General features: G+C 44.0%; 173 protein-coding genes and 3 tRNA genes (2 of these 176 cut by a window edge). 109 read left to right on the top strand and 67 right to left on the bottom strand.

Translation table 11 applies throughout. From position 1 onward, the window contains the following. A protein-coding gene (locus ZOBGAL_RS10970; RefSeq protein WP_013993677.1) for a DegT/DnrJ/EryC1/StrS family aminotransferase crosses the window boundary here: on the bottom strand, window positions 1-1,095 show its 5' portion. Its footprint begins 60 nt before the window's first position; the window shows 1,095 of its 1,155 coding nt (coding positions 1-1,095); the start codon lies at window positions 1,093-1,095; its stop codon lies off the left edge, out of view. A 91-nt stretch (window positions 1,096-1,186) separates the two neighbouring features. Here ZOBGAL_RS10970 and ZOBGAL_RS10965 point away from each other — a divergent pair, with 91 nt between their 5' ends. After that, on the top strand, window positions 1,187-2,422 hold the full coding sequence (locus ZOBGAL_RS10965) for a 3-deoxy-D-manno-octulosonic acid transferase (protein WP_013993676.1): 1,236 nt from the start codon (window positions 1,187-1,189) through the stop codon (window positions 2,420-2,422). 224 nt (window positions 2,423-2,646) lie between these two features. Then, the gene (locus ZOBGAL_RS23920; protein WP_262507931.1) at window positions 2,647-2,775 is read left to right on the top strand and encodes a hypothetical protein; all 129 of its coding nucleotides are present in this window, start codon (window positions 2,647-2,649) and stop codon (window positions 2,773-2,775) included. Window positions 2,776-2,844: 69 nt separating this feature from the next. On the opposite strand, the gene ZOBGAL_RS10960 is transcribed toward ZOBGAL_RS23920, so the two are convergent. Beyond that, window positions 2,845-4,188, bottom strand: a complete 1,344-nt coding sequence (locus ZOBGAL_RS10960; RefSeq protein ID WP_013993675.1) for a Gfo/Idh/MocA family protein — start codon at window positions 4,186-4,188, stop codon at window positions 2,845-2,847. A gap of 9 nt (window positions 4,189-4,197) precedes the next feature. Further along, the gene (locus ZOBGAL_RS10955) at window positions 4,198-5,049 is read right to left on the bottom strand and encodes a sugar phosphate isomerase/epimerase family protein (protein WP_013993674.1); all 852 of its coding nucleotides are present in this window, start codon (window positions 5,047-5,049) and stop codon (window positions 4,198-4,200) included. A 447-nt stretch (window positions 5,050-5,496) separates the two neighbouring features. On the opposite strand from ZOBGAL_RS10955, the gene ZOBGAL_RS10950 reads away from it, so the two are divergent. After that, window positions 5,497-6,690 carry a fumarylacetoacetate hydrolase family protein gene (locus tag ZOBGAL_RS10950; RefSeq protein ID WP_013993673.1) on the top strand — a complete coding sequence of 398 codons (1,194 nt, stop codon included), beginning with the start codon at window positions 5,497-5,499 and terminating at the stop codon, window positions 6,688-6,690. Window positions 6,691-6,716: 26 nt separating this feature from the next. On the opposite strand, the gene ZOBGAL_RS10945 is transcribed toward ZOBGAL_RS10950, so the two are convergent. Then, window positions 6,717-7,271, bottom strand: a complete 555-nt coding sequence (locus tag ZOBGAL_RS10945) for an RNA polymerase sigma factor (protein WP_013993672.1) — start codon at window positions 7,269-7,271, stop codon at window positions 6,717-6,719. A gap of 95 nt (window positions 7,272-7,366) precedes the next feature. On the opposite strand from ZOBGAL_RS10945, the gene ZOBGAL_RS10940 reads away from it, so the two are divergent. Continuing rightward, a complete protein-coding gene (locus tag ZOBGAL_RS10940) occupies window positions 7,367-8,533 on the top strand; it encodes a FecR family protein (RefSeq protein ID WP_013993671.1) in 1,167 nt (388 codons plus the stop codon). Between the two features lie 46 nt (window positions 8,534-8,579). Then, window positions 8,580-11,537, top strand: a complete 2,958-nt coding sequence (locus ZOBGAL_RS10935) for a TonB-dependent receptor (protein ID WP_231854809.1) — start codon at window positions 8,580-8,582, stop codon at window positions 11,535-11,537. A 160-nt stretch (window positions 11,538-11,697) separates the two neighbouring features. Here ZOBGAL_RS10935 and ZOBGAL_RS10930 read toward each other — a convergent pair whose 3' ends face one another. The 4 genes from ZOBGAL_RS10930 to ZOBGAL_RS10915 form a co-directional block, all read right to left on the bottom strand. Then, a complete protein-coding gene (locus ZOBGAL_RS10930; protein ID WP_013993669.1) occupies window positions 11,698-12,171 on the bottom strand; it encodes a DUF4625 domain-containing protein in 474 nt (157 codons plus the stop codon). 60 nt (window positions 12,172-12,231) lie between these two features. Continuing rightward, complete coding sequence (locus ZOBGAL_RS10925; RefSeq protein WP_046287885.1) at window positions 12,232-13,008, bottom strand: DUF4625 domain-containing protein; 777 nt, start codon at window positions 13,006-13,008, stop codon at window positions 12,232-12,234. A gap of 41 nt (window positions 13,009-13,049) precedes the next feature. Then, window positions 13,050-15,419, bottom strand: a complete 2,370-nt coding sequence (locus tag ZOBGAL_RS10920) for a TonB-dependent receptor (protein WP_013993667.1) — start codon at window positions 15,417-15,419, stop codon at window positions 13,050-13,052. A 230-nt stretch (window positions 15,420-15,649) separates the two neighbouring features. Next, a complete protein-coding gene (locus tag ZOBGAL_RS10915; RefSeq protein WP_013993666.1) occupies window positions 15,650-15,958 on the bottom strand; it encodes a hypothetical protein in 309 nt (102 codons plus the stop codon). 395 nt (window positions 15,959-16,353) lie between these two features. Between ZOBGAL_RS10915 and ZOBGAL_RS10910 the strand changes: the two genes are divergently transcribed. Continuing rightward, window positions 16,354-19,437 (top strand): glycoside hydrolase family 2 TIM barrel-domain containing protein, encoded by a 3,084-nt coding sequence (locus ZOBGAL_RS10910; RefSeq protein WP_013993665.1) that lies wholly within the window; start codon window positions 16,354-16,356, stop codon window positions 19,435-19,437. A 511-nt stretch (window positions 19,438-19,948) separates the two neighbouring features. On the opposite strand, the gene ZOBGAL_RS10905 is transcribed toward ZOBGAL_RS10910, so the two are convergent. The 4 genes from ZOBGAL_RS10905 to ZOBGAL_RS10890 all read right to left on the bottom strand — a co-directional run bounded on the left by ZOBGAL_RS10905 (window position 19,949) and on the right by ZOBGAL_RS10890 (window position 29,781). Beyond that, window positions 19,949-22,969, bottom strand: coding sequence for a beta-galactosidase (locus tag ZOBGAL_RS10905; protein WP_013993663.1), 3,021 nt, complete (start codon window positions 22,967-22,969; stop codon window positions 19,949-19,951). A 265-nt stretch (window positions 22,970-23,234) separates the two neighbouring features. Further along, a complete protein-coding gene (locus ZOBGAL_RS10900) occupies window positions 23,235-24,908 on the bottom strand; it encodes a lipoprotein (RefSeq protein ID WP_013993662.1) in 1,674 nt (557 codons plus the stop codon). Between the two features lie 16 nt (window positions 24,909-24,924). Further along, window positions 24,925-26,670: a RagB/SusD family nutrient uptake outer membrane protein gene (locus ZOBGAL_RS10895; RefSeq protein WP_013993661.1), complete on the bottom strand. Its 1,746-nt coding sequence runs from the start codon at window positions 26,668-26,670 to the stop codon at window positions 24,925-24,927. A gap of 12 nt (window positions 26,671-26,682) precedes the next feature. After that, on the bottom strand, window positions 26,683-29,781 hold the full coding sequence (locus tag ZOBGAL_RS10890; RefSeq protein WP_013993660.1) for a SusC/RagA family TonB-linked outer membrane protein: 3,099 nt from the start codon (window positions 29,779-29,781) through the stop codon (window positions 26,683-26,685). A 920-nt stretch (window positions 29,782-30,701) separates the two neighbouring features. Here ZOBGAL_RS10890 and ZOBGAL_RS10885 point away from each other — a divergent pair. The 11 genes from ZOBGAL_RS10885 (at window position 30,702) to ZOBGAL_RS10830 (ending at window position 52,656) form a co-directional block, all read left to right on the top strand. After that, a complete protein-coding gene (locus tag ZOBGAL_RS10885) occupies window positions 30,702-34,805 on the top strand; it encodes a hybrid sensor histidine kinase/response regulator transcription factor (RefSeq protein WP_013993658.1) in 4,104 nt (1,367 codons plus the stop codon). A gap of 393 nt (window positions 34,806-35,198) precedes the next feature. Further along, on the top strand, window positions 35,199-36,014 hold the full coding sequence (locus tag ZOBGAL_RS10880) for a universal stress protein (RefSeq protein WP_013993657.1): 816 nt from the start codon (window positions 35,199-35,201) through the stop codon (window positions 36,012-36,014). 540 nt (window positions 36,015-36,554) lie between these two features. Next, a complete protein-coding gene (locus ZOBGAL_RS10875) occupies window positions 36,555-36,851 on the top strand; it encodes a hypothetical protein (protein ID WP_013993655.1) in 297 nt (98 codons plus the stop codon). A 543-nt stretch (window positions 36,852-37,394) separates the two neighbouring features. Continuing rightward, window positions 37,395-40,478: a SusC/RagA family TonB-linked outer membrane protein gene (locus ZOBGAL_RS10865; protein WP_013993653.1), complete on the top strand. Its 3,084-nt coding sequence runs from the start codon at window positions 37,395-37,397 to the stop codon at window positions 40,476-40,478. A 17-nt stretch (window positions 40,479-40,495) separates the two neighbouring features. Next, window positions 40,496-42,208, top strand: coding sequence for a RagB/SusD family nutrient uptake outer membrane protein (locus ZOBGAL_RS10860; protein WP_013993652.1), 1,713 nt, complete (start codon window positions 40,496-40,498; stop codon window positions 42,206-42,208). Between the two features lie 17 nt (window positions 42,209-42,225). Further along, window positions 42,226-43,815: a hypothetical protein gene (locus tag ZOBGAL_RS10855; RefSeq protein WP_013993651.1), complete on the top strand. Its 1,590-nt coding sequence runs from the start codon at window positions 42,226-42,228 to the stop codon at window positions 43,813-43,815. 662 nt (window positions 43,816-44,477) lie between these two features. Then, complete coding sequence (locus tag ZOBGAL_RS10850; RefSeq protein WP_316932908.1) at window positions 44,478-45,080, top strand: RNA polymerase sigma-70 factor; 603 nt, start codon at window positions 44,478-44,480, stop codon at window positions 45,078-45,080. A 63-nt stretch (window positions 45,081-45,143) separates the two neighbouring features. Continuing rightward, window positions 45,144-46,313: a FecR family protein gene (locus tag ZOBGAL_RS10845; protein ID WP_013993648.1), complete on the top strand. Its 1,170-nt coding sequence runs from the start codon at window positions 45,144-45,146 to the stop codon at window positions 46,311-46,313. Window positions 46,314-46,466: 153 nt separating this feature from the next. Next, window positions 46,467-49,997, top strand: coding sequence for a TonB-dependent receptor (locus ZOBGAL_RS10840; RefSeq protein ID WP_197541285.1), 3,531 nt, complete (start codon window positions 46,467-46,469; stop codon window positions 49,995-49,997). 9 nt (window positions 49,998-50,006) lie between these two features. Further along, window positions 50,007-51,767 carry a RagB/SusD family nutrient uptake outer membrane protein gene (locus ZOBGAL_RS10835; RefSeq protein ID WP_013993646.1) on the top strand — a complete coding sequence of 587 codons (1,761 nt, stop codon included), beginning with the start codon at window positions 50,007-50,009 and terminating at the stop codon, window positions 51,765-51,767. Between the two features lie 91 nt (window positions 51,768-51,858). Beyond that, on the top strand, window positions 51,859-52,656 hold the full coding sequence (locus ZOBGAL_RS10830; RefSeq protein ID WP_013993645.1) for a 3-keto-disaccharide hydrolase: 798 nt from the start codon (window positions 51,859-51,861) through the stop codon (window positions 52,654-52,656). 444 nt (window positions 52,657-53,100) lie between these two features. On the opposite strand, the gene ZOBGAL_RS10825 is transcribed toward ZOBGAL_RS10830, so the two are convergent. After that, window positions 53,101-53,182: transfer RNA gene (locus tag ZOBGAL_RS10825), tRNA-Leu, on the bottom strand. A gap of 114 nt (window positions 53,183-53,296) precedes the next feature. Here ZOBGAL_RS10825 and ZOBGAL_RS10820 point away from each other — a divergent pair. Next, complete coding sequence (locus ZOBGAL_RS10820; protein WP_013993644.1) at window positions 53,297-54,685, top strand: dipeptidase; 1,389 nt, start codon at window positions 53,297-53,299, stop codon at window positions 54,683-54,685. Between the two features lie 40 nt (window positions 54,686-54,725). On the opposite strand, the gene ZOBGAL_RS10815 is transcribed toward ZOBGAL_RS10820, so the two are convergent. Further along, window positions 54,726-55,304: a PhnA domain-containing protein gene (locus tag ZOBGAL_RS10815; protein ID WP_013993643.1), complete on the bottom strand. Its 579-nt coding sequence runs from the start codon at window positions 55,302-55,304 to the stop codon at window positions 54,726-54,728. Between the two features lie 293 nt (window positions 55,305-55,597). On the opposite strand from ZOBGAL_RS10815, the gene ZOBGAL_RS10810 reads away from it, so the two are divergent. The 3 genes from ZOBGAL_RS10810 (at window position 55,598) to ZOBGAL_RS10800 (ending at window position 58,878) form a co-directional block, all read left to right on the top strand. Further along, complete coding sequence (locus ZOBGAL_RS10810; RefSeq protein ID WP_046287453.1) at window positions 55,598-55,963, top strand: BlaI/MecI/CopY family transcriptional regulator; 366 nt, start codon at window positions 55,598-55,600, stop codon at window positions 55,961-55,963. Window positions 55,964-55,965: 2 nt separating this feature from the next. Then, window positions 55,966-57,651, top strand: a complete 1,686-nt coding sequence (locus ZOBGAL_RS10805) for a M56 family metallopeptidase (protein WP_013993641.1) — start codon at window positions 55,966-55,968, stop codon at window positions 57,649-57,651. 126 nt (window positions 57,652-57,777) lie between these two features. Next, complete coding sequence (locus tag ZOBGAL_RS10800; protein ID WP_013993640.1) at window positions 57,778-58,878, top strand: DUF4407 domain-containing protein; 1,101 nt, start codon at window positions 57,778-57,780, stop codon at window positions 58,876-58,878. Window positions 58,879-58,889: 11 nt separating this feature from the next. On the opposite strand, the gene ZOBGAL_RS10795 is transcribed toward ZOBGAL_RS10800, so the two are convergent. The 15 genes from ZOBGAL_RS10795 to ZOBGAL_RS10725 form a co-directional block, all read right to left on the bottom strand. After that, a complete protein-coding gene (locus ZOBGAL_RS10795) occupies window positions 58,890-59,234 on the bottom strand; it encodes a hypothetical protein (protein ID WP_013993639.1) in 345 nt (114 codons plus the stop codon). Between the two features lie 248 nt (window positions 59,235-59,482). Further along, window positions 59,483-60,484: a metal-dependent hydrolase gene (locus ZOBGAL_RS10790; RefSeq protein ID WP_013993638.1), complete on the bottom strand. Its 1,002-nt coding sequence runs from the start codon at window positions 60,482-60,484 to the stop codon at window positions 59,483-59,485. Between the two features lie 24 nt (window positions 60,485-60,508). Further along, window positions 60,509-62,281, bottom strand: a complete 1,773-nt coding sequence (locus ZOBGAL_RS10785; protein ID WP_013993637.1) for a MutS-related protein — start codon at window positions 62,279-62,281, stop codon at window positions 60,509-60,511. 46 nt (window positions 62,282-62,327) lie between these two features. Continuing rightward, on the bottom strand, window positions 62,328-62,684 hold the full coding sequence (locus tag ZOBGAL_RS10780) for an MmcQ/YjbR family DNA-binding protein (RefSeq protein ID WP_013993636.1): 357 nt from the start codon (window positions 62,682-62,684) through the stop codon (window positions 62,328-62,330). Next, window positions 62,681-63,232: a GNAT family N-acetyltransferase gene (locus tag ZOBGAL_RS10775; protein WP_046287452.1), complete on the bottom strand. Its 552-nt coding sequence runs from the start codon at window positions 63,230-63,232 to the stop codon at window positions 62,681-62,683. Before ZOBGAL_RS10775 ends, ZOBGAL_RS10780 begins: the two co-directional genes overlap by 4 nt. Before the next feature lie 4 nt (window positions 63,233-63,236). Then, complete coding sequence (locus tag ZOBGAL_RS10770; protein ID WP_316932906.1) at window positions 63,237-63,563, bottom strand: Dabb family protein; 327 nt, start codon at window positions 63,561-63,563, stop codon at window positions 63,237-63,239. 101 nt (window positions 63,564-63,664) lie between these two features. Beyond that, on the bottom strand, window positions 63,665-64,288 hold the full coding sequence (locus tag ZOBGAL_RS10765) for a DUF4230 domain-containing protein (RefSeq protein WP_013993633.1): 624 nt from the start codon (window positions 64,286-64,288) through the stop codon (window positions 63,665-63,667). A gap of 1 nt (window position 64,289) precedes the next feature. Next, complete coding sequence (locus tag ZOBGAL_RS10760; protein ID WP_013993632.1) at window positions 64,290-64,640, bottom strand: DUF4260 domain-containing protein; 351 nt, start codon at window positions 64,638-64,640, stop codon at window positions 64,290-64,292. Beyond that, the gene (locus ZOBGAL_RS10755; protein ID WP_013993631.1) at window positions 64,637-65,389 is read right to left on the bottom strand and encodes a cyclase family protein; all 753 of its coding nucleotides are present in this window, start codon (window positions 65,387-65,389) and stop codon (window positions 64,637-64,639) included. Before ZOBGAL_RS10755 ends, ZOBGAL_RS10760 begins: the two co-directional genes overlap by 4 nt. An 84-nt stretch (window positions 65,390-65,473) precedes the next feature. Next, the gene (hemW, locus tag ZOBGAL_RS10750; protein ID WP_013993630.1) at window positions 65,474-66,607 is read right to left on the bottom strand and encodes a radical SAM family heme chaperone HemW; all 1,134 of its coding nucleotides are present in this window, start codon (window positions 66,605-66,607) and stop codon (window positions 65,474-65,476) included. 214 nt (window positions 66,608-66,821) lie between these two features. Next, window positions 66,822-67,376 (bottom strand): crossover junction endodeoxyribonuclease RuvC, encoded by a 555-nt coding sequence (gene ruvC, locus ZOBGAL_RS10745; protein WP_013993629.1) that lies wholly within the window; start codon window positions 67,374-67,376, stop codon window positions 66,822-66,824. Window positions 67,377-67,386: 10 nt separating this feature from the next. Continuing rightward, entirely contained in the window at window positions 67,387-67,857 is a 471-nt protein-coding gene (locus ZOBGAL_RS10740) for a hypothetical protein (protein ID WP_046287450.1), read from the bottom strand. A 128-nt stretch (window positions 67,858-67,985) separates the two neighbouring features. Further along, window positions 67,986-69,125, bottom strand: a complete 1,140-nt coding sequence (locus ZOBGAL_RS10735) for a tetratricopeptide repeat protein (RefSeq protein WP_013993627.1) — start codon at window positions 69,123-69,125, stop codon at window positions 67,986-67,988. Window positions 69,126-69,128: 3 nt separating this feature from the next. Next, complete coding sequence (locus ZOBGAL_RS10730; RefSeq protein ID WP_013993626.1) at window positions 69,129-71,093, bottom strand: M56 family metallopeptidase; 1,965 nt, start codon at window positions 71,091-71,093, stop codon at window positions 69,129-69,131. Window positions 71,094-71,104: 11 nt separating this feature from the next. Then, entirely contained in the window at window positions 71,105-71,494 is a 390-nt protein-coding gene (locus tag ZOBGAL_RS10725; protein ID WP_013993625.1) for a BlaI/MecI/CopY family transcriptional regulator, read from the bottom strand. A 209-nt stretch (window positions 71,495-71,703) separates the two neighbouring features. Between ZOBGAL_RS10725 and ZOBGAL_RS10720 the strand changes: the two genes are divergently transcribed. Together ZOBGAL_RS10720 and ZOBGAL_RS10715 are read left to right on the top strand one after the other, a co-directional pair. Further along, the gene (locus ZOBGAL_RS10720; protein ID WP_046287449.1) at window positions 71,704-72,219 is read left to right on the top strand and encodes a DUF456 domain-containing protein; all 516 of its coding nucleotides are present in this window, start codon (window positions 71,704-71,706) and stop codon (window positions 72,217-72,219) included. A 13-nt stretch (window positions 72,220-72,232) separates the two neighbouring features. Continuing rightward, window positions 72,233-73,552 (top strand): serine hydrolase domain-containing protein, encoded by a 1,320-nt coding sequence (locus tag ZOBGAL_RS10715; RefSeq protein ID WP_013993623.1) that lies wholly within the window; start codon window positions 72,233-72,235, stop codon window positions 73,550-73,552. A 14-nt stretch (window positions 73,553-73,566) separates the two neighbouring features. On the opposite strand, the gene ZOBGAL_RS10710 is transcribed toward ZOBGAL_RS10715, so the two are convergent. Both ZOBGAL_RS10710 and ZOBGAL_RS10705 read right to left on the bottom strand, forming a co-directional pair. Next, window positions 73,567-74,121: a nitroreductase family protein gene (locus ZOBGAL_RS10710; protein WP_046287881.1), complete on the bottom strand. Its 555-nt coding sequence runs from the start codon at window positions 74,119-74,121 to the stop codon at window positions 73,567-73,569. Between the two features lie 88 nt (window positions 74,122-74,209). Next, window positions 74,210-75,367, bottom strand: a complete 1,158-nt coding sequence (locus tag ZOBGAL_RS10705; protein ID WP_013993621.1) for a homogentisate 1,2-dioxygenase — start codon at window positions 75,365-75,367, stop codon at window positions 74,210-74,212. 281 nt (window positions 75,368-75,648) lie between these two features. On the opposite strand from ZOBGAL_RS10705, the gene ZOBGAL_RS23915 reads away from it, so the two are divergent. Beyond that, entirely contained in the window at window positions 75,649-75,774 is a 126-nt protein-coding gene (locus tag ZOBGAL_RS23915) for a hypothetical protein (protein WP_262507930.1), read from the top strand. Between the two features lie 208 nt (window positions 75,775-75,982). On the opposite strand, the gene ZOBGAL_RS10695 is transcribed toward ZOBGAL_RS23915, so the two are convergent. The 3 genes from ZOBGAL_RS10695 to ZOBGAL_RS10685 form a co-directional block, all read right to left on the bottom strand. Further along, a complete protein-coding gene (locus ZOBGAL_RS10695; protein WP_013993619.1) occupies window positions 75,983-77,260 on the bottom strand; it encodes an NAD(P)/FAD-dependent oxidoreductase in 1,278 nt (425 codons plus the stop codon). A gap of 155 nt (window positions 77,261-77,415) precedes the next feature. Continuing rightward, window positions 77,416-78,321: a universal stress protein gene (locus ZOBGAL_RS10690; RefSeq protein ID WP_013993618.1), complete on the bottom strand. Its 906-nt coding sequence runs from the start codon at window positions 78,319-78,321 to the stop codon at window positions 77,416-77,418. Between the two features lie 87 nt (window positions 78,322-78,408). Then, window positions 78,409-79,044 (bottom strand): Crp/Fnr family transcriptional regulator, encoded by a 636-nt coding sequence (locus ZOBGAL_RS10685; RefSeq protein WP_084724347.1) that lies wholly within the window; start codon window positions 79,042-79,044, stop codon window positions 78,409-78,411. Between the two features lie 201 nt (window positions 79,045-79,245). Here ZOBGAL_RS10685 and ZOBGAL_RS10680 point away from each other — a divergent pair, with 201 nt between their 5' ends. The 17 genes from ZOBGAL_RS10680 (at window position 79,246) to ZOBGAL_RS22685 (ending at window position 94,519) form a co-directional block, all read left to right on the top strand. Continuing rightward, entirely contained in the window at window positions 79,246-81,642 is a 2,397-nt protein-coding gene (locus ZOBGAL_RS10680; RefSeq protein ID WP_013993616.1) for a heavy metal translocating P-type ATPase, read from the top strand. A gap of 113 nt (window positions 81,643-81,755) precedes the next feature. Beyond that, window positions 81,756-82,190 carry a DoxX family membrane protein gene (locus ZOBGAL_RS10675; protein WP_013993615.1) on the top strand — a complete coding sequence of 145 codons (435 nt, stop codon included), beginning with the start codon at window positions 81,756-81,758 and terminating at the stop codon, window positions 82,188-82,190. 199 nt (window positions 82,191-82,389) lie between these two features. Then, window positions 82,390-82,599 carry a cbb3-type cytochrome oxidase assembly protein CcoS gene (ccoS, locus tag ZOBGAL_RS10670; RefSeq protein ID WP_013993614.1) on the top strand — a complete coding sequence of 70 codons (210 nt, stop codon included), beginning with the start codon at window positions 82,390-82,392 and terminating at the stop codon, window positions 82,597-82,599. Window positions 82,600-82,601: 2 nt separating this feature from the next. Further along, window positions 82,602-84,806 (top strand): cytochrome-c oxidase, cbb3-type subunit I, encoded by a 2,205-nt coding sequence (ccoN, locus tag ZOBGAL_RS10665; protein WP_013993613.1) that lies wholly within the window; start codon window positions 82,602-82,604, stop codon window positions 84,804-84,806. Window positions 84,807-84,811: 5 nt separating this feature from the next. Continuing rightward, entirely contained in the window at window positions 84,812-85,003 is a 192-nt protein-coding gene (locus tag ZOBGAL_RS10660; RefSeq protein ID WP_013993612.1) for a cytochrome cbb3 oxidase subunit CcoQ, read from the top strand. Then, entirely contained in the window at window positions 85,000-85,953 is a 954-nt protein-coding gene (locus ZOBGAL_RS10655) for a cbb3-type cytochrome c oxidase N-terminal domain-containing protein (protein ID WP_013993611.1), read from the top strand. Before ZOBGAL_RS10660 ends, ZOBGAL_RS10655 begins: the two co-directional genes overlap by 4 nt. Before the next feature lie 45 nt (window positions 85,954-85,998). Beyond that, a complete protein-coding gene (gene ccoG / locus ZOBGAL_RS10650; RefSeq protein ID WP_013993610.1) occupies window positions 85,999-87,417 on the top strand; it encodes a cytochrome c oxidase accessory protein CcoG in 1,419 nt (472 codons plus the stop codon). 18 nt (window positions 87,418-87,435) lie between these two features. Next, on the top strand, window positions 87,436-87,882 hold the full coding sequence (locus tag ZOBGAL_RS10645; protein ID WP_013993609.1) for a FixH family protein: 447 nt from the start codon (window positions 87,436-87,438) through the stop codon (window positions 87,880-87,882). A 7-nt stretch (window positions 87,883-87,889) separates the two neighbouring features. Next, complete coding sequence (locus ZOBGAL_RS10640; RefSeq protein WP_013993608.1) at window positions 87,890-88,594, top strand: sulfite exporter TauE/SafE family protein; 705 nt, start codon at window positions 87,890-87,892, stop codon at window positions 88,592-88,594. A gap of 27 nt (window positions 88,595-88,621) precedes the next feature. After that, window positions 88,622-89,119, top strand: coding sequence for a hypothetical protein (locus ZOBGAL_RS10635; RefSeq protein WP_013993607.1), 498 nt, complete (start codon window positions 88,622-88,624; stop codon window positions 89,117-89,119). A 56-nt stretch (window positions 89,120-89,175) separates the two neighbouring features. Further along, window positions 89,176-90,630, top strand: a complete 1,455-nt coding sequence (locus ZOBGAL_RS10630) for a vanadium-dependent haloperoxidase (protein WP_013993606.1) — start codon at window positions 89,176-89,178, stop codon at window positions 90,628-90,630. 133 nt (window positions 90,631-90,763) lie between these two features. Beyond that, entirely contained in the window at window positions 90,764-92,032 is a 1,269-nt protein-coding gene (locus ZOBGAL_RS10625; RefSeq protein ID WP_013993605.1) for an acetyl-CoA hydrolase/transferase family protein, read from the top strand. Between the two features lie 24 nt (window positions 92,033-92,056). Then, window positions 92,057-92,449, top strand: a complete 393-nt coding sequence (locus tag ZOBGAL_RS10620) for a group III truncated hemoglobin (RefSeq protein ID WP_013993604.1) — start codon at window positions 92,057-92,059, stop codon at window positions 92,447-92,449. 84 nt (window positions 92,450-92,533) lie between these two features. Then, window positions 92,534-92,968, top strand: coding sequence for an RrF2 family transcriptional regulator (locus tag ZOBGAL_RS10615; RefSeq protein ID WP_013993603.1), 435 nt, complete (start codon window positions 92,534-92,536; stop codon window positions 92,966-92,968). A 68-nt stretch (window positions 92,969-93,036) separates the two neighbouring features. Further along, complete coding sequence (gene ric / locus ZOBGAL_RS10610) at window positions 93,037-93,756, top strand: iron-sulfur cluster repair di-iron protein (RefSeq protein ID WP_013993602.1); 720 nt, start codon at window positions 93,037-93,039, stop codon at window positions 93,754-93,756. Window positions 93,757-93,815: 59 nt separating this feature from the next. After that, complete coding sequence (locus ZOBGAL_RS10605) at window positions 93,816-94,163, top strand: hypothetical protein (protein ID WP_013993601.1); 348 nt, start codon at window positions 93,816-93,818, stop codon at window positions 94,161-94,163. Window positions 94,164-94,186: 23 nt separating this feature from the next. Then, window positions 94,187-94,519, top strand: coding sequence for a 2Fe-2S iron-sulfur cluster-binding family protein (locus ZOBGAL_RS22685; RefSeq protein WP_013993600.1), 333 nt, complete (start codon window positions 94,187-94,189; stop codon window positions 94,517-94,519). Between the two features lie 4 nt (window positions 94,520-94,523). Here the strand turns inward: ZOBGAL_RS22685 and ZOBGAL_RS10595 are convergent, their stop codons facing one another. From ZOBGAL_RS10595 to ZOBGAL_RS10555, 9 genes are all read right to left on the bottom strand, one after another. Next, window positions 94,524-95,732 (bottom strand): hypothetical protein, encoded by a 1,209-nt coding sequence (locus ZOBGAL_RS10595; protein ID WP_046287878.1) that lies wholly within the window; start codon window positions 95,730-95,732, stop codon window positions 94,524-94,526. A gap of 27 nt (window positions 95,733-95,759) precedes the next feature. Next, window positions 95,760-96,542: an ABC transporter permease gene (locus ZOBGAL_RS10590; protein ID WP_013993598.1), complete on the bottom strand. Its 783-nt coding sequence runs from the start codon at window positions 96,540-96,542 to the stop codon at window positions 95,760-95,762. After that, window positions 96,535-97,245: an ABC transporter ATP-binding protein gene (locus ZOBGAL_RS10585; protein WP_013993597.1), complete on the bottom strand. Its 711-nt coding sequence runs from the start codon at window positions 97,243-97,245 to the stop codon at window positions 96,535-96,537. Before ZOBGAL_RS10585 ends, ZOBGAL_RS10590 begins: the two co-directional genes overlap by 8 nt. Next, on the bottom strand, window positions 97,242-98,480 hold the full coding sequence (locus ZOBGAL_RS10580; RefSeq protein ID WP_046287877.1) for a nitrous oxide reductase family maturation protein NosD: 1,239 nt from the start codon (window positions 98,478-98,480) through the stop codon (window positions 97,242-97,244). Before ZOBGAL_RS10580 ends, ZOBGAL_RS10585 begins: the two co-directional genes overlap by 4 nt. Window positions 98,481-98,729: 249 nt before the next feature. Then, the gene (locus tag ZOBGAL_RS10575) at window positions 98,730-99,191 is read right to left on the bottom strand and encodes a pyridoxamine 5'-phosphate oxidase family protein (protein ID WP_013993595.1); all 462 of its coding nucleotides are present in this window, start codon (window positions 99,189-99,191) and stop codon (window positions 98,730-98,732) included. Window positions 99,192-99,204: 13 nt separating this feature from the next. Continuing rightward, complete coding sequence (locus ZOBGAL_RS10570) at window positions 99,205-99,651, bottom strand: nitrous oxide reductase accessory protein NosL (protein ID WP_013993594.1); 447 nt, start codon at window positions 99,649-99,651, stop codon at window positions 99,205-99,207. Further along, the gene (locus ZOBGAL_RS10565; RefSeq protein ID WP_013993593.1) at window positions 99,648-100,292 is read right to left on the bottom strand and encodes a hypothetical protein; all 645 of its coding nucleotides are present in this window, start codon (window positions 100,290-100,292) and stop codon (window positions 99,648-99,650) included. The genes ZOBGAL_RS10570 and ZOBGAL_RS10565 overlap by 4 nt, the downstream gene beginning before the upstream one ends. Before the next feature lie 114 nt (window positions 100,293-100,406). Continuing rightward, entirely contained in the window at window positions 100,407-102,368 is a 1,962-nt protein-coding gene (nosZ, locus tag ZOBGAL_RS10560; RefSeq protein WP_013993592.1) for a Sec-dependent nitrous-oxide reductase, read from the bottom strand. 65 nt (window positions 102,369-102,433) lie between these two features. Then, window positions 102,434-102,946 carry a c-type cytochrome gene (locus ZOBGAL_RS10555; RefSeq protein ID WP_013993591.1) on the bottom strand — a complete coding sequence of 171 codons (513 nt, stop codon included), beginning with the start codon at window positions 102,944-102,946 and terminating at the stop codon, window positions 102,434-102,436. A gap of 176 nt (window positions 102,947-103,122) precedes the next feature. Here ZOBGAL_RS10555 and ZOBGAL_RS10550 point away from each other — a divergent pair, with 176 nt between their 5' ends. Further along, window positions 103,123-104,514, top strand: a complete 1,392-nt coding sequence (locus ZOBGAL_RS10550) for a Gfo/Idh/MocA family protein (protein WP_013993590.1) — start codon at window positions 103,123-103,125, stop codon at window positions 104,512-104,514. A gap of 73 nt (window positions 104,515-104,587) precedes the next feature. Here the strand turns inward: ZOBGAL_RS10550 and ZOBGAL_RS10545 are convergent, their stop codons facing one another. The 8 genes from ZOBGAL_RS10545 to ZOBGAL_RS10510 all read right to left on the bottom strand — a co-directional run bounded on the left by ZOBGAL_RS10545 (window position 104,588) and on the right by ZOBGAL_RS10510 (window position 114,900). Then, window positions 104,588-105,409: a universal stress protein gene (locus tag ZOBGAL_RS10545; protein ID WP_013993589.1), complete on the bottom strand. Its 822-nt coding sequence runs from the start codon at window positions 105,407-105,409 to the stop codon at window positions 104,588-104,590. A gap of 30 nt (window positions 105,410-105,439) precedes the next feature. After that, the gene (gene hemN, locus ZOBGAL_RS10540) at window positions 105,440-106,801 is read right to left on the bottom strand and encodes an oxygen-independent coproporphyrinogen III oxidase (protein ID WP_013993588.1); all 1,362 of its coding nucleotides are present in this window, start codon (window positions 106,799-106,801) and stop codon (window positions 105,440-105,442) included. Window positions 106,802-106,896: 95 nt separating this feature from the next. Continuing rightward, window positions 106,897-107,106, bottom strand: coding sequence for a hypothetical protein (locus tag ZOBGAL_RS10535; RefSeq protein ID WP_013993587.1), 210 nt, complete (start codon window positions 107,104-107,106; stop codon window positions 106,897-106,899). A gap of 18 nt (window positions 107,107-107,124) precedes the next feature. Beyond that, complete coding sequence (locus ZOBGAL_RS10530; RefSeq protein WP_013993586.1) at window positions 107,125-107,625, bottom strand: DinB family protein; 501 nt, start codon at window positions 107,623-107,625, stop codon at window positions 107,125-107,127. 153 nt (window positions 107,626-107,778) lie between these two features. Next, window positions 107,779-108,903, bottom strand: a complete 1,125-nt coding sequence (locus ZOBGAL_RS10525) for a glycerate kinase (protein ID WP_013993585.1) — start codon at window positions 108,901-108,903, stop codon at window positions 107,779-107,781. A 10-nt stretch (window positions 108,904-108,913) separates the two neighbouring features. After that, entirely contained in the window at window positions 108,914-110,518 is a 1,605-nt protein-coding gene (locus ZOBGAL_RS10520) for a sodium:solute symporter (RefSeq protein WP_013993584.1), read from the bottom strand. A 297-nt stretch (window positions 110,519-110,815) separates the two neighbouring features. Next, complete coding sequence (locus tag ZOBGAL_RS10515) at window positions 110,816-112,126, bottom strand: amylo-alpha-1,6-glucosidase (protein WP_013993582.1); 1,311 nt, start codon at window positions 112,124-112,126, stop codon at window positions 110,816-110,818. A gap of 95 nt (window positions 112,127-112,221) precedes the next feature. After that, on the bottom strand, window positions 112,222-114,900 hold the full coding sequence (locus ZOBGAL_RS10510) for a TonB-dependent receptor (RefSeq protein WP_013993581.1): 2,679 nt from the start codon (window positions 114,898-114,900) through the stop codon (window positions 112,222-112,224). Window positions 114,901-115,096: 196 nt separating this feature from the next. Here ZOBGAL_RS10510 and ZOBGAL_RS10505 point away from each other — a divergent pair, with 196 nt between their 5' ends. From ZOBGAL_RS10505 to ZOBGAL_RS10370, 28 genes are all read left to right on the top strand, one after another. Continuing rightward, window positions 115,097-116,122: a LacI family DNA-binding transcriptional regulator gene (locus tag ZOBGAL_RS10505; RefSeq protein ID WP_013993580.1), complete on the top strand. Its 1,026-nt coding sequence runs from the start codon at window positions 115,097-115,099 to the stop codon at window positions 116,120-116,122. 147 nt (window positions 116,123-116,269) lie between these two features. Continuing rightward, window positions 116,270-117,232 (top strand): helix-turn-helix transcriptional regulator, encoded by a 963-nt coding sequence (locus ZOBGAL_RS10500; protein WP_046287448.1) that lies wholly within the window; start codon window positions 116,270-116,272, stop codon window positions 117,230-117,232. Between the two features lie 204 nt (window positions 117,233-117,436). Next, on the top strand, window positions 117,437-118,327 hold the full coding sequence (locus ZOBGAL_RS10495; RefSeq protein WP_013993578.1) for a nucleotidyltransferase family protein: 891 nt from the start codon (window positions 117,437-117,439) through the stop codon (window positions 118,325-118,327). Continuing rightward, window positions 118,312-119,394, top strand: a complete 1,083-nt coding sequence (locus ZOBGAL_RS10490) for a phosphotransferase enzyme family protein (RefSeq protein WP_231854808.1) — start codon at window positions 118,312-118,314, stop codon at window positions 119,392-119,394. Before ZOBGAL_RS10495 ends, ZOBGAL_RS10490 begins: the two co-directional genes overlap by 16 nt. A 145-nt stretch (window positions 119,395-119,539) precedes the next feature. After that, complete coding sequence (locus ZOBGAL_RS10485) at window positions 119,540-123,655, top strand: hybrid sensor histidine kinase/response regulator transcription factor (protein WP_013993576.1); 4,116 nt, start codon at window positions 119,540-119,542, stop codon at window positions 123,653-123,655. Between the two features lie 367 nt (window positions 123,656-124,022). Beyond that, entirely contained in the window at window positions 124,023-127,118 is a 3,096-nt protein-coding gene (locus ZOBGAL_RS10480; protein ID WP_013993575.1) for a SusC/RagA family TonB-linked outer membrane protein, read from the top strand. An 18-nt stretch (window positions 127,119-127,136) separates the two neighbouring features. Continuing rightward, window positions 127,137-128,939 (top strand): RagB/SusD family nutrient uptake outer membrane protein, encoded by a 1,803-nt coding sequence (locus ZOBGAL_RS10475; protein ID WP_013993574.1) that lies wholly within the window; start codon window positions 127,137-127,139, stop codon window positions 128,937-128,939. A gap of 28 nt (window positions 128,940-128,967) precedes the next feature. Beyond that, a complete protein-coding gene (locus ZOBGAL_RS10470) occupies window positions 128,968-129,432 on the top strand; it encodes a DUF5018-related domain-containing protein (RefSeq protein ID WP_013993573.1) in 465 nt (154 codons plus the stop codon). 60 nt (window positions 129,433-129,492) lie between these two features. Beyond that, a complete protein-coding gene (locus ZOBGAL_RS10465; RefSeq protein ID WP_013993572.1) occupies window positions 129,493-131,037 on the top strand; it encodes a sulfatase family protein in 1,545 nt (514 codons plus the stop codon). Between the two features lie 12 nt (window positions 131,038-131,049). Next, the gene (locus ZOBGAL_RS10460) at window positions 131,050-132,558 is read left to right on the top strand and encodes a sulfatase (RefSeq protein WP_148560704.1); all 1,509 of its coding nucleotides are present in this window, start codon (window positions 131,050-131,052) and stop codon (window positions 132,556-132,558) included. Between the two features lie 18 nt (window positions 132,559-132,576). Continuing rightward, window positions 132,577-134,160, top strand: coding sequence for a sulfatase-like hydrolase/transferase (locus ZOBGAL_RS10455; RefSeq protein ID WP_013993570.1), 1,584 nt, complete (start codon window positions 132,577-132,579; stop codon window positions 134,158-134,160). A 17-nt stretch (window positions 134,161-134,177) separates the two neighbouring features. Next, window positions 134,178-134,927: a GDSL-type esterase/lipase family protein gene (locus ZOBGAL_RS10450; RefSeq protein ID WP_013993569.1), complete on the top strand. Its 750-nt coding sequence runs from the start codon at window positions 134,178-134,180 to the stop codon at window positions 134,925-134,927. A 14-nt stretch (window positions 134,928-134,941) separates the two neighbouring features. Beyond that, complete coding sequence (locus ZOBGAL_RS10445) at window positions 134,942-136,654, top strand: glycoside hydrolase family protein (RefSeq protein WP_013993568.1); 1,713 nt, start codon at window positions 134,942-134,944, stop codon at window positions 136,652-136,654. Window positions 136,655-136,661: 7 nt separating this feature from the next. Then, window positions 136,662-138,104, top strand: a complete 1,443-nt coding sequence (locus tag ZOBGAL_RS10440; RefSeq protein WP_013993567.1) for a twin-arginine translocation signal domain-containing protein — start codon at window positions 136,662-136,664, stop codon at window positions 138,102-138,104. Between the two features lie 129 nt (window positions 138,105-138,233). Next, the gene (locus tag ZOBGAL_RS10435) at window positions 138,234-139,787 is read left to right on the top strand and encodes a sulfatase family protein (RefSeq protein WP_197541284.1); all 1,554 of its coding nucleotides are present in this window, start codon (window positions 138,234-138,236) and stop codon (window positions 139,785-139,787) included. A gap of 14 nt (window positions 139,788-139,801) precedes the next feature. Beyond that, entirely contained in the window at window positions 139,802-141,304 is a 1,503-nt protein-coding gene (locus tag ZOBGAL_RS10430; protein ID WP_013993565.1) for an alpha-L-fucosidase, read from the top strand. Between the two features lie 35 nt (window positions 141,305-141,339). After that, window positions 141,340-143,052, top strand: a complete 1,713-nt coding sequence (locus tag ZOBGAL_RS10425; protein ID WP_013993564.1) for a GMC oxidoreductase — start codon at window positions 141,340-141,342, stop codon at window positions 143,050-143,052. After that, the gene (locus ZOBGAL_RS10420) at window positions 143,052-143,615 is read left to right on the top strand and encodes a gluconate 2-dehydrogenase subunit 3 family protein (RefSeq protein WP_013993563.1); all 564 of its coding nucleotides are present in this window, start codon (window positions 143,052-143,054) and stop codon (window positions 143,613-143,615) included. The genes ZOBGAL_RS10425 and ZOBGAL_RS10420 overlap by 1 nt, the downstream gene beginning before the upstream one ends. Window positions 143,616-143,665: 50 nt before the next feature. Then, window positions 143,666-144,586, top strand: a complete 921-nt coding sequence (locus ZOBGAL_RS10415) for a hydroxypyruvate isomerase family protein (RefSeq protein ID WP_046287869.1) — start codon at window positions 143,666-143,668, stop codon at window positions 144,584-144,586. Between the two features lie 209 nt (window positions 144,587-144,795). Continuing rightward, window positions 144,796-146,310: a sulfatase family protein gene (locus ZOBGAL_RS10410; RefSeq protein WP_013993561.1), complete on the top strand. Its 1,515-nt coding sequence runs from the start codon at window positions 144,796-144,798 to the stop codon at window positions 146,308-146,310. Window positions 146,311-146,898: 588 nt separating this feature from the next. Then, window positions 146,899-150,018: a SusC/RagA family TonB-linked outer membrane protein gene (locus tag ZOBGAL_RS10405; RefSeq protein WP_013993559.1), complete on the top strand. Its 3,120-nt coding sequence runs from the start codon at window positions 146,899-146,901 to the stop codon at window positions 150,016-150,018. A gap of 16 nt (window positions 150,019-150,034) precedes the next feature. Then, window positions 150,035-151,573 (top strand): RagB/SusD family nutrient uptake outer membrane protein, encoded by a 1,539-nt coding sequence (locus ZOBGAL_RS10400; protein ID WP_013993558.1) that lies wholly within the window; start codon window positions 150,035-150,037, stop codon window positions 151,571-151,573. Window positions 151,574-151,751: 178 nt separating this feature from the next. Next, the gene (locus ZOBGAL_RS10395; RefSeq protein WP_046287867.1) at window positions 151,752-153,227 is read left to right on the top strand and encodes a sulfatase family protein; all 1,476 of its coding nucleotides are present in this window, start codon (window positions 151,752-151,754) and stop codon (window positions 153,225-153,227) included. A gap of 27 nt (window positions 153,228-153,254) precedes the next feature. Further along, entirely contained in the window at window positions 153,255-155,060 is a 1,806-nt protein-coding gene (locus ZOBGAL_RS10390) for an alpha-1,3-galactosidase-related protein (RefSeq protein WP_013993556.1), read from the top strand. Beyond that, window positions 155,057-156,949 (top strand): right-handed parallel beta-helix repeat-containing protein, encoded by a 1,893-nt coding sequence (locus tag ZOBGAL_RS10385; RefSeq protein ID WP_013993555.1) that lies wholly within the window; start codon window positions 155,057-155,059, stop codon window positions 156,947-156,949. The genes ZOBGAL_RS10390 and ZOBGAL_RS10385 overlap by 4 nt, the downstream gene beginning before the upstream one ends. A gap of 31 nt (window positions 156,950-156,980) precedes the next feature. Continuing rightward, complete coding sequence (locus ZOBGAL_RS10380; protein ID WP_013993554.1) at window positions 156,981-159,107, top strand: sulfatase-like hydrolase/transferase; 2,127 nt, start codon at window positions 156,981-156,983, stop codon at window positions 159,105-159,107. 16 nt (window positions 159,108-159,123) lie between these two features. Beyond that, on the top strand, window positions 159,124-160,464 hold the full coding sequence (locus ZOBGAL_RS10375) for a sulfatase (protein WP_013993553.1): 1,341 nt from the start codon (window positions 159,124-159,126) through the stop codon (window positions 160,462-160,464). A 19-nt stretch (window positions 160,465-160,483) separates the two neighbouring features. Continuing rightward, window positions 160,484-161,974 carry a sulfatase-like hydrolase/transferase gene (locus ZOBGAL_RS10370; RefSeq protein WP_013993552.1) on the top strand — a complete coding sequence of 497 codons (1,491 nt, stop codon included), beginning with the start codon at window positions 160,484-160,486 and terminating at the stop codon, window positions 161,972-161,974. A 34-nt stretch (window positions 161,975-162,008) separates the two neighbouring features. Here the strand turns inward: ZOBGAL_RS10370 and ZOBGAL_RS10365 are convergent, their stop codons facing one another. Continuing rightward, entirely contained in the window at window positions 162,009-164,738 is a 2,730-nt protein-coding gene (locus ZOBGAL_RS10365) for an outer membrane beta-barrel protein (RefSeq protein ID WP_013993551.1), read from the bottom strand. Window positions 164,739-165,037: 299 nt separating this feature from the next. Here ZOBGAL_RS10365 and ZOBGAL_RS10360 point away from each other — a divergent pair, with 299 nt between their 5' ends. From ZOBGAL_RS10360 to ZOBGAL_RS10350, 3 genes are read left to right on the top strand one after another with little or no spacing between them, the layout of a single operon-like run. Then, complete coding sequence (locus ZOBGAL_RS10360; RefSeq protein ID WP_046287446.1) at window positions 165,038-166,510, top strand: arylsulfatase; 1,473 nt, start codon at window positions 165,038-165,040, stop codon at window positions 166,508-166,510. Window positions 166,511-166,549: 39 nt separating this feature from the next. Then, window positions 166,550-168,823, top strand: coding sequence for a sulfatase-like hydrolase/transferase (locus ZOBGAL_RS23045; protein WP_013993549.1), 2,274 nt, complete (start codon window positions 166,550-166,552; stop codon window positions 168,821-168,823). 7 nt (window positions 168,824-168,830) lie between these two features. Beyond that, the gene (locus ZOBGAL_RS10350; protein ID WP_013993548.1) at window positions 168,831-170,336 is read left to right on the top strand and encodes a sulfatase family protein; all 1,506 of its coding nucleotides are present in this window, start codon (window positions 168,831-168,833) and stop codon (window positions 170,334-170,336) included. Between the two features lie 24 nt (window positions 170,337-170,360). Here ZOBGAL_RS10350 and ZOBGAL_RS10345 read toward each other — a convergent pair whose 3' ends face one another. Further along, window positions 170,361-171,119: a hypothetical protein gene (locus ZOBGAL_RS10345; protein ID WP_013993547.1), complete on the bottom strand. Its 759-nt coding sequence runs from the start codon at window positions 171,117-171,119 to the stop codon at window positions 170,361-170,363. A gap of 382 nt (window positions 171,120-171,501) precedes the next feature. On the opposite strand from ZOBGAL_RS10345, the gene ZOBGAL_RS23565 reads away from it, so the two are divergent. The 7 genes from ZOBGAL_RS23565 to ZOBGAL_RS10315 all read left to right on the top strand — a co-directional run bounded on the left by ZOBGAL_RS23565 (window position 171,502) and on the right by ZOBGAL_RS10315 (window position 176,393). After that, window positions 171,502-171,657: a hypothetical protein gene (locus ZOBGAL_RS23565; RefSeq protein ID WP_013993545.1), complete on the top strand. Its 156-nt coding sequence runs from the start codon at window positions 171,502-171,504 to the stop codon at window positions 171,655-171,657. 84 nt (window positions 171,658-171,741) lie between these two features. Further along, a complete protein-coding gene (locus ZOBGAL_RS10335) occupies window positions 171,742-173,673 on the top strand; it encodes a sensor histidine kinase (protein WP_148560703.1) in 1,932 nt (643 codons plus the stop codon). Window positions 173,674-173,685: 12 nt separating this feature from the next. Continuing rightward, complete coding sequence (locus ZOBGAL_RS10330; RefSeq protein ID WP_013993543.1) at window positions 173,686-174,351, top strand: helix-turn-helix domain-containing protein; 666 nt, start codon at window positions 173,686-173,688, stop codon at window positions 174,349-174,351. Between the two features lie 107 nt (window positions 174,352-174,458). After that, complete coding sequence (locus ZOBGAL_RS10325; protein ID WP_046287444.1) at window positions 174,459-174,662, top strand: hypothetical protein; 204 nt, start codon at window positions 174,459-174,461, stop codon at window positions 174,660-174,662. A 262-nt stretch (window positions 174,663-174,924) separates the two neighbouring features. Beyond that, window positions 174,925-175,074, top strand: a complete 150-nt coding sequence (locus ZOBGAL_RS23685; RefSeq protein ID WP_088696398.1) for a hypothetical protein — start codon at window positions 174,925-174,927, stop codon at window positions 175,072-175,074. Between the two features lie 61 nt (window positions 175,075-175,135). Next, window positions 175,136-176,188: a type I restriction endonuclease gene (locus ZOBGAL_RS10320; RefSeq protein ID WP_013993540.1), complete on the top strand. Its 1,053-nt coding sequence runs from the start codon at window positions 175,136-175,138 to the stop codon at window positions 176,186-176,188. Continuing rightward, window positions 176,175-176,393 (top strand): hypothetical protein, encoded by a 219-nt coding sequence (locus ZOBGAL_RS10315; protein ID WP_013993539.1) that lies wholly within the window; start codon window positions 176,175-176,177, stop codon window positions 176,391-176,393. The genes ZOBGAL_RS10320 and ZOBGAL_RS10315 overlap by 14 nt, the downstream gene beginning before the upstream one ends. A gap of 109 nt (window positions 176,394-176,502) precedes the next feature. Here ZOBGAL_RS10315 and ZOBGAL_RS10310 read toward each other — a convergent pair whose 3' ends face one another. The 5 genes from ZOBGAL_RS10310 to dnaE all read right to left on the bottom strand — a co-directional run bounded on the left by ZOBGAL_RS10310 (window position 176,503) and on the right by dnaE (window position 183,753). Continuing rightward, window positions 176,503-177,315, bottom strand: coding sequence for an endonuclease/exonuclease/phosphatase family protein (locus ZOBGAL_RS10310; RefSeq protein WP_013993538.1), 813 nt, complete (start codon window positions 177,313-177,315; stop codon window positions 176,503-176,505). Between the two features lie 364 nt (window positions 177,316-177,679). Further along, window positions 177,680-177,753: transfer RNA gene (locus ZOBGAL_RS10305), tRNA-Asp, on the bottom strand. Window positions 177,754-177,826: 73 nt separating this feature from the next. After that, window positions 177,827-178,756, bottom strand: a complete 930-nt coding sequence (locus ZOBGAL_RS10300; RefSeq protein ID WP_013993537.1) for a DUF58 domain-containing protein — start codon at window positions 178,754-178,756, stop codon at window positions 177,827-177,829. A gap of 113 nt (window positions 178,757-178,869) precedes the next feature. Further along, window positions 178,870-179,187 (bottom strand): thioredoxin, encoded by a 318-nt coding sequence (trxA, locus tag ZOBGAL_RS10295; protein ID WP_013993536.1) that lies wholly within the window; start codon window positions 179,185-179,187, stop codon window positions 178,870-178,872. Window positions 179,188-179,316: 129 nt separating this feature from the next. Continuing rightward, window positions 179,317-183,753: a DNA polymerase III subunit alpha gene (dnaE, locus tag ZOBGAL_RS10290; RefSeq protein WP_013993535.1), complete on the bottom strand. Its 4,437-nt coding sequence runs from the start codon at window positions 183,751-183,753 to the stop codon at window positions 179,317-179,319. 307 nt (window positions 183,754-184,060) lie between these two features. Here dnaE and ZOBGAL_RS10285 point away from each other — a divergent pair, with 307 nt between their 5' ends. Beyond that, the gene (locus ZOBGAL_RS10285) at window positions 184,061-184,612 is read left to right on the top strand and encodes a 30S ribosomal protein S16 (RefSeq protein ID WP_013993534.1); all 552 of its coding nucleotides are present in this window, start codon (window positions 184,061-184,063) and stop codon (window positions 184,610-184,612) included. Window positions 184,613-184,628: 16 nt separating this feature from the next. Then, window positions 184,629-185,159 carry a ribosome maturation factor RimM gene (rimM, locus tag ZOBGAL_RS10280; RefSeq protein WP_013993533.1) on the top strand — a complete coding sequence of 177 codons (531 nt, stop codon included), beginning with the start codon at window positions 184,629-184,631 and terminating at the stop codon, window positions 185,157-185,159. 37 nt (window positions 185,160-185,196) lie between these two features. Here rimM and ZOBGAL_RS10275 read toward each other — a convergent pair whose 3' ends face one another. Next, window positions 185,197-186,243 (bottom strand): sugar phosphate isomerase/epimerase family protein, encoded by a 1,047-nt coding sequence (locus ZOBGAL_RS10275; RefSeq protein ID WP_013993532.1) that lies wholly within the window; start codon window positions 186,241-186,243, stop codon window positions 185,197-185,199. 286 nt (window positions 186,244-186,529) lie between these two features. Here ZOBGAL_RS10275 and ZOBGAL_RS10270 point away from each other — a divergent pair, with 286 nt between their 5' ends. Further along, complete coding sequence (locus ZOBGAL_RS10270; protein WP_046287443.1) at window positions 186,530-187,240, top strand: tRNA1(Val) (adenine(37)-N6)-methyltransferase; 711 nt, start codon at window positions 186,530-186,532, stop codon at window positions 187,238-187,240. A gap of 55 nt (window positions 187,241-187,295) precedes the next feature. Continuing rightward, window positions 187,296-188,474 carry an acyl-CoA dehydrogenase family protein gene (locus ZOBGAL_RS10265; RefSeq protein WP_013993530.1) on the top strand — a complete coding sequence of 393 codons (1,179 nt, stop codon included), beginning with the start codon at window positions 187,296-187,298 and terminating at the stop codon, window positions 188,472-188,474. A gap of 337 nt (window positions 188,475-188,811) precedes the next feature. Here ZOBGAL_RS10265 and ZOBGAL_RS10260 read toward each other — a convergent pair whose 3' ends face one another. Then, a complete protein-coding gene (locus ZOBGAL_RS10260) occupies window positions 188,812-190,626 on the bottom strand; it encodes a hypothetical protein (RefSeq protein WP_013993528.1) in 1,815 nt (604 codons plus the stop codon). A 372-nt stretch (window positions 190,627-190,998) separates the two neighbouring features. On the opposite strand from ZOBGAL_RS10260, the gene ZOBGAL_RS10255 reads away from it, so the two are divergent. From ZOBGAL_RS10255 to ZOBGAL_RS10190, 14 genes are all read left to right on the top strand, one after another. Continuing rightward, window positions 190,999-191,958, top strand: coding sequence for an NADH-quinone oxidoreductase subunit B family protein (locus ZOBGAL_RS10255; RefSeq protein ID WP_046287861.1), 960 nt, complete (start codon window positions 190,999-191,001; stop codon window positions 191,956-191,958). Between the two features lie 21 nt (window positions 191,959-191,979). After that, window positions 191,980-193,572, top strand: coding sequence for a nickel-dependent hydrogenase large subunit (locus ZOBGAL_RS10250; protein WP_013993526.1), 1,593 nt, complete (start codon window positions 191,980-191,982; stop codon window positions 193,570-193,572). An 82-nt stretch (window positions 193,573-193,654) separates the two neighbouring features. Next, entirely contained in the window at window positions 193,655-194,134 is a 480-nt protein-coding gene (locus ZOBGAL_RS10245) for a hydrogenase maturation protease (protein WP_013993525.1), read from the top strand. Next, window positions 194,131-194,451, top strand: coding sequence for a hypothetical protein (locus ZOBGAL_RS10240; RefSeq protein WP_013993524.1), 321 nt, complete (start codon window positions 194,131-194,133; stop codon window positions 194,449-194,451). The genes ZOBGAL_RS10245 and ZOBGAL_RS10240 overlap by 4 nt, the downstream gene beginning before the upstream one ends. Then, window positions 194,448-194,705, top strand: coding sequence for a hypothetical protein (locus ZOBGAL_RS10235; RefSeq protein WP_013993523.1), 258 nt, complete (start codon window positions 194,448-194,450; stop codon window positions 194,703-194,705). Before ZOBGAL_RS10240 ends, ZOBGAL_RS10235 begins: the two co-directional genes overlap by 4 nt. Next, window positions 194,680-196,161 carry a hypothetical protein gene (locus ZOBGAL_RS10230; RefSeq protein WP_013993522.1) on the top strand — a complete coding sequence of 494 codons (1,482 nt, stop codon included), beginning with the start codon at window positions 194,680-194,682 and terminating at the stop codon, window positions 196,159-196,161. The genes ZOBGAL_RS10235 and ZOBGAL_RS10230 overlap by 26 nt, the downstream gene beginning before the upstream one ends. Beyond that, on the top strand, window positions 196,161-196,508 hold the full coding sequence (locus ZOBGAL_RS10225) for a hydrogenase maturation nickel metallochaperone HypA/HybF (RefSeq protein WP_013993521.1): 348 nt from the start codon (window positions 196,161-196,163) through the stop codon (window positions 196,506-196,508). The genes ZOBGAL_RS10230 and ZOBGAL_RS10225 overlap by 1 nt, the downstream gene beginning before the upstream one ends. Window positions 196,509-196,575: 67 nt before the next feature. Further along, entirely contained in the window at window positions 196,576-197,271 is a 696-nt protein-coding gene (gene hypB / locus ZOBGAL_RS10220; RefSeq protein WP_013993520.1) for a hydrogenase nickel incorporation protein HypB, read from the top strand. 87 nt (window positions 197,272-197,358) lie between these two features. After that, window positions 197,359-199,620, top strand: coding sequence for a carbamoyltransferase HypF (gene hypF / locus ZOBGAL_RS10215; RefSeq protein WP_013993519.1), 2,262 nt, complete (start codon window positions 197,359-197,361; stop codon window positions 199,618-199,620). A gap of 3 nt (window positions 199,621-199,623) precedes the next feature. Further along, complete coding sequence (locus tag ZOBGAL_RS10210; protein WP_013993518.1) at window positions 199,624-199,902, top strand: HypC/HybG/HupF family hydrogenase formation chaperone; 279 nt, start codon at window positions 199,624-199,626, stop codon at window positions 199,900-199,902. Between the two features lie 6 nt (window positions 199,903-199,908). After that, on the top strand, window positions 199,909-201,003 hold the full coding sequence (gene hypD, locus ZOBGAL_RS10205) for a hydrogenase formation protein HypD (RefSeq protein WP_013993517.1): 1,095 nt from the start codon (window positions 199,909-199,911) through the stop codon (window positions 201,001-201,003). A gap of 49 nt (window positions 201,004-201,052) precedes the next feature. Beyond that, the gene (locus ZOBGAL_RS10200; protein WP_013993516.1) at window positions 201,053-201,613 is read left to right on the top strand and encodes a transposase; all 561 of its coding nucleotides are present in this window, start codon (window positions 201,053-201,055) and stop codon (window positions 201,611-201,613) included. Window positions 201,614-201,746: 133 nt separating this feature from the next. Then, complete coding sequence (gene hypE, locus ZOBGAL_RS10195) at window positions 201,747-202,808, top strand: hydrogenase expression/formation protein HypE (protein WP_013993515.1); 1,062 nt, start codon at window positions 201,747-201,749, stop codon at window positions 202,806-202,808. 58 nt (window positions 202,809-202,866) lie between these two features. Beyond that, window positions 202,867-203,961 carry an NHL repeat-containing protein gene (locus tag ZOBGAL_RS10190; protein WP_013993514.1) on the top strand — a complete coding sequence of 365 codons (1,095 nt, stop codon included), beginning with the start codon at window positions 202,867-202,869 and terminating at the stop codon, window positions 203,959-203,961. On the opposite strand, the gene ZOBGAL_RS10185 is transcribed toward ZOBGAL_RS10190, so the two are convergent. Next, window positions 203,958-204,662, bottom strand: a complete 705-nt coding sequence (locus ZOBGAL_RS10185; protein ID WP_013993513.1) for an urease accessory protein UreH domain-containing protein — start codon at window positions 204,660-204,662, stop codon at window positions 203,958-203,960. The two genes, ZOBGAL_RS10190 and ZOBGAL_RS10185, sit on opposite strands and share 4 nt — an antisense overlap. A gap of 291 nt (window positions 204,663-204,953) precedes the next feature. Here ZOBGAL_RS10185 and ZOBGAL_RS10180 point away from each other — a divergent pair, with 291 nt between their 5' ends. Further along, window positions 204,954-206,228: a glycosyl hydrolase family 28-related protein gene (locus tag ZOBGAL_RS10180; RefSeq protein ID WP_013993512.1), complete on the top strand. Its 1,275-nt coding sequence runs from the start codon at window positions 204,954-204,956 to the stop codon at window positions 206,226-206,228. Between the two features lie 138 nt (window positions 206,229-206,366). Here ZOBGAL_RS10180 and mnmE read toward each other — a convergent pair whose 3' ends face one another. Next, a complete protein-coding gene (gene mnmE / locus ZOBGAL_RS10175; protein ID WP_013993511.1) occupies window positions 206,367-207,764 on the bottom strand; it encodes a tRNA uridine-5-carboxymethylaminomethyl(34) synthesis GTPase MnmE in 1,398 nt (465 codons plus the stop codon). A 144-nt stretch (window positions 207,765-207,908) separates the two neighbouring features. Here mnmE and ZOBGAL_RS10170 point away from each other — a divergent pair, with 144 nt between their 5' ends. The 7 genes from ZOBGAL_RS10170 to ZOBGAL_RS10140 all read left to right on the top strand — a co-directional run bounded on the left by ZOBGAL_RS10170 (window position 207,909) and on the right by ZOBGAL_RS10140 (window position 220,649). Next, window positions 207,909-208,364 carry a hypothetical protein gene (locus tag ZOBGAL_RS10170; RefSeq protein ID WP_013993509.1) on the top strand — a complete coding sequence of 152 codons (456 nt, stop codon included), beginning with the start codon at window positions 207,909-207,911 and terminating at the stop codon, window positions 208,362-208,364. A gap of 140 nt (window positions 208,365-208,504) precedes the next feature. Further along, on the top strand, window positions 208,505-208,870 hold the full coding sequence (locus tag ZOBGAL_RS10165) for a DUF4870 domain-containing protein (RefSeq protein ID WP_013993508.1): 366 nt from the start codon (window positions 208,505-208,507) through the stop codon (window positions 208,868-208,870). A gap of 187 nt (window positions 208,871-209,057) precedes the next feature. Then, complete coding sequence (locus tag ZOBGAL_RS10160; RefSeq protein ID WP_013993507.1) at window positions 209,058-212,789, top strand: AraC family transcriptional regulator; 3,732 nt, start codon at window positions 209,058-209,060, stop codon at window positions 212,787-212,789. A gap of 178 nt (window positions 212,790-212,967) precedes the next feature. Further along, a complete protein-coding gene (locus ZOBGAL_RS10155) occupies window positions 212,968-216,033 on the top strand; it encodes a SusC/RagA family TonB-linked outer membrane protein (RefSeq protein WP_013993506.1) in 3,066 nt (1,021 codons plus the stop codon). A 21-nt stretch (window positions 216,034-216,054) separates the two neighbouring features. After that, window positions 216,055-217,644: a RagB/SusD family nutrient uptake outer membrane protein gene (locus ZOBGAL_RS10150; RefSeq protein ID WP_013993505.1), complete on the top strand. Its 1,590-nt coding sequence runs from the start codon at window positions 216,055-216,057 to the stop codon at window positions 217,642-217,644. Window positions 217,645-217,723: 79 nt separating this feature from the next. Then, window positions 217,724-219,532, top strand: coding sequence for an alkaline phosphatase (locus tag ZOBGAL_RS10145; protein WP_013993504.1), 1,809 nt, complete (start codon window positions 217,724-217,726; stop codon window positions 219,530-219,532). Window positions 219,533-219,545: 13 nt separating this feature from the next. Continuing rightward, window positions 219,546-220,649 (top strand): acyltransferase family protein, encoded by a 1,104-nt coding sequence (locus ZOBGAL_RS10140; protein WP_013993503.1) that lies wholly within the window; start codon window positions 219,546-219,548, stop codon window positions 220,647-220,649. 80 nt (window positions 220,650-220,729) lie between these two features. On the opposite strand, the gene ZOBGAL_RS10135 is transcribed toward ZOBGAL_RS10140, so the two are convergent. The 3 genes from ZOBGAL_RS10135 to ZOBGAL_RS10125 all read right to left on the bottom strand — a co-directional run bounded on the left by ZOBGAL_RS10135 (window position 220,730) and on the right by ZOBGAL_RS10125 (window position 226,016). Continuing rightward, complete coding sequence (locus ZOBGAL_RS10135) at window positions 220,730-222,184, bottom strand: RagB/SusD family nutrient uptake outer membrane protein (RefSeq protein WP_013993502.1); 1,455 nt, start codon at window positions 222,182-222,184, stop codon at window positions 220,730-220,732. A 3-nt stretch (window positions 222,185-222,187) separates the two neighbouring features. Beyond that, a complete protein-coding gene (locus ZOBGAL_RS10130) occupies window positions 222,188-225,301 on the bottom strand; it encodes a SusC/RagA family TonB-linked outer membrane protein (protein WP_084724345.1) in 3,114 nt (1,037 codons plus the stop codon). 634 nt (window positions 225,302-225,935) lie between these two features. After that, a tRNA-Leu gene (locus ZOBGAL_RS10125) sits at window positions 225,936-226,016 on the bottom strand. 152 nt (window positions 226,017-226,168) lie between these two features. Here ZOBGAL_RS10125 and ZOBGAL_RS10120 point away from each other — a divergent pair. The 3 genes from ZOBGAL_RS10120 to pth all read left to right on the top strand — a co-directional run bounded on the left by ZOBGAL_RS10120 (window position 226,169) and on the right by pth (window position 228,536). Then, window positions 226,169-227,110, top strand: coding sequence for a ribose-phosphate pyrophosphokinase (locus tag ZOBGAL_RS10120; protein ID WP_013993499.1), 942 nt, complete (start codon window positions 226,169-226,171; stop codon window positions 227,108-227,110). 46 nt (window positions 227,111-227,156) lie between these two features. Further along, a complete protein-coding gene (locus ZOBGAL_RS10115) occupies window positions 227,157-227,786 on the top strand; it encodes a 50S ribosomal protein L25/general stress protein Ctc (RefSeq protein WP_013993498.1) in 630 nt (209 codons plus the stop codon). Window positions 227,787-227,906: 120 nt separating this feature from the next. Next, entirely contained in the window at window positions 227,907-228,536 is a 630-nt protein-coding gene (gene pth, locus ZOBGAL_RS10110; RefSeq protein ID WP_013993497.1) for an aminoacyl-tRNA hydrolase, read from the top strand. Here pth and ZOBGAL_RS10105 read toward each other — a convergent pair. Both ZOBGAL_RS10105 and ZOBGAL_RS10100 read right to left on the bottom strand, forming a co-directional pair. Then, window positions 228,523-229,203 (bottom strand): hypothetical protein, encoded by a 681-nt coding sequence (locus ZOBGAL_RS10105; RefSeq protein ID WP_013993496.1) that lies wholly within the window; start codon window positions 229,201-229,203, stop codon window positions 228,523-228,525. The genes pth and ZOBGAL_RS10105 overlap by 14 nt on opposite strands. Then, window positions 229,200-230,686, bottom strand: the end of a protein-coding gene (locus ZOBGAL_RS10100) for a reprolysin-like metallopeptidase (protein ID WP_013993495.1). 2,299 nt of this gene lie beyond the right edge of the window; only the last 1,487 of its 3,786 coding nucleotides appear in the window; its start codon lies off the right edge, out of view; the stop codon is at window positions 229,200-229,202. The genes ZOBGAL_RS10105 and ZOBGAL_RS10100 overlap by 4 nt, the downstream gene beginning before the upstream one ends.

Genomic DNA, 230,686 nt, shown 5'->3' with positions numbered 1-230,686 from the left:
CTCGGTATGCATCGGCAACGAAATGACCTCTTTTACCAACTGATTGGTTACCGGAAAATCGGCTTCGTCATAACGCTCATCCACATAGGCTTTTTGTAGGTGTAACGGAATAGGGTAATACACGCCACAAGGAATATCGTTCTCCGCCAAATGCTTCACAAGTCCGTCGCGTTTGCCATTGGTGATCCGTAAGGTATACTGATGGAAGACGTGACAACTACAATCATCACATATTTCCTTTTCACACTTGACCGTTTGGGGCGTTACTATATTCGACTGTCCCTTAAAGGCCTGGTTATAACTTCGGGCCGCGGCCCTCCTTCGATCGCAATACCCATCCAATTTTGGCAATTTCGCCCTTAAGACAGCTGCCTGAATGGAATCTAATCTCGAATTAACGCCTACTACATCGTGATGGTACCTTTCGTACATGCCGTGATTTACGATACCCCTTAGGGTATGCGCAAGTTTATCATCATTGGTAAAAATGGCACCGCCATCACCATAGGCCCCTAGATTCTTTGAAGGAAAAAAGGAGGTAGCCCCTACATGGCCAATCGTACCGGCCTTTTGTTTTCTACCGTCGTCAAAAGTATAATCGGCCCCTATAGCCTGTGCGTTATCCTCTATAACAAAAAGGTTATGTTTCTCGGCCAATTGCATAATGGCATCCATATTGGCGCATTGCCCGAATAGATGTACCGGCACTATAGCCTTCGTTTTTGGGGTAATTGCCTTTTCTACGGCCTCTATATTGATATTGAACGAATCCATATCGACATCGACCAAGACCGGGGTCAATTGCAAAAGTGCGATGACCTCTACCGTTGCCGCAAATGTAAAATCTGCCGTAATTACCTCATCGCCCGGTTTCAGACCTAGGCCCATCATCGCTATTTGTAAGGCATCGGTACCGTTGGCACAAGGGATAACGTGTTTTACCCCAAGGTAGTCCTCCAACTCTTTTTGAAAGGACCGTACTTCCGGACCGTTTATAAAAGCGGAAGTTTCCATAATGGTGGCAATGGCCGAATTAACTTGTTCCTTTATCCCCTCGTATTGGCCGCCCAAGTCGACCATTTGAATTTTTCTCATCGTGATGAATTAAATAGATCACAGCAAAAATACGAAACCAAGCAGTACTATTTTCTGTAAAGAAGCGTAATTTAGCCCAAAATATCGATCAGTGCGCGGCATCTATAATGTGATTGTTCAGATTTCTTGGTATATCTTGAAAGTCTTGTCCCTTTTCAGTTCAAAGCTCAAGCTGTTCGTTGACGGCCGAAAGCAATCTTTTGAGGTGCTCGGCAATGCCATTTCGAAGGAAGACAACACCCTCTGGGTTCATGCCGCCTCCTTGGGCGAGTACGAACAAGGGCTTCCTATTATCGAAAGACTCAAAACCGAATATCCATCGCACAAAATCGTACTTACGTTTTTCTCTCCCTCGGGATACGAGGTAAAAAAGAACACAACAGCGGCCGATGTCGTAGCCTACCTTCCCATGGATACGGCAAAAAATGCCGCACGTTTTATAAAAATGGTACATCCTGACCTGGCCATTTTTATCAAGTACGAGGTTTGGCCCAATTATATGCGTGCCTTGGACACCAAAAAGGTTCCATCAATATTGATTTCCGCCCTATTCAAAAAGAACCAAGCCTATTTTAAGGCCTACGGTGGATTCATGAGAAATACGCTCAAAAAATTCTCGTATTATTTTGTTCAGGACGAAAATTCAAAAACACTACTAGAATCCATCGGGATCACTAATGTAACCATTAGCGGGGATACCCGTCTAGACCGCGTTTCTGAAATATTAGACCGAGATAACAGCTTAGACTTTATGGCGGCCTTCAAAAGCGATAAGCTTTGTTTTGTAGCCGGAAGCACATGGCCCGAAGACGAAGCCATATTGATCGACCACATCAACAACGCCCCAAAAAACCTCAAATACGTTTTGGCACCCCATACCATTAAAAAGGACAAGATCTTAGGACTGGCCGGAGCGTTCACAAAAAAGACCACGCTCTACTCCAACATCGCCAACAACCACTTACGCGATTACGATGTATTGATCATTGACCACATCGGATTGTTGACCAAAATATACAGTTACGCCGACATCGCATATGTCGGGGGCGGTTTTTCCACCGGATTGCACAACACCTTGGAACCTGCCGTTTTCGGCATTCCCGTCATCATCGGCCCAAACTATGAAGGGTTCAAGGAAGCCGAAGACTTGGTAAGGCAAAAAGGCATCTACCCCATAAAAGACCAATGGACCTTCGGCGAATTGCTAAAAAAGCTTCTCGACAATACTGACCTACGCAAACAAACGGGACAGATAAACGCCTCTTATATCTCGAAGAACAAAGGAGCCAGCGTAGAGATTATGGACCATATCCGCAAATTATTATAAAAAAGAGCTTTCTAAATCGACCCTACCGATGCTATAGCCCTTCAACTAAAAAACGGCAACCACCAACAATTGAACAACACCCCACCCAACAGCCCTGTTCTTCGTCGAATTTTTTAACACTTCAACTGATGAACATACTAAAATACAGCCATTTAAATCAAATATTTCGCAATAAACGGGCTTTATATATATAAATTTCTTAATTTTAAGAAAACCTATTACAAATGGAACGAGAACTAACAACCGGGGTAAAATTGCTCAATGGATTTCTCCGCATCATGATTGCCTGCTTGGTGTTTATCCTTTTAGCCATACCTGTGGCCTTTATTTTAGATTTGATAGGAATTCTATAGTATTAAAGAATCTTTCATCATAAAACATAAAAAAGCCCCTTGATAGGGGCCTTTTGTCTTTTGTGAACCTTAGAGCGTGGGTTCCCAGCCTTCTTCATATTCGCGTTTCCACCAATCTTTCATGACTTTCTCATTGTTGAGGACCTTTCCGGTAGCCGGATCGATTTTTAAGGTTTCCCCAGCGTCTTGGGCCATATTGCCCAAATGACAAAGCATAGTCGATACGCTAGCATCCTTTATATCGGAATGCAAGGATTTATCTTGACGAATCGCCTCGAAGAAGTTACCGATATGGTTGGCATCAAGATCACCGGCACCTTGGGTATTTACCGTAGTACTTTGTTTGCCCGCTTCCTTTTCCTCTTTAATAAGCTCTCCGTTCAAATCGAACAATTTATACCCACCACGGCTAAGGGTTATAATACCTTTACTTCCGTAGATAGTAGCTCCCCTACCCGGTTGGTTCGGCACGATCTTACCACGGCTATGTCCCGTCCAGGTTATGAACTTATCCCCGGAATACTTATAGGTGACCTGTTGGTTGTCTACAAATTCCCAATCATCGTCGTAAGCGTATTTCCCCCCAAAGGAAGTTACGCTATCAGGAAGGTCTACCCCAAGTGCCCATCGGCAGATGTCAATTTCATGTGTACCATTATTATGGACCTCACCAGTACCCCATGTCTTGAACCAATGCCAGTTGTAGGGATGGATATTATCCCTGTAATTTTCCCTAGGCGCAGGCCCCTGCCATAAGTCCCAATCCAATGTTTTGGGCACCGCGATCTGGTTGCCCTTTCCGATAGAGCCCCTATTGTTCGAATAATAGGCCTCTCCTTTGAACACCTCTCCGATAATACCTTCGCGGATTTCCTTTACGGCCAATATAGACGTTTGGGCAGAACGCTGCTGGTTGCCCATCTGTACTTTTTTCCCATATTTCTTTTGAGCGGCGACCAACAATTGGTTCTCATAGGGGTTGTGGCTACACGGTTTTTCGACATACACATGTTTACCCGCCTGCAAGGCCATAATAGCCATGGGTGCATGCCAATGTTCCGGAGTCGCGATAAAAACCGCATCGACCTTTTTTTTGTTTAAGACCTTTCTAAAATCTTTTTCGACCTTTGGCACATAGCCAATATTTTCCTTACACCATATATTATGCTCCTCTAAAATAACATCGTCAACATCACAACTATAGAGCACCTTGGCATTGGGATCCTTATTGATGGCCATAAAATGTGCCTTGGCCCTACTACGCACCCCTATGACCGCACAATTGATACGATCGTTGGCACCCAAAATTCTTGAATAACTTTCCGCCGACATGGCATTTATGCTTCCCCCAAAGGCCAAGCCTGCTGCACCCACAGATGCTTTTTTAATAAAATTTCTTCTGTCTGAACTCATTTCTATATATTATAATGTTGATAATATTCCTTTTACATAGCCTATAGACTCCATCATACCGGGCAATGGATCATTCCCTTCGGCCTCATATTCAAGCGCCAAGGTTCCTTGATACCCTAATTTTAAAACCGTCTTTAAAAATGCAGGAAAATCGATAACCCCACGACCAATAATACAGGTTTGCCCATCATGTTCGGAGGCCGTTACATCCTTTAAATGGATATCAAAGACCCGATCGAAAAACTGGGTAAGGTCTTGGGAGGGATCACGCTTTATGCGTTGGGTATGTCCGATATCTATACAAAGCCCCATACGTTTGTCCCTATCCTTAATTTTAACATAGGCACTTTCGGCGCTTGGATACACTTTATCGCCCGGGCCGTGATTATGGATGGCAAGTTTAATATTGTAAGACTTCACCTTTTCTTCTACGTAATCCAATAAATCATGGCTCGGCACCCCGACAATCATATCCAACTCGGCCGTTTTAGCATATTCGAAGGCTTGATCCACTTCCGCCTTGGTCTTCATATAAACGACCCCGGCCCCGTATAAAACAACGCCTTTCTTTTTACACTGGGCCACGGCTTCCTTTATCGTGTGCGCACCCGAATCTAGCGGAAGATGCATACTCTTAAAGGTAATTCGATTCAAACCGCACCGCAAAGTCATATCCAAAGCCTTTTCCCTTGTAAATTCCCTGAGGGTATATGAAGCCACCCCTAATTTGAGCTCGGCCATCATATTTTCCATAGTTTCTTCCGCCATGGCCGCACGGGACATTTCAGGAAAGGACAAGGCTCCAATACCCAAAACCCCGGCCGAAGTACGTTTTAAAAAATTTCTTCTGTTCGCTTTCATTTCTCTATATAATCAAATGTCTTTTCCTTTACTTTTTAAACTAACCAGGACCATCTCTTTACGGTCGCGACATCTATTCCCTTGATCATCATAGACCGGCTTTAATTCGTTTCAATACATAAAACAAAAAAGTGCCTCTTGGACTTAAACCCTTATACCCGTATTGACCTCATTGAAATTTAAGGGCGCATGCCCTTAAAAAACACCAGTAAATAAAAAGCAACCAAGGCCTTCGGTTCCAATCTATTTTTTTGACTCGATTCTATTTTTTCAATGACCGAAACCTAAAATTGCGATAACCGTATAAATCTAACAAAATATATACTGTTTTTACCCCTATTCCTGAAAATAAGTGTAACCTTAACACAGAAAAGAGTCAGATACTGATACCATTAACATCTAAACCCCCTTCGAATACGTATTTTAAATGACCTCCAATATTGCAAAATGAATTATATCGATTTAAACCGCCTCATACCGGAATTAGCGGAAACAGGCACATGGATAGGCAGGTGCATGGTACCGGCACAAAAAGCGTACAATGGTATAGCTGGGCCCCACGTGGTGATGGCCCGCAAAGGAAAAATCTACGACCTATCGGCCCACTTCAACTCCACAAGTGAGCTATTCAACTGTAAGAACCCGGTTTCCCGCTTAAAAGCCTTAAACGATTTACCGGAACTAGGCAGCCTGAAAGATGCCTTGAAAAACGCCCTATACTTCAATCAGAATCCACTACTCCCCTACATCATAGCGCCAAACGATATACAAGCCGTAAAAGCCTGTGGTGTAACTTTTATCAAAAGCTTGCTCGAGAGGGTCATTGAAGAAAAAGCAAAAGGCGATGCCCTAGTAGCGAACGACATACGTCAAACCATTTACGATACCTTAGGCAACGACTTGAGCAAGGTTACCCCCGGTTCACCGGAAACCGAAAAGCTCAAGGAGGAATTACAGAAAAAAGGCCTATGGTCGCAATACCTCGAAGTGGGCATTGGCAAGGATGCCGAGGTTTTCACCAAGGCCCAACCCTTGTCTGCCGTTGGTTTCGGAGCGGAGATAGGCGTTCTAAAGAGTTCCAAATGGAACAATCCGGAACCTGAAATCGTGCTCGCCGTATCCTCCTCGGGAAAAATCGTCGGGGCCACACTCGGCAACGACGTAAACCTTCGCGATTACGAAGGTCGCAGCGCCCTATTGCTCGGTGAGGCGAAAGACCAAAACGGATCTTGTGCCATTGGCCCCTTGTTTCGCTTGTTCGATGAGACTTTTTCCCTAGATGACGTAAAGGATTGCGATGTAATGTTTTCTATGAAGGGGAAGGACAATTTCGCCACTTCCGGAAGCAATAAGATGAAAGAGATTAGCCGTAGTCCTGAAAATTTAGTGGCCCAGGTCATAGGAAAAAACCATCAATACCCAGACGGGCTCGTGCTTTTCTTAGGTACTATGTTCGCCCCTACGGAAGACCGCAATGGAAAAGGTTTGGGTTTCACCCACAAAAAGGGAGATCAAGTCAACATCTCTTCTTCGCATTTGGGCACACTCATCAATTGGGTGAACACTTGTGACCAAATACCAAAGTGGGAATTCGGCATTGGTGCTTTTACGAACTATATTGTAAAACGGAATTTAAAATAGTACCAGGTTGACCAACCGTATAATTTTCACCCGAAAAAGCTTGACATCCACAACAATACGATCGTGGCATGTTCCCTTATAAAGTGAAGGGCCTTAGACATTTGATTTTCAACCGTTTTCACGGAAATACCCATATCTAAGGCTATTTCTTTGTACTTCTTTTGCTCTATTTTGTTCTGCACGAACACTTCCTTACACCGTGGCGGCAACTTAGAAATGACAACGTTTAAATTTTCGATTTTCACATCGACCTTCTCGCGCTCAAAAGCAGTGTCGGATATAACTTCCCATTTGACCTTATCCAAGGCATCAAAATCTATTTTCTGCACACGTAGATGCTGCAAAAACTGATGATAACAACATTTGAACAAATAGTTCTTGACCGATCCCGAAATGTATAGTTTGGCCCTTTTCTCCCAAAGATTAACGAAAGTATCTTGAACAATATCTTCTGCCAAGTGTCGGTTGTTACACATTTTAAAAATGTAATTACACAACCATTCATAGTATTCCAAAAACAAATACCGATATGCTTCGGCATTGCCGTTCCGCATTTTTTTTACCAGTTTTCGCTCATTCATTTTCAATGGTATTCATTCAAATTTAAATAAAAATCATACATCCATAGGGTTTTTTTATCAATTATGCATCTTTAAGTTAAAAGGTGTAAATATTCATGAATTACCACAAATTAATTTCTAAATGGCTAAAAGGAAGCATCTCTACCGATGAGCGCCAACACTTACAAGCTTGGGTTCATAAGAGTGATGCCAACATGGACCTGTTTAAAAAGTGTATTCGAGAGTGGCAGCATCAACAAAGTCCGAATTTTGACCCACAAACCGGCTTTGCCGGTTTCAAGGCAAAAATTTCCGCTAAAAAACGAAAAATAAAACGCCTAGTTTCCGCCATACCTTATGCCCTTGCATTGCTTATCCTTATAGTTTTAGGAATACAAATAACAGGTACACAATCGAACAAAACCAAACCAACACCTTCGCAAATATCAACAAGAGACACCCCAAAAGAAAAGATAACCCTCACCTTGGCCGACGGAAGTACGCAAATCCTTAGCGGCCACGGCAATGAAATATTGACCGACGCCCAAGGAAATATAATAGCCGATAAGGACACCGACGTATTAAGCTTCAATGCCTCTCAAGATCAAGACCAAAATTCCAATGCGTACAATGAAATCTACATTCCACATGGCCAAACATTTAAACTGCGGTTGTCCGATGGCACCAAAGTGTGGCTGAACGCCGGCACAAAATTAAAGTTCCCATCCAACCTCAACAGCGAAGCCCTGACCGCAAGAACCGTCTTTCTAGATGGTGAAGCTTATTTTGATGTGACCAAGAACGAGAAAAAACCATTTTTGGTCGTCACCCAAAATGTAGCCGTAAAAGTGTTGGGCACACAATTCAACCTTTCTTCTTACGATACTGATGAAAATATAGCCACTACACTAATCGAGGGCAAGGTCAGTATGTTTGAGTCTGACAGTCCTGATAACGAAATAGAACTGAGCCCTAGTTTTCAGGCGAAATACAAAAAAACCGAAAGCAGCTTTAGTAAGGTGAAAGTCGACACCGAACAGTTTACCGCATGGATGCATAACAAACTGATAATCGACAACCTTAAATTTTCGGAAATCTTGACCAAGCTTGAAAGGCTTCATCAGGTAAAATTCCTGAACAAGGCGGAACATTTGAACAACGAGGTGTTTAAGGGGGAATTCGAGAACGAAACCATAGAGGCCGTACTTAACACCATTTCGCTAAGCACACCTTTTAATTACACTAGAAACCAAAACCTTATAACAATAGAGAGCAAAAGCTAACAGGCTTTAAAAACAACTATTACTAACAATCAAATACTTTATGATCATGAAAAAAGACCTTGAACACAGCGCCTTGGCCACAAGGCGGCTTAAACAGATTAACCTAAAAATAATGTTGAACCTGCTTTCCGTCTTTTTTATCGCCTTTCAAGCGAGTGCCCGTACGGGCTCGTCCACGACGATAGAGCTCGACTACGAAAATGTACCGCTCAAACGTATCTTAAAAGACATAAAGGCACAAACAAATTACAGCTTCTTTTACAACGTAAAGGAAATAGACGACACCAAGAAAATTTCGTTTCGCGCCAATAACGAGGCCATAGACCAAGTACTGAAAAAACTGGCCCAAAAAGCCGCTTTCAACTTTGAAATAAACGGAAAACAGATTGTTTTGACCAAAATATCACAGCGTACCGACACTCTACAAGAAAGAGAGGTTAAGGGTAGCGTAAAAGACATAGAAGGCAATCCGCTCTCGGGCGCCAGTGTCGTCATCAAAGGCACCACCACAGGCGCCCAAACCGATTTTGACGGGAACTTTACCCTGACCCTAGCCGATGAATCGGCCATTATAATCGTTTCGTATATAGGATTTGAAACAAAGGAAATCAGCGTTGGCAACCAAAGTTCACTAGATGTAATTCTAAAGGAAGCTGCCGCACAATTAGACAACGTAGTCATTGTGGGCTCAAGAAACCCCAATAGAACTTCTACGGAAACCGCAACGGCAGTGGATGTCATTCCCATGGCAGACGTGGTTTCAAAAACCGGTAAAATAGAAGTTAACCAATTGCTACAGTATGCCGCGCCATCGTTCAATGCCAACAAGCAATCAGGTTCCGATGGGGCCGACCATATTGACCCCGCTTCCTTACGCGGACTTGGCCCAGACCAGACCTTGGTCTTGATCAACGGAAAAAGAAGGCACCAATCTTCATTGATCAATGTATTCGGCACACGCGGTAGAGGCAACACAGGCACCGACCTTAATGCCATTCCCGCTTCGGCCATCAAAAGAATCGAAATATTAAGGGACGGAGCCTCGGCACAATACGGTTCCGATGCCATTGCCGGCGTAATTAATATCGTATTAAAAGACCGAACCGACGAACTTTCGGGCTCCATCAGTTACGGCGCTTACAACACCAATGCCCAAGGCGATTTTCCCGATGGAACACCTAATACCGACGGCAACCGCCTAGACACGGAAAGAGATGGAAACGCGATTGGCGAAGACCAGAGCTTTGACGGGGGCTCCATCAAATTCGCCGCCAACTACGGGGTCAAGATAGGTGAAGAAGGTTATGCCAACTTTACTACCGAATACATCGCCAAAAACAAAATACTAAGACCTGGTTTTGATTTTAGGAGAGGATTTGGAGAAGCTGCCATAGATGGATTTAATTTCTTTGGAAACGTAAATATTCCTGTTTCGGAAAACACCGAATTTTACGCTTTTGGTGGTCGAAACTATAGAGACACCGATGCCTTTGCCTTTACCCGTAACAACCCTACGGAACGAAACGTGGTCAGTATTTACCCTAATGGCTTTACCCCACGTATCACATCTAATATTATTGACAACTCCGTGTCGGCCGGAATACGTACAGAGATGGAAAACGGCTGGAACGTAGATATAAGCAACACTTTTGGAAAAAACTTGTTCCATTACTTCATTAAAGGTTCGTTGAACGCCTCCCTTGAAGAAACATCACCTGTCGATTTCGACGCAGGCGGACATAGCCTTAGCCAAAACGTTACGAATTTGGACATCTCTAAATTCTACGAAGATATCATGGAAGGCATGAACCTAGCCTTTGGTGCGGAGTACAAGACTGAAAATTTTGAAATTTTTGCCGGCGAGGCATCGTCATACGGCACTTTTGATATAGACAGGGCCCTGATTACCAATCCCGCTACGCAAACCATCCCTACGGACCCAATAACAGGTGAACAAAGACCTGGAGGCTCACAAGGATTCCCTGGCTATAGCCCGGCCAATGAAATAGACCGAAGCAGAAGTAACGTTTCCTTGTACGGGGATTTGGAACTTGATATAACCGAAAAGTTCTTGGTCAGCGGTGCTGCCCGTTTTGAATATTTTAGTGATTTTGGAAGCACTACCAATGGTAAGTTAGCCGCTAGGTACAAAGCGACCGAGAACATCAACATAAGGGGTTCCGTAAGTTCTGGGTTCAGGGCCCCATCATTGGCACAGATTTATTACAACCTTAAATACACCGACTTTGTCAGTGGGCAAGCGTCCGAATCCCTGTTATCACCCAACAACAGTCCGGTAACGGCTTCTTTTGGCATAGGCCCCTTAAAGGAAGAAAAAGCATTTAACGCCGCACTTGGCTTTACGGCCAAAGCGGGTAACTTTACCGCAACGGTAGATGGTTACTACATTGATATTAAAGACCGTATTGTTCTAACCGGAGCTTTTCCCGCACCACAGATACCTAACGTTAACTCCGCCCAGTTCTTCGTAAATGGAGTGGATACAAAAACAACCGGTTTAGATGTTATTCTGTCCTACAAGAACACCCTTTCCGAAGACAGTTCGTTTGGAGCAACCTTCTTGGCTAACTTCAACAACATGAAAATCGAAAACATACACAACGGCAGCCTTGACGAGAGCACGTATTTTGGTCCAAGGGACAAGGCTTTTTTGCTAGCCTCTGCACCTGACAGCAAATTAAACCTAAACCTTACTTACGATAAAAGTTGGTTTGACACCTCCTTAAGCTTCACTCATTTCAGTGAAATAGAATTGATCGATTATGGATTAGTACCGGATTATTATGGAGCTAAAACAGTTACCGACCTTAATTTTGGTTTCCAGCTTTCAGAGAGCTTAAAATTAAATGTTGGCAGCAACAACCTTTTCAATGTTTACCCTGACCAACAAGATGCAGATTCAGATTCAGGCGGATATTGGGATGCCGTTCAAATGGGTTTTGCCGGGGCTTTCTATTATGCCAGACTTGGTTTTACCTTCTAAGGCAAGTTCTTATTTATTCGTTTTAGCCATATAGCAAAGGCTACTCAACAAAAAGTTGGGTAGCCTTTTTTTTCTACCGTTGTTTTATATTTTAAACGGCCAGTCCGCACTTACACTTTCAAAATAATTTTTACCGGTAAAAGGCGGAAATCAAAAAAAATCACTCTACAATCTTGACATCTACCGAGGTCCTGCCCTGCCAACCCGTAACATCGGTAACCGAGTAGGCACAATGGTAATCTCCGGTATCCACATCTTGGGGTATGGTCAATTCAATAGTGATCTCATAGGAGGTTTTACCCGGTTCAAGGGTATAGTTTTCCATAAAAATCAAGGGATTGTCAGGAGTTTTCTTTGCACTAAGCTCGCATTTACTACCTTGATCGTCGTGGGTATGATGGTCAAAATTATGGTGTAAATCTAAACTGTAGGCAGAAAGCCCGACGTTGTCACTAACGTTTGCCTTAAAAATATAGGTCTCTCCCCGCTTAAGCTCGGTGCATGATTGTGGAAACCCTCCGGCCAAACTAATAGATGGCTTTTCGTCGTCTACATCGGTGTCATCCCCGTTTGAGCACGAAGCCAAAAACAAGAGGCACAGGGTAGACAGAAAAACATATTTTATTGATTTCATAAAATGATTTTTGAATTAAAAATTGGCCACCAAGGGATAACCGCTTGATGGCCTTAAGTACTAGGGGGCGACTACATCAATATGCGCTTCGTAATCAAAAGTGTTTCCCTCTTCATCGGTAATGGTAAACTTAATATGGTATTCGCCTACGGGAGCGCTTACCGGCACGTCGATATGCTCATGGAATTCCGCTTCGGTGGCTTCGTGGTATTTTTCACCGTAATTGAATTCACCGTCCCACTCTACTTCCCCTTCGCCTACGGTGAGTCCGTGGGCATGCACATCGACCATAAGTTCGTGAATCCCGTGAATTGCACTTATCTGAAATTCAACATGGAAATCTTCCCCTCGCACTACGGACTCATCCATGGAAAAATCGCTTACTGCGATCACATCCAAAATTTGCAAATGGGCTTCCGTCTCGGTACTGTTCCCCATTTCGTCGGTAACGGTTAAGACTATATGGTATTCACCGGCAGGAATATCTGAAGGAACATCAATATGCTCATGAAAAGTTGGGTTTTTAACGAGATACGTGGCATCGGTATAGCTTTGTTCAAAATGCCACTCCACTTCGCCCTCTGCAGGCGTCACATCATCGGAATGAATATCGACCGAGATACTCTTCACCACAGCCTCGGCCGTTATAGCGGCCTCCAAATGTATATCGGAGCCCTTATACGCTACGCGGTCGGTCGAGTGTTCGCTTCCTGCGCCGTATTCAAAATCGGAAATTACGGGAGCTGTCACACTAGGATTTTCATCGTCACTGCTACAAGCGCTAAAAAATAGGATCAAGGATGCGAAAAAGATTGATAATTTAAAATTTGCTTTCATTTTACTTTTGTTTTGGGTGTTATACTTCATTTGATTAATTATTAAAAAGGAATTGTTATTGATAGCGATATATTTCTACCGGCCTCCGGCACATCTATAAGCCTGTAAAAGCTGGTATGGTCGTAGTATTCGGTATGGAATACATTGTTGAGTTTTACCCGTAATCGGGTAGGCCTCTCGAAGCCGGGCAAGTTCAACTTGGCCGTGGCGGAAAGGTTCAAAACCTGGTAGCCATCGGTGCGTTCTTCGGGAGGGACAATTTTATTTTGTTCGGCCGTAACCCGCAGATCCGCATTGAGGGAGGGCTCGGTCAGAAAGCCCAAATCGTTAAACCGATAATTGATAGAGAACAAGGCGGATAGCGGTGGGGAAAAAGGGAGGGTAAAATTCTTCTTCGGTCCACTGGTCTGCCTCGAATAGACGTACTCCAGCGAAGCATCGGCACTTAAGGAAGCATTAAGGTCTACCCCTGCACTAAGCTCGCCCCCATAGCGGACCACCTTACTTTGCACATATTCATAAACCTGTAGCGACTCGTTGTAACCCGAAGTAGGATTGAGATAAATAAAATTTCCGAAAAAATTCAAGAAGGGACTTACACCTATGCGATACCTGCTTCCCTTATGTTCAATATCCGCATCGATTTGGTAGGATCGCTCGGGGTCGAGGTCTATATTCCCCCTTTCATAGCGGTACATGTGATAATTGACACCATCTGAAGCCAGTTCGTTCGGCAAGGGCATTCTAAAACTCTTGCCCAGGTTCAACTTGTAGATAGTCTTGTTGCTATGATAGCTCAGGCCCACCGAACCATTGACACTGTTAAAGTCTAGGCTCCTTTCCTGTGACCGTTGCATGTATACATAAGACGTGGTACCGTCGGCATTATTGACCGTAGACGGAAACCAATCGCGATACCCTTGGGTGGACATATGCCCCCAATCGTAGCGTATCCCTCCCTGTAAATGAAAATTCGCGTTAAGCTTATAATGGTCAAATACATATGCCCCAACATTGTAGCGCTCGTACTCGGGTATCAAAAACCCCCAGCCGCCAATATTGTTATTTTGCATCTCACCGTTGAGTCCGAACACGAAACTATGTGCTTCATTGGGCTTATAAGTGGTTTTTGCGTTCAAGGAAAGGGTATTTTTGCTAAATATCCGCTCCCTACTGTCGGCAGGCTTGGGCATATAACCATGGGGCACCGGCTCGGAGTGCTCTTCCCTTTGGTTGTTCTGAAAGCCGAAATCGAGCTGTACGATATGCTTATCCTTAAAAAAAGTGGTGTTGTTAACCACCTTGAAATGGTTCACTTGGTGAAAGGGCAAATCGACATCGCGGCTCGACCCGTCGTAATCGATGGCGGAAGTTCTCACCTCAAGGCCATGGGCATTGGCGAAGAATCCATTCTTGGCAAAAACATTGCTAAAAAAGGTTTCCGACTTAATGCCATCCCCCAGATAGCCCAGGCTGAAACTTACATTGGCCTCTTGCCCCGCCGTATTCCTCAAGTGATTGTCATGCAGGTCAAAAATATAGCTCTCATACCGAATTTTATCGGTTGGCACCTTGTAATCCCCGTAGTCCCTCAAGGTGAGTCTCCCGCGGTAAAACCAAGTCTCTTTTCGCCCTTGAACTCCCGTTGAGACCCCCAAGAGGGCGTTATTGGTTTCACCCAGTAGGTTCACTTCGCCTTCAAAAGTGTGAGGTATTGGCGCACTAGGCGGCTCGATATCCACCACTCCCGAAATAGCATCAGATCCATACAGAAGGGAGGCCGGCCCCTTTATGATCTGAACGTTCTCTATACCGTACTGGTCGATTTCAAGTCCGTGATCATTACCCCACTGTTGGGCCTCGTGTTTTACCCCGTTCTGAACCACGCTTACGCGATTAAAACCGAGCCCCCTGATAACGGGTTTTGATTGTCCAGAACCGATGGAAATAGTGCTTACCCCGGGGATTTTCTTAAGGGTCTGCATAAGGCTGTTCTCCCTGTTCCCCTCCAAAAACGCCTTTGAAACCGCCACGGAAATCGTCGCCAACTCCTGTGCCTTACGCCCATCCGTTGTTGCGGAAAGCTCTATCCCCTCCAAGTTCGTCACGGCTTCCTGAAGCCTTATTACCCAGGGTTTATGGTTGCTATCTACCTCGATTTCAAGGTGCTGTAACCCATAAGCGATATGGCTTACCGTAAAGGTGTATTTTCCTTTGGGGACATCGGAAATTTTAAACTCGCCGTTGTCGTTGGAAATGGCAAAAAAGGGTTTACTGAGGATGTTTACATCCTTGATCGGTTTTAAGGTATTCCCGTCCAACACCACACCTTCGACATCAAAAGTGCTTTGTGCATGGGCTACCAAGCATAGGCTAAAACACAGCCACATGCCCAATAATCTGTACATCATACTGATTGCTAAAAAACTAGAAAAATTAAGAGAACAAGAACGCGGAAACGCGTCCTTTTACAACTGTACACAACTAGTGTTCAAACAGATACACTCAAAAAAAAAAACGAAGCATACCGACCACGGATTACCGTAGCAAACCACATATAAACTGACTCAGGACGGAGCAAAAACCTACTCAAAACCCATCACCTACGTGGTGTTAGAACTATAGAAATGTACAGGAAAGATTATAGCCTAAACGGAGGAGGCCTAGAAAAGAGTTGATCGGAATCTATTGTACCGCTAACCACAAAGGTATATTCGGCATCGGATTCTTGAAGGGAAATTTCCTCAAAATTGTTTACCGTGAAATCAGGAACATCCGGAGCAATAGCCGGAACTAGATTATGTGCGGTAGTCAGATCACAAACCGTACAATGAACGGCATGGTCTTTATCTTCAGAATGAGACAACACGTGCAGACCTGCCATTTTCACAGAAAGGAAAAGAACAAGTAAGAAATACGAGCTGATATGTTTTAAACGACCCTGAAGCATTTGCGGCAAACTTACTAAAATATTGCCAAGCCCATGTTAATTTCGTCTTAAGGAAATCGTTAAATACAGAAAATGGGTTAATAATTCTAACTGATCTAAGCAAAGCTTCCCTCCTGCCTTCATCTTTTTACAAGCCCGGTATCCCAATAAAAAAGCTATTTAGAGTTATGACGGCTTATATCCCAATACTCCTTTGTACCATTGACGGCTGTAAAATCCACCCTTATAAATTGATGTTTTTAACGGCCAAAATCTCAATTTGGGGCTCAAAATGTTATTTTTTTTCGGTTTTCACTTTTTAATCCGCTGCGTTATATACATTTGGATTTTTCAATCGCTTTATTTATCCAGCGGCACTTATAGTACCCACTCTTCCTTCATCATAAAACACCCGTATGTACAAGAAACATCTTCAAAAGCAATGCATCCCGACCCTAATGCTGTTATTTCTTTTCTGCCTTATTTCCTCAGGATTTGCCAGTCCGCCCAAATCGGACAAGCCCATCGGTGAACGAATCAGTTTTGATGCTAATTGGAAATTTATCCAGCAAGACATCCCCGGTGCAGAACAAGTGGAGTTCAATGATAATTCATGGAGAATATTAGATCTGCCCCATGACTGGAGTATTGAGGGAGAATACGATAAAAACAATCCTATGGGCGACCAGTGCGGTTACCTACCGGCAGGTTTTGGGTGGTACAGAAAAACCATTACCGTTCCAAGGGAATGGAAAGGAAAACATATTGAAATTGCTTTTGACGGCGCATTCATGAACAGCACCGTTTGGGCCAATGGACAAGAGCTCGGTACAAGACCTTACGGATGGATTTCTTTCGCCTATGACATTAGCGAAATGGCACAAACCTCTGACCAGATTACTTTTGCCGTTCGTATTGACAACGACCTACAACCTTCAGCACGTTGGTACACGGGTAGTGGAATTTATGCACATACTTGGATAGATATTAAAAACAACACCCACATTCCCAGAAACGGAATTTTCATTAGAACCGAAGGCGACAAGGTTTTTATAGATACTGAGGTCTTCCATAAAAACAAGTCAGCCAAAAATGTAAGACTGATTACTACCGTGCTTAACAAAGACGGAGAGGTTATTGCTTCCTCTAAAGATCGGTTCGAAAAAGAACTGCGGGTAAAAACAGTATTAAACATCAAAAACGCAATCCGTTGGTCTCCTGAAAACCCATACCTATACACCTTAAAAACCGAATTGCTCTTAGGTAAAAAAGTGGTAGACCTTGTACAAAACAGATTTGGAATTCGTGATATTGAATGGAAGGCGGAAACCGGGATGTGGATGAACGGCAAAAACATCAAACTTCGTGGGGTTTGCAACCATCAGGATGCCGGGGCTTTAGGCGCAGCGGTACCTTATAAAATTCTGCTTTTTCGTATTCAGCAATTAAAAAATATGGGCGTAAATGCCATCAGAACAGCCCATAACCCACAAACCCCCGAGTTTTATGACATCTGTGATGAAATAGGTATTATGGTGATGGACGAAATTTTTGATGGCTGGAAGAAAAAAGCCAAAAACGATTATGGAGCCCATCATTTTGAAAAATGGTGGAAACAAGATATTACCGATTGGATCAAGAGAGACCGGAACCACCCTTCTATTGTTATTTATAGTGTAGGCAACGAAACGCGTGGTGAAGTAGGGAAGGATTTAGTCGAAACCTGTAATCTTTTAGACCCTACACGCCCTGTAACCTCCGGGCATTCCGGCTCGAAATACATGAATGTATTGGGCGTTAACGGTGGCAGCGAAAAGAAAGGCTTCCTAGAAAATCTTAAGGAGAATCAAAGTGGAAAGGTTTTTATCGGCACCGAAAACACCCATACTTGGCAAGTTAGGGGGTATTACCGAACTAAAACTTGGTTTCGAGATGGTTTTCCAAACCCGAAACAACGGCCTTACGACCTTCCTGATTTAACAGAAAAAGAAGTATTTACCCATGATTGGATAGATGGGTCCGAAAGGAAAAACAGAAAACAAATTTTCAACTCTAGTTATGACAACGCAACGGTTCGGGTATCATCGCGTTTAAATATCGCCCAACTGAGGGACATTCCGGCATATGCAGGCTCTTTCCGGTGGACCGGTCACGACTATATCGGAGAAGCAGGTTATGTACACGGGGGCTGGCCGTTCAAAGCTTTTATGGGAGGCGCTATCGATATCGCCAATTTTGAAAAGGATTTATACTACCTATACCAAAGCCAGTGGACGACTGAACCTATGGTTCATATTTTACCACATTGGACGCATCCTAAAGTGAAATTGAATACTAAAATACCGGTTTGGGTATATTCCAATTGTGATGAAGTGGAGTTGTTTTTTAACGGCCTCTCCTTAGGAAAACAAAAACCCGGGAAAGCTTGGGATAAAATGCAGTGCCAATGGCTAGTAAAATGGCAACCCGGAACGTTAAAAGCTATTGGTTATAAAGATGGAAAAGCGATTTCGGAAGAAATGGTAAGCACCGCAAACGAACCTGCTAAGATTCAGTTATCCATTGATGGAGAAACCTTAGGACATAAAACTAACGATATTGTTCAAGTTCGAGTGAGCACGACGGATAACAAGGGAACCTTTTACCCCTACGGAGAAAACAGAACCTACTTTAATGTGTTTGGCGCCGGAAAAATCAAGGCTTTAGATAATGGAAGTCCCGTTGACACCGAACAACATGTAGGGCCAAATCATAGAAAGGCCTTTTACGGATTAATCCGTGCCTACATAGAAAGTACAAATCCAGACGGAGACATCAACGTATTGGCAAGTTCTATCTTGGGAGAGAAAAAATTAATCACTTCCAAATCAGTAAGTATAGATACCGAAATCATCACCTTAAGAGGAAGTCAATTCAACCCTGATATTAAAATTTTCTATACTACAAACGGAGACCGGCCGACAAGCGAATCAACGCCCTATAATCACAGTTTTGAAATAGGTTTAGAGACTACGGTAAAAGCATTAATAGTAGTCGACGGAGAACCTTTTCAAATTCTAGAGGAAACTTTCGGAAAAAACGAAGGTTTTAGCTGGAACAAAACCAATGAAAATAGTCGCCCAATTGGTGAGCAAGCCGAAGACGCCACTTTAAGCAATGCCGAAATTTCATCAAAAGGGACAAATTTTAATGGAAAGGGCTATGTGAATATGAATAATACAGGAGCCATAATCTCATGGTACCAAGAAAATGACGGAGGGGCCGGTAGCGGAAATCTATTTATTAGGTATAGCACGAAGGAAACACAGGGTACAAGCATAAAAATTTCGATCAACGGAAAAACGGTTCGCCCAAAACTTCAATTACCCCATACAGGTAACTTGGGCAATACATGGAAAACGGTAAACATCCCCATTGAAATTGATCGTGGCGCCAACACTATCAATTTGGAAGGGCTAGAGAACAAGTCGCTATTTATTGACGAGATTTCAGTTCGTTAAAGCTATTTTATACTATTCACCAGTACCTGTTCTGAAAGGATAGGCAGGCAAATCGGCCCCGTTGACTAAATTGACATCCGGTTTCCCCGAAAAGGCATAGCGGATATAAATTGGAGCTTCAATTTCCTTTGATTTTAAAACTACGGTCCGTCCTTTGATTTTTGCTGTGGCCGGCTTCAAAAGCTAAACGATGGTCGATAGCGAGTTTATCTTTAGGATGGATTATCTACTCTATAGTATTGATTACACTCACCTTTGGAAAATCCAATGCCTAGAGCTGCGATTCCCCCATCCAAGTCCAAGATCGGGCGGTTGGGTCTACAGCTTTGCTCCATTAAAAATTAACATATGGTCTGCGCACCACTCGTTATCAGCGCGGAATATCGGTTCAGCTACTGCGAATGGCTCCTTATTATCTTTAGGTACGGATGGCGGATCATCACCGCCACCCGAACATAATCCAATAAAAATTGCCGTTACGAACAAACGTACAAGCACTTTTATTGCCTTTTTACTTTTTTATGATTTTTACATTCACCACTTTATCGAGCATAATTTTTGCAAAATAAACACCCGATGGCCGATTTCTTAAATCAACCGTAACCTTGCCCGAGGTTATCGTATAGACTTTTGAGGAAACTAATTGGGACTGAAGGTTCAATAGGTCAATTTGAACCGTGTCCTTATGTGTAGGCAAATGAATCTCAACCAAACCATCCGTAGGGTTCGGGGCAATGGACACATCGTCGTAGGGGCCTACGATTTTTTCAAGCACCCCTTCGCAATCCTTATTGGACCGGACCTGAACTAGGTCGCCATCCTCAACATTTACGGTAAAGGATTTTGAATTGGTTTGATATACTTGATTGTTATTAACCTGCACCCGAAATGGCGGTGTTCCCTTCTCGATATCCAAAGTCATTTTTTTGGATGCAACGGAAGATTTACCCGATATGACGGCAGCCTCTTTTACCTCTAGATGATAACAGGCCTTATCCTCTTGGTTTTTGGTTTCAACACACAATTCATACTTACCCGGTGACACGTTGTCTATGGTCAGGTCTTTTGTAAAATCAAACTTTTCCCCATTAAAGGTTGCCGTGTAGTTTTGTTCTAAATCAGCAACAATATTTACCTCTCCGTTATCTTTATCGTGGCAGGTTTCTTCGGTAGTGGAAACTTCAAACCGGTTGTCATCTGCCGTTCTTTTCCTCACCTCCAACAAATACACGGTTTCCGGTTCCATAACAAAACTAGCATCTAACTTCTCTCCCGTCAACAAATCAACGACGACCAAATCTTCAGAAGTATTCTTCAGTTGTAGTTCTATATTGGCGCTTTCTTTTCCGATGTTTATAATATTGATAATATCTTCTCCCTGTGGACTTCTATAGCCTCTAGAAACACAGCCTTTTAAACCTAAGCCATTGGTTTCCTTTAAAGTTACATTCGGGAACCTTCCTTTTGCCTTGGCAATTCCCAAAGCACTGGAAACCACATCCGATGCCGATGCACTAGAAATTATTTTTCCTCCCTTTCCCGTGTTCAACCCTAGGCCATGACTTCTTCCATATTCATCTTTTTTAAGGCTTTCGGCATCTACAATAATGGTACCTCCCTGGTCCAGGTAAGCCTGTAGTGCTTCCAATTCCCCCTTCGTTACATATTCCGTCTTGTTTACAACAATAACATCCCACAGTGCATTGTTTTGCCCAGTGATTATCCTTTCTGTCGCAAAACCTATGGGCAGGCCTTCAAAATAGAGTGATTCATAGATTTCGAAGAGCTCATCCATATGCTTCTTTTTGTTAATGGCCGATGTTTCCGAGTAAAAAATTCTAATGGGCTGCCTTAAATTCTGCAATGCATCAAGATGTTCCGAATATGAATTTATATCCATCATGGTAGATGTAATCTCATGTATTACCTGCGGTTGGTTAATTGGAGAACCTGCCAATTCTTTTTCAGAATCGTGGCCCAGTCGCAACGACCCATCTTCAAGTCTAGGCCAAAACCAAGTTTGAGCTGAATTCATACCTTGTAGAACAGCCAGCCAATAAACCGACCTTACATATTTTCGGTCTAAAAATAAATCTGTAAAGGCAGGAGCCTGCAAAAAGTGAACTTCGGAATTGTAATTGACCTTATTGGGAGAAACCGACCTAAAAAAATCATAGGACATACTGAGGTCCCTCCAGAAAAAATGGTACCGGTCTTCCCAATCTTGTGGCGCCCCCCACCGAAGTGAGTTTTTTGCCCCGGCATCGTTACCGATATGGTCCGTTATGCTGGTCAACATCTCAAAGTCCAATCCATGATGTCTATCATTTCCCGCCCATTGGGAGGGAATCAGTTTAATATGGGTCTTGGCATCAGGGTCGTATTTTTTCACCTCATCATGCAAAAAAGAAAACCAGTTGTTCACGCGGCTCTGATTGAACTTCATAAGATCGTACCATACGGGCCCACCTCTCTCGGTTTCGGGCATCGGAACGGTTACGGACACCTCATCAAAACTCGAATAATTCTTGCCCCATACTGTGTTCAAATTAGAAATATCGCCGTGTTTGTTTTTTAACCAATCCCTAAGACTATCCTTGGCGTGGTTAGAGAGCTGAACCGTCTCCCAAGTACCCGACAGGTTCCAATGGGGTTCGTTGCTCAACATATAGCCCTGCTCAACATATTTCTTTCCTTTTAGATTGGGAATGGTCCCCTTGAACAATTTTCGCATAACTTCCTTGGCTCCAGGGCTACTAATATCATACTTTGTAAAAAGACCTCCACCTATACGTATATCAGGATATTTTGTTTCCAACCAACTAGGAATACGGGTATGCCCTATAAACAATACCCCAAAATTACCTGAGGGTCTACCGCTTATATCGCCCAAGACCCATGGCGAAATATCTCCTGCTTCATTTTCCACCATGTTTGCATCCATATAAAAACTTCCGTAATTTCCAAAATAAGTAGTTATATCATATGGGCCGGCCTTATCTTTTTGCCAGGTATAATCCGCTAAAAAAATCGGTTTCCCATCAAGTACCTGTTTGTTGTTTTCATAGGATATTCGGGTCCAATCGATACTAGGTATCGGTTTTCGGGTTATCTCTCCGTCGATCAACCGGTTTAAAGTGGCCATAGCGTTATCGAGAACGGTGATTACCTCGCTACGTTCAAAGGAAGGTAAGTGTTCAGCAAGATTTTTAGCCGTAGTTCCATGAAACGTATGTAACCCATCGAACATCTTCTCATAGGCTGTTTTATTTTTCTCGTCCCAGTTGGCATAGAACAAGAATATTTCGGCAAGCCGTACGGCCATTTTCTCTTTTGTAGGGTCTATCCCCAATTCTTCCGCCTCTAAAATACGCTTGTTCAAGGCTTCTATTTTAGTTTCGGCTTCTTCTTCGGTACCCGAAAAATCCTCGATATTTATTTGGGGGGTTCTTGTTCTTTGGGCCACAGAGGTAAAGCCCACAAGACATGCAATAACAAGGTGGGCAAAATGGATTAAAATTCTATTTTTCATAGGTTCTATTATAGGTTATAGTATAACTTCCATAGCCTATCCGCCAACAAAAAGTCAGAGGCGAAAAGACTTAGAAGTCCTTCTAATATTAAGTTTTAAGATATGATTGTAAGGGGCAATCCTTATAATTGTTTTAGGGGCGATCTTTCTTAGTATCTTACATAGTTTATGATTTTAGGTTGAAAAAGTATAGTTTAATTTCCCCTTGGCGCAATTCACGCCAAAGGGAAAAAACTCAACTAACTCAATGCGTTAATAATTATGTTTACGGACGGGCTTCCAGCGGGGTTAACCGTATATCGTCTATATAAAAGGTCTGGGATCCGGAAACACCCGGATTGTCAAACTTTCTTACGCCCACATTTAATCTTTCCATAGCTCCGGTCAACTGAATATCTGCCGAATATTTTATCCATTGTCCATCAGGGCCCTCACTAAAATCAATTACACTTACGACCCAATCGGGGTTAGTGTTGAGCGCCAAGGCCCCGATAGTGGAACCCGATTCCCTAAAAACCTCAATGGAAAGCCTGTAGGTTCCCGCATTGGGCACAAGCGCCGCGGTCTCAGCCGCCGGTAGACCCCACAACCAAGAAACATCGGGTGCGGCCGAAAAATCATCGGCATGATACCTTACCACACGTACTCCATCAGCTGCAGTAATTTCTTGAGTTCCCCAGAAATACCATGGATTGTTATGTTGTGTCCAAAAGCCTGCGGTATTACCGCCATCTCCCCTATCGTCTTCAATTTCGAAGCTATATCTTTCATCGGCTTCAAGGACACTATCCCCTAGGTGCGGGATTACTTTTTTATCATTGAATATTTCCAATGTTCTTTTATCAGTGGATTGGATATCACCCCCGACATATGACACCAAAATCTCATCAGAATTATAAATAGGTTCTGCCAAGGTCAATTCAAGAATCGACCCATCGGTCTCATTTACCCCGATTGATTGTACCGCAATATCTTTATCAAATCCGGCGGCCGCATTTACAACGTTCACGGTGAAATTTCCATTCTCCCCTACCAAGGAAGCTTGATCAATTACACCTGCAACCTGAAATGATAATTTTTCCGTTTCATCTTCGGTGATTTCACTCAAAATCTCAAAGGGTTGAGAGGAAGAAACCACCCTAACCTTTAAAGGAATCGCCCTAAAATTTGAGGTTTGGGGTAAAGGGTCTATTCGAGAAGACCTTATATTACCCACATTCGTGGTGGTCCCAAAATTCAAAAAAGCAACCTCGACAATAGAATCGTTCGATGTTTCGGGCGTTCCGGTTATATTCCAGGTTCTAAAGTTGGGCCGTCCTACAAGGGATAAGTCTACGAAGGTCAAGGTTTTGTTTACTTCAACATCAACAACGGGCCATGTACTCGGATCATCACTTGTTTTATCATCTGCCCCAATATTTAAAATTTCCTCACCATCTTTAAGAACTTTAAAAGCAGGTTTTACATCTTTTGCAAAGACATCCACCTCAAAACACTTTTCAAATACCCACTCATCACCATCTTGAACTGCCGAAATAGGTCCGTCCTCCGTCTGTATCGTAACCTGTTCGCCAAATGTATTTTTTAGGCAAACTGTATTGAGCCCCTCTTTCACGAACATTACGTGAACCGTTTTATCGGTGCTGGTCAAACCTAGTTCTTCGTCAATAAAAGTAGGCAATGAATCACCGGCCGTAAAACCTGGTCTCAAAAAGAAGCTACCCTCTTCAATGACCCATTCATGGGTGATGGCACCTTGTGACGCATCTAAAAAGGATATAAAGTCTTTTTCCGCAGATACGTTAAACGGGGAACCTGGAAACACACTAGTGTACCACGCCATATCGGACAAGGCATCAGGAGCTTCATATTCATCGTCATTCTGGCAGCTCGACAGCAGTGCCAAAAAACATAACATTACTAATTTTATAGTTTTCATAAATGGGCTTTAACGGTTAGTCAATACTTGAATTGCTGGTTACTTCACTCAGAGGAATAGGCAAATAATCGTGTAATTCGGGATTATAATTCTCGGCTGTCAAATCGTATTCAAAATCGACCAACAATTCAAATTCGGCCGGTTCAGGACCCATAATCACAGATGCGTCGTTCCACCCTTTGGTACCGTCCAATCTTGTAAAATTATAAGGCACGGCATAATAGACTTCACTTGCCAATCTATCAAAATTCGATTTTATAATGCCCCACCTTCTTAGGTCGGCCCATCGAATGGAATGCCCCTCATTTGACAATTCCAGGGGTTTTTCCACGTACATTAAATGATCCATTAAGGTTTGTGCGGTGTACATAAGGCCGTCAAAGGTATGACCGCCGTCTTTAACAGGACCTAATAGCTGTAGCCCCCATCTTTTTCTAATTGTGTTTATATCGTTCAAGGCCTCGGAAAGATTACCCATTTGAATATGGCACTCAGCACGCATGAGGTACACTTCCGCCAATCTATTAACAATGACGTTCTTTCCTGAATTCCATGAACCTTTCGGGTTATCATCTTCACTTTTTAGATGATCGTGGTTACTGTATTTTTTAGAATGTCCGAAACCCCAGCCCCTTGCTCCTTTTTTCATGTTTTCGCTAACATTATCGTCTAAATAATACAGGGTTTGCTCATCTTCGACCAAGGTTACCATTTGTGAAGCCCTTAAAGGAACATTGCGTAATTTTCGTCCCTCTATCGCATCGACATAATAATTTCTTTCGTCCAATGGATCCATAGGTTCCGTCTTGTATCGGTATTGGATCCAAGCCGGCATAGACGTGGTAACACCCGAAAAGAGAAAACCATACCTGTTTGTTTGACTCAACTCATCCCATTGGTTCAGCTCTGGCCTATGAATAACATTATAGGGAATCTCGAAAATAGATTCCGAATTAAACTCTCCTTCAATTGTAAAGAGGACTTCCGGATCTACGAGTCTATATCCATACTCGGGATTGTCAATGACATCGTTAAATAAATCAAGTGCCTTTGTATACTCTTCTTCATAGAGAAAACTTGTTCCTAATATAGTAGCGGCCGTTCCTGCGGTTACCCGGCCTTGGTCAGCACTAAGGTTTTCATACTTAGCCGGTAGATTTTTGTATGCATATTCTAAATCGGCCCTAAAAAAGTCTAAGACTTCGCCAGAGGGCGAAACCCCTTTATTGAAATCTTCTTGGGTTACGGGAACCTTGTCCCTTAAAATCACATTCCCTTCATTAAAGGAAGTATGCAAATAGAAATGGAACAAACCTCTAAAGAAACGGGCTTGGGCCATTTGCAATGTCCATTCGTCTTCATTGACCGTTCCCTTTAAACTTTCAAGACCGCTAATTGTCTGGTTCGCCCTAGATATCCCTTGGTACAGTCCCTCCCATTTCTTTTGTATGGAATTATCACTATTGGTATATGTTTTATAATAATAGGTTCTCCCCTGTCCGTCACCTGGTGTTGGCCTCCCAAATCCAGGCCACCCCATATCAGAACGCCATGATTCTTCCACCAAGCAAAGTATATAATGATCGAATAATGTAGCGTACGTGGCGGTTAGCGTACTATTTGTATCGTCTAAATTTTTCCAGAAGCTATCGGTGGAAATTCTATTTGGGTCAGTTTGATTTAAAATATCGTCATCGCACGAACCAAGTGACAATGCCAGAAATAAAATTGAAAAAAAGTATTTTTTAGTAATTCGTATCATAACAATTGCACATTAAAAATTAAATTCCAGTCCAAATAAATATTGGGTTGATATTGGGTAGTTCCCCTTATCCAACCCTCTTGCACTAATCCCGCCTCCTATTTCGGGGTTGTAGCCCTCATACCCAGTGAAAGTCAATAAATTTTGGGCAGTTGTGTAAACCCTTAATTTGCTTACGCCTATTTTTTGTACGATTTTTTTTGGTAGACTATACCCCAAAGTCAAGTTCTTAAGCCTTAAATAATCTCCATCTTCCAGCCATAGATCGTTATACCCCCTAAAGTTGGGATGTGATTTTATATCTCCCCTAAAAGCTGGGATAGGGGTCGACGTATTGGAGTCGGACCAAGCGTAGATCAGGTCTTTATGTCTTCCATAGCCATAGGCCGTAGCTTTAGAACCATTCATGATTTCATGCCCCAAGGCGGCATACCATTGCATGGAAAAATCAAAGCCTTTATAGTCTAAATTAAAGTTATATCCGATTTCATACTCCGGCAAACCACTGCCACTATATACCCTATCTGCATCCGATATAGTTCCATCTTCGTTCGAATCAATATATATAAGGTCTCCCAATTTTGCCGCTGGATCGATTTTTTGGTATTCTTCCAATTTTTCGGGAGTATCGGCAATACCGTTGGTTCTTCGTAAGAAAAAAGCGCCGGCCTCATACCCCTCCGCCAATACGGTAACCTGAGATTCCGGTCTTGCCCCGCTAACCAAACCATAATCGTTGGTAAACAAGAAACCATTGTCGCCATTTATTTGGGTAATCTTGTTTTCATTAGTGGTGAATGTCCCGTTCATATTAAAATTCAAGTGTCCAATTTTACCTCGATACGCCAGGGCCAGTTCCAGTCCTTTATTGGTCATATTACCCACATTCAGCACAATCTGTGAATTGCCACCTCCTCCAGCCGAACCGGGCAAGACAACAGGGAACAACATATCTTCGTTTTCGATATCATATATATCGGCAGAGAGTGTGACCTTGTTTTTAAAGAGCCCTATATCCGCTCCAAAATTGGTTTCTTTTTTCGTTTCCCATTTTACTAGGGCATTGGCAAATTCCGATTGGGCCGAACCGATATTCAATATACCATCGCCCGTACCAAATGGAAAGTCTATTCCGTTTGCAATGGCTGCAGAAAAAGCATAATCCCCAAACCTATTGTTCCCTAAAGACCCTTTATTGGCCCTAAGTTTAAAATTATTGACAACGCCTTTTAAGGGTTTCCAAAAGCCCTCATCCGATACATTCCATGAGGCGGCTATTGAAGGAAAAAGCCCCCAGCGCTTACTCTCTCCGAATTTTGAAGAACCATCTCTACGAACACTGGAGCTAATAAAGTACCTCCCTTTGTAGTTGTACTGTAATCTTCCTAAAATTCCCAGAATGGTGGAAGTATAGTAATTTCCCGATTGTGCGTCAGGGTTTATGGTAGCATTGTCCAAAACCCGAATATCATTGTTCAATACACCGTATTTTTTGGCACTAAAATCCTTACCACCATATTCTTCCCGCGTGTACCCGCCCGTCATGGTCAGGTGATGACCGTCGGCCAGTTCCTTCTTAAAGGTCAGCACCGTCTCCCACACATTGGAGGACCTTTGGAATGCACTACTTTGCGCAAAACTATTGGCGGGATTGGTCAAAAGCTCCCCTTCCTTTGTAAACACCGGTGTATAGCCCAAAAACTTATCTCGATACCCGTTAGTTTCGTTAATTCCGATCCTAGACCAAATATTAAGTCCTTCTACAATTTGATAGTTAATATTAAATGACGCGAAGGTTCTTATGACCCTTTCTTCATCCGTACTGTTCAGACTATTCAAAACCCATCCCAACCTATTGGATTCCGTAGACCTGATTTCCACCAAGGGTTCATCTTGATCCAATGCTTCCAGACCTTGTTGCGTAGGAAGGTATCTAATGACCTGGTTGATGATACCCCCTGGTTCCCTAGACTGATCTTCCCTACTCAACCCCACACTGGCATTGATTCCCCATTTACCATGGTTATAGGTGGTATTTACCCTAGTGTTAAATCTCTTAAAATCTGAATTTATAAGTATTCCTTCCATATCATACAAGCTAGTTGACACATTATACTTTATATCGTTGGCGCCGCCCGATACGTTGACCGCATAATTCTTAAATGGAGTATTATCCCTAATTATGATATCCCTTACGTCCGTATTGTTTTGAAATCCCATAGGGCTTCTGGCCAAGGTCAATACGGTGACATCATCGGTACTACCGGTTTCGTTTCTAGCAGTAACCAAATCGAAATAGGTTTGTTCTTCGGTATTCATCAAATCAATTCCGGAAGCAATTTTTTGGAAACCATAGGATGCATTCAACCTTACGGACAAGGCCCCCTGTTTGCCTTGCTTCGTTGTGATCAAAATTACACCGGCCGCGCCCCTGGTTCCGTAAATAGCCGCAGATGAAGCATCTTTCAAGATATCTATGGATTCAATATCACCGGGAGCTATTCTTGGGTCTCCCTCTTGTGGAATTCCATCAACCACGTACAAGGGGGTATTTGATCCTGAAATACTGGTTATTCCCCTTATCAATATTTCAGATGCGGCCCCGGGTTGCCCAGAACTTACCACATTGACCCCTGAAACCTGCCCTTGTAGCGCCGTACCCAAATCTTGGGTAACTATATTCTCTATATCTTCAGATTTTACACTTGCCACGGCCCCTGTCAATTCTTTTTTCTTAACACTACCATAGCCGATTACCACAACCTCATCAAGGTTTTCAACATCGGTTTCCATTTTCACATTTACAACCGGACTCGAAACGGTAATGGTGCGTGCCTCCATTCCTATATAGCTAAACTCCAAAACATCGCCTGTTTTAGCCTTTATCGAATAGTTCCCGTCAAAGTCGGTCGATACCCCTACGGCGCTTCCTTTTTTTACGACCGACACACCTGGGATCGGCACCCCCTCATCGGCATCTATAACCGTTCCCGTAACCGTATTGGGCTCTTGGGCATGCACGACCATGCCGGTACACAAAAACAATAAAAAGAGCACTAGAGTACCATCTCCCCGCCACTTTTTAAAGCTTGTTCTTTGTTTTAATTTCATAGGTTTAAAATTAGTTAGTTAGTTGCCGACCATCGATAACAAGTCTTACAGTATCGACGACCGGCCAAAGGTTAAATACTCGGTTTTATATTAAAGCCATACCTCGCTCAAGGTAACCGCCGCTTACTTTTCGTTCACTTATACAATCCCATAAATTCTATTTATCGCAAATCGCTTTCAACCGCTACTTCAAGTTGGGCATCACAGGAACGTGTACTCCGGATAAGTTCAAAATTCCCTGATGTTTTTATTTCAATTCCCGGTATCCGATAGTGCAGTCTTAAAAAGCATTGGAATTGATAAAAAAGAATCCTCAAAACACATCAAACCAACAGTAACCATTGGTTTATCAATAACAAAGCCCAGCTGTCGGCAGCAGCCTGTTCGCACACCAATTGCAAATGAATCTATAAGGTCAACAAAGTGGGTTGTGACGGTAGAAACCCCTTACAACTTCACCCTTTTTCATTACTAGAGACACACAACTGACAAGCAAACACAACTATTTTTTAGAGCACTTAACTTTCTAAAAAACATTTTGACATTTTCCATAATCAATGCTTGGTTATCAAATATTTAAATATAAAGGAAGAACAAAATGTTGCACCGTAAATTAAAAATGCTCACCAGTAAATCAATGCAATAACAAATTGAATTACAGTTCTATAAGCCGAATAAACATGTAGTTCAACAACCAGCTCAAAAAATTCGCTGACACCATTTCGTGGTTCTCTTGTTGAAGAGGAAATTAATTTTATTCCATAATATATCTATATTCGGCTATGGTTATGGTTTGTCGCAAATTGTTGTGCTCCACTTGAATGTCATCGAAAATGACCGAGCTTTTTGGAAAAACAAAAGTAGAATTACATATGGAGAGCCGATCCGCTCCCCTCTGAACAAATTAAACACAGTGACATATGAAGTTATTGATGAATTATATATTTCTTCATTTAGTATTGTTCCTGAACAATGCTCCCGTCATGGCCCAAAACCCAATTCCCTCGACACAGTTTACCACCAGTAACGGATTGGCCCATAATGGCATAACATCCGTATTGGAAGATTCAAACGGATATCTTTGGATAGGCACTTACGAAGGCTTAAGTCTTTATGACGGTTATGAATTCAAGACCATTAAAAACACAAATAGTCAGAAGCCTTTGAGCAATAACCGGGTAAGAACATTATTTGAGGATAAAAACAAAAACATTTGGATCGGTACCGATGAAGGTCTTAGCATCTACAATACTTCAAAAGAAGAATTTAAGGAAATCACAATGGATGGCCTTTCTAAAAAAAATGGCGACAGCCCTGTAATACGGAGCTTCTCGGCAAGTAGCGGTTTTGTTCTTTGTGCCACCGAAAATTATGGTATTTTATTGTTCAAGGACGATTATAGTTTTGTGGGGACCTATCCGCTGCCCGTTCAAAAATTAAAATCATCGATAATTTACAATGTAGCTAAGCTTGACCCTTTCAACTATTTATATACCACTTCTGTAGGTTTCTTCATATTCAACTTAAACACCAGAACTTTCAAAAGAATCTTACGTAAACATATTTACGCATGCACCGCTATAGAAAAAATTGATAAAAACACCTTGCTAGTAACACTTAATGAAGGTGGTATAGCCCTTGTCGAATTTGAGCAAAACAATGACTCCTTTCGCTTTAAACTCATCAAGAAAGCCTTCGTTAAAAAAATTTTCAACAGTTGTATGGTCGACAATACCAATCAAGTTTGGCTAGGACTACTCTATAATGGGTTTATGCGGATAAACAATGCATCAGACCTTAAGGCCAGCGCCCCATACGAGACTTCTTACTTTGAGTTTGAAACAGGAAATATAAAAAGCAGTTGCTTTTATCAATCATCATTAGGGGATTGTTGGTTCGGCACTTTCAACAAGGGACTATACCAATTCAAATCAGACACCTCCCCTTTTAAAAAGACCGATACAACTATAGGCGCCCCCCTTGGTTTTGGACATAACAACATTACTAGTATATCCGCAATAGACCCGAAAAGAATCTACCTTAGTTCAGAACTGGAAGGGATTCACTTGTTCAACACCGAAACCCAAAAATTTGAACACACAAATTTCAATTTCACCAAAGAAGAAAGACAAAACTCGGGAACCGTCTTTAACGATTCGCGAAAGAACATATGGTTAAAGATCAAAGACATCGGTTTGTGCAGAATACCCACGGGCCGTAAAAACTACCAAGTCGTAAAAACCGATAAAAAAACCTTACCCACTTACATCCATATCAATTCCTATATCGAAGACAAACAAGGAAACATATGGCTAGCAGGTATGACCGGGGTATATAAAATAACCTTGAACAAGGCCAACGAAGTTATCAATATCGAGGAACTGAACGAAAACGCCCTGTTTAAGGACAGCAAAATAGGACACGTGCGATGCATATACGCAGACCCATTGGATACCAACATCTGGATCGGAACACATAAAAAAGGATTGTTCAGGATAAACTCCGAAGATTCCTTGAAAAATGCCCAGATACAACAATACAAAAACGATGTTTCCAATAGTTTTTCCCTACCCGTAAACTTTGTGAGTTCGATAATACGTCTACCTAACAACGAACTATGGATCGGGACCGAAGGTGGGGGGATATGCAAAATGACAGAAAGTGAAACGGGAACAAAATTCATATCTTTTACCGAAGAGCATGGCCTATCCAATAATGTAGTAAAAAGCATATTACACGATAAAGACCAGAATCTTTGGATTGCGACGAACATTGGCCTGAATAAGCTTGATACCAAAAAAAACACCATTAGAAAGTTCCATTCATCCGACGGGCTGCCTTTTGAAGATTTCTGGTATTCCAGCGCCTATTTAAAAAATGGCTACATGGCTTTCTCAGGCCTAAACGGCATTTGTTATTTTAAACCCGAAGAAATACCGAACTGCGAACCCTTGCCCAAATTTGACTTTGGAAACTTTAAACTGCTCAACACAACCATCAAGGCGGGTGATTCGATAAACGGAAGGGTACTTTTGGATAAACGGCTGTCCGAAACCGAAAACCTCGTATTAAAACACAATGAAAACGTTTTTTCCTTGGAGCTCACAAGCCTCCACTTTGCCAACCCAACAAACCATAGTATAAAATATAGGCTGTCTCCATTGAACAAAGAGTGGATCAGGGTCCCATCACATCAAAAAACTATTTCCTATAGTGGGTTGCCCCCAGGGGAGTATCAATTACAGGCCATGGTTTCCAATTCTCTAAACGAATGGACCAAACCCAAACAAATCAATATATCTATCATTCCTCCATTTTGGAAAACAAATCTAGCCTATGCCACCTATATTCTGCTTATTCTGATAGTTGGTTTCATCGTAAACCGTACCTTAATGAAGATTCAGGATTTAAACCATAAGGTAGAGATCGAACAACTTAAAATCAACAATGTAAAAGACGCCAACGAGGCCAAATTGCGTTTCTTTTCGAATATTTCACATGAGATAAAAACCCCCTTAACTTTAATAGCCGGACCAACCAACGCACTAATAGAAAGGTTTAACGGAAACCCGGAACTTACCGATAAACTGAACCTAATAAAACGCCAACTAAAAAAAATCTATGAACTTATAGAACAAGTACAAGATTTCAAACGGGCCGATGACAATCTTTTAAAAATGACTTATTCCCGCTTTGATTTTAAGGACTTTCTGGAGGAGGTTATAGCAGACTTCAGGTTTATGGCCATGAACGACAAAAAAAGCATAGAGGTGATAGGCGGTAAAGAATCACTTATTGTAGTCGCTGATCGTGACAAACTAGAGAAAATTTTAAACAACCTACTCAACAATGCATTCAAATACACTAAAACCAATGACAAGATTGCGGTCGAATTTACCGATCAAGACAAAGACCTTATCGTATCGGTTACGGACACGGGCATTGGTATTGACAGTGTAGATTTAGATCATATTTTTGAAAGGTTTTACCAATCGCATAAAAAGCAAAACAGTCACTTAAGTGGATCTGGTATAGGCCTGGCCTTTTCTAAACGACTCGTAGAAATGCACTACGGATACATTAAAGCGGAAAGCAAATTGGGCGAAGGCACTAAAATCACGATGAAACTACCTATTGTAAAAAGTCAATCCACCAAAGATAAACTCTCGTTAAAAGAAATAAAACTCCCTGAAGAAAAAGAAATTGCCTTCCACCGTGACCAGGCAAACGAAAATGCTCCCGTTCAAGTAAAAGTAAGCGGAAAGTTCTCCGAGTCCTTAATTTTTTACGTGGAAGACAATCTAGAAATGAGAACCTATGTAACTGAATTGCTATCGCAATATTTTAGGGTAAAGAGTTTTAGAAACGGAAAAGAGTGTTTAGAGGCCCTGAAAGAGCAGTGGCCCGATATTATAATCAGCGACATACAGATGCCGGAAATGAACGGTCTAGACCTTTGCGTGAACATTAAATCCAATTTGCAGACCAGTCACATTCCGGTAATTCTTTTAACTGCGTTGACCAATATAAAAGACCATATACGTGGTATTAAAGATGGAGCCGATGCCTACATAAAAAAACCTTTTGACCCACAAAGGCTGATTACCACAACCGAAGCCCTATTGACCAACCGTAAGCGCTTAAGCGAAAGGTACCAAATAGGCATTCCATTGACCAAAGACAACAAAAACAGTAGAAACGACAATGCCTTTCTTGATAAACTGTATAGTTTAATCGAAGAAAATGTAGACAATCAAAACCTAGATTTAAACAGTCTGGCCAAAAAGCTCTATCTGAACCGCACCCATTTTTATCAAAAAGTAAAGGTTTTAACCGACCAGACCCCCTATGAACTATTAAAGAATTATCGCCTTAAAAAGGCGGCCAACCTATTGATTCACGAAAAGCTCTCCGTTCAGGAAACCTGTGAACTAACAGGATTTAAGAGCACTTCCCATTTCAATAAACTCTTTAAGGAAAAATATGGCGTCACACCTGGAAAATATTCAAAGCAAGCGATTTAATGAACCCTTCGATGCACTTAGCTATCTCCAAAACATAAGCTCTTACTTCATTGCGCCCTTTATCTTTGGGGTTTCGGATTGCAAAAAACAAAAATTCAGATAAGTACCAGAACGTCCCCTGCATAATTAAACGTTTCCTTTTCCTCCTCCCCTATATCTTATATCCCAAAACCTGATATCCGCCTTGGATCGTAACAGGTCTTTCCGTTGAATATTAATAATTCACATTGGGTCTACCGATGACGCCCTTTAAATTTGACCCCTATTTCCGTAAACGGGCGGTCGGCTTTTCTATAACATTCCTAGGCCGGTGCAATATGTTCCCCCTTTCCTGATCCATATCATAGTATTTTGAACGGTACATGAATAATTTTAATCTATAAAAAAGTCATTATGCTAAAAATAGTCTTACCCACCGATTTTTCAGCTAACGCCCAAAATGCAATAGATTATGCCCTTTTTCTTTTTGAAAACGAAGAGTGCACCTTCTATCTGCTTCACGCCTATCACGACGTCCCATCGGCCCCTGGAACAAGGTTGGATGCAATAAAGAACCTAGAACGCTTGACACAACATACGGAAAGGAAAAACAACAATACCAAGCACCGTTTCCAAACCATATTCGAGACCGATTCCGTTTTGAATCTTATCAACCGAACGGCAATAGATAATGCGGTAGATTATATTTTTATGGGAAGCAAGGGATACTCTACATTGCACGAGGTCTTCTTAGGAAGCAATACGGTAGATGTCCTCAAATACCTCGCCCATCCATGTGCCGTCATTGCCGTACCCGAAGATTACGATTATGACCTTCCGGATACAATCACCCTTGCAAGTGATTACAAACATACTTTTACCCCCTCTGAAGTAGCCCCACTTATCGCCATTTCAAAACTTTGGAATACAACGGTTTCCATCGCACATATTCATACCGAAAAGGAACTGAGTGACGAGCAGAAAGCCAATAAAAGTGTTCTAAAACACATTTTAAATGAGGTCGATACTAATTTTATAGAATTGGAAATGAAAAATTCGGTCGCCTCAACCCTACTTTTTCTGGAAAAAGAAAACCCCAATATCGGTATGGTCTCCCTTTTAAATACAAAACACGGCTTCTTTCAAAAGCTACTACGGGAGCCTATACTGCGCAACACATGCTTTCAAACCCGGGTACCGCTGTTGGTTTTGCCCCAAATTGCCCCATAAAGGTTTTTAGAACTATGATGACAGCCTGATCAAAAATAAGGTTCCAGAAAATACGAGATGGCCGTGAATGGTATAAAATTTTGGCTACCATTGAGTTTATTAGCGATTACGAAGAGTTCTCCCCATTACAATTTACTGTAATACTACCTTAAAACCGTACCAGTGGCTTGGTTAAAAACGAAAGTTTAAATTCAACCAAGATCATGAAAGGAAAACGCATAAAATTCAGTCCCCGGTTCAAGGCAAATGTTTCCATTGAGGCCATTAAGATACGTTGCACGCCGGCCGAACCGAGAGGTTCAATGTCAGCGGTGTTATGATATCGAGATGGAAGAAAGAGTTTTTGGAGAACAGTTCCAAGGCATTTGGGGATAGTGCCCAAGAAAGGGGAAAAGAAACCGACAACGAGAAACCCTATGCCAAATTGGCCAGTTGAAAGTCGGGAACGACTATTAAAAAAAAGCTTCAAGAGAACAGGTCTGTTATGGAAAGGAAGCAATTAATAAGGAAAACGCCGAAAGGGATGAGTGCTGGCAGCCAATGTTCCATTTTACAGGTAAACCGTTCAAGCCTTTATTACCGACCGGGGTGTCTCCCAAAACCCTGAAGATTACGGGACCGATAGACAGGCACGCGACCACCTTCCTTGCCGAAGGGCTGCTCTCCTTGCTGAACATGTTGGCAGGAAAAGAATATGTGGTCAACCATAAATGGGTAAGACGTTTGCTCGGAAATATGGGGCACAAGACACTGTTCCCAAAAAAGCACCTGAGCCAATCGGGTCTTGCCGAATATAAACAACCTAGTTATATTGGTCTAATTAATGGCCAGTATTAAAATGTCAAGGGCATACAAACATATGCCTATTGTCTTTGTTTGATCCCTTCTTTGGTCAATGGTGCTGTCTAAACCTCTGTTTGTCGATTCGGAGAACCCAACCTAATTTCAGCTTAGTAAATTGGCTCAATGGGCGCTGCCAAAAGCCTAGACAAAATCTGAACAACTCATTTTTTTTGTGCATTGTGATAATGTCGGGTCCATGTTCCTCAAACGCGCCGAATCCCTCTTTTTTACATGTCTTCACATAGTTTGGGCCTATCTCGATCATTTAAAATGGGGAACAGCTTAGTGAACGCATGTTTCAGATGAGACCAAATGGTTTTATGGCCCTGGTTTTGGGTAGAAAACTACTGATGTTTTTTTTGATCAACCTCCGATCGTTAAATTGATGTCTAGTTTTTATCAAGTTTACATTTGATCAATCCTTTTATCAAATACATATTTTTGGCTACAATAATTCATTTATTCGCAATTATCAACCATAACTATTCTTGTTTTATCAGTTATTGATAATTTTTCTAAACCACTTAACGTAGCATTATGAAAAGAAAAAAACGTAAACTAAATTATTTAGTCGTGATTTTGCTGTTATTTAATTTCCTGGGGCATGGCAATTTACTGGCTCAGGAAACTGTTACCGGAAATGTAAAGGACGACGCAGGGGTTCCCATTCCAGGGGTTACCGTTATGGTACACGGTACGACCAGGGGTGCCGCCACCGATTTTGACGGAAATTTTGAAATCGAGGCAAGTGAAGGAGAGGTACTCGACTTCTCTTATATCGGTTTTAAGAAGGTATCAAAGACCATTACTTCTACTTCAACGCCCATATCGATTGTGATGCAAGAGGACACCCAACAATTGGACGAGGTGGTCATAGTAGGTTATGGTACACAACGAAAAAAGGAAGTGACCGGAGCGGTCGTCGGACTAAAATCCGATATTATCGAAAAGGCGCCGGTTTCCGACCTTGGGGAATCCATTCAAGGGCAGATAGCAGGTGTTAACGTCCAAGCGAGCGATGGTAGGCCCGGTGCTTCCGCAAACATTCAAATCAGGGGGCTAGGTTCACTATTGGGATCCAACACGCCTTTGTATGTTGTTGACGGCATCCCCTTTGAGGGCACCCCGAATATTGCCCCGGAACAGATCCAATCCATAGACGTTCTAAAAGACGGTGCTTCTGCGGCCGTTTATGGAACAAGGGCTTCCAACGGGGTTATCTTGATTACTACAAAAAGAGGGAAAGAGGGAAAGGTAGAAGTAGACTTTAGCACCTATACCGGGATCCAAAATATAACCTCCGGTATCCCTTTGATGAATACTACACAACAAATGTATCACGAAGAAATAATGTTGGAGGCCCTAGGAAGCGACCCGCTAATTTTCTTCTTCAATCCTGATGCGCTAAAATACGACAGTGACTATGTCAGCGCCGTACAGAACGACAATGCCCTTCTTAAGAATTACGTGGTAGGGGTCAATGGAGGAACGAAAGACCTTTCCATGAATTTCAGTGCCAACTACTACGATCAAGATGGTGTAATGATCAACTCTGGTTTTAACCGTTTGAGCACAAGGTTGAACACACAATTCACCAAAGGAAAGTTCAAGCTTTTCGGAAGCTTGGGCCTAACCTACGAAAACACTACCCAAGAACCTTGGGGACTGTATGAATATGCCGTTTGGCAACAACCATGGCAACCTCCTTTGAACGGCCTGACGCAAACAGGGGAAAACGAAGTAGTACTTCCTGTAAGAAACGCCATCGCCTATAGCTATTTGTCAAGTACATTGAAGAATAGCGATAAAAGAAAGGTAAAGAGCAACAATATTGCCATAAACATGGAATATGAGATTCTAGATGGCCTGACCTACAAACTCAACTTGGGCAGAAACAATTGGGACTACCAAAGAAAATTTCTTCAACCCCAATATTTGGTAACCAATCTCGATGGTTCCTTTAACGCTACGGCATCAAGGGAAGATGCCATACTATCTGAAGATTATGTTTGGAACGAGCGAAATACAATGGAGAACATATTGAACTTTAATACCGATTTCGGAAAACATAACTTCAATGCTACCGGGGTTCTCTCTTATGAGAAATTCAAATCGAAAGAAGTAGGTGTTGGGGTGATAGGTCTTTTAAGTAATGAGACCCCTTCCTTGGGTGCCGGACAAAATGGAATAACCCCGACCAGTTACGATTATACCAATACCTTAAGTGGTCTAATGGGAAGATTACAATATAACTATGACGGTAAATACCTATTCTCGGCGAGTATACGAAGGGATGGCTCCTCCAATTTTTCCAAAGAAAACAAGTACGGTGTTTTTCCGGGAGTTTCTATAGGATGGAATATTTCTGACGAAAACTTTTTAAAGAACAGCGACAAAATAAGCAACCTTAAACTAAGGGGTAGCTGGGCCGAAGTCGGAAATCAAAGTATTGCCGCATATTCTACCGCTACCCAAATAGAAACAGGGGTAAATTATCTGTTTGACGATGCCGAAAGCCTAACACCAGGTTATGTTCAAAGAAGAATTTCAAATAGCGACCTGAAATGGGAAACCAAGATTTCAAAAAATATTGGATTGGACCTTTCGATGTTCAATAACCGGTTTACCTTCACTGCAGACGTTTATGAAAACGAAAGAAAAGAGATGCTTCTTCCTTTATCGACACCTCCTTCCGCAGGAACAAGTCAGCCAAGGGACGTAGGCACGTACAACCCCATTTTCGTAAATGCAGGGGATATGACCAACAGGGGCATTGAACTTGCGGCATCGTACAAAGGGGGGCTGGACCACGAGCTTGTTTGGGACGTTTCGGCAACCTTTACGACAAACAAAAATGAAATCACCAACCTTAACGGAATCGAAAGGGGATACGGGGGCGCCCGACCATCCGTCACATTAGGGACGGGGGTGGACTACACCACCTTCAACGCCGTGGGCTACGAGGCCGGTGCCTTTTTCTTGGTAGAGACCGATGGTGTGATCAAGACCCAAGAGGAACTGGATGCCTATAAAACCATTTATTCCGGGGCCAAACTGGGCGATATGCGCTATGTAGACCAGAACGGTGACAATGTAATTGACGATAACGATAGGGTTTATAAAGGATCCGGCCAACCCGAATTCGAGATAGGCCTCAACTTTAACCTTGCCTATAAAGGTTTTGACCTCTTCGTTCAAAATTACTTTTCGGGAGGAGCCGAGATCTTTAACGGTTCAAGATATCTGGCCTATACAAAAGGAAGGCATCTGGAGCAATATAACATGTGGTCTCCACAAAATCCGAATTCGGATATACCGACATTCAGACAAGATTCGTACGGCAATAACGTACGGGCAAGATCAGATTATTGGCTGGAGGACGGAACTTATTTTCGGGTAAGGAATATCACTTTAGGGTATACCATTCCTTCTGAAACTACCTCATCCATCGGATTGAACAAGTTAAGATTGTACCTGTCCGCCATGAACCCTATTACCATAACCGACTATACAGGTTTTGACCCCGAAATTGGAGGTAACGGACTAAGCACCAGAGGCGTAGACATAGGCAACTATCCGGTAGCTAGGAGATTCCTACTCGGTTTACAGGTTAAATTCTAATAAAAAATTGAAACAAGATGAAAACGAAATCATTTAAACTTATTGGGTTGACCCTTCTTTCCATGGCTACCTTGCTTATAGGCTGTAGTGAAGACGAATGGTTGAACGAGGTTAATCCGAACACGATTACAACGGATATTTTCTGGGAAACACCGACACAGTTCAATTCGGCATTGACCACGGTCTATGGAGCAACACAATTTCAGGCTATCAGTGGTGGGGGTTTGCAATTTGAGATGATGTTGGGCGATGAAGCGGGCACCGAATCTTGGTACGGCCCCTTTGCTTTCAGAAATTTAACCTATAATGATGGGGCCAGTCAAATAGAAGACAAGTGGTCGCAACTTTACATCGGTATATTCAGGGCCAATCAGGTCATCAATAATATAGCGAATGCAGATGGCAGTCTGTTTTCCGAAGGGGAAAAAGAAGTAATCGAGGCACAAGCCAGGTTCTTAAGGGCCTTCTTTTACTTTGAAGTGGCACACACTTTCGGAGGTGGAATTATAAGGACGGAAGCGATCGAGGGTGTTGACAACCTACCTGGAAAATTTTCTTCAATAGAGGAAATAACGAACTCCATCATAATTCCTGATCTTGAATTTGCAAAAGCGCATTTGCCCCGCACTTGGGACGCCGCTAACAAGGCTAGGGTAACCTGGGGCACTGCCACTTCTTTATTGGGCAAGGTCTATTTATATGGTAAGGAGTGGTCTACCGCCGCCGGTCTGTTCAAAAGTGTTATCGATTCTGATATTTATGAGCTTACCGACAATGTAAATGACAACTTCAGACATGATACCGAGTTTAATTCAGAGTCTATTTTCGAAGTAGCCTACAGTGCCGATTTAAACCCCGGTGCAGGTGGGGATGCCGTTGACGACAACAGTTTTGAATCGGGTGCCGAAGCAAGTTCATTGGCCCGGGCCACGGGACAATTGAACTACGGTGCGTATAACACGGTATTGCCTACCTATTACATGCACGAATTGTTTCTTAGCGACGAGATAGACCCTAGCAATCCGGTCAACAACGGTTTTATACAGTCTCAAAGAATGTATGGGTCTATTGTTCCAAGTAATGCCGACGGTCTTTATTACGGCGATGAACCTGGGGCAAAAGGATGGGCCTATGGCCAAAGTAGTTATGTAAAAAAACATTCCAATTGGTATCATTTGACCAACGAGGACGGTTTGAGCCGATCAGGAATCAACTTTAGGCATATCCGTTATGCAGATGTGCTTTTAATGTACGCAGAGGCCCTATTGAATTCCGGAGGTTCTGTTGACCAAGCCATCGATTATATCGATATGGTCAGGGCAAGGGCAGGAGTTATTACCCTGAAACAATACCTTGCCGACAATGGCAATACCTTTCCCCAGCTACATATTAGCAAACAGGTACATGGTACCCAGCCCTATGTCGCCCCAACAGCGGAAAACGTTCTCACCCACCTACAACGTGTAGAAAGACCTTTGGAATTATGTTATGAAGGCCATCGATACAAAGATTTGGTACGATGGGGCATTGTTCAAGAGGTCTATGATGAGTTAAGGGCCGATGAAGAGTGGAGAATAAACAACTTTGAAACTATTGAAGAACAAGCGCCATTGTTCATTGTACAACATACAAGACCAGATTTTCTGTTCAGCTCACAGAACTATAATCCAGCCGAATTTGACTATTTCCCCATTCCGGCCGCGGAGCTTCAAACAAACGATGGTTTATAAACAAAAAAATAAAAATTATGAAACTAGGATATAAATTCAAATTGCCGACACTACTGGGCTTAGGCCTAATGATACTAGGGCTGTCCTGTGATGATGACCCTGCAGACGATGTCGCTTTACCAGAAACCAGCCATAGGGTGGTAATGACCTCCGAAATGGATTTTGACAATAAAGTGAACCTGAACGAAGACATCACTTTTGGGGATGTTTCCACAGGTGTGGAGAACAGGACCTGGACCTTTCCCGAAGGTGTTGTCGACATTGCCGGTTCCGACAATGACGCGACCTCTTCCGAAGCCACCGTTAGGGCCTATTTCAAAAAAATAGGTGACCATGAGGTAAAACTTCAACAAACGTTTCAGAGCGATGCCTATGTAGGTACCACCAAAATGGGCAAAGAACTGGACACTACTTTTATTGTTAGGGTTTTAGGAGCGGTAAAAGTTTCCATTTCCGCCAATATCGTAAACAGCGATGGAACTTTAGGAGATGCCCTTACCATAGGCGACAACGCTAAAAATGAAGTTATGGCCGGTTCTACGGTCAGGTACACAGTTGCTACCGAGGGAGAACCTGAAAATTATATTTGGACCGTGAACGGGGGCGACCCGGAATCTTCGGAAGTATTCGAGAATGAATTGGATGTAAAGTACAAAAAGTTGGGATCTTATGATTTTAGCTTTGCCGCGAACAGGGAAAGACCGGAAGGAGGAACCGAGGTCACCTATAAAAATCTAATCACCATCATTCCTTCCACAGAACCCGTAACCTTGGATGCCGTTAACGAAAAAGACGGGAATATAGCCTTGAACTTTAGTCGTGAAATGGAAGAGTCGACACTTAACCCAGAGGACTTTAGCGTAAGCGTCGTAAACGGTGGTGCCGATGTGCCCGTAACCATAGAAAGTGTTACCGTCGATCCTGATGAAGGTAATTTGGTAATCATTAAGTTGGCGGGCAATCAGATTTATAATGATGATACGGTTACCGTTTCCTATACCGCAGGAAGTATGGCTACTACGGATGCATACCCCGCAGAGAGTTTTACAGACCAACAGGTAGTATTCAAGGGAGAGAACATCTTTGAAGGAAGCGCTTTTGATTATAGCTTCGAAAATTACACTGCCGCAAATTGGCCATACCAATGGTGGGGAGCTCCTTATGATGGCTACACCTTTGAAATTTCAACGGCCCAAACCTATGACGGTGCCAAAAGTGCTTATGTAGAAATGCAGCCAAACGGGGGAATGATCATCGCCAATGTAGATTCCGACAATGCAGCCATACCCTTTAGCTTCGAAACCGGACAATGGTACGAAATAGGTATATGGGTATATGTAGAATCTGTCAACCCTCCCGACACAGGTGATATGTTCAATGCGGATGTGCGGTTTTTCTGGTTCCCCGATGTTGATTGGGGGGTAGGGCCAAATCCTGACCTTACAGCCATTCCTGCGGGTGAATGGGTCTATAGTTCACAGCTGGTACAGTTCTCTTCAGAGGCTCCACAAACCTTTTCGATCAGAGGATATAACGCAAGCAACACCACGGCTACCAGATTCTATATGGATAACATAAGTATATCCAAAGCAAGCTTGAGACCATAGAGAAATTGTTGAGTTAGTTTAATTGGAAAAAGGGTGTTTATTTAGTTAGACACCCTTTTTTATTATTAAACGTTTTACTCGCATGTACACCTCTAAACCCTCTTAAAGATTAATTATCAATATAAATGAGAAAGTGTTCGAACTTTCCAAGCGATCGGGAAACGTATATGAGGCCTACAAAGTGAGGGATATAGATAAACATTGGAGCACTTTAGTCATTGAAACTCTTCACAGACGAAAGCTAGCGGGGCCCGAAAGACTAACTTTTGCGTATTTACATCCTCATTTTAATTTTACCGGTTGTGTTCTTCATAGCGCTAAACTTTTAAAAACGACAACTCCCCAATAAAATAAAAGGTTTCTGTATTCATACAGGCGGAGAGACTTCCCGAGACCATGCTCGGGACGGGCTTCTCGCCTCTCCTTATTCTTTCACCCCACAAAACATCACCCACAAAAAAAGCCTCTCAGTTTCCTCAAAGGCTTCCCGAAATGTACTCTACAGGCTCCTCCTTAGCCCTAGCGCTACAAAATCCTAATTTTAGGCTCTTGTTTTGAGCCTTAATAATAAAATAACACAACTCATTTAAAGAAATTCATCAAAACCAAAGTACATCTAGATAATTTATTAAAAAATTAACAATTTATTACTATTTTAGTCGATTATAGACCGCTCCATTCTGAAAGACAATAAGCCAAATACCAACCTTGACTCCTTCTTACACCTATTGCAAAAAGGCGATCAAACTGCTTATGAAGCTCTTTTTCGAATTTATTATGATAAACTCTTACATATTGCCGAAGGTTATCTTGGTTCCGAACAAGAAGCCGAAGACGTAGTTCAAAGCCTATTTTTGAAAGTATGGGAGCGGAAACATAATTTTGGCGAAGTCACCAACCTCAACAATTACCTTTTCACCATGACCAAAAATGCTTGCCTAGACCAACTTAAGCATGAAAAGGTCAAAGATTTGTTTTCCAAAAACTACTCCGAGAAGAAAAGGGCCTTCCAAAATCAGTTCATCATGGATGAAACTGCTTCTTCCATTTTAGAAAAAGACTTGGAGAAGCGAATTAAGCTTGCCATCGAAGCACTTCCCCAAAAGTGTAAAAACGTTTTCTTGAAGAGTAGGGTCGAAGGCATGAATCACTATGAAATAGCTAAGGCCTTAGACATTTCAAAAAGAACGGTAGACAACCACATTTCCAATGCTTTAAAACACATGAGACTTCATCTCAAGGAGTTTTTGACCCTCTTTTTATAATATTTTTCGATTTCATTTAGGTATCCCCCCTTACTTAATCGTCTATATAGTATAATCCATACTATGGAGCACGAAACAATCATAAAATACCTGAACCACACGGCTTCTTCCGAAGAAGTAAAAGATGTGGAAGATTGGATCAATTCTTCCGAAAAAAACAAGGAGGAGTTCAACCGTCTCAAAGCCGAATATATCGTCTCTACTTTTGACGAGACCAAATATACTTCCAAAGTTGAAGAAGGGTACATCCAATATAGGAAAAACATCGCCCAGAGCGCTCTAGGCAAAAGGAAAAAACTTTGGGCCAATTCCCTGAAGTACGCCGCCATGCTCGCTATAGTCTTTGGATGCACCTACTTATATATCGATAGAAACCCATATACCCCTTCGCCAAAAGTTGTCTCGGATTGTAAAAAAGACAAAAAAGCAGATGTCATTACCCTTAAAATGGAAAACGGGACCGTTCAGGTCATCGAAGAAGATGGACTATCAGAGGTAAAGGATTCCAAGGGTAACATGATAGGAACCCAGCAAGGCAATAAATTAAAGTATAGCAACAAAGCCCCCCTAAACGAACTAACATACAACACCCTTACCGTTCCGTACGGTAAACGTTTCGACCTTATCCTTTCCGATGGCAGCCACGTGGTTTTGAATTCGGGAACTTCGCTTAGATATCCCGTAAAATTTATCAAGGATAAAAATCGTGAAGTATTTCTAACAGGCGAAGCCTTCTTTGAAGTAACAAAAAATAAAAAACAGCCCTTTATCGTAAATACAAACGGACTCAACATCAAGGTTCTAGGCACAAAATTCAATGTGTCGGCCTACCCTGAGGACAACTCTACAAACACGGTATTGGTCGAAGGTTCGGTAAAGCTTCGCCATAAGGATGTCAATGATAAGGAAACGTCTACCTTATTGACCCCTGGTCACTTGGCCTCATTGAATAAGGCGGACCGGAAAATAATGGTAGAAAATGCCGAAACTTCCATATACACCGCTTGGATGAACGGCGATGTGATTTTCAGGCATCTTTCCTTTAAAAACATCATAAAGAAGCTTGAAAGACACTATAACGTACACATTACAAACAAGAACCCTGAACTTGACGAAGAATTGTTTACTGCCAGCTTCAACAACAAAACCTTAGACGAGGTCCTCAAAACATTTAAAGACAATTACGGAATCGATTACACCATCGCCAACAACCAAGTAACTATTAACCCTTAAAACCAGAAACCCATATGAAATGACCCTTCTATAGAATTTACAGCTAGTGACACCTGACATTTGTTCATTTCAAATAAAAAATCGGAAAATGCGCTAACATTTCCCGATTAGGGTGTGGATAAATTAATAACCACATAACGAGACACAAAAGTAATGAAAAAACGAACCATCAATAGGAAATCTATTCCTATTAAGCTATGCTATGAAATGAAAATGAAAATAAGCATCATTATTTTGGTATTCTCTCTTTGTCAAATCCATGCAAATTCCACGTATGGACAAAATGAGAAGATTACCTTAAACCTTGAAGATGTTAGTCTGGAAAAAGCTTTGAACCAAATCGAAACTATAACAGATTACAAATTCATATATAAAGATAATGAGGTCAACTACAAGAAAAGAGTGACCATTAGCGTCACCCAAACCCCATTGTTTACCGTATTGGAAAACCTCTTATCTGAAACAGACATCAGTTATAAGATATCCGGAAAACAGATCGTACTTCGCAATAAACGGCTATTACAACCCAAGGTACCGGAAGAAGATACAGGAAGTAACCAACAAAAGTTTCAGGTCAGCGGTACGGTCGTAGACGACCAAGGCGTTCCCTTACCAGGTACTAACATTGTTGAGAAAGGAACCACCAACGGCACCCAGAGTGACTTTGATGGTAATTACGTACTTAATGTAACCGATGAAAACGCCAGCCTTGAATTCTATTATATCGGTTTCGCTACCCAAAACATAGCCATAAACGGGCGAAATGAGATTGACGTTGTCTTGCAGGAAAGTGCTTCTGGGTTAGAGGAAGTAGTCGTTGTAGGTTATGGTACACAGAAGAAAGTGAACCTAACAGGCGCTATAACCACTATCAAAACAGAGGAATTAAATGAGATTCCAACAAACAATCTGTCAAACACACTTGCCGGTCGCGCCCCTGGAGTGAACATCACCAACTCTTCCGGTTTATCGGGAGCCTCTTCAAGTATTCGAATTAGGGGGAGTTTTGGCGAACCCCTGTATGTAATCGATGGTATCGTAAGGGACAAAGAGGCCTTTGACGCCCTTAATGCGAACGAAGTAGACCAATTGAGCTTCTTAAAAGATGCGGCCACCGCTTCTATCTATGGATCTCGGGCCGGTAACGGCGTTGTACTGGTCACCACCAAAAAGGGTGTCGAACAAAAACCGGTTTTCAACTTTCAGACCTCCTATTCGTCTTCACAGCCTACACAGACCCTTCTTTCCGATCTGACTACGGCAACGGATGAACTGATCTATCAAAACCGTGTCGCCGAATTCAACGGAACAACACCTCCCAATGGAGATGTTGAATTTGACTATTTCAAAGATAAGAGCTACAACGTCAACGATTTTATTTGGAGAAACCCCTCAAGTCTTGATTATTCAATGAGTGTAGCCGGTGGAGGTAAGGCGGTAACCTATTACACCCTTGCCAGTTACCGCAGCGAAGAAGGTTCGTTCAAAGGACTTGATTACGACAAGTTCAACCTTAGGTCGAACGTCTCTGCCAAACTTTCAAAAAGTATAACCTTAGATGTAAATATAGCGGCAAGCCAACAAAACCACGATCGTTTTTACTGGCCTTTTTCCCCAGATGACGATTATGATGTCTCCGATTTATACCGGGTTACATTTAACTGGCCTAAGACCTATCCATTTTACACTGAAGCCAATGGCACTCCCAGCAACCAGATTACCGACTACCCAGTACAAACCCCTATGGGAAGCTGGTTGGCATGGAGTGTAATCGACCAAATAGTCGGTGATAGATATATCAAGACCAGAAAGAGACAGCTTAGCTCCATAATTTCCTTGGATATCGATTTAGACGATTTTGTTCCCGGACTATCCACTAAATTCGTAGGAAGCTATTTGGCGGAAGATTACATGCGTAAGCACTTTTTGACCTTCCAAGAAAACTACGTTTTCAACCAAGCCGATCCCGACGGAAACCGATTTATTCCCGCACCTCCAGACCCCAACAAAACCAACACCTTTACTTTCAGCCAAAATCAAGAATTTATAAGTTATAACATAAATACTTCTTGGGAATATCAGGCAGATTGGTTCATTAACTACAAAAATACCTTTGGCAAACACGGAGTGAGTGCCATGGTAGTATTCGAACAGGCAGAAAACGGTCTTTACGGGGCTTATGCCAAGGCAGAAGACCCGGTAACCAATTACGACCAAGACTTTGTATACTCGACCGATGCGGAACGACGATACGGAAGAGGATATGAAGAAATAGGGGCTAGACAATCAATAATAGGCCGGGCCAATTACGATTTTAAGGAACGTTATATCGCCGAATTTTCATTTAGGTACGATGGAAATACCTTGTTTCCCGAAGAAGGACGTTGGGGCTTTTTCCCTTCTTTTTCCGGTGCCTGGAGAATCTCCGAAGAGTCGTTTATACCTGAGACCAATTGGTTGAACGAGCTTAAATTAAGGGTTTCCTACGGTACCACCGGTAATGACTTAGATGTCAACAACAATAGAATATCACCGTTCTCTTTTATGAATACATACCAGAACAACGGCAGTTATATTTTCGGAAACGACCTGTACCGCGGTATAGGCCCCGGATCGACCCCCAACCCCAACCTGACATGGGCCACTTCCACTACATATAATGCAGGTATCGATTTTGAAACCTTTGGAAAGAAACTGGTGGGATCCATCGATGTCTTTAATAAAAAGGAAGTCGATATTTTAGGTTCAAGATTAGTAACCCTTCCTGATAATTACGGTCAGTCTTTAGCACCGGAGAATTACGCGGAAAGATCTTGGCGCGGCGGTGAACTTTCGGTCATGTGGCGTGATTTTTCAGAAGATGGAAAATTTAAATATTCGATATACGGAAATATAGGGTACGCGAAAGATCAATGGGACAAAATTGATCAAGACCCCATTTTCGAACCGGGTGGATTAAGGGAGTCCGAATCACAAATCGGACAACCCATAAACCGCATCTTCGGCTTAAAATCGATGGGTATTGTTCGTACACAAGAGCAATTAGACGGCCTTCTTGCCGATGGCTTTACCCAATTCGGTAGAGATCCTTATTTAGGGGGACTTTATTTTGAGGATATTAGAGGGGATGGCTATTCCAAGGGTCCGGATGGCAAAATTGATGGAAACGATTTTCAATTGCTTTCAGAAAATGCCACCCCTAGGATCAACTATGGCTTTGGCTTTAACTTCGGCCTGGGGAATTTTACACTAGATGCCCACTTTCAAGGTGTCAGCAATTACGATCGTATCATAAGCAACCAAGAAGGGGCCGGAATGCGGCAACACGGAGGTACAGTCCGTCCATACTACCCTATTTGGGCCAGTGATGTCTGGACTCCCGAAAATCCAGATGCCGAATACCCAAGGGTCGTAGGACGAAACTGGTATGAATCCGGTACAGGGGCTACCTCTTTTTGGATACATGACGGCGCTTATGTTAGACTTAAGAACCTAAACTTAGGATACAGCCTTCCAAGAGACATTGTCGAAACCATCGGCATCTCAAGCGCACAAGTCTTCCTCAACGGAACGAACATCTTCTCTATTTCAGACATTACCGAGTTTCATGATCCAGAACAGAAAAATTACGACTCCTACCCCGTAATGAAATCATACTCTATTGGAATGAACTTTAAATTTTAATCGATCGAAATGAAAAAACTTATATACTTATTTGGACTTTTTACTTTTTTGTCGAGCTGCTCAGATGTTCTCGATATAGAGGATATTAACAACTACAGCCCTGAGGCCGTTTGGAACGATGAAAACCTGGCCAATGCCTACATGGTCAATTTATATTCCATGTTCGGCAATTGGAATTCCGGCGCCGATAAATTAAGCCAACAACTGGCGGGCATAGAATGGTATGCCGATAGGATCACCATTTCAAACGGAAATTTCAAAAACTGGGATTACTCTAGGATCCGTCTCATTAACCAAGCCCTTATCGATGTTGAAAGCGGAACACTTCCGCAACCGGTAAAGGACAACATTATCGGTCAGGCACTTTTTATGCGAGCGTACACCTATTTCAACATGGTCAAGTACCATGGGGGCGTACCTTACATAAAAATACCTCAAGACAGGTACGAAGACGAGCTTAATGTTCCTAGAAATTCTACCATGGAATGCTTCGATTTTATTCAAGAAGACATTGATAAGGCGATCGAACTTCTTCCTGAACATATTGTATCTGCATCAAGCGAATACGGAAAGATAGATGGCAATTTCGCCCTAGCTTTCAAAGCAAAAGTGCTGCTTTACAAAGCCTCTCCACAATTCAATCCTTCCCAGCCATGGGACAACGCGTATTGGCAAGAAGCCCATACCGCCAATAAACTGGCCTATGAATCATTGTTGGGACAAGGTTACGGACTCGTTGACGACTACGCTAATATCGCGTTAGAGGAACGTAACAAAGAGGTGGTATTCTCCGTCATAAACACCTACCCGAACAAAACTGCCGCATGGGACCATGGTGTCCGTCCGGGCTCCGAAAGTAGAGGAGCGGCAAGTGCATGCCCTACTTGGGAATTTGTAAAGGAATTTCCAATGAAAGACGGAAGGCTCTACAATGATCCACTCAGTATCTATAACATGTCAGATGAAGAGTTTCTTCAGAATTATTGGAAAAACCGAGATCCTAGATTCGATAAATCTATCGTTTGGAACGGAAAGACCTATGAAGTTTCCGGTAAAACCGGCAGAAGACAGTATACCGCGTTGGGAATTGCCCATGAATTGGATGATTTTGGAATCAACCCCAATGCCAATACAAACTCTACCAACCTAGATCGATATACAGGCTTCTTTATTTTAAAGAACAGCCTTCTTAACCTGACCCAGGCCGAAGTACAACAATACGACCTAGACTATGTGGTCATGCGCTTTGCCGAAGTAATGTTCAATTATGCTGAAACGGCCAATGAAACAGGCGATTCTGGCACCGCTTTGAGTATTCTTAAACAAATTCGTGAAAGAGCCGGCATCGAACCGGGCACCGATGGTAATTATGGAATTACCGCTTCTAGCAGAGAGGAAGTAAGAGAAGCCATATTGGCGGAAAAAAACATCGAATTTTGTTTTGAAGGGTTTCGTTTTTGGGATTTAAGAAGACTCCGGTTATTGGACCGTCTTAACGGCACCACAAAAGAAGGGGTCGAAGCTATTGCCATTGAAGCCGATGAAAGTGAAATGGCCATAGGAAAGGCGCGAGGCTTGGCCGACACCTACGAACTTGAAGAATCGAACTTCAAATACTCCGTACTACAGGTACCGCGCTCGGGAGTGCAAACAAGTACACTTCCTGAAAACTATTACTTTTTCCCAATTCAAAAAGGTGTTTTAGACCGAAACACCGCATTGGAACAGAATATCAATTGGGGAGGAACTTTTGACCCTACCCTTCAGTAAGTGCCCATAACATATCAATTTACGGCAGATGTAAAAGTCTGTCGTAAATTTTAAATGTCAAAACAAACAAAAAACAATAAAACCGAAAACCATGAAAAAGACTATTGTCTTATTTCTATTTACCCTGGTCTTGGCCAGTTGCAAAACCGAGGCAAAAAAAGAGGCAAAAACGGCTGAAAGCACAAATGATGCAGTTGCGGAAACCGATGACTGGATCTATCTTTTTGACGGCAAAACGACCACTGGATGGCGTGCCTATAACGGAGAAACCCTACCTCCAGGCTGGGTCGTAAAAGACGGGGCCCTAACCTTTGATACCGAGTTAGGACTCGAACAGAACTACAAAGGCGGAAAAGATATTATCTATGGAGCCGAAGAGTTCGAAAACTTTGAACTGTATCTTGAATGGAAACTTCCAAAAGGCGGAAATAGCGGTATATTCTACCATTTAAAGGAAGGCTATGACGGTCCTCCCGTAGTATCTCCCGAATACCAACTCATCGATGATGAAAACTATGCGGAAATACACGACCTAACGGCATACAACAAGAGCTTGGGGTATACGGTCAAGCCTGAAGAATTAAAGCCCTTGCAACAGACCGGTGCAGACTATGCCATGCACCCACCCGATGCCTCGCAAAAGGTTTTGCATCCCGTGGGCGAATGGAATTCCTCAAAAATCGTATTTACCCCAGAACGGGTCGAACATTGGCTTAACGGTAAAAAGTTGCTTTCCTTTAAACCATGGTCTAAAGAATGGTATGAAAAGAAGAATTCCGATAAATGGAAAAACAGCAAGGATTACGGAAAATTCAAGACAGGCTATATCGGTCTTCAAGATCATTCGAGCCCTATATGGTTCAGAAATATAAAAATCAGAAAACTATAGTTAGGCATTATCCATAAGCCATACGTTTTAAAAGCAAAAAGCCGACTGTCAAAAGTCGGCTTTTGTATGATGTACATTAAAGGCAGACTCCCCGAGGCCATGCTCGGGACAGGATTCCCGTTGTACAGGCGGAGCAGGCTTCTCGCCTCTCCTTATTCTTTCACACCCCGAAACATCACCCACAAAAAAAGCCCCTCAGTTTCCTGAAAGGCTTCCCGAGACCATGCTCGGGACGGGCTTCTCGCCTCTCCTTATTCTTTCACACCCCGAAACATCACCCACAAAAAAAGCCTCTCAGTTTCCTGAAAGGCTTCCCGAGGCCATGCTCGGGACAGGATTCCCGTTGTACAGGCGGAGCAGGCTTCTCGCCTCTCCTTATTCTTTCACACCCCGAAACATCACCCACAAAAAAAGCCTCTCAGTTTCCTGAAAGGCTTCCCGTTGTACAGGCGGAGAGACTCGAACTCTCACACCTTGCGGCACTAGATCCTAAGTCTAGCGTGTCTACCAATTCCACCACGCCTGCATTTCCAATATCAAATTGGGATGCAAATATAATGCAAAATTTTAATTCTCTAAATTTTCCTTCATATAAAAACGTTCTTTTTCGTATTTTTAAATTACACTCTAAATTTGCTCCATGCAAAACGTACAAGATTACATTCAAAAAAATAAGCAAAGGTTCTTAGATGAACTCATACAACTACTACGCATACCTTCGGTCAGCGCCGACTCCGCCTTCTCCCAAGATGTTATCGACACCTCTGAAGCGGTAAAGACCGCGCTAGAAAATGCAGGTTGCGATACCGTAGAAATTTGTGAAACGGATGGCTACCCTATCGTCTACGGAGAAAAGACGATAGACCCAAACCTTCCCACGGTTTTAGTGTACGGCCATTACGACGTACAACCCCCCGACCCGGTGGAGCTATGGAACTCCCCTCCCTTTGAACCGGTCATCAAAGAAACCGAAATCCATCCCGAAGGGGCCATATTCGCCCGTGGCGCTTGCGATGACAAAGGACAAATGTACATGCACGTAAAGGCATTGGAATTTATGGTCAAGACCGGCCAATTGCCCTGTAACGTAAAATTCATGATCGAAGGCGAAGAAGAGGTAGGCAGTAACAACTTGGGGGTTTTTGTAGCCAATAACCGTGAAAAACTGGCCAACGATATCATCCTGATTTCCGATACCGGAATGATCGCCAACGACGTACCGTCCATCACTACGGGACTGCGGGGCCTTAGCTATGTAGAAGTAGAGGTAACCGGACCCAATCGGGACTTACATTCAGGACTCTACGGTGGTGCCGTGGCAAATCCGATCAATGCACTTACCAAAATGATCGCCTCCCTCCATGACGAGAACAACCATATTACCATTCCCGGATTTTACGACAAGGTAGAAGAACTCTCCCAAGAAGAACGGGCAGAAATGGCCAAGGCCCCGTTTAGCCTTGAAGCCTATCAAAACGCACTCGACATTGCATCCGTTGACGGAGAAAAAGGCTATAGCACCAATGAACGTAACAGCATACGGCCTACATTGGACGTAAACGGAATTTGGGGCGGCTACACCGGCGAAGGTGCAAAAACGGTAATAGCCAGTAAGGCCTACGCCAAGATATCCATGCGTTTGGTACCCCACCAAGATTGGCAAGAAATTACCCAATTGTTCAAGACCCACTTTGAAAGTATCGCCCCCAAAGGCGTTACCGTAAAAGTAACCCCCCATCACGGCGGACAAGGCTATGTAACCCCAATTGACACTATAGCCTATCAAGCGGCATCAAAGGCCTACGAAACTACCTTCGGCAAAAAACCGATTCCACAACGTAGCGGGGGCAGCATTCCCATTGTGGCCCTATTCGAAAAAGAATTGAACAGCAAGACCATTCTTATGGGCTTCGGGCTCGATAGCGACGCTATACACTCGCCCAACGAACATTTCGGGGTTTGGAACTATCTAAAGGGTATTGAGACCATACCCTATTTCTACCATCACTTTACGGAAATGAACCGGTAAAGGAAAAAAGGGAATCGATCCTAGACCGATTCCCTTTTTTTTATGTCTTCTTTACGTATTTCGTAATGATCACTATCTGTTGGCCATCGACCTTGCCTTCAATATATTCGGCATTCTCGCGATCCAATGAAATTCGGCGCACCGCCGTACCTTGCTTGGCTACCATACTCGAGCCTTTTACCTTCAAGTCTTTTACGAGTACCACGTTGTCACCGTTTTCCAAGATAACACCGTTGACATCGCGGTGAATGATTTTCTCGCTTTCCGCAAGACCTTCACCCGTGGCTTTCGCCCACTCCAAGGCTTCGTCTTCCATATACATCATATCGAGCAGGTCTTTGGGCCAGCCCTCTTCCTTCAAACGCGAAAGCATACGCCAAGCCACCACCTTTACGGCATCGTGCTCGCTCCACATGCTATCATTTAAACAACGCCAGTGGTTGGCATCGGTAGTATCGGGATTTTCAATTTGTCCCGTACAGGTCGCACAGGCCAAAATACTGCCATCGATTCCTCCTGTAGAAACCGGAGGCACCTCATACACATTCAGTTCGTCAGTGGCCCCACATAGTTCGCAGGCATTGCCACTCCTCTTTTTCAATTCTTCAAGTACACTCATAATTGTTAAATATTCGCCAAATTTAACGGTTTCAACCTTAACAAGACGTACACGACCTACACTTTTATAACAGAAATTTTAACAAGGGCGTTCCCCGTAACAAAACGGGGCCGGGCTATACGTTTCAAGTACGCTTCGCCAAAAGGCGAATGCGGGCTTTCCACTCCTATCCCTAACGCAGACGAACACCAAATAAGCCCCAATCTCCCAAAAAAATGGGCGGCCCTAATTGCTCTACATTTGTAGAATTTAAATTTTTATTCTATGTTTGTAGAACAAAAAGAAGATGCAGCATGAAATTATCAAAAGCCGAAGAAGAACTAATGAACCTCTTATGGAAGCAAAAAAAAGCCTTCATGAAAGACCTTTTGGAAGCCTACCCAGAACCCAAACCGGCAACAACGACCATTGCCACCCTTCTAAAGCGCATGACGGACAAAGGCTTTGTAGCCTATAAAAGTTTAGGACGCTCTCGCGAATACTATCCGCTGGTCAAGAAAAAGGAGTATTTCTCGAAGCACGTAAACGGACTCATCAAGAATTTTTTCAACGACAGCCCTGGTCAGTTCGCTTCTTTTTTTACCCAAGAAACCGACCTGAGCAAAGAAGAATTGGAAGATCTACGAAAGCTGATAGACAACGAAATCAAAAAGCGATAGCCATGGAAGTGTTCCTTCTAAAATCATCTGCCTGCTTGGCCATTTTTATGGCCTTTTACAAGCTGCTATTAGAAACCCAGCCAATGCACGGCTTTAAACGCCTATACCTTGCAGCGGCCCTCTTGCTATCGTTCACCATTCCCTCTATTACCTTTGTCGAATATGTTGAGGCCGCACCGCTCACGGTGGAGACACCTAAGCTCCAAGCCCACCTTGCCCCGGCAACCCAAACGGCCACCTCCTTTGACGTCGCCCATATACTCTGGGCCCTCTACATTTTAGGGGTGTTGGTTTTTTCTATCCGATTTTTAAAAAATTTGGGCCGAATCCTTATCAATATTCAGAACAACCCAAAACTGAGAATGCAAACCTTCATCAATGTGTTGCTCCAAGATGCCACGACTCCGCATACCTTTTTCAATTATATTTTCTTGAACAAACAAAAATTTGAAGCCCAAGAAATTCCTGAAGAGGTATTACTTCACGAAGCGACACATGCGAAACAAAAACACAGTCTCGATATTCTTTTCGTAGAGGTATTGCAAATCATCCTTTGGTTCAATCCGCTTATATACATCATAAAAAACTGGATCAAACTAAACCATGAATTTCTTGCCGACCGCGCCGTTCTAAACCAAGGAACCCCTACCCCCACATATCAAAATATACTTTTAGCGTTTGCCTCATCAACAAACCTTAAAGATAATCAGTCGAGTTTGGCTAACGCCATCAATTATTCATCAATCAAAAAACGTTTTACAGTCATGAAAAAAACAAGCTCTAGAAAATCGGTGGTCTTAAGAAGTGTCGCCGTGGTGCCCTTAATTACCATGCTTCTATTTGGTTTTAGTGAACAGATAACATTGCCGAAAGAAACATCAGCTGTACAGGCCTATCAAAGCGAAGCCAAAAAGCAAGAAGTGAAACGCTATAATGCACTGGCCAAAAAATACAATGCCATCCCTAAAGAGACAAGAAATATAGCTTTAGAAGATTTAAAGACCCTAGAACTTATCTATGGTAAAATGTCAAAAAAACAGCGGAACGAAGCACAACCCTTTCCTGAATGCCAAAACAACCAAACCCATAACAATGGCGCATGCGCTGAAGAAATAGCCGAATACAATGCATTGGCCAAAAAATACAATAAAATGCTGACCAAGGGGAAAAACATACGTATCCTAAAAACGGATGTGGACCGTATGGCCTATCTATATGCCGAAATGACAACAAAACAACGTGCCAGTGCACAGCCCTTTCCCGAGTTGCCGGAACCACCTAGCCCTCCGGCCCCACCAGAGGAGACCTTCATTATGCCCGTAAACAAAACCGAAGTTGCCGCTTTTGAAAAACGTATAGAGGAGATTATTGAAAATCAAGAAATCTATGATGAAGTCAGTATGATAGAACACCTAAACCTCCACACCGGTAATATCACCCCCAACCTTGTTCCCAATACATTTATACAGGCTCCCCCTAATCCGCCCGAACCACCGTCCCCTTTAGAACATGTTCGGACACTGGCGGACAAAAATGCGGTATTCTACCTAGACGAAAAGGAAATCAGCTATACAAAAGCGATTCAATTGCTTGAGGAAAACAAAAGCATCAATATTGATTTGCGCTACGGTACGGACGGTCGTCCCAAGGTCAAGCTATCGCTAAACCCAATAGAAATTAACCCCTAAACTCAACCAGACCAAGTCTTAAAGCCTTCTAAACAGAAGGCTTTTTTTGTAACAAAAAACGTAACTTACCTACTATTCATCATCAATCAACCCATTTATGGGAATCATCAAAAAAAATCGAACATCATGGTACAACAATTTTTTATCCTCTGCTCGGGGGCCGACACCTCCATTCTAAAAACCTGTTCCAATGGCGAACAGAACAAATACGCCGGTATTGGCGCCACCGTATTCTTTACGGCCCTTATGGCCTTTATTGCCAGCAGTTATGCCCTCTACACCGTTTTTGACAACGTATACACCTCCGTTTTCTTTGGTTTGATATGGGGACTCCTTATTTTCAATCTGGATCGTTTTATTGTATCGACCATCAAAAAGCGGAACAGTTTCGGCAATGAACTTTTACAGGCCACACCACGTATTGCACTGGCCGTTATCATAGCCGTGGTCATCTCAAAGCCCTTGGAAATAAAAATTTTCGAAAAGGAAATCAATCAAGTCTTATTGGAGCAAAAGAACGAAATGACCCTGGCCAACAAAAATCAACTCGCCCTGCAGTATACCCCGGCCATTGAAAAACTGAATGCCGATATCACCCAATTAAAAAACGAAATCACCCGTAAAACCGCAGAAACCGATGCCCTATACAACACCTATATCAGTGAGGCCGAAGGTACCGCCGGCACCTTAAAACTAGGCAAAGGCCCGGTTTACGAAGAAAAACGCCAAAAACACGATGCAGCCTTAGCCGAACTTCAGCAATTAAAAGAGAACAACAAACAGAAAATCATCGCCATCGAAAATCAGATTGAAACTTTAAATGCGGAGTATTCCGATGTGGTCAAAAACTCACAACCCGTAATAGAGGGTTTTGACGGACTCATGGCCCGTATCAATGCCCTGAACGAGCTGCCTTGGTGGCCTTCCTTCTTTATCTTCCTATTGTTTTTGGCCATTGAAACCTCACCCATTATTGCCAAATTATTGGCCCCCAAAGGTCCATACGACATTAAACTGGAAGAAGAGGAACACATGGTCCACACTTGGGCACAACAAAAAATACAGCAGCGCAATGAAATATTGGCTACCGATATTGCCCTAAATGAAAAAATATACAGTGAAATAAAACGCGAAGAAGCCGTATACGCCTACAAAAAGAAGAAAGCGGAAGAGCTATTCATACTTCAGGCGGATGCCTTTAAAGACCTACAGGCAAAACAACTTTGACCCAATTTTATTTACACAAATTCTAAGAAGACGTTTATTTTTTTCAACACTTCCTTAAAGTCTCCATCAAAGATTGTATCCCCTGAGTGCAGCCTTTCTTTATGTTCTTCGGCAAAGAGAAAGGTTTTCTCCATACCCAGAATACTGATCTTGTATTTCAGCTTGTGGACAATCTCGGCAGCGGCCCTAGGCTCGCCTAGCTTAATATGGTACAAATATTTGCCCAGGTCCCATGAAAATTCGGATTTCAATAAGGAAATAAATTTTTGTTCAAAATCTAAATCCCTCGCTCCTATGAGGTTTTCCACATAGTTTAAACTTGGTCTCTCTAACTTATAGCCCTCAAAATGCTCCATAAAATCTACCACGTTTTAGCACAACCATCTTTCTCTCATTGTATTTAAAGGTAAGGATTATACTATCGCCATTTTTTTGTTTGTTGTGAAACCTTAAAAAAATTAAGTTATCGTTTAAAAAAAAGATGTTAACCCAAAAACCTAACATCATTACTGCTATTACGACAGAACCCCCTTTTTATTGTTCAGAAACTACTTTTTAACTCACCTTTATGGTTTCGGTGAAATGAAGCGGGTAGCGCCCCTTACTAATTCCCCCAAATTCGCTGCCATAGCGCGCCCAGCAAACGCTTGGCATCTTTTCTGTATTTGGGTGTTTCATAGATACTTAGTCCGTTATCGCTCGGTCTTAGCGCATAAGTAAAGGCAAACCGACTTTCTTTGGGATCTAGACTAATCAGTCCGAATCGGAGATCGTTAAAATAGAGTCCGTCTTCTTTTTTATTAATGGTGTACCACCCTTCGGTCACCTTAATGAGGCGTTCTATCTTTTCGTCGGAGCTCAAGTCCCCCAAAAGTTGATGGTTCTTAGGATAGGACCTAAAAACGATTTCCTTGGTATCGAAAAAAGAATACTCGCCTATTAAATACACATCACCGGCATCTACATTGGCCGACCATAAGATGGTGTTGAACGGAGTAGGACGGGTATCCAACTTCTCGTAGGCGATGCCCTGTGCCTCCAAACTATAGGAAAACTGCCGATAAGCGACCCATTTCAAGATCAAGGTCGTTACCAAATAGGCCGTACTGACCGTTAGCCCCAACCGGTTATATCTTTTTCTTTTGGGCGATGTTTTTTTCTGACGCATGGCCATAACCAGAAACACGATAAAGGGAAGGGTATACAAGGGGTCGATAACAAATATATTCTGAAAGGCCAATCGCGTCTTAAAGGGCCAAAACAATTGCGTGCCCCAGGTAGTAAACGCATCGAGAACAGGGTGCGTAAACAAGCCCCAGAACATTAACCAGCTCCAATCTTTGAAGCTTGCCCCGCCCTTGCGTTCTATTTTTGAAAGAAGCCAACCGAAAATGGGTGCAAAAAGTATGGCAAAAAATATAGAGTGACTGAAGCCGCGGTGTATTTCGGTAGCGGTAACGGTATCAAAAAGGAAACGCGCCATCACATCCAAATCAGGAATGGTACCCGCAATGGCCCCATAGAGCATGGCCTTATTACCAACTTTCTTGCCTAAAACCGCTTCTCCAACGGCAGCACCCAAAACTATTTGTGTCAACGAATCCATGTACTGGCATCTTTAATAAAATTCCTATTCTACGATCTGCATCTTCTTTAATAAAAAGGAGGCGTTCATGTTCTGGCAGATCCCGTCTTTGAACTTATAATCAAAGTGAAGCTCATCGTCTATGATTTCCGCATCGAAATAATGATTCTCTACCTGTGGCAGCTCATGGGCCACTTCACAAAGGCTTAAATCATGGGTAGCGATTATTCCCGTTGACTTAGAAGCCACCAATCGTTCTACGAACTTACGGCTTCCTTCGGCCTTGTCGGTACTATTGGTTCCTTTTAGAATTTCATCCAAGACAATAAAATAGCGGTCGTTTTGAATTTCGTCAACAATAAATTTCAAGCGTTTCAACTCCGAAAAGAAATACGACTCGTCATCGGTCAACGAATCGGTGGTACGCATACTCGTAATCAATTTTATAGGCGAGTACTCGACCTTTTGGGCACAAAGCGGCAGCCCTACATTGGCCATTACGATTTGCAATGAGACGGTACGCAAAAAGGTACTCTTGCCCGCCATATTGGCACCGGTAACGATAAAGAACTGTTCGCGGTCTATCTTAAAAACGTTCAATACACTTTTCTCCGGGTCCAACAAAGGATGTCCGGCCCCTTCCGACCGTAAGACCACGCCCCCATCATTAATGGTCGGGTAATGGTAGTCCGGATGGTTAAAGGCAAAATTCCCCAGACTGTTATATGCATCGAAATAGGCGATGGCATCAAACCATTTTTCCACAAAATTACCGTGGGCGGCAATCCATTTCTCTATTTCATAACAGTGGGTCAACGTACGCAACATAAAGCCATTGGCCAAAAAGAGGTAGATTACGTTGTTGTTTTTGTCGAGACTATTGAGCTGTTTCGAAAATTGGGCAATGATCAAGGAGGTCTTTTCCCGTTCATGAAGTACATTGCCTTTCAACTCCTTTAAATAATCGGAAGTAAACTCGGTATTTTCAATCAAGGTCAGCAACTTGTTGTATTGCTGAAAAGTGCTCTGCACTTTTGAAGCATCGGAACCGAGTTTCGTAATTTTCTTGGTATATACCCCTGTGATGCCCATACCTACCACTAGCCACAAGATCAAGGCCGACTCAGGAGCCAAATCGGCAAAATACAGTCCGAACAACAACGCCGACCCCCCTGAAAAGACCATAGGCAGGTAACGCATGATTTTCGGTACGAAAGCGGTATAGTCGGCCAGCCATTTGACTATAGAATCGGTCTTTCCCTCTATTCTGGTAAGCGAAGCTATGGCCGAAAAATTCTGTCGCCATTCGGGCATTTGGGCCAATTCTTTAATCGCTTCCTGCTTCTGTTCAATCCCTTCTATTTCATTGGCCTTGAACAAGGCCGCAAAAGTCTCCGCCCCCTGCTTTAGGGCGGTTCGGTTGGCATACTGGAAAAAAGAGCCCCTTCCGAACAGATCAATATCTTGACTGAAATAATGCAAGGGGTCCTTGAACTCTTCTCCTTGTGGCAAATCGTGAAATCGGCGATCCAATACATCGAGTTCCGTTTGGTTGATGCGCAACAAGGCCATCAGCCTATCGCGCTGATATTGGAGTCCCGCATGTCGGGTCACAAGAAAAAGGAAAAGCACGATCGTTACCAAAATCACGCCCATAACCCATTTGGAATCGCCAAAAAACCAATAGATTGCAAAACCTGCCGCTCCAAATATGGCCAGGCGCAACATACTTGAAGCAAAGAGTTGCTTTTTTATTTTCGCCAGTTCTTTGGAGTATTTTTCAATTTCGCCACGATAAAAAGAATTCAATTGCTGCATAGTATCCTACAAGGATTTATATATGATTATTGGGGTAATGTTTTTTTTAAAGGGCATCGTACCCCGCCTTAAGCTTTTTGGTGAATTTGGAAATGACCAATGCATACGAATGGTCTACAAGTTCGGTTATAAGTTGGGGAGGAAGGCTTTCCAACAGAAGCGTATTCCAATGCACCTTGCTCATATGATAGCCCGGTATAATACGACCGTCATATGCTTCTCGCAGGGCAATGGCACGCTCGGGATCACATTTCAGGTTTACCTGAGACGGTATCCGCTCCAATGCACACAGGGCGAACATCTTCCCCATAACCTTGAACACCAAGGTTTTTTCATCAAAAGGAAATGACTCGGTAACGCCTTTTTTGGCTATGCAATAGTCGCGAAACTGTTCTATGTTCATTTTACCCCATTCTTATCCGAAGATCTTACCACCAACGATTTTATCTCCGGCCAATGATACCTGACTTTCATGATGGGCCTATCTCCTATATCGCATCCTTCCACGGTTTCCATTTCCTCGCCTCCACAGGCCTTATAAAAACCATGTGCCGCTTCATTCTGCTGCAACACCCACAGGAAGAGTCCTTGTTTCAGACATTGATCAGAGCAGATTCCGGCCACGCGAGACATCAATTGCCTACCCACGCCCTTGCCCTGTACTTCCCTAGAGACGTGCAGATTGTCAAGCAAGGTTCCGAACAGAGGGTCGTAATCCATAAAGGCACAGGCAAAACCTATTATCTTCCCTTTATACTCCGCTACCAGAACGACCTGGCCCTCAAGAGGGTCGCGAAGTCTATCGGCCCAGACCTCTTGTCGGTCGTTTAAGGCCTCTCCATCCAAATAACGGTCGCTAAATGCACCGCGATAGTTTTCTTGCCAGCTCTTGGCATGCAAATGTGCAATGGCCAAGGCATCATCGGCCACGGCAGGCCTATAGACCATCATACCTTTATTGTACGCCCATTGAATCGTAAACGATTACTTTGGCCCATAGGTGGCTCGACTCTTCAATAAATACCTTGTGAGGGGCTTCGTCTTGGTACTTTTGCTGGGCTTCGGCCGATTCAAAAGTTACGATCAAGGAATAGGTAAAAGATCCATCTACCACATCACGGCTAGCTTTGGGCGGTTTGCCTATAAAGCTGGTTTTCGCATAGGCCGAATTATCCAAAAACTTCTGTAAGGATTTTTCGAATGCGGCACGGTCTTCTTGGTTATCGGGATTTTTGAACCAGAAAAATACGGTATGGGCAAAATGGGGATCAAACTCTCTCATGTCATTCTTTGTTTGGCCATTAGCGGTAATGGCAAGGGTTAAAAATAATATTACTGTAGTAAGCGTTCTCATAATCATTGTATTTATATAAACCATTTATACTAGTCTTCAAGCATTTCCTTTTGCTTCTCGGTGATTTTCAAAGCCGTGTAATCAAGTTTCCAACCAATGGTCTCCACTATATTCTCGATTAACAATACGGCCTGAATGGCCTCCTTTTTGGCCGTTTCCATCAATCCGCTTTGCGGGATTTTCTCCCGGATATGTTGTTTGGCTTCTTTGTTCAACAAGGTGAGGTCTTCCGAAGAAAAGAAATTGAACATCCCGCTCTGAATATCGTAAAACTGGATATCGGGCTCGATCGACAAGATTTCCGGCTCTGGAAAATGGGTCAGTATGATCCGCTTGTTCTCCTCATCGGCCTTGATCTTTATTTTTTTCAGGTCGTATCCGATATGGGCCTTGGCATTGATGACCAGCAGGGCTTTTTTCTTGCTGCTCACCAAGCTCATAAACCGTTCCTTGATATTCTCATAACGGTAGATTTCGGCAAAATCGCCTTCGACCGAAACCAGTTTGCACACACGCTGTATCTTATCGACAAGTACCGTAGATTGGTGCTTGGTGACCTCTTTCTTCTTCTTCTGCCTTAAAAAAGAATATACCCAGTACATGAGAATAGCACCTAGTATCAGGCCTAAGAAGGTATCGAAAATATTATCCATGTTATTTTCCTATTTCCCCCAAATGGGTAAATTTAAATCCTTTGTCATACTTCAGGCCGTACCCGAAAACACGATCCATTGCAGCATGCGAAAATAAGATAATCCCTATCAACTGCAATATCGGTCCTGAAAGATACACCCCAATTACATAGATGACAAGGGCAATGCCCTTATGATGGAACAGATTGTAGGTAAAGGCCCCCGCCTTGTTTCCTAAAAGATAACCGAGCATACCAATATCGGGGGTCAACAATAAAACCAAAAACCACCACCAAGCATAGGGCAAGAGGCTGAACAGATAAATGCCGAAGAGGAACATGAAGAATTCCTCCACCTTCAAGATTCTTTTCATTTTTTAATAATTTCATAGAGTACAGGCCTACTGGGGCTAGCGTCGTTCTCAAAAGGCGCCACCTGTAGGTTTAACATATAAGAGCCATCTCCTACGGAGTTGGGCACATAAACAAATTCCGTTATGGTAGCATTCTTGCGAAGTTTACCATTAAAGTTCCAAAATGCCTTATGGGCGACCAAGGCCCCATTGTCTTTTTCCTTATCCACGGAAGGGAGGTCTACCAATAAATGCCCGACTTCCTTTTCCACCAAAAATTCGGCCGCTTCCTGTGTAAGATAAGGTGGATTCGAATGCGAGTACTGCCTAGATTTTTTCTGACTCAAATTGGGCAAGGTACGGATGACCACGGCTTCCCGCTTTTTATTGCCCAAAGCGTATTTCAGCTGCTTTTTTGAAATCACAAAATCGCCATCAAGCATTTCCGGGGCAATGGTGATCACTTCGGCCAAAAAGAAATATTGCTTTAAGTTCTTATTGACGGAATGAAACTCGTCCGTGATATGCCCGACACATTCGGTATGGGTACCATGGGCATGGGGATTGAAGGCAATATCGTTAAAATTGATCGATGCCCCTTCAGACACCTTACCCACAAAACCATCTTCTTCATGTGCCTTTATTTCAGGGGGATCAACGTACCATGCAGTTACGTTTTCACTCCCCCCTTTTATAGCGATGGAAATATCCAAAGGCTTGCTAAGGTCGATCGGGTAATTCTTTGTTCTATATTTTATTGTGGCAATCATAACATGTGTTGAGTTTTAAGGACATCCATAAGCTACGGAAACTCAAAAGGCTCCATTTTCCTTTTCGATGCCATATGCCCACACCTACCCCAAATTTACCATAAAAAGGTCAGATGCGAGGCCGTCTGCCAAAAAACGCCCTTTTTTGGTAGTCAGCAAGGTGTCTCCCTCAATATGGAGCAATTCGTCCCTCAGGTGTTTTTCGGCCTGTATCAATGCGTACTCACGATAGTTTTTGCCAAAATCAGATGCTATCCTTGAAAGCGACACCCCCCAAATGGTACGTAGGCCGGTCATTACATATTCGTTATAGGTATCGGTAACCGATAGGGTCTCCGTCTCCATAGGAAGCTCCCCTTTTTCGATAGCCCTTAGGTATTTTGGATTATTATTGATGTTCCACCCCCTACGTACACCATCATAAGAATGGGCCGAGGGACCTATTCCCAAGTATTTTTTCTGTTGCCAGTAAGCCGTATTGTTTTTTGAAAAATAGCCCGGCTTCCCGAAATTGGAGATTTCGTAGCTCTCAAACCCGGCAGCTTCCAAGGTCTCCGATAAAATATAAAAATGTGCTTGCGCCACCTCATCATCTACATTTTTGACCAAGCCCTTTTTAATAAAACTAGCAAGGGCCGTTTGCGGCTCAACGGTGAGGGCATAACTCGAAATATGGGGAATACCAAAGGAAAGGGCTTTCTCTATATTATGCTTCCAACGCTCGTTGTCCATATCCGGAATGCCGTAAATCAAATCGATAGAAATATTATCGAAATAGGCGCTTGCTTCCCTTATGCAATTCTCCGCTTCGCTGGCATTATGCGCCCGGTTCATCAGTTTTAAATCTTCTTCAAAAAAGGACTGTATTCCAATACTTAAGCGATTGACAGGACTCTTAAAAAGGGCCATTATCTTCTCCGTCGACAAATCATCGGGGTTGGCCTCCAAGGTGATTTCAGGATTCCCTGCAACTTTATAATTATCGTAAACCGAATCAATAATGAATTGTATTTCCTCGGCATCCAAGACACTGGGCGTTCCTCCTCCAAAATAAATAGTTTCCACCACCTCATCCTTAAACTCCTCTTTCCGCAAGAGCAGTTCCTTCCGCAATGCCGAAACCATCGCCTCTTTCTTTCCCATGGAGGTCGAGAAATGGAAATCGCAATAGTGACAGGCCTGTTTGCAAAAAGGGATATGAATGTAGATTCCGCTCATTTTTTTTTAGTAATTAGTATTAAGTACTAAGTAAACAGTATTAAGTAATTAGTATCAAGTACTAAGTATTAAGTACTAAGTATTAAGTACTAAGTAATTAGTATTAAGTGTTTAGTTCTTAGGGCTTCGGGATATTGGCTTTTTTTGATGTACGGAAATAAGGTCTAACGTTCACCGAGTAATCTTTACCTCATACCCAGCACCATAATTTCGCCTACTTCTTCACCCTAGAACTATTCTGTTTCACAAATGCGTCCCAACCAGAGTAACTTTTACCGACCTCTACCCTGCCCTGGTTATAAAAATGACAAACGGCAGCGGCAAGGCCATCGGTGCTATCCAAATTCTTGGGCAAGGATTTTAATCCCAGTAGACTTTGTAGCATTTTGGCCACTTGTTCCTTACTGGCGTTACCGTTTCCCGTGATGGCCATTTTTATTTTCTTTGGCAAATATTCCGTTATGGGAATTTCACGTGAGAGTCCCGCAGCCATGGCCACACCTTGGGCACGACCCAGCTTGAGCATCGACTGTACGTTCTTTCCAAAAAAAGGTGCCTCAATGGCAATTTCATCAGGGTGATACGTATCTATAAGCTCTATGGTGCGCTCGAAAATGAGCTTTAGTTTTACGTAAGGGTCATTATATTTTTGAAGTAGCAATTCGTTCATTTGAACAAATTCCATTTTTTTTCCTACCACTTTTATAAGACCAAAGCCCATAATGGTAGTACCTGGGTCAATACCGAGTATAATTTTTTCCGTAGCCAAATGATTTGTTTTATTGTAGTACTATAGGAATTCTAAATTTCGCCCTAACGGGAATACCTCTTTTTAATGCGGGCTCAATTTTGGGCAAACGGTTTAAACATTTTGAAATCTGCTCGTCAAAACCCGGAAGCTGGTCGTCGGTAATACCGCCCTTATCGATTTCCAAAAGTGAAATAGTCCCTGAAGCTTCCATTAAAAAATCGACAAAAATAGTATCGTTGAGAGCTTCTTCCACTACAAAATCTGATTCTTCCAAAGTTTCTGAGAAGTGCTTCAACAAGGTTGCCATAAAACATTGCTTCTGCTCTTGTTTAGAAGCCGTTTCGTCACAATCGGCGAAAAGAGGGTATTGGTCCACATCTTCCCAGTCGATACCCAATATCTCTTTGTTTACCAATTCTTGGGTTTTCTTTTCCCTTGAAGCCGACCAATTACACGCGGTCAGCACGAACAGAAAGCATAAAATTGTAAGGTTTCGCATTGCCCTGAATTCTAGGCGAAAATTACGATTTTTTAGGGAGGTTTACGCTATGAATAGCGATTCTCAAAGGGAAAACACCTAAAAAACGGATCTTAGTAGTAAAAAAGCAACCTAGAAAACAAGGTGGATTATTTCACATCATAATGGATTTCCTCTTTTAATTCAGAAATACGCTTGTTTACCATTTTGGACATATAGTCGTTTTTATCACCAAATCGCTCGTCAAATTTTTCGTAATATGTTAATTTGATTTTGGGGTCTTTGTAATACCGATCGGCCACTGTACAGACATTATGATAAACCAGTGCTTCATCCGGGTCTTCTTGATGTGCTAATTTGTAGTATTTCAAAGCCGTTCTCATATCGTCCTTATTCCTTGCGATTCCCGCTAAGGCAACATACTCTCTTAATAAAAAAGGCTTTTGAACCGCTATGGATTCTTTGATATAATATTGGGAACTATCTATCTGTCGGTCTTTCCAAAACACCTGTCCCAGATTGAAATAGGCATCGGCATTTTCATCGTTCAATTCTAAAACCTTTTTATAGTTGGCTTTTGCCTTTTCAAACTCCCAATCCTTAAAGTAACAATAACCTAATTTCTCGTAGATGTACTCTTTGTGCTCGCCCAATTCTAAAAGCCTTTCAAAATAGTGAGATGCCTTGACATACTCATCGTTATTATAATAGGCCAGTGCTTTTAAGTTTATCAGTGCTACATCATTTTCATAGAAGCGAAGTCCTTTGTCAATGAAAGTTAAGGCCGAATCCTTTTCGCGCTGCCCTACATAATATTTTCCTAATTGAAACAGACTTCTTAAATGCGTATTATCAATTACCACTGCCTTTTTGTAAGACGCCAGACCACGCTCCGTCTTTTTTTCTTCTCGAAAGGTCTCTCCCAAGTAAAAATAATACTCAGGGTTGTTACTTGCAGCATGCGTCAGTTCTAAGAATAGGGCCTCCGCATTCGTAAAGTCTTTTGTTTTCAGATAGAGCTTTCCCAGTTCAAATTTTGCAATTTGAAGCGTTGCATCTTGAGACAGCACATTCTGATACTGTGCAATTGCTTTTTCATAATTGCCAATAGCGTTATAGGCCCTTGCAATCTGTAAAGTAGAAGTAATGGAACCATCTTCCGCATAATGGTTAATAGCCTTAATGTAGTTACCTGTAGCGTATAGACTATCGGCTATCTTAGAATTTGATATTTGACCTTCTGCCGTAACACAGGATACAAGTAAAAAAACAGAAATTAAGGTTCTCAAAACTTATTGGAGTTTAAAAGCAATAGGTATAGAATAAGGAACATTTACGGCTACCCCATCGTTCTGTCCAGGAGTCATTTTAGGCAACTTTGAAATAATACGTTCCGCTTCCTTCTCTAAAGATTCATCCGGTCCTCTGGTAGAAATATGAGTAATGTTTCCTGAGGTATCCATTAGGAAAATGACCAGAACCCTGCCTTGAATCCTTCTTTCTTGTGCATCCTGCGGATACCTGAAATTCTCGGAAATATGCCGATATACACTTTTCTGAAAACAGTCTTGTATATTATCCACATTTTCGCAACCCGGAAAAACAGGGGGGATTTCTACTTCTTTAAAAGCCACGGAATTCCCATAAGCTATTTGCGCCTCAGTGGATAATTTAGCTATTTGTTCCTTTTGCATTTGCGCATAAATATCGTCAGTACTAGACGGACTAAACCCTGCCTGTTCCAACTTAAAAGTAATCGGAAGTGAAAATGGAACCTTCACGGTTTTGCCCTCATAAGAACCCGGCGTCATACGTGGCAATTTTTCAATAATACGAACCGCTTCATTTTCTAATAATTCATGGGGACCTCTTTTTCGAATATCTACAATTGAACCATCTTCATCAATAGTAAACATAATACTTACCCTGCCTTGAATTCCCTGTTTCTGAGCTTCTTCGGGATATTTAAAATGTTTACCAATATGTTTCTGGATATTTTGTTGAAAGCAAGCTTTTAAATCATTTTCATTTTCATAACCCGGAAAAACAGGAACTTCGTCGGCATAAGTAAAAGGCACTAGATTTTCTTCCCTATAAATCTTTTTCCAATCGTACGGCTTGCCTGCAGAGGGCATAAAGTTTTTAAAGTACTTTGGCGAGCCATTATTACCAATAGTCATTTTAGCCCGAACTGGCTCATTGTTAATCCCCGAAACAAATACGTCATCCTTTGTACTTTCGAACTTCAACGAATTTTCGGAATCCTCTACCCTCAAGCTCCAGGCTTCTTCGGAATCGGCTAGAGACTTCAATCTTGCATACACCTTAGTCTCCTCTTCTTCTGAGAGATTATCTACGCTACTTACGGTTATGATATTTTCATTATCCTCCAGACTATTTTTATCATCGTTTTCGCACGAAGTATAAAATAACATACCTAAAATCAATGGCACCAAGGCCAAATACTTTAATTTGAAAACCGATTTTGACTGTGATTTTTGTAACATGACGATTCGTTTTTTGATTAATGATGATTTAAAAAAGTGATTGATGAACGATATATTTTGTGTTTGAAATACTTGGGAAAGCAATAATTGGTACTGCTCGTTTTTATTGTTTTTCGCAACTTTTGCATCGGCGATGAACTCGTGCAATTCCGAAATTCTATTTTGGTAGATATAAACCAGCGGATTAAACCAGCCAACAATGCGCATGAGCTCAAAAAAGAGCAAATCCCACGAGTGCCCTTGTTTTATATGAACCAATTCATGGGCTATGATATTGGTGTAATCCGTTTTTGAAACTTTATCCCCAATAAAAATTGATTTAAAGAAGGAGAAAGCCATGTTGCTATTGGGAATCAATATTTGCGTAAACTCCTTGAAACTAATCCTGTCTCCCTTTGTGCCCAAAAGATATAGCTGGCGCAGCTTATACGCCAATAACAACGTAGCTACTAGTGCTCCTGACACAAATAATACCGTTTGCCACGAAATGTCTATTCCCGTAGGCTCTTGAGCTCCAAGTACAAGGGCATTATTTACCCCCCAAAGTTCCTCGCCATATTCAATATAGGGCTGCTCCACTGTGGTTTTAAAAGCTTCAATCTTTACAAAAGGCAGCAAGAGCGATAGCAAAAACGTGCTCAAAAGATAAAACCGGTTCCATTGAAAAAAGGTTTCCCGTTTTAAGAAAAAATCATAAATAACAAGAAAAACCAGTTGAAAGGCGATGCACTCTAAGATATATTGTATCATCAAAACAGATTTTAATTATTCTTTTTATTTATCCCTTCCGGCCCGGAACCCTTTTTAATATCCTGCATTATAGATTCCAATTCAGAAAGGCTCATATCGTTCTTCTTCATAAAGAAAGAGACCATGCTTTTAAAAGAGCCCTGAAAATACCCGTCCACCAGCTTATTGATACTCTGGTTGCTGTAATCCGACTTTTTTACGATAGGAAAGTAGAGATATCCCTTCCCTTCTTTTTCATGACCTACAAAACCTTTACTTTCTAAAATCCTTACAATTGTGGATACGGTGTTGTATGCTGGTTTTGGTTCTGGTAATTGTTCAATAATAGCGGCAACATTGCATTTTTCCAGTTGCCATAATTGCTGCATCACCTCTTCTTCCGCTTTTGTTAATTGCTTCATTTAACTAAGTATTTAGTTCATACACGAAACAAATATAACTAAAAATATAGTTCAAACTAAAATTTTAGTTAAAAAATAAAAATCGGTTTTAAACTTCTATCAAAATCGCTAACATACTAACAGTCAGACCACCCTTAAAAGCAGCAAGAGAACCCACCGGAAAGATGTAACAAAATGTGCTTATCTTCGTCAAACAGCAAATTGATAAAATGGACATTGTACTGCTTGTTTTAGGTTTCGTTTTTATGTTCATGGGAATTTTGGGCAGTTTCTTGCCCGTTCTCCCAGGACCCCCGATCAGTTGGGTGGGGCTACTACTGCTACACCTCACCAAGGCCGTTCCCCAAGACTGGTTGTTTTTAGGTATCACCGCGGCCCTCGCACTGATTGTATTTGCCCTAGACTACGTCATACCCGCCATAGGCACAAAAAAATTCGGAGGAACCAAGGCAGGGGTTATCGGCACTACCTTGGGACTATTGGTCGCCCTATTCTTCCCTGTTTTAGGTCCGTTTGGTATTATTATTTGGCCATTTGTCGGTGCCCTGGTAGGTGAATTATTGAATAAAGCCGATGGAAAAACGGCCACCAAAGCCGCTTTTGGGTCGTTTTTAGGTTTCTTGACCGGTACCTTTATGAAATTCTTGATTGCCATAATCTACTTGGGACTATTTATCTCAAAAGCGTGGGATTATCGCTTAGAACTATTTCCTTTTATAAACTAAACCCGTATTTCCCATGAGAAAATCAGTATTTGTTCCGCTCGTATTTCTACTGATTACCGGATCGATTTTTTCCCAGGAATTTGACACCAAAAAACTTGATAGCCTTTTTGCAACCTTAGAAACCCATGATCGTTTTATGGGCAGTGTTGCCCTATCAAAAAACGGAAAGACCATTTACAGTAAAACCACGGGCTATGCCGATATAGAGACGAAACAAAAGATAAATACAACAACAAAATTCAGGGTGGGGTCCATTTCCAAAATGTTCACCTCAGCCCTTACTTTTATGGCTGTTGAAGAAAATAAAATAACTTTAGACCAACCTCTATCAAACTTCTTCCCCTCAATTAAAAATGCATCCGATATTACTATTGGCCACTTGCTCAGCCACCGCAGTGGAATCATGAACGTAACAAGTCTACCCAGTTATCTTCTATGGAATACACAGCCAAAAACAAGAACACAGCTTTTAGAGTTGATCGAACAAGGGGGAAGCGTTTTTAACCCTGATAGCAAAGCGGAGTACAGCAACTCTAACTATATACTATTGACCTTTATTTTAGAAGATGTCTTCAAAGACAACTATGCCAATCTAATTAAAGACAGAATAGCGGTTCCTCTAAAATTGAGCAATACGTATGTAGGCTCAAGCATAGACCTAACAAACAACGAGGCCCACTCCTATAGCTATGACACCCAGTGGAAGAAATCTTTTGAAACCCACATGTCTATTCCTTTAGGAGCCGGGGCCATAGTCTCTACACCTAACGACCTCAACACTTTTGCAAGGGCTCTTTTTGAGGGCAAACTCATTACGAGCGAAAGCCTGAAGCAAATGAAAACTTTTAAGGACGGTTATGGAATGGGCCTATTTGAGATGCCCTATTTCAGCAAGAAGGGATTTGGCCATAATGGCGGCATAGATGGATTCTCATCTCAATTAGCCATTTTCCCCAAAGACCATATCTCCATAGCACTTACATCGAACGGCACCCGTTATAGCAACAATGACATCTTTATTGCCGTACTAGCGGCATACTATGGCAAATCTTTTGACATACCCGACTTTAGCACCATAGAAATAGCCGCAGAAGACCTAGAAAAATACCTCGGCACCTATGCAAGTCATCAGAAAAAATTAAAGATAAGTATTACTCAAAATAATGGCACCCTTATGGCACAGGCGACCGGACAACCCTCATTTCCGTTGGAGGCCGTAGCAAAGAATGTTTTTGAATTTCACCTAGCGGGAGTACGCCTTGAGTTCGACCCTGAGAACAAAACAATGCTTTTAAAGCAAGGCGGTGGCGTATTTAAATATAAAATGGAATAGACTATAATAGCTTTCTAATCCATCCAAACTACCTTATCCGCAATGGGACTCCGCTGTCCTTCAGGAATTTCCTCATCGGAATAGCCCAAATAGAAAAAGCCCAAACAGGCTTCGCCCTCGTTCATTTCAAAAAAATCGTTCATATGCTTTACGAGTCCCGGAGAACTCCAATAGCAGCCAATACCCATTTCCGTACAGCAGAGCCACATATTTTGAACGGCCATTGCGGTAGCGGCGACTTCTTCCCATTCGGGAATACTTTGGGCGGGGTCCCTTTGCATACAGATAGCGATAATTGCGCCCGCACGCTTCGGGTTTTCAATTAGTTTTTTGGCTTTGAACTCCTTCGGGTTGGGATCGTTTTCCAGATATTTCAAGGAAAGGAAAAGTCCCAATTTCTCTTGAGACTCCCCCTGTAAAACCCGAAACCTCCATGGTTCGGTTTTTTTGTGGGTAGGGGCCCAATTGGCCGCTTCCAATATTTTTTCGATATCGGCCTTGGCAATAGGCTTATTATTATACTGAGCCGGAAATACCGAGCGTCTGTTTCGTATTAAATCTAATATCACTTGTTTCTTTTTTTCTTGTCTCAAAAGTATCCAAAAAGCAAAATGTAAGCATTGGCTTTAGCAAAAAGATAACAAACAGCCCTAAGCGCTACTCCAACCAGCTTTGGTAATACTTGCCATCATCGATATCCAAGGCCTGTTGGGTTAATTTCAACGGCTTGAACGTATCTATCATTACTGCAAGTTCTTCAGTTTTGCTTTTCCCTATACTGCCTTCGTAAGTACCTGGGTGCGGACCATGAGGAATACCCGCCGGGTGTAGGGAAATATACCCTTCATCAATCCCCTTCCTACTCATAAAATCACCATCCACATAATAGAGCACCTCATCCGAATCTATATTGGAATGGTTATACGGTGCCGGTATGGCCTGTGGGTGATAATCGTACAACCTCGGGCAGAAGGAGCACACCACAAAGGCGCTTGTCTCAAAGGTTTGGTGCACTGGGGGCGGTTGGTGAACGCGACCTGTAATGGGTTCGAAATTATGAATGGAAAAGCCGTACGGAAAATTGTACCCGTCCCAACCGACCACATCAAACGGATGGGTGGCATATACCAGATGGTGCAGCTGCCCTTGTTTTTTTACCTTCATCAAAAACTCACCCTTTTCATCAAAGGTCTGCAGGTTCTGTGGCAGCTTAAAATCGCGCTCGCAAAAAGGCGAATGCTCTAAGTGCTGACCGAACCAATTCCGGTATCTTTTAGGGGTATATATGGGGTGATAGCTTTCGGTGATCAATAAACGATTATCCTCTGTATCAAACTCGATTTGATAGATCATACCTCTTGGAATCACAAGGTAGTCTCCATATTCAAAAGGAATTTCCCCCAAAAAGGTCTTTAAAGTACCTGAGCCCCTGTGTACGAACAATAGCTCATCGGCATCGGTATTCTTATAAAAATAATCCGTGACCGACTTTCTGGGCGCAGCGAGCCCTACATGCACATCTGAATTGAAAAGTACGGTCTTTCGGCTCTGTAGATAATCGTCTTGGGGCTTTACCTCAAAGCCCTTTAGCAATCTTGACTTTATATTGTATTCTACGGCGGCCCTCGGAGCAATATCCAAGGTTTTACCGACTTCCTTTACCTGTGTAGGCCTATGCAAATGATATAGTAAAGAGGACATTCCGTCAAACCCAATGGTACCGAACAATTGTTCGTAATGCAAGGTGCCATCGTCTTTTTTGAAGATGGTATGACGTTTTTGCGGAAACTTTCCGAGCTTATGATATAACGGCATATGTTCTGCGTTTATAAATGTACTCCTAAAATTAGTGCTTTTTTAGCGATATCGCATATTTGCCCTTCCATAAAAACGGATGGAATTATTTTTCATATAAGAAATCCTTAAAATGGAAAAAACGTTTTAATAATGTATTTCACCGATAAAAAGAGCGCATTTCGTCGTAAGTTTGACCTGTCGTTAAGCTCATAAAAAATGAGTGGCATAAACTAGGGGCGCTAAAAATTTGAACCTGGTTTAAAGCACACGAAATAGTCGAATCCTTAACACCTCGCATCATGAAAAGAACACATCATCAGATAAAAGCGGAAAGGGCCAAAAAAGCATGGATGCTCATCCAAAACCAGACGACTTCCAAGCAAAACAAACAGGCATCGTTAGAGCGCCAATTGCAAAAAATCTAAAGTTTTCCTTCCAAAAATTCTCCCTTCACCAAATACTGGTCGACAGCCTTGTCCGTCGTGTTTTTAAATTACCGAAGGGGGCAAACAAAAAAAGCCTTCCAACAAGGAAAGCCTTTCATTGGCCCAAACCTATAAAGGTTCTGGGTCACAACACAACAGGGCAAAGATACTAAAGCATTTGAATTAATTGCAATTTGCCGACCACAAACTAAGCCTTAGGCCTGAAGCGTCTCATAATGAGCCGCGCAGCCTTATCGTAGTTAATGTAGTTGTAGGCCCAGTTAAAAAATACTACCACCTTATTTCTAAAACCTACCAAGGCCATTAGGTGAACGAACATCCAAATAAACCATGCAAAGAAGCCAGCGAATTTTAGCTTCTTAATATCGGCCACCGCCTTATTTCGGCCGATGGTGGCCATGGTTCCCTTATCGCGATAAGTAAAAGGCTTCAATTCTTTTCCCTCTAGCATGCGCTCAAGGTTATCGGCCAACAACTCCCCTTGTTGAATGGCGGGTTGTGCCACTTGGGGATGCCCTTTCGGGAAGCCATCGGTTTCCATATAGGCAATATCACCAATGGCAAAAACCGTATCATAGCCCTCAACTTGGTTGAACCGGTTTACCTTATAGCGGTTCAACCGCTCCACAAGAACATGGGTGGCAAAACCTTCAATGGCGGCCCCCGTAACCCCTGCCGTCCAAATAAAATTCTTGGTATTTAAGGTCGTGCCATCCTTTAGGGTCAGTCGCTCCCCATCATAATCACTGGCAATCACGTTCAAATGAACGCGCACACCTAGGGCCTTCAAAAATTCGGTCGCCTTTTTGGAGGCGTTCTCACTCATTGGGGGCAGTACCCTTGGGCCGCCCTCGAATAGGTTGATTTCCATTTCATCTATGTTGAGATGCCGGTAATCTTTAGGAAAAACGTTGTTTTTCAATTCGGCAAAGGCACCGGCCAACTCTACTCCCGTAGGGCCCGCACCCACGATACAAAAATTTAACAACGCCTTGCGTTCAACCGGGTCTAGACAGTCATCGGCCTTTTCAAAATTCTGTAACATAAGGCTCCTGATATCAAGCGCCTGGGGAACGGTCTTCATAGGCATGGCGTACCGGGCAATATTCTGGTTGCCAAAAAAATTGGTCTTTGTGCCTGTGGCCAAGACCAAATAATCGTAACCTAGGTTTCCTATATCGGTAAAAACGGTCTTTCCATCAGGATCGATACGTTGCACCGAAGCCATCCTAAAATAAAAATTATCGAGTTCCTTCAAGACCTTTCGAAGCGGGTATGCAATGGAATCAGGCTCCAAGCCACTGGTAGAAACCTGATATAGAAGTGGCTGAAAGGTATGGTAGTTATGGCGGTCGATCAATACCACCTGTAAATCAACTCCTTTTAGATTTTTTGCCAGTGATATTCCGGCAAAACCGCCACCAATTATCACTATTCGTTTTTGACCAGTATCGGGAAGGTTCATGTCGTAATTTTATACAAAATTAAGAAGAACCGATGCTGCGGGGCGTGCGATTAGGAGAAATATAACAGATAATTTTGACCCAATAAAAAAACTGCCCTTTCAAGCAGTTTTGTGTTTTATTTCAAGATCAAGTCCTACTTGCCCACGTCCCCTATTTACTGGGAAACGGAGAGGCCTTCTTCGTTTTGGTTTTTCGATTTTTTGTTACACATCCCCAGTTCGGGTATGACCAATAGGGGTATCTGTGTATGAAATGCCATTTTCTTTACAACGGGCTCCCTTGTGATTTTTTCCATATAGCTATGCTGATAATTAAGCATGGCCAACAGGTGTATGTCCAGTTCATTGCTAAAGACCTCCAAAGTTTTTGATACCGAGTTCAATTCCGATACGGTATGAACATAATGCTCTACATTTTTCAAATACTTTCTAAGCATGTCTAAATTGAATTTCTGCAGTTCGCTCAAGGCATGTATCCCTTGTTGTACGTGTACGATGCGGATGACCGCACCGAAGGTCCGGCTCATATCGAGCAAGGGCTCTAGTTCAGATTCGGTATAAAACCGATTGAAATCCGTAGCAAAGGCAATTTCATTGGGGCGGACAAAGGGAAAGGATTCAGGCACGGCCAATACTGGGCAATTGTTCACCGATTTTATGATCCGTACGGTATTACTGCCCATAAAGACCTCTTCCAGCCCCGAGGCTCCTTTGGTTCCTGTCACCACCAGATCGATCTGCTTATCTTCTATGGTTTCCTTGACTTCATCGACCAACATGCTAAACGACGATATCGCATAAAAACTATGCCGTGGGTTGTTGAACTGGGCCTTGATGCGCGATATGACCTTGGCCAGGCCCGATTCCGATATTTCCTTGGCCGTATCTTCCAACATATTCCCTTCAAGGGCGGCCGCCATAAAACGACTGTGCGCAATGTGCGGCGTGTAGGTATTCAACACGTAAAAAGTACAGGCCTCGTTGGCAAAAAGCTCTATGGCGTAGCATGCGGCATTCCACGCATTTTCTGAAAAATCGGTTGGCAACAATATATTCTTCATCTACTTTTTTATTGAAATCTTCAAGGGTAAAAGTAGATGCAAAACCATAGGTAAACTATGACATATGTCAGTTTTGGAATGTCCGGTTTAGAATCTTTCGGCGAGTTCCAAGAGTTTGCGCTCGTCGAGCACCCCTATTTTTTTTCCGGAAGTTTTGATCAAGCCTTTCTTCTTGAACTCCGAAATAATCCGGATACAGGATTCGGTAGCGGTTCCTACCACATTTGAATAATCTTCACGAGAGAGTACCAGATTCAAGAAACCATCGGTATCGTCCCCATAGTTTTTTCTCAGGTATAGAAAGGCTTCGGCCATTCGCTGTTTCACCGTTTTTTGAGACATGTTTACGATAACGTCATCTGCTTCCTTTAGGTCGTGGGCCATATGCCGTAAGACCTCAACCGCAAAGTTCGGGTTTTGATCGAGCGTATTGGAAATCACATCCTTTGGAATAAAACAGACTTCCATATCACTTACCGCGATTGCGCTCAAATTGGTAACTTCTTCGGCAATCACGGCACGCTGGCCCATTACCTCGCCCTTGCTGGCCAGTTTTACGATTTGATCCTTTCCGTTCGCACTCAGTTTCGACAGCTTTGAAACCCCGGTCCTTACGCAAAAAACCCCATTAAGTTGCTCACCCTCTTGAAATAGGGCCTCGCCTTTTTTAAGTTTTTTGGAAATCTTGGAATCGGATACTTTCTTTAATTCTTCCTTGCTCATCGCACGTAACGAATTAAATTGTCGTATTATACAATTTTCACATCTGCTGCTCATAACACTATTATTTATACCTGACTATGCAAACTACTTATACCTGACAATGCAAAGATAACCTTCACCGACCGTGTTAAACCTGACAATTGTCATATTTTTTAATACCTACCTTTTGCATCTTTGCAAACAGGTATTAGCAAGTGTAATATGAATTCTAACAACTGTTTCCATTGCGGCGACGACTGTGGCAATAACCCAATCGCACTAGACGATAAAAATTTTTGCTGCCACGGTTGCAAGACCGTGTACGAAATATTATCGGGCCATGACCTCGATTACTATTACGACTTGCAATCTGCGGCCGGGGCATCCCCGAAATCAATTGATGGAAGATACGATTTTTTAGATTCAACTCCAATCGCCGAAAAACTTATTGAGTTCAACGACGGTGACTTACAGATCATAAACCTCTATATTCCGCATATTCACTGTAGCTCGTGTATCTGGGTTCTTGAGAACCTGAACAAGCTAAACCCCTATATTAAGGGCGCCCAAGTAAATTTCCCCAAAAAGACCGTACGGATTACATATAGCAGTTCCGATATTTCACTAAAGGAAGTAGTGGTGTTGCTGGCCCGGATCGGTTATGAACCCTATATCTCCCTTGATGATTTCGACAAAAAGAAGAAAAGTGCCGACCGTAGCCTCATCTATAAACTTGGGGTAGCAGGTTTCGCCTTTGGCAATGTGATGTTCCTGTCGTTTCCCGACTATTTCGACCTATCGTCAAGCAATGCATCCGGCGGCGAATACTGGCTCAACAAATACGAACCGGTCTTTCATTGGCTTATATTCTTGTTTTCACTACCGGTACTTCTTTATGCCGGCAGGGATTATTTTATTTCGGCCTACAAAGGCATCCGTAGTAAAATGTTGAATATTGACGTACCCATTGCCCTTGGGATCTTAGTGCTCTTTGTTCGCAGCACCCTCGACATTGTCTTTGATTGGGGAAGCGGGTTTTTCGATTCGCTTACGGGATTGGTCTTTTTCTTGCTCTTAGGAAAGTTCTTTCAGCAAAAGACCTACTCCTTCCTTTCCTTCGAACGTGACTACAAATCATATTTTCCTATAGCTATAACCCGCATCACTAAAGGCGGCAAGGAAGAAACCGCCCAAGTACACGATATTGAACGCGGCGACCGCCTACTGATCCGAAACGAAGAACTGATTCCCGTTGACGGCATCCTCATCAAGGGGCAGGCCCGTATCGACTATAGCTTTGTTACGGGCGAATCGGAACCGGTAAAAAAAGAATCTGGGGAAAAAGTCTTTGCCGGAGGAAAACAACTCCAAGGAGCCATAGAGATGGAAGCCCTAAAATCGGTCTCTCAAAGTTACCTCACCCAATTGTGGAGCAATTCCGTTTTTCAGGAAGACAAGGCCAGTAAGTTTCAGACCCTGACCGACAGTATCGGCAGAAGGTTTACCATAGCCGTGCTCAGCATTGCTTTTTTATCGGCCATTTTCTGGCTTTATTTTGACCCGAGCAAGGCCTTGAACGTTTTTACCGCAGTCTTGATCATTGCCTGCCCATGCGCCATTGCCCTTTCGTCACCCTTTACCCTGGGCAACATGCTCCGAATCTTCGGACGGAAGAAATTTTATTTAAAAGACACCCAAACCATTGAGCAATTGGCCCAAATAGATACGGCTATTTTTGATAAAACAGGTACGATAACCACTGCTAAAAAGAGCACGGCCACCTATGAGGGCATGCCCCTTACGGAAGCCGAGGCCTCCCTATTGAAGAATACCTTAAGGGGGTCGAACCACCCCTTGAGCCGCTCCCTTTACAACCTGTTGGCCGAAGAGAATATCGTTACCCTTGACGAATACGAAGAACATATCGGCAAAGGCGTAGAAGGGTCTAAGGACAACGAACACATTAAAGCGGGATCGGCCGACTTTGTAGGTAACGGACAAACTACGGATGCCCTTACCACGGCGGTTCATATCAGCAGCAACGACACGTATAAGGGCAAGTACATTTTTCACAATGAATACCGCGAAGGGGTTTCCCAAGTATTCGAAAAAATGTCAAAAGATTTTAATGTAGCCGTACTCTCGGGCGATAACGAAGGTGAAAAGCAGCGCCTTGAAAAATTGTTACCAAAACTTACCCCCCTGTATTTTGGCCAAAAACCACAAGATAAGCTCGAATTTATTAAAACATTACAAGAACAGGGCAAAAAAGTACTGATGGTAGGTGACGGGCTTAACGACGCCGGTGCCTTGGCCCAAGCCGAAGTAGGCCTTGCCATTTCCGAGAACATCAATGTATTTTCACCTGCCAGTGATGGCATTATGGATGCCAGCAAATTCAAACAGCTACATCAGTACATCTGGGCCTCTAAAAAAGCCATGAAGGTCATAAAAATGAGTTTTATCCTATCTTTGGCCTATAACCTAATTGGACTTTATTTTGCGGTTACAGGGCAATTAGAGCCGGTTATTGCGGCCATCTTAATGCCCCTGAGCTCCATTAGTGTGGTAGCGTTTACCACGATAGCCACTAATTTTATAGGCAGGAACATTGACTGATATTGCAAGTTATAGCGTCCACATTTGTAACTTCATAGTAAAAAAACGGGATGGATCCGTTTAAAAAGTTAGGTTTGTAAAACGAACAATCCACCAAACTCGTTTAAGTATAAATGCCAACTTTCAAGACCTCTTCGATTTTAAACCATTTTAAAAACATCTCTTTTCTTCAGATATCGATAGCCATTGTATATCTCTGGTTCGGAGTACTCAAATTTTTCAACGATGTAAGTCCCGCCGAAGAATTGGCCAAAGAAACCATTACATCATTGAGCTTTGGTCTTATCCCCCCGAACGTTTCAATTATACTTCTAGCCCTTTTGGAAGTCGGTATCGGCACATTCCTGCTTTTCGATTTATTTAGGAAGCAAACCGTTATCGTGACCCTATTGCATATGGTCTGTACCTTTTCCACTTTATTGCTTCTGAACGAAGCCTCTTTTACCTTCAGCCCATTCGCCCCTACATTGCTCGGCCAATATATAATCAAGAATTTGATTATCGTTGCCGCATTAATTTCTATCTATCAAGGCGCAAAAAAGGCCTAAGATCTCAAACCGAGGCCTATTTACCCCCTAGGCACCCCATTTTTATATTTTTTTCTAGAAATACGATTATTTTATCTTTTTATAAATCAAATGTTTACATTCGATAATTAAGAAACTTTAAGAGAATCGTCAAAACCTGATATAAGTCATATTTAATCGGGTACACACGCCGTAGTTTTACGGCATAATTCAGGTAGGTATGAGTGTTATTTATGTGTTATTGGCCATCAGCGTTCTAGTTGCGGTCTTATTTTTCATTGCATTTATCGTTTCGGTAAAGAGCGGTCAGTACGATGATTCGTATACCCCATCGGTACGTATGCTTTTTGAAGATGAGCTGGTAAAGAAGCAAAAAGATGTCTCCATCAAGAAAAACAAAGAAAAAATCCAACTAAATAAACAGGTATAATTATGGAAGTACAGCAGTTTTATTACGATAACAAAATCGTGAAAAATTTCCTCTATGCAACCATGTTCTGGGGTATTGTGGGTATGTCCGTAGGCTTATTGCTAGCCTTCATGTTCATGTTTCCCAACTTGACCGACGGAATATCATGGTTAAGTTTTGGCCGTTTGCGCCCATTACACACCAATGCGGTGATTTTCGCATTTGTAGGAAATGCTATTTTCGCGGGGGTCTATTATTCAACGCAACGATTGCTCAAGGCCCGTATGTACAGTGACTTCTTGAGTAAGTTCAATTTTTGGGGCTGGCAGGCCATTATCGTATCGGCGGCCATTACCTTGCCGTTAGGATACACCAGTACCAAAGAATACGCCGAACTTGAATGGCCCATAGATATCGCCATTACCTTGGTATGGGTCGCATTTGGTGCCAACCTTATCGGTACCATGCTTAAAAGGAGACAACGTCACCTTTACGTGGCCATTTGGTTTTATCTGGCAACTTTCGTTACCGTAGCCGTTCTGCATATTTTCAATAACCTGGAACTTCCCGTAAGCGCCCTAAAAAGTTATTCGGTCTATGCGGGCGTTCAAGATGCCTTGGTGCAGTGGTGGTACGGACATAACGCGGTAGCCTTCTTCTTGACCACACCGTTTTTGGGCCTTATGTACTACTACGTTCCAAAAGCCGCGAACAGACCGGTATACTCGTATAGATTGTCTATAGTCCACTTTTGGTCTTTGATCTTTATTTACATCTGGGCCGGACCTCACCATTTATTGTATTCCGCATTACCCGATTGGGCACAAAACCTAGGGGTTGCGTTTTCCATCATGCTTTTGGCCCCTTCTTGGGGAGGTATGATCAACGGACTCTTAACCTTGCGTGGTGCCTGGGACAAGGTTCGTACCGATCCCGTCTTAAAATTTATGGTGGTAGCGATTACCGGTTATGGTATGGCCACTTTTGAAGGCCCTATGCTTTCACTTAAAAACGTAAATGCCATTGCACACTTTAGTGACTGGATCATTGCCCACGTACACGTAGGGGCCTTGGCCTGGAACGGTTTCTTGACCTTTGGTATGATCTATTGGTTGGTACCTAAAATGACCAAGAACAAATTGTTCTCGACCAGTTTGGCAAACTTCCACTTCTGGATCGGTACCTTGGGTATCATTCTATATACCTTGCCTATGTATGTGGCCGGATTTACCCAAGCCTTGATGTGGAAAGACTTCAACCCAGATGGCACCTTGGTTTACGGTAACTTCTTAGAGACCGTACACGAAATCATGCCGATGTACTGGATGCGCGCCATTGGTGGCACCCTATATATCACCGGGGCCTGTGTAATGATCTATAACGTAGTGAGAACTATACGCTCCGGTAGCACTATAGAAGACGAATTGGCCGAAGCCGCTGCCTTGACCCGCGTTTCAAAACACAGAACCGCTGGGGAAACCTTCCATACTTGGTTGGAGCGCAAGCCTATTCAGTTGACCATTTTGGCCACCGTAGCCATTTTGATCGGAGGTATTATCCAGATCGTACCTACACTTTTGGTAAAATCGAACATCCCTACCATAACCAGTGTAAAACCCTATACGCCTTTAGAATTGGAAGGCCGTGACCTCTATATCCGTGAAGGCTGTGTAAGTTGCCACTCACAAATGGTACGCCCCTTCAGAAGCGAGGTAGAGCGTTATGGTGAATATGCAAAGGCAGGTGAATTCGTATACGACCACCCCTTCCTTTGGGGAAGTAAACGTACCGGTCCCGATTTGCTCAGGGTTGGCGGTAAATATTCCGACAACTGGCACTTGAACCACATGTACGACCCACAAAGTACCTCTTCAGGCTCTATCATGCCCTCATATTCATGGCTAGTGCGCAACAAGCACGACCGCAGTGATATACAGAAAAAAATGAAAGCCATGGTCACCTTAGGGGTTCCCTATACCGAAGAGGAGATTGAAAACGCCGATGCCCTTATGGATGCACAGGCAGAAAAAATCGAGAAAAACCTGTATACGGATCCCGATTTTGCAAAGAACTATGAGGCCGATAAAGCCAATGCCGCAGAAAACGGCGAAGAGTTCATAGAAATGAGAGACCGAGAAATCGTAGCCTTAATCGCCTACCTACAAAGGTTAGGAACCGATATCAAGGTCAAGGAAACCGGTGAAATATTATCTGACAACAAAAACTAAAGATCATGCTCAAATTTGTAAAAGGTTACATGGAAAGTATCGATGGCGTAGCAACCTACCCCATGATATCGTTACTTATCTTCTTTGTGTTTTTCACATTGTTGTTCTGGTGGGTCTTCACCGCCTCGAAATCGTACATAAAAGAAGTGAGCGAATTGCCTTTGGAAGAAGATAACCAACAAAACCTAGAATTATGAAAAATACATCGACTTGGTGGATTAAAATACCACTGATTTTCTTTTTAATATTCGGCCTGACGGAATTCTTTGTTGATTCAGGAGAGATTCCGGCCTTTATAAAATACCCGATGGTACAGGTGTTTCTCGTATTCATCCTGTTCTTGCTTATCGTTATAGCGGTAATTACCAGGGCTATTGAAAACGTAATGTTCCAAACGCTTTCCAAAGAAGGCCAAGAGCGCTATATCGCCGCCAAGAGCAAATCGTTCCAATGGGAATGGGGCCAAAAAGTCTACCAAAAACTACTTGGTTCAAAACCCATTGAAAAAGAGGAAGAAATCATCCTTGACCACAATTACGACGGTATTCGCGAACTAGATAACAATCTTCCGCCGTGGTGGGTATATCTTTTCTATGCCTCCATTGTCTTTGCCGTAGTCTATTTGGCACGCTTTCACGTGTTCAACGACTATAACCAAGACCAAGAATACGAACAAGAGGTGGCCGCCGCGCAACTAGAGATCGAGGCCTACAAAAAAACCGCTAAGGGACTTGTGGATGCCAATACGGTAGAACTACTTACCGATGCGGGCGACCTTAAAGCCGGACAGACGATTTTTGAGAGCAACTGTATCGCCTGTCATATGGCCGATGGTGGTGGAGGTATCGGACCGAACCTTACCGATCAACATTGGATTTTGGGTGGAGGCATCAAAAACGTTTTCCATACCATTTCAGAAGGTGGTCGTGATGGCAAAGGTATGATTGCCTGGAAGCAAACCTTAAAACCAGCGGAAATTGCCCAGGTGGCTAGCTACGTACTAAGCTTTCAAGGTACAACACCGGCCAATCCAAAACCCGCCGAAGGTGATTTATGGGTAGACCCGAACGCTACTGAACAGCCAGCACCGGCACAAGAAAACAGTACCGAACAGGTCATCGACTCCACTTCGGTAACCGTGAACTGAATATTGCGGGACCAAGGCCCCGAAAGCTGATAAAGCGAACATAAAATGGCACAAGACCAAGACAATTTCAGAGATTCAATAGGCACCATTAAAGAAGATGGTAAACGCGCATGGGTTTTTCCTAAAAAACCCAGTGGCAAATTTTACCAATATCGTAAATATGTCAGTTATGTTCTTCTGACCTTCTTGATTGCCTCTCCGTTTATAAAGATAAATGGCAACCAATTCTTGATGTTCAACGTACTCGAAAGACGGTTCAACATCTTTGGCTTTCCATTCTACCCCCAAGATTTTCATCTCTTTGTTATTTCGATGATTATCGGGGTGGTCTTTATTGCACTTTTTACCGTGGCCTTCGGTCGTATTTTTTGCGGATGGATGTGCCCACAGACCATTTTCATGGAGATGGTCTTCCGAAGGATCGAGTATTGGATCGATGGGGACAGAGGCGCGCAAATGCGACTCGACCGGCAACCTTGGAATGCCGAAAAAATCAGGAAACGCACGCTCAAATGGTTTATCTTTTTTATCATATCGTTCATTATAGCCAATGTCTTTCTGGCTTACCTTATCGGAAGTGACCGTTTGATACAATACATTACCGATGGCCCGACCGAGCACCTGAGCACCATGTTGTCTTTATTGATATTCACCGCTGTCTTTTACTTTGTATTCGCGTGGTTTAGGGAACAGGTATGTATCATCGCCTGCCCTTACGGCCGTATGCAAGGGGTGTTGCTCGACAACAAATCTATTGTAGTGGCCTATGACCACAAGAGGGGCGAAGGTGAGAACGGAAGAAAAAAATGGCGTAAGAACGAAGACCGAGAGGCCTTGGGCCATGGCGATTGTATCGACTGTTTTCAATGTGTGAACGTATGCCCCACCGGAATAGATATTAGAAATGGAACCCAATTGGAATGTGTCAATTGTACGGCCTGTATCGACGAATGCGATACAATCATGGAAAAGGTAAACCTGCCCAAAGGCTTGATCCGCTATGCCAGTGAAGACGAAATCACAAAAAAGGAAAAGTTCAAATTTACGCCCCGTTTAAAAGGGTATACGGCCGTATTGGTGATTTTAACCGGTGTGCTTATCGGTATGATGTTCTTGAGAAACGACCTTGAAGCCAATATTTTGCGGTTACCAGGTCAACTTTACGAACACAAGGAAGGTAATATTATCAGCAATGTATATACCTATAAACTATTGAACAAGACGACCAAATCGGTCGACAACGTGAATTTTAAATTGATGTCGCACGAAGGCAATATCAAACTGGTCCGTAACGAGAATTTTTCCGTGCCACCAGAAGCCTTGGCAGAAGGCACCTTGTTCATTGAAATCAAGGCCTCGGCCCTGAGCGGTGATAAAAACAACCTAAAAATCGGGGTGTATAGTGACGATAAACTGATAGAAACCACGACGGCCCGCTTTTTGGCTCCGCGTAGTTATAAATAAGATTAAAAAAGGAAAATCATGAAAATAAATTGGGGTACGGGTATCGTAATAGCTTTTGTTGGCTTCATCAGTTTTATACTGTTCTTCGTGATACGAATGACCACGAGCCACAATGCTAACCATGATTTGGTAACCGAAGAATATTACAAGGCCGAACTGGGCTATCAAAAAGAGATCGACGCGGAACAAAATGCCCTTAACGCTAGCGAACAAATAGAATTAAAAAAATCGCCTGACGGATTACTGGTTATTTTCCCCGAAGGATATGACAATACGAACGTATCAGGCAATGTGTCCCTATACAGACCATCCAATAAGCACTTGGATTTCAACTTACCTTTAAGTTTATCCAATTCACATTTGCTCATACCTGACAAACGCCTGTTGGATGGTCGCTGGGACATAACCATATCTTGGAAACACCAAGGCAAGGATTTTATGCACAAGGAAAGTATAACCTTTTAAAAGCACTATGATTTTATCTGCCGTCGTTTTAGGTCTTATGGGAAGCTTGCACTGCGTGGGTATGTGCGGTCCTATAGCCTTTATGCTTCCGGTAGATCGGTCAAATGAGTTTAAAAAATTCGGCCAGATATTCATTTATCACTTGGGCCGGCTCATGGCCTACGGTATTATCGGGGTAGTATTCGGTCTTCTCGGCAAAGGACTTTCCATTTTCGGGATGCAGCAGAAGCTTTCCATCATCATTGGGGTTTTAATGATCCTGGTCATCTTGATTCCCTATAAAACTTTCAACAAATACAATCTATCGAAGCCTATTTACAAAATGGTTTCAAAAGTCAAGAACCGATTGGGAAAGGAGCTCAAGAAAAAATCGCCCGACACCTTCCTGACCATAGGCTTCCTTAACGGCTTTTTACCTTGCGGCCTGGTCTATATGGCACTCTTTGGGGCCATTGCCATGGGGAATGCCGTACAGGGCGGTCTTTATATGATGTTGTTCGGTTTAGGTACCCTGCCCTTAATGACCGTCGCCATATATTTTAGTGGCCTATTGAAAGGCGGTATACGTCAGAAAGTACGCAAGGCCATTCCGGTTTTTGTCGTCATCATCGGTTTACTATTTATTCTTAGGGGCCTAGGCCTGGGCATCCCGTATGTATCGCCAGCACCCATTACGGAAATGGCTTCAAGTGCCATAGAGTGCCAAAACTAACGGCCACGGCCACCAAACATCTCGCTTATGAAACCCTTACCCAACGAAATTGTACTTCGCCCGAGGTTTCAATGGGATGTGTCCGGAGCCAAAGAAGAAATACTTAAAAAATTCGAAACGGCAGGACACCCCCCTTTTTTAGTAAAGCGCCTAGACGAACACGTATTTATTAAGTTTAACGCCCAGAACAATCATTTCTGGTCGCCCCAATTGCACCTCCAAATTGAAGAAATAGACGCCACCAATAGCCAGCTATACGGCATATTCGGCCCTAACCCTACCCTATGGACCTTCTTCATGTTCATACACTTCATCATAGCCTGTCTTTTCATTATTTTTGGCATTTGGGCCTATTCAAGTGCCTCCTTGAACAAACCCTATCACATTCAGATGGGTATTATGGGCTTCTTGGTCATCCTATGGTTCGTACTTTACTTTTTTGGGAGGAGCGGCAAGCAAAAAGGGAAACCGCAAATGCAAGAATTACAAACATTTACAAGAAAAATCCTTGAGCAAAAAGCCTAGAGTTTTTATAGTCTTCCTTATATTTAACGGCTACAAATAACCTAACAACCAATAAAATGAAGCGTATTTTAACCTTGGCCCTTACGTTGGGTCTACTATATTCCGGTGTCATCTTTGCCCAGAAAAACCAAGAAGAACCAAGAGGAACGGAGAATGTTGCCTACCAATGGGGGAAAATGGCCTTAGATGCTACGGCCTCCGATACGGAAAGGTTCAAGCCACGCCCCACCATTACCTCACGCTATCTAGGCTTGATCTTTGTTTCCATTTTTGACGCCTGGTCTCGTTATGACGAAAGTGCCATACCCGTTTATTTGAACGACGTAGACCGCAGGCCCGCCAATGAGCGCAACCTCAAGAACAAAGAAATCGCCATTAGTTATGCCGCTTTCGGGGCAATGAAGGAGTACTACTTTTCAGACACCGAAATGTTCAGAAAGCTCATGGCCGACCTAGGGCTTGACCCCGACAATACCTCAATGGACCCGACCACACCCGAGGGCGTTGGCAATTTGGCCGCCAAGGCCACCATTGAGGCCAGAAAAAATGACGGCAGTAACCAATATGGTGAAGCTAAAGGCGCAAACGGCGAACCCTATTCAGACTACACCAATTACAGCCCCGTAAACACGGCGGACGAGAACACCGATATCAACAGATGGCAACCCAAGTATTTCTCTGATGGAAAAGGTGGACAATATGCCCCTGGCTGCCTTACGCCCTATTGGCAAAAAGTAAAGCCCATTGCATTAACCTCAGCCGACCAATTTAGACCCGGACCACCGCCCTTGGTAGGCTCCAAGCAGTTGAAAAAAGAAGTCAAAGAGGTAGTTGATTTGCAGGCCCATCTTTCCGACGAAGAAAAAGCTTTGGTAGAATTTATGAGAGACGGGCCCCAATCGGTACAACAAGCGGGCCACTGGCTGAAGTTCGCGCAAGATGTTTCCCGAAGAGACAACCATACGCTAGACGAAGATGTAAAAATGTATTTCTTGACCGAGATTACGGCTATGGACGCCTTTATTGCTTCATGGGACTCCAAAATGTTCTATGATTACGCAAGACCCTATGCCTTGGTACACGAATACTACAAAGACAAGACCATAAAAGCCTGGGCCGGCCCCGGCAAAGGCGTTATTAAAATGAAAGGCCAGGAATGGCGTCCCTATTCCCCAGATATCTTTCTATGCCCTCCCTTCCCTAGCTATACTTCCGGACACAGTACCATTAGTGGAGGCTGCGCCGAAGTACTACGCCTTTTTACGGGAAGCGAACATTTTGGCGAATCCGTAAAACTCGTAGCAGGCTCTATGACCGAACTCGACTCCGCCCATTATGGAAAAACCGTAACCATACACTTCCCAACATTTACCGAAACCGCAAATATGGCCGGTATGTCAAGGGTTATGGGAGGCTACCATATACAGGCCGATAATATAGCAGGCTTACAATTGGGGCGTGATGTTGCATCCCAAGCCTGGAAATTCTACAACAAACACCTAGGTCAATAGAAAATTGAACGTATAAAGAAAAAAGGGGAGCCGTACAAGGGTCCCCTTTTTTTATGCTATATTTTAAAACATGATAATGTTCATATTTTAAAGAAGCCCTATTCTTGATATTTGCATAACAAAACCGACCATTATGAAAATTGTTTCAAAGGAAGAAGCCGTATCAACGATAAAATCAGGTGACCGCGTATTTTTACAGGGGGCCGCAATGACACCCAATACGCTCATAGACGCTTTATGCGACAGACATGAAGAATTAAAAAACGTTGAAATCGTTTCGATACACACCGAAGGCGAGGCAAAATACGCTCGTGAACCCTACAACAAGAGCTTTAGAATGAATAGCTGTTTTGTGGGCGGTAATGTAAGAAACGTTGTCAACAGTACCCAAGGTGACTATATTCCAATTTTTTTGAGCGAGATCCACCTTTTGTTCAGACAGGGCATTTTACCCATTGACGTAGCCATAGTACAGGTCTCCCCGCCAGACAGACACGGGTATTGCTCTTTGGGTGTTTCTGTAGATGTAGCCCTTCCGGCCATTCAGGTCGCCAAAAAGGTCATTGCCCAAATCAACCCCTCAGTGCCTAGAACGCATGGTGATGGAATTATCCATATAAAAAATATTGACTGCGCCATTGAGATCGACAGTCCGATCCACGCCCACGATATTGTTTCCATATCTCCCGTAGAGGCGAAAATAGGTAAAAACGTGGCCGGCCTTATCGAAGACGGTGCCACCCTGCAAATGGGCATCGGCAGTATTCCCAATGCCGTATTGAGCAATCTGGGCAACCACAAACGCCTTGGCATCCATACCGAAATGTTTTCCGACGGTATACTGCCCTTGATCGAACAAGGCGTGGTCACCGGGGAAGACAAACAGATCAAGACCGGAAAAATAGTTACTTGCTTTGCCGTGGGATCCCAAAAACTATATGACTTTGTAGATGACAATCCCTCGGTACATTTTAAGGAAGCCGCCTATACCAACGATACGGCCATCATAAGACGAAACCCAAAAGTAACGGCGATAAACAGTGCCATTGAAATAGACCTGACCGGTCAAATCTGCGCCGACACCATCGGCAGTCGCCAATACTCTGGGGTCGGGGGCCAAATGGATTTCATTCGTGGGGCATCGCTTTCAAAAGGCGGCAAACCTATTTTCGCCATGCCCTCACTTACGGCAAAAGGCGTTTCCAAAATTACGCCCTTTCTAAAACAGGGTGCCGGGGTTACTACGACCAGGGCTCACGTACACTATGTTGTAACCGAATACGGTGTGGCCAATCTCTTCGGAAAAAACCTAAAGGAAAGGGCACAGGCCCTAATTGCCATAGCCCATCCCGACTTTAGGGAAGAATTGGAAAAGGCCACGTACGAACGCTTCAAGAACTAAAGTTAATAGTGTATTTTTGATGCGATGGAAAAAAAGGAAATCAAAACCCGGCAAGATGTACGGCTACTGGTCGACACCTTTTATGGAAAAATAAGGGAGGAGGAAACCCTTGGCCCTATTTTTAACGGGATCATTTCCGATTGGGAGGCCCATCTTGAGCTGTTGACCGATTTTTGGGAAACCCAACTCTTTCTCCAACGCAAGTACCATGGCAACCCGGTTACGGCCCATCAGGAAGTAGACGATAAAACAAATCACACCATTACTTCCGAGCATTTCGGGCTTTGGCTCAACCTCTGGTTCGCCACCCTAGATGAACTTTTCGACGGGGAAAGGGTCTGGATCGCCAAAAACAGGGCGCAAAAAATGAGTACCATGCTTTTTATGCAAATGTACCAGCACAGGAAAAAAAACTAAACCATCTATGTGGATATTTTTAATTCGGATATTTTTATCCTAATTAAAAAAACCTATCTTTGTAAAGAAATAAACACCATCTGAATGTTTTCAAAAGCATGTGAATACGGTATAAGGGCATCGACCTACATAGCATTGAAGTCGCTTGAGGGTACTCGTGTGAGCCTAAAGGAAATCGCCGATAAAATCGATTCTCCCGTAGCCTTTACCGCTAAAATATTGCAACAGCTATCTAAAAAACAGATTATAGAATCCGTAAAGGGATCCTTAGGTGGTTTTCAGATTTCACAATCGAACATTCCCAAGATAAAGCTTGCACAGATCGTGTATGCCATAGACGGAAATAACGTATACGAAGGTTGTGGCCTAGGCCTTAAAAGGTGCAATAGTAACGAACCTTGTCCAGTACACGACAAATTTGTTCAAATACGGGCCGACCTCAAAGACATGCTCGAAAGCACGAGCCTTTATGATATGACCATGGGCCTTGAAGAAGGCTTGACCCACCTGAAACGCTAAAAAAAATTTAACTATAAATCGGACAAAAATGTCCTATTTAATATATCTAACTATAAAAACAAGAAATCATGACAAAGACCATAGGTGAAATCGTGGCCAAGGACTACCGCACGGCCCAAGTTTTCAAAAACCACAGCATTGACTTTTGTTGCAAAGGCAATCGAAGCTTGGAAGAGGTGGCGAAGAAAAACAACTTAAACCTTGACCTCCTTTCCGCTGAACTAAATGAAGTACAAGAAGAGGGCAAGGGAGACCGCCTAGGCTATCAATCATGGCCATTGGACCTTCTTATCGACTACATCGAAAAGAAGCATCACAGATACGTTGAAAAGCAAAGTACGGTGTTAAGGCAATATCTCGACAAGTTATGCCGCGTTCATGGCCAAAAACACCCCGAGCTCTATGAAATCAAGGACCTTTTTACTACCTCTGCAGGCGAGTTGGCCATGCATATGAAAAAAGAAGAATTGGTACTCTTTCCCTTTATACGCAAAATGGCAGCGGCAAAGCAATCGGGCAAGACCTTGGGCACCCCACACTTCGGTACCGTGAGCAATCCTATTCAGGCCATGATGCACGACCATGAATACGAAGGAGAGCGTTTTAGAACCATTGCCGCACTCAGCAACAACTATACCCCTCCCGAAGACGCGTGTACGACCTACAAAGTGGCATACGCCCTGTTACAGGAATTTGAAGACGACCTACACCAACACATCCACTTAGAGAACAATATACTTTTTCCGAAGGCCAGTGAACTAGAGTCGCAACTATCGGCATTGGTATAAAAAGCCAGCTCACTCAACGAATTGCTAAAAACAAAATTTTAACCCTAAAATTAATCCCGATGAAAGATTCAACCCTACCTCCCTTAAGCGTTTCAGAAGAACAACACAGAAGCAACCCTATATCAAGACTATATTTTAGCCTATTGAATGAATTCAAACGCGGACAGACCGGATATGCCACCATTGCGATCATCGCCCAAAGCTGTATTGGCTCCGCCGCGGCCATGGTACTGCTCATGGGCAACTTACATGACTTCTCGAAGATGACCTTGGTGTTTTTCGTGACCATACTATGTATGGCCTATAACGCTTCGGTACTGGCCAATTTGAAATCCAAGTTTTCGTTCAACCTGTTATTGGCAAGTCTGCTCTTCAGTTGTTCGGTTATTATCGCAAGCTTTCTTTAGCAACAATCTTTTCTAAAAAACATATGTCACTAAAGAAGTTGAGCCTTACTTACATTGACGAATTTGGCGAGACCTGCCAGGCCGATTTTAACAACCACGAATACCATAGCCTTATGGAACTCTTGTTCGACAAATACCTACAGGATTGGGGCGACTGCAAAGGCCGTGCCTGGTGTGGTACTTGCCACATTCAACTACATAGTGATCGTAATTTGGAAAAAATGGATATCAATGAAGAAAATACACTTTCAAATATCACCGGCCGTACCAAGACCAGTCGCCTAGCGTGTCAAATCCCACTCGATTCCAATTTAGACGGTATTGTTTTTAGCATCTTAAAGGACGATGCGGTCTAAGCCCTTACCTTCGAACTTTTTTTCCTTTCCCCAGCAATAGGCCCACCAGCGCCAATAATACCAGCAAGCTAGCAATGCCCAAAATGGCATCAAACCTAGACAGGAGTTCGAGCCTTTGCCAGTACGCGATCGCCCTATAAAAAATAAGTGCTTCGGTCAGTAGAAACCCTAAGGCATACAAGAAAAAGAACTTCCGATTCAGAGCTAGCAACTTAAAAGAATCAAGGAATAAAAACAGCCCCATAGTAACCACTCCCAAAAACGTCCAATGCAAATAGCCAATGGTAAAATCCAAATAGGTGACGGCCAAATCGGCAAAGTACGGCAAGGCACTTAGTAGTTGCAATAACATCTTAATTCCCCATAATAAGGCCACCGCCCCCAGCAATCTGTACTGAAACGGTGATAATGCCTTCATTACCTCGCTTTGTCTCCCCCTAGAAAACCTTAGTAAAATATAGAAAGCACCTAGCTGTAAAACCGCCCCAACTCCCCCTAACAGATAAGACCCCGGTCCCGGATGGGCAAACAAGGTAGACAGGAAGAAGGAAAAAACGATTCCAAGATTCAAGCCCCAGAAGAAGGTTTTAAACTTACGCTCGGGCAAAACCACCTGTTGCTTTTCAAGAAAAAAGAGAAAAACGGCCACAAGTGCCATTATCATCCATCCGTTGTACAAAAAATGGAGATAGAAATAAATGGCCAATCGATACCAAATGGAGTCGGGGCCAAGGATATTCATTATAGCGCCCAATGCCCACGGGCCTATACTGGAAACCAATAAATATACAATAGCGGCCTTGGCACACTTGAAGGATGGTACTGTCTTGTACTCCCTTGGCACGTTCTTATAAAAAAAGTATGAAAACCAATAAGAGGCGAACAGGAACAAGGTAGAAAAGACAATTGAAAAGACGGCATACCCTTGCAACGGAAAGGTCAACAACATACCGACCAGGGTCACTTGGGTAAACCAAAAGATCCTAGCGTATTTCTTATCGATTCCTAGACCTTTCAAAAACAGCTCATACAGCAGGGTGGTAAGGGCCAAATACACCCAACCCAATAAGGCGATATGGGAATGGGCATGAACGATAAACTTATAGGTAACGGGAATATCGAATACGCGAAAAAACCGAAGTACACAACCCAAGGCGGCCGCTACGACCAAATACACCAAGGCCATTTTACTTTGGTTCCTAAGAGTTGTCATTAATGCGGCCATTGTATCGGCAATGTATTAAAAATCTTTTTTCTTGGCCACGGAAACCAATCGCCAAATAGGCAGAACGGTCCATAAAACGAGCATCAGCATAGAAATAAGGAGGCCTTGGTCCGTGCCGAAGAACTTCTTGAACACGGCCCCGGTATATCCTAAGAGGGCGGATATATCCAATTTTAAAAGAATCAAGGTTCGTGATAAGTCTATGGGGTTCAACATTGTCGCGCCCAAGGAAAAACTATCCAGTGGATATTCCTTAAAAATAATTAAGGACATCAGAAAGAGTCCGTCATAAATCACCGCAAGGAACAACCACAGCAATACGGCATAGCCAAAACCTTTGATCTTGTTCTCATTGGAGAGGGCGATATTAAATGCCAATACCGTAAAGATCAAGGTCAAGAAGGCCCCTGTGACCAAGAGCAGGGTAAAGTCGAAAATAGCATCGCTCTTAAAAAGGCCGTAGAGTACAAACGGAATACCGAGCCCTAGCACCAAACTTAGGGTCAAGGAACCCGCCACACCGAAGTACTGCCCCAAAAATATAGAGGAACGCTTGACCGGTTGCGCCAGCAATAATTCTGTAAATTCCTTTGAATTGTAGAAGTACATTATGCCAAAAATGGTACCGATAAGGGGTACGAGCAGAATAATAACGTTCATCAGGGTTATAATGGCCTTTGACACATCGTTGTTCAGGAACAACAATACAAAGCCCAACAAAAGGTAAAACAAAAAGTACACGTAGCTCCATCGGCTACGGATCAGGTCATAAAAACTATATTTGAGTATCTTAAGCATGGCTAGGTGCAGTTGCTATGGCCGCAATGGCGTGTTCTAAATCGGTTTGTCCGGTCTTGGTCTTGAGTTCCTCAATACTGCCCTTAAAGTAAATATTACCTTCCAACAGGTAGACGATAACATCCGATACTTCGGCAACGAATTGCATAATATGCGAGGTAATCAGTATGGTTTTTTTCATTTCCCGCTGTTCGCGTATAAGCTCTTTTAAATGGATCAAGGAAGCGGGATCAAGCCCTGTGGTAGGCTCGTCCAAAATCAGCAAGGGACTGTTGAACATAAAGGCCAATACAATGTTCACCTTCTGTTTGGTACCCCCTGATAAGGTCGAGAGCTTCTTATCTAAAAAAGGTTCGAGTTTAAAAAGGGCTATCAACCTGTCTTCATCGCTCGGGCTTTGCCGAAGGTCTTTTATCATCCGGATCAGTTCACGGACCTTCAGGTTTCCCGGAAAGTTGGCAATCTGCGGCAGATAGTCGATTTCTTTACGGTACTTCCAATTCTTTTTAATGGGCTCCCCTTGCACGGAAATCGTTCCTTTATCGGGCACCACCATTCCCAATATACTCTTGATCAAGGTGGTTTTTCCTGAACCATTGGGCCCCAAGACCGCAAAAACACCCTCCTTATTTATGGTAAGGTCTAGGCCGGAAAGCACTGGGTTCTTTCCGAATTTTTTATGTAAGCCTTCAATATGAATCATTGTACTTTGGTCATTAAGGGATTAGTATCCAATAAATTATCTGGTGTAAACACGGGCGATACCTTTTCGGAAAAATCGATAATATCCATAAAAAGACTACGCAGCAAAACAATGGCCTCTGGAGTTTGGTTCACGATATAGGAAAACAATTTTACGGGACGATAGGGCACATCGCCAATACCGTTCTTATCCAAATCATAACCGGTATACGCGCTCCAATAATTGCCGTCGAAGACATTATCGTTCAACTTGCTGTTATACGATATATCGAAGCTGTTGTACAGAAAATTGTTAGCGCTAAAAGTGTTGGCATAACAAGCCCCCAACACTTTAATGCCCCATCCGTTCTTTACGAAGTTATTCTCTTTATACTCGATACGATTAGATCCTTCAATATGGATACCAATGGTATTTTCTTCAAAAGTATTGCCACTGATTTCGGCATCGTTGATTTCCTTCAACAACATCCCGAAAGCCGCGGGACCCCAATTTTTTCGAAAAGTATTCCCCTTCATTTTAATTCGTTTGGAGAACATGACGGCCACTCCCGCCCCGTTGTTTTCAAAGATATTGTCGGTATACACATCGTCATCGGAGAACATAAAGTGCAATCCGTACCTTAAATTATCGGTGCTTTTATTGTTATGTATGGTAATGTTATCGGAAAATTCCAAGTAGATTCCGTCCCTTGCCCCTTGAACGATATTTTGACTGACCTCAACATGATGCGAATACCAGAGTTGAATTCCGTTCCCTGAATTGTACTCGTCTATGGCATCGCCGATAATTTTGTTGTGATAGACTTTCCCGTGGCTTGATTTTTCGAGATAAATACCGAAGAACAGTTTTTCAAGAACTATATTCTGAATTAAAAAGTTCTTACTCTTCACTACCCTTATTGCGGCATAATCCGTCGTATAACTTGTACCTACGTTCACTATAAAAAAACCATCTACGGTAACATTATCGGATACGATCCGTATAATTTCACCCTGGTCTTCCCCATCGATAATAGGGTAATTTTCGCCTATCAAGGTCAGGGGTTTATCTATGAGGATATTATATTCTTTGTATGTCCCCTTTTTAACCAATAGGGTGTCAAAGTCTATGGCCAAAGCCACCGCTTCCGAAATGGACTTTACCACGCAGCTTTCGCAAACGACAATGGGTTTTGCCCACAGCTGTGCCGTAGTAAAAAGTACGAGGACAAATATGAATAATTTTGGGTATTGCATCATCTTTAATTGAGAAGTTTGGCAACCTCGTGGTTTCGTTTGCCCCACCTTCACTTCTATCGACAAAGGCAGGCGATATGGTACTAGTGAACACTCCTCCCGTTATATCTGTATAAAAACATGATTTAAAACGACACCAAGAGCCAATAAAATACAGGCCCATAAGTATGAAACGATTGAAACCTACCTCTATCGGTGCGATTTAAAACGGTGTTATACTTCGGGTATGGCGCAAACTGGAAGTAAACCTTAGCTACGCACGGTTCTGTATTTGCCTACAATGTCAGAAATATGAATTCGGAAAACGATAGGCAGGGTCTCCATTTCCAATTTGCTCGAGAAATCCTTTATGAATTCAGGCTTCTCGCCTTGGGTTCGCAAAATCGTATCCTGTACGCCTTGGGCAAAAGTATGAAGGCTTTTTTTGGCCGTACTGCCTTTTAATTCTTCAAAGCGACCATTGACCAAAACCGAACGCCACTCAGACATAGAATCGATATCCTCAACTTGAAGGGCTACATGTTCGTAGCTCCTCATTGCATTGATTTTATGGCCCAAGGCCGAATAACTCAGTATACTTTTATTTTCTTGATCATAATAATAGGTTATTGGCACAATGTAAGGGCTCCTGCCCGAAATGTAACCTAAATGACCGATACTGTGTTCACTTAAAAAAGCCATGCACTCCGAAAGCTCTAACTTTACTATCATAGTTTCTTGGGGTTTAAAATGGGTTATCTTTTTCAAATTTATCTCTGAGCTCGGGCCATGAATAAATCGTACCCGTATTTCCCGACTGGGCGCTACTCGCTTCTTCTTCATTGGCAAACGCCGTCAAAAACGCCCCCATGGGACTGGGTATGTTCTTACTGATCAAATACGTAGCCTTGGTGGCATCGATAAAGACCCCGGGGTTATTGTAATCGTTCACTCGATAAAGGGCTACCGATTCAGGATCTACATCTTTCAAGTAGTTCAGCATACACTCTACCGCATCAAAGGAGTAACTTCTTCCTTTCTTCGTCATAAATTGGGCAGCATGTTGCTTATCGACAATGGTCATGCTACAAAATTGGCAACCCTCGCCACCGTATGCTATGGGTTTCGGTTCGCCTTTACAAGCGGAAATTACCAAAAGCCCCATCAAAATGAGTATTTTACAACTTTTCATGGTGTAACCAATTTATGCTTTTTTTCAGATGAAACGGAATTTTTGCACCTCCATCCTACAAAAAATGCGATTACCGTCAACAACATACCTACGAACATCATCCATGCTCCTGTGGCCGGCATTGAACTTACATCAAAATTCAACAATTTTTTGTACCCAAAAAGTGGCGGTTTATAGCTCATGGGGGTACCGTCTTCATTGACCACCTTTATTATGGCGTGAGGATCTAGGTTTGAACCGTAATCGGTCAGCCATAGGTTAAAATCGTACATCCCCATGATTCCTAAGATAGACATTAGTAAGAACCAACCCAAGAAAAATCGGTAGTCAATTTTACCTATAAAACCGAGTATCCCCAATAGTACCCCTAAGAGTACCATGGCGATTATTACTATAGGAAATATATCGAACTCCCACATCTCGCCAGCTTTGGGAATCGTCTTCATACCAATATAGTGGTTGAGTCCGTCAATGTTCTGAAGGTCGAATTCAGATACCCCTTGAATGCCCGTAATATGGATGTTCATACCTAAGGGCTCGGGATATTGCGGGGCGCCCAGCATAATATTCCAAAGTGGAAACTGAAACAGTCCCAACAAACATAAAGACCCCAATATCATAAGTATACTTGCCTTTTTCATCTTACCTCAATCTTAAAATTCATAGCTATTGAACAGGCCGGTATTTTTAAAAAGCAGGCCGGTCTTGGTACGCGACCTGCTTTTCGTTTGAACAAATACTCTTGTGCCCTTCCTTTATTCTCCTAGGGACCACGACAGCTCAGTATTTGAACCTGCCGGTGACACCCGTATATAACCTTGCATTTCTTGGTGCAAAGCGGAACAGAAATCGGTACAATAAAATGGCCATACCCCTACTTTTTTAGGCTCCCATACCAGAGATTTGGTCTGCCCTGGCATAATTAGCAATTCGGAGTTATTCGCGCCGATCATGGCAAACCCATGGGGCACATCAAAATCTTGTTCTTGGTTGGTGACATGAAAATACACCTTGTCGCCCACTTTAATACCTTCTATATTATCAGGGGTAAAGTGGCTTCGGATCATAGACATGTAAATATGAACCTCATTCCCTTCCCTTACCACTTTAGTATCGGCGGGGCCGGTTGCGGCAAAGGGGTGTTTATTTTCGGAAAGCTTATAGATCTTCTTAGATTTCGGGGCCAAAAGTTCAGCGGGTATACCTGCTGCATAATGGGGTTCACCGTGGGTGGGAAAATCGTAAATAAGCTCCATTTTATCTCCGGAAATATCATAAATCTGGGCGGAATGTTCCAGTTCGGGACCTGTGGGCAGGTACCTATCTTTGGTTATTTTGTTCATGGCCACCACGTATTTACCAAAGGGCTTCCTAGAGTTCCCCCCAGGTATCATTAAGTGTCCCACGGAATAATAAGTAGGTTTTCTATCGATAACTTCCCATGTACCCAACTTCCACATCACCACTTCAGAGGAAATAAAGAAGGTAGTATAGGCATTTCCCTCTCCATCAAACTCGGTATGTAAGGGGCCCAATCCGCCACTTTTCACGGTTCCGGCAAGTACATCGTCGAATTTCAAGATGGGGATGCCATAAGCTTCTCCGTCGAATTTTTTAGCTTCGATCGCAGCCACCATTTTATCGAAGGAATGGATCGTAAGATCGGCCGATAGCTTTCCGTTACCAATGATATACTCTCCCGAAGGATCAACATCTACCCCATGGGGCGATTTTGGTGTAGGCAAGAAGTAAACGGCTCCCGGCACTTTGGTCGGGTCTATGGTCAAGACTTCCTTTTTTAGGGTGGAAGTCGCGGTATGGCTTGCTTCATCGTACACATTGTGGGCATATTCGGCCGGCATCATTGTACCCCCTCCATTTGCCACATACTCTTCAATTTTCTTCCAATTCACCGCAGCGATAAAATCTTTATCGTTTTGCGAAGCATTTACTTCTAAAAGTGAATTTGCCTCTTCGGTATTGTAGGTCGTAAAGAAAAACCATCCATGGGATTTGCCCCTACCCGGATGCGACAGGTCGTAATTAAACCCTGGCATCAAAATTTGAAACTTTAGATCCATGTGTCCATCTTCAGGATCAACGCTTATAAAGGAAAGCGAGCCCCTAAAATTCCCCTTGTACTCGTTAATGGGCATATCCCTTTGGGGAATAGGCACCGAAAAACGGGTTCCGGCAACTACATACTCGGTATTTTCGGTAACAAAAGAAGAACTGTGGTTCCCTGCACTGTTGGGTACCTCCATAATTTCCTCGGTCTCGAACGTACTCAAGCTGATCCGGGCAATTCTTGGTGTGTTGTTTCCATTAATAAATATCCATCTACCGTCTAACTCCCCATTGGTCTGGGAAATATCGGGGTGGTGGGCATCATCCCAAGGAACGAAACCGAAAGATGTGTTCAACATGGGTTTTGTTTCTTCCGAATATCCATAACCCGAGGTAGGAAACTGCGAAAAAACGGGAATCTCTTTGAACATTCTTCCCGAAGGAAGTCCGTAAACCGTAAGGTTTCCGCTATACCCGCCCGACATAAAAGCATAAAACTCATCATGCTCTCCCGGGGCAACGTATACTTTTTCCGCATTGTTCGACGATAGTCCGCTATTTGAGGACGCCTTGCCGTTCTGGTCACCGCAACTAGAGAGGAACAGAGCCATCCCTAAAATCGCGAATAGATGAAAGGTATATTTTTTCATTTGTACTGTTTTTATGGTTATCTTATTTCTGCTGCATCAACAGCCATGGCCTCTTATGGCTAGAACTACTCTAGCGTTCTAAAAAATTCCAGTACGCTTCGAGCCTGGTCTTCGGTCAACCCCTGGTTCGACATCGGAGCTCCGTTGAATTCGGCAATAAGCTCTTTTGCCAAGGGATCTTCTTTTACCATTACCTCTGGGTTTAGGATCATGTTCATGACCCACTCGGGGCTACGTCTTTTTAAAATACCCGTTGGTGCCGGACCAATGAATTTTTTATCGACCCTATGGCAGGCCAAACACATTTGGGTATAGATTTCCTCCCCCTTTTTGGCCAAGGCCTCGTCGATATCGGGAGACAGGGTCACCGATTTTACCGGGCCGACCCCCTTGTTCTCAAGATCGACACGTTGAGATGCCGGTACCGCACTGGTAGCCGGTACCGCCTCAGCCGGCTTTTCCGTTTTTGCCTTTTCACGATCTACGCTAAATCCTTCTTTCTTCTTTTCTTCCTTGCCTCCACAGGCCGTAAGCAAAAGCGAAAAAATCAGCACTACACTTTTAACTACTATTTTCATTTTGAGTGGTTTAATGATTAATTTTCAACAAAAATAGGCGCTATACAAGGTGAAAAACATGATATATATCAGTAAATAGGACAAAATTGTCTTTTTTCTTTTCCCTAAAAAGAAATCAGGGATCGGTAGAAAATTGTAAATTCATCGGTTGACCGAACAAAACCCTGATTTATTACATGAAACAAGACAACTCTAGAAGGTATTTTCTTAAAAAAGCAGCCTTAGGTTCTGCAGCAGTGACTTCTGCCCCCTTAATCTTATCGGCATCAAAAGACGAAAGCATCTTAATGCAACGCGAATACGACACCAAGGTGTTCTCCTCAAATGATCAAATACAACTGGCCTTGATCGGAACCGGTATTCAGGGTATTTTCGACACCAAGGCCGCGCTCACCGTTTCCGGCATAAAGCTGGTTGCCGCATGCGACCTTTATACGGGCCGACTGGAAAGGGCCAAGGAATTGTGGGGCGATGCTATTTTCACCACCCGCGACTATAGGGAAATCCTCAAAAGAAAAGATATCGATGCAGTGATTATCGCCACGCCCGACCACTGGCACAAACAAATTACCATAGACGCCCTTAAAGCCGGAAAACATGTCTACTGCGAAAAGCCTATGGTACAGGAGTGGCAAGACGGACAAGCCATAATAGACGCCCAAAAGGCTTCTGGCAAGATATGTCAAGTAGGAAGTCAGGGAATGGCTTCCTTAGGCAATGAAAAAGCAAAACAGCTCTACCAAGATGGGGCCATTGGCGATATTGTAATGCTCGATTTTTATAATGACCGATACTCGGCAGAGGGCGCTTGGCAATATCCGATCCCACCCGACGCAAATAAGAAAACCGTTGATTTCGATACGTTTTTGGGACAGGCGCCCAAGGTGAAATTTGAACCGAAACGATTTTTTAGATGGAGAAACTATAGGGATTACGGCACAGGTGTTGCCGGAGACCTTTTCGTTCATGCATTCTCAACCTTGAACTACGTTATCGACTCCCATGGCCCTAACCGCGCCATGGCTACCGGAGGCCTTCGCTATTGGAAGGATGGCAGGGACGTACCCGATGTAAGCATTACCCTATACGATTATCCTAAGACAGCGACCCACGCGGCCTTCAATGCGGCCTTTCGCATCAACTTCATCGCCGGAAGCGGAGGAGGAAGCGGCTTTAAACTGATCGGGACCGAAGGCGAAATGGAAATTGGCCAAAATTCCGTTTCCCTAAAACGTTCCAAACTCGGCCTAGTGCCCGGTGGCTATTCCATGATTTCCTTTCCCGAAGCCATGCAAGAACAAATCAGGAGGGGCTATGCCCAACAGAACTTAGACACCCGTACCTCGGCCTTGGCCACAGGAACTACCAAATGGCAGGCACCAAAGGATTACAAAGGTGGCCACCACGATCATTTTTATAATTTCTTCACCGCCATTCGCGAAAACGGAAAGGTCGTTCAAGACCCTACGTTCGGACTACGGGCTGCAGGTGCGGCCTTATTGGCCAATGAAAGCTATTACAAAAAAGAACCCGTAAACTGGAACCCCGAAGAAATGAAGATCGGCTAACCCAAACCGGTAAAAAAATGGCCGGTCCGTATGAAACGGACCGGCCTTATAGTTGCATAAAGTTTAAGTGCATCTATATTTTAAAAGTAACCACGGGTATCTTGGAGTGGTTCACGATGTCTTCCCCAATACTTCCCATAAAGAAATGGGATAGTCCCCTACGTCCATGGGTAGGTATCCCTATGGCATCGGCACTGTTGCTTTCGCTATAATTCAACACCCCGCGCTCTACACTATAATCGTTGTAAATCTCTACCTGTAAAGCTTCGTTTACCTTTCCGATAAAAGCGTTTACACGTTTGTAGATATCCGCTGAACTTAAAAAATTATCGCCCGGTGTATTGATATACACCAAGTCTAAATCGGCTTTTAATAAATCGGCAAATGCCTTGGCCTTTTTATAGGCCGGGATGCTTTCTTCCCTAAAATCGCAGGCAAAGACAAAACGGTTTATACTAAAATTGGCTATTTCGTTCTTAATGACCAATACGGGCACTTCGGAATTTCGCACTACCTTTTCGGCATTCGACCCTATAAAAATCTCTTCGAGGCCATCGGTACCATGTGAGCCCATAACAACAAGCTCGGCCTTGTGTTCTTCGGCAATCGCATTCACCTCACTAAAGACTTTGTAGTGTTTGATGATGGGCGTGACCTTCACACCTTCCAAATAGGGTTTCTTTAAAAACTCGTTAAACCTTTTCTCTGCCAGTTTTATCAGAAAAACGGTCTGTTCTGGGTGAAAGCCTTCGGAAGAAGTAATCATGGCCTGATTGAGTTCCAGCATGTGCAAGGCCAGTATTTCCGAATCGTGTTTTTTTGCCAACGATACGGCAACCTTAAGGGCATATTCAGACTGTTCGGAGAAATCTAGAGGTACTATAATTTTTTTCATAATATATCTATTTTAGAAGATTAGGGCCTATTAAATTGTCATTGAAAATAATCTTTTTTCCGGTTCCTTTTTATGTAAAAGCACATCAAATGCCATACAAATGTTACGAATGAACGGGCGTCCTTTTTCGGTGACCTCTACCCCATCTTCAACGACAACCACCAAAGCATCCTGTTCCATTTCACGCAACCTTTCCCGCACCTCGTCAATTGCCTCAAAACGAAGGCCCGGTAGCGACCAAGAGGTTTTAAACCCGCACATCAAATTTAGGATATGCTTTCTTATCACGCGATCTTCATCGGTGAGAATATGACCTCGATACACTGGAATAACGTTGTTTTCCACCAAATGTTGGTACTCTTCGATACCTTTAACATTTTGGGCGAAGCTATACCAACTATCACTGATACTAGAGGTTCCCAAGCCAATCATTGCCTGGGTCTTAGAAGCCGTATACCCCATAAAGTTACGGTGCAGTTCGCCCGATTGCATAGATTTATACAACGCATCGGTAGGAAGGGCAAAATGGTCCATACCGATTTCACGGTATCCGACCTCGGCGAGCAAGGCCTTACCGGTTTCATACTGTTGGCGCTTCTCTTCGGCCGAAGGCAAATCGGCATCTTTATACCCTCTTTGTCCATTACCTTTTAACCATGGCACATGGGCATAGCTATAAAAGGCCAAACGATCTGGGCGCAGTTCCTTGGTTCTCAATATAGTTTCGCGAACATGTTCCTCCTTCTGAAAAGGAAGTCCGAAAATAATATCATGGCCGATCGATGTATAACCGATCTGCCTGGCCCATTGCGTTACGTTTTTTACGTTCGCAAAAGGCTGTATGCGATGGATGGCCTGTTGTACTTTGATATTGTAATCTTGCACCCCAAAACTGACCCGCCTAAACCCTACATCGTACAGTGCCTGTAAATGTTCTTTGGTGGTGTTGTTCGGATGTCCCTCAAAACTAAATTCGTAATCTTCGGCCTTTTTGGCCATGCTAAAAATTCCATTGATCAAGTTCTGGAGGTTCTGTGGTGTAAAGAAAGTAGGGGTTCCGCCCCCCAAATGAAGTTCTTTTATTATGGGCCGCTGAGAAAAGAGGTCGCAATACAATTTCCACTCCTTCAATACGGTACGAATATACGGTTCCTCAACCTCATGCCTTTGGGTTATGCGTTTATGGCAACCACAAAACGTACACATACTTTCACAAAAGGGCAAGTGTATGTACAGGCTAATACCTTCTTTCGCATTGCTTTCCTCAAAACTTTGGATCAGGGTCGATTGCCACTTCTTGCTAGAAAAAGTATCCATATTCCAATAAGGAACAGTGGGGTAACTGGTATATCTCGGACCCGCCACATTGTATTTTTGAACTAGACTGCACATAAATCGTATCTTGTTTTATACAAACTTAACTTTGTTAAGCTGTTCAAAATATGATATATGTCAGGTATAGGAAAATAGCGGGCCGATTTGGCCCACTAAAGTTCTTCGCAAACGTAGCCCTGTTCTTCCAATAGGCGTACTACCGAAGATGGGCATTGACGGGTTTCGACCCGGAGGATATTATCACAATCCTCCAGATCAAAATTCCATCGTCCTATCGGTTCGACCAATTGGGTCAAGAGGGGTTTGAGCCTTTTTACCTGTTTATTCTTGGAAACGGATGTCTTAAAGACCAATACTGTCATTGCCTAGGCTTTTTACCGTTAATTTCTATCCCAGAACATGGGCGGCTCGATACCTAGGGTTCGCAAATAGACATAGCCTTGGCCGCGATGGTGTATTTCATTGTCTACGAAATATAAAATACTAGATTGAATAGTCCCTTCGTACTGACCAAAAAGTTTGATAGAATCATGAAATTTATCAACCCCGATCTTAGCCCAATTAGCGTTGATCTCTTCCGTGGCTTCGTCCCAAAGCGCTAAGACTTTGGCTTTACTATTTCCATGAGCTACGGCTTCTGTGAAGGCAGCCGCTTTTCCCGAAACTATTTCTTTCATTCCAGGACCCGCTATGCTCAAGAGCTCATCTACCATTTTTGAAAATGGCCGCATTCCCCCAATGCTGTATTCGAAAAAATCTTTCTCAGGAAATGCTTCTATTACTTTTCTGGTCAAAGTTCTATGCCCTTGCCAGTGGGCCAATAGTTCGGCAGGAAGAATTACCTGCGCCACTTTTTCTACGGATGGGTTTGCTGTGCTCATAATTTACATTTTTAAGTTCGTATTATTTTACGGGAACAAATGTAAAAGTGCCACGTGACAACCCTTTGTCAGTAGTGATGTAGAAAAGAAGTTTTTTTTTAAAGCCCCTATTTTAAGGAAGGCCAACAACCGATCCTGAAACGAATACAACCCTTACTTTATCAACTTGGCAAAATTGTAACTGGCATTCACCAAATTCGTATAGCTGGAAGCCATAGCTTCGGGCAAGGTAGAGACTCCCCTTACAATGGAATTCACATAGGCCAGCCCGAAGCCTTCTTGTTGTTCAATGGATATAGATACCGAACCACAAAGCGCGGCAACCGGAACATTCGCCTTCTTTGCGGAAGTAATCACCCCATCTATGGTCTTGCCCGACAGGGTTTGCTCATCTAACTGGCCCTCTCCGGTAATCACCCAATCGGCATTTGCGATTACCTCATCAAAACGGGCCAAGCCCTTGACCAAATCGATACCGGAAGTGAGCTCGCCCCTTAGAAATACGATAGCCCCACCGCCAATTCCTCCCGCGGCACCCGAGCCCTGTATTTTCTGTAGACTTATATTGTAGGTATCAAAAACGACCTTGGCAAAACTCTTCAAGCCGTTGTCCAACAACGCTATTTCTTCTTCAGATGCCCCCTTTTGTGGGGCATAGATCTTGGCCGCCCCGTTCACACCATAAAACGGATTGGAAACATCACAGGCGATTTTAAATTTTGCATTGGCCAAGAGGGGGTGGACCTTTGATGCATCAATACTTTTTACCTTGTTCAAATTGCTTCCTACCGGATTCAATTCTTTACTGAAGCTATCCTTAAAACGATAGCCCAAGGCATTCGCCATGCCCATGCCCCCATCGTTGGTGGCGCTTCCCCCTATCCCTAGAATAATTTCTTGGGCCCCACGTTCAAGGGCATCGGCAATAAGCTCACCCGTACCGAAAGTTGTAGTGTTCATACAGTTTCTATCGGCATCGGCCAATAACTTGAGTCCGGATGCTTCCGCCATTTCAATATAGGCGATGTGGTTTTCCGAAGCATATAGGTAGGAAGCGCTTATAGGCCTAAACAAGGGGTCGTTTACGGTTATGCTTATTTTTTCACCGTGTATATAGTGCCTCACCACGTCGATGGTACCGTCTCCCCCATCGGCCAAAGGCATTTTTACGATTTCGACGTCATCGAATACGTGCTGCAGGCCTTCCGCTACGGCATCACAGAACTCAAACCCAGTGAGGGAATCTTTAAATTTATCGGGAGCGATTACAATTTTCATAATGCTTACTTTAATTGAAAACAGAGGGAAGCAAAAGACAAGCACAAAGAATGATCACAAAATAACCGACCAAAATAGCCACTTCTTTCTTCCCTGAATAGTATACCACCTCTAGACCTTCGTTTACCGTTCTCTTGACCGTATAGCTAACGGCAAGAGCTATAAGAATGGTGACCAAACACCCGAGGGCGTTCCACCAGAACCAGAATATTTGCGGCACGTACAACCAAAGGTAAATATTGAACAATACCCCGGCAACAATACCGATGTTGGCCCCAAGGGCATGGGTTCGTTTCGTCAAGATCGCCAAAATAAAAGCGGCCAAGATCGGACCATAAAATACCGAACTGATCTTATTGATGACCTCGATAACGGTACCTTCTATATTACCCGCGAAAAAAGCAAAGAATAAACAGACCAAGCCCCAAAATATGGAAAGCAATCTTGAGTAGGACATGTATTGCTTATCCCCCATATTGGGCTTGAATCGCTTCACAAAATCTTCCATGGTAACGGCAGACAATGAATTGACCGTAGAGCTAAGGGTCGACATTGCGGCCGACATAATGGCCACGATCAATATACCGATTACCCCGTTGGGCAAATATTTAATGATGAACACCGGTACCAAGAGGTCGGCCTTTTTTCCCTCCAAAGAAGAAATATTGGCTTGATATACACTTTCCATTTGGTCTTGAAACCCCAAATCTTGCATCAACAAGGTACCTAACACCAAGCCCATAATACAATAGGTCAAGGTAAAAGGAAAGCGCAACAGGCCGTTGGCCATCATCAATTTCTTTAGATTTGACATACTACTCGATGACAACAGACGCTGCGACTGGGTCTGATCTGTACCGTAATACGATGCGTATAAAAAGAAACCGCCGATAACCATGGGCCAAAAACCGAATTCATCATTACCATCGGCATTGCTGAACCCCCATTTATCAAAATCAATGGCCGTAATACGGTCTTGATCTACGTTGGCCAAAAAGCTATCGATGCCCCCAAGCTCGCTGAACCCGTAAAAGAGGCAGATGATTATTCCTAAGAACAAAATACTCATTTGAATGACATCTCCCCAAATAACGGCTTTCATACCTCCTTGAAAAGAGTAGACCATAGTAATGACCCCAATGATCAAGACCGATATCCAAAAATCCAATTGTATGGTAGCCTGCAATATCAAGGCCATGGTATAGACCATTACCCCGGTCGCTACGGAGCGACTGATCTGGAATACAAAACTGATCAATAAGCGCGAAGAAGCGTCAAAGCGTTTTTCGAGGTATTCGTAAACACTTACAATACCCGATTTATAGAGGGTCGGCAACACGGCTACCAGCAGAAATGCCATGGCCAAAGGCACGCCCAGCTCATAGGTAAGCCATTGCATGCCCCCGCCATCTTTCAGGCCCACAAATGCCGGCGCCGAAATAAAACTGATGGCCGAAAGCTGGGTCGCCATGGCCGAAAGGCTCAAAGGCAACCAAGAAGTTTTTCTTCCCCCTAGAAAATAGTCGCCCCCAGAACTGTTTTCCTTAAACAGAAAACCAAGACCCAAGAAGCCCACTAGGTAAACAACGATTATGATATAGTCTAAATAATTCATGAGTAAATTTACTTTTGGTTTGGTATGTTATCTCCTACTCATCCAATTAGCTGAATGTTCTACGGAACTGTCCTTTTTAACAATTCCTGGTCATCTACGTTCCTTTATTGCACTACTAAAAACAGGGGGGATTACACCAAATATAAGTGTTTAACCTCCCAAAAATGGTATTCTACATCGTTTTCAAAGGGAGTTTGGGAGCCGAAACGCCCCATAACCGTCATCCAACAGAAGGGAAAAATAGATTTTCCCACACATTTTAATTCCGCGCCCCCAAACCTTTAAAAAAAACCTTATTCAATTTTTTAAAAGATCGATGATCAAGGCCGCACTCCATGAGAAGTTATCGCCTCCATAGCCTTTTCTTGTTTCATCACCGGTGTCTTTTCTACAATCGAAATATTCAAAAAAGCCATCGCGCTCCACAAGCTCGATCGAATCATTTTTTACTCGCTCGGCAATATCAGTATACCCGTACTCCTTTAAGCCACGGTACAACATCCAGTTCATATTGATCCAAACGGGGCCCCTCCAATATTTTCTAGGATTGAAACGGTCATTTGTCGGATCAAAAGAGGCGCAAAGGTATTTATCGTCACCTCCGAAACGCTCCATCATGGTATTGACCAAAACCTCGGCCCTTTCTTTACTAGGTATAGCCGCGAACAAAGGCGAAAACGAAGAAGAAGACACATGGCGTATGGGCGTATTGTTTCGCAGGTCATAATGAACATATGCCCCCAATTCAGCATCCCATAGTTTCTGGTTGAAAGCGGCAATGCTTCTTTCTTGGTTCTTTTTCAGGTATGTAATTTTATCGTCATTCCCCCCGATTATTTCATAAAGCTCGATCAGTGCCTGGTTCGACTTGATGAGCATGGCGTTGAATAACGGGTCTTGCACCAAGAAAGGGGATAATTCGGCTATTTTGGCATCATCGTAATTGTTTTGCTTGGCTATATCAATGATGTACAGGTAGTGATCATACTCTCTTTTTGAAGGCCTTTCCGAGGCATCGACATGAGTGGTATCCTTTCGCTCAAAAGTATATTCCGGTGGATTCATTGTATCCCAAATATCATCCCATACCGGAGAGTTATCGGTGCCCGACTCCCAATTGTGGTAGATGTATACCAGACCTTCGTTTTGCGGGTCACGGTTTTCGTAAAAATACACATGGTTGTCATACACCTTATCGATCTGCCCTTTGATAAAATCGAGCATATCTTCCTTATCCTCTACAATGCGCAACATATCCTGTAATACAAAGCCGGTAACCGGAGGCTGGGTCATTCCTGTAGACTTGTATTTTTTTGATGAAAGCGGATGTAAGTCCGATCTGTGGAAATCATGGCCTGGAAAATAAGAATCGTCATCCGTATGAAAAACAATGTGCGGTATAAAGCCGTTGTCCCATTGTGCGTTCAGCAAGGTCTCTATTTCTTTTTTTGCGTGATCCGTATTGTAATGGGCCAAGCCTATGGCAATAAAACCGCTATCCCATTTCCATTGAAACGGATAAAGTCCTTTACTCGGTATAGTAAACCCTCCTTCTTGAAAATTGGCGTCTAAAACGTCAATTGCCCTATGGATTAAATTTTCTTTCATAACATGCATAAAATAAAGACACATTGGCAGCAAATCCACCACCAATGTGTCTTTGGATTCAACAAACTAAACTCAAACTAAATTTCAAATACCTTTTAGAAATTGAAGGTAGCCGTCAAGAAGAACCTTCTCGGAAGAATAGGGCGACCGACAAAGAACTCAGATTCGCTCTGGCCTGCGGCACCTGCCCTTGGGTTTCCTTCGGTAATACCATCACTGTCAAAAAGGTTGAAGATGGAGAAACCCAAACGGACCGTTTGGTTTTCTTCTGGCTTACCAAAAGTGTAGCCAGCGCCCAATCTACCGATCGGAATAGCATCTAATTCTATATCATTGACATCGGAAGCGTATTTGCTACCCGTATAGTTCACACCAAAGTTGGCGTCGAATTTATTGTTGTCGTAATACGCTCCCAAAGACCCTAAAAAGTTGGGTTGTCTTGCCAATTTGTTTCCTACGTTGGCTTCGGTAGACGTACCGTTCACCAAATCAAAATCTGTATTTTTCGTGATTTCGTGAGCTTGATAAGTTACTGTACCGCGAAGGTTGAAATTACTGGCCACTTCGTAATCGCCCGTAGCCTCTACACCTATAGTTCTAGTATCTTGCTCAGAACGCGTCTCATCTATCAACTGGCCACCAACAATGGCTTGTTGAATTTTTATCCTATCCTTCAAGGCTACATAGTAAGCGGCAACCGATCCAGAGAATTTGGGCGTACCAAATTTAGCACCTGCCTCGAACTGAATAATGTTTTCCGGATCATATGCATTTTCTGAAATACCCGCCACTGGGGCAAACCCCCTTATTTGTGGAAAAAAATAGCCTTTAGAGAAGTTTGCATACAGGTTTGTTGCATCGGTCAATTCGTAAAGACCGGCGAAAGAAACGGCCCATCCCGAAGCTTGTATCGATGACCGAATAAAGCTACCATCTGCCGTTTGAACATCACTTAATGCAGTGGTCAATTCAGGATTGTCATAAACGGTTGCGCTCATAATGCCCCCTTTACTGTTTTCACCATCGGTATGCTCATATCTAAAACCAACATCAAAACGCCATCGGTCAAAAATCATCTCATCGGTCAGATAAAAGGCCAACCTGTTTTGAGACAGGTAGTTGTTTGCGGTTTGACCGATACGATCGTACAATCCGCCTTCGGAATAAATAACATTGTTACCCCCTGCATCTGCATAGCTCAAGTTCACCAACCTTGGAGCGTTATTGAATTCGGAAAGCACACGGTATTGGTAATTAACGTCTTCCGCTTCGGTACGGGCGATAAAAGTACCTAAGGTTACGTTGTGACTTCCACCATTCATAGTCTCTATCGTTTTGGTCAAAGAAGCCTCTCCCGAGTAATCGGTCATAGGCCTTAAACGGTCAACATGCAGGTTGTCGACAACCAAGTCGGAACCGTTTATTTGTTGGTTGGGATTTCCACTTTGGTAATTCGCCGTATATCCTTGATTTCCTGGAGCGATGCTCTCTACGTAATTATCTAGGGTAATAGGGTTTCCGTTGTTTCCGTCACCTCCCACATAGAGGGCAAAATTGTGCTTGTAGTTGGCATATTTTACTTTGGATTTAAATCTTAGGTCATCGTCCAATCTATAGTCAAAATCGGCCAAAAGATAGCCGCCAGTGGTAGAAACACCATCGGCAATGGGACTATTGTAAGTTCCACCTGGGGTAAGAAAGGAAGTATTGGCCAATTCCCCTGTCAACAATTGCTCTACGGGCTCACCGTCATTTCCGTTTATACGCTCCCTACTTCCCCCTTTTAAAGGTATCGGAAGGTAGAACTGGGCCTTATCATTTATGAATTGGCCATGCACGGTAAACGTACCTTTGTCAAATTTCTTCTTGATATTAGCCCTGAACTGCACCCCTTTTGTTGGTAGACCTGTATCTATGGGGCCACGGTCATGTCTTACAAAACCAGTAAAAGCATAGTAGGTATTAGAATCTTCTCCACCCAATTGGCCACCACTATAAAAATCGGTTTTTAACCGGCCCATATTGGCTACTTCTAGGTTTACGATGTTACCCGGGTTGGTATCCCCTGTTTTACTCGTATAGTTAATGATACCGGCCACAGAACCCGCACCATATAAAATTGCAGAACCACCACGTACAAATTCCACTCCTTTAAAACCAATATCGGGTCTTGCGTACACATCATGAGCGGAAGAGTTTAAACCAAAAGTGCTCATTAAAGGCATACCGTCGTATTGTAACGGGTTGAACACATACTGCCCACCTGAAGGAAGCCCCCTAACGAATACGTTTGTTGCGGTTTCACCACCACCACCTTCAGCGGTAATACCAGGAACACTACGAAGAATATCCGCTTGGCTGTTGGCCGATAGTTTGGTAATCTCTTTCATTTTTACCGAACTGATCGATAAAGGCGCCTGCTTCTGCGACCTAAACGTACTGGAAGCGGTCAAGACCACCTCGTCTAATTGTTGCCCTCCCTCCTGAAGTACAACATCTATGGTCAAAGCGGTATTGTTGAGCTCTACCGGCTTATCTATAGTGGTAAAACCTAGATAGGAAATACGAAGCATATGGTTTCCTTCAAGGTCGGTTGAAAAGGTATAGTTGCCATCAAAGTCAGATGTCGTACCCGAGGTACTCCCAACTATTATAATGTTCGCTCCTGGGATAGGTTCCCCAGCACTATCCGTAATGGCACCGGAAATTTCTGTCTGGGCAAAAGCGCCAGTTCCCAAAAATAAACCGATTACCGCAAAAACTAATTTTTTCATAATCGTAGTTTTTTAAGTTGTTTTAACTTGAGTTGTTATTAATTTATCAATACAGAGTCAAAACTATCTGAATATCACACTATTTCGACGAAAAAATTACAAATATGACATGCAAACGTTTGCGGTAACGTTTGCAATTCTTAATTTTATCACAATCACAAGCGTACCGAACTGAAAATCAATATCCATTTACTTTATGAGCAAAAGACATAACACCACTTTAAAGGAATTGGCCTTAGCCCTGAACCTGTCGATCTCAACAGTTTCCAGAGCCTTAAACGATCACCCCGACATCAATGAAAAAACCAAGGAAAACGTAAAGAAACTGGCCCGGCAAATGAACTATTCGCCCAATCTCTTCGCCAGAAGTTTCCGCTCCCAAAAAACGAATATCATCGGGGTGATCGTCCCCAACATTTCGCATTACTTTACCTCTACGATATTAAAGGGGATTTTAGAGGAAGCCGAAATACAGGGCTACCGTGTCATTATTTCAGAATCGAACAATAGTGAAACCAAACAAACCGAAATGCTCAATACCATGACCCAATTCGGTGTAGACGGCATTCTGATGTCGCTTGCCCGAAAAACTACCAAAGTAGACGATGTGCTTCGCACTTTGAACCGGGCACCTATTGTTCTGTTCGACAAAGTGTCTCAAAAAATCCCATGCACCCAGGTGGTCATCAACGAGGAGGAAGCCGCCTTCAATGCCGTGGAACACCTCATCGAATTGGGCAAAGAGCGTATTGCCATCATTAAGGAAACCGAAAATTCATATAACTCCGAAAAACGCTACGCCGGCTACCTCCGTGCTTTGGAACATCATGGGATCCGCATTCGCGAAAAGATCATCTTAAGTACCGAGGACATCTCTCTTATTCACGGTAGACGACTGACGAACATTCTCTTGAGCATGAAAAAACGGCCCGATGCCATCTTTGCCATTACCGATGATGCGGCCATAGGCGCCATAAAGGCCCTAAACAAGTTCAAAATAAAAATACCCGAGGAAATAGCCGTGGTAGGCTTTAGCAACTCGGCCAGTTCAAAAATCATTCAACCCGAACTCACAACCGTCGATCAGCCAGGGGATAAAATTGGCCGTACGGCGGTAAAATACCTTATCGATGAAATTGATAGCCCTTCCAACAACATCATCACCAAAACCGTTGAAATAAAAACCACCCTCGTCGTCAGGGACTCTTCCTTAAGGGCCTAACCCCCTACTGACATACCCTTGTCACCTCCCCTTCCTTTCTTTGTGGAACATTAGTTCCTATGAATCTGCAAACAATACAGAATGAAATTCCGAAACTGCCCAGGCCATCACCTGAAACTTTATCTTTGGAATTTATACCGTAAACTTATGGGATTGGATACCATTAACCGATTTGACCGCATTGTAGCCATACTGATCCAACTGCAATCGAAACGTATTGTAAAGGCCCAAGAATTGGCAGAGCGTTTCAATGTCAGTTTACGAACCATCTATAGGGACATCCGTTCCTTGGAAGCTTCAGGGGTTCCCATTTCAAGTGAGGCCGGTGTAGGGTATTCCATCATGGAAGGATATCGCCTACCTCCTGTCATGTTCACATGTGAAGAGGCCAGTAGCTTCGTCGCTGCCGAAAAATTAATGCAAAAGTTTACCGACCCCTCCTTAGGCTTGCACCATCGGTCGGCCATGTACAAGGTAAAATCGGTTTTAAGGGGAAAGGAAAAAGATTGGATCAGCACCTTGGAGTCGCAAGTATTGATAGACCCGTCACAAAAACCTTTTGACGAAAACATTCCCAACGCCCTAGAAGTCCTATTCGAAAGTATAGCCGAAAAAAGAAAGGTCTTTTTAAAATACCACTCGCTCAATGCCGAACACCCTTCGGAACGGTTTATTGAACCGGTAGGACTTTTTCACGAAAACAATTTTTGGTATGTGCTCGGCTATTGTCATTTTAGGTGCGATTACCGGCAGTTCAGAACCGACAGGATGCTCAAGATCCAAAGGACCGACCAAGCCTTTACCCTAGAACACGGCTCGCTCGACGAGCACCTGAACAAAAATCCGGAAAAGGAAAAAACCAAAATCGTGATTTCCATTGACAAGGATATCGCCCGTTACATTTCCGTTCGAAGCAGACAATATGGTTTCGTTTCCCAAGAAAGCAAGGCCGACAAAGTCGTAATGACCTTTATGACTTCCGATGTGCTGCACGGTTTCCCCCGCTGGTATCTGATGTTTGCCGATTATGCCGAAATTCTCGAGCCCGAAAGCCTAAAGACACGGGTCATGGAAATTCTCAAGGAAGCCCAAAACCGACTTTCCCGTTAAAAATAGGCTTAGCATCCATAACGTCCAAACGCCCTGTAGCCCCCTCCTTTCAAATACTCCATCAAGGGCAAGCACTCCCCTATCGATAAAAACATCAGAGCTTGGCAACCCACAAGATGTCAAAAAATTGTTATGTAAATAGAAATGACCTACAAGTTTTCATGTGAAAACCTTATTTTAGCGGCTCTCTAAAAAAAGAAAAACATGACCTTATTATTAATGGCCGCTGGTAGCGGTAGTCGATACGGAAAACTAAAACAATTTGACGATTTAGGCCCTAACGGGGAATTCTTAATGGAGTTCGGCATTTACGATGCCCTTAAAAACGGTTTTGACCATATAGTACTCATTACTAAGAAGGAAAATGTTTCTTTGGCAGAAGACCACTTAAGACCAAGAATCCCCGCCAACATCAAGCTAGATGTCTTGGCCCAGGAAATCACCGATTTACCGGAAGGATGTTCTTTTTCGGGAGAGCGTAAAAAACCTTGGGGTACCGCCCATGCCGTTTGGACCGCCAGAAACGTAATCAACGGACCTTTTGCCGTTTTGAACGCCGATGATTTCTACGGACAATCGGCCTATGCCAATGCCGCCAATTTTGCACGCGAACATAACAACGACAATACCTTTGCCCTTGTGGGATATACCTTAAAGGACACCTTGTCGGAACACGGTTCCGTTTCAAGAGGGGTTTGCCAAGTAAACGGAGACGATTTGGTCTCTGTTGACGAACGCCTAAAACTTGAGCCCAAGGATGGCAAAGTATTAGACCTTGATTCTGGCAACGAATACACGGGAGACGAGCAAGTAAGCATGAACTTCTGGGTATGTCAGCCATCAATTTTCGAAAAAATAGAAAGCGAGTTCAGAAATTTCCTTGCCGATGAAAACCTGGCCACAACAAGCGAGCTTTATATTCCAAAGACCGTTCAAGAAATGTTGCAGGCTGGCGAAATAAAGGTAAAAGTTGTACCATCCGGTGGTGATTGGTTTGGTGTGACCTATGCCAGCGACCGTGAAAAGGCCGTTGCAAACCTCCAAGAGAAAACCGATGCCGGCAAGTATCCTTCCCCGCTTTGGCCAAAACAATAATGGACAGCTATTCCCATGAAAAGCTTAACAGCCTATTAGGGCATTTTGCGGTGCCTGAAAAGAAATATTTGATCAAACCGTTGACTGACGGTTTGATCAATGATACTTTTTTGGTTTTTGACGCTTCCACCCCCCTATACATATTACAACGGGTAAACCATCTTGTCTTTACGGATGTAGAAGGGTTGATGAACAACATCCATCATGCCTTTCGTTATTTGCACGATACCGATTACACTAAGATTACCTTGGTCAAATCGAAAAAGGGCAGTAGCTTCTACCTCACCGAAACCGGAGATTATTGGCGGGTGATGACTTATATTGACGGAAGTACGGCCTATAACACTACCGAAAACCCGAATATAGCCTATGAAGCGGGAAGGATAATCGGAAAGTTCAATTCGCTGCTGCAACAAGCCCGTCTTGACGACTATACCGACACCATACCTCGATTTCATGATATCAGGTTGCGCAAAGCGCAATTTGAATCCGCCATCGCAAGTGCCAACTCCGAAAAGCTGAAGACCGCCGAAAAGGCCATCGGTTTTACGCATGAGGTCTTAGAAAGCCTAATGGCCCTTGACCTTAGCCAACTCCCCCTCAGGGTTTGCCATAACGACACCAAGCTCAACAATATCCTTTTCTCAAAAGAGACCGAAAAGGCCCTTTGCTTGATCGACTTGGATACCCTTATGAAAGGCTATTTTCTTTTTGATTTTGGTGATGCCATACGCACTATAGCCAATACGGCGGCGGAAGACGAGCAAGACCACGATAAAATTGTTTTTGACGAAACCCTCTTCGAAGCTTTTGTTGACGGCTTGGGCGAGAACGGTGCTTTCTTGACCCAAAAAGAAATCGAACTGCTTCCTTGGGGAGCCGTACTCATGCCTTTTTTACATGGCATACGGGCTTTGACCGATTTCCTCAACAACAACGTCTACTATAAAGTGGCTTATGAAAACCAGAATCTAGACCGCGGCCTTAGCCTTTATAACTTTACCCAAAAGGCCCTGGATCGTATCGATTATATGGAAAAGGTTCTGGATGAAAAATTAAAAAAATAGGTAACCCTATTCTACAGAATTCTTTTTTCGGGAAGTAACCACTGCCAAAAATAAAGCTCATTTAACTTCGTTACTAAGCTTGAACTATTGTATTTTTAGTATCTTGAAATTTAGTTTCTAAATCAACCACCTGGTTTCTGGCGGTATGTCCAAAAACATTTACTCCACATTCATCTGCCTATTTTTCTTTCTATGTGCCCTAGCACAAGAGAGCCAACCTAGATATTCCCAGAACTACACTATTTCAAACGGACTGGCGCACAATGGGGTCACCTCTATTTTAGAAGACTCTCGAGGCTTCATTTGGGTCGGCACCTATGAAGGCCTGAACCTTTTTGACGGTTACGAATTCAAGACTTTTAAAAACACGGTGGGTCATGATCTTTTCGTAAGCAACCGCATTCGTTCGCTACAGGAAGACAGCAAAGGCAATATTTGGATCGGTACGGACGAAGGTATATCCGTATACGATTACACCACACAAAAGTTCACCAATATCTATTCGAACCAGCTTGTCAAGAAAGCCGTTAAAGGCCCGATTGTCAGAGATATCGTCGTCAACGAAAATTTAGGGATCATTCTATGCGCTACCGAAAAATACGGCGTATTGATCTTTAACGACGACTATTCCTTCAAGGACGAATATTCCCCTACGGCTTTTTACCGAAACGGAGCGGCCGAATTTTATGGCTCCGCCCCCATAGATGACAGCACCTATCTATACGCTACTTCGGTCGGACTACTTTCTTTCGACCTGAAAACCCATCAATTCTCAAGGGTTTTACCAGAAGAAATCCGCTATTGCCAATCGCTTTTACGCATTGACCCTTCTACCTTTTTGGTCACCCTTAAATCGGGCGTTCTTATGTTTTCCTACGGAGCAAATGGCAAGGGTTACGACTATTCCTTGCTACAAGATGAAATTTTACCGGAACACAACTTTAACAGCTCGGCCTTCGACCTGGAAAACCACCTATGGTTGGGCACCCTGAACAGTGGGGCCATACGTATAGACGATATCAACGCGTTGCGACACGGTTCCCAGAACCAGTACGCCCCCTTTAGCTTCGAAAACAAACAACTTCGAATGAGTTGTTTCGAGAGTACCAAAGAGCATGGTTTTTGGGTGGGATCCTTTGACAAAGGGCTTTACAGGTTTGACCTAAAGAAAAATCCTTTTAAGGAATTTAAAGGAAATAGCCCCTACGAATTTGGAGTAAGTGACAGGCACCTGATCAATATCTCACCTTTAGACGACCATAGGGTGTATTTGACAAAAAATCGCGGGGGACTCGCCCTATTTAATACGGAACGGCAGAAATTCGACCCCCTGCCTTTTTCTTTTGACCCAAAATACGCTTCACGGATATCATCGGTATATGTCGATACCAAAAATCGGACTTGGTTGAAAGTCGCCCAAGAGGGCTACTTCCTTTTAAAACCGAGAGAGACCGAACCCCAACGCATAGATACAAGCACCTATCCCGAATTTTCACAAATAGACCCCTATAAAATAACGGAAGACCAAAACGGAAACCTATGGCTAGGTTGCAAACAGGGCGTTTTTAAAATAACGGTCGGCAAAGAGGGGAAAGTACTTCGGATCGAAGCCTTAAATGACAACCCGTATTTTGAAAACTCCAAAATAACCTTGGCCCGCTACGTTTATGCCGACCCCCTATACCAATTCATATGGGTGGGAACGGCGGAAGACGGTCTATTTAGGGTAGACACAAAAGACGCTCCCCGCTTATCAAAGGCCAAAATCACCCATTTTAGGGCTACTAAAAAGAAGGGCGGGCTTCCGAACAATTTTGTTTCGGCCATAACGCGCAGCCCTGAAGGCAACTTATGGATAGGCACCGAAGGGTCGGGTATCTGCAAGGTGGAAAACAGCGAAAGCACCCCTCGCTTCGTTCCTTTTTCAGAAAAGGACGGACTGTCGAACAATGTAGTCAAAAGCATTAATATAGACGAATTAGGCAACCTATGGGTCGCCACGAATATCGGACTGAACAAATTCTATCCAAAAGAAAAAAAATTCAGGAAATTCGGAAAGCAAGACGGCCTACCCTTTGAAGATTTCTGGTACGCTTCGGCCCGTCTTAAGAACGGTTCCCTCATTTTGGCGGGTCTTGAAGGTTTCTCTTTTTTCAGCCCGAAATCTATAACCGATTCAGAAGCGCTCCCTATATTGCGATTTGGTGATTTCAAGATTTTTAACCAAACCATACGTCCGAACGACACGGTGGGCGGTAGGGTCTTACTGAACGAACGCTTACAGAACGGGCAGACCCTTAATCTAAAATACAATGAGAACGTATTTAGCGTCGAGGCCTTATCCCTACATTTTGCCTCACCGAAAAACCACTTTTTAAAATACCGTTTACTACCCGTAGACCAAAATTGGTTCGAGACCACTTCCGATCAACGTTTGATAAACTATAACGGTCTTCAACCTGGGGAATACAGCCTAGAAGTGGCCGCATCGAACTCTATTGGTGAATGGACCCGGCCCAAGACCTTGCACCTTGTCATCTCCCCTCCGTTTTGGAAAACGCCTTGGGCCTATGTACTATATGCCTTGTTAACGCTTCTTATCTTGGGAACCGTGCTGTTTTATATCATAAAGGTACAATCGTTACGCTACAACATTCAACTGGAGCAAATTGAAAAAGACAAGGTAAAGGAAGTCAATGCCGCCAAATTACGCTTCTTTGCCAACATATCGCATGAGCTAAAGACGCCCCTCAACCTCATCGCAAGCCCCATAAAGCAACTGTCAGAACGCTATAGGGACAATCCTGATTCCCAAGAAAAACTCCATATCGTCGCACGTCAGTCCAAAAAAATAAGCCAACTCATCGACCAGATCCACGATTTTGAACGGGTCGATGCCAATTTGATGGAAATGGACTACTCGAGGTTTTACTTTGATGAGTTTTTAGACCACCTTGTGCCCGACTTTCACTTCTTGGCCTACAACAGCGATAAAAAGTTGGAGATCATTGCCAAGAACAAAAATATTGTGGTATCGGCCGATCGCGACAAGCTAGAGAAAGTCTTTAACAACCTGTTGAGCAATGCGTTCAAATACACCGGTGAAAACGACGTCATTACCATTACCTATGAAAGTGACGACAAAGACCTGATCGTTTCGGTAACGGATACGGGAAGGGGCATCGACGACGACGACCTACCCCATATTTTCGAAAGGTTCTACCAGTCAAGAAAAAGGGAAAACGTCCATTCCACAGGCTCGGGAATAGGCCTCGCCTTCTCCAAAAAGATGGTCGAAATGCACTATGGCTATTTAGAAGCTACAAGTGAAATAGGAGTAGGTACGACAATCAGTGTGCGCTTGCCCGTGGTCAAGAAAGAATCGGCAGATGACCAGGCCACAAAAGAAAAGGCCATCATAACCGCCGAGAACCAGGTTTCCAAGGCGGAAACCACTATTGAAAAGACCGAAATTTCAAAAATCAAGGCCAGCGGCGATTATTCCGGTAGTCTTATCTTTTATGTAGAAGATGATTTAGACATGCGCCTCTATGTCAGTAAGGTACTGTCTAAGTTCTTTAAGGTAAAAACCTTTACTAACGGCCGGGAATGTCTGGATGCCATGGAGGACCAATGGCCCGACTTGGTCATTAGCGATATTCAAATGCCCATAATGAACGGCCTAGAGCTTTGTAAGCGCATAAAGGCCGATATAAAAACAAGCCATATTCCGGTCATCTTACTGACGGCCTTGGCCGATATAGAAAACCAGATCCAAGGTATAAAAGACGGTGCCGATGCCTATATCAAAAAACCCTTTGACGCCCGTCAATTAGTCGCCCGCACCGAGGCCTTGCTCGAAAACAGAAAACGCCTACGGGAGCGTTTTGAAATCGGCATAGCCCTGACCAAGGACAACAACGTCAACAATAGAAACGATAATGCCTTTCTGGAAAAGTTATACCATCTTATGGCCGAAAATCTAGACAATCAAAACCTAGATATGGACCAATTTGCGCGTCAACTCTACCTAAACCGCACCCATTTCTACCAAAAAGTAAAGGCCTTAACGGACAAAACCCCCTTTGAACTGCTAAAAATGTACCGTTTAAAGAAGGCCGCGGAACTATTGGTACACCAACCCGAACTATCGGTAAACGAGGTCTATACCATGACCGGTTTTAAAAGCCGAACCCACTTCAGTAAACTCTTTAAAGAAATTTACGGTGTTTCACCGGGCAAGTACAAGGGCTCAAAATAATCACACCTTTATTAAATCTGAAATATCCTTGGTATACAGATAGGTTTTTATGCCCTTTTAAAAAAATCGGCCCCTTCGTCCTGATTTTCCCAACAAAAAAGGCACAAAGCCCTTTTGTATTTCTATTTGTGCAAAACCGTCAAACTACCACGCTTAGCCCCTTTCCCCCTAACAATTACACGTTCCATACACCAGTAACAAACTGTTACGGGCGAGGCGTATTGATCTATAAATACATAAAATTTACCTAGAGATACACCTTTCCTTCCCTAAAAAATACCTTTGATTCTGCGAATGTCGAAAAACTACAGGACACTTTTCCATTCGAAACTCACACAACAAGTATTTAAATAACTTAACTCAAACCATGAAAAAAGACAAACCTAAATTTTTCAGGCGGTGGCTCTTTCCACTATGCATTCTCAACATGCTCATCTGCGGTGCCGCATATGCACAAACCACAGTGAACGGAACGGTAATTAGCACGGAAGACGGCATGCCCCTTCCCGGTGCAAACGTACTCGTAAAGGGCACTACAGTAGGTATCGTCACCGATTTTGACGGCAACTATTCCATCGAAGTACCCGAAGGCTCCAATGTCCTGATCTTTAGCTATATCGGTTATAGCACACAAGAAGTAGCTATCGATGGAAAAACAACCATAGACATTTCCCTAGATACCGACTCCGCCAAGTTAGACGAGGTAGTAGTCATCGGTTACGGAACCTCTACCAAACGAAAAATGGTAGGAGCCGTTACGACCTTGGCACCCGAAAAATTGGAACAGACCCCTTTTAACAACGTGGGCGAAGCGCTTCAAGGGCAAGTTTCAGGTCTGATCGTCGAAAACAGTGGTGGTGCTCCAGGTAGTTCGCCGGCTATTTCCATTCGTGGGGGTGGCGCCCCTTTATACGTCATTGACGGGGTCATTACGGAGCAGCAAGATTTCAACACCATCAATTCCAACGATATTGAAAGCATTAGCTTCCTTAAAGATGCTGCAGCTACGGCCGTATACGGTTCAAGGGCAGGAAACGGTATTGTCTTGGTCACCACCAAGCGGGGTAAAGACGGCAAGATCAATGTCAACTACTCGTACAACTACCAAATGAGCCAGCCTACCATTCTTCCTGAAATGATGAATTCTTATGAATTTGCCCAAGTCCAGAATGCGGCCAGTGCGTATGAAGGCATACCGGTTCCATACTCCCCAGACCAATTGGAGACCATCAGGACGCATGCCGACCTCGACACCTATCCCGATAATAACTGGCCAGACCTGACCTTAAAGGAATTTGCACCCGAACAACGCCACAACCTTTCGCTGTCGGGCGGTGATAAAAAGACCAACTATTTCGTTTCCCTCGGATATATCGACGAAGGCAGCCTACTAAAGGCAGACGTAGTCAATTATAACCGGTTCAACGTTAGAAGTAACGTTACTACCAAATTCGAAAAAATAGGTCTTGACGTGGGTATAAACCTCAACTCAAGTATTGAAAACTATCAAGAACCATCGTCAGGAATGTACGGCATATGGCGTGCCGTAAACCAAAACACCGACCCGCTTTACAGGGGGTATAACCTTGACGGCACCTTGGCTGGAGGTGGTAACGGCGACAACCCGCTCGCCCTCACCGACAAAGACGCCGGCTACAACAAAACAAGGGATAAGTTTATCAATGCCCAATTAGACCTAAAATGGCAAGTTCCGAACGTAGAAGGCCTAAAACTAGGTATGATGGCCAATTACCGCGATGGTGACGGTTGGGGAAAATTATGGGAATACAATGTGCCCCTCTATATGCAAGACGGCTCACTCATGGCGCAAACGCCCCCCGCACTAAGCTTAAGTTCATACTACAGCAACCGATTGTATTTTGAATCTAGCGCTTCGTACTCCAGAACTTTCGGCATGCACGGTCTTGATGCTACCTTTGTTTATAACCAGACCACCAGCAACTATGCCAATTTAGCGGCCTCGAGAAGAAACTACCTATCAGGTGCGGTCGATCAACTTTTTGCCGGCCCGGCCGTAGGAAAAGACAATGATGGCAGCGAACGTGAAGCCGCCAATGCGGGGTATGTCTTCCGTTTGAAATACGACTTTGATTACAAATACATTATTGAGCTTAGTGGCCGATACGATGGTAACGACAACTTTGCCCCTAAAAAAAGATGGGGCTTCTTTCCGGCCATGTCATTCGCCTGGAATATTGCCGAGGAGAATTTTATGCAAAAATTAAAGGAAGACAACATCGTCAACTCCTTAAAACTACGAAGCTCTTATGGTAAAACCGGAGTTTCCGAAGGAGTGAACCGATTCGGTTATATTCCGGTCTACAACCTTGAATCGGGCATTTATACTATTGGAAACTCCTTGGTCAACGGCTATTCGGAAGGCAACTTGGTCAACCCCGACGAGCTCACTTGGTACAATAGGGAATCGTTCAACTACGGATTGGACTTCTCTACCTTTGGCGATAAGTTCAGCGGTACCTTGGAATATTTCTACTACCTCACCTCCGGATTTTTGGTGAGTCCGCAAAATGTATATTCCCAACCATTAGGCAAACCTTTGCCGCAAATCCGTTCCGGATCTAAACAGCGAAGGGCAGGATACGAAGTTTCGCTTCGCTACAAGAGCCATATCAACGAATTCAAATTCGGATTGGGCGGAAACGTCTCTTATTTTAATCAATTATGGGAGCAATTAGACACCGAAGACGAGGCTACCCTCAAAAACCCATACACTAGGGAAACCCATAGGACCGATTACTGGCAAGGTGGAAAAATCTATATCACCGACGGATTGTACCAAAATGACGAAGACATCTTGAATACACCCCGTCTACTAAGTTCTACCGAAACACAAGGCGGCGATATCCGCTATGTCGACTCTAACGGCGATGGAAAAATAGATGAGCAAGACAAACGCTTGGCAGGCCTTCCTTCCCAACCCCACCTGACCTATGGCATCGATTTTAATATGAGCTACAAAGGATGGTTCATGAACGGCCTCTTTCAAGGTGCCGGAAACCGATATATTGGTTTTGACCGTTTTATTGCGGCGGAAGCCAAACGCCTGACCTATGTGTATCAATTGGATTATTGGACCCCAACAAATCCCGATGCCACATACCCAAGACCGGTTACCTCCGTAGATGTAAATGGAGGAAACAATAACATCATAAGCAACCCTTCGGATTACTTCTTAAAGAACGCCAAATATTTCAGATTGAAGAACATTCAACTGGGCTACGACCTAAAGAAATCGATTTTGGCCGACAACAACTGGATTTCTTCGTGCAAAATATTTGCAAGTGGTACCAACTTGTTCACCATTTCCCCTGTGAAAGACTTTTTTGACCCGGAACAAGTACAGGCCGACAACAATGGGATCAACAGCTACGGCTACCCTGTTCAACGCACCTATTCATTTGGTATAAACCTTGGATTTTAATTCAAAAAAAAGTTAGTAATGAAGAACGTATATATATCCCTATTTTCCATTTCGATCGCCCTCATGAGTTTCTCGTGTAGCGACGACCTATTAGATACCGAGCCCCTAGATAAATACACCGAACAAGATGTGTGGAGCGATGCCAATCTGGCCCAAGGTTTTATCTATAACACCTATAATTCGGTCTTACCCGAATTGTTGGTCAACCCAGAAGACCCTGACCCAAAAGGTGGTGGTGCCGGTAACGATGACTTTACCGATAACACGGTCTTGGTAAATGCCAACAAAGTAGCCTTAGACCTTATTGACCCGTTTTATGATGCGGGTTGGGCCAAGAACAATTCTTATTACTTCTATGGCAATGCCCCATTAGGACTTAAAGCCCCTATCAAGCAAAATTCCTTTGAAGTTATCAGGGACTGTAACTTGATCATTGAGAAAGTCGCTGCCTCAGAGGGCATTCCTGAGAACATCAAACCCAAATTGATAGCACAGGGCAAGATGTTACGGGCTTTGATCTATTATTCTAAAGCTCGCTTGTTCGGCAAATACGTCATTGTCGACAAAGTGCTTACCCCCCAAGACGATTTAAAGCTTCCTCGAACCGAAACGATTAAAGAAACCTATGATTTCATCATCAAAGACCTGCAGGAAGCGGCCCTTGACCTACCTATTGCCAATAATGCGGAGGTCGGTGAACTTACCAAAGGGGCAGCCTACGCCATGTTGGCCGAAATTGCCTTGCACGGTGCCGCATATATAGAAAGTGGAAAACAAGACTATTACAGCATCTCAAAGAAAGCCAGTGAAGACCTATTTACCCTAGGGTATGCCCTAGACCCCAATTACGGTGAGCTATTCAACGATTACGATCGGGCCTTGAACTCTTCGGAAATCATACTAGGGCTATACACCAATATAGACGCCACCCTTTGTGTGCTGACCCCAATGCAACGTATTGTACCCAATATGGAGGTAGCCAAAACCGAAGGGACTCCCAAACTCAACGAATCATTCTTAGGTTGGACAACGGCAATGCCCTCAACAGACCTAATCGACGATTATTTGGTTACGGATACCGACGGCGTAGCCAAAAGGTGGGACGAAACCTCGTATTACCAAGATTTTGAAATGAACGGAGGTTTTCTTTCCGACGCCATCTATAACGAGCACCGCGATGCCCGTTTCTTCGCTTCCATTGTACAAGACTCCTCTCAACTCTTCACGAATACGGTAACTACAAGAATTGGGGGGAACATGCATTACGCCCAAAGTACAAAGGGAACCGGGGCCTCTACCATATCGGGCTATTTTATAAGAAAGGGCATTTACGACATTGAAGGGTACAAGGCCGTAAACTTCACCAATTACCATCAGGTCATTACCAGATTGGGCCGCGCCTATTTGAACTATGCCGAAGTCATGCTCCGTATGAACGATGCCGAAACGGCCGTGCAGTACATCAACAAAACACGGGCGCAGCACGGAAAACTCCCCGAACTTATGGCGGGTATGACCCTAGACCAAGTTTGGGATTGGTACAAAATAGAGCGTCGGGTAGAATTATTTTTTGAAAACGACCGCTACTGGTCCCTACTGCGATGGGGCAAAGAAGCAGGCGGTGGTGTTATCCCTGAACTGAACGACAAAGAATATTCCTTCTTTGAAATTTCCGCAGATGGAAAAAGCTTTGAAAGCAAGCCCGTGGTACTTAAGCCTGGCAACCAAAAGAAACGTTTTTCCACAAGACGCTATCTATTTCCCGTACCGGAAAACGAACGAATACTCAACGAAAAACTAGACCAGAACCCAGGTTGGTAAATTAACGCACCATATTAAATCACATACGATGAAAAAACATATACAATACTTGATGTTTCTGTTTGTAGGTCTTACAATGACCTCTTGCCTGAAATCCGACCTAGAGGAGCTACCTGCATTTAGCGAAGCCGAAATCACCAATTTCAGATTTGAATATAGGTGGATAGATGACACCCAAGACTACAATCGCCTCCAAGTAGTTCAACTTGATACGGAAGCGACCATAGACACCGTGAATCAAAAAGTCGCCTGCATCATATCGGTTCCCCCTGCCAGTAGCGATTTTCCAGAGGAAATCCGTTCGCAAGTAAGCCTTTCGGCCATTGTCGGTTATGCCGACATATCCACGGCTGCTACATTGGCCCCTTCAAATGGCGCCCCTGCCCTCGGTGAAATAGCCGATTTCGGCAAAGGTGACATGAACTACGAAGTTACCGCAGCGGATGGCACCAAGGTCATCTGGAGCTTGATCATTTCGGAATTCAATAAGTAAGTACCATATTGAATCCAACCGCTGTAAACAATTTGTAACTTACCTGTAAAAACCAGGACCATGATAACATATACTTTTCAATTTCTGCAATCTATCCTCAAATTCGGTATTGTCGGGATGCTCTCACTTAGCGCGAACCCGCCAAGTACACCGCCCGAACGCCCGAACATCTTATTCTGTATTGCGGACGATGCCTCCATGAAGAGTTTTGGCGCCTATGGCGACACCTTCATCAACACCCCGGCCATCGACCGCTTGGCCAAAGAGGGTACGGTTTTTGAAAATGCATATAACGGCAATCCCAAATGTTCACCGGCAAGGGCCTGTATCTTAACGGGCAAGTACAGTTGGCAGTTGAAAGAGGCCACCGATCACAACGGGCGTTTTCCGCTGGAATTCAAAACCTATCCGCAGCTACTGGCCCAAAAAGGTTATCGCGTAGGATATACGGGTAAAGGCTGGGGACCTGGCGTTTACGACACCAAAGACAACCCCGCCGGACCTGAATACAACACCATTAAACTCGAGCCCCCCTATAAGGGAATCACCGATGTTGACTATGCCTCAAATTTCGAGGCCTTTCTAAACGAAAACCCCAAGAACGTTCCCTTTTGTTTTTGGTTGGGAACCAAAGAACCCCATCGTTTTTACGAATTGGATTCTTGGAAAAAAGCCGGTCGCAAACTAGAGGAAGCCGACGTTCCCCCTTTTTACCCCGACAACGAAATTATTCGCGGCGACCTGCTCGACTATGCCAATGAGGTGGAATGGTTCGACACCCATGTAGGGAAGGCCATAAAGATCCTGGAGAAAAAGGGACTCTTGAAAAACACCTTGGTTCTAATCACTTCTGATCACGGTATGCCCTTTCCAAGGGTAAAAGGCCAGATTTACGAAGAAGGTTTCCATGTTCCACTCATCGCATATTGGAAGGGCAAGATTATCTCTGGGCGTACCGTGAGCGATTTCGTCAGCTTTTCAGATCTAGCCCCTACCTTTATGGAAGTAGTCGGGGAAACGCCCCATCCGCAAATGACGGGAAGCAGTATTACAAAGCAACTTTTCGATTCTCGATCCGGTCGGATCGATTCTAGTAGAGATCACGTTCTTTTAGGTAAGGAACGCCACGATGTGGGCCGGGCCAATGAAGATGGCACCAACCTTGCCTATCCCGTAAGGGCCATTAGAAACGACTCCCTCTTATACGTTCACAACATAAAACCCGAAAGATGGCCCGTTGGCAATCCGGAATATGGTTTTATGAATACCGATGGTTCGCCTACCAAGAGTTATATCACTTCCCTAAAACCGGATGATGACGAATATCACTTCTTTGAGATGAATTTTGATAAGAGACCGGAGCACGAACTTTACAATATTCAAAAAGACCCGCATTGCATCGATAACCTGGCCGACCGACCTGAAAATGCCGAGGTCATTACAAAGCTTCGTACCCAAATGGAAACTGAACTCATAGCACAGGGCGACCCCCGAACATTGGGACAAGGAGATATCTTTGACAACTACATCTATTACGGTAAGCGACTGGACTACAAAACAGGCAAACGTATCGCCCCGCTCAAGTACATTAAAAAAACCGAATAAATGTTTGGCACCATGCTTCTAAAAAAGGGCTCTTTTTTTCTGTCATTGCTATTTCTAATGTCTTTTGGGTTCAGCTGGGCCCAAGAAAAACAACCTAATATCATTTTTGTTCTTGTAGACGACCTCGGTTATGCCGATGTCGGCTTCAACGGCTCCACTTATTTCGAAACCCCGGCACTAGATGCGTTGGCCAAGGAAAGCTTGGTATTCGATAATGCCTATATGTATCCTACCTGCTCGCCTTCAAGAGCCGCCCTTTTCACCGGGAAACAATCATTCCGGACCGGGGTGTACACCGTTCCCGTATTGGAGAAAGGAGATGCCCAAGAAAATATCTTCTCTCGTTGGACGGTCGGAAAGGAACATCCCATCTATGCAGAAGCCCTTGCTGCCGCAGGTTACCAATCCATTCACTTAGGGAAATGGCATATTGTAGGGCCCTATCCTGAAAAAGAACTGGCCATGAACTGGCCCATCCAGCAAAAATTGGATCAACCTCGACCTGGGGATTTCACTTGGGTAGAGAACCATAAGACACCAGCCGTAAAACAATACTACCCCGAAGGCAGGGGCTTTATCAAAAACGTCGGCGGTACATTTCGCGGAGACCCGGCCCTAGAAGAAGGAGGCTACAAAAGTGAACGTGGAGGGTATCGCGCCCCGTTCAGCAATCCGTTTATATCCCCAAAACCCGATGATGAATGGCTCACGGACCGACTTTCCAGCGATGCCATTGAATTTATGGACAACCATAAAAACGCCCCGTTCTTGATCAACCTTCATTTCTATGCGGTACATCGTCCCATAAAGAACAGAAACGATGAGCTCTTTGATAAATACATGAACAAACCCGGCGACCCCATAACGGGACAAGGTATAGGCAAAAACAAAGAACGGATGGCCAGTTACGCCACCATGGTACAGTCTATGGACGAGAATATCGGTAGAATCATAACATACCTCAAAAAGAATAATTTAGAAGAAAATACATTGATTATCATTACCTCCGATAATGGCTATCACGGTATTGCCTCCGAGAATTTAAAGTTAAGAGGTTCCAAAGGGGAAATTTATGAAGGAGGAATAAAAGTTCCCGCCTTAATTCATTGGCCCGGCAAGGTAAAAGCCCGTAGAACGGAGATTCCTATTTCGGTTACCGATTATTTTCCGACACTAATGGATGTTGCCCATGTAGATTACACTGGGCAACTAGATGGAAATTCCCTTACGCCCCTATTTCAAAAAGACAAGAACAGTTTTAAAAAACGCCCCTTGTTCTGGCATTTGGCCAGCCAATACAAGCATGGTACCTGTTCGGTCATCCGTAAGGGGAAGTACAAACTGATCCAATTTTTGGCCGATGGAAGGCTCGAACTATACGATTTACAGAACGACCCAAGGGAAGCGAGCAACTTGGCCAAGGAACAGCCAAAAACCGCCAAGGCCCTGCTCGATGAACTCGTGGCCTGGCGTAAAATGAACAGGGTGCCCCTGCCCCCGAATTCAATCCTTTCCAAGTAATCAAAAAAAGCCCCACAAGTGAACCGGCCACCACTATTGTATACCACAAAACTTCTCTTTATCCAGCTGCTGTTCATCCTGTGGAACGTACCCCAGTGCCAAGCCCAAAAAAAGATAAAGAAGCCCAACATTGTGCTTATTTACGCCGATGACCTAGGCCGTGGCATGTTAGGCACCTACGGGCAAAAGATGTTGACTACGCCCAATATTGACAAGTTAGCCTCGCAAGGCATGCAATTTGAAAGGGCCTACGGCGCCATGTATTGTGCCCCAGCAAGGGCCAGCCTATTGACCGGAATGCACGACTGCCATGGGGGTGATGCCATGACCATTGTAAAAGCGGGCATCTATAAGGAATTGGATAATGGGCTCACCCTGGAAGAAATCAAGGCTAAAATCCACAAAGTAGCCCTTCCGGCCGAAAAAGGCGAGGTGTTCTTGGGTGAAATTGCGCAAAAGGCAGGCTATACCACAGGGCAGTTCGGAAAATTGGAATGGGGTTTTGCCACCACTCCCGAACGTATGGAACGTCATGGTTGGGACCATCATTTTGGGTATTACGACCATCTTCGGTGCCATGGTTTTTACCCCCCTTTCCTTTTTGAGAACGGCAAAAAAGTCGACATCCCAGGAAACACCCATGTCGATTGTGCCAAAACCACGGAATACGACTCTTCCGAAAATTTTAAGGATCGGTGGAATATGGAAGGTAAGGCCGTCTATTCGGAGCATATTATCATGGAAAAAATGTTGGGTTTTATGGAAGCTAACCACCCCCAAAAAACAAACAAACCCTTCTTTATCTATTTCCCTACACAGTTGCCCCACGGGCCGACCATGGTTCCCGAGGTACATCCTGAATTAGCCAATAACCCCAACTTGACCCAATGGGAAAAAGAATATGCTTCTATGGTAAAGATGTTGGATGACGATGTGGGCCGAATTTATTCCAAACTCGAAGAAATGGAAATTCTTGACAACACTATCATTGTCTTTACTTCCGACAACGGACATGAAATTTACTACCCCGAAAAAGGGCGTACCTCAAAAAACAACGTCAACGTAAAAGGAGAAGAATTTGATAATATCACCACACGCTTCAACAGTCGCGTTGCCGGTGATATTTTTGACGGCAATGACGGTATGTCGGGAAAAAAACGTGACAACTGGGAAGGCGGGGTTCGCGTTCCCCTATTCTGGTACTGGAAAGACCACATAAAAGCCGGTACGGTTTCGGACCAAATGGTAAGTAACTATGACTTTTTGAATACCCTAGCCGAGATCGTAGGTGTGCCCCAGCGCGATGAAAAAGATGGGGTTTCTTATGCACAGGTACTATTCGGCGGCACGCCTAAACTCCGTGATTATACGGTTTATAGCTCTAAAATGGGTCCCGCCTTGGTCACCCAAGAAGGATGGAAGCTCCGATATTTTCTGAAGGCAGATGTTTTTCAGCTCTATTATCTACCCGATGATTACGAAGAAGTAAATGATTTGGCCCAAGAGCATCCTGAAACAACTGAAAAATTAAAAGCGACACTTTTTAAGGAATGCAATGAAAACTGGGAAAATGGTATTGGCCCCGTTCAAAAAAAAGTTTAAAACCAAGTTGAACTATTATGCTTAACAAAATCAAACCCGGTCACACCCTACTCCTCTTACTCATATACCTACTAGCATCATGTTCTAGTACGAAACTTGGTTCTCAAAAGGAAAACCCGGCAGCCCAATCCGTTCAACTAGAAGGTGAATGGTGGAACAAACGGCACGAGACTATTAAAAGTCGACTTAAATCTGACCCCGAACTGATTTTGGTGGGCAATTCCATTTTTCACACGTTGGAAAAAGAAGACCGAAAAGAGGTTTGGACCAAGTACTTAGATCGCTACCGCACCGTCAATATGGGCATCAGCGGTGACCGTACCGAGAATGTCATATGGCGCATCGAAAATGGCACCTTAGAAGGTATCAATCCAAAAGTAGCCATTGTACTTATAGGTACAAATAATACGGACGGCAACCATTATTTAAACATAAGCACCCCAGAAGAACTGGGCGATGGTATTTACAAAATATGTAGTCTATTGACCCAAAAACTACCGAATACCGAGATTCTCCTCATGGGCATTCTTCCCTATGGGTACAAACCTAATCACAGAGATAATATCAACAAGGCTACGAACAAGCTGATTTCATCCTTCCCAAAAAAGAATTCAAAAATCCATTATATAGATATCAGCTCTAAATATGTTGACGAGAGTGGAAAGGTCAACAAAGAACTTATGCCCGATTACCTGCACCCCAATGCAGAAGGACATTTACTAATGTTCAAAGCACTGGATGCCGATATCCAAAAATTAATGAAATAATTGAATCCTTTTAAATGAAACTCAGTCACCTTCTCCTTGCCTTCGCAATTCTCAATATTTCATCAATTGAGGCACAACAAAGTACCCCTTCAAAAAAACAAAAAAAGAAAGCCCACGAAATGGTCGTAAAAAGGGAGCGTCCGGCAGCTTGGGACAAGCTCGTTTGGGGAGGCCGTTTTATGGACCGTTTTTTACCCATGCCCGATCTCGGGGGAAGGACTTCCGATACTTGGGGCTCCCCCAATGTCATCCCTAGAGACATCAACAATGGCGTTGAAAGTCCGCTTTGGTCCTATTGGGGAGGCAATACCTTGCTCGAAAAGGAAGATGGAAAATACCATTTGTTCGTTTGCCGTTGGCCAGAAAGTGCAGAAAAAGGGCATATGGCCTACCCTAACAGCCGTGTGGTACACGGTGTTTCGGAATCTCCTTTCGGTCCTTTCAAAATTGCCGGCGAAGTAGGCCATGGACACAATCCCACATGGTACGTAACCAAAAAAGGACGATATGTTCTTTACGTGACCGATAAATACTATGTAGCGCAACACATTAACGGCCCGTGGCGAGAAGGACAATTTGAATTCGACAAACGGGACCGCAAAACCTCGAGTGCTTCCAATTTCATGCACAATTGCACCTTTGCCCAACGCGAAGACGGCTCCTTCTTAATGATAAACCGCCATGGCTACCCTTGGTTCAGCAAAGATGGCCTGGCCACCTGGAACATGGTAGGCGAAAAATCGGTTTACCCCCCAGTGGAAGGCAAGTATGAAGACCCCGTCGTCTGGAAAGACCACGTACAGTACCACCTCATCGTCAACGATTGGTTGGGCAGGATTGCGTGGTACCTTCGCTCTAAAGATGGCGTGAACTGGAAGGTAGACCCCGGGGAAGCCTATACGCCTGGTATTTCCGTCCATAAAGACGGTACTAAGGAAGGTTGGCACAAATACGAACGTATCCGTATACTACAAGATGAAAAAGGAAGGGCCATTGCCGCCAACTTTGCGGTAATCGACACCTTAAAATACGAAGACCTCCCCAAGGATAATCACAGTTCAAAACTCATTGTCGTGCCCCTTAGAAAGGAAAAGTTGTTGACCGTTCTAAACACCAAAAAAATCACTTCCAATACAAAAGAAATCAAGCTTAAAATTGAGGCGGAAAACGATTTTGACCCACATAGCGATATTGATTTAGGTTCGTTACGTTTTGGTGCCTCTGAAGAAGTAAATTTCGGAAAAGGAAGTAAATTATCACGTACGGAAAAATCGGGAGATGACCTTATCCTCATTTTTGAAGGAAAAGGCAATGGCCTTACCGACGAAAATTTCGCTGGAAAATTATTGGGGAAGGACAAAAACGGGGAACTGCTCTTTGGCTATGCACGTTTACCCGAAGTTCAATACATCACCCCCATTCTTTCTTCTCGGGCCCCGGTCTTCACAAAAACCACAAGCGAATACGACCTAAGCGTAAAAGTCGAAAATTTCGGGCAAGTCGCATCCTCATCCGCCCATATCGCCATAACCCTTGTTGAGAACGGAAAAGAAACGGAGTTGGCCTCAGGAGCGCTAGATTCCATAAAACCCTTTCAATCTACAACAGTTAGCCTCACGACCAAGGTCCATCTGCAAAAAGGGACCACCTATACCCTAAAAAACACCATCAGCTCAAACGGACGTACCGTTGAAACTTTTACCCAAACACTCACACTTCAAGAATAGCACGAACATGAACAACCGAAGAGATTTTATAAAAAAAGCAGGTATGGGTATTGCCCTTGCAGGAGTTTCAGGCCCATTGGCGGCACAAGCCACCTCTACACACTATGAGGTTTTGAACAAAAACGATAAGGTTGAAGGGGAACAGGTAAAAATAAAAGTCACCAAACCATTGTTTTGTCCCTATAACAGCAATGGCACCGCAGCCCAAAAAGGTGGTGATGCCTATTACTTTCAAAGCGATGCCTTTACCCACAATCCCTTCACCATTCCGGCTAGTGGAATGAGCGGTTCGCCGGTTATCAGAGACGCTGCCGGTAAGTTCGTGGGTTTTATGACCACCTTCGGTTTTGAAAATTCTACCTTTAGTTTCGACGGAAAAGAAACCCTGACCATAAACGTTCCCGAGGGACAGGAACTTTTTGTGGATGAAAGCGGTAAGGGCGATGAAGCGTGGAAGACGTACAATACCCAAATGATGCACCGCCTGAACATTCAGCCTTATAAAGTGTTTCCCCACTTTTGGGCCGATGTGGAATATTGCACCTGGGTAGAGCAGAAGATACAATCCAATGTTCCCAAAGGGCATTTTAATCTACTGAATCACGACTTTGTAGCGAAGTATTTAGACAAAGTTATCGAATACGGATTTCCCAAGGGAAAAATGACCTTGGATCACGGTTGGGGCCAATTTCCCGACGGCAGTCTCAACTCCGGCTACGGCTCATGGCATCCCGACCCCAAAAAATTTCCCGATTTTAGAAAGACCATGGACCTTATAAACGAAAAAGGGTTTACGCCCGGTCTATGGATAGGCTTTCCTAAAATACACGCCTCAAGTATCGCGGCCCAGAACAACCCGAACCTCTTGGGAGCCTATCGGGCCCAAGGCAAAACGGAATACGACAAAGGCGTGCGATGGTTGAACCCCAAGGCCGACATTTTCGAATACGCTTCGGAGACCATTCACCGCTTTCATAAAATGGGGGTACGGAAATTTAAAATTGATATGTCGTACAACACCAAATCAGACATGCTCCACATACACAAAGAACTGTACAAAGCAGCAAAAGGCATTGACCCCTCCATTGAAATGGAATTCCACGTCCCCGATATTTTCTTTACCAAATTCACCGATGTTACCCGTACCAACGATGTATGGCTCAACGATAAATACGACTGGCCCGCACGTGTAAAGACACATTATGAAATCTCATATAAATCTTCTCCCGGCCGTGGTATCAACCTTGACCATATTGGGGGAAATGCCGAAAATGATATTACCGAAGAAAAATACTTGAAGCATTTGGAAATGTTCAAGTCAAAAATAGGATACCCCTTGGTTTCGGTACTTCCGCACCATATCAGTCAAAAGTGTGTCGAAGCTACCGGCGATTATTTATGGGATTATGAAAAAGGGGCCAGACACATCATTTCCGATTTTTATTCGTAAGGTTCAAAAAGCCTCGAATGTACCGAGAGAGACAACAGATAAACCGATACATACATAAGTCCGCCCGATTTCTATTTCATTTGACCTATAGATAATATAACGCTTATGATTCCTTCGGTAAAAAAAACTGTGTTCCCCATTTTATCTTCCTGCCTTCTTATGTTCGCCTCGTGCGGAGATACCAAAAAAAAGGCCCAAAAGGAAACGAGCGACACCCGCCCCAATATCTTATGGATTACCATTGAGGATTGGAGTCCTGATCTTTCCTGTTACGGCACAAAGGGCATTTACACCCCTAACGTAGACCAATTGGCGGCCGAGGGCATTCGCTACAACAAGGCCTTTACGACCTCTCCCGTTTGTTCGACCTCGCGCTCCGCCATGATGACCGGTTTCCACCAAAACTACATTGGCGCCAACCAACACCGTGAGCACAACAAAGAAGCCTTGCCCTACGGTATAAAACCCATTCCTAAACTCTTAGAAGAGGCTGGGTATTTCACCACTTTAATGAGTTGGAAAACCGACATGAACTTTTTGCCCGACACCAAGGAAGAGCTCTTTATGAACACCAACGACTGGGCCGATCGCAATCCGGGCCAACCATTTTTTGCAAGAATCACCTTTAGCGGAACCCACCGTTCGTGGAAGCGCGATCCCGAAAGACCTATCGACATTAAAGACGTTGAGCTCCCTCCCTATTATGCCGACACGCCCTTTGTTCGCCGTGATTGGGCCAACGGACTGGAACAAATGCAATTGGTAGACCGCGAAGTAGGCGCCTTGTTAAAGCGACTAGAAGATGAAGGCTTGGCCGATAATACCATTGTATTTTTTATAGGCGACCATGGCCGTTGCCACATTCGGGGCAAACAATTTTTATACGATGGCGGTACCCGTATCCCTATGATCATGCGGTGGCCAGGCCAAGTAGAACCCGGTCAGGTAAGCGACGACCTGGTCATGTCTTTGGATATTGATGCCACCATACTTGATGCGGCCCATGTTACCCCTCCGCTTCCCTTACACGGAAAAAACCTTCTAGGGGAAGCCATTAAAAAACGAAAATACGTTTTTGCCGCCCGTGACAAAATGGACGAAACCCATGATGCCATGCGTTCCATACGATCAAAAGACTACAAGCTCATTCTCAATCTGATGCCTGAAAGACCATACTTACAGTACAACCAATACAAGGAAAACGCCTACCCCGTATTGGCAGAAATGAGCATCATGTACCTAAAAGGCGAACTTACGCCCGAGCAGGCCGCCTTCTTTGCACCCGTAAAACCCGAAATCGAACTATATGATCTAGGAAAAGACACATATGAGGTAGAGAATGTAGCCGATAATCCCGAATATGGCCCTGTGAAAAAAGAGCTATTGGCCGAACTTCAGAACTGGCGCACCAACGTGATCAAAGACCAAGGTGTTAGCGATGAGTTCAAGGCCATTGGCATTTTTCCTGATAAGAATCCATTTTCAACAGTGGACGAATGGGTCGCCAAAAACCAAAAAAATTACGATTTTAACCGTATAGGCTGGCCTGCATGGTATCCTACAAAAACGCTTCAAGAATGGCAAAAGGCCCGAAAAAAATGGGAACCTTACGTTATGAGAGGGGCATCGGAAAACATACCTCGTCCTGAAATTGGCATTATCAAAAAGAAGAAAAAGAATTAAAGCCAAAATTCAGAATGACAACAAAAAACAAATTTGTAAGCCAAGTAGCCATGACCCTTTTATTGTTCATGGGGATTACCGCACTACACGCCCAACTTCAACCGAAAAAATTCCAAGCCGAATGGGAATCGATACGCGCCGGATATGAGATTCCCGAATGGTTCAGGGATGCCAAATTCGGTATTTTCCTGCATTGGGGCCCCTATGCCGTACCCGCTTACAGCAGTGAAAAATACCCCAGAGGTATCTATGACGAAAAATGGTCAAAAGGCGGCAAAAAGCCCTACACCTACCATAGGGCCCATTATGGCGACCCCTCGAAATTCGGCTATAAAGACTTTATACCTGATTTTAAAGCGGAGAAATTTGACGCAGAGGAATGGGCCGCCCTATTTAAAAATGCAGGGGCCCGCTATGTAGTACCGGTTGCCGAACACCATGACGGCTATGCCATGTACGCTTCTAAGCACACGCGCTGGAACGTTAAGGATACAGGCCCGAAAAAAGACGTTATGCGTATGTTGTCGGATGCGGTCAAGGCCAAGGGAATGAAGTTCGGGGTATCCTCCCACTTTGCCCGCCACAGGGTCTATTACCGTAAGGACGACCCGACCTGGGACACCAATAATCCGGAGTTTTACGACCTGTACGGCGAGCCCATAGGCAATGATACCCTACCCACTAAAAAATTCCTGAACCTTTGGTGGAACCGTACCACCGATATCATTGACAATTATGAGCCCGATTTGCTCTGGTTCGATTTCGGATTGGACAAACCCGGTTTTGAGGTCGTGCATAAAAAAATACTTGCCTATTACTACAATAAGGGCGAAGAATGGAACAAAGGCGTTGTTTTTCAAAACAAGAACATGAGAAACAAATCCTTTCCCGAAGACCTGATAGTACTCGATATTGAACGCGGCCGTATGGACGGGATCTTCAAATACCCGTGGCAGACCGATACTTCCATAGGAAAGATTTCTTGGGGATATGTTACCAATGAAGAATACAAGACTTCAAACTACCTCCTCGACGAATTGATAGACATCGTAAGCAAAAACGGATGTTTGTTGTTGAACATAGGTCCGAAGGCAGATGGCACCATTCCCGATGAAGCTCAAAAAATATTGAACGAAATGGGCCAATGGTTGAGTCTTAACGGCGAAGCCATATACGACACCCGACCCTGGACCATCTTTGGCGAGGGCCCTACGAAAGTTGAAACGGGTCATCATTCCGAAAAGAACAATAAAGAATCCGGCCCCGAAGACTTTCGCTTTACCACCAAAGGAAAAACCCTATATGCTACGGCATTGGGTTGGCCAAAAGATGGCAAATTCAATATTAAATCCCTTTCAAAAAACAATCCCAATACATCAAAACGAATTAAATCGGTAGAATTCATAAGCGGCAAAAACGACATCAAATGGAAGCAGACCTCTAAAGGCCTATCCATTTCCGTTGATGGCCAAAAGCCTTGCGAGGCGGCCTACGTTTTTCGTATCGGCTTAGAATAAAAACAAATCAAAACCTCTTTTTCAAAACATAGCAAATGAGCAAATTTTATTTTAACGAAGAACAAAGTTCCTATGATGCCATTGTTGTAGGTACGGGTGTCAGCGGAGGCTGGGCCGCCAAGGAATTGTGCGAAAACGGACTAAAGACCTTAATGCTCGAAAGGGGCAGAATGGTGGAACACATAAAAGATTACACTACGGCCCATATGGATGATTGGGACTTTGAATTTGGCGGTGAGCTTTCTATTGCCGAAAAGGCAAAGCGCCCCAAACAGAGTCGGACCAACAAAGGCAGAAGTGCGGATTCGTACAAATGGTTCGTGAATGATCTGGAACACCCATATAACGAAACCAAACCCTTTAACTGGATGCGCGGCTACCATGTAGGTGGCAGATCCATAACCTGGGGGCGCCATAGTTACCGCTGGAGTGAAATCGACTTTGAAGCAAATAAAAATGACGGCCATGGCGTTGATTGGCCCGTTCGCTATAAAGACATTGCCCCTTGGTACGATAAGGTAGAAAGTTACATTGGTGTATCGGGTGAAAAAATGGGACTGAGACAACTGCCCGACGGTCAGTTTTTACCAATGATGGAATTGAACTGTGTGGAACAGCACTTTAGGGACAAAGTTTATGAAAACCTAGACGGAAGGGTGGTTACCTCGGGGCGGATCGCTCATATTACGGGCGACAAGGAATTTGAAGGACGCACCAAATGCCAGTTCAGGAACCGTTGTTCCAGAGGATGTCCTTTCGGTGGATATTTTAGCAGCAACTCCTCTACCCTACCGGCCGCGGAACGCACCGGCAACCTGACCCTAAGACCCGACTCCATCGTCACCGAAGTGATGTACGACCCCGACACAAAAAAAGCGACCGGAGTCAAGGTCATCGACCGCTTGACCAAAGAAGAGTTGGTGTTCAATGCCAAGGTCATTTTCTTGTGCGCATCGGCCATTGCCTCGGCCTCTATTCTTCTACAATCAAAATCGGACCGTTTTCCGAACGGAATGGGCAATGATTCCGACCAAGTAGGCCGAAATATCATGGACCATCACCTAGGGGCAGGGGCCAATGGCAAATTCGATGGCTTTGAGGACAAATATTACAAAGGACGAAGACCTGGCGGCGTATACATTCCCCGTTTTAAGAACATCGATGCCAAATCGAAAAGCACGAACTATCTGCGCGGTTTTGGGTATCAAGGTAGCGCAAGCCGTAAAAACTGGAAAGATGCCGTAGCGGAACTCACCATGGGCCAAGAATTGAAAGAAGCCATCTTAAAACCTGGCGGGTGGACCATGGGGATAGGGGGCTTTGGTGAAATCTTACCCTATCAAGACAACCGCATGACCCTAGACTATGACAATCTGGATGGATGGGGACTCCCGACCGTGACCTTCAATGCCGAAATAAGGGACAACGAACTAAAAATGCGTGAAGACATAGTGGTTCAGGCCGCCGAAATGCTAAAAAAGGCCGGTTTTCGCGATATCAATACCCACAACAGCTCCTATAACATGGGACATGGCATTCATGAAATGGGAACGGCACGCATGGGAAGGGACCCCAAAACTTCGGTACTGAACGGTCACAACCAAATACACGAAGTACCGAACGTATACGTAACCGACGGTGCCTTTATGGCCTCATCGAGTTGTGTCAACCCTTCATTGACCTATATGGCCTTTTCGGCAAGGGCCGCCAATCACGCAGCACAAGAACTCAAAAAAGGAAATATATAATGGATAGAAGAAAAGCATTGATGCAGATAGGAATGTCAATGGGCTACGTAATTGCCGCACCGACATTCATGAGCGTTTTACAAAGTTGTAATGACAAAAAGGAAACCATTTGGGTCCCTAAATTCTTAAGCCAAGACCAAGGTACTGTGCTAATAGGTTTGGTCGATAGTATACTTCCCAAAACGGACACCCTTTCGGCTTCGGAAGTAAACGTCCATGTATTTTTAGACCATTTCGCCAAGGAGGTCATGCCCCCGAAGCAGCAAGACCAGTTTAAGACCACCTTGAACCAATTGGCCATCAACGCCTTAAACAGTTCCAAAAAAGAGAAGATAAGCGACCTTACCGCCATTGATCTGGCCCCCGTAATGAAGAAGGCCCTTACCGACAAAAAAGCCAAGGGCCTACCCTTTGCCAAAAAGATAAGGGAGCTGACCATTTGGGGCTATAAATGTACGGAGTACGTAGGCGAGGAAGTACTGGCCTATGATTCCATTCCCGGACAATATATTGCCTGCGGCGACCTAGAAGAGTTGACCGGAGGAAAAGCTTGGTCTATTTAAACCAAGATTCACCTTATACCACCGACCCGCACCATAGCAAGCACACCAAAATGAAGAGACGTAATTTTATACAGAAAGCGGCATTGTCCACAGGGGCGATTACCATGGGTTCTGGACTATCTTATGCCTCCACCCCGACACATCCAAAAGCCTCCAATAAATTCAAGCTGAAATATGCCCCTCATTTGGGCATGTTCGAACACCATGCGGGCAAAGACCCCATAGACCAATTGAATTTTATGGCCGACCAAGGTTTTACCGCCTTTGAAGACAATAAAATGCGCACCCGCGATGTCACCTTACAGGAAAAAATGGCGCAAACCATGCAAAAAAGGGGTATTGAGATGGGCGTTTTTGTAGCCGTCTTTTTAAAGGAAGGCCATGTAGCTTCCGGTGACCTGGAAAAAAGAAAGGCATTTTTAGCCCACTGTAAAGAATCGGTGGAAGTGGCCAAACGGGTCAATGCGAAATGGATGACCGTTGTTCCCGGCAACCTCGCCCCTAAAATAAAGAAAGGCTATCAGCAAGCCCATGTAGTAGAGACCCTAAAACAGGCCTCGGCAATTTTTGAACCCCACGGTCTCACCATGGTGCTCGAGCCCCTTAACTTTTTCAATCATCCAGGAGCCTTCCTGACCGATTCGCCACAGGCCTATGACATCTGCAAGGCCGTAGATTCCCCTTCGTGTAAAATTTTATTCGACATCTATCACCAGCAAATACAGGAAGGGAACCTCCTTCCGAATATGGAAGCCTGTTGGGACGAAATCGCCTATATACAAATGGGCGACAACCCGGGCCGAAATGAACCTACGACAGGAGAAATCAATTACTGGAATATCTTGAAATTCATTCACGAAAAAAACTACAATGGTATTTTAGGAATGGAACACGGAAACTCAAGACCCGGAAAAGAGGGAGAACAAGCCGTTATTGACGCCTACAAATCCGTCGATAGTTTTGCGCGTTAACCTTATAGAACATTGCCCCTACCTCCAGTATATGGGGTAGGGTGAATTTTGTCAAGAAACAGGTTGCACTTAGTAAAGCATTCACAATTTTATTTTTGTGTTAATTGTTGAGTTAGTTTAAAAAAAGCCGGAAGACCCATTTGCCCTCCGGCTTTTATGCTACTTCCAATATTTATAGTACTTTAAACATCATTATTAAGACCGACCCTATGAAAAGATTGCCGCTATTGATACTTGCCCTATGGGGGCTTACAAACACTCCCATAGCAGCCCAACAACCCAACATTGTAATCATTTATGCCGATGATATGGGCTATGGTGATTTGCAATGCCAAAACCCCAATTCAAAAATACCCACCCCGAACCTAAACCAACTGGCTTCCGAGGGTATGCGTTTTACCGATGCCCATAGTTCTTCCGGAATTTGCTCGCCCAGCAGATATGCCTTGCTCACGGGCACGTACCACTGGAGAAGGCAACATGGTATCGTGCAATCTTTTGGACCTCCCTTCTTTAACGAATCGGATGTTACCCTTCCCGAAATTTTAAAAACCAATGGCTATAAAACCGCCGCTATCGGAAAATGGCATTTGGGTTGGAACTGGAAATTCAAGAACGAACCTACGGGCGAGGTAGTGCAATGGAACAAAAAACGAAAGTTCTACAAACCCGAAGATATCGATTGGAGCGAACCACTTACGGGCGGCCCATTAGACCAAGGTTTTGACTATTATTTTGGTGATGGCACCATCAACTTCCCCCCTTACGCATGGATTGAAAATGACAAATTTGTTGAACTTCCTAGGGAAGTAATGGATGTACATAACGTAGGCTTTGATGTCAACGAAGGTGAATGGGAATTTAGGCCCGGCCCCAAGGTTAAAGGCTGGAACCCATACGAAGTACTTCCGACACTTACCAAAAAAACCGTCGCCTACATCAATCAGCAGGAGGCGGACAAGCCGTTCTTTCTTTACTTGGCCCTTCCTCCCCCCCATGCCCCGATTATTCCGAACGAAGAATTTATCGGCAAATCAAAAGCAGGCCCCTATGGCGACTATATGTTTCAAACCGATTGGGTTGCCGGTCAGGTTATGAAAGCCTTAAAGGAGAAAGGTCTTGACCAAAACACCATCGTTATTTTCACTGCGGATAACGGTCCGGAAAAATATGCTTTTGAACGTGCCGAAAAATACGACCATTTCAGCATGGGTGATTTTAGAGGCCTAAAACGCGATGTTTGGGAGGGGGGCCACCATGTACCCTTCATCATTAAATGGCCCGGTAAAATCAAGGCGGGAGCCGTTTCACAAGAGGTAATATCACAAGTGGATATCATGGCGACCCTGGCCGAAATCACAGATGCCCAGCTTCCTGAAAATGCAGCTCCCGACAGCTATAACCTATTGCCCCTCCTCAAAGGAAAAAAATACAAAAGCCCGTTACGCGAGGCTACAGTTCACAACACCTTCGATCATGTATGGGGACTTCGAAAAGGGAAATGGCTTTATATCAACAAACCTTCGGGAGAGCATTCCAAAATGCCCGAAACCTTTAAAAAATTAAGAGCTTATACAGATTTCGACACGCCTGCATTGCTGTTCAACATGGACAAAGATGCCGAACAAAGAAATAATATTTTTGAGGCGCACCCCGAAGTAATTCAGGAAATGGCCACGATTTTAGAAACCTATAGAGACCAAGGGTATTCGGTAAAACGCTAGACAAAACTTCCTAATGGTTCAATTGCTTTTGAACGAGGCAATACGATATCGGTCAAAGTAATTTCAAATGCATTTTGTATGGAAACGTATGATTACCCATTCCTGAAAAAATATGGGGAAAGTCGATTTCAAAATATTCCCGTTAAAAAAAGGGGCTGCCGTGGCAGCCCCTTTTCGTTTACCCCCTAACCGCTTCCGATTACACTTTGGTTTTTATTCCATTTTCTTCTTCATTATTGCAATCGACCCCATTATTCTTTTGTACGCATAAAACACACACTTTAAAGTGTTTGACCCTATACAGAATCCGCGACCGACCGATTTCCCCCCTCAAAAAAAACGGAACACCCCCTCTCCGAAATATTTGATTTACAGACAGATACAAAAAATACACTCAAAAGACAAAACCTCTTTTTTTTATAATATTTTCACTAAGTTTCACATATATTTAACTTTTTTATTAAATAATTAACACGTAATCTAAAGATTTTACGTCGATAAAATAGACGATATTTCTGAAACAGACTGAAACCAAACCAACCATCCATCTTTATTTTAACATTTTAAAATCAACTTAAAAGTTCACTTATGAAGCGAGATCAACTATTTATTAATTGGAAACATACGCTTAGGATAAGCGTATCATTCTTGATGTTATTTCTTATAACATCAACTATTTATGCCCAAGACACTACCGTTAGTGGTACGGTGGTAGACCAAACCGGTTTACCCTTACCTGGGGCCAACATCTTGGAACAAGGAACCTCAAACGGTGTCACTGCCGATTTTGACGGAAATTTTTCCATAACCGTTAAAAGCCCCAATGCCGTATTAACGGTATCATATATAGGGTTCTCAACACAACAAATCGCCACACAAGGCCAAAAAACCCTAAAAATAGTGATGCAAGAAAACGCTGCAGGGCTAGATGAGGTCGTGGTAGTAGGTTATGGTACACAAAAGAAAAGCGACCTTACCGGATCGGTAGGCTCTATTTCCGCCAAAGACCTACTCAAGGCGCCCATTACCAAAATCGGGGCAGGTCTACAGGGAAAGATCAGTGGGGTAAATATTCAACAAACCACGGGAGCACCAGGTCAAAAAATGAAAATACGTATCAGAGGGGGAAGTTCCATAAACTATGGCAACGAACCTTTATATGTAATCGATGGCTTTATAGGGGCCGATATTTCAACCATCAACCCTAACGACATCGCCACGATAAACTTTCTAAAAGATGCATCCGCAACAGCCGTGTACGGATCAAGAGGTGCCAATGGCGTGGTCTTGATAACAACCGTCGCCCCGAAGGAAGGGCCCTTAAAGGTTACTTTCGATTCCAATATCTCCATGAGTTCCATGGTCAATAAATACGAGATCTTACCCATCGACGAAATGGCCGAACTTATGAACGAGCAACAAGCTTCGCTCAACAAATCCCCTTACTTTTCAGCTGAGGACATTGCCGGTTTTAGGTCTAAAGGCGGAACCGACTGGGTCGACCTTATCACACGCCAAGGATATAAACAAAACTATTCCTTGAATCTTACGGGCGGCTCTGAAAATTTAAAATACTTTTTCTCCGCCAACCATTTAAACGATGAAGGCGTTATAAAAAATTCATTTTATAGAAGAACTTCCATCCGTTCCAATATATCAGGAAATATTGGAGAACGTATCCAATTTAAATTTAACACCTATGGAACCCATATCGAATCCCAAGCCAATGGAAGGGGTACGGGCGGTACGGCAAACCCAATCGGTAATGCCGTGATATTCCCCCAAATGTGGGAGTCGCGTGACGCCAACGGTGAATTTATAGATGGAACCACCTATAATGGATATAATGGGGCTTTTCTTGTGGGAAGACTCATAAACCCCGAAATGCAGGTTAGGCAAAACCAAGAAACCCTCAATGATAAGATCACTTCCAACATTGACCTTAACATTGATGTGGCCAACCATTTGACCTTATCGCTAAGTGCCGCCGGAAGCCTCTCAATGAATTATCACGGTCAGCGAACCCTACCGGACTTTATCAACATAAGTAGAGACAACATTACCGCACAACAAGCCTACGGCAGAAACAATAGCTGGTTGGCCAACAGTATTCTTACCTATGAAAACAACTTTGGCGATCACAACCTGAAAATATCGGGCGTATATGAGTTTTCAAAATCGATAAACCGAAACAATACGGCCACCGTCGGCAATCTTTCCACCTTAGCCAACGAATGGCACCTTTTGGCCAATGGCTCTCCCTCGTCACTTAATTCAGGCTATGGTACAGGAAAACTCCGTTCGTATATGGGACGTCTTAATTATAGTTTTAAGGACCGTTACCTACTCACAGCTTCTATGCGTGCAGATGGATCGTCTCGATTTAACGCCGACAACAGATGGGGTTATTTTCCCTCAGCTGCTTTTGCATGGAGGGCTTCCGAAGAAAATTTCCTTAAAACCTCCGACTTCGTAAGCAACCTGAAATTTAGGTTAGGTTTCGGTTCCGTGGGGAACCAAGCGGTCGGTTATGGAACCATTCAACAAACATTTGCAGCTTCCGATAGTGGAGACGGACGTAATTATGGTTGGTACCAATTAGACAATGGGGAATCCGTTCAAGGGGTCGTGCCCGGCTCTATTACCGATAAAGATTTAAAATGGGAAACCACCACCTCCTATAACGCCGGTATCGATTTCGGTATTCTAGACAATAGGTTAACCGGTACCATAGATGTCTATTCAAAAAAGGCAACTGATGTAATCATCGCTAAATCCATACCCCGATATACCGGTCAATCCTCCATTACCGACAATTTTGCCGATATAGACAACAATGGTATTGAAGTGGGCCTTAATTGGAATATCGTGAGCAAAGATGATTTTCAATGGAGTGCGTACGCCAATTTCTCAAAAAACAAAAATATCGTTCAAAACCTAGGCCAATCGGGAGGTGAATCCGTAGAAGAAATTTTTATCGCCAATGAAGAGCCCATAGGCATATGGAGCTTAGTTGGGGGCAATAATAAATTCATTGTAAGAAAAGGTGAATCTATGGGCTCGTTCTACGGATTGAAGGCCATAGGTATTTGGCAAGAAGATGAGGCTGTAGAAGCCGATTCGTATAGCTCCAGACCAGGTGAAGTGCGCTATGAGGACATAGACAACGATGGAGCCATATCGGCGGAAGACCGACAAATTATCGGTAACGCTTCTCCCGATTTTACGTATGGACTTGGTACAAGCATCGCCTACAAAGGCCTCGACCTTTCCATACAATGTATTGGAACCGTAGGTAATGATATCTATAATTGGACGGACAACAGGTTGAACTATGGTATTCTTTCAACGGATTACAGAAATAGGTGGTCACCTACCAACACCTCATCTACCCAACAGGTGATGCCTTATGGAACGGACTACTCCCTTACCTATGTCGTAAGCCAGTATATCGAAAAAGGCTCCTTCTTCAAGATCAGTAACATGACCCTTGGGTACAACATACCCGATAATACAACCGACGCCCTAGGGCTCAGTAGTATCAGGCTATACGTTAGTTCAGACAATATACTGACTATCACCAATTATTCTGGTCTAGACCCTGAAGGTTCGAGTACGGCACTATCCAGTGACTCCCAATCAGGTGTCGATGCCTTTTCATACCCATTAACAAGAACTATTTCCCTCGGACTCAAAGTAAGTTTTTAATCAAAAAACAAAGAAAATGAAACGAATTTATAATACATATACAGTACTCTTTGCCTTCATTATCCTTCTAGGATTTGGAAGTTGTGAAAAGTTAGACGAAGGATCGGACGGGGTAGTTGCCTCATCGACGTTCTATTCGGACGAAAACACATTAGATGCCGGTATAATAGGCATCTACGGCACCCTACGTAGAAATACTTGGGGCTTAGATAATTATGCACATTTCACGGGTGCGGATGACCTAACCTCAAGATTGGGCAGCAACAAATGGCTCGTTCTTGAATCGGACCAATTTGCAAGGACTGCAGGTAACTCGTGGGCTACCAATGATTACAATGGGAACTATCAAACCATTCTGGCCTGCAATAGCTATATCGCCGATGCCCACCCAGAAGGTGTAGAGGAATCCGTAATAAACGCGGCCCATGCCAACGCCTATTTTATTAGAGGCCTATGCTATTTCAGACTTGCAACAAGTTTTGGCGATGTGCCTATGCCTTTGGATCCCGTTCCAGACCTGGAAATTCCATTAACCCCTATGAGAGAGGTTATGGCCCAAGCCATCAAAGATTTTGAGTTCGCCATTAAATGGGCCGTTAACGAGAGAGATTCCAATCCCACGATATCGAACGGTAGGGTTTCAAAAACTGCGGCCAAGGCCTTCTTGGCGAAAACATATATGCAGTTGACCGGCTATCCCTACAATGAAGCGGATAAATGGGAGCAAGTAAAACAACTGACGGGTGAAATTATTGCTGACGGCGTTTATTCCCTAACCGATGATTTTGCCTATAACTTTCAAGATCCCCATCAGATCAACAAGGAAGTCATTTTTGCCCATATTATGTCTAAGGAATCTTGGCCAATAATTACCCAAAACAGGGTATATGGTTACAGATGGGCCAACTGGATGGACTTGTACATGGAGTGGACCTATTTTAACAATTTCCCTGAAGGCTACCGAAAAGAGTTTTGTACCGCTACAGAGGGAAATCAGTTCTTTGAAGAATTCAAAAACCCTATAGTCACCAAGTATACCTGGGGTACACCGGCCCCCAATTCAACCGATCCCCTTGACCTGGTCGTTGAACATACATGGGAAACCTCCAACGACCGTATTGCCATGCGTTATGCGGAAGTTTTACTAATGCATGCCGAAGCCGCTGCAAATACAGGAGACCTAGCTACCGCCTTGGAAGAATTGAACAGGGTCAAAAGAAGGGCCTATGCCAAAGGAGCGACCAAACAAGCCGAAGTAGCCGCCTTGGAACCCGGATTTTGGATGACTCCCGACCCGGCCATCGACTATACACTTGCCGAACTTTCAACTCCCCAGTTGATGATCGATGCGATCGTTAACGAAAGGGCCTATGAATTCTTAGGGGAAATTAGCGGCAACCGCTGGTTAGACTTGGTCCGTTTAGAAAAAGTTGCGGAAGCGAATGCCACGCGTGATGCAAGGGAGGTTCCCTTAATCGGAGATCCCGCCGACAAAAACCTATGGTTTACCCCTATTCCCGCTACCGAAACTACACTAAACCCTAACCTAAACTAAGGCCTTAGCCTTCACCCTATTTAGTCTAAAAGTCATTCCTTTCATCGGGAATGACTTTTTCTCTATAACCACATTTGTACTCCCAAATACATTTCATAAACCCTTGCATACATAGAAATCAAGAATATATATCTACTTTGTACGGCAATGCCTTATGTTTCAAAATCAAAGACATACCATGACCTCAAAACTTTTTACCCCAGTCCTTATCTTTCTTTTACTATTTGTTGGCTGTACCACCAAAGACAAAACAAAAGACCTTGCTAAAAAAGACGCGAAAAACACATCGCCCAACATCATTCTCTTTGTTTCCGACGACCATGGCACAGATGCTATCGGCGCCTATGGAAACAAAGTGATCAAAACCCCCAACCTAGATCAACTGGCCGCCGAAGGTGTACGTTTCAACAATGCCTATTGCACCAGTGCAAGCTGTGCCGCCAGCCGATCGGTTATACTCACCGGTCTATATGGGCACGCTACCGGTTCGTACGGACATGTACACGACTATCATCACTTTAGCAGCTATGATAATGTTAAATCCCTGCCCGTCCTACTGGAAAAAGCAGGTTACGAAACGGCTCGAATAGGAAAATACCACGTTGCCCCCGAATCGGTTTACCACTTTCAAAAAGTATTGGAGGCCGACCCACGGAATACCGTAGAAATGGCCGAGAAGTGCAAGGACGTCCTTAATTCCGAAAAACCTTTCTTTCTCTATTTCTGTACAGACGACCCCCACCGTGGCGCCCCCTTTCAATCGGACCCTTGGTACCTTCCCAACAGTTTCGGCAATAAGAAAGAAGGATACGAGGGCGTAGAGACCGTTACCTATGACCCCAAAGATGTGGTCGTACCCGATTTCCTTCCCGACAGCAAGGAAACCCGAGAAGAAATAGCACAATACTACCAAAGCGTTTCAAGAATAGACCAAGGTTTTGGAAAGCTCATGAAAATGCTAAAAGATACGGGCAAGGACAAGAACACCGTAGTCATCTATATTTCAGATAACGGCATGGCCTTTCCCGGTGCCAAGACTACCGTTTATGAGCCGGGCATTAAATTGCCCTGCATTATAAAAGGCCCTCTGGCCGGCCTGAAGGGTGGTTCTGTCAACAACGCCCTTATATCGTGGACCGACCTTACTCCCACCATCTTAGATATGGCGAACGTCAGCTATGACTCCAACGCCTTTCATGGTAAATCGTTCAAAAAAATACTCGCCGAGGAAAACCCAAAGGGATGGGATGAAATCTATGCCTCCCATACCTTCCACGAGATTACCATGTACTACCCCATGCGGGTAGTCAGGGATAAAAACTTCAAACTTATCCGCAATATCGCATGGCGTCAAGAATATCCCTTCGCATCGGATCTTTGGGCCGCATCTACTTGGCAGGAAGTATACCGAAGCGAAAAAGAATACTTTGGAAAACGCAAGGTCAAAGACTACCTCTTCAGACCTGAATTTGAATTGTTCGACCTGTCAAAAGACCCCAGTGAAAGCCATAATTTGGCGGATGACACAAATTACAAAGACGTTCTAGAGGCCTTAAAAGTCAAAATGAAAGCTTTTCAAAAAGAGACCAAAGACCCTTGGCTCATTACATGGGACCACGACAATTCTTTACAAGGCACCGGAGTTAACCTCTAAGCACAAAACCGACATTTTTTTAGATCTATGAAATCAACATATGTATTCGTAATATTCCTTTTAGGGGTATTCCACCTTACGGCACAACAAACCATTCAATTTCAACCCGATGCCGAAGATATGACCCCCGTGGTCCGTAAAGCCTTAGAGAATGTGAGCGATAAAAACCTGACCTTGGTTTTTGAGACAGGGGTTTATAAATTTTTACCAGATTATGCCACCCAACGATATTCGTATATCACCAATCACGGCAATGGATTAAAGAATATTATTTTTCTGTTGGAGGATTTTGATTCGGTTACCATTGAAGGCAATGGGGCCGAATTTATCTTCCACGGCCAAGTAGCCCCTTTTCAGTTCAAAAACTGCAAGAAAGTCACGGTAAACGACCTCAGTATAGACTGGGATATCCCTTTTACCTTTCAGGGTGAAGTAGTTGCAGTGAACGAAAAGGAAGGCTGGCGTGATATCAAGCCCTTCACCGAGGGCTATTCATGGAAACTGAACAACGGGCGGATCCTTTTTCCCGATATAGACGGCTTCGTCTTCCCCGAAATGGGAAGCACCTTGGCCTTTGACCCCGAACACAAGCGGGTGGCCCATGGCGCTTGGGACATGAGCAGTAGACCACGTTGGGTTGAAAAACGCCCCAATGGAACGCTTCGTTTTTACGAACATTTAAAGCAATACCCTTCTGTAGGCTCCATCCTCCATTCAAAGGGGGACCATGACCATAACCGATATGCCCCGGCCTTTCAGGTGACCTCGTCACAAAACATCCTCCTAAAAAACATAAAGGTCCACCACGCCCTTGGAATGGGCTTCTTGTTCGAACGAACCGAAAACATTACAATCGACAATTGCGGCGTGTATGTACGAGAAGGGTCTGACCGTGTGGTCTCGACCATTGCCGACGCCACACATTTTGCCAACTGTAAAGGTGATATCCTTATAGAAAACTGCACCTTTAAACACATGCTTGACGATGGTACGAACGTACATGGCACCTATGTGGTCGTCGACCGGATCATTGACCAACGGACGGTAAGGGTAGCACTCCAACATTTTGAGCAAATGGGATTCGAATTTGCCGCTCCCAATGATGAAATCTGGTTTATACACCAACCGAACCCCAAAAGAGGTTCGGTTCATACCGTAGCTTCGGTATCGGTAGTAAACGACAAGTATATCGACCTTTCCTTTAACGACGGACTCCCCCCGGAATTGGCCGTAGGCGATATTCTGGAGAACAAAACCTGGAACCCTACCTTCACCATGCGCGGCTGCACCGTTAAAGACCACAGGGCCCGAAACATTGTACTGAAGACCCCTTTAAAAACGGTTATCGAAAACAATAATTTCTCTTCTATGATGTCTTCCGTTTTCTTTCGCGGAGAAAGCTTTTTCTGGTTCGAAAGCGGCGCGGTACAAGACGTACTCATACAAAACAACAATTTTGAATATTGCGCCTATAGTGGTATGGAACACGCCGTTCTCTATATTACCCCACGTCTAGGCAAGGGCTTTGACCAAAATATTCGCTATGACCGAAATATCCGCTTCGTGAACAACCGTATACAGACCTTCGGAAACCGTATCGTATGGGCCGATCGGGTAGACGGATTGGAGGTCTCGGGCAATACCATTATTCAAACCAAGGATGCCCCCGAGCTATACCCGAACGCCCCCATGTTCGAAATCACCAAGGGCAAGGCCACTAAGATTATAAAGAACAGTTATTCGGGCACAAACGAAAACATCATCAAAAGTGATCCGACCTCGACCAAAACACTGCAAACAAAAAACAATAAAGGCTTTAAAATCAAAAAATGAAGAATACATCTCCCTATAAAAACCTTATCGCCCTAACCCTATGTCTTGTGGGTATTATGGGATTTTCACAATCGGCATCCCTCAACGAAAAAGTACTTTTTAAAACCGATATTGCCGATGATGCCACCCCTGCCCTTCTAGCACGGATACGTCAAGCAAAAGACCATCCTATTTCCCAAATAAAATTTGAAAAGGGCACCTATCACTTTTATCCCGATAAGGCTTTTGAACGCTTTACCCGCATCTCGAACCATGACGACGTAATGGCAAAAACGGCCTTGCCCCTTCTCGGTTTTAAAGACCTAGTAATTGATGGTCAAGGTTCAACCTTTATTTACCATGGCAGAATGATCCCTTTCTTAATTGAAGGCTCTGAAAACATTACGGTGCAGAATGTTACTATAGATTGGGCCATGCCTTTTCACAGCGAGGGTACTATAGTAGCTAACGACGAAAAAAACAACACTTTTGACATCCATTTTTCAGATGAATATCCGTATGAGATTAGGAATGAACAACTCATCTTTCTAAAAGAATACTATGAGCACGACCTTGGCCAGTCCATTCTATACGACCCCATAAGAAATGCTATTGCCTTTGACACAGAAGCGTACACACCCATCACAACGATACGTAATTCAAAGACGCAGCGCAACTTCGATAAAATAAAATACAAATACAAAGTTGACCCACGCTCTAAAGTAGAAAAAGTAAGGGGCAAGGAAGATAATTTAAGGGTAAAAGAGATAAAACCTGGTACCGTTCGCATATACAATCACAGAAAAAAACTGCCGCCCGTAGGCATGATCTTGGTCTGTAAAGGCGACCAAAGCTTAAACCGGTTGGCCCCTGCCTTCCGTATTTCCGGAACCGACGGTTTTAACGCAAATAACGTAACGGTAAACCATGCCGGCGGTATGGGCCTGATCGCCGAAAACTCATCGGACCTCATCTTAGATGGTTTTCATGTAAAACCCTCCCATGGTAGAATGGTTTCCACCTCTGCAGATGCCACCCATTTCGTGGGATGCCGCGGGAAAGTGGTACTAAAGAACTGCACCTTCAACAATCAGTTGGACGATGCCACGAACGTACATGGCACCTATCAGGAAGTAGTGGATATCTTAAGCGAAAACAGCATTGGGGTCAGAATGGGGCATGCACAGCAACAAGGCTTTCCTATCGGCACCCCAAATGACACCATAGGCCTGGTTCGCCTGTCCGACTCCTTTTTTGCCTATGACCACTTGACCCTGAAAGCCATTGAAAACATCAATGGGCGGTATCAGATCGTTACTTTCAATGAAAAGCTTCCCGCTACCCTAAAAGTAGGTGACCTAATCGAAAATTTGGAAGGCTACCCCGACCTATTGGTCCAAAATTGCAACATTAGCCGTAACAGGGCACGTGGATTATTGATTTCCAACCCTAAGAACACCTTGATAGAAAATAACTTTTTCAGTACCGAAATGGAAGCTATCTTAGTACCTGTAGAGAGCAGTCATTGGTTCGAGTCGGGCAATGCCGCTAATTTGGTCATCAGGAACAATACCTTTCAAGACAACCAACACAGTGGGTTCAATAGAGGGGTCATACGTTTCGTAACCGATGATGACAATGATAACATTGCCTTTAAAAATATTGAGATCACGAACAACACCTTTAACCAATTCGACAATCTGATCCTTGAGATTTCAAATGTAGACGGATTATTGTTCGAAGGGAATAAAATCACCAATTCGGGAACCTTCCCTATGCTACATCCCGAGAATCCGGCGATAAAGGTGAAAGCCTCCAAAAACATCGTGTTCAAGAAAAACGGTTATAAGGGCAAGGCCAAGCCTATCTTAGAAAAAGACGAAAGCCAGCCTAAGTTGAAGTTCAAATAAAACAACACTACAATAAGATTAAGAGCAAAGCATGTCAATACAAAAATTTTCAGTTCAACTCTTATCGGTTCTGGTTTTTACAGCTACCCTACTCTCATGTGCCGAAAAGAAGCAACAAGAAAAAGCGGACCAAACGGCCGGACCAAAAAAGAAACCGAATATTATCTACATTCTTACCGATGACCTCGGCTATGGAGACATTGGCGTATTTTTCCAGAACCAGAGACAAAAAGAAAACGACCGTAGCGAACCCTGGGCCCTGACCCCACAGTTGGACAAAATGGCTTCAGAAGGTGCCATGCTCACCCATCATTATACGGCGGCACCGGTATGTGCCCCTTCGCGTTCCTCCTTATTATTGGGGGTCAGCCAAGGCCATGCCAATGTCCGTAATGGCCAATTTGACAAGGCCCTGGCCGATAACCACACCTTGGGCAACCTTATGCAACGGGCGGGCTATACCACCGCCGCTATAGGCAAATGGGGACTCCAAGGCTCCAGCAGGTGGTCGGAAAATGGCGATTCGTGGCCGGCACACCCCAACAATAGGGGCTTTGACTACTATTACGGCTATATGCGCCACAGGGATGGCCATGAGCACTATCCCGTTGAAGGTATTTACCGCGGTAAAAAAGAGGTTTACGAAAACAAGAATGAGGTAAGCGAAGGACTCGACAAGTGCTATACGGGCGATTTATGGACGGCCGTAGCCAAAAAATGGATCGTAGAGCAAGTGAAAGAAAAAGACGCACAAGAGCCTTTCTTTATGTATTTGGCGTTTGACACGCCCCATGCCGTCCTCGAACTACCTACACAAGCTTACCCAGAAGGAGGTGGTTTGAACGGAGGTTTACAATGGATCGGCCAAGCCGGAAACATGATCAACACCGCATCAGGGGAAGTCGACTCCTACATTCATCCCGATTATGCCCATGCTACCTATGACCACGATAAAAACCCAGAAACGCCCGAAGTCGCTTGGCCCGATGTATACAAACGCTATGCAACCAGCACCCGTAGAATCGATAATGAAGTAGGAGACCTGCTGCAACTCCTAAAAGACCTGAACATTGATGAAAACACCTTGGTCATTTTCAACTCAGATAATGGCCCATCAATAGAGTCGTATTTACCCGAGGAAGAATATGCCGCCGACTTCTTCAATAGTTTCGGCCCCTTCAACGGTATTAAAAGAGATGTGCTCGAAGGAGGCGAACGCACCCCGTTAATAGCCCGATGGCCCAACAAGATTCCCGCCGGCCAAGTGATCGATGCCCCAAGTATCTCCTATGACTGGCTTCCTACTTTTTCGGAAGCCGCAGGCTATACACCACCGGCGAATACCGATGGGATCTCCTTATTACCCATCCTGACCGGAACGGGCGAACAAGAGGAAAGCCTTATCTATGTAGAGTACAATCAAGGCGGAAAGACTCCTGAATACGAAGAATTCGCACCCAATAACCGGGGAAGGCGACGAAAACAGATGCAAATGATGCGCATGGGCGATATCGTCGGTTTACGGTACGACATCCAAAGTGCCGATGATGACTTTGAACTCTACGATGTCACAAAAGACTCCCACCAAACTGAAAACCTAGCGGGCAAACCCGACATGACGGCCCTACAATCACGGATGAAAGAACGCGCGTTACAAGTACGTATGCCCGATACCGCCGCCGCAAGGCCCTATGACCCGGCCATGGTTTCACCCCTTCCCGTACCAAAGGTAAGCAAGGGCCTAAAGTGGGCCGCATTCGAAGACAGTGCACCCTGGCTACCTAAAGTCGATGGTCTAAGCCCTATAGCAAACGGCACGTCTCAGACCCCTACATTGGAAAACATCGTAGGAAAAGGCGAGGTCTTTCTATTTGAAGGCTTTATTAAAATACCTACGGACGGCAATTACACCTTTTCCTTGGCCACTTCCGGCAAGGCCTTTGTACGCATTCACGAAGCAAGCGTGATCGATGCCGATTACGGCTACGAGGCAGGCACCTTAAAAGAAGGTAGCATGAATTTAAAAGCCGGTTACCATCCTATTCGAATTTACTACAAAAAGAAAACAGGAACAAAGCCTACATTAGACATACAGTGGAGCGGACCTACTATAGAAAAGGGCCCGATTCCTGAGTCGGCATTTTACTCCAACAATTAAAAAACACTCTAGTCAAATGAAAAATACCCTTTTTTTAGCGGCACTCTTTATCAGCATTTTTAAAGGTATAGCCCAAGAACAACCGAACATCGTATTGCTCTTTGTAGACGATTACGGCTGGGCCGATGTTGGATTTAGAAACCCGAAATTTCATACGCCGAACATCGACCAGCTCAAAAAAGATGGCTTGAACTTTAACCGGGCCTACATCGCTACACCTACCTGTAGTCCAAGCAGGGCTTCGCTCTTAACGGGCAAGGAACCCGTGCGGTTTCAAATGGTACGCCACATCATAGACAGTAAAGAAAAAGCCGCCAAGAACAACGTACCCGGGGGGGAATTCAACCTATGGCCTACCGATCCGGTACAAATGCCCTCCAGAAATTGGTTGCCCTTAGAGGAAGTTACCTATGCCGAGCGACTTAAAGAATTCGGCTATTACAATATGTTTATTGGGAAATGGCATTTGGGAAGCAAAAAGTACCATCCCGTTCATCAAGGTTTCGATGCGCAATACGGCACCGGAGACCACGGCCACCCTGGAAATTATTATGCACCCTTCTTTAAAAAAGGAAATCCGCTACCCGATTCCCCCGAAGGCACCTACCTGACCGATGTGTTGACCGATGGTGCGGAAAAATTCATTGGCGAATACGATAAAGAACAGCCCTTTATGCTATCGCTTTGGTACTATAACGTGCACGGGCCACATATAGGCCGAAAAGACTGGGTGGAACGCTATAAAAAGGAAGGCTTAACCGGTAAGGACGCCGAGTATGCCGCCATGGTCAGTACTATGGACGAATCGGTAGGCAGGGTCAGAAAGGCCATCGAAGCGAAAGGTATCGCCGACAATACCGTTATCATATTGCTATCGGATCAAGGCGGTTATTTTAGCAATGCTCCCTTATCGGGAGGAAAAACCGGAGGCAATACCCTCGGTGAAGGTGGGGCCAGGGTTCCGTTTATCGTTCACTATCCCGGGGTGACCACACCAGGTATTTCATGTGATGTCCCGGTGCAATCCATTGACCTTTTCCCGACTTTGGTAGAGATCGCTTCCGGCAAAAAACCAAAGACAAAGGATATTCAAGGCAAAAGCCTGATGCCCCTGCTTCAAGGTAAGAAATTCAAGGAACGCAACCTGTTCTTTTTCCGAAGTTATGAAGACCAATATACCGCCATTATGAACGGCGACTGGAAGATGGTCAAATACCACAGTGGCCGACACGACCTATTCAATATTAGAACGGATAGGAGCGAATCGAAAAACCTTATCGATATAGAAGTAGATCGGGCCAAGAAGATGAAGAAGCAACTCGAAAAATGGGAAAAAGAGGCGGTACCTGAATTTTGACCTCTAAAAAAGACTACCGATGATGAAAAAAAACACGATAAAAAAGACGTTTGCAGCCAGTATATACCTTTTGTTCGGCTGTATGCTCTTCGCCCAGGAAAAGCCCAATATCATCTGGCTCATGGCCGAAGATATGAGCCTTGACCTTGAATGCTACGGTATGAAAGGCGTAAAGACCCCCAACCTTAACAAAATGGCGGAGGAAGGCGTCAAATTTGAAAATTGCTTTGTGACCAACCCCATCTGTTCGCCCAGTCGTTCGGCCATGCTGACCGGCACGCATCAGGTAAAAATCAACGCCCATCACCATAGAAGCAACAGGGACGTACCCTTAGACGAACGGTTCAAACCTTTCACCTATTGGCTAAGAAAAGCTGGCTATACCACTATTTTGGGTCATCACGGGGTAATGGGCAAAGGCCGTAAGATAGATGCCAATTTCAAGCACGAGGCCATCGGTCCTTGGGACGGAAAAACACAGTTCGGCCTCTTCGACAAATACGACACCTTTGAAAAGGAAGACCAACCCTTCTTTGCACAAATCCAACTTGTGGCCAGCCATAGGGGCGATTGGTGGGACGAAGTCCGCGAAAACTCAAAACACCCCGTAGACCCAGCCGACGTCGAGCTGCCCAAGTTTATGGCAGACGACCCCGTCATTCGTTTGGATTGGGCCAAATACCTAGACCAAATCGAGTTTTTGGACCATGAAGTCGGCATGATCTTTCAAGAACTGGAAGACAAAGGAATGGCCGACAATACCGTGGTCATTTTTATCGGTGACAACGGCCGTTGTAATATACGGGGCAAAGGATACCTGCAAGACCCGGGGTTGCACATTCCCCTAATCGTGTATTACCCCAAAGACCTAAAAGCGGGCCAGGTGAGACGGGATGTGGTTTCGGCTACGGATATCACCGCAACCGTATTGGATTTTGCCGATGTAAAAATTCCCGACTACATGACCGGTAAACCCATATTCGATAAAAACTTCAAACGCGAATACGTCTATGGAGCCCGGGACCTATGGGATGAAATAGAAGAGAAATCGCGTGCCATTACCTCGGGCGAATGGAAATACATCCGCAACGACATGCCCGAAGTACCCTTCGACGCCCATCAGGCCTATTTGGAATTCTACCGCCCTGCGGTACACCGAATGCGTGCCCTAAAGGCCGAAGGCAAACTGAACGAAAGCCAAAAGTTGTTCTTTGCGCCTCGCAAGGACAAAGAAGAGTTGTACGACCTAAAAAACGACCCCCAGGAATTGCACAACTTGGCCGAAGACCCCAAATATGACAAGGTGCTTCAAAAGATGCGCCAAAAGACCTTGGAGTTTGACCGGCAAATGGAACCCGTAAGCTCGGTTTACCATCCGGTACACGCCATTTCCGTAGATGCTCTCGAATGGGTGAAAAAGGAAAGGCCTGAAGACTACCAAAGAATGTTAGCCGGTGAAGAAATAGGCTTTAAAAAAGCTGTAGAAGGCTATAAAGCCAGTCTTAAGTAGGAATCTAGAGCATACTGAATTCATTTTTGTTCCTTTATCCCTTTCGTGGCCGGTTGTTCAACTTGTGCATATAACTCACTATAAAGTAACGGCCCAAACTTTCAGATGTCGTTTCCTCAAAGTAGTTGGTCGTACTCCGCCTGTAGATATCTATATTTTTATCGAGCAGGTCAATGAACAACAGTTTTAAAACATGGTTTTTCTGTTTTGTAAAGGCATACGACACCGTGGCATTCCACAGGGGGATATTTTCGTTTGAGGCAAAGGCATTATCGGTATAAATAAAATAATCGAATTGGGTATTGAAATTCACCTTTTCGCCCAAATCGCAATCGAGCATTGAAAAATACTGCTGCTTGGTATACTTCCGGTCCAAATCGTGTTCTATGGAAAAAGAGGTGTTGTTAACGCTATAGGTAGCCCCCGCCTTAAGGTCCACCATACTTTTGTTATTGTTCTCTAGGGTTGCACTTACCAGAAAATCTCGGGAAGTCACCTCATTAAGCTGAAAATTGATAATCGCATTGTTCGTATTGAAAAAGTTACGGTTACGGATGGAATATCGTAGTCCCAGACCTTTTAGTTTTTGGCTAAAGCCCAAGGAAGTATTAAGCCGACGTTTGATGCCGTTGTTTTGGTAGCTGAGGGTTCTAACGTAGTCTTCATCCACATCAACACTTTTTATAATGGCATCTTTGGTGTATTGGTACTGTAACCGTGTATTAAAACTCAAAGACGACCTAAAGTCATGAACAATGGCCGATACGGTAAGGGCATCTATCTTTTCGGCAACCAGGTCGGGGTTTCCCTTTCTAATGGAAAAAGGATTTAGGTCGTTGACCACCGTCGAGCTTTCTGTAGGTCGTGGCGTACGAACGTTCCTTTTATAGCTCAATCTATACTTCCTTCCCCTTTTTGGGATATATTGAACCGTTGCTATCGGGTTGACGAACAAGCGGTCCGTCGTCATCGACGCTTCATTGACCACGCCAAAAGAACGTACGATGTCTTGCAGTTCCATGGCCGCATAGGTATTGATGGTCCCCACGTTATAACTATGTGCCAAGCGGGTCTGATAATTGTTTTCGTTATGGTCGTAGTCGTACTGTAAGATTTCTTCTTTGTTACTGGAAGTAATGGTCGTCTTATTCTGATAGACGTTTTCCCTATCGATTTTATTCCCCATATACGACTCCAACTTCAAATAATGGTTTCCCCCAAGGGGCTCGGTATATTTAAAATTGAAATTGATTGCCGAAGTATTCAGTTTCTGATCCCGTAGGGTATTCAGCTCCTTCACCGATTCATTTTGGGTATTGACCTGCCTTGTGATCAAAGTATATTGATCGTTCTTCATGGTAGACCGATTAAAGGTAGTTTTCAGACCAGTCGCTAGGCTCCTCCCCTTTTTACGCAGTTTTTGATAGAAATTAAGGGCCATATTGCCTCTTTTTCTATCTCTATCAACGGTAGATAGATTGTCATTTTTAGTGCTTAGTCCTTCCTCCTTGAAATACCTCCCCTTACGGTTGGAATAGCTATTGACCTCATCTGAGATCAACTGGCCTTTTACGATAAGACTGTTGTTAGGGTTCGACTTGTTTTTATAATCGAGGTTCAGGTTGTGGTTGTTCTTAGTGTTGATGTATTCGTTTTCGGCCTCATAATCAAAGTTATTGGCATTCGAAAAAGTGATACGCTTAGAAAGGGAGCTACCGTCATTCTTAGAATAGTTATAGAAATAATCGCCGTTCAACGATTCCTTTTCCTTGAACTCGTGCCCCACGTTCACCCCGGCCACGGCCGTATTCAGATATCCGCTGAGGCTTTTGGTCCTTTGCGCCGAGTTCTGCTCTTCTTCATCGTCGCCATCGCCATCAACACCGTCGGCATTCTTTAAAAAATCTTGGATATTCGACCCGGTTATATTGATGTTATTGATTTTACCAATAACCGAAAACTGGGTTTTAGAGGTAAATTTGTTGTAATTCAAATTCCCAAAATACCGATTATCCAATCCGCCTCCGGCAGAGATCTTTCCGAAGCCGTTATTTTTTCGCGACTCTTTCAAGGTAAAATTGATGACCACCTCCTTGTTTCCGTCCGCCACGCCCGTGAGTTCCGATTCGTCGCTCTTCTGATCGATGATCTCAACATTGGCAATGGCATCTGCGGACAGGTTCTTTAGTACGATGGAAGGATCCCCTCCGAAGAATTCCTTCCCATCGATCATAATTTTGGTCACCTCGCTGCCTTGGGCATTGACCTTTCCGTCGGAATCGATTTCCATACCTGGAATTTTATTCAACAATTCCTCTAAGTTATCATCGGAATCTACCTTGAACGAATTGGCATTAAAGGCTATGGTATCTTGTTTGATTTGCACCGGCACTACGGCGGTCAAGGTCACCCCTTCGAGCTCATAAGTGTCTTCCCTTAAAATGAGGTCTCCCAAAGCAATGGCTTCCCCCGTGTACGACAGATCCTTATACACCGAAAGGTATCCCAAGGACGAAATATTAAGGATATAATTCCCCTTGGGCACCTCGCTTATGTTGAAATCCCCATTCGCATCGGTAATGGTATAATCCACATAAGTGGAATCCTTTACCCCGAGCAATACCACGGCAACGGCTTCCAAGGCTTCTTTTTCCGCCGAAAGCACCCTTCCCGAGATAGCACCGGAAGATTGTGATTGCATTGAAGTAAGCGATAGGATGAAAAGAATGAGTATAAAACCATACTTTAATTGAAACTTGACCATCAAACTTTTATTGAATTATAATTCGAAATGAACAAGGCTAAAGATAATTTGAAAGAACTGAACACCTGTACATAAGAATACAAGAAATGTATTGTGGAGTACAAAATCCACAGAACTTATGATTAATTTGCTATAATTATGCAACATATGATCACGGGACTAACCTATACGAGGTAAAATAGCTACATTGCTCGGTATCTTTTTCCTTTAACATATGAAACGAATCGTATAGCTATACCCAATAGTTGTCGACCCTAAAAAATTGATCGTACCCTTTTAAAACCTAAATGAATACCACTATGAGATTACGTTTTGTCCCCAACCTATCCATTCTTTTTGTTTTTTCCCTTTTACTAAGCTTAGGTGCGTGCAAAGAAGAAACCAAAACCGTAACTACAACCACGGCAAACGCCCAACAAAAACCGAATATCATCTATATTCTAGCCGATGACCTCGGTTATGGCGACTTAAGTTCGTACGGCCAGGAAAAATTTGAAACGCCCCGTATAGACGAATTGGCACAAAGGGGGATGAAATTTACCCAACATTACAGCGGTGCGCCCGTTTGCGCCCCGGCCCGTTCTTCCCTCATGACCGGACAACATACCGGCCACACCCCCATAAGGGGCAACATGGAGTTGGAAGGCGAGGGGCAAACGCCCCTACCGGGCAATTCGGTGACCATTGCCGAGATGTTGAAAAAAGCAGGCTATATTACAGGAGCTTTCGGAAAATGGGGATTGGGATTCATCGGTACGGAAGGCGACCCCGTAGCCCAAGGTTTTGACGAATTCTACGGCTACAATTGCCAACGTATGTCCCACAGGTATTACCCGACCCACTTATGGCACAACGAAGAAAAGGTTTTGCTCGAAGGGAACGATTGGACCAAGACAGAGACCTATGCTCCCGACAAAATTCAGGCCGCTACCTTAAACTTTATCGAGACCAACAAAGAAAAACCCTTTTTTGCCTATGTGCCCTTCGTTCTGCCACATGCGGAATTAATTTCACCGAATGATTCCATATTTGACAAGTTCAAGGACAAATACGAAGAAACCCCGTATACAGCGGAGAATTTATATACCTCCGACTACGGGCCGGATATCGTTCCCCAAGAGTATGCCCCACAACTCAAGCCACATGCCGCCTTTGCCTCCATGGTATACCGTATGGATGTTTATGTAGGACAGATATTGGATAAATTAGATGAGCTCGGTATTGCCGACAACACCATCGTAATGTTCACCAGTGACAACGGTCCCCACGCCGAAGGAGGTGCAGACCCAGAATTCTTTAACAGTAGCGGTGGCTTAAAAGGAATCAAAAGGGACCTTTATGAAGGAGGTATCCGTTCACCCTTTCTAGCGGTTTGGCCCAATAAAATAAAAGCCGGATCCACCTCAGACCACGTCTCCGCATTTTGGGACCTTATGCCAACACTCGCGGAAATCACCAATACCGATGTGCCGGCAAGTAGTGATGGTATTTCATTCCTTCCCACCCTACTCGGAAAAAAAGACCAAAAGCAGCACGAGTACCTCTATTGGGAGTTTTCCATTCAAAACGGCCGTAAAGCCGTTCGCAAGGGGGATTGGAAAGGAGTAATCTACAATTTCAACAAACAACCGCAAGGCCCATTCGAACTCTATAACCTGGCCGATGACCCCGAGGAAACCCATAATCTGGCCGACCAACACCCCGAAATAGTTACGGAAATGAAGCAGATTATGGAAAATGCCAGCGAAGAATCGGAACTCTTCCCCTTCTAAGCCTTATTTTTCAACCAATAACCAAGCCATCGCCACCCTATGAAAACCATTTATTTTTTACTTTTCCCATTCTTCCTGTCCTTTTCATGTTACGCCCAAAAAGCGGACAGCGGTGCCGACAAACGCCCAAACGTGATTCTGATCATGGTTGATGACCTAGGTTACGAAGGTATTGGCAGCTACGGTGGAACTTCCTACCATACCCCCAACATCGATAAACTTGCGGCAACGGGCATGCAGTTCAATCAAGCCTATGCCCAACCCCTCTGTACCCCCACGCGTGTAAAACTTATGACGGGGCAATACAACTTTCGGAACTGGGAAGCCTTCGGGATCTTAAACCCCAAACAGAAAACCTTTGGTCATATCATGCAAGATGCGGGCTACGCCACCTGTATGGTGGGCAAATGGCAACTACAGAGTTATGACCCGCCCGGCTATCCCGGAGGCGAACACAGGAGAGGAATCGGTATGAAGGTCGAAGATGCCGGCTTTGACGAATACAGCATGTTCCACGCCTTCCATACGGAAGATAAAGGCTCTCGTTTTGCCAACCCGACCATTTATCAAAACGGTGAGTTTTTAAAAGATACCGAGGAAAAATACGGTCCTGATATTTTCTCAAAATACTTAAATGACTTTGTTGACCGTCAGGCCGACAAGCCCTTTTTTGTGTATTACCCCATGGCATTGACCCATGGCCCATTCAATCCCACCCCAAACAGTAAGGATTGGAAACACGCCGAAAAACGATTGAACGACGAGACCGTATATTTTAAGGATATGGTGGAATACTTAGATAAGATCATTGGTGACATCGTGGCCCATCTTGAGAAGAAAGGACTTCGCGAGAACACCTTGCTCATGTTGTATTCCGATAACGGTACCCACCAAAGCATCTTTTCAAAAATGGGAGACCGAACGGTACAAGGCGGAAAAGGCCTGACCACCGAAGCGGGTATCAAGGTGCCGTTTATTGCCAACTGGCCGGGACACATTAAGGCAGGAACCATATCGAACGAATTCATCGATGCCATCGATTTTATGCCGACCATCCTTGAAGCGACCCAGACCCCAAAGCCCCAAGGCCTCCATACCGATGGCGAAAGCTTCCTGGCCGTTCTCAAAGGAGAACCCGTACAGCGCAGAGATTGGGTATTTATGAGCTACGACCCCAAACCGGGCTGGGACAAAAAACAATTTGCCCCCGCAGAATTCGTCTTAAACGAAAACTATAAACTTTACGGTGATGGGCGCTTTTACAATACAAGGAAGGATGTATTGGAAAAAGACGAACTGACCGACGCTAAGTTGTCTCCCGATGAAATACGATTGAAAGAAAAATTCAATGCCGTCTTAGATTCCCTAAAAAAATATCCCGCTTACGGATGGATCGAACGCTTGGCCCCCGAATTCGACTCACTGGTATCGCCACATGCCCGTATTGAACTCGTGGCCGAAGGCTTCAATTGGTCAGAAGGTCCCGTATGGCTTCCGAAAGAGCAAAAACTCATTTTTTCCGATGTTCCCGAAAACAAAATTTACCAATGGCACGATATAGATGGATTGAGTCTCTACATGGCGCCTTCCGGAGGTACCGGAATCCCGAACGGCAATACGGGAAAGGGTTCTAACGGACTCATTCTCGACCCACAGGGTGATTTGGTGATTTGCCAAGTAGGCGACCGCAGAATCAGTAAGCTTACCAGCTTACGCGATTCACTACATCCAAAGTTCGCCCCCATAGTAACCGGCTATAAAGGCCAACCCTTTAATTCGCCCAATGACCTCGATTATGACGCTCACGGAAACCTCTATTTTACCGATCCGTCTTTCGGACTGGGCAAGGGTGAAAGTGCCATCGGTTTTAACGGGGTGTATTTCTATGGAAAGGACAAAGAAGTAGTGCTCTTGGACGATTCGATAAAGGCCCCGAACGGCATTGCGGTATCTAACGACAATAAAACCCTCTATGTTGCCGATTCTTTTAAAGAACAACCGAAGATCCAGGCCTATGATATTATTGGGGATGGAAAAGTAAGCAACAAAAGGATATTTTTTGATGCTACCGCCCTTCACGATGCAAGCATTAGCAAGCAATCGCCCGATGGTATGAAGATTGACAAAAAGGGAAATATTTTCTTGGCGGGACCCGATGGGGTATTGGTGATTTCCCCTTCGGGAAAGCATTTAGGAACGATCAGAACCGATAAAAATACCGGCAATTGCGAATTCAGTGATGACGGTAGATACTTATTCATCACCGCCGACGATGCCCTGTTAAGGGTAAACCTAAGACCTTATTCTAAATAAAACCACCATGCGCAAAAGTCATTTACTGCTCTTATTGATCTCAAGTCTTTTATGGGTCTGCTCCTGTACCGAGAAGAAAAAAGAGGAAGCAAAGCCTGCCCAAGAACGCCCGAACATTGTTTTTATCATCGCCGATGATATGGCCTGGGACGATAGCGGAGCCTATGGCCACCCCAACATACAGACGCCCAACATCGACCAACTGGCCAAAGACGGTATGCGTTTTGACAATGCCTTCTTGACCACCAGTTCGTGCAGCCCCAGTAGAACCAGTATCATCACCGGTCTCTACCCCCACAATACCGATGCGGAACAGCTGCATTGGCCGCTACCGACAAGCAAGATTACCTTTGTCGAGCAGCTGAAAAAATCGGGATATTGGACGGCACAAGCGGGAAAATGGCATTTGGGCGATTCCATAAAAACGCGCTTCGACCTGGTAAAAGACGTAGGCACCCACGGTTTTCAACTATCGCCCACCGGCGAAAAAACAAAACAGAAGGGTGATGGCAGCGGTTGTGAGGAATGGGTTCCCGTGCTTAAACAAAGGCCCCAAGACCACCCCTTCTTTTTATGGCTGGCCGCGGTCGACCCACACAGGCCTTATGACGATGATATCATTGCGAATCCCCATGCCTTGAAAGACGTAGTACTCCCTCCCTACTTTCCCGATACCAAGGAAGTACGTGAAGATTTTGTCCATTATTACAACGAGATCACCCGACTTGACAATTATGTGGGCCAAGTAGTGGCCGAACTAGACAGGCAAGGCGTTTCCGACAACACCATAATCTTATTCATTAGCGATAACGGCAGGCCCTTCCCCCGTGATAAGACGACCCTTTATGACAGCGGAATAAAAACCCCATGGATCGTAAAATGGCCGAAAAAAGTAGAAGCTAATTCCGTCAACACCAAGTTGGTGAGCGCGATAGACATTGCCCCTACCTTCCTAAAACTTGCCGGATTGGAAGCCTTACCGAGTTTTGAAGGGAAGGATTTTTCCCCTCTACTGGAAGACCCCAAGGCAAAAATCAGGGATTTGGTCTATGCCGAGGACCATTGGCACGATTACGAAGACTACACACGGGCCGTACGAACGGAAGAATTTAAGTACATACGCAATTTCTATACGGACTTGCCCAACACCCCTTCCGCAGATGCCTTCGTGGGCGGAACCTTTCAATCGATGCGCGAACTAAAGAAAAAAGGCGAACTCAACGAAGCCCAATTGGCCTGTTTTGTAAGCCCGAGGCCAAGCGAGGAACTCTACGATGTGGTAAACGACCCTTACGAACTTAAAAACCTGGCCGAAGACCACGATCACCAAAAGACCCTAAAAACCCTACGTTCAGAAATGAACCGTATTAGAAAGACATCAAAAGATAGCCTACCCGATTTTAGGACGCCCGATGAGTTTGATCGCGAGACCGGCAAATCGAATGCCTTCAGAAAAAGACCCCGACCATCAAAGGTGGAGATGGAGAAGATTATCAGGGCCATGCCCCATTAAACTTTTGGGTATACACCGGCCTTTCTACCGAACAAAAGAATCTTCCCGGGTACTATGTAGCGGAACGTACTTCTGAATGATATAGGGAGTGATTTTACGCAAGGTCTCCCCATTGGTGGGATGCAGGCCCGGGGCCGTATAATACTCCATCCTACCATCTTTATTCTTAAAATACCAGACCAAGGGTTCGCCCGTATCCTTTTTAAAGAAGGGGTACGACTGTGAGACCTTTACCTTTTTGAAAGTGGCCAACCTCACCGGATCCAAGGGTTCTACCTTGGTACCCTGTGGTGAAAACGGAATGTGGTTACAATCTACCTCAAGATATAAGGAGTCGGCCCAAGTCATACACAACTGGTTCGCCCCTTTGTAGCTTCCTATTTCGGGAATAAGGCTAGTGTAGGCCATCCAAACAAGGCCTCCCATGGCGATTATCGCTATGGCCCCATAAATCCATGTTTTTGAAACCCCCTTTCTTCCTTCATCGATTATCGAGGGTTTCTTCTCCCTTTTTTTCCGTGAACCGTAGTTTCGATCCACATAATCGGCATAATCTCTATATCCAATGTACCTACATAATTCATCAATGGTTTCCTGATTTTGCGGGCCGAGATTTTCTTTTCCATTGATATAACGATCATAAGCCCGTTCAACAGTTTTGGAACTAAGGTTTACCTCTTCACTTATCTGTTTGGCCAAGGCATATTTTGCCTTTGATACGGATTTCTCCCTTGCCTTGTCAAAAGCCTCTTGAACAATTTTCTTGATCCTATTATCGTCCATAATCCTAAAAATACAAATTTTAGATAGATCCGCCCCTAACACCAACCTCTGTAAACCCCTGATTTTATTGGTGTCTAAAACATGTCGAACACAAGTCCGATCCGTGTCTGCAACCACCTCCCCAGCTTCAATTTAATTTGCCCCAAGAATGGTAACCGCTATGCTTTGCTAACATAGCCTTTCTATAGAAATCATTTTTACGGAAATCTATAATGCGGCAAGAATTAAGTCGAATGGAAAGCGGCTTAAGACCTCCGCATAAGATTTCCACTTTCCAAAAACCTGGGGGACGCCCCTTCATTTTCAGCGCCTTTAATCCGGTGCCCATCAGACCAAATACTAATCTGGACAGCCACAGCTATGTCCAAAAAATAACAAAACGATGAAAAAAGTATATATAGCGACCTTAGTCGTAATCATGAACGGATTTTTATTTTCATGCTCCAGCCCATCTACGGCAGACACCGATGAGCTTTACCATATTCAAGCAACGGAAGGGGATGACGGCGATCCGCCAACAGACCCTCCAAGAGGATAAGGAAAATAACGATTAAATTCAGTAATTTGAGCCATACTTTCGGGTATGGCTTTTTTTATGTTCAACTCTTAATACTTCCCGCCATTGAATAGGTTCGCACTAATCGTGTTCTGTTTTTTGTTTTTCGGCTGCACATCAAAGCATGATGCCCCCCTCACCCAAGAGGGCAAGGATGCCGACAGTGCCTTATTTCACTATAAGCGTGCCAAGGAAAAAACACTTTCCGTAAAAGAACGCTACCAAGCCATCAACCAATCGTACCAACATCTAAAAAACGACGTTGAAGACAGTCTGTACGGCCCTGTTCTCTTTCAAAAGAGTCTGTTACACCTGCTTTCAAAGGAATACGACAGCTTACGTATATACCACGATCAATTGGCAAACCACGCCCCGAAGGTCAAGAAAGCTTCTGTCTTGGCGGAACAATACTACCTAATGGGCTATTATTTCTCAGAAGTGGAACACGATTACCACAAGGCCATTGAAAACTATTCCCTTTCAAAAGAATACTATACGCAGTTGAAGGACAGCAGTAGAATTGGTATCAACCTGCTGAACATAGGCACCATTCAAAAAAACAACAACGATTTTTTCGGAAGCAAAGAAACCCTGACCGACGCCTTAAAATTTTTAAAAAACCCTAAAAAAGTAGCCCATTGCTACAACGCTTTGGCTACCAACCATAGAAAGCTACTGAACTTTTCCGATGCCATAGACTACTACCAAAAAGCCATACACATTGAAGAAAGCGCCCATGACCGCCTGATTTACGAGAACAATTTGGCAGCCACCTATATCGATAGCAAGTCCTTCGACAAGGCCATGGAACTGTTGAACAAAATAGTAAAGGACAGCACCTTGGGCCGAAATCAAAAACATTACGCCCGGGTCTTGGACAATTTGGCCTATGCCAGATGGTTATCGGGCCTTCCTGTAAAAAAGGAAGCCTTTGAAGAACCCTTGTCCATACGAATTCAGCAAAAGGACAAAAGGGGGCAGATTGCCAGTTATACCCATTTGGGGGAATTCCACAGTAAAAGCAATCCTGTAAAGGCCCGTTCGTATCTTGATTCGGTCATACAGCTATCCAAATCGTTAAAAATACCACGGGCGGAAAAAGATGCCCTGAAACAGCTTATGCAACTCGCACCCAACGCTATCGGAATAAGGGACCGCTATGTGTTTTTGCAGGATAGCCTGTACGACCAAGAATTAAAAGTAAAGACCCAATTTGCCAAATACAGGTACGACGACAAGCTAAAGCAAGAATCCATTCTCCATTTAGAAAAGGAGAGTGCCGAACACCTTTTGGAAGCGGCCAAGCAACGCAACCAAAAGATTATATCCTACTCGGGCCTGGCCTTGATCGTACTCATTTCCGTTTTCACGGGCTTCTTTTCGGTTCAGCGCGCCAAGCGCCTAAAACAAGAAAATAAAACGGCAAAAATAGAAGCCACCTATGCCACCGAAGCAGAACTGTCGAGAAAACTACACGACGATTTTGCAGGCAAGTTAAACCATGCCATGGTATTGCTGCAAAACGGGGCGCCCAATACCGAGGTTCTGAACGTCATCGATGGCCTCTACAACCAAAGCAGGAATTTTTCAAGGAAAATCAACGACATCGACACCGGGCCAAAGTTCAAGGAAGTCCTCTTCGGTATGCTGAGCAGCTACTGTAGAAACACCCAATTGATCGTCACAGGAAGTACTGAAATCGATTGGGGCAAACTACCGGAACTAAGCAAAAAAACCTTGTATAAGGTACTTCAAGAACTTATGATCAATATGCAGAAGCACAGCGGGGCCACAGTGGTCTCCATACACTTTGAAGCCTTGAAAACAAAGCTAAAAGTCAACTACACCGACAACGGTAAAGGAGCCTCAAAAAATAATTTAAATCATAAAAATGGACTATGGAATACGGAAAAGCGTATTCTAGCCATCAATGGAAGTCTTACTTTTGATTCAGAAAAGGGCGATGGTTTTAGAGCCCAAATTGAAATTCCGAATTAAATAGTGCAGACTATGTTCAAAAAAATACTGATTGCAGAAGACTTCCAAGACACGAACAAAGGCATCGTTAACGCCCTTGAAAATCGACTGCAGATTGAAGAAATACAAGAAGAACTTTATTGTGACAAAGCGTACAACAGGTTTAAACTAGCCTTTAACGAAGGGGAGCCCTATGAGCTTTTAATAACCGACCTTTCGTTCAAAGAAGGGCCCGCGGCCCGTAAACTGACTTCAGGCCAGGCCCTTATAAAGGCGGTCAGGGACATCGACCCGAACATAAAGGTCATTGTCAATTCAATGATAGACAATCCGGTCGAGATCAATCCGCTTTTTACCGATCTGAAGATAAATGCCTATGTCTGTAAAGGCCGTAACGGACTCAACGAACTGGTGACCGCCATACAAGAGGCCTACCAGAACAGGACCTATGTTTCCCCCCAGATCAACCTGAATAGTGCCAACACTATTTTTGAACTGGACAAGTACGACCGTATGATCTTGCAAGACCTAGCCGAAGGCTTGACCAAAAAAGAGATCTCGGAAAAACTCAAACGTCAAAACATTTCGCCCAATAGCGAAAGTACCATCGATAAAAAAGTAAGCCGCTTGTTTGACGCCTTCGGGGCCAAAAACATCCAACATCTTATAGCCAAGCTGATCAAAGAAGGCAGGATATAACACCTCTGTATTACAAATTTCTAACCGCCCGACCAATTTTTTAATCCCTTACGGAAATCCGTAAGGGATTATCTATTAATGGTATTAGTTTGGCCGAAAATTACCCGATGATCAAATATTACGTAAACAACACCAGACAAAGCAACGGCAATTACGAAGTACACAAGCACAACTGTAATTTGCTTGCCTTTATCTTAAGCAAGACCGACCTGGGCTTTCACCCCACCTGTCAGGGAGCGGTCATGGAAGCCGGTAAAATGTATAAAAAAACCGGTGCCTGTATTCGTTGTTGCAAAGAATGCCATAATTAAGCATAAGACCGGCCTGCCTATGAGGTGGTTGGGGGATCATCAAATTTGCGGGTTCGGTCTTTTAAACATGATAAGGAAACACCTTTCCCAAAGGGACAGCCCAAAAAACGGCTAGTCACTTATTATAGCAGGGACCCGACCGAAGGGAGCCCACCCTTTTACAATTTATACGAAACAATTTTCGCCCTTTACGGTTTTACGTAAGGAATTGTCTTTCAATGGTTTTACATTTAACCATCACTAACTAAAACCAGAGATGACCATGCCAGTAAAACACATAGCCACAGGAGAGATCCACCAAGGATTAAAAGGAGGAACCACAGGGTGCGGTTTTGATACGACCGAGCGCCCGAGCCATTGGACAAATACGAGCAAACCTATCACCTGTAGCAAAAACGGGTGTAAAAACTAGACGCTTCCCCAAGCACTAAATAGAATTCAAGACTCATATTCTTAACCTCTAAATTAAAACTATGCCACTCCAAAACCAACTTAAGGCCCTTGCCGAAAAAATCGCCAAGTTAAAAGGGAAGATAGACACCGAAGAATCTACCAAACACGCTTTTGTACTCCCGTTTATCAATTTGTTGGGGTATGACACCTTTGACCCCACCGAAGTCGTGCCAGAGTTCACGGCCGACCTTGGACTCAAGAAAGGCGAAAAGGTAGATTATGCCATTTTTCAAGACGATCAGCCCATAATCATTATTGAATGTAAAAATTGGAAAGAAAAACTCAATTCCCATAATTCACAGCTGTTCCGGTATTTCCATACCACCAAAACAAGGTTTGCCCTATTGACCAACGGAATAGAATATCGCTTCTATACTGATTTGGAAGCCGCCAATAAAATGGATGAAAAACCTTTTCTTGAATTCAATATCACCGAACTAAAAGAAAACACGGTTCACGAAATAGCAAAGTTTCACAAGTCCAATTTTGACGTAAACAAAATTGTGGACAATGCCAGTTCCTTAAAGTATACCAAAGAAATCAAAAAGCTTATTGCTGATGAGCTACAATCTCCCTCACACCATTTCGTAAAACTGTTTGCCAGCGAGGTCTATACCGGTCGGCTCACGGAAAAAGTAATGGGAGAATTTACCGAGTTGGTAGGCAAGGCCTTCGTTCAGACCATTAGCGAAAAAGTAAACGACCGTCTAAATGCGGCCTTAAGTAAGGAAGCGGTACAACAGCAAGAGGAAGAGCAAGAGCCCGAAGAAATCAGTAAAATCGTTACGACCGAGGAAGAACTCGAAGGTTTTCGAATTGTAGTTGCCATTCTAAGGCGAAAAATTGCCATTGACAGAATTGCCCATAGGGATACCCAATCGTATTTTGGAATCTTATTGGACAACAATAATAGAAAACCGCTTTGTAGACTTCATTTTAACGGCACTATCAAATACCTGGGCCTTATCAATGAAGACAAGAGCGAAACCAGACAGGCCCTAGGTGCCTTGGAAGACATTTACCAATTTGAAGCTCCCCTATTGCAAACCGTAGATTTTTATGAAAATGAGTAAAGTTCTTCTAGCATTATTGTTTTTGTCTTTCGGGCCGTCTACACCAAACGAAACCACCGTTTATATCTGCAAGGGAAAGGGAAGCAAAAAATACCATTACGTAAAAAACTGCCGCGGATTGTCGCGCTGTTCCACACGTATTTACCAAGTACCCCTCCACCAAGCCAAGGAAATAGGGCGAGGCTTGTGCGGCTGGGAAGATTAAACACCAAACCGACCTTTCTTAAAAGAACGGCCCTGTGCCGTTCTTTTTTGTATTACGCCCACTGTAGGCCAAGACTATGTTCAGAAAAAACCGATCAAACCAAGGGTAACTACTCCAAACGAAACCTCAAAAAAACAGGCAAATGATCCGATAAACGTCTTGCCATTTCCAAGTTGTCGCAAATACGTATAAAATCGAGTACCCCACTGTCGGTCTTTAAGATATCTTCGGAATAAAACATATTATCTATGGGGTGATTCAGGTAACCATACCCGTTACACGCCCTTTTCAAGGTGGTCTTCGTATCGGAAACACAGGCGCGGTATCCGCTTTGTTTAAAAGTATCAAAAACCGACATGGCCTCGTTAATGTTAAAATCCCCTGCTAGAATGGTAGGGTTCGTAAAGTTTTCGGCAATATAATGGGTCAGGGCCTTTATTTCCGCCTCCGGTCTTTTATTATACGGCCTAGAATGAAAATTGATCAGGCTCAACTTTTTGTCCCCAATAAAAAAGTCCACCAAAAAAGGCTCCCTATCAATAAGGCTATCCAATTCCTGAATGAGTTTCCCCCGGTTTTTGATCTTAATGTGTTTCGTCTTCCAAATAAAGGCATAGCGCTCCGTGACGTATTTAGGACTGTTGGTGGGGTTACTGATAAGGTAGTCCCATTTAGCGCCCTTTCGGTTCAGGATATCCGATAGTTTGGCCACGGCTTGGGCTCCGCCATAACCGGCAACTACCTCTTGAATAGCGAGAATATCATATTCCCTGACCAGCTCGGCCATTTGCTCCAGCTCCTCGCTACTCTTGGTCTTTCCAAAGTCTTGAATATTCCATGAAACCAGTTGGATCTCGCTTTTTTGTGCAACGACCGTCAGCGAAAGGAAGAATACGGCAAAAAGTATGATTTTTCTAAACACGGGACGAATTTTGGTGAACTACAAATCTAGATAAAGTCCCGCTTTTAAGCTTACGGAAATCTGTAAAGGAGGAGATAGTGGTTAGTACAAAGTAGTCAGGACTAAGTAGGGAGTACAAAGTAGAGAGTACAAAGTAGAGAGTACAAAATACTTAGTACTTAGTACTAAGAAAAATAATCCTATACCGAACACAGCCAACGACACACTAATTACGGATAAAGATTGAGTTTCTACTTTGGTGGTGGTTCACTGCCCCCCAGTAGTAGACAGGGTGGTTTTTGTCTTGGCGCCTAATGATTTCGCCGCCTATTTCGCCACAGGAGCAGAAAACAAAAAAGCCTCCAACTTGCGTTGAAGGCTTTCGCGGTCTGGACGGGACTCGAACCCGCGACCCCCTGCGTGACAGGCAGGTATTCTAACCAACTGAACTACCAGACCGTGGCGTTTAGCGAGTGCAAATATACACCGCTATTTCAATTGCACAAACAATTTTTGATAAAAAATTTCGTCATTAAACAAATTTATGCCTTTCTACTAGGTAGGTGTTGAGTATTTTCGAGAAATCGCCCTTTACGTCAACCTCTACATATTTGATCTTATACTGTATACATTTCTGCTTTAAATCTTCAAAATAGGCGGTAACACTACGCTCGTAGGCTTCCTTTATATTACTGGAATACAAATCGATATATTCACCCGTTTCCACATCTAAAAAGCGCTTGGGGGTGTTGTCGAAATTAAAGTGATACTCCGTAGACCGGTCTAAAAGGTGAAACAATACTACTTCGTGCTTGTTGTATTTCAAATGTCGGAGGGCCTCAAAAATTTTTTCGTCATCCGCAGCGGTCTGAAACATATCGGTAAAAAGAAAAATCAGGCTTCTCCGTTTTATATTCTCGGCAATCTGGTGCAGATAGGTGTAGGTTTCGGTCTGTTGGGCCGGCTTGGTCTCCTGACTTAGCTCGCTCAGTTTGGCCAATAGCATTTGATGATGCCTTTCACTCCCCTTTTCCGGGGCATAAAAATTATAGCTATCGGAGTATACACTCAACCCGACCGCATCGCGCTGCCGCTTAAGAATATTCATCAGGGCGGCTATGGCCAGCACCCCAAAACCGATTTTATTCAGGTTGCCCAGGCTTAGGTTCTTGACCTCGGGATAGTACATCGATGCCGAACTGTCCAAGATCATATGGCACCTCAGGTTCGTCTCTTCTTCATAGCGCTTGGTATACAGCTTATCGGTCTTGGCAAAGAGCTTCCAATCTATATGCTTGGTACTCTCCCCTACATTGTAGATCTTATGTTCGGCAAACTCGGCCGAAAAACCATGGAACGGACTCTTGTGTATACCACTGATAAAACCTTCCACTACTTGGTTGGCCAAGAGCTCTAGGTTTTGAAAAAGGCTGGCATTGTTTAGTTCTGACTGCAGGTTCATATGACTAAGATAAACATTAAACCGTAATCGCTAGCTGCGAAATTTTAGGCATAAAAAAATCCCGCCATAAGCGGGATTTCCTCTATAATCTCCCTTTTTCAGGAAAAAGTACCTTATAAAACTGCGTCAATCGCGTCTGTATAAACTTTCTTTGGTGAAACCCCAACCTGACGGTTAACGATTTCCCCGTTCTTGAATACCAATACTGTTGGGATGTTACGGACACCGTATTTGGCGGCAAATTCTTGGTTTGCATCCACATCTACTTTACCTACAACGGCTTTACCGTCATATTCGGCGCTCACTTCTTCGATGATAGGGCCGACCATTCTACAAGGTCCGCACCATGCTGCCCAAAAATCCACTACTACCGGTTTATCACTTTTCAAAACTACTTCGTCAAAAGTAGCATCTGTTATTTCTAATGCCATGATTCTATAATTTTAGATATATTATGCAAACTTAGTCAAATATCTTAGGGTTTCCTTACTAAGGATACATTCGTTTTAGCTATTGCACTATCAACGTAATCTATAACGTTAAATTGCACAGGTAATCCCCTAATTTAGCTTATAATGCACCTCATTTTCCCTTAGTGTTGCCAACAGTTCACTGCTAATCTGCACTTTTTGCTTTCGGCTTGTTAGACTCACCTTGATTTCTTCCTCCATTTCATACACGACAAAATTCAACGGATGATTGCCCGTATGCGACAATAGGGTGTCCTTCAATTGATGGATATCTTCTTCCTTTAGGTCATCGATATTGAGCTTGATCGTAAGTTTTTTGGCATAGGTTTCCATTACTTCCTGAAGCAGCATAAAGCTATTGAACTGTATACGGGGATCTCCTTTTTTACCGGTATCACGGTTCATCCATCCTTCACGAACAAAGACCTTGATATAAACGAAGGAGTTGATCATAAGGAAATGGCGGAACTTTAGGTACTCTTCCCCAAAAATCCTGAATTCGAAGGACTCCGAATAATCTTCTACCGTAAACGACGCCCAGCCTTTTCCGTTCTTTGAAACCCTATGTTGCACGTCGGTAATAACTCCCGCAAAGGCCAACTCTCGGTTTACCACACTTTCAAGATCGCTCAGGTTCGCCAAGCTTGCATTACAGAACGCATCGATTTCGGTTTTAAAATCGTCTAAGGGGTGACCTGAGATATAGATCCCCACCACTTCTTTCTCGCGCCGTAGTTTCTCCATAGTACCCCACTCTTCGCATGGCGGTACTTGCGGTTCCGGTATCTGCACCTCACTGGCATCGCCAAAAAGGCTTACCTGGCTAGAATTTTCGCTTTCCTGAAACTTGGCTCCGTACTTTATGGTCTTTTCCAAAAAGGTAATGCCGTCCCCTTCATCGTGAAAATATTGGGCCCTGTGCGTATCCCCGAAGGAATCGAAGCCCCCGGCCACCGCAAGGTTCTCAAAGGCTTTTTTATTGGCGGCACGCAAATCTATACGTTTGGCAAAATCGAAGACCGACTTGAACGGTCCTCCTTCTTTTCTACTTTCAACAATGGTCTCTACCGCACCTCGGCCCACACCTTTAATGGCCCCCATTCCAAAACGGACGGCACCGGCATCGTTCACCGCAAACTTATAATACGATTCGTTGACATCGGGACCCAAAACGTCGAGTCCCATACGCTTACATTCCTCCATAAAGAAGGTCACCTGCTTGATGTCGTTCATGTTGTTCGACAGCACGGCAGCCATATATTCGGCCGGATAATGGGCCTTACAATACGCCGTTTGGTATGCGATCCACGCATAACAGGTAGAATGCGATTTGTTAAAGGCATAGGCGGCAAAGGCCTCCCAGTCTTTCCATATTTTTTCCAGTTTATCTACCGGATGTCCCTTTGCAGAAGCCTGTTCAATGAACTTGGGCTTCATTTTATCAAGTACGTGCTTTTGCTTTTTACCCATGGCCTTACGCAAGACGTCGGCCTCACCCTTGGTAAAGTCGGCCAGTTTTTGCGAGAGGAGCATCACCTGCTCTTGGTATACCGTAATACCATAGGTTTCGGCGAGGTACTCTTCACAGGCATCGAGGTCGTATACAATTTCCTCGGTACCATGTTTACGGGCGATAAAGCTAGGAATGTATTCCATAGGCCCGGGACGATAGAGGGCGTTCATAGCGATCAAATCCGCAAAAACCGTAGGTTTCAGCGCACGCATGTGCTTTTGCATACCGGGCGATTCGTATTGGAACACCCCAATGGTCTCGCCCCTTTGGAAAAGCTCGTATGTTTTTTCGTCGTCAAGCGGAAAATTTTCGGGATCCAACTCAATACCGTGCTTCGCCTTTACGATCTTTACGGTATCCTTGATCAAGGTCAAGGTCTTGAGTCCCAAGAAATCCATCTTCAACAGTCCCGCACTTTCCACCACCGAGTTATCGAACTGGGTACAGTACATATCGGAATCCTTGGCCAGGGCCACAGGAACGAACTTGGTAATATCATCGGGGGTAATGATCACCCCACAGGCATGGATACCGGTGTTACGCACCGACCCCTCTAAAACGTAGGCCTGGTTCAAGGTCTCCGACTCAAGTCCGTCACCCTCGGAAATATTCAAGAGTTCGTTTATTTTTTCAAGCTCTTCGCTATTGAACTTGCTCCTCAACACCTTTTCATCTACCCCGATAATCTTTTTCAGTTTAGACATGTTGGGGATCAGCTTCGCCATACGGTCGGCATCGCCCAAGGGCAGGTCCAATACCCTTGCCGTATCGCGAATCGACGATTTGGCGGCCATGGTACCATAGGTGATGATCTGTGCTACCTGGTTGGCCCCGTATTTTTCGATTACATAGTCCATCACACGGCTACGCCCCTCGTCATCAAAGTCGATATCGATATCGGGCATACTCACACGGTCGGGGTTCAAGAAGCGCTCAAAAAGCAGGTCGTACTTGATCGGGTCCAAATTGGTAATCCATAAGCAATAGGCCACGGCCGAACCCGCCGCGGAACCACGGCCCGGACCCACCGAAACGTCCATCTTTCTCGCCGCCCGAATAAAATCTTCCACAATCAAGAAATACCCCGGATACCCGGTTTTCTCGATTACCTTCAACTCAAAGTCTAGTCGCTCGTCTATCTCTGGCGTTATTTCCCCATATCGCTTTTTGGCCCCTTCGTAGGTAATATGGCGCAGGTACTTGTTTTCCCCGCGTTTCCCCCCGTCCAGCTTATCTTCTTCAAACTGGAATTCCTCAGGTATATCGAAGGCCGGCAAGAGTACATCACGCGCCAAGGTAAAGGTCTCTACCTTATCAACGATTTCCTGAATATTGATAATGGCTTCGGGAATATCCTTAAAGAGCTCCTTCATTTCTTCGGAAGACTTGAAGTAATACTCTTGATTGGGAAGTCCGTAACGATAGCCACGGCCCCGACCTATAGGTGTAGACTGTTTCTCACCGTCTTTAACGCAAAGCAAAATATCGTGCGCATATGCGTTTTCCTTGTTTACATAATAGGTATTGTTGGTGGCGACCAGTTTTACATTGTGCTTTTTGGCAAACTGTATCAACACTTGGTTTACACGGTCTTCATCTTCTTGACCATGGCGCATGATCTCTATATAGAGGTCATCCCCAAAAGTCTCTTTCCACCATATCAAGGCCTCTTCCGCCTGCTTCTCCCCTACGTTCAATACCTTACTGGGCACCTCACCATAAAGGTTACCCGTCAGCACCATTACATCTTCCTTGTACTGCTCAACGATTTTTTTATCGATTCGGGGTACGTAATATTTTCCGTCAACAAAGGCAATGGAAGACATTTTTGCCAAGTTCAAGTAGCCCTTTTTGCTCTTGGCGAGCATCACAATTTGATACCCGTTGTCTTTTTGCGACTTGTTGGTATGGTCTTCACAGACCTGAAACTCACAACCGATAATCGGGGTTATCTCCAATTCAGGTTCGGGCAATTCGTTCAACGGCTCCTGGCCTTCTTCAAGGGTTCCGTTCCGTGTTGCCTCATAACGCTTCAGGTTCTCCTCGTTACGGGCCACCACCCCTTTGTTGTGGTTGAGCACCCCATTGACAAAGTGAAAGGCGCCCATCATATTCGCGTGGTCGGTCATGGCAACGGCGGGCATTTTAGCCTTGGCCGTAGCCGCGATCAAATCGGGTACGCTTATGGTGGACTGAAGTATGGAAAATTGGGTATGGTTGTGCAAATGGGCGAAACTGGCCGACTCCAAAGTAGCCAGGTTCTCCTCTATTTCCTCTTGCGACACCCCACCGGTATCTTTTTCCCAAAGGGCATCCGCTATTTTTTTGGAAGCCTTTTTAAGGTTGATATGCTTCAATCCGATAAGCTGGATCTCTTGCGGATTCGCCTCTGAAAAATTCTTGAAATAATCGGGCTGAACATCTAACTGTTCAGCGGTATATTGTTCTTTACGGATAAGCTCGAGAAAACAACGCGTAGTGGCCTCAACATCGGCCGTGGCATTGTGCGCTTCCCCGAAAGGTTCCCCGAACAAAAACTGGTGCAGCTCCGTCAAGGTAGGAAGCTTAAACTTGCCCCCGCGTCCACCCGGTATCTGGCACAATTGTGCCGTATGCTCGGTACAGGTATCTAAAACCGGCAATTCCTGCAAGGGGTTCTCAACGCCCATACGGTGGAATTCCGCCCCCATAATATTTACATCAAAGCCAACGTTCTGCCCCACGATAAACTTGGTCTTCGACATGGCGATGTTGAACTTCTCCAAGACCTCCGACAAGGCAACCCCCTGTTGTTCGGCGAGCTCCGTGGAAATTCCGTGGATCTGCTCGGCATCATAGGGGATATTAAAGCCATCGGGACGCACTAGGTAATCTTGATGCTCTATACACCGCCCCATTTCATCATGCAACTGCCAAGCGATCTGTATACAGCGCGGCCAGTTGTCGGTATCGGTTATGGGTGCATCCCAACGTTTGGGAAGTCCGGTGGTTTCCGTATCAAAAATGAGGTACATAAAAGTTCGTGTTTGAGCTTAAAAAAGAGAAGGTAAAATTACGTAAAAAGAGCGCTCATAAGCCCTATGACTTGTCAAGAGTTATCAACGAAGGCAAAAGTCCCTGCCCAATGACCCACAAACCCCTAGTTCGATGATAGTTACAACCACAATACGCCTTCCTTCAAAAAAGTCGCTTTCCTTTGTATTTTTCTTCAGACCAAGAGTGCTTACCTCAAAAAGAAATTCTATATTTGCACCCCTTTTAAAGGGAAAAATTTAAAATGAATTAATAACAAGGGTCGGGCACCCTACAAATTAATGTGATATGCCAGTAAAAATTAGATTACAGAGACACGGTAAAAAAGGAAAACCATTCTATTGGATCGTTGCTGCCGACAGCCGCGCAAAAAGAGATGGTAAATTCTTGGAAAAATTGGGCACTTACAACCCAAACACCAACCCTGCCACCATTGACCTGAACATTGACGGTTCAGTAAAATGGTTACAGAACGGTGCCCAGCCTACCGATACTGCCAAAGCAATCCTTTCTTACAGAGGCGTTCTCTTAAAGCACCACCTATTGGGAGGTGTTCGCAAGGGCGCTTTGACCGAAGAGCAAGCCGAAGAAAAATTCAAGGCTTGGTTGGAAGAAAAAGAAAACAAGATCGCCTCTAAGGTAGATGGTCTTGACAAGGAAAAGGAAAAAGCGAGAGCCGAAGCCTTGAAAGCCGAAAAAGAAGTAAACGACAAGAGAGCCCAAGCCGCTGCCGAAGCTGCCTTGCCAGAAGCACCTGAAGGTGAAGAAGCAGAAGCAGAAGTTGCTGCAACCGAAGAAGCTCCGGCCGCAGAAGCAGAAGCCTCTAAGGAAGAAGAATAAATAAATTTTGAAACGGATGCGTAAGGAAGATTGTTTCTACCTCGGTAAGATCGTTTCAAAATATAGTTTCAAGGGTGAGGTACTAGTTAAACTAGATGCCGACGAACCTGAGATATACGAAAACATGGAATCAGTTTTTGTCTTGATGAAAGGCAATACACTGGTTCCATTTTTTATTGATAGATGTCGCCTGCACAAATCGGAACTTTTACGAATCGATTTTGAAGAGGTGAAAGACGAGGCGGCGGCCAACCGCATCATGGGCCACGAACTCTACCTGCCCTTATCGGCCCTTCCAAAACTGGAAGGCGATAAATTCTACTTTCACGAAGTTATCGGTTTTGACGTATTGGACGAAGTTCATGGCAACATCGGAAAAATTACCGGGGTGAACGATTCCACCTCACAAGCCATTTTTGAGATCGATAAAGACGGGAAAGAAATTCTCGTACCCATCATAGACCAGATCGTAAAAAAAGTGGACCGCGACAATAAAGCCATCCATGTAAGCACTCCCGACGGTCTAGTAGAACTTTATTTAGGGTAAACCCGACCTAATTCGACCAGACCTACCCTATTCCTTTCTATTTACTTAAGGCCTTTTCACAGAAAGCCACACACTTTTGAACCTCGGCCACGGCATTTGAGCCTTCGGGCACATTATACTCAAGTTCAATGGTTCCGGGAAACGCATATTTTTCATCACGCATCAATTGCAAAGCCCCGGCCAATGGGGTATCGCCACTTCCCCATACCAGATTGCCCTTGCCGTGCTCAGGGGTCTGCCTGTCTTTTAAATGCATACTTTTAATATGTTGGTGCTTGCTTTTTATTATTTCTAGCGGCGCCGTGTTGCCAGCGGCCACAAAATGGCCCAGATCAAGGTTCAGGGCGTTGTATTTCGATTGTTCCAAAGCCGTATCCCATAACGTCGGTGTTTGCTGTTCATGACCGTGATAGGCAATGTAAATACCGTGTTTTTTGGCAAAATTGCCCAAGCGGAGCGTAGTAGCATCATCACCAGGGTGCTCTACGGTAACGTGGCTGGCTCCCAAAACTTTGGCCGTCTTCATTCCCCAGTCGATATCGGCATCGGAATTGTTCTTTCCGAAGGTGTTCCGTGGCTTAAAGGCGTAAATATCGACCCCGGCGCGATTGTACATCTTTCTGAACTGCTCGAACTTTTTCATATCCACCGTCTTTCGCCATTGGCCTACCTGCGTGTTGTAAGCTGCCTGCTCGGCCTGTATTTCGGCAAGTTGTTTGGCTTCGTCATCGCTAATGCTACCACTGCGTTTCTTTTTCATCAACCCAAAAAACACCGATCGATCCAGCTTGTTCTCAGGCCTTCCCGCAAAGGTTTCGGCAGGGTCCCCTATCAATTCAATGGCACTGATCCCACAATCGAGTATATACTTTAGGGTTGCTTCCGCACTTTGGTCTTCCATACTTCTGAACGAATAGGTGATGACCCCGACTTGCACCCCGTTAAATCTGGAATTCGGTTTTTTGTAATGTTTTAAAATGGACGGAGCCCCAAAAAGCGAGGGCGTAATCAGTGTTGACCCTGCGGCCACCGCTAGGGTATTCTTTAAAAACTTGCGCCTTCCGGACTTTGAATCGTTTTGCATTTGAGTATATATTTTGGTTTGAGTCGTATTTTGCTTTTTTAAGGAAAACCATCCCCTAAAAAAGAAAAACCATAATTCATAAAGGAACGAATTATCACAAGAAAATTAAGTATTTTCAACCCTAGTGACAAGTTTTTATGTCAGCTGTAACAAAAAGCGGCCTGCATTGAAATTATATTCCGATATTTCACTTGTCTTTTAAACATACAAAATACAATCAGCCGTTTCAGCCCATGGACCTCTCCTGAGAACGGAAGGCACTAAACGGATGAAACGCCCTTATAGAATGAAACCCTTCAAATTCAAACAATTTACCGTAGATCAAGACCGTTGTGCCATGAAAGTGGGCACCGACGGTGTATTATTGGGCGCTTGGACCTCTTTGGAAAGCGCTCCTGAATCCATTTTGGATATTGGCGCGGGAACAGGCCTAATAGCCCTTATGATGGCACAACGCAGCCTAGCAGATACCATTGACGCCCTAGAGATCGACGAGGACGCCTACGAGCAATGCGTATCAAATTTTGAAGCCTCCGATTGGGGCGATAGGCTCTTTTGCTATCACGCAGGGCTTGACGAGTTTGTAGAGGAATGGGAAGACCCCTACGAGCTGGTCGTTTCAAATCCCCCTTTTTACACAGAAGAGGTTTCCAGCGGGAATGCTTCCCGTGACAACGCGAGGCAGAACCAATCCCTCCCCTTTGACGAACTCCTGGAAGGCGTAGCGAAGCTAATGGCTCCCGAAGGTACCTTTGCCACCATTATTCCGTATAAAGAAGAAGCCGCATTTTTGCAACTGGCGGATTCCTTTAAACTATATCCACAGCGTATCACCCGTGTAAAAGGCAGTCCCACCTCCGAGATCAAGCGTAGCCTGCTTCAGTTCGCACGTACGAAGTCCACCCCACTTACCGACGAACTTACCATTGAAATCGGCCGGCACGAATACACCGACGCCTATGTCGCGCTTACCAAAGATTTTTATTTAAAAATGTAACAATTTGTATTCGTAATGTTACGTTTCATTAGTACATTTGATTAAAATTCACTTTATGAGACCTGATTTGTTCGAAGCTCCAGACTACTACCATCTTGACGACCTTCTTTCAGAAGAACATAAATTGGTGCGTGATGCCGCACGCCAATGGGTTAAAAGAGACGTCTCGCCCATAATCGAAGCATATGCCCAAAAAGCAGAGTTCCCAAAGCAAATCTTAGGGGGCTTGGCCGAAATTGGGGCCTTCGGACCCTATATTCCCGAGGAATACGGAGGAGCGGGACTCGATCAGATCAGTTACGGACTCATCATGCAAGAAATAGAACGTGGTGATAGCGGGGTGCGATCTACGGCCTCGGTACAGTCGTCATTGGTCATGTATCCGATCTACACCTACGGCACCGAAGAACAACGAAAAAAGTACTTGCCCAAATTGGCCTCGGGCGAAATGATGGGCTGTTTCGGACTTACAGAACCCAATCACGGTTCCAACCCCAGCGGAATGGAAACCAAGTTCAAGGATATGGGCGACCACTACCTATTGAACGGCGCCAAATTATGGATATCCAATTCCCCTTTTGCCGACATTGCCGTAGTATGGGCCAAAAATGAGGAAGGCCGTATTCACGGACTTATCGTTGAACGCGGTATGGAAGGTTTTTCAACACCCGAAACGCACAACAAATGGTCTTTAAGAGCCTCGGCTACGGGCGAATTGATATTTGACAACGTCAAAGTACCTAAAGCGAATTTATTGCCCAATAAATCGGGCCTAGGGGCCCCACTCGGATGCCTCGACTCTGCACGCTACGGAATTTCATGGGGAGCCATCGGCGCGGCCATGGACTGTTATGATACCGCATTGAGGTATGCCAAAGAACGCATACAGTTCGGAAAACCGATCGCCGCCACCCAATTACAGCAGAAAAAACTGGCCGAAATGATCACCGAGATTACCAAGGCCCAGTTATTGGCCTTTCGCCTAGGCCAATTAAAGAATGAAGGCAAGGCGACATCGGCACAGATTTCAATGGCCAAACGCAACAACGTGGAAATGGCCATCACCATAGCCCGAGAAGCCCGACAAGTATTGGGCGGAATGGGCATTACCGGCGAATACAGCATTATGAGGCATATGATGAACCTAGAGAGTGTTATCACCTATGAGGGCACCCACGACATCCATCTATTGATCACCGGTGCCGATATTACCGGATTTCCGGCCTTTCAGTAGCAGCCACCACCATCCGAATCAGTTGATCCCCTTAAACGGAATTGCCCCTGGCATATTTCCGGGATGATATATGCCCCCATTTGAAAAAATTAGGGCTTCCCCCAAGGGAATTTATAGGTGTATTTGACGGGGAAGCATTCAAAAGGATAGTTTCACAACACAAATTGGGCGTTTCACATCATTTTTTTTCAAATAGAGACCTACTGCCGTAAGTTTACAGTGTTAATCATTCAGAAATAAAATTTTTCATTTTCATATAGTGTTCTCGTAAAAGAGTCTTATCGGTTTCGATAAGACTCTTTTTAGTTTTTGGCTATTGATATTTTGCGACTTCCTCCTAAGAAACCAATTTCCCATCAAACACTTCAATTTCCTGAAGCAACTGTTTTAGAAGGTCACGGCTTTCCCTTAACTGGTCCAATAAATGTCCGCATGAGGGGGCCTTCCCTTCTTGGCCTTCCCCAAACAAGTTTTCGTAATAGGTAATGCCGTCGTTAAGGTGTTCGCCAAATGACAACAATTGCTTTTTCTGTTTGTTTGATGGCGACCTTTCGTATTCCGCAATCTGTTCCTTGAAATATTGGAGGTAGATATGCAGTTCCTTGACAAACATATTCGGGCGGTCGGTACGAGATATGATATTGGTTTTGCCATAAATATGGCCAATCATTTCCTTTAGGGAAGTAAGCTTTGAAAAATAGGCCATATTCGGGCCCGGACAGACCGACACCCCTTCCCCTTCGATTTTGGTATCCAGATCATAGGCCAAAAGTGCCGTCGTTCCCAAACCTACGCAAGTACACGATTTTTCGGTAATCTTACGAAAATGGTATTCGTACTCGGCTTTTGATAGGTTTTGACCTTTGAGTTCCTTTAATTTTTGATTTTGGTATTGACGCGATGCCGTACACAGCCCCTTCTCATTGAAATCTTTGTTCAGTGCCACGAACTTTTTCGGACACGGACTACCAGGCCTTCCCGCAGAAATGCGTTTCTCTTTTTCCAAATCCTTGGTATTTCCCTTCAAACTATGAAAAGGAATACCGAGAGGGGAAATATTGCTCAAATAAAGATCGTCCTCTTTCGCTTTTACCAATTTGTCCAAAGTATCTTGATCCACCGTCGTGGCCTCTGGCACCAAAAGAAAAGCGGAACCCCAACCTACGGAGTCTATCTGGTACCTATCGAGAAGAAATTGATGCTCTTCGGCCGTGCCCACACCGCCCTGGGCAGAAATCTTTAAAGGCAGCGGTTTTTTAGGAACCGTACGCCCCTTGCTTTCAAGCGCCCCGATCAAAAGCCCTTGAACCGTATCGATCAGTTCCTGTCGATTATCTTTAAACTGTTGAAGAATCGGCCCCATTAAGTAGCCATCCGCGGCAAAGGCATGGCCCCCACAATTGAGCCCTGACTCCACACGGTACTCCGAAACCCAAATTCCTTTTTTCGCCAAAAACTTTCCTTGGATCAAGGCCGAACGGTAATCGCTTACCTTGAGAACTATTTTCTTCTTGACCCTTCCCTCGGCATCGGGGTAAAAGTCATCAAACTGCTCCAAATAACTATACAATCTGGGATTCATTCCAGCAGAGAGCACTACTGAAGACTGCAACTTACTTTTCGCGAAGCCTCTTAGGGCCGCATGGGCATCGTTATATTCCGAGGACAGCTTTTCCTTTTTAATATAATTGTCCTTATCGACCTTCGTCATGATGTTCACATCAATACTCCCCATGGGCATTTGCTCCCTTACCCAGTCCTTGATTTCGGTCAAATTGAAGCAATGCTCCGTAAGCTGGTTGAATTCCCGCTTAAACGTTGACGAATCCGGCAGCATATGGAAGTACTCTTTGATGCTCTGTGCGGTTTCCGTGGTGCTCATCTTGAATTCCTCGAATTTCTCGTGGGCCAGATCGTGGACCATATTGAGATACGAGCTGATACGTTTTGCCCTAAAATCGTTTTGGTTATCCGTAATTTCCTTGTAGGGAAGGCCATGCTTGCCCGAATACATCTTGCGAAGCTTTTCCAAGAGCACATCATCGACCAACGAAATGACCGAGTCGATACCGAATTGTGAAACTTTTAAAGGAGAGTCAATAGTAAAACCTATACCCATAACCGGGATATGAAAGGAATGTGCGTACGTCATAACATATAATTTTTGTGATGATTTGACCCTAGTGAACCTCTTCGTCCATAAAACCAAAACTAAACCCTCAAAAATCGGGTCTTAATTTCTTACAAAATATGATTTTAATCAGGTTTTCTAAATCCTATTCTACCGAAGATTTACATACACCCAAGACGCAAACCCACAGACGATCAAGAAACTCAAAAGACCAAGAACATCTTCCGAAAAAGCACGATTTCCTTACAATCCACCCCCTTTACAACAAAACATCAGAATAGCCTTACATATTATTTAGATATATTCCAAATTAATGAGAATATCATAATTATTTTGCTAAATAAGTGTCATATTTATACTTTAATGTTTCCAAACCAAATATTTCATAAGAATATGGCAAATGTATTATGGTTGCAAGGAGGTGCATGCAGTGGCAACACCATGTCCTTTTTAAATGCCGAAGAACCCACGGTAGTGGAGCTTATTACCGACTTCGGCCTCAACATTTTATGGCACCCCACAACGGGTTTACAGATCGGGGACCAAGTTCAAGACCTCTTAAAGGATATCCTTGCCGGTAAGGTACAGATGGACATTCTTGTTTACGAAGGTTCGTTGATCCAAGGCCCGAACAACACGGGTACAATGAACTATTTCGCCGACCGTCCGATGATGGACTGGATTAAAGAACTCTCGGAAGTTGCGGGTTATGTCGTCGCTATCGGCGATTGCGCAACATGGGGAGGTATACCTGCGGTTCCTCCGAACCCCAGTGAGTCTACCGGATTGCAATTCCATAAGAAAAACAAAGGCGGTTTCCTAGGGGCCGACTACGTTTCCAAGGGAGGCTTGCCGGTGATTAATATTCCCGGTTGTCCGGCCCACCCCGATTGGATCACGCAAATTCTTGTGGCCATTGCCGTAGGAAGGATTGGCGATGTTCAAATCGACGATTACCATAGGCCAAAAACCTTCTTTACCGATTTTGTGCAGACCGGTTGTACCAACGTGGTCAACTTTGCACAAAAAGTAGATGGTGGCTTTGGTAGGCGTGGCGGATGCCTATTCTATGAGGTTGGTTGTAGAGGACCAATGACCAGGGCTAGCTGTAACAACATTCTTTGGAACAGACAGTCAAGTAAGACACGGGCCAATCACCCCTGTCTTGGTTGTACCGAACCCGGTTTCCCGCACCACGACCTCAAAAAGGGAAGTGTTATGAAAACCATGAAATATATGGGCACGTTTCCAAAAGAGGTTCCTGAAGGAAGAACTAAACTAGCCTATTACATGGAGGCAGGTTTCCAAAAGATCATGCCTTCGAACAAGCGAGTACAGGAAACTTCAAAATAACCGAACCTTAAAGAATCAAAAATGTCAGTTAAAGAATTAAATATATCTCCTGTTGGCCGTGTTGAGGGCGATTTGGACGTAAAAGTCTATATCGACAACGGCAAAGTGACCCGTGCCCATACGCAAGCTGCGATGTTCAGGGGCTTCGAGAAAATAATGGCGGGCAAGGACCCCCAATCGGGACTCGTAGTTACGCCAAGGATTTGTGGAATCTGCGGAGGATCGCACCTTTATTGCGCCTCGTCGGCACTTGATACCGCTTGGGGTACCAAACTAACGCCCAATGCCCTTTTGTTAAGGGCCATAGGCCAAGCTTCGGAAACCCTACAAAGTATCCCCAGATGGTTCTACGCTATCTTCGCGACCGATTTGGCGAATAAAAAATATGCCGATAAACCTTTATATAAGGAAGTAGTAAAACGCTGGTCCGCCTACGTTGGCGAAACCTTTCAAATAGGATTGACCGCCAGTGGACTGCCTGTTCAGATCTACGCCCTGTTCGGTGGCCAATGGCCCCACTCGAGCTATATGGTTCCGGGCGGTGTTATGTGTGCCCCTACCCTTAAGGATATTACAAGGGCGCATGCCATTCTGGCCCAGTTCAAAAACGATTGGCTGGAACCCGTTTGGCTAGGTTGTTCCATTGAACGTTACATGGAAATCAAGACCTGGGACGATATGTTGGCGTGGGTCGAAGAGAACGAATCACAGAAAAACAGTGATCTAGGCCTATTGATACGTGCAGGAATCGAGTTCGGATTGGATAAATTCGGTCAAGGTGTGGGCAAGTTCTTGGCAACAGGAACCTACTTGCACAAAGACATGTACAACAACCCGACCATCGAAGGTAGAAATGCCGCCTTGATTTCCTCGAGCGGATTCTTCGACGGCGAGAACTATCACGAGTTCGACCACATGAAGATCAGCGAGCACGTGAAGCATTCATGGTACGATAATCAAAAAGACGGGCTCCACCCTTGGGACGAGCCCTTACCAACGCCCATGAAATCGCAGACCTTGCACGAAACCGATTTTGACAACCAATACAGTTGGTCCAAATCGCCTCGTTACGACGGCCATGCCGCCGAAGCCGGACCATTGGCCCGTGCCATCATGAACGCTAACCCGGCCAACAAAGACCATCAAATTCAAGACCCTTTGTTTGGCGATATAATTAAAAAGCTAGGCCCCAGTGTATTTACCAGGGTATTGGCCAGGGTACATGAGGCTCCGAGAATCTACACCTTTATTGAAAAATGGTTATCGGAAATCGATTTGGACGGTGAGTTCTACGTAAAACCTGTTGAGAAAGACGGCAAAGGTTTCGGTGCTACCGAGGCGGCACGTGGTGCCCTCGCCCACTGGATCGAAATCGAAAACGGTGTGATCAAAAACTACCAAGTCATGGCGCCGACCACATGGAATGTCGGTCCGCAAGACGGTAACGATAACCCCGGACCTATAGAAACCGCCCTGTTGGGCACCGAGATAGAAGATCCGTCAGATCCCGTTGAAGTGGGTATCGTGGCGCGTTCCTTCGACTCGTGCCTGGTATGTACCGTACATGCCCATGATGCAAACAGTGGTGTTGAACTATCCCGATTTAAACTATAATTACGGATTTCGATAATGATTACCTTAGACCTCATAGATCTTAGAGATCTGTGAGGTCTTTATATCTAAAACAAGAAAGCATATGAAGACGGCCATAATGGGCTTCGGAAACCCCGTACGTAGCGATGATGCGGTAGGTATTTACGTCATCGAAGAACTGCGAAAAAAACTCCCCGAAACGGAAGACATCAGCATTTTTGACATGGGCACCGCGGCCTTTGAGGTGCTTTTCGGCTTAAAAGGACACGACAGGATCATTTTGGTAGATGCGGTCCTTAACAGCAATGAACCTGTAGGTACCTTGTTCAAGGTTCCCGCCGAAGAGGTTATGAAAGCTCCGCAAGACGACCCCATGGTCTTCTTGCACGGCATGAAGTGGGACCAGGCCTTGTCGTACACCAAAAAGATAATGCAAGACGAATATCCCGAAGACATTCAAGTGTACCTAGTGGCCATAGAAAATACGAAGCTAGAGGTAGACCTTAGCGATGAAGTGAAAGACGCCGGGGACAAAATTGTACAACACATTTTGGAAGACCTAAAGCTACCGATACCCTCGTGAACCCTAGAATCAGCCTAAAAACTTCCCATATTTACTTAGACCATGAGTTGATCGCCCCCATTTTTGGAGAAACCCAATATGCCTATGTAACCTATGTAAGGGAACAGGGCACTATTTTGATCACGCCCGTCACGAGCCAGTGGTTCGTAAAAATGTACAAACCCACGCAGTTTCTATTGAAAACGCGTAACTTAAAGGGTGACAAGACCCTTGCCGTTCGCGAGTTGTTGATAGATAACGATCTGGATATGACGGATAGGGAACTCGACTATGAAATTATTGAAAAGACCCGTTTAATCAAGGTGGCTGTTAGATGACGAAACAAAACAACAATTGGCTGATAGATGCCGAGGTACAGTACAAGGTTACCCCGGTCAAAGGCCGTTGGGAAGTTTCGCTGATATTCATCAACACCAAAGACCCGAAACAGGTCTTAATTCAGACCATTGGGGATTATAGGACAGAGCGCCTGGCCGAGATTTATGGAAGAAACATGATGTTGACGGCGGCCAAAGACCCCCGAGGCACACAAAAAGTAGACAAAGATGCTTACGATATTAACGACAACTGATGCCTTTCAAAAAGTACAAGATGCGATTGGGAGCGTCGACCGGCTCGATGAACTGGTTACGGTAACCGAGGCTCCTGAAAATATAGGCGACACAAAAATGCTAACGGCCGATACCGACACCCTATCGGTTACCTTGGATTGGTACGACCTGGAACCGCCCTATGTGTTTCCTGAGATTCCGTTTACTCCCAAAAATTTGCTCGCCTTGGTTTTCTACAAATTGGGAAACCATCAGAAGGCTTTTGAATTTGTTTCGGAAGCATCACCCCTGTACCATCACCTTCTGATTGCGACCCATTTACAGTTCGGTTACGAGATTTCGACCAACATGATCGATTTCTGCTACAACACCTCGGCCCACAATAGCGCCATTATCAATTATTACGGTGCCGTGACGCCCTCCCAAGGACATGCCGAGCTTAAAAAGGGATTTATCGAAGCCCTAACAAAAGCCGAAAACGACGAGGTCAAGGTTTTTACCGCAAAACATTACCTGAACTTGTTATTGGATGCGGGAGAATTGAAGGAGGCCAAAGCATTAGTGGAAGAGCAACTGAAAATCGCTGTTTCCGACGATGCCAAAAATGCCATGAACAGCCATTTGGCCGGCATTCTAATGGCTCAGTTACAAATGCCCCATGACCCCGAAAAATTAAATGAAGTCCATGAACTCCAACTGGGCTGCATTGCCTATTTCGAGGAAAAAGGCCTTAGTGTACAGGCCGGTATGTTATTGGTGGATGCCGCGGAAATCGCCAATTTCAAGAAAGATTTTATCGCTTCGAAGGAACTCATCAACCGGGCGATCCAATATTTTAGAAAGGAAGATATTCCCGAATTCCTAGGGGAAGCCATGTATAAAAAAGCCATTCTTTTGTACACCTGGTCAAAGAACGGCAATCCACAGTATTACAAGGCGTCCATTAACGCCTTCCAAGACGTTCTAAAGGTATTTAAGCGCGATACGCATCCGCAGAAATTTGCCGATGTACACCATAATTTGGCGCTTATCTATTCGGAAATTCCGGTATCCTCAGAAGAAAAACCCATGTGGACGGCCTTTTGTGCTTCTTCCTTCAAAGAGGTACTCGCTTTTTATACCAAGGATAAATACCCGTACGAACATGCCATGGCCAGCCACAATTATGCAACGGCCCTGATGCATTTTCCCCCGGCAAAAATCCACGACAACCTGGAGAAGGCGGCGGGACTTTTCAACGAGGCCCTCGAAATACGAACGGCAAGCGAATATCCCTTCGAGCGGGCCCTCACCCTATTGAACCAATTGGAACTGGGCTGGCTCACGCACAACGAAAACAGTTCCGAAGAACTGAAAAAATACGAAGAAATGAAGGCCAAGGCCGAAGAGATCAAAACCTTGGTCGACGACAAAAACCTGATTGCCCAGGCGGATCAGCATTTAGAGGAATTGGAAAAAGTAAAAAGTTTAATTTAATGCACGAAACATCGATCGTAAATAGCATTATGCGCACCTTGGAACAGGAGTTCGAAAGGGAAAAATTAAATAAAATGAAGGCCATTCATTTGAAAGTAGGGGTCTTATCGAACATTGAACCCCGCCTTTTGCACAATGCCTATAGCGCCTATCATTTGAGCAACCCGGGGTACCACCATGTGGAACTGCACATAGAATCGACCCCTTTAAAGATCCAATGTGAGGTCTGCAACCATATTACCGACGTGCAGAACTATCGGTTTATCTGTGAAAATTGTGACCGGCCCAGCAAAAATGTGATCCAAGGCGAGGAAATGCTGATCCACAAAGTAGAATTTGAAGACTGAGCCTAGCGGCCAGCCGATTATAACAAGGAATTACGACCCCAAGGGTCACTCAAAAAAAGGAAAGAAAATGGTAGAAAAATCAACGAAAGCGGCACGAGGTACCGTGCAATGTGAAAACACGAACATCCATTTGCTCAAGGCCAATGATTTTGTGGCCGATATCATCAAAAAGGAAATGGCCAAGACCGGCACCCTTTTAATCAATATTACCTCCTCGGCAGGAAGCGGTAAAACGACCCTTATGCAAAAAACGGCCGAAAAGCTGAAAGACAAGATAAACATCGCCGTGATGGTAGGTGACCTCGAAACCGAGCGGGATGCCGACCGTATTCGAGAAACGGGCATTCAGGCCCTGCAGATCGTAACCGGCGGCATCTGCCACTTGGAAGCGCAAATGGTACACCAGGTATTGGACCAGTTCGATTTGGAAAACATCGATCTGCTCTTTATTGAAAATGTCGGCAATTTGGTCTGCCCCTCGTCCTTTGATTTGGGCGAAGACTACCGAGTGACCCTGATGGCCACTACCGAGGGCGACGACAAACCCAAAAAATATCCCAAAATGTTCTTGACCAGCGACATGATGCTGGTGTCCAAGGCCGACCTGCTTCCCTACGTGCCCTTTTCGGTAGAAGCCGTTACCAAGGATGCGCGTGAAGTGAACCATGAAATCGAAGTGCTGCAAATATCTTCGACTACCGGTGAAGGTATCGACGAATGGTGCAACTGGTTGTTGGAAAAAGTGAAACAAAAGAAAGGATAGGTCTTCGTAAAAGGAATCTCTCAAGACAAGAGACCTCACGGGTCTCTAAGACCCGTGAGGTCTGTAGGTCGGTCTGTATTCAAAACCATGGAAAAAACTTTTCAAATCATTATTTCGGGGCAGGTACAAGGAGTCGGATTTCGCCCCTTTGTCTATGGTTTGGCGCATCAATATCGATTAAAAGGCATGGTTTGCAATAATGAAAATGGGGTGTTGATCCATATAAGCGCCTCCGAAGAAAGGGCCACCGAGTTCTTGCACGCCCTGTTGCAAAAGGCCCCGGCCATTTCCGTGATACAATCCCACAGCCTATCCGAGCTTCCCCTGCGTTCCTATTCCGATTTTAGGATCCTTCCCTCGGAAAGCAAACACCAGATCGACATTCCCTTAACGCCCGATTTTGTCATTTGCGAATCCTGCAAATCCGAGATTAGAAATACGGCCCATCGGCGCTTCGGCTATGCCTTTACCACCTGTACCCATTGCGGACCGCGGTATGCCATAACCACCAAATTTCCTTTTGAACGGGCAAATACAACCATGTCCAAATTTCATATGTGTACCCCATGCGAAACCGAGTACACCGACCCCAACGACCGACGCTTTCATTCACAGACCAATAGTTGTACTGAATGCGGCATTCAATTACGATTGACGACTGCGGACGGAATCCCCATAGCAACCGACACCCCTGGGATTATCAAAAAGGTTTCTGGGCTTATTCTGTCGGGAAAAATCGTGGCCCTTAAAAACACGAACGGCTATTTGCTTTGCTGCGATGCCAACAACAAAACGGCCATAGGGCGCTTGCGTGAAAAAAAACAACGTCCCACCAAACCCTTTGCCCTCCTCTACCCATCCCTCGAAAAAATAAAAAAGGACTTCGAACTTGGTACTGCGGAGGAAAAGGCGCTTACTTCTTCGGCCGGCCCCATTGTCATTCTCAATCCGAAAAAAAACATCTCCGATTTGGCACTAGGAGCCATAGCTCCAGGGCTGGACCAATTGGGGGCAATGTTGGCCTCTTCCGCCCTGCTCACCCTTTTGATGGATGCCTTAAAAATACCCATCATCGCCACGAGCGGAAACATCCATGGCTCCCCCATCATTTGCGAGGCCGAAGATGCCATTCAAAAGTTATCGGGCGTTGCCGACTATTTTGTACACCACAATCTAAACATCTCCTTTCCCCAGGACGATTCGGTAGTGCGATTTGCCGGCGAACAACGGATTACCCTACGGCGTTCACGCGGCTTGGCCCCGAATTATTTGAATAGTCCCCTTTCGGGCAACCAAAAGGTATTGGCCATGGGCGCCCACCTCAAAAGCTCCTTTGGTTTCGTTCCCAATACGCATACCTATGTGAGTCCCTATTTCGGAAACCTCGACAACTACGAGGTCTCACAGCGCTATCAAGAAAGCATCACAAAATTCACCTCCCTCTTCGAAACACGGCCCGAAATCGTTTTGATCGATGCCCACCCCCAATACCAGAGCAGTATTATGGGCAGGGAGCTGGCCGATAAATGGAAGGCCGAACTGTACCCGATTCAACACCACAAAGCCCATTTCGCCAGCGTTTTGGGAGAGCATCGCCTCTTCGAGACCGAAGAAAAAATACTGGGAACGGTTTGGGACGGTACCGGGTTAGGCGACGACGGTGCCATTTGGGGCGGTGAGTTCTTTGTTTTTGAAAACGGAAGGATAGAACGCTTGGCCCATTTTGAATATGTCGATTGGATCGCTGCGGACAAAATGGCCAAGGAACCCCGTTTGTCCTTGCTCTGTATGCTTCCCGAAAGCGAAAGGGAAGTTGTTCGCCATAAATTTTCGCAAACCGAATGGAAGGTCTACAACACAATGTTGAAGAAAAACACCCTAAAAACCTCTTCCGTCGGCCGTTTGTTCGACGCCGTGGCCTCCCTTTTGGATATATGCGACAACACTTCCTACGAAGGTGAGGCCGCCATGCTTTTGGAAAACGAGGCCCGAAATTACACGGGCGGCGATCCTATCGATTTTTTGGAAGGAAGGGCATCCCAAAACATCCCTACAAGAATACTTACGGCCAACATCCTAAAAGCAAAAACAGCAGGACTCGCCAAATCGCAAATCGCGCATGGTTTTATCCATACCCTGGCCCTATCGATTTTAAAAACGGCAAGACAAAACCATTGCGGAACCATAGCCTGTAGCGGTGGTGTTTTTCAGAATTCGGTATTGGTCGAAAAACTGTCGCAACTAGCGCAAAAACAGGGCATCAAGTTAAAATTTAATCGTATATTGTCTAGTAACGACGAGAACATTTCGTTCGGACAATTATGCTATCATCAGTATATTAAAAATTGAATTATGTGCTTAGCAATTCCAGGTAAAATAAAGAGTATCGAATCGCAATACGACGGTATGGTGCGTATGGCCAAAGTATCTTTTGGCGGTATCACCAAGGAAGCCAGTCTAGAGATGCTTCCCGATGCCGATGTAGGCGACTATGTCTTGGTGCACGTGGGTGTCGCGATCAGTAAGGTGGACGAGGAAGAGGCCCAAAAAACGTTCAAATACCTCGAGGAAATCGGGGAACTGGGCGACCTGGAAGACGTTGATGAATATTTACCCAAAACCGATAACTAGCGAACTATGAAGTACATGTCGGAATACCGCGATCCCGCGTTGGCAAAAAAGTATTTGGAGGAAATAAAAAGAACCGTATCCCGGCCTTGGTCCATTATGGAAGTCTGTGGCGGGCAGACCCACAGTCTGGTAAAGAACGGCATCATCGACATGTTGCCCGATAAGGTCACCATGATCCATGGGCCCGGTTGCCCGGTCTGCGTTACTCCCTTGAACCTGATCGACAAAGCCGTTCACCTGGCTACGGAAAAGGGCGTAATCCTTTGTTCCTTTGGCGATATGCTCCGCGTACCGGGCTCCGAAAAGAGTCTTTTGGAAGCCAAGGCCGAAGGGGCCGATATACGGATTTTATATTCTCCTTTGGAAGCCGTGAAAATTGCGAAGGACAATCCTGATAAAGAAGTGGTTTTCTTTGCCGTGGGGTTCGAAACTACGGCTCCGGCCAATGCCCTGTCCGTTGTGCATGCCCATCATAGAGGAGTAAAAAACTATTCCATCTTAGCATCGCATGTATTGGTGCCCCCGGCCATAAAGGCGGTTATGGAGGACGAGGAAAGTAAGATCGACGGATTTTTGGCCGCAGGCCATGTATGTACCATCATGGGCAATACGGAGTACCACCCGCTATCGGCCGAATACAAGGTGCCTATCGTCGTAACCGGCTTTGAGCCCTTGGACGTGCTTCAAGGTATCTTGATGGTCATCCGCCAGTTGGAACAGAGCAAATCGGAAGTCGAAAACCAGTATGCCCGTATCGTTCGGGAGGAGGGAAATACAGAAGCACAAAAGATTATCAATGAAGTGTTCGAGGTGCGCCACCAAATGTGGCGCGGTATCGGTGAAATTCCCGATAGTGGCTATGCGGTACGCGAGAAATACGCCGAATACGATGCCACCAAAAAATACGAGGTCAGTATAACGGAAGCTCCCGAAAACCCCTTATGCATTTCGGGACAGATCATGAAGGGCATCAAAAAACCATTTGAGTGTTCGCAGTTCGGCAAAACATGCAAACCTACGAATCCCTTGGGCGCACCCATGGTGAGCAGCGAAGGGGCCTGCGCCGCCTACTATCACTTTTCGGGAATGGTTGAAGCATAACGACCCCATCGGGACAAGGGGTTTCAGGTATAGACTAAATCATATCCAAATGCAATACGAACCGATACGATCGGACCAATACTATCATATCTACAATCAGGGAAACAACGGAGAGGACATCTTTGTTGAAGGTAGGAATTATGCCTACTTCCTTCGATTAATGTACAAATACCTCGATGCCATAAGCGACATATACGCCTACTGTTTATTGAAAAACCATTTTCACATCGTCTTGAAATTCAATGAAAATGTGGCCGACAAGGTGATTTCACAAAAACTATCCAACCTGTTCAACTCCTATGCCAAGGCCATAAACAAGGCCTATGAACGCACGGGAAGTCTTTTTCGGGACAGATTCCGAAGAAAGAGAATAGAAGACGAAAACTACCTTAAAAACTTGATCGTGTATGTGCATTTGAATCCCGAACACCACGGGTTTACCAATGATTTTAGAAGGTACAAGTATTCTTCGTACTCAAGTTATTTGTCCGATTTGCCCTCGAAGCTCGATCGGGAATTTATACTAGGGCTGTTCGAAGACAGGTCCAATTTTGTACATGCCCATTTGAACAAAAAAATGGAACTGGAAAAAAGTTTAACTTTAGAATAATAGACCTTATAGGAGACCTCATGAGACCTCACGGGTCTTGAAGACCCGTGAGGTCTGAACTAAAAACATCAGGTCTCACCGAAAAAATGAGACCTCACGGGTCTTGGAGACCCGTGAGGTCTGACCGAAAAAAATGAAAGAAAACAACAAAATACGCATGCAACTGCAATGCCCCATGCCCAAACTGGACTTTGATGTCATTACCCTAGGGCATGGAAGCGGAGGGGTATTGACCAACAAACTATTGGACAGCGGGGTCTTTGACCTGCTCAGTAACGATATCCTGAACGAAAGACACGATGGTGCTTTTCTTGAACTCAACGGCAAGACCGCCTTCTCTACGGACAGTTTTCTGGTGTCCCCCATCTTTTTTCCGGGCGGGAACATCGGTGAGCTTGCGGTGAACGGAACGGTAAACGACCTGGCCATGTGCGGGGCCACCCCAAAATACCTGTCCCTCAGCTTTATCATTGAGGAAGGCCTGCCCGTAAAGGAGTTTTGGGATATTTTAGTGGCCATCAAATTCGCCTGTGAAAAAGCGGGCGTGCAAATCGTAACCGGCGATACCAAGGTAGTGGAAAAGGGAAAGGGCGATAAAATATTCGTCAATACCTCGGGTGTAGGCCCCATACATCCGAAAGCCAATATCAGTGCCAAAAATATAGCGGTAGGCGATAAAATTATCATCAGCGGAAATATCGCCTCGCACGGAATGGCCATTATGTCTGTACGTGAAGGGCTGGAATTCGATTCCGAGATTGAAAGCGATACCACCAACCTTAACCATACGGTCATTAAGCTGATCGATGAATTTGGAGGGGACATCCACCTATTGACCGACCCGACACGGGGCGGCGTGGCAACGGTACTCAAGGAAATAGCCCAATCGTCGGAAATCGGAATCGACCTGTTTCAAAAAGACCTACCTATCGACAACCAAGTGGCCAGCGCCTGTGAACTCTTGGGGCTCGACCCTTTGTATGTGGCCAACGAAGGGCTCTTCATCGCCTTTGTCCCCGAAGCATCGGCCGATGCGGTTTTGGAACGATTACAGCAAGATGAAAAGGGCAAAAACGCACGGATCATTGGAAGCGTAGTCGGCGAACACCCCAAGCAGGTGATTATGGAAAGTGCCATAGGCGGAAAACGCGTCATCAGCATGTTGCCCGGTGAACAATTACCCAGGATCTGCTAAACAGAACATTAAAAACCCAAGATGTCCGTAAAAGTACCGACCGAGAAAATACCTATCCATGAATTTTGAAACCTTAGGTCCGAACGTTAGCAATTCCTATATTTTTAAAGGTTCGGAGCAAACTCCCTTTTTGGCACCACGGGGTGTCTTTGTCGCCAACGGCCATCTTTTTGTTTCCGATACAGGGCGAAACCGGGTGTTTATCTGGAAGACCCTGCCTACCACCGAGTATCAGGAACCTGACGTCGTCCTGGGCCAGACGGACATGGAGGAAACGGGAAGAAATTCGGGCGGACTTGCATCGGAGCATACCTTGCACTACCCTTCCGGCATTTGGAGCGACGGCAATCTATTGATCGTCGGCGATGCATGGAACCATCGGGTGCTGATCTGGCATACCCTGCCCACAAAGAATGGCCAAGCGGCCGACGTGGTCGTGGGGCAGCCGGACTTCGTCTCCAACCAGCCCAACGTTGCCGGGATAGGAAACGACCCTTCTGCTCGAAGCTTGAATTGGCCCTACGGTGTTTTTTCCGATGGCACCCGGCTTTGGATCGCCGATACCGGCAACCGGAGGATCCTCTTTTACCATGACATCCCCAAAACCAACTATAAAACAGCCGATAAGGTCATCGGAAAGCCCGATTTTACAACCCGAGATTACGAAAACCACGAACCCATTTGGCCCTATTCGGTTAAAGTGAACGCCAACAAGCAAATGGTCGTCGCCGATACGCAGTTCTACAGAAACCTCGTTTGGAACAATGCCGAAGAAGCCTTTTCAAAACCGGCCGACGTAATCGTTGGCCAAGCGGATTTTGATGCCTGTGGGCAGAATCAATTCGGACTCTTTCCTAACGCACGATCCTTAAACTGGACTTACGATGCCTGTTTTTATAAAGGTGGCCTTTTGGTAAACGATACGGGAAACAGCAGGATATTGTGGTTCGAGTCCATTCCAAAGACCCACAACGCCGAGGCCACGGCCGTCATCGGAAAGCGCGATTTTAAAACGGGAAGTGAAAACAAGGACACCCTACATGGCACCTCAAGTTCGCTCTACTGGCCCTTTTCGATCTGTACCCAAGGGAACAAGCTGATCATTGCCGATACGGGCAACCACCGCCTAGTGCTTACCAACTTGAAATTTTAGAGTCCCAAATACAGCCAATAGACGCCTACGAAAATGGCGAAGAGTCCCCCCGAAAGACGAACCATCTTAAAAAGTGATTTGCTTTGGCCCTTGGCATAGCCCGATACCTTCCCCAATAAAAACGTATATATGGTCATGGCCAAAACCGTACCTATGCCAAAGCCAATGATATACTGAAGGCTGTCCCCTTGACTTTCGAATCCCAATACCGGGAGAAGAAGAATAAAATGCGCCACCCCGGCAAGTCCGTGCAGCACGCCGATTCCAAAAGAGGACCAAACGTTCTGTTTTACCTTTTTATCGTGGGGATGGGAGTGTTCGAGTTTATTGGCATCATGATCGTGTTCATGTACATGAATGTAGGGCTCGTCCCCATCGTGTACATGAGGATGTTTGTGGTTTTTAGCCTTGTAAAAGAGACTGACCAAGGCCCATAGCCCGATGGCGATCAGCACCACCCCGACCAATTGCTCGCTGTGCTCCGATATCCTTTCGATGGGAATGTATTCCCTGAAGGCCAGAAAAAGCAGGCCGATGAGGAGCATTCCCACCAAGTGTCCAAAACCCCAAAACAGACCTATTTTCCATACTTTACGACGGGTTTCAATGGCTAGGGGCGTAACCGCGGCCAAGTGGTCCGGTCCGGAAACCACATGTAGTACGGCAGCGGCAATACCTGCAAATAGTGGAAAACTTATCATATTGACAATTCTAAATACAATGTAAGGAAATTTCAGATTATCAAGCGCATCTTAACCCTGCATTTTTCAGTTTATGGCGATAATTTGAAACACCTGAATCTAGGCGCTTTAGAAGCTGTTCCCACACGTAGAATACAACTTAATAACAGGATAATATAGACCTATAATAGATGTAGTAAAATGATTATAATTTAATAAGATATATACTACTAAATACAAATCATTTACCCCTAAATACATCTGGCTTTATGCGGGATCATAGCTTTACACCGAAACCACAAATCTATATCTATGAAAAAAATTCAAATGTATTTAGCCACAATTGCCCTTTCCGCTTTACTCGTTCAATGTGAAATAAACGACTACATCGGGTCGGGAAGCGATCAAGAACCCTCACAATGCAAAATAGACGATGACAGGGTGCAAAAGAACCTAGTAGTCGATTATGGAGCTGATGGCACCGACCAAGAGAACGACAGTAAACAATTACAACAGGCCATAGACGAAGTTTCGGCCATAGATGGAGGAGGTATAATATTCATACCTCAAGGCCAATACTACCTCAGTGAGATAAGCCTAAAATCCAATGTCCATTTATCTTTTGAAGACGGAACTATCATTAAGCCCATAGGAAGGGAAAACAATAAAAACTACTCTGTTTTCTATCTAGGTGTAAACTCCGGCGTAGTGAAAAACGTAAAAATAACCGGAAGTTGCGGCAAGTTCACCGTCGATTTACGAGAGGTCGAGAATACCAATGTCAGGGTCATTCAATGTGGAAATGTGGACGGATTTGTACTTTCAGATTTTGGCGTATTGGACCAACTCACCAAGTTTTCAGCGATTACTTTCGGTTTAGCTTCCTATGACGGCAAGTATTTCGGACCACGCAACGGTACGGTCAAAAACATTAGTGCCTTTTCCACACACTACGGCTATGGTTTGGTTCAAGCACAGGTAGGCAAAAACGTAGAATTCAAAAACCTCTATAGTGAGGGCGGAGTGACCTTGCGATTGGAAACAGGGGAAAACAAATTCAATGAATTACAACCTGAAGGACTCGGCATTTTCGATATTAAAGCGAAAAATATCATCGGGGAAAACGGGAATTCCGCCGTCATGATATCCCCCCATACCATCAAAAACGGGCATGTACACATAAAGAATGTTGTGGCCAACAATTGCGGATTTGCAGTTCGTATCGATAAAGGTTTTGCCAACAAATCACAGTCAGAACTAGGAATATCTCCCGGTTACTTTAAAAACCCGACCATTTCGAACGTTAAAGCCACCTATGGCACAACCTCACAGCTTAAATGGAAACACTGGGACAAGTACTTGGATTGCGACTCAAGGGCCTTGCTAACCCCGAATCCCGATGAATTTACCGGCAATCTCGGCAAAGAAATTTTTATAGGCCCTTCTATTACCCCCATATTGTACGATGCCTCGGGAGAAGGACCTGGCCATTACGAAGCTACCATCTCAAGAGTCACAAAAAAAGGTTTTGGCCCTACTCAAAAAAGCATCATCACCGAAAACGACAAGGTAAACTGCACCCCATAACAATTGCCCTATCAAGTCTGTAAATAGCCTCTTGAGACCATGTCTTAAGAGGTTATTTTATATCAAAGCATATTGCTTGATATATCCGTATTGAACGCTAACCAATATATAAACGGTGGACAACAAAACCTTTTGCCATTACTTCCCGATACAAAAATTAGCGAAAATATTCCCCAATAGTTCATCATTGGTCACTTGGCCGGTTATCTCCCCTAAATGATATAGGGCTTCGCGAACATCAATGGCCATAAGGTCGCTAGAGAGCCCTTCTTCCATACCAAATTGCACCTTTTCTATTTCCTCAAGCGCTTTTAAGAGCGAATTGTAGTGCCGTGTATTGGTTACAATTGTCTCATTGTTACGCAAGGCTCCCGTATTTACGAATTCCAAAAGTTTGTTCTGCAAGTCCTCTACCCCTTCTCCGGTTTTGGCAGAAATATACCTCACCTCACTTAATGCCCCTGCAATATTTTCCTTATCCTTTTCGGTCAAAGTATCGGCCTTGTTTACCAATAGAAGCAAAGGTTTTTGCGGGTTGCGGTTTTTTATTTTTTCGAAATCGACTACAATGTTTTTTAGCTTGTCATTATTGGCCCTAAGCTTGGCCCCGTCAACAAGAAGCAAAACGACCTGAGCCTGTTCGATCTTTTCGAAAGTCCGTTTTATACCCATACCCTCAACCACATCTTCCGTTTCGCGTATCCCTGCCGTATCGATAAAACGAAAACCGATACCTCCAATCGAGATCTCGTCTTCTATCGTATCCCTAGTAGTACCTGCAATATCGGAAACCAAGGCACGCTCTTCATTCAAAAATGCATTGAGCAAGGTAGATTTTCCCACATTGGGTTCACCCACAATGGCTACCGGGATTCCGTTTTTAATAACGTTTCCTACGGCAAAAGAATCGATCAATCCCTTCAATACTTTCTGAATACGCCCAAGCAACTCCTTAAACTGCGTACGGTCGGCGAACTCTACATCTTCCTCAGAAAAATCCAACTCCAATTCAATTAAAGACGCGAAGTTCAAGAGCTCTTGTCTCAAAGACTTGATCTCGTTACTAAAGCCGCCGCGCATCTGCTGCATGGCTATCTGGTGACTGGCCGCATTATCACTGGCTATCAGGTCAGCCACCGCTTCAGCCTGGCTAAGGTCCATTTTACCATTGAGGAAGGCCCTAAGGGTAAACTCCCCTGCTTCGGCCGTTCTACATCCGTTCCTTAAGAAGAGCTGAATGAGCTGTTGTTGAATAAATGGGGAACCATGACATGAAATCTCGACAACGTTCTCCCCTGTATACGAATTCGGCCCTTTAAAAACCGATACAAGAACCTCGTCCAACAACTTCCCTCCATCGACAATATGACCCAAACTAATGGTATGGCTCTTCTTCTTGGTCAAATCCTTACCATAGGCCGATTGAAAAAAGGGGGCTACGATATCTATGGCCTTTTCGCCAGAAATACGTATTACCGCAATAGCCCCGGCACCTGAAGGCGTGGCCAATGCTATGATGTTATCGTTAGGGATCATTCATGAGTTTTTGCAAAAGTACTCAAAAACAGATAGAAGTCTTCGGCCTTCTTGTACGACAAAAATATAATTGCACCAAAGTGCAACAATAGCCGAAAATATCTACCTTCGCGCCTCCATTAACTATTATAAATTAAATTTATTATGAAAATACGTTTATTGACTTTTTGTGTGATTTTTATAGGGGTGACCACCTTGACCTTTGCCCAGGAAGAAGAAGGAGAAGTTCAAAACGACTCTATTTCCCAAGTCGAACAAGCGGAAAGGGAAGCCAAGGAAATCAGAAAACAAATCGAAGCGGCCGAAAGAGAAGCTAAAGAAGCCGAAAAGGCGGCCAAAGCCGCTAAAAAAGAGCAAAAAAGAGCTGATAAAGCAGCTAAAAGAATCGAAAAACTGAATGACAAAATCAGTGCGATCAGAAAAACCTTGGACCGCGACGAAAAGAAAGTCAGCAAGATCAGCAACAAAATGGAAGTGGACAAAATCAAAGGAAAACTTTCTCCCAACGATATCACTAAAATCGAAAAGAAACTAAGCAAACTAAAAAGTAGCATTGCAAAGAATCAGGAAAAACTGTTGAAAATAGAGCGTAAGCTATAGTAGTATCCACTAAAATTTATTTTCAAAAATCCCGTACACTCCATGTCGTACGGGATTTTTTTATTTCTTATCGCCATCTTAAATTGTAACATTTTGGTTTTTAGCTCGTCTTATATTTAGAACCCCTAAACAATCGAAAAATGGAAGTCATCAATCAAAACAAATCATTAGAAAAGAACAATCAACTATTGGTCATTGCACACCTATCACAGTTGCTGACCTATGTAACCGGTTTTGGCGGGCTTATCGTACCCTTAATACTATGGCTCTCCACAAAGGACAACGTTGACGGCATGGACGAGCATGGCAAGTCGATTGTCAATTTTCAATTGAGTATGCTCCTTTTTACCATACTTAGTATTCCGGCCATTTTGCTTTTAGGCCTAGGCATCTTAAGTTTGATTTTCATTGGCATAATCGCTTTTGTAATTCCCATCGTGAATGCTGTAAAAGCAAGCAACGGCGAAACTCCAAGCAATTTTATGACCATTCGGTTTATCTCGTAAAAATCACCTTTTATAGAACAAATAGGTCTATGACCATACTCGGCCCGCGATAGTATTATCGCGGGCTTTTTGCTTCTATACCCCCCGAACAACATCAAACCATTAACATCGATATACCGATTACGCTGGTATAGCTTAAATTTCATATTTTTAACCTGCGCCCCAAAGCATCGCAGAACCAACCAACATGAAACCACCCTACTTACTGTTATATGCACTCCTTATACTTTTGTCCATCAACCCGGTTTTTGGGCAAAATATAAAATTCAAGACCCTCAGTACCAACGACGGGCTTTCGAATAATTCCATCACCGATTTGATAAGCGATGACGATGGTATATTATGGATTGCCACTTGGGACGGACTCAACAGTTACAACGGCCAAAAATTCACGGTCTACAAACACGATATAAAAAATTCGACTTCCATAGCCGGAAACAATATTCAGCATCTAAAAAAAGACGGCCAAGGAAATATTTGGATTGTTACAAAGGATAAAAAAATAAGCAAACACCTAGGCAACGGCAAGTTTCAAAATTTTTCCTTTGATGAACCCCTACAATATATGGCCCTCACCAAAGAGGGAGGAATAGGCATCCGGACCGATAATACCCGTTACGAATTTATCGATGGCGACTTTAAAAAAGCTCAATTTGTCGAGAAAAAAAAGGAAGACAACAGTATCCTCAGGGAGCTTCTTTTGGACAAATTTCCGAATACCATTATCAACGATGTCCTCAAAGACAAATCCGGACATATCTGGTATGCCACCCGAAGGAACGGTATCTATATCATTCCCAACAGCACGACCAACCGCGACAATGAGCAGATCGATCATTACTTTCACGACCTCTACGACCCCTATAGTTTTGACAGCAATGAAGTAGAAAAAATATACGAGGACAGTTTTGGCAATATATGGTTAGGACATAAAGACGGAGGCCTTAGCATGGCCTATAGCGGCTCTGAGCAAATCTCTACAATTATACCACATCCGAACAAATATCCACATTTACCCAACGAAACCATACGGGCAATTACCAAGGACTTCAATAATCGCATCTGGCTCGGATATTACACAAAAGGCCTGTTTTACTTTGACCAAGAAGAACCGTGCTACTTAAAATATCATATTGCCGAGGCCCAAGAAAATTCAGACTGGGGGCGGGTACGGTCGCTTTACACCACCTCCAATGGTGAAATTTGGGCAGGCACCTATGCCGGTATTATTCGAATTAAGAAGAACGGCTATACCCTGTATCAATCTAAAAACACCGCCAATCTTCCCAACGACAGAAACTATTCGTTTCAAGAAGACAACGGTAATCAGCTCTATATAGCCTGTTGGGGAGGGGTGGCCAAATTCAACCTGAAGACCGATAGCTTTGAGGCTTTTAAAGGTCAATCGGCATTGGCCCCATACCATATCAGAAACATAGAATACGCCGATAACGAGCTTTTGGTCAGCACCGAAAACGAAGGTCTGGTATTGCTTGACCTTGCCACTGGCGAACTAACGGACATCACGGTAAAAGACGGACTCTTGGGCAATAGCGTCTATTCTTCCTTTAAAGACAAGCAGTCGGGTTATTATTGGACGGGAAGCCTTGGCGGCATCAGCGTATACGACAAAAACAAGGGGCTTATACAACATATTTCAGAAAAACAGGGCCTCCCGAGCCATATGGTATATGGCCTGCTCTTAGACAGCGATAAGGTTTGGGTGAGTACGACCAAAGGGATTGCCGCCGTAGACAGAAACGATTTTTCAGTTACAGGCCTGAATATGGATGAAGGCTGGCAGGCCCGTGAATTCTCAGAGGGCGCCTACTACCAAGACCGCAAAGGCACCTTGTTCTTTGCGGGAATAAACGGGCTCAACTACTTTTCGCCAGCGAGTCTGAACATTACCAAAAAACTACCGAAAATAAAGATCGAAATAGACGATACCAGCGATTTTACGAAAGGTATTACTAAAAATTTTATCGACAATTCCCTAGATATAAAGATCGAACCCGTTGTTTTTACGCAAGACCCCAACAATCGGGTACTGTATAAACTTTCCGGTTACGACACCGATTTTCAAGAATTCAAGGAAGGCCAAGGCCCTGTCCATTACACCGGTCTGCCCGATGGCGAATATATTTTTGAAGTAAAAAACTCTTCTGCCAAAGACCTAGCCTTTAAAGGCATTCCCATCATCATCAAAAAACCGTTTTACAAGACCATCCTCTTCTACCTACTTCTATTGACCACCTTACTACTAAGCCTTACAAGCTGGGTACTGGTACGAAACCGCAACATTGCGCAAAACCAGAAAGAATTGGAACGTAAAATAGAGGAACGGACCGAAACCATAAACCGGCAAAAAGAACGGCTCTTGAAGGTCAACCATACCTTAGATGAAAAAAACAAAGAAATCAACCGCCAAAGGGAAGAACTCTTAAGCTCTTATCACCAGCTTAAAAACGAAGATTTTGAAATCGAAAAGTTCAAGACCTTCGTATTGTCGGAGTTCAAGGAACCGGTTTCCAAAATTATTGAGAACACCAAAGAACTGAACGAAGACGACGGCACAAAACGAAACATCAATAAGGAGTCGAACAAATTGATCACATTGCTATCGGAATGGGACTACCTTACCAACTCTAAGGACATAGGCGAACTAAAAAAATCGGCGACCAAAATAAGACAAACCATAAAAGTACTTGTAGACGGACTCGCTACACATGCCCGAAAATCGAAAATCAATTTAGACTACACCCTAGATATCGAAGACCAATGGGTAGAACTAGACTCCCTCCGTTTTAAATTGTTTTTCAAATACCTCTTTAACGACATTCTAAAATACCTTTCGAAAGACAGCTACCTAAAACTTACGGTAAGGACAAAAGGTAATTCCTTAGGACTCTTTATAAAGTCGGACAGTAAAGTACTCTCCGACAACTTTTTCAGCATACAACATTACAGTCCGTATTACAAAGCATCGAACACCCTGCTAGCTGCTATGGAAGGAAACCTTAGCATTGAAAAAAACGACGAACTGATCATTTCGGTACACTTGCCGATCAAGGTGGTAGATACCGAAAACAATAAGGTAGAAGAAGTCTTATGGAAGCACCTCGACCTAAATGAAAAGCTACCCTCGGACAAAAACAACATTCTAGTTTTTTGTAATGATGACGACGCCTTGCCGGCCCTTCAATTATTCGACCACCCCGACAACAATCTAATCTTTGAAAAAACGGCATCAGCGGTAAGCTCGGCCATCAAGCACGTAAACATACATTGCCTGGCCCTATACAATATTCCCATTGACGAACAGTTGGTACAACTCTTTCATCTTATAAAGAGCAACGGGACCCAGATAGCCGTTTCGGTGCTGTACGTTTCCGAAGAAATAAACCATTCATTGCGCATACAGACTACGGAACTTGGTGTAGACACCTTTATACAGTTGCCCGTAAGCAAGTCTTTTATTCAAAGTAAAATCTCGAAACTCACATCCGTCAGAAAAGAATATGCGAACAACACATCAAAACACCTCTTCTATGTTCCGCCTTTCGATGAAACCAAAACCCTATCGGTCAACGAAAAACTGGTAAAAAAGGCATTGGCCCTGATAAACAAGAACCTCAACGACCCCTCCTTTAATGTTCAGAAGCTACAAGAATTGCTTTTCGTATCAAAGATCAAATGCTATCGGGCCTTTAAAGAGGTGCTCCAGCAGTCCCCTTCCGACGTCATTATAAAGTTACGCCTGCAAAAAGCCGAATTTCTACTTAAAAACCACACCTTGAACATTTCCGAAATAAGTATAGAATGTGGTTTTAACGACCCTAAGTACTTTAGCCGCCTATTTAAGAAAAATTTCGATTGTAGCCCAAAAGCATATCGCGCCAAAACCGACAACGCCTAACGTTAGCTACATATTATCACAATGTTACGTTAAAATTATTGTAACGAAAGTGCACTAAAAAGAAACCATTCACCCCCTTTTTTGAGGCATAAGTACACCTTTATGATTCTTTTTTCATCTGGAAGAAGTAGCACCTCCGACTACTTTTGGTTCATAACCAATTTAAAATTCTACCTAAATGAAAAAAGTGTACTTAGTTCTGCTAATAGCATTAGGATGTATTTCCTTTTCTTATTCGCAAGTAACAGTAAAGGGAACGGTAGTTTCCGAAACAGATGGAATGCCGGTTCCTTCGGTATCGATTGTACTGAAAGGGGAAACCCAAACCGGTACCTCAACAGATTTTGACGGTAACTTTACGCTAAGCCTCTCCGAAGAAAGTGGAACCCTAGTGTTCTCTTCCCTGGGTTTTGCCACTAAAGAAGTAAACTTTTCAGGAGACCAGGTCCTGAATGTATCGATGAATGAAGAAGCCAGCTTCTTGGATGAAGTAGTCCTTATCGGCTACGGCTCCTCAAGAAAAGGTGATTTAACAACAGCTATTGCAACGGTAAGCAATGTAGAGAGTATTGCGTCAAGACCCGTTACGAACGCTACGGAGTTCTTACAAGGTAATGTTGCCGGTGTAACCGTACTAAACCAAGGTGGTGACCCTACCTCTAGCGGCAACGTCGTTATTCGCGGTCTAGGAACTTTCGCTAATGAAAGTCCGCTTACCGTAGTAGATGGTGTTCCTTATTATGGCCCTGCCATCAACCCTAACGATATTGCCTCCATTTCTGTTCTTAAGGATGCGGCATCAGCAGCTATTTATGGAGCACAAGCAGCATCGGGGGTCATCGTAATCCAAACCAAAAAAGGAGAGATGGGCAAACCCCGTATTACCGTAGACTACTATGGTGGTATCCAAGAAGCCACCAACCTACCAACCCCGCTTACGGCACAACAGCAAGCCAACACATACAATACCGCTGCGGATAATGCCGGAACCCCAAGACAATCTGCCCACGACCTCGAGCAAAACCCCTACGGACAAGTAAACCGTACCAACTGGGTAGATGCGATTTTCAGGCCCGCAGGCATGAACAATGCCAATATAAACATAAGCGGTGCAGGTGAAAGCATGAACTATCTTACCTCCTTCGGATACACCAAAAGAGAGGGCCTTTTGGAAGGAACAAGTTCTGAGCGCTATAATTTTAGGGTGAAATCCGATTTTGACCTTTCCGACAAAATCAAAATTGGCGAAAACGTTTATTTTTCAAAAACCGAGGCCGTAGGAACGAATACCGACAACCCCTATTCCGGCACCATCATTAATGCGGTTTACATGCCTTCAGCCTCCCCTACCCGTTACGACGACGGCAGTTTTGCCGGGGTAGCCCCTGAAAACCTATCACAGTTCGCAGGAGCCTATGGTGATGTGTACAACCCTTTGGCCCTCTTGCTAAGACCTACGACCAATGCGCCTACAAACTTTTTGAACGCCAATGTATTTTTAGAATATAAAATCTTGAACGGCCTATCGTTTAAAACCAATTATTCATACAGTTATACCCATTCGCAGTACAAAAGGTTTCAGCCCAAAGTACCTGAACTGGGGCGTTCAAACCCGAACAACTACCTAGATCAGACGACCTCAACCACGAACCGCTGGGTCTGGGACAACCAATTGAGCTATAAAAGATCATTTGGCGACCACAACCTAGACCTTACCGCTATCTATTCTTCCCAGCATACGGACTTTGAGAGCCTATCTAACCGAGGGGAAGGTTTTAGCAACGAAGATGCGTTCAACCAATATCTATCGAATGCATCCGTCATCAGAAACCCCGGCACCTCAGTTTATGAAGATGCCTTGACATCGGCCATTGGTAGGGTTATGTACAATTACAAGAATCGCTACTTTATCTCAGGGAGTATCAGAAGGGATATGACCTCACGCTTAGCGGTAAACAATCAAGCGGATAACTTTCCATCGGCCACCGTGGGCTGGAGATTGTCAGACGAATCATTCTTCAATGTCGAGGCCATCAATGACCTGAAATTTAGAGCTTCTTGGGGACAGATAGGAAATATCAACTCCGTAGGTTATTATTCTTTTGACGTTCCATTGAACACCACGGTAGTTACTATTGGCGAAGACGCCTCACATGACGACAAGGGCGCATACGTTGGAAAGCAATCGAACCCGAACCTGAACTGGGAGGTGTCGGAATCAGTCAACTTTGGTATTGACGCGGCCCTTTTCAACAATAGTCTAAGCCTTACTTTCGATTACTTCGAAAAATCGACCAAGGGAATGATCCTTCCCGGTCTTGAAGATCTACACCAAGGTACATCGGCTGCCGATGTAAACGGTGGAGAGGTAAAGAACAATGGTTTTGAAATTTCGGCAAGTTATTCCAAGCAAATAGGTGAGCTCGATTTCACCCTCAATGCCAATACCAGCGTACTTGAGAACGAGCTAGTAAACCTAGACGGATATAACAAAAGTGGAATCGACTTCATTGCCCACAGCGACAATGTCAGAGGGGTACTTAGACCCTTCCGTTCAGAGGTCGGACGGGCCTTATACTCGGTTCATGTTGTGCCTCAATTGGGCATATTCCAAAATCAGGCGGAAATTGATGCCTATGTAAAAGACGGCAATCTAATACAGCCCAACGCCCAGCCTGGCGATTTTAAATTTGCCGATAGCAACAATGATGGAAAAATAGATGATAACGACAAGGTCTTTTACGACAGTTACCAACCCGATTTTACCTATAACTTCGGTCTGAACCTGAATTACAAAAATTTTGATTTAGGCATGTTGTTTCAAGGGGTTTCAGGTGTTGAAGTATTTAACGGATACAAGTTTTCTACCTATAACGCTTCGCTTACCGGATATAACCTAGATAACAGGGTACTTGACGCATGGTCTCCTTCCAACACAGGGGCCACTACACCAAGGCTATCGACCAAAGACGACAACCAAAACTTTGGTCTGGCATCGAGCTGGTATCTTGAAGATGCCTCATACTTGAGAATGAAGAACGTAACCCTTGGGTATACCATAAACGACCGGATTATGAATACCGTATTGCCCGGCTCGTCATTGCGTTTTTACATCTCCGCAGAAAACCTATTTACCATTACAGATTATACGGGCATGGACCCCGAAGTTGGTGGCAAAGGATTGGATATCGCACGATACCCATTGTCAAGAACCATTACCGCTGGTCTATCATTATCGCTCTAACCTAAAAAAATACAAAAAAAAATGAAATTCAATAGCATAAAAACCATGAGCTTGGTACTGGGCTTTGCCGGCCTTAACCTGATTAGTTGCTCTGACGATTTTACGGAGGTCACTCCCCTAGGAAGCACGTCATACGCCAATTTTTGGGCATCTGAACAAGATGCATCAGAGGCGGTGAACAGTATGTATCAGTACATGACGGACCAAGAGATGTTCTCTAGGGGCTTCTTTTGGTACATCAATGCCTCTGATGATATGATTACCGGTCGAATCAAAGCCTCTGCCGACAATATCAAAGATTTCAATATCACCGGCGGCGAAGGCGGGTATACCTCAACTTGCTACCCTAAAAGTTATCAGGTAATCCGTAGGGCCAATGATGTTATTTTGAACGTCCCCAATATGGAAATAAGCGAAAGCCTAAAAAACCAATATTTGGGAGAAGCCTACTTTATGCGGGCCTTCAGTTACTTCTGGGTGGCCCATACCTATGGAGATAATGGCGAAAATGGGGGCGTACCCATTATTACGGAAGAGAACATGAACGATGAGGCCGGTAGTTACTCAAGACCGGCCAGCGTGGTCGAAAACTACAAGCAAATAGAGGCCGACCTTATGAAAGCCGCGGAATTATTACCGCTATTCACCGAATATTCTTCCGATAACTATGGTCGCCCACATAAGGACGCCGCTTACGCCTATATGGCAAAAACCAATCTATACTGGGCACAACACGACGCCTCTAGATATGCCGAGGTAGTAAAGTACGCCGATGCCGTTACCAATAGTGGTTCGGGCAGGGCATTGATCAACACGGGCAATCCTTCAAAAGATTACCGTGAATTGCACAGCCATTTGAACAACTGGACCAGTGAGTACATTTGGTCCGTTAACTCAGGAGTCGACAAAGGCAGCATCTTAACCGGTGTTATGTTGGAGAACAAGGGATGGGGCAAATATAACGGTTGGGGCTATTATACGCCTTCCGAAGGCCTTTACAACGAATTTGAAGACGACGATGCCAGAAAGGCGGTAACCATATTGAATTTCGGTGATGAATTTACCTTTTTCGGCGAAACCAGAAGATATCAATCGGAAAACTCCCTATCAGGTTTTCAGTTCAACAAATACATGTACGAGTTTCAATTTGAAAACCCTATCGGCACGTACCTGAACAGCAATGGCGACGATCCTTCTACCGTTTACAATGTGCCTTTAATGCGCTACGCGGAAGTCTTACTTATGAAAGCCGAAGCCCTCATTATGGACGGCAAAAATGGAGATGCCCCATTGAATATGGTACGGGAAAGGGCCGGTCTTGCCCCCATTACCAATGCGACCATGAGCGATTTAAAACATGAAAGAAGGGTAGAGCTTGCCGGCGAGTTCGCCAACCGACATTTTGACCTTATTCGTTGGGGCGATGCTGCCGATACGTATGCCGAGCCTATTTATGGCCGTATCTACACCGATCGTTCCGATCCCGATTCGCCCTACAGTTCTGAAATTGTATGGCCTGCACGAAATTTTGACGCCTCCTACATGAATGTTTGGCCCATACCCAATACAGTAATAGAATCATCTGGAATTCAACAGAACAAAGGATGGTAATCACAAAAATCAGTTCGTTAGTTTAGTTTTTTACGAAAGGGTGCTTCCTTAAGGGGCACCCTTTTTATAATTTTAAAGCATGTATAGATTCAAAACAAAGTATTCCTTCGTATTCGCTCTTTTCTGCATTACGCTGCTCACTGCCCAAGAAAATCGAAAAACCCTGATCCACTCCCACAACGATTACCTTCAAAACGTCCCCTTTTGGAAGGCTTACGCCAATGGTCTCGATATTATTGAGGCCGATGTCGTTTTAAAGAACGGTAAATTGAACATTGCCCACACCGAATCGGAAATCATTGAGGGCAATACATTACAAATGCTTTATTTAGACCCTATAAAGTATGCCATCAAAAACAACATTGGTGACGCTTCCGGCCTTATGCTGATGCTCGATGTCAAATCGAAAGCCCTTCCTACCTTAAAGAAAATATTGGTCGCACTCAAAAAATACCCCGAAATCACCTCACGGCCCGACATAAAGATTGTTATTTCTGGGCAAAGGCCCGACCCCGAAACCTATAGTTCCTATCCCGAATTCATTTATTTCGATTATCAGAAGCTAGAGAGCGACCTTGATTCCGATGATTGGAAAAAGGTCGCTTTTATCAGTGTCAATTTTAAAAACTATTCGGAATGGAACGGAAAGGGCAGGCTTACCCAAGAAGATTACCAAACCGTATCGGAAGCCATTACAAAAGCCCACAATCTCAATAAGCCCTTCCGATTTTGGGGAACACCGGATTCAAACACCGCATGGAAAGCCTTTTCCGATTTGGGCGTAGACATCATAAATACCGATATGCCCCACGAGACATCGGCCTACCTCAATACGCTGGAAAAACGCACCTACACCAACACCATAAACTCAAAAGTATACCGCCCTACCTACGCTACGGACCAAAAAGAGGTGCCCATACAAAACGTGATACTACTGATCGGCGACGGAAACGGCCTAAACCAAATTTCATCGGCCGTTTTGGCCAATGGCGGTGAGCTTACCCTTTCGCAACTAAAGAGCATCGGCTTTTTAAAGACACAATCTTCCGATGATTTCACCACGGACTCGGCCGCGGCAGGTACCGCACTGGCCACGGGTACAAAAACCTATAATCGCGCTATCGGCCTAGACCCTTCGAGGAAGCCTATTGAGAACATGCCCGAATTTCTCGCAAAACACGGTTACGTTTCGGGTATCATTACCACGGACAAGGTTACCGGTGCGACTCCCGCTTCCTTCTTCGCCCACCAAAAAGACCGATCGGACACCAAAGAAATCGCCCAAGACATCCTTAAGAGCAAACTTTCCCTTTTTATTGGCGGAGGGGAAGAAAATTTCACCTTCGATTGGAAAAACACCGATTTTACCATTGTAGACCGTATCGATAAAATCGGTCAACATAAGGCCGACAAGCTTGGCTATTTTCTTTCTAAAAAAGGAGTGCCCGGAGTTTTGGAGGGTCGTGGCAATGCGCTAGCCGTAGCCACCAAAAATGGCATTGAATTTTTGAATTCTAAGGACAAACCCTTTTTTTTAATGGTTGAGGCCGCCCAAATAGACAGTAACGGGCACTACAACAATGTGGGAGGTATCGTTACCGAAGGAATTGACTTTGACCGGGCCATCACCGAAGCGATAAAATTTGCCGATACATCGGGAAATACTTTGGTAGTCATTACCGCCGATCACGAAACCTCCGGTTTTAGCATACCACAAGGCGACCTCAAAAAAGGAATAATTGAAGGAACTTTTACTACCTTCGACCACACGGCCACTATGGTTCCTATTTTTGCTTATGGCCCAAGCTCGCAATCATTTCAAGGCATCTATGAAAACAGTGATATGTTTGAAAAGATCACAAGAGCACTTAACTTAGAGTCCAAATAAAATATAACCGACCATGAAAAGATTCAAAGCGCTCGACGTTTTCCGCGGATTGACCATTTGCCTGATGATTATTGTCAATACGCCTGGAGACTGGGACATGACCTTTTCACCACTATTACACGCCAAATGGCACGGCTTCACCCCTACCGATTTGGTATTTCCTTCGTTTTTGTTCGCCGTTGGCAACGCCTTTGCTTTCGTCAAAACGAAATGGGCCGACAAACCGCTTTCCGACATTTTCAAGAAAATAGCCAAGCGTACCTTGATTATATTTCTATTAGGATATACCATGTATTGGATTCCCTTTTTCTCTTGGACGGAAACTGGAGATCTTGCGGCCGTTCCTTTTAGCGAAACAAGGATTCTAGGCGTACTACAACGCATTGCCCTATGTTATTTCATTGGCGCCATTATGATCTATTTTCTAACCAATAGGCAATTGATTATAGCCTCGGCCGTGATTCTATTGGGCTATTGGGGACTATTAAGCGCCTTTGGCGATTACACCTTGGAAGGAAACTTTGTTAGAACCATAGACCGAATGCTTTTGGGCGACAGCCACCTCTATATGGGCAATGGTATTCCGTTTGACCCTGAAGGGCTTTTGAGCACCTTGCCCTCCATATGCAACGTTCTTGGCGGCTATCTGGTAGGAAAGTATATTATTGACAAGGGCATCGATTACGAAAAACTGGCCAAAATGCTTCTTGTAGGAGCGGGTTTACTGGTAGTGGCCTATTTATGGGACCTTACTTTTCCCGTAAACAAAAAATTATGGACCAGCTCCTTCGTGGTGCTTACCGTAGGTCTTGATATCGTGGTATTGTCCGTATTGATCTATACCATTGAATTCCTAAAGCGACCGATTAACTATAATTTCTTTGAAATATTCGGTAAAAACCCGCTTTTCATCTATCTACTCTCGGAGTACCTGGCCATAGGCATGAACTTTATCCGCGTAGACGGAGAACAGACCCTCTACCAATATTGCTATGAAAAAGGCTTTAGCTGGATAGGACCTTATTTTGGCTCTTTTGCCTTTGCCCTGGTCTTTATGCTCTTCTGCTGGAGTATCGGCCTTTGGTTGGACAGAAAAAAAATCTACATTAAGGTATAGGATAGGTTATTCAAAACCCATACCCGAATACAAAAAAAGCCGAGATTATAGTCTCGGCTTTTTTTAAGTCTGTATAAAGCTTAATACCCATCATTTTGGGTTAGGCTTGGGTTACGTTCAATTTCAGTTTGCGGAATCGGAAACCGAACACGAAAATCATCGGCAGACTTGCCTCTTTCTATAGCCGACTCAATAAATTTATCGTGCCTAATTAAATCTTGTCGCCTTAGGCCCTCTGTGTGAAATTCCCTTCCCCTTTCGTCTAATATAAAGTCGCTAAAGTCTTCTTCACTCGCAAAATCACCAATCACAAATGTACCAACCCCGGCAGCTTCCCTTACCATGTTCAAGAGATCAACAGAGGCTTGGTTCAATCCATTAAGCTCGTTTAGGGCTTCCGCTCTTGACAAAAGGATATCTGCATACCTTAGGAACGGAAAATCATCTGAGGCCCTACTTATATCTTGGTTCGGGTATTCCGGGAACTTCAAACTTCTTGCATCATCCTCTCCAAGTATGATAGTTTCACCCTCTTCGTTTACAAATTCGAATAAAAACGCATCCAACCGTTCGTCTTCAGCTTCAAAAAGCTCAAGAAATTCCGATCTAATTTTAAATTCCGCAGCAAATATAGCCCTAGGTGGATATTGCCATTGATACCCTCTTGGAACCACATGACTCAACCAGCCGTTGCCCGTATTATCATTTGGGGTATCGGACATGACAGAGACAAAAATAAACTCATTGTCACGTTGATGTTCAGGACTGAACAATTCGGTTCTATTACCATCAACAAAAAGGTCGTACACCCCAAGATCCATAACCTCCAATGAAGTATCCGCAGCCTCTTGCCATTTTTTGTTCATCATATAAAACTTTGCCAAAATCCCTAGGGCAGCCCCTTTTGTCGGCCTCCCATACTCATCCCTGGGCGGGGTTACAGGAAGAACACTACTTACATACACCAACTCGCTCTCTATGAAAGCAATCATTTCCTCCTCAGAGGCGCGGGCAGGACGGTCCGTCACCGCAGTTTCACTAGATGTAATCAATGGAACGGGACCAAAAAGGTCAAATAACAAGTAATAAGAAAATGCCCTTAAAAATCTAGCTTCCGCCAAAACCTCTTCCTTTCTTGATTCATCCATATCAACGGCAGGAACGTTATCCAACACAACATTAGCATTAAATATGGTTCTATACCGTCTCTCCCATGAGCTTTGTAAATAACTATGTGAGGAAGTCCAAATAAACTCCTCCATAAGTTCATTAGCGGCAAAAATACCTCCATTGCGTTCTATGTGAATGTCCGTATTTACTTCATTGATGGTAATGGCATCACGTGTTATGTCACTATACCTTAGTTCCCCGTAAACAGAATTAAGAAGAACCTCTACATCTTCGCCATTGGTCAAAAAATCATCTGGACTCAATGTTGTAAAAGTTTTTTCATCCAATGCGTCATCACAAGCTGTAAAAGCAAGAAACAGAACTAGTATTGGAAGGAGCGTATAATATGTTTTTATTATTTTCATTTTCTAAAATTTTACATTAATTCCTATTGAATATATCCTTGCAAGCGGATATGCATTGTAGTCAATTCGGACATTCGAAGAGCCCAATGCATTTACGTTCGGATTATACCCTTTATAATTTGTGAACATGGCCAAATTCTGACCTGACACATAGACCAATAATGAAGAGATTCTCTTTATTTTCAGGTTAGGGAATGAATAACCCAACCTTGCATTTTTTATTTGCACAAATGATGCGTCCTCTACAATTCTACTGTTGAAATCATATGTTCGAGACGGACTCACAAAAGAAGGGGTTTCGTTAGAAGGGTTTTCGGGTGTCCACCTATCTAAGACATACGTTTGTCTGTTTCTTAAGTTATCAATCGGATTATCAGAATCAATATTGGTGAAATTTGCCAATTCAAAACCTATCTTACCTTCTAAAAAGACATCTAATGAAATACCTTTATAATTGAAGTTGTTATTAAGTCCGAAAGTAAAATCGGGAAATGGGTCCCCTAAAACCGTTCTGTCTTCATCATCTATTAAACCATCGTCATTCAAATCCTTAAATCTCCTGCTTCCAGGAGCAGCATTTGCTTGACTAGGAGTATTGTCTATTTCGTCTTGAGATTGAAATACCCCGTCAAAAACATATCCATAGTATGAATTGATCGGCTGTCCTACTTCAAGTATGGTGAATTCCTGTACAAACCTTGTGTTACCTTGCAAAACCCTAGGCAATTCCCCTAAGTTCAGCACTTCATTTTTAACCGTAGAGAAATTAAAATCTGTAGTCCATGCAAACTCACCTATAAAGTTATTAGAAGAGATATTCAGCTCAAAACCGCTGTTCCTTGTGTCGCCAACATTTTGCAAGGAGCTGGCAAACCCGGTTGTTGTAGGCACTGGCAAGTCTAGCAACAAATCCCTTGTCTTATTTATAAAATACTCAAATGAGCCTGTGACCCGCCCATTAAGAATTCCATAATCTAGACCAAAATTGAGCGATTCAGTGGTTTCCCATTTTAAATAGGGATTCTCTAACTGAATTGGCGCTATGGATTGCACCTCGTTCCCATCTAAAACAGCAATTGGTCCACTTCCCAACAACACCAAAGATCTCGCATTATTGATTTCTTGATTTCCACTTAAGCCGTAACTAGCCCTTAGTTTTAGATTAGAAACTACACTTTCATCAGAATAAAATGATTCATTAGAAACATTCCAACCCAAAGCGGCCGAAGGAAAATAGGCTACCTTATTATTTTCCCCAAACCTAGAAGAACCATCTGCCCTAATCGACCCGGTCAATAAATACCTATCATCGTAGTTATAGTTTAGTCTTCCGAAACCAGATATAATAGTATTCTCATCCTTAGACGAACTTACAGAGTACTGGCTTGGATCACCGGCCCCGAGGTTATTCGAACCAAAGGATGTACTAGGGAAATTTTGTGCAGACGCACTAAATCTTGAATTTTGAAACTTTTGATACGAGTACCCGGCAAGCGCTTTAAATTTATGCTTCTCGCTAAAATCTTTACTATACTCATTTATAAATTCAAAAAGATAACTGTTGTTTTCCGTTGAACTTCTTGTAGCCCTTCCTTCAAAGAGTATTCCTCTTTGGGTTTCTTTGTTCAAAACCTCGTCACCTTCGGAGATAGTGTGGTCATATCCCAAATTGATCCTAGAATTGAAATTTTTAGAAACTTGATAATCGATGAAGGTATTCCCATATATACGTGTACTCTTTGTAAACTGCTCTATGGTTTTCGCTTGTGCAACAGAATTACTTAGATCTTGTAAACTCAGTGAGTAGTCGCCATTGGCATCATATACGGGTAAAGTCGGTGGTAATTGAAGCGCTGTTGCAATTACTCCTGCATCCCGGTTAGTTCCCGTTCCAGATGGTATTAGATCTTCATTCAACAAACTGTTACTGAGGTTTATACCTACCTTTAGTTTATCTCCTATGGAATGGGTTAAATTGACCCTTCCTGTAAATCTTTCAAAACCAGAATCGATTACAATCCCTTCTTGATTAAAATAGTTAAGTGATAAATAGTATTGCGTATCCTCTGAACCACCCGAGAATGAAAGTCGATGTTCCTGCATTAAAGCGGTTTGTAAAACTTCCTTTTGCCAGTCCGTACCCAATCCTATATTATCAATGTACTCTTGACTAAATGGAGCTTCAACGCCCCGATCTAAACTTAGGTCATTGTAAAAGGTGATATATTCCTGTGTATTGAGTAAATCGAGAGTCTTAGAAGCACTCTGTATCCCAGTGGATAGGTTATAATTTATTTCTAGTTTAGAGTTTTTGAGCCCTTGTTTAGTCGTTATTAAAACCACTCCGTTCGACCCCCTAGCACCATAAATGGCAGTTGCCGAAGCATCTTTTAGTACTTCAATTGATTTTACGTCGGCAGGGTTCAAAGAATTTCCCGGGTTTGCACCAGGCAATCCGTCAATTACGTATAAAGGTTCATTTCCTGCAGTAATGGAGTTTGTTCCCCTTATCCTAATTGAAAACGCACCTCCCGGTTCCGCGCTAGTTTGTGTAACCTGTACACCTGAGATCCTACCTTGAATAATCTCATCAATAGATGCCTGCGAATCTGTATTTAAATCTTCCGCCTTTATTGAACTGACAGCACCGGTCAAATCACTCTTTTTAACTGTGCCATACCCAATAACAACGACTTCGTCCAAGCCTGCAGCGGCTTCTTCTAAAGTAATTTGAATACTTTCCTTGCCATTAACAGCAATTTCTTTGCTGGCAAATCCGATGTATGAAACGACTAGAACGGCATTTTCGTCGGTAACGGAAATCGAAAATTTACCATCAAAATCGGCAATGACTCCATTTAAAGTGCCTTTTTCCGAAATAGTCGCCCCAGACAAGGGTTGCCCATTAGTGTCCAATACTACACCGCTAACTTCTTTTTGAAGATTGGGCCTCTCAACAAAAGTATTTAATGGTTCGTAATTTAAAATTGTGCTATTAATTTTTGAGTCCGAGGCATAACTTATGCCGCTCGGCAAAACAACCATAACACTTAGCACAAGTGTTAATGACGGCTTCAGCAATTTGTCAAATTTAAACTTTAGAGGTAATTTTTGCATAGGTTTGGTTTTTCTATCACACCATAGAGTGTTTAATGTTAAGTAATGTTCCTTTGTTACCTATTTTACTATGGCTTGATGCAATTAAGCTCAAGGCTATTGAATTACCTTTTCCTCCCCAAATATGCATTACAGGGAACTACACTAAAGTCCCTTTTAGTAGAAAGACTCCCATAAACTATAAGTCGGAACAGAATACATCAATTAGGCCTTAAACTTAAATTCTCGATAGGCGAAAACCCTGTATTTAAACCATAATTAGCAACGTGGGTAAATCTAATTCTTCTAATCGTGGTTGGGATTCCATTAATTAGCAGGATCGTGTACAATGTTAACAAAGCGTTATGAATGATGGTGGAGATGATGAAATCCTGCAATCTTTCGGAATTTTTACATATAGAAATCCAATACAAAAACTTATGTCGCAAATTGCAGTTTCCGTTACATCTGTGAAGTTTAGTAAACACATATACTAAAATGCAATGTACCTAAGGAAGCTAAGAATGATAATGTATTTTACTGAAAACAGGTTCTTTAAAGCTTTATGATGTAATAGCCTTCCTTTTTAAAGACCAACACTTTAGCCCATAAAAAAAGCCGAGATTATAGTCTCGGCTTTTACGTTTCAATCTTGTACTCGAGGTGGGAATCGAACCCACACTCCAAAGGAACTGGATTTTGAATCCAGCGCGTCTACCAGTTCCGCCACTCGAGCAGCACTAAAATTGGACTGCAAAAGTAAAAAAAAATTTATTCCCATCACAAAAAAATAACAACATTTATCCTTTAGCAAGACAAATAAATTTCTAAATTTGCACCTCGCTAACAAAACGACTTGTCAATAAACTAGTTCACAATACGTTACCCATGGCCTACCAAGTTCCCGAACCGAAAATTTTTGCCTGTACACAAAGTGCCGAATTGGCTGCTAAAATAGCCAAGTCATATGGCGCCGAATTAGGCAACGTAATATTCTCGAGATACAGTGATGGAGAGTTCCAGCCCTCATTCGAAGAATCGGTACGTGGCGCCCGTATTTTCATTATAGGATCTACGAACCCAAGTTCGGAGCACCTTATGGAAATGTTGCTTATGCTAGATGCCGCCAAACGTGCATCGGCAAGACACATTACAGCGGTAATGCCCTATTTCGGTTGGGCCAGACAAGACAGAAAAGACAAACCACGTGTACCGATCGCAGCAAAACTCGTTGCAAAAATGCTCGAGGCCGCCGGTGCCACAAGAATAATTACAATGGATTTACATGCGGACCAGATCCAAGGTTTTTTCGAAAAACCTGTAGATCACCTGTTCGCGTCTACCATGTTCTTACCTTATTTGAAAAGCCTAAACCTCGACAACCTGACCATTGCGTCTCCCGATATGGGCGGTTCTAAAAGAGCCTATGCCTATTCGAAAGCATTGGAAAGCGACGTTGTGATCTGCTACAAACAGCGTGCCGTGGCCAATGTTATATCACACATGGAGCTTATTGGCGACGTTAAGGACAAGAACGTAGTTTTGGTCGATGATATGGTAGACACTGCCGGAACCTTGACGAAAGCTGCCGATTTAATGATGGAAAAAGGCGCACTGAGCGTTAGGGCCATTACCACCCATGCCCTTTTATCGGGAGACGCCTATGAAAAAATTGAAAATTCGCAATTGCTCGAACTTATCGTAACCGACTCCATTCCGGCAAGAAGGAAGTCCGATAAGGTTAAAATACTGAGCTGTGCCGAACTATTTGCCGATGTAATGCATAGGGTTCACCACAACACCTCTATCGCATCAAAATTTTTAATGTAGCCGTAAAAAAGCGAATCAATAACGAGTATTAATTTTAAACCATATAATGAAGTCAATTAAGATTAAAGGATCAGAAAGAGAAAGCGTGGGCAAGAAGGCAACGAAAGCCCTACGTAATGCTGGACAGGTTCCTTGCGTGGTATACGGAGGGGAGAAACCATTACACTTTTCAGCAGATGAGTTAGCGTTCAGGGATTTAGTTTACACCCCAGCCGCACACACCGTAGAGATTGACTTGAACGGTAGCAAAGTAAGAGCTATCATGCAAGACATTCAATTTCATCCCGTAACGGATAGAATCTTGCATATCGACTTTTACCAACTGTTCGATGACAAAGAGGTTACGATGAACATTCCTGTTCGTCTTCAAGGTAATGCACCAGGGGTTAGAAGTGGTGGCCGTTTACTTTTCAGAAAGAGAAAACTTGCCATTAAAGCACTTCCTGACAACTTGCCTGATTTCTTCGATGTAGATATATCGAAATTGAAAATCGGCGAAAACATTACCGTAGAGTCTTTGTTGAAAGATGAATTTAGCATCTTACACCCAGAAACCACTGTTGTTGTTCAAGTTAAGACCCAGCGTTCAGCTGTAGTCGTTGACGACGAAGAAGAAGGTGAAGGTGAAGAAGGAGCAGCTGAAGGCGCAGCCGAGGGTGCAGAAAGCCAAGAGTAAATTTCAATTGAAGTTTTATAAAGAGCGCCCTGAAACCAGGGCGCTTTTGTATTTTTAAATACCCAAAGTTTATATCTTTCCGAGGGGAATGAATACATAATCCTTATAAAACGAAACCTTATGTTTCACTTATTTAAATCTATTTTCACCAATAACAAAACCGTTTTACAAGAAACCGACAGCATGAAAAAATACCTTATCGTTGGCTTAGGAAACATTGGCGACAAATACACCGAAACACGTCATAACATCGGATTCAAGGTACTAGACGCCCTTGCCGACAAAATGGACTTTAGTTTTGAAACGGCAAAATTGGGCGATATAGGTCTTTTTAAAATAAAGGGCAGAAGCGTGCTATGCCTTAAGCCGTCAACCTTTATGAACTTAAGCGGAAAAGCCCTTAAATACTGGATGGACAAAGAAAAAATACCTTTGGAAAACGTCTTGGTAATTACCGACGACATCAATCTGGAGTTCGGTACCTTTCGTGTAAAGACCAAGGGCAGTAACGGTGGCCACAACGGTTTAAAGGATATCCAAAATGTACTTCAGACCGTCAACTACAACCGTTTTAGGTTTGGCGTCGGCGCCGATTTCGGCAAAGGACGGCAGGTAGAATACGTTTTAGGGGAATGGAGCGAAGCCGAAAAGGAGGCCTTAAAGGAACGCTTCGAAAAAAGCACGGAACTCGTACAATCCTTCGTATTGGCCGGTGTTACCCGAACCATGAACCTATTTAACGGGTCTTAAACTCCGATATATCGCTAGTGGAAATATTGCCTTTTCCATCTGTGGTAACCACCTTCCAGAAATAAAGGGTGTTAGAGGCCACCCCTACTTCTACCTCATCAACATTTGCCTTGACCTCACTCAATAAATCGGTAGGCGGATTTTCAGTGGAAAAATACACCTTAAAGCCCACTATATCTCCATCAAGGTCAAATCCCGACCATTTTAGGCTTACCTTATTGTTGATGTCCTTAAAAGCGGTCGACCCTTGTACCGGTGAAATGATCTCTGCCGGAAACGGCACATGATCGGTCTGGCTCCCGGGGTTATAGAACAACCACACATCACTTTCGGTAGCCGTATTCGTTCCAGAGTTAGTGGTTATAACCTGCCACGAAAAAGGCGTACCCTTATCTAAGGAAACGATTTCTACGGTACCGGTCGTACTTTTTGAAAACACGGCATCGGTATTAAGGTTTTTCACCCTTAGCTCATAGTTTTCGGTATGATCGGAAGCCTTCCAATTAAACCTTACCAAACTACTGTTGGCACCATCGTCTTGCACCGGGGTGCATTCCGAGTTTTTGGCAGGAGCTATTAAATCAGCCTTTTCAGGTGCTTTTGGCGAGTCTTTTTTACAAGCCGACAAGAGCACTATTCCCATCACTATGAAAGTCAGTATCCTCATCGTTTTATCACTTTAACCACACCTTTTATCGTCTCCCCTTCGACCCTTACCAAATATATCCCCGATGGCAACCCCGTAAAATCGAGGTCGATAGCGCCGCTACGAGGGATAGCTTCGGTGTTCCTGGCCAATCTACCCGCTAAAGTAAAGATATCGATTCTAACGGTCTCTGTCGACGACCTAAGCAAAATCTTGGTAGTCTCGTCAAACGGATTGGGAAATACCACGGGGTCGCCCGCCACAAAGAAACTATCTTCATGAATGCCCTGACAGGCCAAACCGGTAGATACCCGTAAAGTATTGCTTCCGGACTTTAGATCTAAGGTAACTTCCGATTTATCGGTCAACAAGGTTTCCCCATTCAATTGAATGGTATACAGGTCGGCACCTTCCATTGCGAGCACCAGCTGCTTTCCGTCTGACGAAACCGAAGACGAGACCCCTAAGGGCTCGGGCTGCGAAACCGTCACTTCCACACAAAACGGCTCATAGTCGAACTCTGGGGTCGAAGCATTTATACACAAGGTATATGTACCCGAGCCAAGGTTCAACAATTCAAAATCACTGGTAAAGGTATCCGTAACATCCTGTCCATTACCCGTAACGGTAACCGTGTAATCCAAGGGCAATGCTGCGGTTAAGGAAATCATTCCATCGTCGTTGTTTCTACAGGTCTCACTCTCAACGGTAATCACAAAATTATCGGACGGAAAGCGAAAAACCTGACAACCCGAGACATCGACTTCAACCCCAGGGGGCGTATTAAGACACAAATCATCCCCATCATCAAAAACCCCATCGTCATCTACATCGGGCCTAAATTCACCCTCTACACAAATGTCTAAAGAAAAGCTATTGATAACCCCTCCATCACCCGAAGCATTATCGACTACGGTCAATATCCATTCCCCCAAAACCGATTCGCCTTTAAAGGCACTTAAAGAGCCTAAGGGCTTTACCCTTCCCTGAATGGCATCACTTGAAGAAGTGCCACATACAAAGTCGGACGCCGAATCGTCAAAAGTGGCATCTACATTCCTTAATTTTCCACAAGAACTTGAAAATAAAGGCACTACCGTATTTGACGGTGAAGTTAGGGTCACCACCAAATCTTCGAGATACTCGTGGTCAATATCCAACCTCACATCAATATCGTCAACCTTCAAATCTTCAAAGAAGGCGATTTTTGAAATCACCGTACTCCGTTGGGTCGAAACGATTTCCAAAGGAAGGTCCCTCGCGCGCTTATTGGTACAATCCACCTGAATGGTAGTAAAGCTTCGAGTAGCACTAAGAGGCCCTCCACCACAAGCATTCAAGGGTTTCACCCTCCAATAGTACTGCGTTTGGTTGTTCAATTCCGCCGGTACGTAACTATTGGTGTTAACGGTAACGAGCTCTACCAAGTTGCTAAAGGCGGCATCGGTGGCGATATGCACTTCATATGCGGTATACGACGGGTCTTCCTCCCATTCCAACAATT

Origin of the sequence: Zobellia galactanivorans (assembly GCF_000973105.1) — a bacterium.
GTDB classification, from domain to species: Bacteria; Bacteroidota; Bacteroidia; order Flavobacteriales; family Flavobacteriaceae; genus Zobellia; species Zobellia galactanivorans.
This window is presented reverse-complemented; position numbering and strand designations above follow the sequence as displayed.

Bases quoted from the DNA above. Each gene is read 5' to 3' on its own strand.
- ZOBGAL_RS10795 (WP_013993639.1), bottom strand. From the start codon at position 59,234: ATGGAGCATTTTGAGGGCTATAAGTTAGAGAGACCAAGTTTAAACTAT.
- ZOBGAL_RS10235 (WP_013993523.1), top strand. From the start codon at position 194,448: ATGACGAAACAAAACAACAATTGGCTGATAGATGCCGAGGTACAGTAC.
- ZOBGAL_RS10185 (WP_013993513.1), bottom strand. From the start codon at position 204,662: ATGATAAGTTTTCCACTATTTGCAGGTATTGCCGCTGCCGTACTACAT.
- ZOBGAL_RS10115 (WP_013993498.1), top strand. From the start codon at position 227,157: ATGAAGTCAATTAAGATTAAAGGATCAGAAAGAGAAAGCGTGGGCAAG.
- ZOBGAL_RS10315 (WP_013993539.1), top strand. From the start codon at position 176,175: ATGAAAATGAGTAAAGTTCTTCTAGCATTATTGTTTTTGTCTTTCGGG.
- ZOBGAL_RS10480 (WP_013993575.1), top strand. From the start codon at position 124,023: ATGAAAAAAGACAAACCTAAATTTTTCAGGCGGTGGCTCTTTCCACTA.
- ZOBGAL_RS10425 (WP_013993564.1), top strand. From the start codon at position 141,340: ATGAGCAAATTTTATTTTAACGAAGAACAAAGTTCCTATGATGCCATT.
- hypE (WP_013993515.1), top strand. From the start codon at position 201,747: ATGAAAGAAAACAACAAAATACGCATGCAACTGCAATGCCCCATGCCC.
- ZOBGAL_RS10170 (WP_013993509.1), top strand. From the start codon at position 207,909: ATGAAAATACGTTTATTGACTTTTTGTGTGATTTTTATAGGGGTGACC.
- ZOBGAL_RS10150 (WP_013993505.1), top strand. From the start codon at position 216,055: ATGAAATTCAATAGCATAAAAACCATGAGCTTGGTACTGGGCTTTGCC.
- ZOBGAL_RS10800 (WP_013993640.1), top strand. From the start codon at position 57,778: ATGGTACAACAATTTTTTATCCTCTGCTCGGGGGCCGACACCTCCATT.
- ccoS (WP_013993614.1), top strand. From the start codon at position 82,390: ATGAGTGTTATTTATGTGTTATTGGCCATCAGCGTTCTAGTTGCGGTC.
- ZOBGAL_RS10270 (WP_046287443.1), top strand. From the start codon at position 186,530: ATGAAACCCTTCAAATTCAAACAATTTACCGTAGATCAAGACCGTTGT.
- ZOBGAL_RS10515 (WP_013993582.1), bottom strand. From the start codon at position 112,126: ATGAAAGAAAATTTAATCCATAGGGCAATTGACGTTTTAGACGCCAAT.
- ZOBGAL_RS10645 (WP_013993609.1), top strand. From the start codon at position 87,436: ATGAAAATAAATTGGGGTACGGGTATCGTAATAGCTTTTGTTGGCTTC.
- ZOBGAL_RS10130 (WP_084724345.1), bottom strand. From the start codon at position 225,301: ATGCAAAAATTACCTCTAAAGTTTAAATTTGACAAATTGCTGAAGCCG.
- ZOBGAL_RS10580 (WP_046287877.1), bottom strand. From the start codon at position 98,480: ATGCAATACCCAAAATTATTCATATTTGTCCTCGTACTTTTTACTACG.
- ZOBGAL_RS10395 (WP_046287867.1), top strand. From the start codon at position 151,752: ATGACCTCAAAACTTTTTACCCCAGTCCTTATCTTTCTTTTACTATTT.
- ZOBGAL_RS10165 (WP_013993508.1), top strand. From the start codon at position 208,505: ATGGAAGTCATCAATCAAAACAAATCATTAGAAAAGAACAATCAACTA.
- ZOBGAL_RS10505 (WP_013993580.1), top strand. From the start codon at position 115,097: ATGAGCAAAAGACATAACACCACTTTAAAGGAATTGGCCTTAGCCCTG.
- ZOBGAL_RS10930 (WP_013993669.1), bottom strand. From the start codon at position 12,171: ATGAAATCAATAAAATATGTTTTTCTGTCTACCCTGTGCCTCTTGTTT.
- ZOBGAL_RS10900 (WP_013993662.1), bottom strand. From the start codon at position 24,908: ATGAAAACTATAAAATTAGTAATGTTATGTTTTTTGGCACTGCTGTCG.
- ZOBGAL_RS10920 (WP_013993667.1), bottom strand. From the start codon at position 15,419: ATGATGTACAGATTATTGGGCATGTGGCTGTGTTTTAGCCTATGCTTG.
- ZOBGAL_RS10815 (WP_013993643.1), bottom strand. From the start codon at position 55,304: ATGAGTGTACTTGAAGAATTGAAAAAGAGGAGTGGCAATGCCTGCGAA.
- mnmE (WP_013993511.1), bottom strand. From the start codon at position 207,764: ATGATCCCTAACGATAACATCATAGCATTGGCCACGCCTTCAGGTGCC.
- ZOBGAL_RS10325 (WP_046287444.1), top strand. From the start codon at position 174,459: ATGATCAAATATTACGTAAACAACACCAGACAAAGCAACGGCAATTAC.
- ZOBGAL_RS10910 (WP_013993665.1), top strand. From the start codon at position 16,354: ATGTACAAGAAACATCTTCAAAAGCAATGCATCCCGACCCTAATGCTG.
- ZOBGAL_RS10330 (WP_013993543.1), top strand. From the start codon at position 173,686: ATGTTCAAAAAAATACTGATTGCAGAAGACTTCCAAGACACGAACAAA.
- ZOBGAL_RS10660 (WP_013993612.1), top strand. From the start codon at position 84,812: ATGCTCAAATTTGTAAAAGGTTACATGGAAAGTATCGATGGCGTAGCA.
- ZOBGAL_RS10380 (WP_013993554.1), top strand. From the start codon at position 156,981: ATGTCAATACAAAAATTTTCAGTTCAACTCTTATCGGTTCTGGTTTTT.
- ZOBGAL_RS10405 (WP_013993559.1), top strand. From the start codon at position 146,899: ATGAAGCGAGATCAACTATTTATTAATTGGAAACATACGCTTAGGATA.
- ccoG (WP_013993610.1), top strand. From the start codon at position 85,999: ATGGCACAAGACCAAGACAATTTCAGAGATTCAATAGGCACCATTAAA.
- ZOBGAL_RS10445 (WP_013993568.1), top strand. From the start codon at position 134,942: ATGAAACTCAGTCACCTTCTCCTTGCCTTCGCAATTCTCAATATTTCA.
- ZOBGAL_RS10460 (WP_148560704.1), top strand. From the start codon at position 131,050: ATGCTTCTAAAAAAGGGCTCTTTTTTTCTGTCATTGCTATTTCTAATG.
- ZOBGAL_RS10365 (WP_013993551.1), bottom strand. From the start codon at position 164,738: ATGGTCAAGTTTCAATTAAAGTATGGTTTTATACTCATTCTTTTCATC.
- ZOBGAL_RS10200 (WP_013993516.1), top strand. From the start codon at position 201,053: ATGCAATACGAACCGATACGATCGGACCAATACTATCATATCTACAAT.
- ric (WP_013993602.1), top strand. From the start codon at position 93,037: ATGACAAAGACCATAGGTGAAATCGTGGCCAAGGACTACCGCACGGCC.
- ZOBGAL_RS10715 (WP_013993623.1), top strand. From the start codon at position 72,233: ATGAGAAAATCAGTATTTGTTCCGCTCGTATTTCTACTGATTACCGGA.
- ZOBGAL_RS10865 (WP_013993653.1), top strand. From the start codon at position 37,395: ATGAAAAGAAAAAAACGTAAACTAAATTATTTAGTCGTGATTTTGCTG.
- ZOBGAL_RS10655 (WP_013993611.1), top strand. From the start codon at position 85,000: ATGAAAAATACATCGACTTGGTGGATTAAAATACCACTGATTTTCTTT.
- ZOBGAL_RS10695 (WP_013993619.1), bottom strand. From the start codon at position 77,260: ATGAACCTTCCCGATACTGGTCAAAAACGAATAGTGATAATTGGTGGC.
- ZOBGAL_RS10250 (WP_013993526.1), top strand. From the start codon at position 191,980: ATGTCAGTTAAAGAATTAAATATATCTCCTGTTGGCCGTGTTGAGGGC.
- ZOBGAL_RS10575 (WP_013993595.1), bottom strand. From the start codon at position 99,191: ATGATAGTAAAGTTAGAGCTTTCGGAGTGCATGGCTTTTTTAAGTGAA.
- ZOBGAL_RS10845 (WP_013993648.1), top strand. From the start codon at position 45,144: ATGGAGCACGAAACAATCATAAAATACCTGAACCACACGGCTTCTTCC.
- ZOBGAL_RS10780 (WP_013993636.1), bottom strand. From the start codon at position 62,684: ATGAACATAGAACAGTTTCGCGACTATTGCATAGCCAAAAAAGGCGTT.
- ZOBGAL_RS23920 (WP_262507931.1), top strand. From the start codon at position 2,647: ATGGAACGAGAACTAACAACCGGGGTAAAATTGCTCAATGGATTTCTC.
- ZOBGAL_RS10685 (WP_084724347.1), bottom strand. From the start codon at position 79,044: ATGAGCAAGGAAGAATTAAAGAAAGTATCCGATTCCAAGATTTCCAAA.
- ZOBGAL_RS10260 (WP_013993528.1), bottom strand. From the start codon at position 190,626: ATGACGTACGCACATTCCTTTCATATCCCGGTTATGGGTATAGGTTTT.
- ZOBGAL_RS10615 (WP_013993603.1), top strand. From the start codon at position 92,534: ATGTTTTCAAAAGCATGTGAATACGGTATAAGGGCATCGACCTACATA.
- ZOBGAL_RS10960 (WP_013993675.1), bottom strand. From the start codon at position 4,188: ATGAGTTCAGACAGAAGAAATTTTATTAAAAAAGCATCTGTGGGTGCA.
- ZOBGAL_RS10255 (WP_046287861.1), top strand. From the start codon at position 190,999: ATGGCAAATGTATTATGGTTGCAAGGAGGTGCATGCAGTGGCAACACC.
- ZOBGAL_RS10420 (WP_013993563.1), top strand. From the start codon at position 143,052: ATGGATAGAAGAAAAGCATTGATGCAGATAGGAATGTCAATGGGCTAC.
- ZOBGAL_RS10410 (WP_013993561.1), top strand. From the start codon at position 144,796: ATGAAAAGATTGCCGCTATTGATACTTGCCCTATGGGGGCTTACAAAC.
- ZOBGAL_RS10760 (WP_013993632.1), bottom strand. From the start codon at position 64,640: ATGAAAAGAATCTTGAAGGTGGAGGAATTCTTCATGTTCCTCTTCGGC.
- ZOBGAL_RS10300 (WP_013993537.1), bottom strand. From the start codon at position 178,756: ATGAACCTGCAGTCAGAACTAAACAATGCCAGCCTTTTTCAAAACCTA.
- ZOBGAL_RS10350 (WP_013993548.1), top strand. From the start codon at position 168,831: ATGCGCAAAAGTCATTTACTGCTCTTATTGATCTCAAGTCTTTTATGG.
- ZOBGAL_RS22685 (WP_013993600.1), top strand. From the start codon at position 94,187: ATGTCACTAAAGAAGTTGAGCCTTACTTACATTGACGAATTTGGCGAG.
- ZOBGAL_RS10630 (WP_013993606.1), top strand. From the start codon at position 89,176: ATGAAGCGTATTTTAACCTTGGCCCTTACGTTGGGTCTACTATATTCC.
- ZOBGAL_RS10830 (WP_013993645.1), top strand. From the start codon at position 51,859: ATGAAAAAGACTATTGTCTTATTTCTATTTACCCTGGTCTTGGCCAGT.
- ZOBGAL_RS23565 (WP_013993545.1), top strand. From the start codon at position 171,502: ATGAAAAAAGTATATATAGCGACCTTAGTCGTAATCATGAACGGATTT.
- ZOBGAL_RS10265 (WP_013993530.1), top strand. From the start codon at position 187,296: ATGAGACCTGATTTGTTCGAAGCTCCAGACTACTACCATCTTGACGAC.
- ZOBGAL_RS10135 (WP_013993502.1), bottom strand. From the start codon at position 222,184: ATGAAAATAATAAAAACATATTATACGCTCCTTCCAATACTAGTTCTG.
- ZOBGAL_RS10180 (WP_013993512.1), top strand. From the start codon at position 204,954: ATGAAAAAAATTCAAATGTATTTAGCCACAATTGCCCTTTCCGCTTTA.
- ZOBGAL_RS10160 (WP_013993507.1), top strand. From the start codon at position 209,058: ATGAAACCACCCTACTTACTGTTATATGCACTCCTTATACTTTTGTCC.
- ZOBGAL_RS10545 (WP_013993589.1), bottom strand. From the start codon at position 105,409: ATGAAAAAAATTATAGTACCTCTAGATTTCTCCGAACAGTCTGAATAT.
- ZOBGAL_RS10890 (WP_013993660.1), bottom strand. From the start codon at position 29,781: ATGAAATTAAAACAAAGAACAAGCTTTAAAAAGTGGCGGGGAGATGGT.
- ZOBGAL_RS10605 (WP_013993601.1), top strand. From the start codon at position 93,816: ATGAAAGATTCAACCCTACCTCCCTTAAGCGTTTCAGAAGAACAACAC.
- ZOBGAL_RS10390 (WP_013993556.1), top strand. From the start codon at position 153,255: ATGAAATCAACATATGTATTCGTAATATTCCTTTTAGGGGTATTCCAC.
- ZOBGAL_RS10155 (WP_013993506.1), top strand. From the start codon at position 212,968: ATGAAAAAAGTGTACTTAGTTCTGCTAATAGCATTAGGATGTATTTCC.
- ZOBGAL_RS10550 (WP_013993590.1), top strand. From the start codon at position 103,123: ATGAAACAAGACAACTCTAGAAGGTATTTTCTTAAAAAAGCAGCCTTA.
- nosZ (WP_013993592.1), bottom strand. From the start codon at position 102,368: ATGAAAAAATATACCTTTCATCTATTCGCGATTTTAGGGATGGCTCTG.
- ZOBGAL_RS10940 (WP_013993671.1), top strand. From the start codon at position 7,367: ATGAATTACCACAAATTAATTTCTAAATGGCTAAAAGGAAGCATCTCT.
- ZOBGAL_RS10680 (WP_013993616.1), top strand. From the start codon at position 79,246: ATGAATTCTAACAACTGTTTCCATTGCGGCGACGACTGTGGCAATAAC.
- ZOBGAL_RS10475 (WP_013993574.1), top strand. From the start codon at position 127,137: ATGAAGAACGTATATATATCCCTATTTTCCATTTCGATCGCCCTCATG.
- ZOBGAL_RS10140 (WP_013993503.1), top strand. From the start codon at position 219,546: ATGAAAAGATTCAAAGCGCTCGACGTTTTCCGCGGATTGACCATTTGC.
- ZOBGAL_RS10675 (WP_013993615.1), top strand. From the start codon at position 81,756: ATGCCAACTTTCAAGACCTCTTCGATTTTAAACCATTTTAAAAACATC.
- ZOBGAL_RS10595 (WP_046287878.1), bottom strand. From the start codon at position 95,732: ATGACAACTCTTAGGAACCAAAGTAAAATGGCCTTGGTGTATTTGGTC.
- ZOBGAL_RS10520 (WP_013993584.1), bottom strand. From the start codon at position 110,518: ATGAATTATTTAGACTATATCATAATCGTTGTTTACCTAGTGGGCTTC.
- ZOBGAL_RS10495 (WP_013993578.1), top strand. From the start codon at position 117,437: ATGACCTTATTATTAATGGCCGCTGGTAGCGGTAGTCGATACGGAAAA.
- hypB (WP_013993520.1), top strand. From the start codon at position 196,576: ATGGTAGAAAAATCAACGAAAGCGGCACGAGGTACCGTGCAATGTGAA.
- ZOBGAL_RS10635 (WP_013993607.1), top strand. From the start codon at position 88,622: ATGAAACCCTTACCCAACGAAATTGTACTTCGCCCGAGGTTTCAATGG.
- ZOBGAL_RS23685 (WP_088696398.1), top strand. From the start codon at position 174,925: ATGCCAGTAAAACACATAGCCACAGGAGAGATCCACCAAGGATTAAAA.
- ZOBGAL_RS10875 (WP_013993655.1), top strand. From the start codon at position 36,555: ATGTTCCATTTTACAGGTAAACCGTTCAAGCCTTTATTACCGACCGGG.
- pth (WP_013993497.1), top strand. From the start codon at position 227,907: ATGTTTCACTTATTTAAATCTATTTTCACCAATAACAAAACCGTTTTA.
- ZOBGAL_RS10465 (WP_013993572.1), top strand. From the start codon at position 129,493: ATGATAACATATACTTTTCAATTTCTGCAATCTATCCTCAAATTCGGT.
- ZOBGAL_RS10360 (WP_046287446.1), top strand. From the start codon at position 165,038: ATGAGATTACGTTTTGTCCCCAACCTATCCATTCTTTTTGTTTTTTCC.
- ZOBGAL_RS10880 (WP_013993657.1), top strand. From the start codon at position 35,199: ATGCTAAAAATAGTCTTACCCACCGATTTTTCAGCTAACGCCCAAAAT.
- ZOBGAL_RS10740 (WP_046287450.1), bottom strand. From the start codon at position 67,857: ATGCGAAACCTTACAATTTTATGCTTTCTGTTCGTGCTGACCGCGTGT.
- ZOBGAL_RS10950 (WP_013993673.1), top strand. From the start codon at position 5,497: ATGAATTATATCGATTTAAACCGCCTCATACCGGAATTAGCGGAAACA.
- hemN (WP_013993588.1), bottom strand. From the start codon at position 106,801: ATGTGCAGTCTAGTTCAAAAATACAATGTGGCGGGTCCGAGATATACC.
- ZOBGAL_RS10725 (WP_013993625.1), bottom strand. From the start codon at position 71,494: ATGAAGCAATTAACAAAAGCGGAAGAAGAGGTGATGCAGCAATTATGG.
- ZOBGAL_RS10320 (WP_013993540.1), top strand. From the start codon at position 175,136: ATGCCACTCCAAAACCAACTTAAGGCCCTTGCCGAAAAAATCGCCAAG.
- ZOBGAL_RS10285 (WP_013993534.1), top strand. From the start codon at position 184,061: ATGCCAGTAAAAATTAGATTACAGAGACACGGTAAAAAAGGAAAACCA.
- ZOBGAL_RS10855 (WP_013993651.1), top strand. From the start codon at position 42,226: ATGAAACTAGGATATAAATTCAAATTGCCGACACTACTGGGCTTAGGC.
- ZOBGAL_RS10810 (WP_046287453.1), top strand. From the start codon at position 55,598: ATGAAATTATCAAAAGCCGAAGAAGAACTAATGAACCTCTTATGGAAG.
- ZOBGAL_RS10945 (WP_013993672.1), bottom strand. From the start codon at position 7,271: ATGAATGAGCGAAAACTGGTAAAAAAAATGCGGAACGGCAATGCCGAA.
- ZOBGAL_RS10805 (WP_013993641.1), top strand. From the start codon at position 55,966: ATGGAAGTGTTCCTTCTAAAATCATCTGCCTGCTTGGCCATTTTTATG.
- hypF (WP_013993519.1), top strand. From the start codon at position 197,359: ATGGAAAAAACTTTTCAAATCATTATTTCGGGGCAGGTACAAGGAGTC.
- ZOBGAL_RS10535 (WP_013993587.1), bottom strand. From the start codon at position 107,106: ATGACAGTATTGGTCTTTAAGACATCCGTTTCCAAGAATAAACAGGTA.
- ZOBGAL_RS10530 (WP_013993586.1), bottom strand. From the start codon at position 107,625: ATGAGCACAGCAAACCCATCCGTAGAAAAAGTGGCGCAGGTAATTCTT.
- ZOBGAL_RS10690 (WP_013993618.1), bottom strand. From the start codon at position 78,321: ATGAAGAATATATTGTTGCCAACCGATTTTTCAGAAAATGCGTGGAAT.
- ZOBGAL_RS10775 (WP_046287452.1), bottom strand. From the start codon at position 63,232: ATGATGGTCTATAGGCCTGCCGTGGCCGATGATGCCTTGGCCATTGCA.
- ccoN (WP_013993613.1), top strand. From the start codon at position 82,602: ATGGAAGTACAGCAGTTTTATTACGATAACAAAATCGTGAAAAATTTC.
- ZOBGAL_RS10120 (WP_013993499.1), top strand. From the start codon at position 226,169: ATGGCCTACCAAGTTCCCGAACCGAAAATTTTTGCCTGTACACAAAGT.
- ZOBGAL_RS10590 (WP_013993598.1), bottom strand. From the start codon at position 96,542: ATGCTTAAGATACTCAAATATAGTTTTTATGACCTGATCCGTAGCCGA.
- rimM (WP_013993533.1), top strand. From the start codon at position 184,629: ATGCGTAAGGAAGATTGTTTCTACCTCGGTAAGATCGTTTCAAAATAT.
- ZOBGAL_RS10705 (WP_013993621.1), bottom strand. From the start codon at position 75,367: ATGCCGTTATATCATAAGCTCGGAAAGTTTCCGCAAAAACGTCATACC.
- ZOBGAL_RS23915 (WP_262507930.1), top strand. From the start codon at position 75,649: ATGAAAAGAACACATCATCAGATAAAAGCGGAAAGGGCCAAAAAAGCA.
- hemW (WP_013993630.1), bottom strand. From the start codon at position 66,607: ATGAGCGGAATCTACATTCATATCCCTTTTTGCAAACAGGCCTGTCAC.
- ZOBGAL_RS10625 (WP_013993605.1), top strand. From the start codon at position 90,764: ATGAAAATTGTTTCAAAGGAAGAAGCCGTATCAACGATAAAATCAGGT.
- ZOBGAL_RS10840 (WP_197541285.1), top strand. From the start codon at position 46,467: ATGAAAAAACGAACCATCAATAGGAAATCTATTCCTATTAAGCTATGC.
- ZOBGAL_RS10730 (WP_013993626.1), bottom strand. From the start codon at position 71,093: ATGATACAATATATCTTAGAGTGCATCGCCTTTCAACTGGTTTTTCTT.
- ZOBGAL_RS10565 (WP_013993593.1), bottom strand. From the start codon at position 100,292: ATGAAAAAGGCAAGTATACTTATGATATTGGGGTCTTTATGTTTGTTG.
- trxA (WP_013993536.1), bottom strand. From the start codon at position 179,187: ATGGCATTAGAAATAACAGATGCTACTTTTGACGAAGTAGTTTTGAAA.
- ZOBGAL_RS10785 (WP_013993637.1), bottom strand. From the start codon at position 62,281: ATGCAGCAATTGAATTCTTTTTATCGTGGCGAAATTGAAAAATACTCC.
- ZOBGAL_RS10770 (WP_316932906.1), bottom strand. From the start codon at position 63,563: ATGAGAGAGTTTGATCCCCATTTTGCCCATACCGTATTTTTCTGGTTC.
- ZOBGAL_RS10470 (WP_013993573.1), top strand. From the start codon at position 128,968: ATGAAAAAACATATACAATACTTGATGTTTCTGTTTGTAGGTCTTACA.
- ZOBGAL_RS10955 (WP_013993674.1), bottom strand. From the start codon at position 5,049: ATGAAAGCGAACAGAAGAAATTTTTTAAAACGTACTTCGGCCGGGGTT.
- ZOBGAL_RS10935 (WP_231854809.1), top strand. From the start codon at position 8,580: ATGAAAAAAGACCTTGAACACAGCGCCTTGGCCACAAGGCGGCTTAAA.
- ZOBGAL_RS10925 (WP_046287885.1), bottom strand. From the start codon at position 13,008: ATGAAAGCAAATTTTAAATTATCAATCTTTTTCGCATCCTTGATCCTA.
- ZOBGAL_RS10895 (WP_013993661.1), bottom strand. From the start codon at position 26,670: ATGATACGAATTACTAAAAAATACTTTTTTTCAATTTTATTTCTGGCA.
- ZOBGAL_RS23045 (WP_013993549.1), top strand. From the start codon at position 166,550: ATGAAAACCATTTATTTTTTACTTTTCCCATTCTTCCTGTCCTTTTCA.
- ZOBGAL_RS10555 (WP_013993591.1), bottom strand. From the start codon at position 102,946: ATGAAAATAGTAGTTAAAAGTGTAGTGCTGATTTTTTCGCTTTTGCTT.
- ZOBGAL_RS10570 (WP_013993594.1), bottom strand. From the start codon at position 99,651: ATGAAAAGTTGTAAAATACTCATTTTGATGGGGCTTTTGGTAATTTCC.
- ZOBGAL_RS10915 (WP_013993666.1), bottom strand. From the start codon at position 15,958: ATGCTTCAGGGTCGTTTAAAACATATCAGCTCGTATTTCTTACTTGTT.
- ZOBGAL_RS10835 (WP_013993646.1), top strand. From the start codon at position 50,007: ATGAAAAAACTTATATACTTATTTGGACTTTTTACTTTTTTGTCGAGC.
- ZOBGAL_RS10905 (WP_013993663.1), bottom strand. From the start codon at position 22,969: ATGAAAAATAGAATTTTAATCCATTTTGCCCACCTTGTTATTGCATGT.
- ZOBGAL_RS10765 (WP_013993633.1), bottom strand. From the start codon at position 64,288: ATGGATAATATTTTCGATACCTTCTTAGGCCTGATACTAGGTGCTATT.
- ZOBGAL_RS10375 (WP_013993553.1), top strand. From the start codon at position 159,124: ATGAAAAATACCCTTTTTTTAGCGGCACTCTTTATCAGCATTTTTAAA.
- ZOBGAL_RS10145 (WP_013993504.1), top strand. From the start codon at position 217,724: ATGTATAGATTCAAAACAAAGTATTCCTTCGTATTCGCTCTTTTCTGC.
- dnaE (WP_013993535.1), bottom strand. From the start codon at position 183,753: ATGTACCTCATTTTTGATACGGAAACCACCGGACTTCCCAAACGTTGG.
- ZOBGAL_RS10440 (WP_013993567.1), top strand. From the start codon at position 136,662: ATGAACAACCGAAGAGATTTTATAAAAAAAGCAGGTATGGGTATTGCC.
- ZOBGAL_RS10400 (WP_013993558.1), top strand. From the start codon at position 150,035: ATGAAACGAATTTATAATACATATACAGTACTCTTTGCCTTCATTATC.
- ZOBGAL_RS10860 (WP_013993652.1), top strand. From the start codon at position 40,496: ATGAAAACGAAATCATTTAAACTTATTGGGTTGACCCTTCTTTCCATG.
- ZOBGAL_RS10820 (WP_013993644.1), top strand. From the start codon at position 53,297: ATGCAAAACGTACAAGATTACATTCAAAAAAATAAGCAAAGGTTCTTA.
- ZOBGAL_RS10755 (WP_013993631.1), bottom strand. From the start codon at position 65,389: ATGATTGCCACAATAAAATATAGAACAAAGAATTACCCGATCGACCTT.
- ZOBGAL_RS10510 (WP_013993581.1), bottom strand. From the start codon at position 114,900: ATGAAAAAATTAGTTTTTGCGGTAATCGGTTTATTTTTGGGAACTGGC.
- ZOBGAL_RS10500 (WP_046287448.1), top strand. From the start codon at position 116,270: ATGGGATTGGATACCATTAACCGATTTGACCGCATTGTAGCCATACTG.
- ZOBGAL_RS10430 (WP_013993565.1), top strand. From the start codon at position 139,802: ATGACAACAAAAAACAAATTTGTAAGCCAAGTAGCCATGACCCTTTTA.
- ZOBGAL_RS10245 (WP_013993525.1), top strand. From the start codon at position 193,655: ATGAAGACGGCCATAATGGGCTTCGGAAACCCCGTACGTAGCGATGAT.
- ZOBGAL_RS10370 (WP_013993552.1), top strand. From the start codon at position 160,484: ATGATGAAAAAAAACACGATAAAAAAGACGTTTGCAGCCAGTATATAC.
- ZOBGAL_RS10210 (WP_013993518.1), top strand. From the start codon at position 199,624: ATGTGCTTAGCAATTCCAGGTAAAATAAAGAGTATCGAATCGCAATAC.
- ZOBGAL_RS10105 (WP_013993496.1), bottom strand. From the start codon at position 229,203: ATGAGGATACTGACTTTCATAGTGATGGGAATAGTGCTCTTGTCGGCT.
- ZOBGAL_RS10345 (WP_013993547.1), bottom strand. From the start codon at position 171,119: ATGGACGATAATAGGATCAAGAAAATTGTTCAAGAGGCTTTTGACAAG.
- ZOBGAL_RS10450 (WP_013993569.1), top strand. From the start codon at position 134,178: ATGCTTAACAAAATCAAACCCGGTCACACCCTACTCCTCTTACTCATA.
- ZOBGAL_RS10415 (WP_046287869.1), top strand. From the start codon at position 143,666: ATGAAGAGACGTAATTTTATACAGAAAGCGGCATTGTCCACAGGGGCG.
- ZOBGAL_RS10275 (WP_013993532.1), bottom strand. From the start codon at position 186,243: ATGCAAAACGATTCAAAGTCCGGAAGGCGCAAGTTTTTAAAGAATACC.
- ZOBGAL_RS10640 (WP_013993608.1), top strand. From the start codon at position 87,890: ATGATTTTATCTGCCGTCGTTTTAGGTCTTATGGGAAGCTTGCACTGC.
- ZOBGAL_RS10190 (WP_013993514.1), top strand. From the start codon at position 202,867: ATGAATTTTGAAACCTTAGGTCCGAACGTTAGCAATTCCTATATTTTT.
- ZOBGAL_RS10525 (WP_013993585.1), bottom strand. From the start codon at position 108,903: ATGAAAATTGTAATCGCTCCCGATAAATTTAAAGATTCCCTCACTGGG.
- ZOBGAL_RS10585 (WP_013993597.1), bottom strand. From the start codon at position 97,245: ATGATTCATATTGAAGGCTTACATAAAAAATTCGGAAAGAACCCAGTG.
- ZOBGAL_RS10385 (WP_013993555.1), top strand. From the start codon at position 155,057: ATGAAGAATACATCTCCCTATAAAAACCTTATCGCCCTAACCCTATGT.
- ZOBGAL_RS10485 (WP_013993576.1), top strand. From the start codon at position 119,540: ATGTCCAAAAACATTTACTCCACATTCATCTGCCTATTTTTCTTTCTA.
- ZOBGAL_RS10885 (WP_013993658.1), top strand. From the start codon at position 30,702: ATGAAGTTATTGATGAATTATATATTTCTTCATTTAGTATTGTTCCTG.
- ZOBGAL_RS10790 (WP_013993638.1), bottom strand. From the start codon at position 60,484: ATGGATTCGTTGACACAAATAGTTTTGGGTGCTGCCGTTGGAGAAGCG.
- hypD (WP_013993517.1), top strand. From the start codon at position 199,909: ATGAAGTACATGTCGGAATACCGCGATCCCGCGTTGGCAAAAAAGTAT.
- ZOBGAL_RS10230 (WP_013993522.1), top strand. From the start codon at position 194,680: ATGCTTACGATATTAACGACAACTGATGCCTTTCAAAAAGTACAAGAT.
- ZOBGAL_RS10620 (WP_013993604.1), top strand. From the start codon at position 92,057: ATGGAAAAAAAGGAAATCAAAACCCGGCAAGATGTACGGCTACTGGTC.
- ZOBGAL_RS10720 (WP_046287449.1), top strand. From the start codon at position 71,704: ATGGACATTGTACTGCTTGTTTTAGGTTTCGTTTTTATGTTCATGGGA.
- ZOBGAL_RS10225 (WP_013993521.1), top strand. From the start codon at position 196,161: ATGCACGAAACATCGATCGTAAATAGCATTATGCGCACCTTGGAACAG.